This window comes from Corynebacterium sp. LaCa_205 (assembly GCF_057458085.1).
Window position 1 is genome coordinate 112,006 of record NZ_CP190931.1, and the last position, 222,917, is coordinate 334,922.

Consider the following 222,917-nt stretch of genomic DNA (forward strand, 5'->3'; position numbering starts at 1 on the left):
GTAGAGCATCGATTCCGTCGTATTGGGCATTGGTGATTTCAACCCCCTGGGCGTTTGTAAGGGCAACTGCGGCGTGGAGTTCTTTTCCAGCTTGGGTGATGAGTTTGCTAATTCCTTGCGTGGCGGCATGATTCAAGCGTTCTTGCTGACGCTGAAAAGCGTGTTGTCGTTCTTGGTCTTGGCGGGTCAATTCCGCGTTTACGGCGTTGATTATTGAGATAAAAGGAATGGCACGGGGAACTTCGAAGAGTGTGAGCTCGTAGTCGATGCATGCCTGTATTAATTCCGGAGGGACTGTGGAGAAGAAAAGTCCGGTCCCAAACCCGATACCGTGTACGCCAGCCGATGCTAGTGTGCGCGCGTAGCCTGAAAAATCCTCAGGCAGATTTTTAAAAGCAAGGCCTAAGGTGAATACGACTGCGCCAGTCTTGGTGAACTCAGTGGGATCTTTTAGCTCACTGGCTTGGACCGTGGTGAAAAATTCTTGCGGGGAGTGGATCGGGCGGAGTTTTAGTTTACTTTGATGGAAAAGCCACTTAAATGTAATGGTGCCCATGGGGGAGTGTCCTTATCGGCATTAGTGCGTCTATACGTTCTGTATAGAACATTAAAAAATATTCGCCATAGTGTATGTAGAAAACGGCATGTGGGGGAGGTCACAATGTGTTTGGGTAGATTGAGCAAGCACCATTGAGAAAGGACACAATATGCAGGACCTTGAGTACTGTTTGGAGCAAGCCCGCAAAATAGTGGGAAATCTCCCTGGGGTGAAGAGCGCCGAGTGGGACGCGCGGCGTAAGGCAGCACTTCCTGCTGGACTTAATCCAGGTCTGCCAGGTTACGTTGTGGATGCTGACGGCGGAATTCTAGTGGACATTGACGGAAATCAATTTATTGACCTGGCCTCTGGTATTGCAGTGACCTCAGCCGGTGCCTCTAACCCGGCCGTCGTAAAGGCAGTCCAAGACGCGGTTGCCCACTTTACTCATACGTCTTTTCCCATTTCGCCGTACCCCTCTTATGTTGAGGTGGCGGAAAAACTTAATGAGGTGACTCCTGGTGACCATGAAAAGCGAACCGTCTTATTCAACTCGGGCGCAGAAGCAGTGGAAAATGCGGTCAAGATTGCTCGTAACTACACTGGGAAAACTAGCGTTGCAGTGATGGACCGCGCTTTTCATGGTCGTACTAACCTCACTATGGCAATGACCGCCAAGCAGGATCCTTATAAGTCTGGGTTCGGGCCCTTCGCTCCGGATATCTTCCGTGCCCCCATGTCTTATCCAGTTCGTGATGGGCTCAGCGGTGAAGAAGCAGCGAAGCGCACTATCGCCACACTGGAGCAAGAAATTGGCGCCGCCAACTTAGCCTGTGTGGTCATCGAGCCTATTCAAGGGGAAGGTGGCTTTGTCGTTCCGGCGGAGGGCTACCTTCCATCAGTGGTGAAGTGGTGCAATGAAAATGGAGTTATTTTTATTGCGGATGAAATCCAAGCTGGAATGATGCGTACCGGTACATGGTTTGCTAGCGAACACGAGGGCATCGTCCCCGATATGATAACGACTGCAAAGGGTATCGCCTCTGGAATGCCGCTTTCTGCTGTTACTGGCCGCGCCGAGATTATGGATGCCCCGCAGCCGGGAGGTCTTGGCGGAACTTATACCGGAAACCCCGTGGCTTGCGCTGCAGCTTTAGCCACATTTAAAGAATTTGAGGATAAAGACTTCGGCGCTCGTGCGACTCGCTTGGAAGAAGTCGCACGGGAAGAGCTGGCAGAACTTACACGGGATGAACGTGTGCTTGATTTTCGGGGCCGCGGTGCGATGCTGGCACTTGAATTTGTCACTGAGAACGGCGATCCGGATGATGAGCTGGTGCATAAAATAGCAGCAGCGATGAAAGAGGAGGGGATCCTCATTTTGACCTGCGGTCTCGACCATAACGTCATCCGCCTACTACCTTCGCTAGCGATTCCAGAGCACCTATGGCGCGAGGGATTACAGGCTCTCATAGAGAAATTTAACCAGTTCAAGTAATCCATCGCGTTTTCTTTTGCGGTGACTGGGGCGCGGTGGGAACCAAATCTTGGGTCCGCGGACTCGGTCGGTCAGCCTTCCCAGGGCTGAATACCAGCGCGCTCCCAAGCGTTTAGGAATGCTGTGGTTTCCTCCTCGGTGGTAATAGAAACGCGTACGCCTTCATCGAGGTAGCGGCGAATTACAACACCTTCTTCGTAAATTTTGTGCTCTACTTCTTCAGCATCTCCACGCGGTATCCAGACAAAGTTTGCCCGTGATTCTGGGACCCCTAGGGCTTGGGCCACTCGGGTGCGCTGACGCTTAGTTTCGTCCACTCGTTCCTGCAGCTCGTCTTGGGCGTGGAGGGCTGCGATGGCGCCCAGTTCACCTATGTAGCTAACGGTGAGAGGTAGGGCGAGGAGATTGAGAGCATTAATTAGTTCCGGTGACCCCATGCCATAACCAACACGTGCGCCGGCTAAGCCAAAAGCTTTCGAAAACGTTCGGGCACTAATGAGGTTTGGGTAATTGCGGACTTCTTGGGCGCCATTAGGGGTATCCGGATCATCGTTGTATTCCCAATAAGCCTCGTCCAGAAGAACGACGATATTTTTCGGTACCTTGGCCATAAAGTGGTCAAATTCCTGCTGGCTGATGGTGGTGCCAGTAGGGTTGTTTGGGTTGCACAAAATAATTAGTCGTGTCTTTGGCGTTATAGCGCCGATGACGGCGTCGAGATCAAGACGCTCATCTTCCGTAAGCGAGGTCATAATGGGTTCGGCACCGGCCATACGGACGTAGAGTGGATAAGCTTCAAAGGATCGCCACGGGAAAATAACCTCGTCACCCGTATGGCAGGTCGCCATAACTGCTTGCTGCACAATGGCAGAAGCACCAGGAGCTACGGCAATATTTTCTTCTGGCAATTCCAAGTAGGACGACAACTCTGCACGCAGCTCTGGAGAACCATTAACTTGGTATCGGTTTGCACATGAAGCAGCTCGTGTCATGGCACCTAAGACGGAAGGCAACGGTGGATTGGGAATCTCATTCGCGGAAAGCTTGAGCTTATTAGGTGCAGATTTTCCTGGCTTATAGTCAGGGAACTTGTGCAAATCGTCGCGCAGCATGAGTAGTGCATCTCCTTAACGTTGGAATCGATTAGTGGGCAGAACGATGGTGAAGTAGACAGGGGGTGCGGACCGGCAATCACCACAAAGGAAGGCTCCTAAATGAGATTCCATATGGTCACAGCAATGATGAGAAGTCCCATGCCGAAGACGAAGTAGTTCCAAATGTCGTTCTTGAATTGGAAATAAGCATCGACTTTTTTGAACATGTAGACCGGCAGCAAATAAACCAAGAAAGCAACGAAGATTCCGCCGACGATGGAAATCATGTTGATAATGGAGGGGTTAAATATGGCGACGAGAGTGGTTACGACGAATACGATGGCGTAGATGGTGTTGAGCAGTGCGCGGCGGGATAGCTTATTTGCCAAACGAGGAACTGCAATGCGCAGCAGGTATTCCGTACCTTCTTCAGAGCCCAACATATGACCGAAATATGAGGAGATGATCGCGCACATCGTCAGGATTGGTGCCATATAGGCCATGAACGGTGTACCCGTTGAATTAGCAAAATAGGACAGCACGGGGATGTTTTGTTCGGTTGCTTCTTTCATGCCGTCCGCGCCGAGCGCGAAAACGCAAGACCAGACGAAGAACATGGTAAAGACAACAAGCAAGGCGGCGGTGTAGAACTCCGTACGAGAAACGTGTTTCTCGGTCTTTTTACCGTAGGTAGGCTGCATGTCTACGGAGAATTGGGAGAGTGCGGCCATGTGGGAAAAGGAGAAGACGAGCACGGGCAGAATGAGCAGGATGCCTTTGAGGATGCCCCAGGCGCCGCCTTCGTATTCAAAGTGGATAAAGCTATCGATATCCCATTGGGGAATGAGATAGATTGAAGTCGCTGCTAGGGCGATGATGAGCGGATAGACCAGCATTTGTGCCAGCCACAACATGGGCCGGCGGCCGATGGCAAAAAGTCCGGTCATTACGCCCACGCAGACTATCGACAAAATCCAACGGTTGATGCTAGGACCGCCGAGTTGGTTGACGATGAAGCTATCGACCACATTGGTGATACTGGTGCCGTAAATAAAAACTGTCGGCACGATGGCCAGCCAATACAGTACAGCGATGAAAAGGCCACTATTGCGGCCTAAGTAGTATCGCACCAGTTCTAAGACATCTTTGCCGTGTTGCTCGGGTGGGGCGCCGCTGACTATGCGGGCATAGGTGCGGTGGGAAAAATATACCAACGGGAAGATGAATACCGTGGCAAAAACCAATGGCCAAAAACCGAAGGATCCGGCGTTAAGCGGTAAAAAGAGGATGCCGGCACCAACGGCGGTGCCAAAAAGTGTAATTATCCAGGAAAGGGTGGAGCCGGCCGGCTTCGTCTTTTGTGCCTGCGGGGAATGATGTTCTTGGTTAGGTGAGGAGTCAGAACTTTCCGTACCTGGAAGCTCATGAATTGGGGTGCTCATAGTAGTCCTTAGTCATTGAATAGAGCGAATATGGTGCGGTTTTAGTCTGGTGATTGGCGGAAGCAAGCGCGATTAGGTGCGTAGTACACCTTCGCAGAGCTCAGCTAATATGGCGGTCATCATGCGCACACCGTCTTCCATGTCTTTATCTTTGGTGAACTCTTTTTCGTTGTGAGAAATGCCTTCTACGCTTGGAACGAAAAGCATCACGGTTGGGCAGACGTCTTTCATGTTGGTTGAATCGTGGCCAGCTACTGTTTGCACTTTTTCGTGCTTCATTCCGAGTTCAGCAGCGACGGACCGAGCCAATTCGATGCCTTCAGATTGATACGGCGAAAGTTTCCACTCGTGGGTGGGCTTGAGCTCAATTTTCACTTTGGCTTCTTCTTCTGCCTTGGAAATGATGCTGCGTACAGCCGCGTACCCCTCATTAAGCGTATCCCAATCGGGTGAGCGAAGATCTAGATTCATTTGCACTTCGCGAGCGATAGTAACTGGGGAATTTGGCAAGACCTTCATCGTGGAGACGGAAGCCTGCAATGGGTGCCCTGCGCGGGCTTCGGCATAGCGGCGGAGTTCCGAAATTAGGATCGAAGCTCCAAATAGCGCATCTTTACGGTCTGCTAGCAAGGTAGAACCGGTATGGCCTTGTTCGCCTTGGACGGTGACTTGGAATTTCTTAGCTCCCCAAGTCTCAGCCACAAGGCCAAGCGTTGCTCCAGAGTTATCCATTCCACGACCTTGCTCTACATGTATCTCGGCATATGAGACTGCTTGCGGCGGGGTAAAAGTGCCGACGAACTCGTGCCTTTCCAGCTCGGAGCGGACGGTGGTTCCGTCTAGCGCGGTTGACGCGTAGGCGATATCTAGGTCCATCTTTCCTGTGTAGACGGAGCTGCCCATCATAGAGGGGGTAAAGCGAGAACCCTCTTCGTTAAACCAGTTAACGACTGCAAGGTTTTGGGTTGGAATTAACTCGCCACTTTCTACGCGGCGTTTGATTTCGAGTGCGGCGTGTGCAGAGGCAAGTACACCGTATGAACCGTCAAAACGCCCTGCAAGAGGCTGAGAATCCATGTGCGATCCGGTTAAAACAAAGTCGGCATCATTAACGAACTCTAGTAGGCCGTATTGATTGCCAATTTCATCGTATTCGACACGGAATCTCTGATTTTCAAGCCAAGAGTGGAACCAGCGGCGTACCGCAGCGTCATCGTCAGTGGCTGCTTGTCGGTCGATTCCGCCTCCGGGGGTGGCACCGAATGATGACATGGTGTGAAAGTCATCGATAAATGAAGGGGTGTCTTGTGTTTCCGAGGCAGGCATGAATTCCCTCCTTGATTCTATGTAGCATGCATCACACAAAAGTAGTTTAGCGATGTGGGTAACGTTTTATTAGAGGCTTTGGGAAAGTGATGGAATAAAGTCTTCATAGTTGTGCAAATGCACAATGAAGATGGATGAGTAGCTAGCTTCGCTGGGAGGGAGTATCTATGGCTTCAGGTGAGGAAGATTCTGAATGGAATGCCCTCGTCCGCAGTATTGAAGGAGACGTGGATTCATTCGTTGATGAGTTCATACTGGAGTTCTCTGCCCGCAGTCCTTATGGGGATGCTGCGGTTGATGAAGAAGACTTACGGCAAACCTCGCACGCTGTCTTTACCGCTTTGATTGCCAGGCTATGGGACACCCCTCAGGGGGCGCAAGCTCTTCCTGCAGGTGAACAAGCTGCCCTTGATCGACGCTTACAAGAGCTCGGACGGTTACGCGCTCTTCAGGGGATTTCAATCAACGCGGTTGTTGAAATTATGCGCCTTGATTTCATCGTTCTGTGGCGCGGGTTGGCGGCAAGGTCTACACCGCAGACGCAAAGTGCGCTTATTTCCCACGCCGAACGAGTGCAAGCTGCGGTGGACGAGATCTCTTCCCAAGTAAGAGTAGCTTTTATGCAGCAGCATGCGGCGATGCGTAATGATGCACGCGTTAGCGCGCAGCGTCACTTGGAAAGACTTTTTGGTGCCTCAAAGTTAAGCGATACCGATCTTGAAGCTATAGCTCAACATGTAGGTCTAGACCAGCATGCGCTATATGACGTTCTTGTTGCTGGTCCCGCACATGCCGCCAAATTGGAACAGGCTTTAGCGCCTTACTTGACGGCTGGTGCGGCTTGGGGGATCTATATGCGCCAGTCTTTTTGCGCATTTTATCCCACAGTCGTAGATACGAATGGGGCTGCTGACGCTGAGGAGAGTTCAGAAACCACGGCCAAGGAAGCCTGTAAAGGTGGGGCACACCCTTGCGAGGATTCCGCAAAAGCTGTGGCTAGTATTGTTCTTCCAGCCCAGCGCGGGCTTGGTGCGGTGCGTGCCTGTATTGCCGGGCTCATCGAAATGGCTATGGATATGGAAAACACTGACACCATTGGTGGTGCTGGACTATTGACGGCTAAAGAAGCTTTCCCTATTGCGCTAAGCAGCTATGGGTACCGCTTGCTTCCTGGTCTCATCGATGAACGAGTAAGTTACATTCAGAAGCTGCCAGAAAAGGAACGTATTAAGCTGGTTAAAACCGTCAAATCCTATTTTGTTGATGGCTCCGTCAAGACCACTGCTCGTGCGTTAAATTGCCATCGCAACACAGTGATTAACCGGCTGAGGAGCTTTCACTCAATTACAGGATTATCACCTATTGTGCCTAGCGACGTCCCCTACATAGAAATGGTGCTTTATCGGTTAAAGTCTGCCGCTACGTAGATTGGTCTCGTTTTGCTGGGGGAAGTGAAAGATCTTGATCTGTGTACACATTGACCACGGCTGGGGTGCCGTTCTTTACTGCTTCTAAAGCGCGTTCGATGGCGCCGGGGACATCCGCATCAGTATTCACGGACTCTCCATAGGCGCCATAACCGCGGGCAACGGCAGCAAAGTCCGGATTTGCTAGCTGCGTTCCTGACACGCGATCGGGGAAGTGGTTCTTCTGGTGGTCGCGGATAGTGCCGAATTCACCGTTGGACATAATCACTGTCAAAAATGGCGCTGCAAACTGCAAAGCAGTGGCAAGTTCTTGACCGTTCATTAGGTATTCTCCGTCACCGGCAATGGCAACTACAGTGCGTTCAGGAAACTGCAACTTGGCCGATACGGCGCCTGGTACGGAATATCCCATAGAGCCATTGCGCGCAGCTAGCTGTGAAGGAAAATGCTCGGTCGCTAAATACTGTTGTGCCCAAATGCAATGGTTTCCTGCACCAAAAGTGAAAATAGCATCGTGCGGGAGTTGTTCTTGGAGTGCTTTAATTACGGCTTCCATGTGGGCAGAATCGGCGGAATTTTCTCGCCATCCCGCCTCGTCTGGAAGCGTGGCAAACTCTTGGTGAGCGCGATGGGCAGCAGCAAACCACTCTGTTTGTTCTGCCGATATCTCTCCGGCATCAATATCCTTAACCGCTGAAGCAAATGCTACAGGGGAGGATAAGACGTGGCGGCTGACGGTGCCGGAATGCCCGCGTAGACCAGTGTCGATATTGACTACGATATTTTCCGAGTGTGGATCTTGGCGCAAGGTATAGCCATCGGAGGGGACATCGGTAAGGACGGCTCCTACTTCAATCAGCACATCGGCTTGCTTTAGGAGTTGCGCTGCACGCTCATTACGTCCGTATCCTAACCAGCCGGCATTTGCCGGTGAAGAAAAGGAAATGCGGTCGCTGGCGCGGAAATCATGAACAACAGGAATCTGATTTTCTTCGGCGAATTTCTCAATAGTTCGCGCGCATTCTGGAGTCCATCGGCCGCCCCCAACGAACATTAAAGGTTTCTGGGCAGCAGTTAGCTTCTCTGAAATATAGGAGATATCTGCACCGGAAACGGCTCCCTCAGTCACTGGAATGGGCACCTCGATTTCACCGTCAAAGTCCTGGTAGAGGACGTCTTCAGGTAATCCGACGATGACCGGTCCAGGGCGACCTTGTTTGGCCTGGAAAAAGGCTTCTGCCACGACCCGGGACGCACGCTTTGGATCATCGAGTACGAAGACCTGTTTAGCTTGCGTGCCAAACCAAGCCTTGGGATCAAACTCCTGAAAAGACTCGCGGTCGCGGTCGGAAAAGGGAATGAGCCCGATGAAGATTACCATTGGGGTACCGTCTTGCCAGCCGGTGTGGACTCCCACGAAGGCATTGGAAGCTCCGGGGCCGCGGGTAACCATAGCTACACCGGGTTCGCCGGTAGCTTTGCCATATGCCTCTGCCATATAAGACGCGCCCCCTTCTTGGCGGGACACAATGGCCTGTACCGGCGAGTTATACAGTCCGTCCAATACGGGAAGAAAGCTTTCACCGGGGACGAGGAAGGCTCGGGCAGTGCCATGGGCTTCAAGCGATTCAGCAATAGCGGTACCAACGTGGCGATGAGACATAACGGTCACTCCTCGAAAAATGTGCAGTAAATCACCCTGCGTATTATCCATTTGTGATGCCATGCCTGTCTAATGCCTAACATGTCATAGTTTCATTACCATTAGACATAATCAGTGGTTAAAATGGTCGGGTGGATATTCAACGCGTCAAATATTTCCTTACCCTGGCGGATTCACCCACAGTAACGGCGGCAGCGGACCGACTTGGCATCACTCAACCGGCACTTAGCCGTCAATTGCGACGCTTTGAGAAAGAAGTTGGTTTAGAGCTGTTGGAGCGGGGAACTAGTGCTGGCGGCTCCTCCAGTTCCGCACTGCGGCTCAATGAGGCGGGACGCTCTCTTGTTTCTTCATGCCGCCGTCTCTATGCCGAAAACCGCAGAGCTGAGCAAGCCGCGGATAGTCTGCGGCACGGTTCCGTGAAGCAGCTAACTATAGCAGCAACGCAAACTACTATTTCCACCCTTTTGGCTCCGCTGATTGCCACCGCAAGAGTAGGAACTCCAGTCCTTACTACTCAACCGATAGAACACTATGCGGCTTTTAAGGCTTTGGAAGGTAGCGCTGACGCAGTGGTATCGCCGCTACCGCCGCGGGAAGGCCTAAGTTTCCACGCATTGGGGTATGCACCTATTCGGGTTTGGGTAGCTCCAAATTGTGAGCTCGCACATCAAAGTAGTGTTGATATTTCGCAGCTAATCCAATATAGATTGGCGCTACCTACTCACCGAAGCGTGTCTCGGACGCTCTTTGATGCTTTCCTCGGCACTGTCGGTGCCTCGCTCGGAGAAGTAATTGAATGCGATGACACCGCAACCTTATTGGCTCTGGCTAAAGCGGGAAGAGCGTTGGCTATATGTACTGAAATTGCGGAATCTGATTTGGTACCGCTAGGAATCACCGCAGGGAATGAAAGTCTGCAAGGGGTACCGCTGTATTTGGTGTGGAACCCTGGCCATTTTGCTTGCACGGACTTAGAAAACCTGGGACAAGAATTACGAAGCTTCTTGGCTGCAGCGATGGCGAAATAGTCGAGTGACGTACCCCAAGTTTTCCCGCTTATTAAAACGAAACTTGGGTACCTCAATAATTTTGTGCAAGTGCTAACGGATGAAGGCGAGGGCGTCTTCGGCGGTGCTGTGGCTGTAGCTCTCGTCGGTTTTGGCAAGCTTATTACCGCGCAGCACCAGCCAGATGCTCAGCGGGTAAAGAATAAGCGCCACGACAACGGCTTGGATGATCGAGGCCACCTCGGAATCGTGCAGGTAATTCCAGCAGAAGTGCAGTGTAAAGGAGGCGGCTAGGGCGCCGAGGAAGACTCCGATGCGCCACCACCAGGGTTTGGCGGCGGCATAGAGTGCCCAGCCGATGCCCCAGCCGGCCAGCGCGGTGAGCAATACGTGTAGGCCAGGACCGGCGATAAGGCGCAGGCCCCACATTTCAAAAAGCCCCTGGATATCGCTATCAGGATGCATGGTGGCGCCCATGGCGCCGTAGAGGATATTTTCGCAGGCCTCGAAGCCAAGGCCCACCACTGCGCCCACCATCCAGCCGTGCCACGGGCGGTTGAGCTGGCGGAAGGACATGAGCACGAAGATTACGCCGGTGGCCTTAGAAATTTCTTCCGGATAGGCACCGCTCCACGACATCATGGCGTCGACCCAGCCGGAGCCAATGGCGAGCTGCATGACCGGCCCAGCGCTGATAAGCGCCAAGGCAACGGCTACTCCGCCGCCCCAAAGGAAAGCCAGCGTGGCCCATAGGCGCGCCGGGCGGGCCCACATGGGGCTGCGCTGCAGAAGGTAGATGACCAGCGCCACGAGTATGGCGGCGATGAGCAGGCTGAGCAGGCCCATCAGGGGAGAAATCAAAAATGTGCTTAGCGTCTGGAAAAAGAAGGCGATGAGTCCAATGGCGGATAAGATCCACAGCGTGGTGCGAAAGAGCTTAGACATCTAGAACATCAACTCCCCGGAGAAATCAGCGAATTCTGAATCGGCATCGGCGGGTAGATCCTTTTGGCCGAAGGCATGCCAAATGCGGGAGGCGGTGGCGCGGGCCTGCTCACCCTTGCCGGTCACGGTGACCACCCAATCCTTGTTTTCGTCCTCGCCGGTGCCGTCGAGGGAGAGGGCGGCGGTGGAGGAGGGGGCGTCGGCAAGCAGGAGTGCCCCGTTAGTGCCGTCGAAGGTAGGGGCATCGGCCGGCAAAGGCGCCATGGCTAGGGCGCGGACCATGCGGCGCAAGGTGGTGGCATCGTCTTTGGCATCCTCGGTAAGGGTGGCTTGTACGCTGACATCGCCGCAGTTCCAGCCGATGCTGGCGAGGGATTCATAGTCGCGCTCGCAATAAAGATCGGGAACGTCAATCTCCCAGTCCTGGCTGGGCTCGGCTAGGGTGACCTGCTCGACGTCTGCGGAAGAATCCCCCAGCGCCGCCTGCACGATCATGGGCAGGGCAAGAACCACCGCCACGAACGCAATGACGGCGCAGAAAAGGCGCCGCGGATGCGCTGGAGGAAAGCGATAAAAATTCATGGACCACACCTTATCTTGTCGCTTTGCCCTAGAGTGGCAAGCATGAAAGATCTTTATCAACTAGTCAATGGACCCTGGCTGGAAAGCCACGTTATTCCCGATGATCGCGGCGTGGACGGCACCTTTCACGCGCTGCGCGACGAAGCTGAAGAACTCGTCCACGAAATCGTGGAAAAGGACACCGGCCGACCGGGCAAGCTCTATGCCTCCTTTATGGATACCGAAGGGGTTAATGCGGCCGGCATGGCTCCATTGGATGCGGATCTGGACCGCCTGAGCGCGGCCGACCCAGAGGAATTAGCGCAACGCCTGGGTGAACTCGAGCGCACCGGTGTCGGCTCCCCGGTGACCTTTTGGGTATCCAAGGACTCTGGTTCCGAGGACGCCATTGCCTATGTCATTCAATCCGGCCTGGGCCTGCCGGATGAGGCTTATTACCGCGAGGAAGCTCACGCCGAAACACTGGCCGCCTATGAAAAGCATGTGGCAGAGATGCTGGAGTTCCTCGACCCAGCCCGCCTCTTTGGCCTAGGCGCCGAGGTAGCCGCCCAGCGCATCGTGGGCTTGGAAAAGGAACTTGCCGCTGGCCATTGGGATGTGGTCTCCACACGCGATGCGGTCAAGACCTATAACCCGTGTGAGTTTGGCGAGCTGCCCGCCATGGCGCGGGCCGTGCTCTCCGGCGGCAACCTGCCGGAGCACCGCGTAGTCAATATGATGCCGTCCTACCTCGAGCACTTCGAGAGCCTTTTTACCTCCGAGCGCATGGCCGATTGGCAGCTGTGGGCCACCTGGCACATCCTGCGCTCCCGCGCGGCCATGCTGCCGGAGGAAGTAGGCGCGAAGAACTTTGAGTTCTACGGCACCAAGCTCTCCGGCGCCACCCAGCAGCGCGACCGGTGGAAGCGCGCGGTAGGCCTGGCTGAGTCCCTCGTGGGCGAAGAGATTGGCCAGGTATTCGTGGATAAGCACTTCCCGGACTCCTCCAAGCAAGAGATGGATGAGCTGGTGGACTACCTCATCGCCGCCTACCGTGAGCGCATCTCCCAGCTGGAGTGGATGACCCCGGCCACCCGCGAGCGTGCCTTGGAGAAACTTTCCCAGTTCAAGGCCAAGATTGGCTTCCCGGATTCCTGGCGCGATTACTCCGGCCTCGAGGTCTCCGGCAAGGGCGCGGACCTGTTGGCTAATGCGCGTGCCGGCTCTGCCTTTTCTCACGACTTCGAGCTGGCCAAGATTGGCAAGCCGGCCGATCGCGATGAATGGGTGACTACCCCGCAAACGGTCAACGCCTTTTATAACCCAGTGGTCAATGACATCACCTTCCCAGCGGCAATCCTGCGCCCGCCGTTCTATAACCCGAAGGCCGATGCCGCAGAAAACTTCGGCGCCATCGGTGCTGTCATCGGCCACGAGATCGGCCACGGCTTTGATGACCAGGGCTCGCAGTTTGATGGTCAGGGCAACCTGAACTCCTGGTGGTCCGATGAGGATCGCGCCGCCTTTGAAAAGCTCACCGCCAAGCTGGTGGAGCAGTTCAATGGCCAGGTACCGACGGTGCTCAAGGAGGCCGGCATCGAATCTACTGGGGTGAACGGCAGCTTTACCCTGGGCGAGAATATCGGTGACCTAGGCGGCCTGGGTATCGCCGTGGTGGCTTTTAAGAACTACTGCGCCGATAAGGGCATCGACCTGCAGGGCAAGGAGGAAAAGTTCGAGGTAGACGGTGCCGAGCCAGAGCTGGCTGAGCACACCTACAATGGCCTACAGCGCTTCTTCCTGTCCTGGGCCCGCGTATGGCGCACCGCCATCCGTCCGGAGATGGCCACCCAGTACCTAGCCATTGACCCGCACTCGCCGGCGGAGTTCCGCTGCAACCTCATTGCGGCCAATATTGCGGAGTTTTACGAGGCCTTTGACGTGGCAGAAGATTCTTCCATGTACATTGCGCCGGAGGATCGCGTCACCATTTGGTAGACCTTTCCGCCGGTAGGCGGTGCGCGTAGGCTCGGTGGCATGACTAACGCAGATGCTAACCAGGATCCGCACCGCCCGCTGGAGCCGGGACAGGAGTGGCACATCGGCGGCCAGGACCGTCAGATGGACGACAAGGAGCAGCTTGAGCAGCTCGTTGCCTATATCGATGCCCACTACGACACCCCGGATTTCCGCCCGCCGTGGGCTGGGGGCGGCTCTCCTGAGGCGGATCAATATTGCGCGCTCTTGCCGGACCGGATTACACACGCGGCAATGATGGTGCTCGGCACTGCGGTGGATCATGCGCTGCCGGGCACCGCCTATACGGAGGGCATCAGCGTGGAAGAATCCGAGGTGGGAACCATTTTTCGGCCCACAAAGTCCACCGGCCGCTGGGCGGTGTCGCTCCACTCGGGCGGCTGGTGGCGCGGTGCTGGCCAGGCGCTGGAGATGCAGTGGCGCCCTGAGGTAGCAGCCGCCGCACAGCTATCCGGTACCACCATCATTGATGTGGATTATCCGCTCGCGCCTGCGCACACCGTGGCGGAGATGGTCACTGCCGTGCAGCAGGCCATCGACTATGCCCGCGCGCAGGATGCTTCCAGCGTTACTACCTGGGGATATTCCTCCGGCGGGGCACTAGCGGCGCTTGCGCCTGCCGACGCCCTCCTGCTCACCTTCCCCGATTTCGGTGCCCTGGAAAATCTGCCTGAGGATCTCCGTGCCGGCTATGCAATTCCTGCGGACCTTTCTAAGCTCTGCACGGATATTTTCGTCCAGACCGCGACCGAGGATGAGATTGCTGCGCGTGTTTCTGTGCCCGGCGCCGTGGCGCGCGATTATGTTTCCACCCACCGCGTGTCTACCCCGGCGGTTGCCCGTCAGCGCGTGCGGGATGCGGCCGCGTTTCTGGCAGAGGAGTTGGAAAAATAACAATTCCCTGGCGGTTCCATGCTAAAAGGGAACTAGTTTCAATAGGATCGCGACTAGTTCCGCATGACCATATCCACTCATGGCGCGCTATCGCGCCTGCATAAATTCACCGGCGTAATCATTGCGCCCTTTCTCATCGTCGCAGCGTTAAGCGGGTTTCTCTATGCCTTGGCGCCCACCTTTGAACCGTGGATTTACCACGATGAGGTGACAGCCACCGCGCAAGGCAGCCCGCGCAGCCTTGATGAACAGATTGCCGCCGCCCAGCGCCAGCACCCGGATGGGACCGTGGTTCGAGTCGAGCCTTCCGAAGATCCGCAGGAGACCACCCGCGTGCTTTTCGACGACCCCACCGCTCCCAATTCCAGCTATACCCACGCCGTCTTTGTAGACCCGGTGGATCTGCACATCACTGGCGAACTACAACAATATGGCGGCTCGCGGGCGCTGCCTTTCCGTACGTGGGCCTCTAATGGCCACCGCACCCTATGGTTGGGCGAGCCTGGCCGTCTCTATGCCGAACTTGCGGCCTCGTGGCTCGGCGCGCTGAGCATCCTCGGTCTCTACCTGTGGCTCAAGCGTAAACAAAGGAATAAGAAGCAGCCCTCTAAGGTACTGGCGCTGCACGCCCGCGTGGGTGCCTGGTTGTTGCCGGGCTTCCTCTTTCTTACGGTTACTGGCCTGACATGGTCGCTGGTAGCGGGCACAAGTATTGGCAAGGTGCGGGAGGAACTTAATTGGAAGGAACCGTCCGTGGCCACCTCCGTTGCAGAAGCGGGGGCTAGCACTGGGGCGGGGGAGCATGCCAACCACGCCGAGCACGTGGGGCACGCGGGGCACGCTGGGCATACGGGAAACCACGATGCCGCAGAACTCGCCGGAGCCCAAACTGCAGAATCGACCGCCCGTAGCCAGGGTTTGACCGGGGTGCTGGAAATGACTCCGCCGGAAAAGCCCGGCGATGCGTGGGGCGTGCGGGAGGCTCGTGCGGCCTTCAAGTTACGCAGCGACGCCGTAGCGGTTACTCCGAACGGCGAGGTCATCGACCGCATCAATTCCGCCGATTGGCCGCTTGCCGCGCAGCTTACTTCGTGGCTCATCCAGCTGCACATGGGGACGCTTTTTGGAATCTATAGCCAGGTTGCATTGGCGGTACTCGCCCTCGGCCTGCTCGTGGTGAGCATTGCGGGCCTGTGGATGTGGTGGAAGAAACCGCGCCGCAGCCTGCCCGAGCTAAAAATTACCCCCGCCGTGCTGGCGGGGGCGGTGGCCTACTCAATCATCGCGCCTCTCTTTGGCGCTTCGCTATTGCTCTTTTTCGTAGGTGATTGGATCGTACGGCGCTTGCGCGCCCCGAAGCTGGATCGGAGTGCGGCCGCTGGGGAGGTTACTCTTCGCCCTCGGGGCGAATCTTCATCTCGGAGTCTTTCCACAGTCCGGAACGGGTAATGTCCTCATAATCAATCTCGGCTGGGACTGGGGCATTGCCCTGTGAATCGGTACGCAGTTCGTACTTTTCGATGGCACCCCAGTCGCGGGCCCAGTCATTATTGAGGTAGCTCGGGATCTCATAGGAGTAGTTGACCGCCTCCGCGGTGGACATGGCGCCACCGCCGGAGAAGGACTGGAAATCCGTCAGCGAGGTCTGTGCCGAGGAGTCCGGCAGGATGCGGTACTGCGGAATTTCGGTAACGCCGGCAAAGTGGTCAAAGGTGCGCTGGCACGGGAACTGTAGGGCTACGGCCCAGTCCAATAGCGCCGGGGTGTCCTTGGAGAACTGGTTATTGATGGTGTCTAGCTCTGGGACGCGCGGCGGAGTAAAGGCCAGCCAGTCATCCTCATCGGTGGAGTCATCCGTTGCTACCAGGCGCACCACGTTGGCATCCTTTGGCAACTTATCCAGTGGCAGGTGCAGGTTGCGCCACTTTGGCGTGGCACCGACGGCGGAGAGTTCTTCCTCGCCAGTATTGGTGACCTTTCCGGAGTCATCGATGGTGCCGTACTCGAGGCTAAGCTTCATGCCTTCCTGCTCTACCCCGTTGACGTCGTGGTGGTAGATATTGCCGGCTGCAGATACGGCGAGCACGGGAGTATTGTCCTTGGCCTCTGGCAGGTTGTACCACTTGGTGGTCACTTCAGAGGTGGAGTCTTGCTCCTCGGAATAGGAGCCGAGCACCGGGACCTTGGTGTAATCCAGGTTGAACGGCAGGTGCATGGTAGAGCCATTGACACCCTCAGTGCCGCGTACTCCACCCTCCGAGGTATTGGTGGTTTCCTTGGACTTCTTGTCCTTTTTGTCTTGCTTATTCTTTGTCTCCTGGGAATCCGCGGAATCGCTGTTACCGCCGGATTCGGTATCCGCACCCGAGGTAGCGGTCTCCGCGCTATCGGAGGAGGAGTCGCTGGAGCCATCCGCGATGGCACCTACGGAGGCGGAATTCTGGTTTTCCGGCTCGATGGATTCAGGGATGAAGTTTGGATCGAAGCCCTTGTGGGTCTCGTCCTGGTCCACCAGGGAATCGCCCAAGTCGCCTTCAACCGGGGTCAGGAAGGAATCATTGGTGTTGGTCTCCACCATGGTCTGATCCGCCAGAGCGCAGGTATTGCCGCGCAGGGAGGCCACGTTGCCCTTGCCCACGGAGTAGGAATCCGCCTGCGAGACGGTGGCCTTGGCAAAGGAAGCACACGATAGCGCTACCACGATGGCACAGGCCAAGGCGATGGGCGCGGACATGATACCGGCGGAGCGCGAAACCTTAGCGGCGGCATTTTTCTCAAATTCCGCCAGGGTGCCGGCTTCTTCTGCTTGGGACTTGCGGTAGCTATGGCGCAGGGACTGCACTATGCCGATGGCGAAGATGACCAGCGCGATGGTGAGGAGCACCTTATTGGCCTCGATGGCCTTGAATTGCACCGTACGATCCCACCACGGGATGCCAAAGGAGGAAACGTACCACCAGGCGTTCCAGCCGGCGAAGGAAATGGCCAGCAAGAAAACCACCGCGGCGATAGCGAAGGTGCGAGCACGCGGCGAACGCAGTGCGAATTGGGAGAGCACCACGGCACCGAGCGCCGCGATGACACCGGCCACGCCGGCGTAAATGCCAAAGTGATGGGTCCACTTGGTGGGGGTGAACATGAGGAAGAACATGGACAGCGCCACGATAATGAGCAGGCGCTGGGTCGGGCCAACGGCAGCACCGACGACACGGCGGTCCTTGATGAAGGCCGCCACGATGAGCACTAGGCAGAAGAGCATGGTGAAGACCGCGAAGCGGCGGGTGAGCGAGCCATCCACCGATTCCTGGAAGAGGGTGGAGTAGCGCGCGTACTCCGCGTACCACGGCAGGGAGGGGCCAACCTCGGAGCGCACGCGGGTGGACTCCAGCACGGTCGATAGCGTCTGGTCACCAAAGGCGGCAACCATGATGGCGGTGCCAGCGCTAAGGAATGGCGCAATGAGCGCGAGCCAGCCCAAGGTGCCACCGCCCATGGACGGCACGCGCTCGGCCATGGCGCGGAAGAGGTGCGGCAGGCTGACCAGGAAAACGCCCACGGCAAAGAGGCCGGTGGGGCCGGCGGCCAGGGTGATGGTTGCGGCGATGGTGCCCACGGCCGCCGGAAGCAGGCGGTGGGTGGAAATGGCACGCTCAAAGGAGGCCCAAGTAAACATCACGCCAAGCGCCACGATGGGCTCGGGGCGGGTGCCGTTGTTATAGGGCAGCCAGAAGGCCAAGAACATAAGCGCCGCGGTCCAGTGAGCGACCCGGCGGCCGTCGACAAGCTGGCCAAAGCGCGGGAGTATCTCGCGGGAGAGGATAAACCAGATGATGAGCCCAGAAATCAGGCCGGGCAAGCGCACGAAGACCGAGGCGGTAGAAATCTGGGAGAGAACGGCAACCAGGTCATAATAGGGGGCGCCGAAGGGCGCCTCTGGCACGCCGTACCAGCGGTAGTAGTTGGCCATGTAGGTCGCGTGATCGAAGACGCGGCTCATGGAGAAGATGAAGCCATCATCGGAGGTATTGGCGCCGAAGATATACCAAAATCCCAAGACGGCGGCCACCACGCCATCGAGCGGGCGCACCTTCTTCCACGTCTTAGGCATGAAGCCAAAGCGGCGGCCATCGAGGCGGTCGATGCGCCATAGGCAGAACAGGGATACGACCACCATGGCGGTGCCCAGCCACATGGCGATGGTCTTGAGCACCGTCGGGGAGGAGGTGAAGCGGGAGTTGATATCGACGTGCACATTGAGGCCGTCGTCAAGCAGGGCCTGTACGTCCGCTTTATCGTCGATTTCGGTATAGACACCGGTGACCTGCGGGCGCAGATCTTCCTCGGTGGTCTTTTCATGATCCCCCACGCGCACGCTGGTGCCATCGCCCGTAGCAGAAATCTCAATCTTGGCGTCCTTGGGGAGCTTGGCTACCTCTTTGGAGTTGAGGGTAAGCAGAACCTCATCCAAGGAGACAACGGAAAGGCCCTCCTCATTCGCGCGGACAAAAAGGCCGCGGTTGGAGGCTTTCTTGGACTCCGGAGGGACGGTGCCGTAGACCATGGACTGTCCCTCACGCAGCTCATCGACTGCGGAGATAGGGATGGTGGCCTGAAGATCCTCTGGCGCCACGGAAATGAGTGGCGCGTTGATGGACTGCACGGAATCATGCTGCGGCCAGTCATAAGAGGACTGAGTTTGGGTCACCGGCAGTAGCGGAGTGGCTACAAAACACAGGAAACCAATCAGTCCGGCAATGATCGCGGTCCACCGCAGGCCCGCGGGGGCGGCGGCGAAGCGGGAGCTAGCAGGTCGCGCTTGGGTGGTATTCGTAGTGAGGCTATCTGACACGGCGATTAGTCTACGTCAGATACCCCTCTCCGCCCGCGGGCACACCCTGCCACGGGCGGGAAGTGTGGGTGAACTTACTTGGTACGAACGGCTGTTACGAAGGGGCCGGTCTGCTTTAGCTTCCAGCCCTTGTCAAAGACATCGGCGTTGAAGAAGACCGCGCGATAGCGAATATTCGGCTGATTGGGGTAGATATCTTCTGCCAAATGCAGCTTGAAACCATCGTCCTTATTTTCCAAATCACCGCGGAAGATCATGACATCCGGGCTGCGCCACGCAGCGGAATCCAGGGCCTTGCGGAACTCATCCGGCTTCATGTCCCAGGAATCGTTGGCCCAGGTTTCAATCTGCTCATTGCGGGTGCTGAACTCACCCAGTGGATTGGCATAGTGGCTGGTAAAGGCGTTGAAACCCCAATAAGGGTAGTAAGACATGAAGATCTTTTCATCAGTAAGCACCACCGTGCCATCCGGCGTATAGCCCTGGTCCTGGATGAAGTTGTGGATATCCAGGTAGTAATGAGCAGAATCGCTAGTGAAGCGGTCGGCGCGCTCGCCATAGCCATCGGTATCGCTATAAGCGTGGTCGATGGCGTCCTCGTTGGCCTCCGGAATCTGCTGCGCATAGAAGACGCCGGCCAGGGCGAGGATAATGCCCAAGACCGCGGTGATTTGCTTATTGGTGGTGTGGGAGAAGCGCGCCGGGTAGAGGCGGTGTACGCCCAAGAGGCGAACCTCGGCTAAGGCTAGGACACCGGCGGTAGCAAAAAGGAGTACCACGATGATTTCGAGGCGGAAGCTCAGCAGCGTGGTGCCGGCCAGCGTTGCCACCATAGACACAACAATCCATAGATAGCTGCCGATGAGGGAGATTCCCAGCGCGCGCACCTCTTGGTCATTGAGACGAATGACCATGTAGATAAGTCCCATGAGGCAGAGGAAGCCCACAATGCTAAAGGACAAAAATGGCACTGGAATCTGGGTGCCTTCCTCCGGCAGGTAGTGCTGCGCGGTGGTCTGCAGCGGTACTGGCGAGTGCATGACCGCCCATACATAGGGTCCCCAGGCGATGAGCGCGATGGCAATGGAGCCTGCCGCCATTACCGCCAGTCGCACGATGGGTCGCCACGTATGCTCATATAGCGCGGTAAAGAGCGCGATGAGGCTGACCACGGTGAGCGCGGCCGCACCGGTGAAAAGCGTGTAGAAGGTGGCGGAAATGCCCAGGTAGAGTGTTACACCCAGGGTGGAGAGCCAAGAGCCGCGGAAGGCGCGGGCGCTGAGCACCGCGACGGTGGGCAAGCCCATGGCGATGACTGCGGAGTAGGGCTCCTCGGCCGCGATGGTGAGCGTAATCGCGGTGGTGACTAGGGCGATGGCGGTGGCGACCGGTAGGGAGCTGGTGAGGCGCTGCCAGAGGGGCACCAAAATGCAGCCGGCTACAGCGATGGAGATAAGCGCCCAGGGCTGGTAGACCTCCCATCCCGGAATGCCCAATAGTGCTCCCAAGCGGCCGCCCAGCCAGAACCAGCCAATGGGGTAAAAGGATGGCATATCCTGGTAGTTCATATCCGCATAGCCCATCTCATCCACCGAGCGGGTGAGGAACTGGGTGCGGAAAGCCTGGTCCACCTGCACGCCGTCGAGCCACAAACGGGAGGCGGACAACGGCAGGCCCACGGCAGCCAAGGTCAATAGCGCGGGGGAGAGATAGGTGACCGCGTAGGTCAGCCAGACCCGCCAGCGCGGCCGTGTAAAGGAATCCTTGTAGTGGTCATAAAGCCACCACACGCACAGCCCGCCGGCTAGAGCCAGCGTGACCACCACACCCACTGTGCTCAGCGCGCGGGTGACCATGGAGGTATTAAAAGAAGGCAGAGATACCGTCTTGAAGGCAAACCAGCCCAGCAGCGTGACCACACCACTGGCTAGGGCGGTCAACACAATACCCAGCAGGGTCGCCCGATGAGTCAGCGCATCGGCGCGGTAGGCCTCGGTGCGCGGATTTTCGCTCACGGGCGTTGACTGGGTGGGTATAGCTGTGCTTGTCATGCCCATTAGTTTCGCATACCCAAGCGCTACAACCCAGATTTGGCGCGGGCAGGAAAACACTTGCTTTCCGACGCCCCCTTATACACCACCGCCCCCGCCCCTCCCCGCCGCGGGCGCGCGGCGGGGAGGGGCGGGGGCGAGGCGGCTGGCAGGCGCCAGTGCAGAAACCGCGGTGATTTAGAACGGCAGCTTGCGGAAAATGGCCTGCGGAATGAACTTGAATGCCAAAGAAACGTATTCAAACAGCGGGTGCACGAAGATGGACTGCTTGCCATCGAGCACGGCCTTCACGGTGGCTTCGGCAACATCGGAGACGTTGACGGTCAACGGGGCGTCGCCAGCCTCGGCGGACATCTTGGTGCGAACCTGGCCCGGGCGGACAACCAGCACGTTGGCGCCGGTGCCGCGCAGGGCCTCACCCAGGTTGATGTAGAAGCCGTCCACGCCTGCCTTGGAAGCACCGTAGACAAAGTTGGAACGGCGCACGCGCATGCCAGCCACGGAGGACATGGCGACGATGGTGCCGTGGCCCTGGTGCTTGAACTTCTCGCCCAGAAGCACGCCCACGGAAACCGGGGCGGTGTAGTTGGTCTGCGCGGAGGCGACGGCCTTGTCGTGGTTTTGCCACAGCTCCTCCTGGTCACCCAGGGTGCCGAAGGCAACGATGGCCACGTCTACGTCGCCACGTGCCCAGGCTTTATTGATTACCTCTGGGTGGGAGTCAAAGTCAGTGGCGTCGAAGTCTAGAACCTCTACGTCAGCGCCGCGAGATTCCAAGTCTGCCTTGGCCTGGGCGATGCGCGGGGACTCCGGGCGGGCAGCCAGGGTGACCTTGGCGGGGCCGCGCTGCAGGAATTCGGAGACGACGCCGAGGCCGATCTCAGAGGTGCCGCCCAGAAGCAGGATGTGTTGTGCTTGGCCTACTGCATTAAGCATGGTCAGTAAATCTCCTTAAAGGTGTTATTTCCAGTGATTAGTGCAGCTCGAGGCGGCGGGACATATCGGAGGCGAAGACGCCGGTCGGGTCGATTTCATTGCGGGTCTTCAGCCAGCCCTCCATGCCCGGGTACATCTTGTGGAAGTTCTCCGCGGAAGTGCGGGACTCCTTGGCCAAGTAGAGGCGGCCGCCGAATTCCATCACGCGGCGGTCCAAGTCATCCAAGAACTTGCCCAGGCCCGGACGGATGGGGAAGTCCACGCAGACGTTCCAACCCGGCATTGGATAGGACAGCGGCGCGCGGTTGCCTTCACCGAAGAGCTTGAACACGTTGAGGGCCGAGTAGTGGCCGGAGCGTTGCATATCGCGGATGATCTCCTTGAACGGCTCCACGGCCTCGGTCGGTACCACGAACTGGTACTGCAAGAAGCCCTTGGAACCGTAGCCGCGGTTCCACTCACCGATGAGATCCAACGGCTGGTAGAACTGCGTCAGGTTCTTGACCTGGTTCTTGGCCGGTGCACCCATGGTGTAGTAGGCCAAACCCACAGCGGAGAGGGAAAGCTTATTCATGGTCCAGGACGGGAAGATGTCCGGCACCGTCATCAGCTGCGGCGCATTGAACTTCAACGGATCCTTAGCCAGCTTCGGGGCTAGCTCTTCCAGCTGTGCCAAGGTGGCCAGCGAACCGCGGGAAATGGTGGAGCGACCCAGCTTTGGTTCTGGCGAAATGACATCGAACCAGGCGGAAGAATAAGTGTAGTTGTGCTCGGAACCATCGGAGTGGAAAGCGATGGTTTCATCCAAGTTATCGGTGCGGTCCGTATCTGCGATGAAATAAGCGGTTTCCGTCTTGGTCATGCGGATGGTGGCGCGCAGAATGATGCCGGTCAGACCCATGCCGCCAACGGTGGCCCAGAAGAGGTCGCCGTTCGGGTCGTCCTCGGAGCCCTCCGGGGTCAGGTGCAGCACGCGGCCATCGGCCACGAGCAGCTCCATGGAGACCACGTGGTTACCAAAGGAGCCGGCGGAGTGGTGGTTCTTGCCGTGAATATCCGGGCCGATTGCGCCACCGATGGTGACCTGGCGGGTACCCGGCAGAACTGGAACCCACAGGCCATAAGGCAGGGCAGCCTTCATCAGCTGGTCTAGGGTGACACCACCATCGACGTCCACCAGAGCGGACTCCGGGTCGATGGAGTGGATCTTATTGAGCTTTTGCATGTCGATGACCAGGCCGCCGCCATTTTGGGCGGGGTCACCGTAGGAGCGGCCCATACCGCGGGCAATGACGCCACGGCGCAGGTGGGCGGGCTTATCCGAGTTATCTTCTGCAACCTGGGCCACGGCCTTCTTGATCACGTCCACGTCTTCGGTGGCGAGAACATGGGCGGTCGTCGGGGCGGTGCGGCCCCAGCCGTGCAGGGACTTTTCAGTGGTATGTAATTCCATCTCTTACTCTTTGCTCGACGGATTTGTGTCGCCTCCCTAGCCTACCTAGCTCACACGAGGGTAGACGGAGTGACGCGAGTGATATTCAGAACAAAACGGACGCTTGTACTGCCCGAATGTGTCCGTTTATAGATCCATAAGCGCGCGGATTTCCTCCGGCAGTTCTTCCTGAGATTCAATAATCGGGCCATCGTACTCCCGCAAAAGGTCATAGACACGAGCGCGCGAGGAGGAATCCAGCATGGGCAATTCCTCTGCCATCAGGCGAGTCATGAAAGGACTCAACGGCACATCGGTGTGTTCCGTGGCCTCGAAGTGGCCGTTGCGCTTATCGTCTTCCGCACGCACATCCTGAGCCGCCTGCTGCGCTGGCGTCATGTGCTCTGTCTTATCCGAGTACATGCGCATTAGCTTACCGCCGCTTAAAGTGGTCGCTATGACCAACAACCACGAGACGCAAGATCAGCGCCAAGACAACTACGCCCTCGATGACACCCTGGCGGGCCGCATTACCCAAGCCGCTGCCGTGGGTATCGCGACCTCTTATCCGGATTGGATCACATCCAAAGGCGGTTTGATTACTGCCTATACCTTGTCTTTCTTTGGTTTTGGTGCCCTGGTGGCCTATACCAACGCGCACGCGGAACAGGATGGTGATGAGCCGCGCTCCCCGCAGGATGCATCCGATCAGGGCCTCAAACCTTGGGCCATTTTTGCCGCAGTGGTGCTGCTGCTCATCCTAGGCGGCTGGATGAACGTTGCATTTTCGCGCCGAATGGTAAAGTTCCTGCGCAAGCGCGGTGCCAAGCGGCCCTGGACCCTGTTGGGCGCCGTTGGTGCGGCACTGACGTTCCTAATTAGTGAGTTGGAAGCGCGCGATATCGCAAAACTAGCAGCCTAAAACTTGCGTATGGTGGGGCTCATGAACGCAGGGGTCACCGATATCGCACAGGCGCGGGCCAAACGCGCCAATAGCGTGGTATCCCTCAAACGCGAGCCCCTAACAATCATTTGCCAAGCTGCGAATATCCGCGCCGATGGCGAGGTGCACCGCCAGATTGGCTTTAGCGATGCCCTGACCTTCACCGAGTTGCACCGTGTGCTGCGCATTTGCTTTGGCCTGCCGGAGGAGGAATCCCCCTGGCACTTTTATGAACACACCGAGGCGCGTGGCCCGCGCATCGATCCGGAACGTCAGGCCTCCGAATTCCTCTGGCGCGAAGGCGATCAAATCGACTTCGCCTGGGGGCTATGGGACTTCGAGCTGATGGTAGCTGAAATTTATCCGCGCGATAATGGCACCCCGGAAGCGCTATGCGTAGGCGGTTCGGGCTCGCTCTTTGCACCCTTTGAATTAACCAGCGTCAACCGGGAATTGACCGGGCAAGAAGTCACCGACGAGGTCCTTTCCGCGGTAGCGTCCCCTGTGCGTGATTTGATTGAGCGCACCAAGCTCTATGACTTTGTTCCGCTGCTGCAGGCGATGGACCTGAGCAGGGGTACCGAATTGTCACCGCAAACTGCCCGCGTGCTCGCTAGCCTGCCGCGCGAGGTTATCCATGAAGGCAAAGACGCCTTTTGGTCCATGGCGCTAGCCCTATCGTGCATGGGGGGCGCGGAGCTGACCGATTCCGTCGTGGAGACCACCATGGATGCCCTCGGCTGGGTCAATGACGATGGCTCGGCGCTGACTGGGGCTGAAGTGCGGGAGTTATGTGCGGCGTCGTTGCAGCAATTGGCGGGGATAGGCGCCTATGGTGCCGAATCCGCCGCGCCGGTGGATCGGTTGGACATGTACCGAGCGCTCTTGCGCGGGTAGGCTACTCACTCGTGACTAACTCCGCTGATGACGCCGTAGAAGTAAAACCTTCGTCCACCTCGCTGCACACCCAACTGGTGCGATTTATTTCCGTGGGTGTAGGTGCCGCCGCCATTGACTATGGCCTGACGCTTTTATTGACGTACTTGGGACTGCACCGTTCCGCCGCCAAGGCCATCGGTTGGGTCTTTGGCACCATTGCCGCCTACCTGGCTAATGCGCGGTGGACCTTTGGGGTCAAGGTCTCCGGCCGTACGGCCGTCACCGTCGGGATCTTGTACGCCTCCACTTTCGCGGTTCAAAACTTCCTATACTGGGTGCTCAATGAGCCGCTTTTATCCCTTGGCTTAGAAGGCGTGCTTAAAGACACCATCGCCTTTGTCATCGCCCAGGGCGTGGCCACAGTGACCAATTTTGCCATTCAGAGGGCCTTCATTTTTAAAGAAAAATAACCTCACCACGGGAATCGAGCCCGACCAATCTGCGCGCGGGGTGTCAAGCTCTCGGTGGTGGCGGGTATGTGCCGCGCTTATCGATGCCCCCTTTCCCAGCCCCTGCAGTTCGGCTTCGGCCTAGCTAGGGCGTCGGAAATCTTCCCTGCGCCCGCGGTTGTGAAGCTTGAGCCATTCGATAAAGCCGGCCGGATCGTGGCGCTGGATCAGGAAGAACCAGCCAAAGCGGGCGAATTCCTGTGGCAGTAGCTTGCGCATGCCGCGTTGCCACAGCAGGTAGCCGCGATTGCGGTAAGTGAAAAACCGCTTGAACTCACCCTCTGGAAACTGGGTGTGCATCTTGCCGCCCAAAATGGGCTTAAACTCATCCGATCCATCTGGGTGCAGGTAGCTTGTGGTCAGCGCCGTGCCGAAAGAAAGCCCGGAATTGACCAGCCGGCGGTGGTATTCCACCTCATCGCCGCGGATGAAGAGCCGATAGTCCGGTACACCAATGATTTCCATGGCCGCTGCGGAAATCAGCGCGCCGTTAAATAGCGATGCGATGCCAGGCAGGAAATCGCCCTCCAGCTCATCCATTCGTCGGCGCCACACTAGGCCTTGGCGCAGGGGGAAGGCGAGCTGGTCGGGATCGTTGATATTGCATACCGCTGGCGAGACCTCATGCAAACGGTTGGCCTCGGCCACCCGATACAGCTCCGCAAGGACAGTGTTATCGGCGGGGCGGCCATCGTCATCGGCACACCACACGGCATCCGCCCCCAAAGAAAGGGCGGTGAGAAAGCCCAGCGCAAAGCCACCAGCTCCGCCCAGGTTGGTCTCCGAAGGCACGTAGACGCCGCGGTCTCCCGCCATGGACTCGACAAGTTCACGCACTGCATTTTCCGCACCATTATCCACCACGATCACCCACTGCACGGGGTGGGTTTGGTGTACCACCTGTTCGAGCGATGCCCGCAGCAGTTCGGCGCGCTGATGGGTAACAATGACGGCGGCGGTAGAACCGGTAGAAGTCAGGGTGGCAGTCATGGGTTCCATCTTGCCACCGGGGTGGGGGACCAGCGCAGAAACACTCCGCATTGGTGGAGCGAAAAGTGGATATAGGCGCAGCTTTGCGGATACTGTGAAGCCTATGGAAAACTTCTGGCCGCCTTTTGCGGTGACCATTCGGGCCTGCGATGATACGGGCCGCGGGGTTGACCTGCGTGTCATGCGCGATGAGGACATCGCACAGGTAGCGCAGGTGTGTGCGGAAGATATCTATGGCGACGACATTCCAGAACATGCATTTCCCTGGCTTTTTGATGAGAAGACGAATACCCCCGCCGCCATGGCCCAGCACCGATGGGAGCACCGAGCGAAGCTGTGTCCCCAGAAGTGGACCTTGGATTTCATCGCTCGCCAGGTAGAAACCCAAGAATTAGTAGGCGTGGTGGACCTGTCGGCAGAAAATTTTGCGGCCGCACGGGAAATAGAAACTGCATCATGGGTGCTGCACCGCTTTCAAGGCCAAGGCTATGGCACGCTTATCCGTCAGGCTATGGCGGCGTTTTCCTTCTTGCACCTCGATGCGGGTTCGCTGTGCACCAGTTGGATAAAACCCAACCGCGCCTCAGCCCGGGTGAGTGAAAAGTTGGGCTACCGCGTTAGCACCGAGGAAAAGGAAGAGCCTGCGGGCCCAGGAAAAATTAACCGGCCGGTGGTCAGCGCGCGCCTAAGCGCTGCGGACTATCACCGGCCGGAAGGGGTGCAGGTGGACGTGACGGGTGTGGGGGACCCGCTGCTGCATATGCTCAGCTAGTTGCCGCTGGTGTCCTCATTTTCAAAACGCTCGCGCAGGTCGCGGACGTAGTCGCCCACCTCAGGTCCTTCGTACTCACCGACGACCTCGGAAACCTCGCCTACCGAGCGGATCTCACCGTGGTCGATCCACAAGGCGGTATTGCATAGCTGGGCCAAAAAGTCATTGGAGTGGGAGGCAAAGACCAGGATGCCGGAGCGCTTCACCAGCTCCTGCAGGCGTACGCGTGCCTTGGCCATGAAGGCGGCGTCGACCGCACCAATGCCCTCATCCAACAACAGGATTTCCGGCTCAATGGAGGTCACCACGCCGAGTGCCAAGCGCACTCGCATACCGGTGGAATAGGTGCGCAGCGGCATGGAGAGATAATCGCCGAGCTCAGAAAACTCCGCAATCTCATCCATCTTCTTTTTCATCTGCTTGATGGACTGGCCCAAAAACAGGCCGCGGATAATGATGTTGTCGTAGCCAGAAACTTCCGGGTCCATGCCTACGCCCAAATCAAAAACGGGGGCCACCCGGCCGCGCACATCGGCAGAACCGCGGGTGGGCTCATAAATCCCAGACAACAGGCGCAGCAAGGTGGATTTGCCGGCGCCGTTATGGCCCACCAAACCCACGCGATCGCCCTCGCGCAGGTGCAGGTTAACGTCCTTCAGGGCTTCCACCACGACGGTGTTTTGGGCATTTTTGCCAATGGCGCCACCGGCAGAAGAGAGCATGGCCTTCTTCAGTGAGCGAGATTTGGCATCAAAGATGGGAAAGTCCACGCACGCGTTATACGTATCAATCGAGACCATCAGTCAGTATCCTTTCGAGGAATCTCCACAAGTACAGGGCGTGGGCTTAGACCCAGTAGCTGACGCGGAAGCGCCACTTGCGCATGACCAAGCCGGCGATGAGCAGGCCGAGCACGGTGCAGCCGATAACGATCCACCAGTGGTAGGCGGCTACCGGCTCACCGATCATGGGTGCGCGGACGATTTCTAGGTAGTGATAGAGCGGGTTGATCTCCGCGATGCGGGCTCGCCCGGCCACAGCACCGCCCTGATCCTTCAGGGTATTAGTCATCCACACAATCGGGGTGACGTAGAACAAGAGCTGGGTTAAAGCCTCCAGCAGCGGGGCTACGTCACGGAAGCGGGTGGCAATGATGCCAAAGAACATCGTGACCCACACGCCGTTGACCAACAACAACGCCAAGCCTGGGATAAAGAGGAAGAACTCCCAACCCAGGCTGCGCGGGAAGATGAGGATAAGCAACAGCCAGATGATGAGGTTATGGCCCAAAAATAATGTTTGGCGCCACACCAGGCGGTAGACGTGCACCGAAAGAGGGGCGGGAAGCTGTTTAATCAAGCCCTCATTATCAATGAAGACGGTGGAGCCTTCCTTGATACAGCCCGAAATGAAGGTCCACATAATAAGGCCCACGGTGACGTGGGGGAGGAACTCCGCGACGGGAATCTGGAAGAGCATGGAGTACAAAAGGCCCAAGGCGAGGGCCATCACGCCGGTGGCGATGGTGATCCAAAACGGGCCCAGGACAGAGCGGCGGTAGCGCTGCTTAATATCTTGAATACCCAGTTTGAACCACAGCTCGCGCTGCTGTGCACCCTGCGCAAGGTCCGCGAAGGCGGCCTTGAGGGTCTCGGACTGGGACGCTGGGGTGGCCTCGCCGTCTGGCTGGGAGGTCATGCGGGCGATATCAGCGCGCAGTTGATTGTTATCTTGCACGCTCAACACCCTAGCGCGCGGGCTGGGCAAACGGGAACTACACGCCGCTAGCCTGCGAAAACGACCGTATTCAGCGAAAATCCAGATTTGGGAAACTTGGGCCAAACGCGTATACAGTAGGGAATCGACCGCCACTGAGTGGCGATGCCTAGCGCGAAAAAGAAGGGACCGAAATGCCAGCAGGAGCTTCGGCGCACTATGACGTATTCAGTGTGCGCGGTTTATACACCGGGCTATCTGATGGTTGGACCTACCTTAACGCGCACGCGGTTCCCCAGATTTCTGAGCGAGTAGCCTCCGGCGTGGCCCGCTCTTTCCGTATGTCTACTGCGGTGGCGCCCCAGGAAGGGCCGGGTGGCGCCCACTCTGCCACACCCGCGCCGGGGCGCTTGGAAGGAGATGGGAATTACACCGCTGCGCGCATGGCCGTAGCGGATCTGACCGGTTCCAAAGCAGACCGCGTGGTGCTCGGCCCCTCCCTGCCGGTTCTTTACCAGTCCTTGGCGCATGCGGCGCGCCCGCTGCTCGGCAGCAATTCCTCACTAGTGCTCTCAAAGCTGGACCCGCCTTCCCTGTATTCAGCATTTTCTGAGGTCAAAGCAGAAACCCGCTGGGCCCAGCCGGACTTAGGTACGGGTGAGTTGCCGGGGTTCCAATTCGCCGAGCTTGTCGACGGCTCCACGCGACTTGTCGCTTTCTCTGCCGCCCACGAGCTTTTGGGTACGGTCTCCCCGACGGCTGAGATCATAGACACCGTGCATGAACGCTCTCGCGCCTGGACGCTTCTCGACGTCTCTGCGATCGCCCCCTACCGCCCCATCAACTTCGATGAGCTCGGTGCCGATATCTTGGGTCTCGACCTTGGTCTGCTGGGCGGCCCGCAGCTAGCGGCCTTGGTATTCCGCGATACCCGTATGTTCCGCCGCCTCGATGCCCTTGATCCGGTGCATGCCAGCAAGGGCGCTCGCAAGCTGGAAACGCCAATTTCCTCTGGCCTGGCCGGCGGTGTCGGACCACTCGTGGACCATCTTGCCGCCCTCGCCGGTGGGGAGAATGGCTCCCGCCGCAAGCGCCTGCGCACCTCTATGGATGCGCTTAGCGCCTACCTCGAGGACCTGCGCGGGGACCTTTATTCCTTCTTGAGCACCCTGCCTGCCGTACACATCCTCGGAGTGACGGGAGAGGCGGCCGCAGGCGCATCCGATGATCGCCTGCCGCGCCTCACCTTCGCAGTAAAGGGTGTTCCGGCCGAGACGGTTTATAAGCGCCTCTTTGATAACGGCCTTGTTACCACGCTTGCCCCGCAGACCCCGTTGCTTACGGAGATGGGTGTGGAAGAAATCGGTGGTGCCGTGACGGTTGCGCTTGGCCCCTTCAATACCTATCACGACGTCGAGCATCTCATCCGCGTCGTAGCCTCGCTGGCTTAAACGGCAAGCACCAAGGTGCCGGTGACCTCGCCGCTGTCTAGGGCAGTGTGGGCTTGGGCGGCGTCGGCAAGCGGGTAAGTAGCGTGCAGCGCGTGCTTTACGCGGCCGTCTTCCAGCATGGGCCACACATTTTCTACCGTGCCCGCCACAATCCGTGCCTTGTCTTCTAAGTCGCGGGCGCGCACCGTCGTACCCTGGATGGTCAGGCGCTTGGGCAGCATGGCGCCCAAGTTGATTTCCGCCTTAGTACCGCCCTGCATGCCAATGATGATGAGCTTGCCGTCCTTAGCCAGGCATTTCATATTCTTTTCCAGATATTTCGCGCCGATGATGTCCAAAATGACGTCGCAGCTTCCCTTCAACTCTTCTACGAAGTCGTGCTCCTTATAGTTGATGAGAATATCGGCGCCCAGCTCGCGGCAACGATCCAACTTCTCCTGTGACCCGGCCGTCACCGCTACCTCTGCGCCCAACGCCTTGGCTACCTGGATGGCAAAAGTGCCAACGCCGCCGCCTCCGCCATGTATGAGGACGCGTTGGCCCTCGTGAAGGCCCGCCTCAATGCCTAGGTTGGACCACACGGTGCACGCGACCTCAACCACTGCTGCAGTTTCCTCAACGCTGAACCCCTCGGGCACGGGAAGCAGCTGGCCCTGCGGAACCGCGACGTATTCGGCGTAGCCACCACCCGCGAGCAGGCAGCCCACCTTGGTGCCTACCTCCCAGTTCGTATCCCCGGCATCGGCGATGGTGCCTGCTGCTTCTAAGCCCAAGATTTCCGATGCCCCCGGTGGCGGCGGATAGGCACCCATCGTCTGCAGGATATCGCCGCGGTTAACGCCGGCTGCCTGCACTTTGACGAGTACTTCTCCCGAGCGCAGCTTAGGGACCTCGACTTCGCGGAGCTCTAAGGACCGGCGATCCTGCGGATCGGTCTGAACGATGGCCTTCATGTGTGTTGTAGTCATGGATCCAATCTAACGAACCTTGTGTGTCCTGTGCCACGAAATTCGGAGTAACCTACTGCGACATTCAGTGTTGCAGGTGGCTTTTTGGGAAACCGGGCTATCTATTTAGTACACTGACCAAGTTGCTTCGTAGACACGATGAGTGTTTTCGAAGAACACCATGGAGACGTGGCAGAGCGGCCGAATGCACCGGTCTTGAAAACCGGCGAGGTTTATTCCTCCGCGGGTTCAAATCCCGCCGTCTCCGCCAACGTCATAATTTATGGCTCGGCGATACCTCGGTAGCTTCTGGCTCACGCTAGGAGTTACCGTTTTCTCGTTTTACTTATGTGCGGCTATCCCGGGAGGCCTCACCCTGGATGGTGTTAACCCGAACTTGGTCATGGCGGGGCACCGGAAAACGGCTTGGGGTAAAAACCTGCTTATTGTGGTGCTGCGGCGTTTCATACCGGGGGATGACGCGCCTGGTGCGGCGCAGACTTAATCTTGGAAATGTACAGGGCAAGTGAGATGTGATTGTGATCAAGCTCTGTAGCGAAGATAAAAATTACTCGTCGAAAGGACACCATGAGCACTTCGGAGTTTTACCTAGCAGCAGCGGAATCTACTAACCCTAACGATACGTGGTGGTTCCTCGGGTTCCTTCCCATCCTTTTGCTCGTCGCGTTCTGGATAGCGGCCTTAATTTCTATCATTTTTTCTGGGTACACGCTTGCGGCGAAGGTGCTCTTTATCGTCGCTACCTTCACACTGCCCTTCTTAGGACCGCTGATCTGGTTCCTCTTTGTTCGCGGAAAAGAAGACAAGAATAGAAGGGTCTAGACGGCTCGCAGTGGGGGCGCGTTAACACGCTCCTTGTTGTTCCAACCACGCGTTAATGCCGCCACGCAGGGAAACCACCTGTGAGTATCCGCGCTCGCGCAGAGCGTGGACGGCTTGGGCGGAGCGGATGCCGCTGGCGCAATATATAACGGCTACCTCGTCCCGTGCGATATCGGGGTTTTCACCGGCGAGGATGCGGTTGAGGGGAAGATGCGCTGAATTAGGAATGGTGGACCGGGCGCGCTCGGGGTCAGTGCGGACATCGATAAGCATGGCGTGATCAGGGATCTCGCGGACCTCGGGGGCATCGTCCGGCTGGGTAGGCTCCGCCCCGGTGGAACGGATGGGGATATACTCCCACGTCCCAGAAAGGGCCTCGTAGTAGCCGAGCGTGCCCATAAGCGGGGTGCCGACGCCGGTAATGATTTTTAAGGCTTCCAAGGCCATCGCGGATCCCACCACGCCGACGATCGGCCCCAGAACGCCGGCCTGGGAGCACGAAGGAACCTCGCCTGGGGCAGGGGCAGTGGGAAAGACATCCTCGTACACGGGGCCCTTGCCCGACCAAAAGACGCTCATTTGCGCATCGAATCCCAAGATAGAGGCCCAAATGTGCGGAATGCCCAAGCTACGGGCGGCCCAAGAGCACAGGTAGCGGGCGTCGAAATTATCCGTGCCATCGAGGAGCACGTCGCAGCCGCGCAATTGCTCGAGGGCGGTGGCCGTTTCGAGGCGGCCGTGGCAGCTGATTTCTACCTCAGGATTGAGCGCGTGGAGAGCGGCCGCGGCAGAATCCGTCTTCGGCGTGCCGATGGCCGCGGTGGTGTGGATGACTTGGCGGTGAAGGTTAGAGGGGGAGACCACGTCGTCGTCGAAAAGCGAAATGCGGCCTACGCCCGCGCCAGCTAGGTAAAGCAGGGCGGGGGAACCCAAGCCGCCGGCCCCGATAACCGCTACGTGGGCTTGAGCGAGCTTGCGCTGTCCCTCCTCGCCCCAGAGCGCTTCTTGGCGGGCATAGCGGATGCTCATTCCAGACCCACCCAGTTAGTGGAGCCATCGCCGTGGCTTTGTTCCTTCCAGATAGGCACTTCTGCCTTGACGCGATCGGCGCATTCTTCGGCCGCGCGGAAGGCATCGCCGCGGTGCGCGGCGGCCGCAACTACGGCAAAGGCCAGGTCGCCGACCTGAAGATCCCCCGTGCGGTGAGCGGCCCAGAGGCGCACCGGATGGCTGGAGGAGACGGCGTCGGTGATGTCCTGCAGCTTCTCTGGCGCGGAAGGGTGGGCGCTATAGGAAAGAAGGGTGACATTCGGCCGGCCGCCATCATGATCGCGGACGACGCCTTCAAAGGTGACAACGGCACCCATGGCGGCCGTGGCGGTCTCTTCCTTGGCAGCGGCAAGGTGGGATTCAAGGGGCTGATCGCTCAAAAGCGTGCCAATGGTGCAGCCGGTCTGTTCGGCCACATAGGAGGGATCAGTGCTCATGTACTCCTTCTAACATATCGACGATCGGAACAATTAATTTATCCAAAACCGCACAGCCGTCTTTTACCCCGCCGGTGGAACCAGGCAGCGTCATAGCAAAGGTGGAGTCATTAACACCGGCAATCGCGCGGGAAGCCACCGCGGTGGGCACGCTTTCCAAGCCTTTCTGCCAGAAGGCCACTGCGATGCCAGGCAGCTCGCGGGTGATATGCGGCGCGACAGCCTCTACCGTCTTGTCGTCTTGGGTCAGGCCGGTGCCACCAGAGGTCAAGATGACCGAGGGTTCTTCGGCGAAGGCGGCAGCAACGGTGGCGGCAATATCGGCATCGGGGACGATGCGTGCAGCGGGGCAGTCAAAGCCCTTGCGTCGCAGGAAATCTACCGCGATGGGGCCGGATCGGTCCTCGTAGATACCCGCGGCGGCGCGAGTAGAGGCGACGATGACGATGGCGGTGCGTTGCGGACTCATAGTGGGTAAACCTCGACTTCTTGGCCTTCCGCAAGGCGTTGGCCGGCAGGGATGCGGATGAGATGGGTGGCATCGGCCGCTTGGGCGAGCAGATGGGAGCTAGCGCCACCGAGGATATGGGCGTGGGAATCGACGCGCCCGCGGCGAAATTGGTCCTTGCATGGGAGGCCTTCAATGCCTGCCGCGAGCGGAACGCGGAATGGCTCCGGAGCCCAGCCCAGTGCCGGGGCCACGAAGAGGCGGAAACTTACCAACGTGGAAATGGGATTTCCCGGCAGACAGATCACCGGCGTGCCGTGGAAAGCAGCGATACCCTGTGGCCCGCCAGGCTGCTGATCCACATGACCAAACCAGCCATCGAGCACTTGGCGTACTACTTCAAACTTCCCAGCAGAGATTCCGCCCGAGGTAATGATGGCGTCCGGGTGATGCTGTGCAATGGCGTCTGCGAAAGCGTGGGTTAGGGCCTGCGGGTCATCATCGGTGGTGATATAGCCCGCGACGTCGATGCCGGCGCGGTGGGCCAATGCCGTCAATAACGGCGCATTGGCGTCAGGGATGGCGGCGCTACCACTGCCAATCTCTGCTCCGCCGGTGCAGATGAGGATCCGGGCGGGGCGGTAGACCTCCACCTCGGCGATGCCTTGGGAAGCAAGGGCGGCCAAGCGGACCGGTGTGAGCTTATCGCCTTGGGCTGCCAGGAGGGCGCCTTCTTCTAAGTCCGAGCCGGCGCGGCGGATGAATTGCCCAGGTGAGGTCTCCGGCACGGTGACACGGTCACCCGGGGCGAGGAATTCTTGTGGTTCGCAGTGCTCAATGGGCACGATGGCTGCAGTTGCTTCCGGAACTTTGGCGCCGGTCATGATGGGGCAGGCCGCGTTGAGTGAGCCGTGGAGCACTTGGGCGGGCTCTGTGCCGGCGGCGATGGTGGGGCCTACCTGGTAAGTCCCGGCCGCACACTGGGGAAGGGCGTAGCCATCCATTTGTGAATTATCAAAGCGCGGGGAAGGGAAATCAGCGCGGATATCCGCAGCTAAGACCATATCCTGTGCCTGATTGAGGGCCACGGTGGTCACGTGACGTACGGGCAGGGCCGCGGCGACCTCGCGCGCGTGGGTTTCAGGTGTGCGCATGACGGTTAGTTTACCCACGGTCTCGACACGGCAGGGGTGCGTAGGCATAGTAGAAGGCATGTTGACCGTTCACTATTTCGCTGCCGCACGCGCCGCCGCGGGGGTGGCTTCTGAGCAGGTAGACGCTCCCGCTACCTTGGGTGATTTGGTAGTGCAGCTGGGCAAGGACCATACCGGCACCACTGCGGCCGGCATGAGCCTGAAAGAAGTGCTGGGGCGCTGTAGCTTTCTTATCGACGGCGCTGGGAACACCGTCATGGATTCCCCCCTGGCCGGCGTGACCCGCGTGGACGTCCTGCCGCCTTTTGCGGGCGGCTAATCGCGCTGGCGCAGCGGACTGGTAAAGAAATTGATGACGCTGCTGACAATGGAAAGCACGATGGCGCCGATAATCGCGGCGCCCCAAGAGTCGATGACAAGGTGGCCAATTCCGAGGTCAAGCGTATTGAGCGCCCACTCCACGATGATGAGCGCTGCGCCGTTTATGACGAAGGAGAAAAGCCCGAGTGTCAGGCACGTCAGCGGTGCGCCGAGGATGCGCAGCACCGGCGTGACTACGGCATTAATGATGATGAAGACGATGGCAATGGCGATGAAATTTCCGGTTTCAGCCGGAGTGATGGAGATTCCGGGAATGACAGTGACCACGGCCCACAGCGCCACCGCGATGGCAAAGACATTCAGGGCGAAGTTAATGAGCGATCGCATTTAGCCTCCTATGGTTGCGTTCCACGCCTGCAGTAAGGCGTCGGTTTCTTCCCTGGTGGTAACGGTAATACGAATGCCCTCGCTAAAGGCACGAACGAGCACGCCGCGTTCAGCTAGGTGGGCGGCTATCTCCTGTGGAGTGCCCAGACTGGCAAGATTCTTAGCCGGCAGCCACACGTGATTCGCCTCGGAATGCGGCACGCCCCAGTCCTTCAGGGCTGCTTCTAGGCGCTCGCGCTGGACGACGGTCTCCTCGGTACGCTCCCGCAGCGAATCCTGCGCCGCCAGTGCCGCGCGGGCGCCAACCTGTGCCACGGTGCTGGCGGAGAAGGGGATAGCCACCTTATTGAGGGCTTCAATGATATTTTCCGGGCCGAAGGCATAACCGATGCGGACCCCGGCCAGGCCATAAGCCTTAGAGAAGGTGCGCAGGCACACCAGGTTGGGATAGGTACCCACCAGCTCCGTGCCCAGCGGGGTGTCGGTGGCGCGGTTGTATTCGATATAGGCCTCGTCGAGGGCTACGAGTACGTCGGCAGGCACGGCATCCATGAATGCGGCGAACTCGGCCTTGGTAATCGTGGTGCCCGATGGGTTATTGGGATTGCACACGAAGATGAGCCTGGTTTTATCCGTGATTTTCTTCGCCATGGCAGGAAGATCCACGCGCTGATCTGTACTGAGCGGAACCGGGATAGGGTGGGCACCCACGACTTGGGCGAAGATGGGGTAGGCCTCGAAGGAGCGCCATGGGAAGAGGATTTCTTCGCCAGGGGTGGCGGCAATTTCTACCAGCTGTTGGCACAATGCGGAGGAGCCGGTGCCCACCGCTACCTGCTGCTGATCCACGCCCAGGTGCGCGGCTAGGTCCTCGCGCAGTGCGGTGGCCGCAATATCCGGGTAGCGATTAGCCTGTGCGGCTGCCTCCGCCATGGCCGCGGCCGCTTCTGGCAGGGGCGGGTGAGCCGCCTCGTTAGAGGAGAGCTTGAGTGCGTCATCGTTGCGCGCACCAGCGACATAGGCAGGGATGGCTTTCAGATCGGGGCGAATCATGCCTACCACTGTAGGGCCTGCGCCTTTGTTGCGGGAGCGAAAGCAGGGGGCTAGTTTGGCAGCGGCGGGGCAGGCAGGTATTCTCAAACGAGGTTCCTTGTGAACCGTGGAGATGTGCCAGAGCGGCCGAATGGGGCTCCCTGCTAAGGAGTTGACCCTTCTGGGGTCCGGAGGTTCGAATCCTCTCATCTCCGCCATCTAATCCCGAGCGCGCACGCTCGGGATTTTTTAATTCGCGTTTTCTATTCTCGTCGGCTCCGTAAAGCGGAGAAATCTGCTATTTGCGCTGGTACTTGGCGCAGCGGCGGAAGAGCGTGAGCATGCCAACGCCGAAGATGAAGCTTCCGGTAAAAGCCGCAGCGCGCAGGGAAGTGACCTCGTGGAAGAGGGCAGGCACCATGAGAATGGCGATAACAGAGCTAATGACTCCTAGGACGAGGAAAGTAATCGTCACGATAGGTCCCGGTGTGGATTGCTGCGGCATGGAGTTCAGTCCTTTCATCACTCAATTCTGATGAAAATAACTCTAGGTTGCCCTCCCAGGAGCTGCAATAGGAAATTCTTAAGGGATCAAGCAGGGCCTTAGGATTCTAGGGCAGGAAAGACCTCGTCGCACAGCAGGTGGGCGAGCTCCCGCTTTGGGTTGGTGGGGTCTACCCATGCGAGTTCGGCAATCTCTGCGGCTGCGCGGGCAAGGACTGGGCGCGGATAGGTAAAGATGTGGCCGCGCACGGTTTCGCCGGGTTCGTTGGCGGCCGGCGCGTCGAAGGTGCCGAGCAGGGAAAGCTCCGGGAGGCGGACCTCCACACCGATTTCCTCTGCGACCTCGCGGGCTGCGGCCTGTGCAGGGGTTTCGCCAGCCTCAAGTTTGCCGCCAGGTAACTGGAACTTGGTGGAAGAATCTTTGCGCACGGTGAGGATATGGCCAAAGGAATTACGGAAAACTACGGCGGCAACTTCAATCATGGGCCCGACTATAACTCGCTGCGGCGGTTTAATTCAGAATGCCGGGTGCCCACTCGCGCTCCACTTGGGCAAGCGCTGCTTCTATTTGTTGCTCTTTCAAGCCGATGTCGGGAGTACCGGCGGATACCGGGTCACCGGCGAGCACGGCCAGTAGTGCCCAGCCATTATTAACGGTGGGGCTCACACGCAGAGCGTCGGGGTTTTCCGCAATGGCAGTGCCATCTGACCTCATCAATTCAGGCGGATAGTCGACAGCTTTCACGGTTGCGAGCTCTGGTAGTACTTCCGTGGAGCCATCAGGAAAGAACACCATGATGCGCGCCTGGTGGAAGTAATAGTGGTCATCGCCTATAAGGTTCTTTTCTTCCTTGGTGTCAAAGTGGTAGAAGTTTCCCACCAGTACCGGATAAAACTCGAGCCAGTTATTGGCCCACGCTGTGCGGAGCAGAGTGCGCTCATTGTGGGTCGAGGTCAGCCAGCGAACGGGCTTGGAAATGCCGAATGCGATGATAGGCGGGCTGATGAGCAAAGCGATGCGGAAATCGAGTCCGGTAAGAGCAAAGGGGAAGAGCCCCAGAATTACGATGCTACCCATATGGAAGAGCCGGAAGAGGAAGTCGAATTTCGTATGGTTCTTGGAGGGGCACGGGCCGTTGTTAAAAACGGTCTCGCGCAAGCCGGTGGCATCGGGGCGGGTATTTGGGGTGCTGACGCGCTTGATGTTCTCTTTGCTGAAAAACTCGTCCTCGTTCGGGGAGGATGGCGCGTAGTTGCATAAGCGCAGGTTCATAGGGGATGGGTGCTCCTTTGCTCAGGGGGCTCGCCTGCGCCTATGAGACTACGGGAAGGTGAAGCGTTGCGCGGGCTTGTCGCGACGCAGGAGATAAATGAATATAAAGTGGTGCCCATGAGTGACTCGAGGTTTCCCCGTTCGGTGTTTGCAGTTGGCACCGACCCTGATCCGCGTTTCACGCTCGCTAATGAGCGCACGTTCCTGGCGTGGATTCGCACTTCCCTGGCGTTGATTGCTGGCGGAGTAGCACTTGAGGCCTTTGACGTTCCGCTGCCAGACACCCTGCGTGCCGCGGTATCGGTCTTCATGTTGATAGTCGCCATTATCTTGCCCGTGGTGGCGTGGGGGCATTGGAAACAATCAGAGCGCGCAATGCGAGAGAATCGATCGCTACCGTTTAGTTTCGGCCTTCCGGTCCTTGTTGCTGTAATCGTGGTGGTGGCTGGTGCGCTTTTGGTAGGCGAGTTCCTTGTCTAACCAGCCCTTTGATCCTGGTCTGCAACCAGAGCGCACGCGCCTGTCTTGGCAGCGCACCCTTTTGGCGCTTTCCTTAGTGTTGCTAGGCGTGATGCGGGCGGTGAGTGTGCGCGTCTTCTTGCCGCTCGTCCTCCTTGCCGCCGGGGTGCTGGCGCTGGTCTTGGCGGTGTGGCAACGTGCCTCGGTTGTCGACGTCGCCCTGTCTTCCCAGGCTCCCCTTCCGCATGCAATCATTTTGGCCAGTACCGCCGGTCTGGTGTCTTTGCTGGCAGCCTTCGCCCTGTGGGGTCTATTCCTGTAGTCATCCCGGTGTCGTCATTGAGGTGGCTTCTGGGCGTCGTCATGCGGCCAGGGAGGATCTCTGGCGGATTTTCTGGGCAAATGACGTAGTCTAAGAAGGCTGAAGTCAATAACCTGGGGCTGGAAAGGCGGGTAGGCCATGGCGGAGACCACCGAGCGGGCTAGCGATATTGTCGAGGCATGGCTCAAACAAGAAGACGCCATTGACCCCACCAAGGCCCCGCGCCTCCAGGAACTCCTGGAGAGGGTGCCCCTGCAGGAACTCATCGCCGTCGTCGAGCGGCAAAATGCCGTCCGGTCGGCCTTGGCCCTGCGCTTGCTGCCGCGCCAGAAATCAATCGTCGTCTTTGATGCCCTCGATGCAAAGCATCAGGCCGATATCATCGATGAGCTGGGCAATGCTGATGTCTATGAGTTCTTCGACGAGCTTGACCCGGAAGACCGCGTGGCTTTGCTGGATGAGCTGCCCGCGGAGATTGCGGACCGGCTGCTGCGCTCACTGACTCAATCCAAGCGCGATGTCACGGGCGTGGTGTTGGGCTATGTCAAGGGTTCGGTGGGGCGCCGAATGTCACCCGAGGTGCCTGGAATCCACCCGGACATGAGCGTGAGGGACGCGCTGTTTAAACTGCGGGAGACCGCACATGAGCTGGAAACTATCTACACCGTGCCCATTACCCGCGAGGATAGGCGTCTTGTGGGGGTGGTGAGCCTGCGCGAAATCTTCACCGCTGATGCCGCGCTGACCATGGCCGATATTATGCACGACCCCATTTTTGCCCGTGCTAGTGCTGATGCGGAAGAAACCGCGCGTTGGTTCCTCCCATTGGACATTCTTGCGCTGCCAATCGTGGATGATTCGCACCGCTTGGTTGGTCTGCTGACGTGGGACGATGCTACGGACATTGTGGAGGAAGAAGATAGCGAGGACTCCGCTCGTGCTGGCGGTACCGAGGCCCTTCAACAGCCGTACCTATCCACGCCTTTGCTCAAGCTGGTGCGCTCGCGCATCGTATGGCTGCTCGTGCTGGCAGTTTCTGCGCTGTTGACTGTGCAAGTATTGGACTCCTTTGAAGGCACGCTGGCCAAGGCCGTGGTTCTCTCACTATTTATCCCGCTGCTGACCGGCACCGGTGGCAATACCGGCAATCAGGCTGCCACCACTGTGACTCGTGCTTTGGCTCTGGGCGATGTCCGCACCCGCGACCTCGTTGCCGTTTTGTGGCGCGAGCTACGCGTCGGCATGTTGTTAGGCGCCGTGCTCGGCTTGGCGGGACTGGGCCTGGCTACGCTGGTCTATGGCATGAGCATCGGCTTGGTCATCGGTTCGACGCTGTTTTTGATTTGCTCGATTTCTGCGACCGTAGGCGGGCTGATGCCCATCGTGGCTAAGACCATCGGTGCCGATCCGGCGGTCTTTTCTAACCCGTTTATCTCTACCTTCTGTGATGCTACGGGCCTCATTATTTACTTCCTCATTGCTAAGACCGTCCTGGGCATTTAACCCATCCTTCATCGATCGGGGGTGGAGGAGTGGTGGAACCATTTCTGGTTTTAGGCAGGTGTGGTGTGTGCTATTCGGGGGTGTGGGGGTGGTTTATTGTGACGGGATATGGTTTCTGCGTCACATGTTTTGTATGGTCAGTGCATGCTTCGCAGTGAATTAGATAACTTTCTATTTGCTGTCTAGGCCAGCTAATAACCTGGGAAGTACGGAGCATATCCCTCAGCACAGTCCTCTCTTAGTGAAGGAGCGCGCGGTATGACCACCCCGCATACTCACGAATCCACCGCCCACACCGAAGGTGACGAAGCCCCTAAAGTCCCACGCGGCGAATGGCGCCGGCAGTTTATTGGCCTCTTCGTGGGCTTGGCATTGGCGGTACTTGTCTTCTTTATCTTCCCCTCCAATGCCATCGAGACAGTCCAAGGCTCCTCTGGCGCAGATCCGGAAGCCGAGTACACGCTTGGTGCCATCCGCGCTGTTGCAGCGGTGACGATCCTTATGGGCGTGTGGTGGATGACTGAAGCTATTCCGCTCGCTGCCACCGCGCTGCTTCCGTTGGTTATTTTCCCACTAGCTGGCGTCGGATCAATCAAGGAGGTAGGCGCCCCGTATGCCTCCGCCACCATTTTCTTGTTCATGGGTGGCTTCCTTATCGCGCTGTCCCTGCAGCGCTGGAACCTGCACCGCCGCTTGGCCCTCTATGTGGTGAAGGTGATTGGTACCTCTCCCAAGCGCCTCATCTTGGGCTTTATGCTGGCCACCGGATTTTTGTCCATGTGGGTTTCTAATACGGCTACGGCCGTGGTGATGCTGCCTATTGGCACCTCGGTGCTCGCGCTGACCGCAGAGACCGTAGGTGGCTGGCAGAAGCAAAAGAAATTTGCCACGGCCCTCATGCTGGGCATTGCCTATTCCGCGTCCATTGGTTCGCTGGGCACGCTCATCGGCACCCCGCCGAATGCCTTCCTGAACGCGTATATGGCCGATACCTGGGGCGTTACCCTTGGCTTTGGTCGATGGATGGCGGTCGGTGTACCGCTCGCCGTGATCTTCTTGCTGATTGCTTGGGCACTACTTATCACCATTTTCAAGCCAGAGATGAAGGATATTCCGGGCGGCCGCGAGCTTATCGACGATGAAATTAAGGCCCTCGGCCCTTGGACCCGCCCTCAGATTATGACCGGCATCATCTTTGTTCTGGCCGCCGCAGCGTGGGTAATCCTGCCGCTGGTGCTTAAGGAATTTGAGAACTATGACGATGCCATCGTGGGTATCGCTGCCGGCATCGTGCTCTTTATTCTCCCGGCGGATAATCAGCGTCGCACTCGACTGCTCGACTGGAAGACTGCCAATGAGATGCCGTGGGACGTTCTCTTGCTCTTCGGTGGTGGCCTATCGCTGTCCTCGGTCTTTAATTCTTCCGGACTGTCCCTGTGGATTGGTGAGATGGCCAAGGGGCTGAGCGTCCTCCCAGTTGTCCTTATCGTCGCCGCCGTAGCCGCACTAGTGCTCTTCCTGACTGAGATCACCTCTAATACCGCAACGGCTGCCACCTTCATTCCAATTATGGGCGGCGTTGCCGTGGGTGTTGGCCTGACCGCGGAGGGAGATATCAACGTCCTTCTGCTCACCATTCCGGTGGCGCTCGCGGCAACCTGTGCATTTATGCTCCCCGTGGCTACCCCGCCGAACGCCATTGCCTATGGCTCTGGCTACGTCAAGATTGGCGAGATGATCAAGGGCGGTCTCGGACTCAATATCATCGGCATCTTCCTCATTACCCTTACAGTGTATCTGCTGGCAGTGCCTATCTTCGGCCTCTCCATCTAGGGACGTAGCCATTCCCTAATGAAAAACGTTATCATTAGGGAATGGCTACACCCGTTACCGTGCTGTCCGGATTTTTAGGCAGCGGAAAAACCACGCTTTTAAACCACCTGCTTGCTAACCGCGAGGGGCGCAAGCTGGCCGTCATTGTCAATGACTTCTCCGAGGTCAATATTGACGCCGCCCTCGTTGCCGGCGAGGGCCACCTTGAGCGCGGCGAGGATCGCTTTGTCGAGCTATCCAATGGCTGCATCTGCTGCACCTTGCGCGAGGATCTCATCGAATCCGTGGGCAAACTCGCCCGCTCCGGCTGCTTCGATCAGATTGTCATCGAATCCACTGGCATTTCCGAACCCATGCCCGTTGCGGCCACCTTTGAGTGGGAGTTTGAGGATGGCACGACGCTTGCCGAAGCCGCGTCTATCGACACCATGGTTTCCCTCGTTGACGCCTCGACCTTCCTGACGCACTTACGCCGCGGCAAGAGTCTCGCATCCCAGAACATCGAAGCCACGCCTGACGACGACCGCACCGTGGCTGACCTCCTAGTGGACCAAGTTGAGTTTGCTGACCTTATCCTCATCACCAAGACTGATTTGGTTGATGCTGCCGAAACCGAACGGGTCATCGCTACCGTGCGCGCCATGAACCCCCGTGCCCGCGTCGTGATTGTTACCAACGGTGTCATCGACCCGCGACTCGTCCTCGATGCCCACTTGTATGACACAGCTACCGCTGCCGCCTATCACGGCTACGCCGAAGAACTGGCCAACCCACATACTCCCGAGACCGAGGAATATGGCATCTCCTCGGTGGTCTTTCGTGCGGATCGGCCCTTTAATCGCGAGCGCTTACTTGCCGCCCTGCGGGCCAGTACCGGTCTGGTGCGTTCCAAGGGTTATTGCTGGATCGATACCGATCTGCGCGTCGCGCACGCCTGGCAGCAAGCCGGCCCGAACCTCCAGATCATGCCCGCGTCCCTCTGGGCGGCCAATGGCGTGACCCCTGGTGCTGAAATTGTTCTCATCGGCATTGACTTCGACCACGAGGCCACCCTGCAAGCTTTCCGGGACGCCCTGCTTTCCGACGCCGAAGTTGCCGCCCTCATTCCTTCCTAAAGCCTTCCTGCTTCTCGTGGGTAAACACTAAGTGAACTGGGGATTTGGTAGTTTCCCAGACCGTGGGTATAGTTATTTCTCGTTGCACAGCAGAGCACACGCACTGCTTACCAACGGTCTGCGCCCGTAGCTCAACGGATAGAGCATCTGACTACGGATCAGAAGGTTGGGGGTTCGAATCCCTCCGGGCGCACAAAATGAGCCGCCTTCGGGCGGCTTTTCTTGTATCTAATCTATTTCACAGGTGCCCATCTATGAAGTCTTCCTCATTGCTGCCGGGGCTCATTGCTGGCATTGTTCTTGGCCTCGCACTATGGCTCGGTTCTGGGAGCCTGTGGCGGGTTAAGGGTCAAAATGTGTGTCTGGCTCGGCGTGTCGCGGGGGTTAGATTTGGCCTTTTTGAATGCCGATTGAGTGGGTGTAGTCGGTGTCGATAGCGTTGTCGTAGAGGGCTGGGCGTCCTGTTTCGTGGTCGGCTTGGTTCTCGGTTTGGGTCAGGGTGGATACTTTGGCGAGTTGGCCCTGGCCCCAGTCGGACTGCCTGGCGATTCGTACTGGATCGTCAGGCAGTTCCGTTTTTAAGTAGAGCCACCAATCCAGCATGCGGCGTTGTCGTTCGCCTGATCTGCCGCGGTGGGTTCTGGCGAGCAGTTTGAGCTGGGCGTTGATGCCGCCTTCTAAGCTGTTGGTGGTGGATTTGATCCGCTCGGGCGCAAGGACTCCTGCTGGCGGGTTGAGGTAGACAAACAGCATCTCGGACCGCCAAAGATGGTTGAGGCTGTTGTAGGCCTTGCGCACGTTGTGGTGGGTCCACACGCGGGTCCATGCACCTGTTTTGGGGTCTTTGATCATGGTTTTCTCGTTCATCCATTCCCGGTAGATCGTTGAAAACTCGTGCAGTTGCACACCCCACGCGGCGGCTTCATCCAGTGTGGTGATCCGGGTCAGTTTCAGCGCAAGTCGGTAGATGGTGCGCCCGGCATCGGTGCGTGGGTTGGTGGTGGTGTAGCGGCGGACCACGCGTTGGGCGTGGACGAGGCAGCGTTGAATTTTCGTAGTCGGCCAGCACTTTTTGATTGCGCTGTATGCGCCTTGGCCGCCGTCGATGACGGCGATGAGTGGGGCTTCGATGCGTTCAAGCAGCAGTTGGTAGTCGCGGGTGGTTTCGTGTTTGCACCAGTGCCAGGCGATCACGTGGTCGATGGTCGCCGCGACGATCAGGCAGCCACCGGCGGTGTAGGTGCCATCGAGAAATACCTGGTCGTAGATCCGCTTGTGGTGGCCGGCGGTGGGGTCAGGCACATCAACGAGCCAGCACCACTTGAAGCGCCGCTTCATGGTGGCGCGGCTAACACCGTTTCGTTTGGCTAGGTCGTCGAGTGATATTGCGGTGGTGCAATGCTCGATGAACTGGGTGAACACTGCCGCGTTGGTGATGTCGTTTCGACGTTTGACGCTGGAGGCGCCGCATTGTTTGCAGCGCCATCTGGTGGTGCCTTTGCTGGTGGTGCCGTTGCGTTTCATTTCACCGCCGCAGTGGCAGCGTGGTTGGTTCTTCGACATTGCGACACCACACCACGCCGCGCATAGCACATCACGGCTGCCACACCGAGGATTTCCCGTCGGGGGCTAGATATATGCTTCCGGAGCATATACTTTCCGGAAACCTACAGGTCAATCCGTGAAAATCCGCGATTCCGGACACACTTTTTGACCCTTAACCCCCTGTGGCTCCTTCTGGGCGGAGTTGTGCTTAGTCTAATATGCGCCCCGCTTCTCAAGCTTGTTGCTGATCCCTCTCGGTCGCGCAAATATCGCGATGATAACTTCCGCGATTAGGCGGATTTTCGCTGCAGTAAAAAGTCTTAAGTAACCCCTTTATAAAATGCAGGACACGTATAAAACGTTCACAGCAACCTTCCAAACAGGTTTAGTAGAAAAAGAAAGTCTTTATTAATAAGGGGACTGCGGCAACGCGCTCCCCTCTGTCTTGAAGGAGAACGCTCGGTGTCCGCATCTTCGCGCATCGTTGGGCTTGATATAGCCCGTTCACTTGCCATTATTGGCATGGTAGTCCTGCACATGGCCTCCCTCGTGTGGCATACCAAAGTCATTCTCAACGGCCTGCCCGCTGCGCTTTTTGCCATTTTGGCGGGCATCACATTGATGATTATTGCCCGCAATTTCACGGTGACGACGCTTCTGCGCATCCTCGCCCGCGGCTGCATAATTACACTCATCGGCCTCGCTCTACTGCCCCTTGGAGGTGAGATTCAGGTCGTCCTAGTAGTAATTGGCATCACCATGATGTTGCTGTGCTGGGTTCCCCCGTTGCACTGGGCCTGGAAGCTAATCCTATTCGCTGCCGCCACCGTAGCCGCGACCGTGAAATACGCTCCGCTGACCCTACCGCAGGTCTACCCACTGCTGGCCTATATCGCATATTTCCTCGCCGGCATGCTGCTCTATGAAATCTATATTCGCAAGCAACGCGCAGCTGCGCAGTGGGTTTCCACTGCGATAACCGGCATCGTTGCCGCTATCGGTTTTTACTTCCGCTTTACTACGGACATTCCTGGCTGGCTACGTTTTACCGGCCACACCGGCGTCGTGGGTGAGATCGTGCTGTCCATTGCCGTCGCTGCAGTCGTCCTACATCTCTGCCTGCTTGCTGGTCGAGCTGCGTCCAAGCTGGTCTATCCCTTTGCTGCGCTGGGTGCGATGTCGCTGAGCATCTACATCTTGCACGTGCTCACCGCCTACTACTGGCAAAGCCACATCGCCCTGCACAACACCGCCTGGGCCTGTGCCTTCATTGCCCTCTTCCTCGTTATCGCAACCCTGTGGCGCCGCCTGATAGGGAAGGGGCCGGCCGAATGGGCCGTCGCCAAAGCCATTGCCATCGCCGTTCCTGCCGGAAAGAAGGACTAATCATGCAGCACAAAATTTTCCCCGCCTTGCTCGCCGCCAGCATCGTGGCACTGACTGCCGCCCCAGCCACTGCACTCGAACACGGTGATCCAGCAACGGACTCCCCGGAGGCCCGCACCGTCGCCCAACTCAAGATAGGACGCGTGGGTAGTTTCGGTGATTGTACCGGTACTCTCGTGGCCGCCCAATGGGTGCTCACCGCACGTCACTGCCTCGAGTCCGTGAATAACACGGGCACCCAGGCCCGCATCAACGGAACCACCTACGACACTGATTCCTGGGCACTGTCCCCGCTTTCCGACGCCGCCCTTCTCCACCTCACCGCCCCTGTCACCGATACAAAGCCCGCAGAGATTTCCACCCAAGTTCCGGAACCGGGCAAACGCGGCACACTCTACGGCTGGAGCAGTAGTTCTTCTATGGCGCGCCGCGGTCAGCTGCCCCAAGCGGAAATGGAAGTGGCCGAGCTCCTCGGCGGTAGCCCCGCCGGACCTACTGCCGCGGACGCTGCCGCGAGCGCCGGTGCGGATGCCGATGGCGGAGAAAGCGTTCCCGCGGCCGAGGCCATGCCGGGACTTAAAATGCCGGAGGGTACAGAAAGCGTGCCAGCCAGCGAGGCGATGCCGGGTGGGGCGCCCGATGACCCGATGCCGCTTATCGAAAGCGCCATCCTCGACGTTCACTCCACCGGCCGAGCCGGTATGCAAGGCGGCGACTCCGGTGGCCCCTTCTTTGTCGACGGTAAACTCGCCGGACTCGCCACGGCGGGCACCGCGAACGGGGACCCAGACCTGCCTTCACCTAGCGCGGCTATTACCACGCTGGCCGGCACCAAGGACTGGATCGAGGGAGTGGTAAGCGGACGCGATAAGGAAGCGATTCTCACCGCGGAAACCACTCCCGAACCGCCGAAAACCCCGCAGACCAGCGCCGACCACGCTTGGCTTTATGCCGAAATAGCAGTGCTAGGTCTTATTGCCGCCGCGGTAGTATCCCGCATTCCCGGCCTACGGGGGCGCAAGCACTAGAAAATCTCGATGCGCCCGCCCAGGGACTCGGATTGGCGCAGCTGCGCTACCCACTTCGGACCGCCTGGGTGCAGGCGCAGCACCGGGCGGGAAGAAATCTTGACCGGGGAAACCGATTCCTTGCGCGCGCCAGAACGGGCATCGATACGGGTGCGGGCGCGATAACCGGCGTCGGAAAGCTCGGCGATGGAAGGCTCGGGGGAGTCGAGCTTCTCGCGGGCGTCGCGAAGCAGATCCAAGGCCTCGTCCAAAGCCTCCACCAACGCCGGGGCATTGGTTTCGCACATCTGCTGCACTAGCTCCGGGTGCGTACCGGCCACGCGCGTGGCGTCCTTGAAGGAACCGGCAGACAGGGACTGCGCCAAGATTCCGCCGTTATCGCCCACCACGGCGAGAATTTCGGCGAAGACATGCGGCAGGTGGGAAATGCGCGCCACCGCAGCATCGTGGTTAGCTACGCGAATAGGAACCGCCTCCGCGTGCACCATCTGCGTCATGCGTACAACCTCGGTAAAGGTCTCAATCCACTGCTTAGGAATCTTTTCCCCACGCGCCTCGCACTCTGCGGCATAGTCATAAGTAATGCCCCACGCCGCACGGCGGAAGAGGTCCCGCTGGGAGTTATCCCAACCGGACTTGGAGGTGCCCGCCATCGGGTGGCCGCCCACATAGCGCGATTCCATGCCGCGTTCGAGGACCTGCTGGCGTACCGCGGTCTTCACGGAAACCACATCTGTAATGCCGCAGCTAGGCGCGTGCTCCTGGATGGCATCGAGGACCTCGCCCACTGCGGTCATGGGAACAGCAATCACAATGAGCGCGTTTTCCGCTTCCGCGCGGGTCAAAATAGCGGGAAGATCATCGGTGACGTCAAAGCCCTGCTTTACTGCAGTGCGGGCGCCAGAAGTGGAGTGGTTATATCCAAAAACGGGGTGTTTATATCCGGCTAGATCGCGCAGCAGAGAGCCGCCGATGAGGCCGAGGCCAATAATGCAGATAGGGCGTTGAACATCTTGAGAACTCACGGTGACAATTGTGGCACAACACGACTAATCTCACGAGGTATGAGCAACGAAAATTACTCCTTCGCGGTAACCGTCGCCCGCACTGCGGGCCAGTGGCTGGTGCGCAGCTTCAACGATGACTTCGAGGATCCGCAGACCTCCATTAATGCGGTGCGCAGCCTGCGCTCTGAGGGCGCTGCGTTCGCGCTGCTGTGTGTGGAGGATGCCTATTTCATTGCCGTGCGCCCCGTGCCGGGCGGGGTGAAGATGCTCATTTCGGATGCCACCTATGGCGTTGATGATGACTTTGCGGCCGATTTCATGGATATCAACGACCATGAAATCCCGGATGTGGACCCTGAAGAGGCCGACCCTTATGGCGAAGGCGATTTCGATATCTTCGCCGATCTCGGCCTATCCGAGGATCAGGTGGGCTACATCATCGACAATGACGAAGATTGGCCTTCTGATATGTTGCTGCGCATCGCCGGCGAGCTCGGCTTCGGCGATGAACTGGAAGACGTCATTGATAACGCCTGAGCCCCTCCTGCGCGCAGAGGCCCGCATGCGCCGCGCCCTGGACGTCGCCAGGTGCACCCCGGCAGGCGATGTGCCGGTGGGTGCGGTGCTTTTTGATGCCGCCGGAAAAGAACTCGCCACCGGAGTAAACCGCCGCGAGCAACGCGCCGATCCCACAGCCCACGCCGAGGTAGAGGCGATCCGGCAAGCAGTGCGCGTCCATGGCGCCGGCTGGCGCCTTTCCGGCTGCGAGCTCGTCGTCACCCTAGAGCCCTGCGCCATGTGCTCCGGTGCTTTGCAGGCTGCGCGCGTTTCTTCCGTAGTCTTCGGCGCTTTTGAACCCAAGACCGGCGCGTGCGGCTCGCTAATCGATGTCCTTCGTGCCCCCACTGCGCCCTTTACCCCGCAGGTTCGCGGCGGCGTTCTTGAAGAAGAGTGCGCCGCGTTGCTCAGAAACTTCTTCGGCGACCTGCGCTGAAAGTGCGTACACTGGTGCTCATACATTATCCGTCTACTCAAAGGAGTGATTATGGGCGATTTGGAAAACAAGAAGGATGGCCTCGTAGGCAAGGCAAAGGAAGCCTACGGCGAAGCTACCGATAACAAGGACGTAGCTAACGAGGGCAAGGCCGACCAGGTCACCTCCGAGGCTAAGGACAAGCTGTCCGACGCTGCCGAGGGTATCAAGGACAAGGCTAACGAGGTTATCGGCGGCCTGAAGGACGACTAATCCTCATCCGTATTTCTGCATATCGCTGCGCTGGCACCCCGCTGGCGCAGCGATTTTGTCGCTCGGGCGCACTCCCGTAATCTGGAACGCGGTGGCGTGTCCGAGCGGCCGAAGGTGATCGCCTCGAAAGCGATTGTTGGGTAACCCCCAACCGCGGGTTCAAATCCCGCCGCCACCGCACTTGCCATGAGTCGCGACATGTTTGACAGATGAGTCGCGACATCGTTGACAAACCGGCATCTCAGTTGCTTTTTGTTCTGGGGTGCCGGTTTCTTCGATCAGACGAACCTTTCAAGGACTCATCGTTCCGAGCAGCAGCGCCAAGTCGCCGCAACGAGCACTTACGATTGGCGGCCGGAGCCCACCCCTCTCAGACTCTAAAAGGTGCCTTAGGTGCTGCGTGGCCTCGCTTTGTATCGACGCCACCGGGCTGCAGTATTGATGGCGTACAGCTTTGACGATGGCCATATTGCGGTTGGGACTATTCGTAGTGTCAAACATGTCCCGACTCACCAGTCAAACATCACCCGACACGGTAAGGTATCCCTAAGCGCCAAATATGTCGCGGCTGATCTGTCAAGCATCACGACGAATCCCCCAGGCACAGACTGTCAAATATGTCATGAACTCAGACAGCGGGCACGGTGGTGGCGGGGGCGGCGTAAAGCATGTCCAAGTCGTACTCGACGCTGGTGGACATGTATGACCCGGGCGACGCGTTTCTGTACTCGGAGCTGGTGAAGGTGCATCCGCACGTGTTGGCTTGCCGGCTGTTTGCGGTCAAAAACTATGTGTTGCGCTTCACCCAACTCGCCTTTATTCTTAGCAAACCAATTAGTTCAGGCTCGTGGAGCCTAGTTGGCAATTCTTGGAGGTACTGATGACTTCTGCAATAACGTTGATCTCGCATGAAGGTGCTCAGTTCGCTTCACCGTATGGCGAAGGCATGATTCGTTTCGGTGACAGTCCTGAGCAGGTGGTAGCGGTTCTCGGGGAACCGGAGAACCACCGGAGCGAAAGCACCTTGTACTACTCCCAATCAAATATTCAGGTTCATTTCGGTGACAACGGTGTCGAATTCATTGAGACTGCCACCAACCCTGAAAAAGACGGTGTCACGGTGGAATGGGAAGGCCATAACCTCTCCCACATGAACGCGATCGAGTGCGCCGAGCTGTTGAAGGGGCTCAACGACGGGGCTCGGCTTGACGATGATCGAGCTCCAGAGGCTTATGCTTTCGAGAAACTGGGGCTTACCGTATGGCAACCGTACGCGCTTGCCGATGCTCGCGAGGAACTCGAGGAAGCGCGAGCTGGGGGCGCCGAAGGTGACGAACTTGAGTACTTTGAAGAAGAAGTCAGGATGGCAGAGTGCTTTGACGCGATCGGCCTGGGTTCTCGCGACTACATGAACGAGTACTTCTAGGCCGCATTTCTCCAGGCCCACGTCCCGCTCCATGGAGGACGGCCAACGAGAGCGTACGAAATTGTTGCCTCACCTAACGTCGAACACATGGTTCCACTGCGGGAACCCGATCTTGTGCTCGAGCGCCTCTTGTAACTCGTCAAGCGAAATGGGCGATCACAAGTCGTTGGTGTTGAGCTCGCGTCCGTACACGTGCTCGAGAACCGCAATCCGGCGATCCAACAGCAGCGAACGATGCGAACGCAGCGTGTTGATGAGCTCGTTAACAGCGACCGGGCCTGACCCCCGACGTGTTTACTTTCCGGGGGTCAGGCCCGTTGGCGCTATTCATTTGTTAACAATGTCGCGACTTCGGACACCGCCGCCACCGCACCGAGATCCCGGTCTGTTTGCGCAGGCCGGGATTTCTTTCGCCCGATCGATCCGGGATCCGGGGGAGGGGGACTGGCTGGCCGCCAGCTGTGAAAACTGGGACGCAGGTGGCTTCGCGATAGGGGATTATAGGGTGCGGCCACTACACTAGGGCGAAGTTCACCCCGTCCCCCACGTGAATGCGAAGGTACATCTACCCGTGGCTACATTGCTTTATCGTCTTGGGCGCTGGTCTTTCCTCCATAAGTGGAAGGTCATCGTGGCATGGCTGCTGCTGCTCGCCGCCGTTGGCGGTGCCGCCGCTTTGCTGATGAAACCGATGACGAGCGAGTTCTCCATCAAGGGAACCCCGTCTATCGACGCCACCTATAAGACCATGGACCTCTTCCCAGAGGGCGGCAACCCTGCCAATTCACCCTCGGTCAACGTGGTCTTCAAGGCCCCAGATGGCCAGAAGCTTTCTGATCCAGCAAACCGCGAGGCCATCGACGCCACCATCTCCTACCTCGAAGACAACCTGAAGATGGGCGATACCACGCGCTTTGGCAACCCGCTTGAGGTCTCGCCCCGTCTGCAAGATCAGGTCATCCACCAATTCACGGATATGGGGCTGCCGGAAGCATCTGCCCGCGCTGATGCGGATAACCTCGCCATGGTCAACGATGACGAGACCATTGCGTATACCACCTTCAATTTTGACGCCGAGTCGCCTTATAGCGTGGAGCAAGCAGATAAAGACACCGTCACGGAGGCGATGAATATCGCCCGCGACCGCGGCCTTACCGTCGAAGGCAATGGCGCCGGCTTTGGCGATGAGATCGCGGTCAACTCCACCTCCGAGATCATCGGGCTGGGCGTCGCTTTCCTCGTGCTCATTTTTACCTTCGGCTCGCTGGTGGCCTCGGGGATGCCATTGGTTTCCGCCGTCATTGGCGTGGGACTCGGCGCGCTGGGCATGTTTATTGCCACCCACTGGATTGAGCTCAATAATATGACCCCGGTTCTGGCCATCATGATCGGCCTGGCTGTGGGCATCGACTATGCGCTGTTTATTCTTTCGCGCTACCGCGCCGAGCGCCGCCGCATGGATGGGCCCGATGCCGCAGGCATGGCGGTGGGTACGGCCGGCTCCTCCGTGGTCTTTGCCGGCGCGACGGTCTTTACCGCGCTCTTCGCGCTCATCATTGCGCGCATTGGCTTCCTCACAGCCATGGGCTTGGCCGCCGCCGGCACCGTCGCGATCGCCGTCTTGGTCTCGCTCACGCTCATCCCTGCGATGCTGGGCTTGCTGGGCGATAAGGCCTTCCATGGCCGAATCCCCGGCGTGGCCGGCAACCCGACCCGCAAGGGCAAGCGCCGCCGCGGGCCCACCATGGGCAACCGGTGGGTGCGTTTAGTCCAGAAGGTGCCCGGCCTGGCTATGGCGCTGGTCGTGCTCTCCTTGGGGGCTATGACCGCGCCGGTACTCCAGATGGAGCTTGCCCTTCCGGCCGATACCACGTCGAACCCCGATACCACCCAGCGCAAGGCCGCCGACATCATGTCCGAGGGCTTTGGCCCCGGCGTCAACGGTCCTTTCCTCGCCGTGGTCGATGCCCACACGGTCAACGCGGAATCCGGCGCCTTGGCCCCGCTTGTCGACGCCCAGTCCCAACCCGAACCAGCCCCCGCTCCCGAGCAGGATGCGGCCGAGAATGCTGCCCCCGAAGAGGAGATGCCTGAGCAGCCGCAGGGGGACCAGCCCGCAGCCGAGCCGGAGATCGCCCCGGCCGCTGAGGTGGTAGACACCTCCGCAGATGCGGCCGACGCTGCCTCCCCAGAGGACAAGGCCGCGCTTGCGTCCTTCCTCTACACCGCGGATCAGCTCAAGGGCTTGGGCGGGGTGAAGCACGCGCAGATTGTCGGCCTGAGCCAGGACAAGCGCGCCGCACAGATCATGGTTACCCCTGAAACCGCGCCCACGGACGCTGCAACGGTGAACGTCGCGCACGCGCTGCGCTCGGCCACCGGCGAGATCGAGGACGCCACCGGTACCGACATTGGCCTGACTGGCCTAACGGCCGTGCAGCTCGATATCACCGAGCGCCTCGAGGAAGCCATGGTGCCGTACCTGGCCATCGTCGTGGGTCTGGCCATTGTGCTGCTGCTGTTGGTCTTCCGCTCCATCTTGGTGCCGCTGGTTGCGGGCTTGGGCTTCCTGTTGTCCGTCGGCGGCGCCTTCGGCCTGACCGTCCTGGTCTGGCAGGAAGGCCTGTGGAACCTGGTGCCCGCGCCGGGCCCGCTGATTTCCTTCATGCCCATCTTCCTCATCGGCGTGACCTTTGGCCTCGCGATGGACTACCAGGTCTTCCTGGTCACCCGCATGCGCGAGCACATTTCTCGCCACCCGGAGGGCACCGGCGGGCGTTATAGCGCCGTCGACGAGGCCACCATCACCGGCTTTACCCAAGGCGCCCGCGTGGTAACGGCCGCAGCCATCATTATGATTTCGGTCTTCGTGGCGTTTATTAACCAGCCGCTGCCATTTATCCAGATCTTCGGCTTTGCCTTGGCCGCCGGCGTGCTTTTCGACGCCTTCTTTATCCGCATGACCCTCGTCCCCGCCACCATGTTCCTTATGGGCCGCGCGACGTGGTGGATGCCAAAGTGGCTGGCCAAGATTCTGCCCACCCTGGACATCGAAGGCACCGCCCTGGAAGAAGAATGGGAAGCTAAACACGCCACCCCAGCCCCTATCCCTGCAGACAAGGAAGAAGAATAGAAATGGACTTGAGCTTCGACATCGGCAAGCGCCTGCCCGAAGGTCCCGGCAAGCACGGCCGCAGCGGTGTCATCCACACCCCACACGGCGATATTCAGACCCCGGCCTTCATCCCGGTGGCCACTAAAGCCACGGTAAAGACCCTGACTCCGGAGCAGATTCGCTCCACCGGCGCGCAAGCCATTTTGTCGAATGCGTACCACCTTTACCTGCAGCCAGGCCACGACATCGTGGACGAGGCCGGCGGAGTGGCCGAGTTTGAAAACTGGCACGGCCCGAACTACACCGACTCCGGCGGCTTCCAGGTGATGTCGCTGGGCGTAGGTTTCAAGAAGGTCCTCGCGATGGATATCGCGGAACTTAGCGATAAGGACATCCGCGCGGCAAAGAAGGAGCGCATGGCGCAGGTGGACGAGGACGGCGTGGATTTCAAATCCGTTATCGACGGCTCCAAGCACCGCTTCACCCCCGAGAAGTCCATGCAGATTCAGCACGGGCTGGGCGCAGACATCATGTTCGCCTTCGATGAGCTGACCACGCTCGTTGATACGCGCACCTACCAGGAAGAATCCGTCGCGCGCACGCACCGCTGGGCTAAGCGCTGCCTGGATGAGCACGATCGCCTCACTCGCGAGCGCACCCATCGGCCGAAGCAGTCCTTGTGGGGCGTCGTTCAGGGCGCGCAGTATGAGGACCTGCGCCGCCAGGCCACCCGTGGCCTGCTCGACCTCGACTACGCCGCCCGCGAGGAAGGCAAGCGCGGCTTTGGCGGTTTTGGCATCGGCGGTGCGCTAGAGAAGGAAAACCTGGGCACCATCGTTGGCTGGGTCTGCGATGAGCTACCCGAGGACAAGCCGCGCCACCTGCTCGGCATCTCCGAGCCGGACGATATTTTCACCGCCGTCGAGGCCGGTGCCGATACCTTCGACTGCGTGGCGCCGACCCGCTTGGCGCGTCGCGGCGGCGTTTACACCCTCGACGGCCGCATGAACCTCACCAATGCGCGCTTTAAGCGCGATTTCGCTGGGGTCGACGAGGAATTCGGCGGCTACGTATCTGAGAATTACTCCCGCGCCTACCTGCACCACTTGCTCAAGGCGAAGGAATTCCTCGCAGGCACGCTGTGCACCATCCACAACGTGGAGTTCATGATTCGCCTGGTGGATAATATCCGCGCCGCCATCGACGGCGGCTACTACGAGGCCTACCGCGATGAATTCCTCGGCCGCTACTACGCCGGCAAGTAGTCCTCGCGCTTTTTAACCCACGAGATAACCATGGCCGTCACCGGCAGCATGACGGCCTCCATCAGGGTCTTCCACACGAACCCCACGATGACGTAGTTGATGAAACCACCCACCGTATCCACGCCGATTACCGGCGCGGCGATGGCGCAAAACAGCAGCGTATCGCCGAATTCGCCCACCACGGTAGAGGCGATAAGGCGCGCGAAAAGCCCCTTTTCGCCCGAGCGCTTCTTCATCGCAGTCAGCGTCCAGGCATTGAGTAGCTGGCCCACGAGATAGCCGGCTAGCGAGGCGGCCAGAATCTGCGGCATCAGGCCAAGCGTGGCCGCGAAGGCCTCCTGGCCCTCATAGAAATCGGCCGCCGGCAGCCAAATGGCGATATAGAAGCACACGGCCGCCAAGATGGCCATCGCGAAGCCGATATAGACCGCGCGGCGCGTGGATTTAAAGCCATAGCACTCGGAGAGCACGTCGCCGACGATATAGGCCAGCGGGAATAGAAAGAAGGCACCGTCGGTCACCAGCGGGCCGAGCTGGACGCCCTTGGTGGCGTTGATATTGGAAATCAGGAAGGTCACCACAAACACGGTGACCAGCCAAGGGTAGAGAGTAGAGCGGACGGGAATGAAGCGCACTTCAGCGCCGTTCGTTTTTTCCATGCCCGCCATTGTGCCAGCCCGTAGACTGTGGGCATGAATTCTGCGACCACCGGCGCCGGCCGCTACGCGCCGAGCCCCTCGGGGGATCTGCACTTCGGCAACCTCCGCACGGCGCTTCTGGCGTGGCTTTTTGCCCGCTCGACGGGGCGGCGCTTTGTGGTGCGCGTGGAGGACATCGATAAGCAGCGCTCCTCCCAGGAATCGGCCGAGCGCCAGCTGGCGGACCTGCGCGCGCTCGGACTGGACTGGGACGGCGAGGTCATCTACCAGCACGATCGCGACGCTGCCTATGAGCAAGCCTTGGCCCAGCTGCCCACCTACGAATGCTATTGCTCGCGTAAGGACATTCGCGAGGCCTCCCGGGCCCCGCACGCCATCCCCGGCCAGTACCCGGGCACCTGCCGCAACCTCACCGAAGACCAGCGCGCGGCCAAGCGCGCCGAGCTGGCGGCCCAGAATCGCCAGCCCGCCCTTCGCCTGCTTGCCGACGTCCCCACTTTCACCATCCACGACGCCCTCCACGGCACCTATACCGGCGACGTCGATGACTTCATCCTGCGCCGCGGCGGCCAGGACACCGGTTGGGCGTATAACTTGGCCGTCGTCGTCGACGATGCCTTCCAGGGCATCGACCAGGTAGTCCGCGGCGATGACTTGCTCTCCTCGGCGCCGCGCCAGGCCTACCTCGCCTCATTGCTCGGTATCGAGCCGCCGGAATATATCCACGTCCCGCTCGTGCTCAATGAATCCGGTGAACGCCTAGCCAAGCGCGATGGTGCGGTGACCATGCGGGAAATGGGGGACGTGGGGGACGTCGTCAAGCAGCTGGCGGCCTCGCTGGGGTATGAAGCCGGCAGCGCCGCAGAGCTGCTCGCGCAATTCGCGCCCGACCGCTTAAGCCCTGATCCCTATATCTGGCGCGGGTAAAATCTGGGCCCATGGACGTTCTTCTGGTGCTCATTGGGCTCATGCTGCTGACCGTGTTCGTCGTCGCCATCGGTGACAAGATTGGGCTGCCGTGGCCGGCGTTGCTGACGATCATTACTGCCTGCGCCGTCTTCGTGCCGGGGCTACCCAGGTTTGAGCCGCCCACCGAGCTCATCCTGCCGATTTTCCTGCCGCCGCTGCTGTGGGCGCTGGCCCGGCGCACCTCGTGGGGCGTTATCCGTGAACAATGGGTGACTATCTTGAGCCTATCCGTGCTTTTGGTGGTCGCCACCACGTTGGCCGTTGGCTTCACGGCCTATGCCTTCCTGCCCGGTATCAGCCTGGCTGCGGCCATCCTCATCGGTGCAGCCATCGCCCCGCCGGACCCCGTCGCCGTTGACGCCGTGGCCGAGCCCGCCGGCATCCCGCGGCGCATCATCACCACCTTGCAGACCGAAGGCCTGTTTAACGATGCCGCCTCTATCGTCGCCTTCAATCTTGCCTTGACGGCCGTAACCCAAGGCGATGAGCTCTCCTTTGGCGGCGGCGTGCTGAACTTCTTCTACTCTGCATTCGTCGCGGGCGGCCTGGGGTGGATCGTCGGCCGGCTGGTGGCACTGTTTATCACCCACGTCCACGACGTCACCGCGCGCAACGCGCTGACCTGGGTGACGCCGTTTGCCGTCTACCTCATCGCGGAGGAACTCGGTGCCTCCGGCGTTATCGCCGTGGTCATCGCGGCCGTAGAACTTAATTCCCGGGCCGATATCCAGGCCGAGGACCGCCTATCCGGTCAGTCCTTCTGGGAGACCATCGAACTGCTCTTTACTGGCGTGGCCTTCGGACTCATTGGCCTGACGGTCAATACCGCCATCGGCGAAGTGGGCTCGGACCTGTGGCATTCGGTGGTCGTGGGCGTCATCTTGTCCCTCGTGGCCTTTGTTGTCCGTTTGGTGTGGATGTATGCCTATTACCGCATCAACGTCTCCCGCGGCCGCCCACGGGTTGCGCCGCTGCGCCTGCAAGAGGTACTGCTGATGACGTGGTCCGGCATGCGTGGACTTGTCACTTTGGCGCTGGTTTTGTCCATCCCGGCGGGCGTGTTTAGTTTCCACCATGAGCTCGCCGTCATCGCGTTGACGGTCTTGCTGGCCACGATGGTGGTGCCCGGCCTGCTCTTGCCGTGGTTGATGGAGCGACTCGACCTCACGGAAGCCTCCCAGATTGCCAGCGATAAGATGCGCGCTGCCGTGGTTGGCCGTGCGCGTGCGGCCAGCATCGAGGCACTGTCGAACTTCCGGCCGGATGGGCATATCGCGCCCGACGCCGAAAAGGTGGATCCGGAAATTTCCGCCAACGTTATCCAATGGCTGGAAGACCGGATTGGTGATGGCGAGGATGTTTCCGAAGACTCCCGCAAGCAACGCGCCTGGCAGTTCCGCCACGTAGCTCTGGAGGCCCGCCGGACCGCTCTGACGGCGGCACAGGAGGAGCTGCTGCGCATGCGCGGCTACCGCGCCTATAACCCGGCCATCGTGGACGAGGTGCTGGAAGAAATCGACCGCATGGTCCTAGGCACCAAGCGCCACTAGGCTGGGCGGCATGAATGCCTTCGACTATGCGCAGCTTGAGGACGCGCTGGATTACCTCTACGACTTCCTTGACCAGGACCTAGCGGACCGCGTGCGCACCGAGCGTGAATACGTTCCAGAAGGGATGGAAGGCTTGCTTGCCGACGACTCCCTCGACGACTACGTCTGGCTGTGGATCAAAGACTCAGGCCCGAACGGCTTCCGGCAGTACCTGCGCGACGGAGGCTATCCCGAGGCCGAGGTCGCCCAGGCCTTCCTCTGGGCGCGCACTGAGTGGGGCATGAACACCCCGCCGCATATTGCGTGGCTAAAAGAAGACGGCTACGAACCGCCGGTCATCGATTAGCGGCTAGCGCGGCGTCGGCTAGGGGTTAAGGGTCAAAATGTGTGTCTGGCTCGGCGTGTCGCGGGGGTTAGATTTGGCCTTTTTGAATGCCGATTGAGTGGGTGTAGTCGGTGTCGATAGCGTTGTCGTAGAGGGCTGGGCGTCCTGTTTCGTGGTCGGCTTGGTTCTCGGTTTGGGTCAGGGTGGATACTTTGGCGAGTTGGCCCTGGCCCCAGTCGGACTGCCTGGCGATTCGTACTGGATCGTCAGGCAGTTCCGTTTTTAAGTAGAGCCACCAATCCAGCATGCGGCGTTGTCGTTCGCCTGATCTGCCGCGGTGGGTTCTGGCGAGCAGTTTGAGCTGGGCGTTGATGCCGCCTTCTAAGCTGTTGGTGGTGGATTTGATCCGCTCGGGCGCAAGGACTCCTGCTGGCGGGTTGAGGTAGACAAACAGCATCTCGGACCGCCAAAGATGGTTGAGGCTGTTGTAGGCCTTGCGCACGTTGTGGTGGGTCCACACGCGGGTCCATGCACCTGTTTTGGGGTCTTTGATCATGGTTTTCTCGTTCATCCATTCCCGGTAGATCGTTGAAAACTCGTGCAGTTGCACACCCCACGCGGCGGCTTCATCCAGTGTGGTGATCCGGGTCAGTTTCAGCGCAAGTCGGTAGATGGTGCGCCCGGCATCGGTGCGTGGGTTGGTGGTGGTGTAGCGGCGGACCACGCGTTGGGCGTGGACGAGGCAGCGTTGAATTTTCGTAGTCGGCCAGCACTTTTTGATTGCGCTGTATGCGCCTTGGCCGCCGTCGATGACGGCGATGAGTGGGGCTTCGATGCGTTCAAGCAGCAGTTGGTAGTCGCGGGTGGTTTCGTGTTTGCACCAGTGCCAGGCGATCACGTGGTCGATGGTCGCCGCGACGATCAGGCAGCCACCGGCGGTGTAGGTGCCATCGAGAAATACCTGGTCGTAGATCCGCTTGTGGTGGCCGGCGGTGGGGTCAGGCACATCAACGAGCCAGCACCACTTGAAGCGCCGCTTCATGGTGGCGCGGCTAACACCGTTTCGTTTGGCTAGGTCGTCGAGTGATATTGCGGTGGTGCAATGCTCGATGAACTGGGTGAACACTGCCGCGTTGGTGATGTCGTTTCGACGTTTGACGCTGGAGGCGCCGCATTGTTTGCAGCGCCATCTGGTGGTGCCTTTGCTGGTGGTGCCGTTGCGTTTCATTTCACCGCCGCAGTGGCAGCGTGGTTGGTTCTTCGACATTGCGACACCACACCACGCCGCGCATAGCACATCACGGCTGCCACACCGAGGATTTCCCGTCGGGGGCTAGATATATGCTTCCGGAGCATATACTTTCCGGAAACCTACAGGTCAATCCGTGAAAATCCGCGATTCCGGACACACTTTTTGACCCTTAACCCTCGGCTAGCGCGGCCGAGCGCAGGTATAACAAAAATCCCGGCTCCGTTGCTATGCAGCAGGAGCCGGGATTACCTGTGGCGGAGGATGTGGGATTTGAACCCACGAGGGGCGTGAACCCCGCACGCGTTCCAGGCGTGTGACATAGGCCGCTAGTCGAATCCTCCGAGAAGAAACATTAGCAGCCGTGGCAATTATTTTACCAATCGCCAGGTCAGGGCGTGTTTTCGGGGAATTTTAACCGTAGTGTGGTGGCTAGGTATCGAGATCGGTACCCGCGAGCGGCGGAGGGCTGCGCGGCCGGAGTCCCATTTGGCTAAACCGGCGCTCGGGCGTTAAAGTATGGGGCAGGATTCCGCGTGGCGTCCATCCTCTGAACTCCCCCAGGGCAGGAATGCAGCAAGGGTCAGGAGGCTCTGGCGGGTGCGCGGGGTCCCCTTTTTGTATGGCGTGCGTTACTATTGGGGGCTAAAAGTCGCCCTATACATGGAAGGTAGACATACGCATGTCGCTTCTTACTTTGGAATCGTCCGAACTAACTGAGCTCGCCGCCCAGGTCCGTAAGGACTACGAGGACCTTAAAGCTAAGGGCCTGAAACTGGATCTGACCCGCGGCAAGCCAGCGAAGGCGCAGCTAGACCTCTCCAATGATCTCCTCGCCCTGCCAGGCCTGGGCCATTACACCGACGCTGCCGGAAACGACCTGCGTAACTACGGTAACCAAAAGGGCATCAAGGAACTGCGCGATATCTGGGGCAAGCTGACCAACATGGATCCCGAGCTGCTCGTGGCCGCAGACTCTTCCTCGCTGAACATCATGTTTGACCTGATTTCTTGGGCGTTCCTCTTCGGTACCAATGATTCCGCGCAGCCGTGGAGCAAGGAAGAAAAACTCAAGTGGATTTGCCCAGTGCCGGGCTATGACCGCCACTTTGCCATCACGGAGCAATTTGGCTTCGAGCTGGTGACGGTGCCGATGGAGGAAGACGGGCCGGATGTAGAGGCCGTCGAAAAGCTGGTGGCGGACCCGACAGTCAAGGGCATGTGGGTGGTGCCGATGTTCGCCAACCCCACCGGCGCTGTGATTTCTGAGGATAAGGCTCGTCGCCTCGCCCGTATGCAGGCCGGCGCACCGGATTTCCGCATCGTGTGGGATAACGCCTACGCCGTGCATACCTTGACTGAAGAATTCCCGGAAATCCTGCCGATTCTGGATATCGCCGCGGAAGAAGGCAACCCGAACCGCTTCTGGGCCATGTCGTCCACCTCGAAGATCACCTTCGCGGGCGCGGGAGTGGGTTTCTTCGGCACCTCGGAGGATAACCTCGAGTGGTACCTAGAGCACGCCGGTATTCGCGGCATCGGCCCGAATAAGATTAACCAGCTGGCGCACCACGAGTTCTTCGGCTCCGCAGAAGGGGTGCGCGCGGTGATGCGCCGCCACGCCGCGCTGATTAAGCCGAAGTTCGATGCGGTGCTGCGCATCCTGGAAAAGCGCCTGGGCGAGTACGAGGTGGCGCAGTGGACCAACCCGAAGGGCGGCTACTTCATCTCCCTCGACGTTGTCGACGGCACTGCCAACCGCGTCTGGGAGCTTGCGCGCGACGCCGGCATCCTGCTTACCCAGGCTGGTTCGGCCTTCCCTTATGGCCAGGACGACAATGACCGCAATATTCGCCTCGCCCCAACCCTGCCGCCGCAGGAAGAGGTTGAGGCGGCGATGGACGGCGTCGCTACCTGTGTGCTGCTTGCCGCCGTGGAGAAGTTGGGGGCCTAAAATCAACGCCGACGAGTCTGCCCTGTGGCTGAGCGAGATTATCCCGGCTCCGCTGGAGTTCCGCTACGTCGATGAGCGCCGGCTAGGCCTCGCCGCGCTTGCCGACGCCCAATCGCTCGCCCTCACCACCACCTTCAACGCCACCGACACCGGCCTGCAGAGCCAGGACGACGGCACCGATGTGCGCTGCGAGCTGTTGACGGTGGCGCGCACCGGGCAGCCTGAGGTGGCTGCCGCCGTCAACGCCGCGGCCGATACTTTCGAAAAGGCCGACGGTCTGCTTCCGGCGCAGCCGGGCGTGATGCTGCCCTCCATCCTCGACGCGCCGGGAATTACCGTGCACCACGGACTCTTCATCGCGCCGTACCTGTGGGGCGGGCAGACCCCGCAGTTTCGCGAGGATGGCCGCCTAACTCTCATCCTGCAGCTGGTCATGCTGACAGATTCGGAATATGCGTTTGGGGTAGAAGAGGGCGTCGGCAAGCTGCAGGGGGCAGTGGCCGAGCAGGGCATTGACCTGCTGGACTGGTCGCGCGAGGGTTAGCCGGTAAACTGGCTAACCGTGGCTTTATACCGGAAATACCGTCCAGCAACGTTTGCGGAGGTCGTGGGCCAAGAGCAGGTCACCACGCCGCTATCCGCCGCCCTCGATGCAGGGCGCATCAACCACGCCTATCTCTTTTCCGGCCCGCGCGGCTGCGGCAAGACCTCCTCGGCGCGAATTATGGCCCGTTCGCTCAATTGCGAGCACGGGCCGACCTCGACGCCGTGTGGCAAGTGTGATTCCTGCGTCTCCCTGGCTCCCGGCGGCCCCGGAAACTTGGACGTGACGGAGCTTGACGCCGCCTCGCATAATGGCGTGGAAGACATGCGCGAGCTGCGCGATCGCGCCTACTATGCGCCGGCCGAATCGCGCTACCGCATCTTCATCATCGACGAGGCGCATATGATTTCGCCCTCCGGCGCTAACGCGCTGCTCAAGGTAGTGGAGGAGCCGCCGGAGCACGTCATTTTCATCTTCGCGACCACGGAGCCGGAGAAAATTATCGGCACCATTCGCTCGCGTACCCACCACTATCCCTTCCGCTTGCTGACCCCGCCGGCCATGAAGGGCTTGCTGCAGCGCACCGTCGCGGCCGAGGGCGTGCATGTCGAGGACGCCGTATACCCCATGGTCATTGAGGCGGGCGGTGGTTCCCCGCGCGATACGTTGTCCTTGCTGGACCAGCTGCTGGCCGGTGCCGGGCCCGATGGCCTGACCTATGACCTCGCCCGGCCGCTTTTGGGTGTCACCGATGTTTCGCTGCTTGACGACGCCATCGACACCCTCGCCAACCAAGACAAACCCGGCCTCTTCGCGATGGTGGACCATGTCATCGAGGCCGGCCACGACCCGCGTCGCTTCGCTATCGATTTGCTCGACCGCCTGCGCGATCTGATGATCCTGCAGGCCGTGCCCGGCGCTATCGAGGCCGGCCTCGTCTCCGCGCCCACCGACCGCGCTTCTGTGCTTACCGCCCAGGCGCAGCGTTTTTCCGGCCCGCAGCTGACCTACTTGGCATCCACGGTCAACGACCGCATCAGCGATCTCACCGGTGCGACCTCGCCGCGCTTGCTGCTGGAAATCATGTGCGCGCACCTGCTTATCGGGTCCACCGGCCCCGCGGCCACCGGCGCCACCGTCCCCGCGGCCGCACCCGGAGCGCCCGTGCCTGCCGGCCCTGCGACCCCGGGCGGTGCCGCCGCGGCAACCTCAGCTGTCGCAGGTGCCCAAGACCCCCAGTCCGCTGCGGCCGCCATTATCGCGCGCCGTCGCGCCAAGTCCCAGGAGCAGCACTCCGCTGGCTCTGAGCCCGCCCCTCAGCCGCAAACGCAAACCCAGCCCCCGGCTAAGACCGCGCAATCGTCCACCGAGCAGCAAACCCCGCAGCAACAACAGCAGCCGCAGGTAGAGCCGCAGCCGCAGTCGGAGCCGGAGCCGGAGCCGCAAGAGTCCCAGGATCCGTGGCAGCGCGAACGGCGCATACCGCAGTCGGCGCCGGCCCAGCAGGAGCGGCAGGAGCAGCGCGAGCCATTGGAGAAACCCGTACCGGCCCGCGCGGAGGAATCCGCCCAGGAAGCAACGGCGCGATCTGGGGGCCAGCCCGCTGCGGAGACGGCGTCGGAAAGAGTGTCGGAAACGGCGCAACCGCAGGCAACGCAAGAGCCGGAAGGCGACTTTGCGGAAGCCGTGAGGGAGAAATGGGTGGCGTTGAGGGGGAGCGTCGGAAAGCGGAATAAGGTAGCGGAAATTATGCTTGCCGAAGCCCGCGTGCTTGGCTTCCGCGATGGCACGCTAACGCTGGGACACACCACCGGTGCCCTTGCCGAGCGAATCAATGCGCCCGCCAATAACGCCGTTATCGTGGAGGTACTCAAGGAGGAGTTCCAGCGCGATGTGGCCGTGACCTGCGTGGTAGGCACTGACCCGAAGACCGCCGGTTTCAATGCCCCACGGCCGGCGCAGCGTAAGGAGGCGTGGACACCGAATCAGCCCGCGCGCGAGCCTGCCGACGACCAGGAGGCGGAGAGTAAGCAGGAAAACACGCCGGGCTGGCGCTCGCGCATCGCACGGGCGACGCAGGCCGCCAAGCAGCGCGATGAATCGCAGTTCAGCAACGGCGTGCCGCTGCCGCCCGAACCCGAGCCGGAGCCCGATGAGGTACCGCCCGAGGAACCGCCGGCCTATACCCGCGATGACGAAGAACGCGACATGATGGAGGCCGCGCAGTCCACCGGTGAAATGGATCATCGCAGCGCTACCGAGGTAGCTATGGAATTGTTGGAGCGGGAACTAGGCGCGCGGCGTGCCTAGGCGGCGAGCACGGTACACTCGGGCGGTAGCGAAATTTAAAGTTGATTTAGAAAGGAAACACCATGGCTGACCAAGACCCAATGCAGCAGGCAAATGACATGAACGACCTCATCGCGCAGGCCGCGCAGGTGCAGGCGGATTTGCAGAAGGCGCAGGAAGAAATCCTCGCTACCAACGTCGAGGGCCAGGCAGGCAATGGCCTGGTCAAGGTGACCATGACTGGCGGCGCCGAGCTCGTGGACTTGCAGATTGATAAGTCCATCGTGGATCCAGAGGACGTCGATACGCTGCAGGACCTGGTTATGGGTGCGTTCAAGGAGGCCCACGCTGCGGCCGGACGCCTGGCACAGGAAAAGATTGGCCCGCTGTCCCAGGGCATGGGTGGCCAGGGCGGCCCGTCTTTTGAGGATGTCTTCGGCGGCAACCAGTAGTCCGCGCGATACGATATAAGGCCGTTGCCCCGGGGTGGGGCGGCGGCTTTTGCCGATTTTGGGAGTAATTGATGTTTGAAGGACCTCTGCAAGACCTCATCGACGAGTTTTCGCGCCTGCCGGGAATCGGCCCGAAGTCGGCGCAGCGCATCGCGTTTCACGTTTTGCACATGGAACCCGAGGACATCGAGCGGCTGCAAAACGCGCTGGGCGCGGTGCGCGACGGCGTGACCTTCTGCCGCATTTGCTGCAATATTTCGCGTGAGGATGTCTGCCGCATCTGCATTAACTCGCAGCGCGACGCCTCTACTATCTGCGTGGTCGAGGAGCCTAAGGATATCCAGGTTATTGAGCGCACCGGCGAGTATGAGGGCCGCTATCACGTTTTGGGCGGCGCGTTGGACCCGCTGGCGAATGTGGGTCCGCGTGATTTGAATATCTCCACACTGCTGCAGCGCCTAGGCGGCGTGTTGCCGGACCGAGAGCTTGCAGACTCCACCCCCGAAACCCCGCTTTACGACGCCACCCCCACCATCCACGAAGTCATCCTCGCCACCGACCCCAATACGGAGGGCGAGGCGACCGCCGCATACCTGGTGCGCTTGCTGCGCGACTTCCCTGATTTGAAGATCACCAGGTTGGCCTCCGGCATGCCGCTCGGAGGCGATTTGGAGTTTGTGGACGAGCTCACCTTGTCTCGCGCGCTTTCCGGCCGCCTGACCATATAGCACGTTGAGCGCCCCGGCCAGTACTGGGCGAATGCGGAGCTACAGCGGCTAGGGAACGGCGGCCGTAGGCCCGGTGCGCGCGCGACCGGTAAATACCGGCGGGCCATGCGCCTCCTTTGTCGTCGTGCTGCATCTGCTGCTGCGCCCGCTGCGCCTGTTGTCGGGTTCGTTGCTGTGCCCTATGTGTGTATGCCTGTCCTGGCTAGCGGGCGGGAGCCAGGCGATCCGGCCCCGAATGCGCGCCATCCGGCCGCGGCCCGGCAGCCCGTTGATGGAGTTGTGGTACGGGCACAATAGCGTCATGTTCTCAGGATGGGTGTGGCCGCCGCGGGAGTATTCGATGAGGTGGTGGGCTTGGCATTCGGAGGCGGGGCGTCGGCAAGCGGGCCAGGCGCAGCGGGCGCCTTCGGCCTCGAGCATGCGGCGTTGCTTGGCGGAGGCCTGCCGGGTGCGGTAGAGGTTGACCGGGCCGCGCTCGGGATGGATGAGCGTGAAGAGTCCCGCGCCGGCTAGGGTGCGGCGGACTAGTTCGGCGCCGGTGATAGTGGCGCCGTTGGTCATAGCGAGGCGGATATCATCGCCGTTTCCGGCGAGGATTTTCAGGTAATCCGGCAGCTCGATGATGACATTGGTAGTCACGGTAGCGGGCGCGGCGGCGCGGGAGCCGTTAAACCAGGCTAGCGGGTCGGATTTAGCAGCGGCCCAGATATCGGCCATTTGTGCGGCGGGGCCGGTGAAACTCAGGGTGGTTTTCTCGCCGTGCATAATCCGGCGTCCGCCGTCTTCGCGCTCGGGCGGAGGGTTGAGTTCGCGCAGCAGACGGGTAGCCGCGCGCGAGACGTGCGCGGTGGTGCCGGCGGTGGCGCAGAGCTGCTCGCGGAATTGCCAGCGCTTGGTGGGGTCGCTAATGCTGCGCGAGCGACGGGCGATGAGCGCGAGGGTCTCTAGGCAGTGGTGATTGCGGCGCGCGGCGGCCAGCGCGCGGGCTTGGTAGCGCGAATGGCTGGTGGGCGAGAGAAAGGCCGCGGCGGTCCGGCGCAGGGTGCGCGCTTGGTCCGCGGGCAGGGGCAGGCTGGAGGCGGCGTGGGCCTCTTCGAGAAGATCCACGCCGCGCTTAGCGATGTCGCCCAGCTGCTCCAATAACGTCATGCCCCGCAGCCTATTGGCGTGGGATGCGCGGCTACAAGGGGCAGCGGCCGGGCCTGTGGATAACTCGGGGGTTTAGGGCCGTCCGGTGAAGTTATCCACAGGCTTGGGCCTATCTTTGGGAGCGCGGGGGCTCGGAGGCGTTGAAACGTTCGACGCGCAGGCGGTCAACGGCCGGAATTTCAAGCGGCTCAAGATCCGCGAGGGTCACGCCCATCGCCTGGGCGAGGAGGAGATCGGCCAGCTGCGGGTTTCGGGCCAGCGCCGGGCCGTGCATATAGGTGGCGATGACGCTGCCTTGGACGGCGCCTTCGTAGGTGCGCTGGGTGGAGCCATCGGCAAGGTCGGCGGTGGCGGCCTGGTCTGCATTGCCATTGCCACGGGTGAGCGTGCCGAGGGGCTGCGCGGAGGGGCCAAGGATGGTGGCGCCTAGGTGGTTCTCAAAGCCCGTGAGCGGCTCGGTGAGGCCCGCGGTAACGCCAGCGCGGGTGGGTTTGGAAGCCACCTCGCCGATGGCACGGTCCTGCATGCCGGCCGTGGTGGCATCGAGCAGGCCGACGCCGTCGATGATGCGGCCGGAGGCGCGGAAGGACTCACCCAGGACCTGCAGGCCAGCACAAATGGCAAAGACCGGGCGGCCGGCGTTGGCGGCGCGGCTCAGGCCACCATCGGAAATCAGGTGGTCCGCGGCCAGGATCTGCGCGGTATCTTCGCCGCCGCCGAGGGTGTAGATATCCAGCGTTTCGGGCACGGGCTCGCCTAAGCGGATGGGGTGAATCTCCGCTTCGAAGCCGCGCATGCGGGCGCGCTGGCGCAGGACGAGGGCGTTGCCGTCGTCGCCGTAGGTACCGAGGACGTCGGGAAGCACTAGGCCGATATTAAGCATTGGTGGCCTCCTTGGAAAGCGCCTTCTTCAAATCGCGGAAGGCGGTGTAGTTGGCGAGGACCTCGATGCGACCCTCCGGGCAGGCGGCGAGCGCATCGAGCGGATCCGGAATGAGCTCGTGGGAGATATCGGCGTAGACCAGGCGCACCGCCAGGTCGGTGCCGCGCTCGCCGGCGGCCTTCACGCTGAGGCCATTGAAACCTTCGAACTTCACGTCCCACAGCCAGGACATGTCGATGCCATCGGCCACCTGGCCGTTGGTGGCGATGACCAAGCCATCGGCGCTGCGGTCCACCATGGACAGCGCTTCTTGCCAGCCGGCCGGGTTCTTGGCCAGCAGGAGCCGAATCTCGCGGCCGCGCCAGTGGATGGTGGAGTAGCGGCCGGCGACATCGTCGATGCTTTCGGCGGCCGCAATGGCTTTGTCGAGGTCCACGCCGAAGCCGGCGACGGCGGCAGCGATGGCCTGGGCCGCGTTGCCCCGGTTAGCACGGCCAGGCAGTGCCAGGTTCAACGGGCGTTTAGCGGTGGGGGTGATAATGCCCCGCTTATCGACGCCCCAGGTAGGCTGCGGCCGGCGGAATTCGCGGCCGTCGGCAAGCGGCTTAACGGCATACCAGTCATCCTCGGTGCGCACGACGTGCCCGCCGGTGCGCGGGCAGGTCACGGAATCGCCGAGCCAGCCAGCGCCGGCCGAAACCCAGATAACATTCTTGGCGTCATAGGCCACGGAGGTCATCAACACGTCATCGCAGTTGGCGATGACGAGCATGTCCGGGTGGGCTTCCACAGCGCCGCGCAGAGCCCGCTCGATCTTATTAATCTCGCCCACGCGGTCGAGCTGGTCGCGGGTGAGGTTGAGCAGAACCAGCGCCTGCGGGTTGAGGTTATCGGCTACGTGGGGCACATGGAGCTCGTCCACCTCGAGTACCAGGTGGGAGGCGTCCTTGCCGGCCATGAGTGCGGAGATGATGCCGGCATCCATATTGTCACCGCCGTCGTTGGTGGCTACGGTGTGCTCGGCGCGGACTGCGGCGGCTAGCATGCGGGTGGTGGTGGACTTGCCGTTGGTGCCGGTCACTAGCACGGCCGGGCGCCCACCGCCCAGGTTGGTCATGATGGAAGGGTCAATGGCATTGGCGATTAGACCACCGATCATTCCGCCGGCGCCACGGCCGGTGGCGCGGGAAGCGGTGGTAGCCAGCTTCGCGGCGGTAGTGGCGGTGGTGGTGCGCAACTTCCTCAGCGCACCCGGGACTCTAAAACTCATGTCCCCTAGGGTAGTCGCGCGGGCGGCTTAGTCGTTCTTTTTCCCCGCCGAGCCGCCAGAATTTCGTCGGCCCCTGCCGCGACCACCGCGGCCGCCCCGGCGACGGCGGCGCTTTTGGTTCTTAGCGCCGCCTTTTTTGTTGTTGTGGGAAGAGCGTTGGGGCCGGGGCGTGGGTTTGCCGGATTCGGGTTCCGGGACGGCGTCTTCGATGCGGGTGAGGGCGTCAAGAAACGCGGTATCGGACATCAGCGGAATGCCCTTGCGGTGGGCGTGCATGGGTTTTCCCACCAAGTCAGTGGTCACGTTGCACACGACCAGCGAGGATTCGCGGGTGAGCTTCTCAGAATAATTGAGCTCCTCACGCATGAGCGCGGCGATGATGATGTCCGGGTCCTCGAGGATTTCCGGAGCGACCACGATTTCCATGCCGCGGCGCAGTTCCTTGCCCGGCTCGTATTTGCCGGGGTTGTGGTGTTGGGCGGGGGCTTCGGCAGCGTCGACTCGCACGTGGGAGCGTTGCAGTCCGAAGCGGTCGGCGCGCACGTCCTCGGGCGCATAGCTGCGCACCGTGCCACCTCGTTGCTTGCGGTAGAGCGCGATGAGCAGTTCGGTTTGTTCGCGCGAAGTCTCGGGTTCGGGCCGCTTGGCGCGCTCCACCGAGGCCTGTGGCGAAGCGTCCAAGCCGCTCTGCTTAGCGACACCCCCTAAGCGCACATCATTCGACCGCACCTGCTGCGCATAGGAGGTGCCCAAAGTATCGATGATACGAACGGGGGTGGGGACGTGTCCGACCTTCTGGCGGCGCCGGCGGCCCTTGTTGCGGCCGCGGTTGCGCGCGCGATTTTGGCGGGCGGCGGCCATCATGGCACGGCGGGCCTCGGCGACGAGAAACCCCCAGGTATAGGGGAGGTCGTGGACGATGAGTGTGCGGCCGTCAATAAGCTTGTCCAGCGATTTGAGGATCTTGCCAAAAGCTGGCGCCTGCTCAATATCGGTGGTGCTCAGCCCGTGGAGGTGGCGCGGCCCGGCATCGGTATCGGGCTTGAGGACGGCGTGGAATTGCTGGCCCTGCTCGCTGGCGTCGTTGAACGCAATGGCGTCGATAGTAACGATGCGCCCGGTGCTGGGATGGATGCCGGTGGTCTGGATGGTCAGCGCCACATAGGGAAAGTCCGCTGCGTCGTTGGGCGAGTCGGCCTGCTGCGGCTGTTGCTGGGCCGGTGGGTGCGGTTTCGGTTTCGGCTTGGGTTTCGGGGCGTCTGGCTCACCGGAGGCACGGACCGCACGGCGGGGCTTAGTGCGGCGCTGTTCCATGCCTGGTTTGGGCGCTGTGGACCTGGCCGCGTGGCGCGAAGCTACCGTCGCGGGCGACGGCGCTGGGGCCGACGCCGACGGGTGCTGCGGGGAGGGGCCAGGTGTGTTGTTCATTAAACTCAGTGTAGTATCCCGCATTTCGTGCAGGGGGACAGGGCGCGCCGCTTAATCTTCTACAACGACGACAATGACCTTCGGCGGGGTTGTTTGTTCCTCAGGTTCTTCAGGGTGCCCCGGTGTCTCTGGCTGCTGCGGTTCAGCCGGCTCTTTCGGCTCTTCCGGCTCTGTCGGTTCTTCTGGTTCGAGCGGTACGAGGGGCTCATCCGAGCCGTCCGGCGCGCCGCGGTCTCCCGTGGGCAGTTCCGGTTCGACCTCTGGTTCTGGCTCCGGGGTGGGCACGATTTCCGAGCCGGGGATCGTCGTCGTTGGGGCAGTAGTTTCCGGCTCTGGCGTTGGCTCGAGTTCGGAACCTGGGATAGTGGTGCTTGGCACGGTGGTATCCGGTGCCGGCTCAGCCTGGGGCTCCGAGGTCAATAACGAAGATGTCGTTGTAGGCGCAGTCGGCTCCGCAGGCGTTGGCTCTGAGGACTCTGGTGCGGGCAGTGGCGTCTGCTTATCCGTCGAGGTGGTGGCGCCGTCTTCAGTTGTGGTCGTTTCAGCCGAAGTCTTTTCCGAAGTAGGCGTATTTGAAGTAGGTAGGTCGGACGGCTCGGCAGGTGCGGTAGCCTCCGTCGACGTCGTGGCCTTCGATGGTGACGTCGAAGTTGCAGAATCCGTAGATGCCGTGGTCTGCGCGGGCTCCGTGGTCTGCGTTGTCTGGGAAGGCTCGGCCGATGACGAAGACGTGGAGGTTGCAGTCGGCTCCTTCGCCGCTAGCTGCGGCGCCGGCTCAGAGCTGGAAGATGGCGCCGCGGCCGGAGTCGAAGCCGGGGTCGATTCGACGTTATTAGCCGCAGCGGCGGCGGCAGCGGCTGCGGCGGAGGCGGCGCGGGAAATTGCCTGGGAATCATGGCCCTGGTGCTCGCCACGGTGCTTGTCGTGGTGGCCGGCGGCAGGGGTCGTGGCACGGTCAGTCTGAGGGGTGTGCGTCGGCCGCGCCTGCTTAGACGGTTGGGGCGCGGGGGCGTGGCGGTGCTGCGGTGGTGTCTCAGAGGGGGCGTCGGCAAGCGGGTGCTGGGTCGGGGAATCCGCGCGGGATGGCGCGGCGACACCGCTGGTGGGGCCAGCATCGTGGATGCGGGGCGTGGCGGGGTGCGCGGGGCGCTTGGGACCAATGCCATCGAAATGGGAAGAATCGTCGGTGGAATGCGAGTGGGTGTCCGAAAGAGCTTCGTCCTCACTAAGCATGTGGGTAGCCACGGTGGTGCCGCCACCAACTAGCACGGCGACACCGGCTGCGGCCAGCAGATTCGAGGTCACGGCCCCAGAAGCGCCGGCGGCATTGGCGGCAGAGGTGATGCCAAAACCACTTGCGGAGGAGGTGCCAGCGGCAGAGATGCCGGCAGTGGGGCCGCCGGGAACGCTGGTTGCGGCCTGTGCGCGGGCTGCGGTGGCCGCGGACATGACGGCGGCGCCACCGGCGACAACGCCCAAAACTAGGCCGGCGTGGTGCCTATTGGCAGCGTTGTGCGCGTAGATGGTCAGCGCGGGGCGGTCATCGGCGTCGTAGTGGAAGTAGCCGTGGGCAATGGCGAGGCGGCCGGATTTGGTGCAGTCGAGCACGGCGGGGGCAATCTCGCGGGCGGCATCGCGCGGGAGGGAGCCTAAGAAGATGCTATTGACATAGACATCAACGGTATTTCGCCGCAGGAAACCACGGGTGCGCAAGGAGACGAGGTAGTGCTCGTCGGTGTGCGGAAAGCCAGTGACGTCTTTGGAAAACTCCGTCAATGTGGCGGCAGACTCGCCCGGCAGCATGGTCCAGCGCTGCGCCGGCGGGTTATTGGCGGGGATGCACAGGTGCGGTGCCGGCAGGAGCAGGTTGAGCGTGGGCCACTCTTCGCCGGAGGCATCTGTCATGCTCACGTGGGCGGTGGCGCGTGGGCGTAGGCCGGCGCTGAGAACCCAGTCAAAGAGTGCGTAGGCCTGGGAATCGGCGGCGCTGAGACGGCCAAGGAGAGAATCGCCGATCCACACCGCGAAGCCGTCCTGGGCGGTGCGGGGGCCGAGCTCCGCAGAGAGGTAACCGCCTTCTGCGGCGGTGGACTCGAGCAGTTCGCTGAAAACTTCTGGCGAAACATCCATGATGGGCAGATTATGGATCACGCCAAAACCGTGGTCAGGGACCACGTAGGTGGCGGAATCCAGCGAAGTCATTGGGGCCTTTCGATAGGGGGTAATAGTAACACTGTATTTTAGGCACTGCCGTGGGCCATTTCCAATTTCCCCGGCTGGTGAACAAGGGTGTTACCCTGCCCGAAAGTTTTACAGAATAAAAATGAGCACGGCGATGAGCGCTGCAATCACCAGTAGGGCCATGACGGCGGGCCACCACCGGCGGCGGGGTGCGGGGTCATCGGTGCTTATGGCGCGGAAGCTCGTAGTTTCGAAGGTTTCCGTGGCGGCGGGGGAGGTAGGGGCGGCGTCGGCAAGCGAGGCTTCCTTCGAATCCGGCAGCGGCGCCCCCGCGTAGATGCTGAGCACACGGCCGGTGTTGCGCGGCGCATGGTAGGCATGGGCCAGGGTTATGCCCTGCTTGGCGACGTCCACCCCTTCCAACCGCCCCACAAACTGCGGGCCCAAATAAGCATCGGTGCCGGAACCGGTGGTGCTGGGCGAGAGCGTAACCAATACGTGCATGCGGGCGTGGGCGGGAATGTCCAGATCCGCGGGGAGATCGGCGATGTCGATGGGTGGGGCATAGCCCAGCATTGTCCACGGGCCCGCTGGCGGATTATTCGCCGGCAGGCAAAGGCCCGGCCGGGGCAGCAGCAGCGAGAGAGAGCCATCGGGCCCCGGCGCGGCGGTGGCTGCAGGGGTCAGCCCGGCGCGAAATAGTAGATCTATTTCGGGATACTCCGCGCGGTCGGCGCTGGTGATGTGCCCGATAGTGGAGTCGGTACGCACCTCCAACCCGCCGTCTGGGCGGGGTGCCAAGGTGACGGTGAACTCTCGGTTTTCCTTCGTCTGCGCATCATAGATGGGCAGGGCCTGCACGGCGCCCAAGCCACGGTGCGGTATGAGGTAGGTAGAAGAAGGCATACCCACCCTTCTACCACGCCGGGCCGCGGCGCTGGTGTGTATCGCCGGCGAGCAGGCCTAGGCCAGGGCGCGGTTGACGGCGGAGTTAATCGCGTTGATCGAAGCCCGCGTGGTGGACCCGGCGATGCCTGCTCCCCAGACCTTGTTCTGGTTGACGTCGGCGGCGATATAACAGGCGGCTTCGGCGTCGTCGCCGGCGGAACGGGACTGCTGGGAGTATTCCATGACCTCGAAGTCGATGCCCAGGGATTCCAGGGCGTTGGCATAAGCCGCAATGGGTCCGTTACCGCTGCCCGAGACGGTGGACTTTTCCCCGTGGAAAGCCACGGTGGCGGTCACCGATGCATCCCCATCTTCTGTTGGGGCATTGTCCATATGGAAAGACTCCAGGGCCAGCGGAGCCTCGCGGTCCAGGAACTCGGTGGCAAAGATATCCCACATATTTTTGGAATTGACCTCGCCGCCTTCGGAGTCGGTGATTTCTTGAACCACGGTGGAAAATTCCGCTTGCATGGCGCGAGGCATATTGATGCCGTGATCGGTCTTCATGATGTAGGCAACACCGCCCTTGCCAGACTGAGAGTTGACGCGGATGACCGCCTGGTAGTCGCGGCCCACGTCCTTCGGATCGATGGGCAGGTAAGGAACCTCCCAGATGGCCTCGCGCATTTCTTCCCACGAGACCTCGGTATTATTCGCGCCGGGGCGGATGGTGGCTGCCAGCGCATCCAGTCCCTTGTTGATGGCGTCCTGGTGGGAACCGGAGAACGCAGTAAAGACCAATTCGCCGCCATAGGGGTGGCGCTCCGGCACGCGCAGCTGGTTGCAGTATTCAACGGTTTCGCGAATCTGCGGCAGATCGGAGAAATCAATCTGTGGGTCCACACCCTGGGTGAGCATATTCAGGCCCAAAGTGACGAGATCTACGTTGCCAGTGCGCTCGCCGTTGCCAAACAGGCAGCCTTCGATGCGGTCCGCGCCCGCCATAAAGCCGAGTTCGGCGGCGGCGATTCCCTCGCCGCGGTCATTATGCGGGTGCAGGGAGAGCACGATGTCCTTGCGTCGGGCTAGATTGCGGTGCATCCATTCGATGGAATCGGCGTAGATATTGGGCGAAATCATCTCCACGGTGGATGGCAGGTTGATGATCATTGGATTCTCTGGGGACGGATCCATGATGTCTACCACCTCATCGCAGACCTCGCGGGCGAAGTCCAGCTCGGTACCGGTGAAGGACTCGGGGGAGTATTCCCAGCGCCACGTGGTATCCGGGTAGTCGGCGGCGATGGATTTAATGAGTGTGGCAGCATCGGTGGCCAGCTTCTTAATGGCGGGTTTGTCTTTGCGGAAGACTACGCGGCGCTGCAGCTTCGAGGTGGAGTTATAAAAGTGCACGATGACGTTCTTGGCGCCCTCGCAAGCTTCAAAGGTGCGGCGGATCAGGTGATCGCGGGCCTGTACCAGGACCTGAATGGTGACGTCATCGGGAATTTTATTGCCCTCGATGATTTCGCGGACAAAGTTGAAATCGGTTTGGGAGGCAGAGGGGAAGCCCACCTCGATTTCCTTGTAGCCCATCTTGACCAGCAGGTCGAACATGCGGTGCTTGCGCTCTGGACTCATGGGATCAATCAGCGCTTGGTTACCATCGCGCAGATCCACCGCACACCACTGGGGAGCGTGGGTGATTTTCTGGCTGGGCCATGTGCGGTCTGGCAGGTCGATGTCTTCTACCTCGACGGCGAAGGGTTGATAGCGCTCGTGGGGCATGGCGGAGCCGCGCTGCTTATTCCACGCGGGTTGTCCTTCGCGGCGTGGGCCGGTGGGGGTGGTGATGTCGCGCGGGGCGCTGATAAAAGAGTCAGTGGGGGACATGGGGTGCGGGTTTCCTTTTCTGGTGTCTATGGGGAAAGACGGCCAGCTGGGCTTGGGTAGCCGGACTCCGCGACGGGGCGCTGGCCAGTGCTTAGGCCGAAATCCCGCCGCGGCAGATAAGGAGTAAGTCATTCCGCTGTGTCATATCGGTCACACTACAGGCTTTCTCACTGTGCGGCAAGAGATTTCATTCAATGAGACGCAGTGGTGGTGGGGTACCATGCCTTTCGTGTCTAATCCCCGCCATGCCAAGCCTCAAACATCATCCATACTGCGTTCCTTGTGGGCGCCTGCCGCACTCGTTGCACTCATCGGAGCCGCATTGCGCGTAGGCGTACTCGCAGCGGTGGCCGCCGCGCAGGACGATAAGCTGTGGGGGCTGCTCAATAAGTGGGACGCTAAGCACTACGTAGAAATCGCCCGCGGCGGGTACTTTGGTGCGGATATTTCTACGGATGGGCCGGTCCATGAGACGACCATGGCCTTCTTCCCGGGATTCCCCTTCCTCGTGCGTGGGTTAAGCAGCATCTTCGGTACCGACGAAGCGGGCACTGCCATTGCGCTCAATGTGCTCTTTAGCATCGCGCTGGCTGCCGGTGTGATGGCCTTGGCTGCGCGCATGGGCATGGGGAAGTGGGCCCAGGTGCTCAGTGCTGTTGTGGTGACCAGTGCGCCGATGTCCATCGTGTTTTCCATGCCGTATACCGAGGCACTTTTTGGGGCCCTGGCCATATGGGCGGTGGTGGCGCTCGTAGAGGAGCGATGGTGGGCTGCCGCGGCACTAATTTTTGTAGCCGGACTCGTGCGTCTTACCGCGGTGGATCTCGTTGCGGTCTTTGCGTTCATGGTGCTGCTGCGGGCGCGAAAGAACTGGCGGGCCTGGGCCGCGGTGGTGTTTTCGGTCGTGCCGCTGGTGGGGTATTTGTGGTGGTCGAGCAGCCATCTCAAAGAAGTTGGCGGTTATTTTGGGATCCAGAAAGAACATTGGAACTCCAGCTTTGATGGCGGCAAAGCCACGGTTATTTGGCTTTGGGAGACGCTTAGCGGGGCTACTAACGGTGGATATCTGCTGAGCGCCGGCGTGATGATCGCTGCCCCGGTTTTCCTTGTGTTGGCATGGCGCCGCCTGCCGCTAGCGGCCTGGTTATTCTCTGCGGTGCTGATGGCGAACGTGCTGCTTTCTGATGGCATTATGCACTCGCGGCCCCGGCTGCTCCTGCCGGCGGTGATTGTGTTGTTGCCGTGGGTGAAAAAGGGGACGTCGGCAAGCGTGGCGGTTGGCGCCTGGGCCCTGTTCGGGGCGTGGTTTTCGGCCTATATGCTCGGCGTATTTGAGTGGGCCATTTAGCCGCGCTGGCTTACCGGGCTGCGGGAGAGCACGATGGTGGAGAGCACCATGACGGTAAGGGCGATGAGCATAATTGCCCAACCGACGGCCGTATCGATGAGGAATTTCTCTCCCAGCACCATGTAGCCCAAGCCGAAGGCCACGATGGGCTCAAAGATGGTCATGGCCGGCAGGGAATGGGCTAGGGGGCCGGCATTAAAGGAATATTGCTGCACTACGGTGCCGGTGAGCGCGAGACCGATGAGGCCGTAGAACTGCCAGCTTGCCAGGAGCGTGCTAAGGCCTTCGTGGGTGAAAATGTCCACCACGGCCTTTGATAGCAGGGCGACGAAGCCGTAGATGACGCCGCAGGCTGTGCCCAAGGCTAAAGGCCGCTGCTCTGGCAGCTTCGTGGCTGCCGCGCCCAAGATTGCGAGGGTGACCAACCCTACAAGGAGCGCCGGCCACCAATCGCTCCATTCCGGGCGAGGGTTTCCTGCGACCGGCCGGCCGTAGACGACCATGATGCCCACCGCGATGGTCAATGCAATGGACCAAAAGACCTCGTGGAAAGGCATTTTGCGGCCGGAATACCACGCCGAAAGCGGCAGGGTAAACATTAAGGACAGCACCAAGATGGGCTGGACCACCAGCAACGTGCCAAAGCCGAGGGCGATGACCTGCAGGCCATAAGCGCCAATGGCGGCCGCGGTGCCCACCCACCACAAGGGGTTGGACATGGCGGCGCGCATGACCGAATCATCGGCGTCGAGGGCGATGCGGTGGCGGATGACCGTGCCCCAAGCAACCGTCAGCGCGGATGCGAGCGCGAAAAAGATGGCGAGGAGGTTGCTTAACACCCGCTCAACGGTAGTAAAAAATCCTGCTATATGCATATTCTTCCCTGCATGGCGCGCGTTTTTCTGCGCTGAGGGAGCGAGCGTGTGGTGCGCTTAACGTTGGGGGCGTGTGAATAAAAATTAAGCATTGTCTAGGAATTATGATGAGGGCAAAGACCCTGCGGGGTAGCATGGGTCTTTGACTAATGAACGACAGGTATTTCCGGGCGGGTACACACACGCCAGGGATGCCTTGAACGACGAAAGGCGGCATCCTTACCGTGGCCCTGATCGTGCAAAAGTATGGCGGCTCATCCCTCGAATCCGCAGACCGCATCCGCGCCGTTGCGGAGCGCATCGTGGCCACCAAGAAGCAGGGCAACGACGTTGTCGTGGTGTGTTCCGCCATGGGCGATACCACCGATGAGCTGCTCGACCTTGCCGCCCAGGTCAACCCCGTCCCGCCGCAGCGAGAGATGGATATGTTGCTTACCGCTGGCGAGCGCATCTCTAATGCTCTGGTGGCCATGGCAGTGGAATCGCTTGGTGCCCACGCCCAGTCCTTTACCGGCTCCCAAGCCGGAGTGCTCACCACCGAGCGCCACGGCAATGCCCGCATCGTGGACGTGACCCCGGGCCGCCTGACCGAGGCTTTGGACGAAGGCAAGATTTGTATCGTCGCCGGCTTCCAGGGCGTTAATAAGGAATCGCGCGATGTCACCACCTTGGGTCGCGGTGGCTCCGACACCACCGCGGTCGCCCTTGCTGCCGCGCTGAAGGCGGATGTGTGTGAGATTTATTCTGATGTCGACGGCGTCTACACTGCGGACCCGCGCATCGTCCCAGACGCGCAGAAGCTAGACAAGCTCTCCTTTGAGGAGATGTTGGAGATGGCCGCGGTAGGTTCCAAGATTTTGGTCCTACGCAGCGTGGAGTACGCCCGCGCGTTCAATGTACCCTTGCGAGTTCGCTCGTCTTATTCAAATGACCCCGGCACCCTAGTTACCGGATCGATGGAGGATATCCCCGTGGAAGAAGCAGTACTAACTGGTGTAGCAACCGATAAGTCCGAGGCAAAGGTCACCGTCCTGGGCATCCCGGATCGCCCGGGGGAGGCTGCGAAGGTCTTTCGCGTCATTGCCGATGCAGAGATCAATATCGATATGGTCTTGCAAAATGTCTCCTCCCTGGAGGACGGCACCACCGATATCACCTTCACCTGCCCGCGTGCCGACGGCCCGCGTGCCATGGAGCTGCTGAGCAAGCTGAAATCTGAAGGAGGCTGGGCCAATGTGCTGTATGACGACCAAGTGGGGAAAGTCTCCCTCGTCGGCGCCGGCATGAAATCCCACCCGGGCGTTACCGCAGAGTTCACCGAGGCCCTGCGCGACGTCAACGTCAATATGGAGCTCATCTCCACTTCTGAAATCCGCATCTCCGTGCTCACCCGCGAGGCTGACCTGGAAAAGGCCGCCCGCGCACTGCACGAGAAATTCCAGCTTGGTGGCGAAGAAGAAGCCACGGTTTATGCTGGAACCGGACGTTAAACACCCACAGCAACTACAGAGGATTTATAGTCATGACCACTGTTGCAGTAGTAGGCGCTACCGGCCAGGTCGGCCGCGTTATGCGCTCCATCTTGGAAGAACGCAATTTCCCGGCCGATAAGGTGCGCTTTTTCGCCTCTTCCCGCTCCGCCGGCACCGAGCTCGAATTCCGCGGCGAGCAGCTTACCGTTGAGGACCTCGCCGAGGTTACCGAGCAATCCGTCGCCGACGTTGATATCGCCTTGTTCTCTGCCGGTGGTTCTACCTCCAAGCAATGGGCTCCAGTGTTCGCCGCGGCTGGTGCGACCGTGGTGGATAACTCTTCGGCCTACCGCAAGGATCCAGAGGTTCCCCTCATCGTCTCCGAGGTCAACCCACAGGAAGCCAAGAACACCCCCAAAGGCATCATCGCGAACCCGAACTGCACCACCATGGCCGCTATGCCGGTGCTGAAGGTCTTGCACGATGCCGCGGGCCTGAACAAGTTGCATGTGTCCTCTTACCAGGCGGTCTCCGGCTCCGGCCTAGCCGGCGTGCAGGCGCTGGCCGCGCAGGTCTATTCCGTTGGCGAGCACAATGTGGGTTTGGTCCACGATGGCTCTGCACTCAATGACGAGGACTTTGGCCCGTATGTGGCGCCCATTGCCTATAACGCGCTGCCGATGGCCGGCAACCTCGTGGATGATGGCTCCCTAGAGACCGATGAGGAGCAAAAGCTGCGCAACGAATCCCGCAAGATCCTAGACATTCCGGAGCTGAAGGTTGCAGGTACCTGCGTGCGCATCCCGGTCTTTACCGGCCACACCCTGACCATCCACGCCGAGTTCGACAAGGCAATCACCCCCGAGCAGGCCACCGAGCTTTTGAGCGGTGCCCCGGGCGTTAAGCTTGCCGACGTCCCCACCCCGCTCGCTGCCACCGGCATCGACGAATCCTTGGTAGGCCGCATCCGTCAGGACCAGACGGTGGACGATAATAAGGGCCTCGTGCTCGTTGTCGCCGGCGATAATCTGCGCAAGGGGGCCGCGCTCAACACCATCCAGATCGCGGAGCTACTCGTTTAAGCAGGTTCCGCTTCGTCGCAGGTTACACAAAAAGCTCGGCGCCCTCCTTCCTCGTTACGGGATAAGGAGGGCGCCGAGCTTTTATCTTGATTGACGTGGGCGAGAAGGCTAGTCCTCAGAGACTGGCTTGGCGGTGCCCGTAGCCTTGCCGCTATCAGCGGCAGCATCCTTCTTGCCAAAGTCAAGGTCGCTATCGGAGGACGGAACCTCCGGCTTGGTGTGCTGCACGTAGGTCACGGATGGCTCCGGATCTTCGCGGTCGTAATCGAGATCCTCATCGTTTTCGAGCTCTTCGTGGATCTCTTCTGCGATATTGGTGACGAACTCGGTGGTTTCCATATTGGATGCCGCAGCCAGCTTGCGCAGCTCGCGCTCATTCTTCTTGGTGAAGCGCTTGCGTGGATCCAGACGGCGGGAAACCAGCTCGTGTGCGCGCATGCGGCGGTCGGACTCATCGGCCAGCTTGCTGCCGTTCTTGATGCGGTTGAAGACCATCACCGCGATCATCAGCAGGCCCAAGTAACCCAAGATCGGGTAGACATTGCTGACCAGTGTCTGGAAGCCCACGAAGGACAGGACGAAGCCGACGATGCAGCAAACAGCGTAGACAGGGTAGAAGCGCTTAGGATTATTGCGGGTCAAGCGCTTGCCCAGCGCGTAGAACATGCCGATAGCGGTATTAAAGACCATGCCGTAAACAACAAAGGTCATGAGCACACCGAGTACCGGGTGGATGCCGGTAATCAGGCTCAGCACTGGCATATCTTGACCGTTGACGTCCTTAGCTTCGAAGAACAGGGCGAAGACCAGAAGGGCCAATAGGATGAGGTAGAGCAGGCCACCGATAAGGCCACCAATGCCCACTGCACGGTTATCCAGGAAGTTACCGCCAATGACGATGGACATGGACACAGCCGTCATCACGTTTAGGCCGGTGTAGTTCAGCGCGGATAGCCACCAGTTGGGCAGCGAGGTATCTACATTATTAACCGCCCAGTCATTCATAGCGGAGAAGTCTACGTCCGCGTTCACAATGGTATAGCCGGTGGCAAGCACCACGAAGATGATGATGAACGGGGTGATGGTACCGATGACTGCGGTCACACGGTCAACATCCATCAGGCCGACGAGCAGTACCAGAATCAGCATCGCGGTGGCGCCTACCCATACAGGTATGGACGGGAACTGCTGATTGATATTCGAACCACCGCCGGCGAACATGACGAAGCCGATGGCGAACAGGGTCACCAGGGTGGACCAGTCCAAGATCTTGGCGGTAAACGGCGATGCGACCTTGTCGTAGACAGCGGTATGTTCCTCGGCCTGGAAATACGAGCCGAGCTGCAGGATGGACACGCCGGTGATCATCATCAAGCCAGCGGCTAGGGCGATGCCCCACAAGCCCCACTTGCCAAAGGCCACGAAGAACTGCATAGCTTCTTGGCCAGAAGCGAAACCCGCGCCCACGACGACGCCGATAAACGCCATGGAAATTCCGATTGCGCGTTTTAACATGAAAGGGAGAAACTCTCTTACTCACACGCGCCGGGCCCGGCATTGGGATCGCGCGGGCCCGGATCGACGGTCGATTTATCACGTGTGTACAGATCTAATAAACCACACATTGGACAAATACTTCGGGCAAGAATCGCCCTAATTGTGGCCTCCTTCACCCAGCGTCTGGTGCTCAATCTGCAGCTAAATGCCAAAAACTGGGGCTCTTGGGGTGCAAGGTAACCAGAACGTAACAATTTGCAGGTGAAATTATCTCGCCGCCTCAAGGGGCCGGTATGGGGGTATTAACCTGTCCCTGCGATCAGATCCTTGCGGGCGCGCGCGACGCGGGAGCGGATAGTACCTACCCGCACGCCAGCAATCTTGGCCGCCTCCTCGTACGTGTAGCCCAGCACCTGGGTGAGAATGAGGGCTTCGCGGCGGTCGGCCGGGAGGGCGTCGATAAGCGCGCGGGCATCTATCCATTCACTCCATGCCGTGGACTCTTCTGGTGCCGCACCCATGGCGTCTTCGTATTCGGTGGCAGATTTGCGCGGCCGGGCCATATCGTGGCGAATATTATCCACCCACACCCGCCGGGCTAAAGACAGCAACCACGTGCGTGCCGAGGACCGGGCCGCAAAGCGTGGCAGGGCGCTGATCACGCGCAGATAGGTCTCTTGGGTGAGATCGTCGGCGCCTTCCGGCCCGCCTAAATGCGCTAGCAAACGCCACACATCATCCTGGGTAGCCTTAATAAACTCCGTCAGCGCCGCACGGTCACCGCGACCGGCCCGAAGGGCAAGGTCGGTGACGCGGGCGTCATCTGCTGCGGAGTGGTGAGTCACCTGAATGAATCTACCAGTAGCCCCTACACTCCTTTTAGACCCCTGACAACCGGTGATTCTTTTGCCACACTGGTGGTACATATCCACCGATTGCCAGGAGGCAAAATGACTGATTTCACCGCTGATGACATCCTGAACAAGGGCCAGCGCCCCGCTGGCAAGGGCAATACCACCCGCCCGTCTGGCCAACCAGTTCCTTCCGAGAACACCTCGGTGACTGCCGGCCAGCAGGGACCAGTGGTGCTCAATGACATCCACCTCATTGAAAAGCTTGCCCACTTCAACCGCGAGCGCGTGCCGGAGCGCACCCCGCACGCTAAGGGCCACGGCGCCTTCGGTGAGCTGCACATTACGGAAGATGTATCCGCCTATACCAAGGCCAAGGTCTTCCAGAAGGGCACCGTCACCCCGATGATGGGCCGCTTTTCCACCGTCGCCGGTGAGCAGGGATCCCCGGATACCTGGCGCGATGTACACGGCTTTGCGCTGCGTTTTTATACCGAGGAAGGCAACCTGGACATCGTGGGCAATAACACCCCAGTCTTCTTCGTTCGCGATGGCCAGAAGTTCCCTGACTTCATCCACTCCCAGAAGCGTCTGGGCACCAATGGTTTGCGCGATGCGGATATGCAGTGGGATTTCTGGACCCGCAACCCGGAGTCTGCCCACCAGGTCACCTACCTCATGGGTGACCGCGGCACGCCGAAGTCGACCCGCCACCAAAATGGTTACGGCTCCCACACCTTCCAGTGGGTCAACGAAGAAGGCGAGGCTTTCTGGGTGAAGTACCACTTTAAGACCCGCCAGGGCGTAGAGAACTTCACCGACGAGGAGGCCACCACGACCGCCGGCCAGAACCCGGATTGCCACCGCGAGGACCTCTACAACGCCATCGAGGAGGGCAATTACCCAGTCTGGGACGTCAAGGTACAGATCATGCCGCTGGATGAGGCGGAGAACTATCGCTTTAATCCTTTCGACCTAACCAAGGTCTGGTCCAAGAAGGATTACCCGCTGCACGATGTGGGCTACTTCGTGCTCAACCGCAACCCACGCAATTTCTTTGCGCAGATTGAGCAGGTGGCGCTCGATCCATCCAATATCGTGCCGGGTGTTGGCCTCTCCCCAGATAAGATGCTGCAGGCACGCGTTTTCGCCTACGCTGACCAGCAGCGCTACCGCATTGGCCCGAACTACCAGCAGTTGCCGGTCAACCAGCCGCAGAATGTGGATGAGGTCAATACTTATCAGCACGAGGGCAGCATGCAGTTCCTTTTCAATGCCCCGGAGGATCCGGTGTACTCACCGAACCGCTATGAAAAGGGCACTGGCGTGCTTGACGACGCCGCTGTGAATGACCGCTCCCAGCTCGAGACCACCACCGCGGCGGAGCTTTATATCAATCCGGAGTCCTACGGCGGCGATCTGGTGCGTGCACCGTACGTTCGCCACTCCGAAGATGATGATTTCGTGCAGGCGCGCGACTTGTACGAAAACATCTATGATGACGCCGCCAAGGAGCGCTTGGTTACCAATATCACCAATGCTATGGCAGGTGTATCTGAGGAAACCGAGGAGCGCGTTTACGACTACTGGACTAAGGTGCACCCAGCCCTTGGCCAGCGCGTGCGTGAGGTCTACGCCGAGAAGAAGTAATCCTTCCGCGGCAGTCCCTCCGCACTAAAAACGCCGCCCCCGTATCGCGCAGCTATAAAGCGCGGTACGGGGGCGAAGTCATGCTGTGCGACTAGTCGCAGCGGCGCATATTTTCGGTAAGGAAAGCGGGAGCCCCCTCGGCGGCCCATTTGTCTACGTCGTAGCACGGGGCGGTCATGCCGGAGGTGGCTTCGTCAATGGGCTCAATGGCTACCCACTGGCCATTGTCGTAGCGTGCCCAAGCCGTCCAGTCCGTGCTGTCCTTGCCAAAGTGCGCCCATTGACCATCGCAGTCACTGACTCGGATATTTGTCATGCTTGGGGCCGCGGGCTGCAGTGCTTCTGGGGAACAATCGCCCTGGCCTGTATCGGCGGGCGCGGCGGCTTGGTCTTCGCTCTCTTTATCGCCGGCTTCTGCGGGGGATGAGGAGGGAGCTGCTTCTACGGAAGTAGGTTCAGCCTCGGCGGTGGTCTCTGCGGCTGCCGACGTGGTGGCCTCACTCGTGGCTTCTTCGGAGGAGGTCTCCTCGGCGGAGGAGCTAAGAGCAGCGGCATCGGAAAACTCGGGTTCTGCGGACGTATCGGCGTCGTTGGAGCAGGCAACAAGGCCAAAGCACAGCGGCACGAAGGCCGCGGTGGCAAGGTAACGGGAAGGAGCTAGGGAATAAATGTGGGGCATGCCATATATTCTAGAGTAATCGGCAATGTGGGGTGCTCGGCGCGCCTGCAGCAGGGGAGTGACCTGCAAGGATAGGTTCATTACCATGACCTCACGCCTTGCTTCCCCAGACGCTGCGTCTCCCTCCCGGTGGCGCAGCGTCCTCTTGATCTTCTTGCTTGCCCTGCCGTTGGTTATCGGAGCTACGGTGGCGGGTCTCGCGCAGTGGGAACCTGCCCAGGCTTGGTCTAGCGCCGCGCAGCCGTTTGGCGCGCCACGGGAAAATTCTTCCTCTCCAGAGGTGAAAGAAGCCGCCGAAGCAGCCAGCCGCGCCCAGGCACAGGCAAGCATGCTTAAATCGGGCGCCAAGCAGCTTGATGACGGCACGGGGGAGCTCAACAGGGGGGCGGATGAGCTTGGAGGGGGCGTCGACAAGCTGGCGACGGGCTCCCAAGAACTGGTATCCGGCCTCAATCAGCTGCAGTCTGGAACCAATACGCTCGGTGGCGGCGCCACGGAGCTGGCCAATGGCGTAGGTGGCGCTGTGGACCAGGTGGTCGGCCTCGGGGCCGTCCAGGGGCAGATCCTGCAGGCCATCGATGGCACGATGCACGATCTAGAAGGCAATAAATCCAAAGAAGCGAAGGATATTCGCGCGCAGCTGGGTGATCTCCGCGCGCAGGTGAATAATTTCCGCCTGGATAATTCGGTAACTGGCCAGCTCAAGAAGCTCAAGGACGGCTCGCGCGATCTGTCCAATCAGTTGGCAGTCAATGGCTACGCCTATCACGATGGCGTGAATCAGGCGGTATCGGGCGCGCAAGAGCTCAATGAGGGTATAGCGGAGCTTAGCAAGCGCGTCGGTGAGGCGCAGGAAGGCGTGGACAAGCTTGACGACGGCGCCGGCAAGCTCTCCGGCATGGCGGCCCAAAATCAGACGAACGTGGGCGATATTCAGCGTGCCCTGCCGCCGGTGCATACTGCATCCCAAGGCCCGACGCATTTGCTGAGTCCTATTGTGGCGCTGCTGATCTCCGCCTTGGTCTTGCTCGCAGGTGCGGCAGCTGGCATGGCCTGGCACGTAGGGTTCCGCCCTTGGCTAATGGTGGCTGGCGGAACGCTGGCTGCGGTGGCCATCGGGGAAATCCTCCTCTTCGTGCTTGCCACTGGTTTTACTCCCGTGGCGGCGGCTTGGGCTGGGGTGGCGCTTCTCCTGGGCGCGCTGTCCATGACGGCCATTACGCGTGGCCTGCTAGGCCTGTGCGGTATTACTGCCGGCAGTATTCTTGCGGCACTCTTTGGCATCGGCCAGACCGCGCTGGTGGGCTGGTTGTGGAAATCCGCTGCAATTGCCGGGGTTTCTAAGGTATGGCAAGTTATTTCTAATCTTTTGCCGCTGAATTGGACTACCGCGGCTGTCACGGTGGCGGGCAACGAAGGCGAACAAGCCGTCCTCTGGGCTGGGATTGCGGTATTGTTGGCTGTCACTCTCGTTGGGTTAAGTGCAAAATGGTGGGCCTTGTCCACAGTAAAAACTAAAGATTCAGTTAATTAGGTCTGAACATGCAGACCTAAGAATAAAAAACATTGGTGGAAACTGGGAATCTTGGTGTCCGCTACCGTTTGCATTGTGTGAATGCTACAGTTGGTCTTGCTCACAAAGCCTACTTAGGGGGTAGGCAAACGGTTTCTCCAATCCGTTGTGAGTGATAGGGAATAGGGACGACGCGGCGCTGTAGGGGCACCGCGTCGTTTCCCATATATGGGGTATTTAGCTGTATTTTCGGGTTAAGGGTCAAAATGTGTGTCTGGCTCGGCGTGTCGCGGGGGTTAGATTTGGCCTTTTTGAATGCCGATTGAGTGGGTTAAGGGTCAAAATGTGTGTCTGGCTCGGCGTGTCGCGGGGGTTAGATTTGGCCTTTTTGAATGCCGATTGAGTGGGTGTAGTCGGTGTCGATAGCGTTGTCGTAGAGGGCTGGGCGTCCTGTTTCGTGGTCGGCTTGGTTCTCGGTTTGGGTCAGGGTGGATACTTTGGCGAGTTGGCCCTGGCCCCAGTCGGACTGCCTGGCGATTCGTACTGGATCGTCAGGCAGTTCCGTTTTTAAGTAGAGCCACCAATCCAGCATGCGGCGTAGTCGTTCGCCTGATCTGCCGCGGTGGGTTCTGGCGAGCAGTTTGAGCTGGGCGTTGATGCCGCCTTCTAAGCTGTTGGTGGTGGATTTGATCCGCTCGGGCGCAAGGACTCCTGCTGGCGGGTTGAGGTAGACAAACAGCATCTCGGACCGCCAAAGATGGTTGAGGCTGTTGTAGGCCTTGCGCACGTTGTGGTGGGTCCACACGCGGGTCCATGCACCTGTTTTGGGGTCTTTGATCATGGTTTTCTCGTTCATCCATTCCCGGTAGATCGTTGAAAACTCGTGCAGTTGCACACCCCACGCGGCGGCTTCATCCAGTGTGGTGATCCGGGTCAGTTTCAGCGCAAGTCGGTAGATGGTGCGCCCGGCATCGGTGCGTGGGTTGGTGGTGGTGTAGCGGCGGACCACGCGTTGGGCGTGGACGAGGCAGCGTTGAATTTTCGTAGTCGGCCAGCACTTTTTGATTGCGCTGTATGCGCCTTGGCCGCCGTCGATGACGGCGATGAGTGGGGCTTCGATGCGTTCAAGCAGCAGTTGGTAGTCGCGGGTGGTTTCGTGTTTGCACCAGTGCCAGGCGATCACGTGGTCGATGGTCGCCGCGACGATCAGGCAGCCACCGGCGGTGTAGGTGCCATCGAGAAATACCTGGTCGTAGATCCGCTTGTGGTGGCCGGCGGTGGGGTCAGGCACATCAACGAGCCAGCACCACTTGAAGCGCCGCTTCATGGTGGCGCGGCTAACACCGTTTCGTTTGGCTAGGTCGTCGAGTGATATTGCGGTGGTGCAATGCTCGATGAACTGGGTGAACACTGCCGCGTTGGTGATGTCGTTTCGACGTTTGACGCTGGAGGCGCCGCATTGTTTGCAGCGCCATCTGGTGGTGCCTTTGCTGGTGGTGCCGTTGCGTTTCATTTCACCGCCGCAGTGGCAGCGTGGTTGGTTCTTCGACATTGCGACACCACACCACGCCGCGCATAGCACATCACGGCTGCCACACCGAGGATTTCCCGTCGGGGGCTAGATATATGCTTCCGGAGCATATACTTTCCGGAAACCTACAGGTCAATCCGTGAAAATCCGCGATTCCGGACACACTTTTTGACCCTTAACCCGTATTTTCTGCGCAAGAATCCGTGCACAACGGCCGTCGTTTTATCGGGGTGGGGTAGTTTTCACGCTTTGCATACTTTTTTGACGACACGCTATCCATAGACAATTCAATTCAAAGTGGTGTGAATTTTTTTGGGGGTGGTGGTAGTGCTGCTGGTGGCCAGGGTTTAATCTGAGTCACACCCCGTCTATCCGTGTCACGTGCGGCACGGCGGGACGTCAACTTGTAAAGGAGCACTATGCAGACCCCGCTCGGCCTTACGACCGTAGGCCTTTTGGTCATTTTCGTGACGGTGGGAATTTTAATTCGCGGCCGGGTAAACCCCATCATTCCCATGACATTGGTGCCCGTAGTTGGTGCCCTAGTATGTGGATTTGGTCTAGGCGAAATATCTGACTTTTTCAGCGAAGGCTTAAGTTCCGTCATCAACGTTGTGGTGATGTTTATCTTTGCCATCATCTTCTTTGGCATATTGCAAGATGTTGGCCTATTTACTCCGGTTATCCGCGCACTCATCAAGGCCACGCGCGGGAAAATCATGGCCGTAACGTTGGGCACTGCGGCGATTGGCGTAGTAGCGCACCTCGATGGATCTGGTTCTACCACCTTCCTTATCACCATCCCCGCACTACTCCCGCTCTATCGTGCGTTGAATATGTCGCGCTACGCGCTTATCACCATTGTGGCGATGGCCGCCTCCATAATGAATATGGTCCCTTGGGGCGGCCCGCTTGGCCGGGCCGGCGCCGTAGTCGATCAAGAGCCCAACGCCATCTGGGTGCAACTTTTGCCCATTCAGGGCGTAGCGATTGTGCTGGTCTTCCTTTTGGCCGCGCTTTTGGGGTGGCGGGAAAAGCGCCGTATAGCGGGTTTGCGCGAAAGCGGAGAATTAGTAGGCGGCACGGCAGTAGACGTTAATGAATTGGCCGATGAATTCGCTGCTGCACAGGTACGTGAACAACATAAATTGGGCTACCACTTCCGCACGGGACGCTGGGTTACCGTGGTCAACGTTGTCGTAGCCCTTGCGGTCTTAGTGGCTCTGCTATCGGGCGTAGCTCCGCCCGCCCCAGCCTTCCTCGTGGCCACTACAATCACGCTAGCCATTAATTTCAGCGGTTCCATGGAACAAGGCGAGGCCCTGCGGCGCCATGCGCCCAATGCATTGGCCATGGCGGGCGTCATTCTTGCCGCGGCCATGTTCTTGGGCGTTCTCAATGAAACGAAGATGCTTGAAGAAATCGCCCTGACGCTAGTTGACGTCTTGCCGGAGGGTGTCGCGCCGCATCTTCACGTTATTGTGGGCTTCTTTGGCGTACCGCTTGACTTGTTGACCTCGACGGATGCCTATTACTTCTCAGTTCTTCCTATTGTTCAGGGAACCGTGGAAAGCTTTGGGGTCAGCGGTATGGGTGCGGCTTGCGCGCTCATCATTGGTAACGTGGTGGGCACCTTCGTCTCGCCGTTCTCACCCGCATTATGGTTGGCGTTGGGGCTAGCGGAAGGCCAGATGGGTAAATATCTCAAGCTGGCTTTCCCCATTGCGTGGCTATTTTCCGCCATCTTGGTGGCCGCGGCGCTGTTTATGGGAATGTTGGCCTAGTAAAGAAAAGGCCCGCAGCACAGCTGCGGGCTCATGGTCGGGATAACAGGATTTGAACCTGCGACCTCTTCGTCCCGAACGAAGCGCGCTACCAACCTGCGCCATATCCCGGCGTTCCGCCTTGAAAAGCGGTACCTCGATACTTTAACGCAAGCTAAGCGCAATCAACAAAACGGCAGGTGGTTGCGTTTAGTCCACCTCAGTGATTTTTAGCAGCGTGGCGGAGGGCCGGCAGAAGATGCGTACGGGGGCAAATTTGGAGGTGCCCAAGCCATTGGAGACATGCATTTTCATCGGGCCGAAATCGTGGAGCCCCTGCACGCGGTCGCGGTCGATGCCGCAATTGGTTACCAGTGCACGGGATCCCGGCAGGCAAATTTGGCCGCCGTGGGTGTGACCAGAGAGCGAGAGTTGGTAGCCGTCGGCCGCGAACTTCTCCAGCACGCGGGGTTCGGGAGCGTGGAGGAGGGCCAGGGACAAATCAGCATCCTCGTTGGGAGGACCCGCGATTTCGGAGTAATCATCCAGATCGTGGTGTGGATCGTCCACGCCGGCGGCGGCAAGACGGACGTTGCCCACCTTAAACTCATGCCGAGCCTGGTTGGCATCGCGCCATCCGTGCTCCATAAAGGCGGCGCGCATACCGCGCCAGGGCAGATCCACATAGGAAGGCTCCCGCTTTTTGCCCAGCAGATACTTGAAGGGATTGACCGGACGCGGGGCCCAGTAGTCATTGGTGCCAAAGACAAAGAGGCCGGGGCGGGCCAGCAGCGGACCGAGAGCGCGCAGCGTATCGGGTACGGCCTGCTGATCGGAGAGATTATCGCCGGTGTTGACTACGAGGTCCGGCTCCAGGGCGTCGAGGGCGGAGACCCAGGCAATCTTGGTCTCTTGGCCCGGGATCATGTGCAGATCAGAAAGGTGGAGCAACCGAAATTCCGGCTTGCCACGCAGAGTGCCCTTGGGCAGGAGAGGGAGCGTATATTCCTTGAGCTCGAATTTGGTCAGTTCGCTATAGCCCCATGCTGCGGCGCCCAGGCCCGCAGCGGTGAGGCCGCCAAGAATACGTAAAAGTTTCACGGCTACCACCCTACCTGGCGTACATTGATAGGCATGAGCGAGCTAAAACAAACCATCCGTGCAGATCTGAAAACCGCAATGAAGGCGAAGGAGAAGCAGCGCACCAGCGCCATCCGTGCCTTGCTGGCCGCCATCCAGGCCGAGGAGACTAACGGCTCCCGGCACGAGCTGGAGGACGCCGATATCCTTAAGGTAATTGCGCGCGAAATCAAAAAGCGCCGCGAGTCCGCCGAGGTCTATGAGGAAAATGGGCGTCCGGAGTTGGCTGAAGCCGAGCTTGCTGATGTCCCCTTCTTCGAGGCCTACCAGCCCCGCCAGCTAGACGAGTCCGAGCTGCAGGCCTTGGTGAAGGAATCCATTGCCGAGGTCGAAGCCGAAAACGGCGAAGCACCCACCATGAAGCAGATGGGTGCCGTAATGAAGGTGGCCAATGCCAAGGCCGCCGGCCAAGCGGACGGCAAGCGCCTGTCCGCTGAGGTCAAAGCCCAGCTGAGCTAGAGCGGGCGAGACCACACTGGGTGGCGGAGCCTAGCGGCCAAGCAGGCTGCGGATATCGTTGGCAAAGTTATCGATGTCCTCTTGGCGGATGCCAAAGTCTTCCGGCGAGAATCCGCCCCCGCCACCGTTACCGCCTGTGCCGCCAGTCGAGCGGCCCGGACTAGTAGCACCGTCGATATTAGCGCCGCCGGTGCTATTTTGCGTGCCGGTGGAGTTAGCATCGGTCACGCCGGAGGAGGGGGATTGGGAGGCCCCGGCGCCGTCGGAAAGCTGCAGCGTAATCTCTGCGCCCTTCTTCTTTCCGTCCTTGCCGGTAATGGCGCGAACTACGCGGCCATAAGGCACATCGCCGCCGATGACGCGGGAAGTCTTGACCACATAGCCCTTAGCTTCCAAGGCCTGGCGCGCCTCGGCCTCGGACTTGCCACGCAGGCCATCTAGGGTCTTATCGGCCGTGGTGCCGTTATCGTATTTCTTATTGTAATTCGGCAGACCAGCCTTGGTTGCTATCGGCAGCTGGGAGGCCATGCTGAAGAAGGTCTGCGCCGGCTCCAAGCCGCCGTAGAGGTTGCCCCAACCCGCGCACTGGCGCACCGGGCCAGTACACAGCGGGACGGTGGAGGTGCCGTCGTTATAAATATAAGGAGCGGCGGAAATGCCCTCATTGAATCCCAAGAAAGCAGAGGACTGGTTGGACTCGGTGGTACCGGTCTTTGCCGCGATAGGGCTGGAATAACCGGCCGCCTGGGCGGCATCTTTGGCCGTGCCCTGCTTGGCATCTTCGGACAAAGCATTGCTCATGGCGCGGGCCACGTCCTTATCCACCGCCTGCTCACACGGGGTTTCTTTAAGGTAGACCTCGTTGCCTTCCTTATCGGTGATCTGGGCGATGGGGTTGGGTTCACACCATTTGCCATCCGAGGCCAGCGTGGCACCCACATTGGCTAGCTCCAGCGGGTTGACCTGGTCTGGGCCCAGGGTAAAAGAACCCGAATTGGCTTCCTTGGTGTGCTGGGCAATCGAGGTGTCCTTATCAAAGCTGCCCTTGTCATCGTAGGAGCGCAGGCCCAAGCGCACCGCCATATCAACGATGGGGGCTACGCCTACCTGCTCGGTGAGCTTGATAAAAGGCGTATTGGGCGAGTGGGCCAGTGCTTCCTGCAGCGTCATGGTGGCCTTATAGGCGCCAGCGTTTTCCACGCAGTAGCGGTCCGCCGGGCAGCCGGCGGCGCCGCCGTGACCAAGGCCTTCCGCCTCGTAGCGGGCGGGCACATCCACGGTGTTTTTAATGCCATAGCCTGCCTCAAGCGCGGCCGCGGCGGTAAAGACCTTAAATACGGAGCCGGCACCGTTGCCTACCAGGGAATAGGGCTGCGGCAGGATGGTTTCATTCTTGTCCAAGTCCAAGCCATAGTCACGGGAGGAGACCATGGCCAGCACCTTGCGATCCGATTTACCGGGTTTGATGACGTCCATGACTTCCGCCACGCCTGGGGCGTCCGGGTTGGTGTGGCTTTGCACGGCCTGAAGGGCCTTATTTTGCACCGTTGGATCCAGTGTGGTTTTGATGGTGTAGCCACCGCGCGCCAGCTGTTCTTCGCTAATGCCCTTCTTATCCAGGTACTTCAGTACATAATCACAGTAGAAACCGCGGTCACCCGCGCCGATGCAGCCATTGGCTAGCGTTTGGGGCTTCTTGCCGACGCCCAGCTTTTCCCCCTTATACTTATCCGCTTCCTGCTGCTTGATATGGCCGTTATCCGCCATGGATTGCAGGACGAGGTTGCGCCTTTCGGTTACTTCGCCGGCGTTGGTATAGGGGTTGAGGCGCTCAGAGGATTGGACCATGCCCGCCAGCATTGCTGCTTGTGGCACCGTGAGCTCAGAGGCGTGGGTGCCAAAATAGGTGCGGGCTGCGGCCTCGACGCCATAGGCATGGTTACCAAAAGACACCAGGTTGAGATAGTTGGTGAGGATGTCATCTTTATCTAACTCCTCATCCATCTTGGTAGCCATGCGCATCTCGCGCAGCTTGCGGGTTAGGGATTGCTCGGTGGCCGCGGCACGCTCTTCATCGGTAGTAGCAGAAACCAACAGCAAGTAGTTCTTTACGTACTGCTGATCGATGGTAGAAGCACCCTGAGAGACACCACCCGAGGTCAGGTTGGTCCACAGTGCGCGGAAATTGCCCTGGAAGTCTACGCCTTCGTGATCATAAAAGCGCTCGTCCTCAATGGAGACGATGGCGTTTTTCATGGCTTTAGAAATCTTCTTTCCCTCCACCGGGTGGCGGCGCTGGCTGAAGACATAGGCCATGTCCTTGCCCTTGGCATCTTTAATAGTGGTGACGCCAGGGATATTACCGGCCGTCAGATCTTGCAGGTCAGATTGCATGGTTTCGTTAGTACGGGCAATCGCTACCCCGGAAATGCCCGCGAAGGGGGCAAGGGCCAGGGCGATCAGCGCGCCTACCAAGACCGTAGACAGGGCTATCTTGGCCAAAGATTTGATGACAGTCACGCCCCATACACTACGTGGTCGCCCTCGGTGGGTGGAAGATCACTCGCACCCCCTAAAGTGTGACGTGTTAGACAATCTTCTACCTGGGTGAATAGACTTAGGCGCGTTACATAGTATTCCGTCTGGGAAGGAGCACACTCACCCATGACCGTTCGTGTGAAGACTGCTGGAATGTCTAATACAGCCCGAAATCCCGAGCGTGGTGAGTGGGTTACCCAGGCTAAATGCCGTAAAGGTGACCCGGATGCCCTCTTTGTGCGCGGTGCAGAACAGCGCAAGGCGGCGGTCATCTGCCGCCACTGCCCGGTGTTGACCGAATGCCGTGCCGATGCTTTGGATAACCGCGTCGAGTTTGGTGTTTGGGGCGGGCTGACCGAGCGTCAGCGCCGTGCATTGCTTCGCAAGAACCCTCACATCACGGATTGGGCGCACTACTTGGCTGAGGGCGGCGAACTCGTCGGGATTTAAGAATTTTGACGGCGTGGGGCGTATTTAATAGTTAGAATGGGACCCATGACTAAATGGGAATACGCAACCGCACCTGTTCTTACCCACGCTACGAAGCAGATCCTCGATTCTTGGGGTGAAGACGGCTGGGAACTGGTTACCGTCACCCCTGGCCCGAACCCAGAAAACGTCGTGGCCTACTTCAAGCGCGAGGTGGCAGAGTAAATGGGCTTTCATGCTCGCTTGCGGGAGCTGGGGTACGAGCTACCGGGCGTCGCCAAGCCGCTAGCTTCCTATGTGCCGGCCGTACGCGTAGGGAATCAGGTCTGGACCTCCGGTCAGCTTCCCCTCGTGGAGGGAACCTTGCCGCTGACCGGCAAGGTTGGTGCCGAAATCACTACGGAACAAGCCCAAGAACAGGCCCGCATCGCGGCGCTCAATGCGCTCGCCGCCATCGATGCTGAGGTGGGCCTAGATAATATCTCCCGCGTGCTAAAGATTGTGGGGTTCGTGGCTTCTGATCCGGGCTATGCAGATCAGCCAGCAGTTATCAATGGCGCCTCGGATTTCATTGGTGAAGTCTTTGGGGATGCCGGAACGCATGCTCGCTCCGCCGTTGGTGTGGCTGCGTTGCCTAAAAACGCGCCGGTAGAGATCGAACTAATCGTAGAAATTGCTGCTTGATCGGATAGGCTAGTAACTATGGAGCACCCTGCATATAGTCAATTGCGTCCCGTCAGCCAATCCGTTGGCGTAGTCCTTTGTGATAACCCCAGCTACACCGCCCTTGAGGGGACGAATACGTGGATTATTCGCGCCGCTGAAGACTCCCGGGCGATCGTCGTAGACCCGGGTCCAGAGGATGAAGGCCATCTCAACGTTGTGCACCGCAACGCAGGTGAGGTGGCATTGATTTTGATTACTCACCGCCACGATGATCACGCATCTGGCGCGCAGCGCCTGCGGCAGATGACCGGCGCCCCCATTCGCGCATTCGATCCGAGTTACTGCAACGGTGCCGAGGCGCTGCAGGATGGTGAGCATATCTCCCTCGACGGCATCACCCCTCGCCTCGAGGTTGTTCACACTCCTGGCCATACCGCGGACTCCACCTGCTTTTTTGTGTGGAGCGGTGAAGTAGGAAACTCCCGCCTCGAAGGCATTATTTCCGGTGACACCATCGCAGGCCGTCACACCGTTTTGCTTTCGGAGACGGACGGAAACTTGGCCGACTATCTGCACACCTTGGATACCCTAGAGGAGCGCGGTAAGGATATCGCGTTGTTCCCAGGGCACGGCCCAGATTTGGATGACACGTCCCAGGTAGCCCGCAAGTATATCGACCGCCGCCACTACCGCCTTGATCAGATTAAGGAGATCCGCGCCCGCTTGGGTGAGGATGTAGATCTGAATACCCTGGTCAACGAGATGTACGATGATGTGGATCCGGTACTGCGCCACGCTGCGGAGCAGTCCACTCGCACCGCGCTGAAGTATTTGGACGGCAAGACTAAATAAGCCGTATCTCCATATGTGCCCCTTTTTCCTCCTAGTAGGAAAAGGGGCTTAATTGTTTTAGCCCCTGCGCTGGTGCACCAGGGAAGTGGGGCTGGCCTCCACGTAATGCTGGGCAAGGGGGCGAAAACCAGCGAAACCCCCGCTTTAAGCGGGGGTGTGGCGAGCTCGCGCTTACTTAGCGAGCGCGGCGGGCGAGGTGCTCGGTATCGACAATGAGTACGGACTTGCCCTCGAGGCGGATCCAACCGCGGTGGGCAAAGGTGGCGAGCGCCTTGTTGACGGTCTCACGAGAGGCGCCGACCAGTTGGGCAATCTCTTCCTGGGTGAGATCGTGGTTTACGCGCAGGGCGCTGCCTTCCTGGACGCCGAAGCGATTGGCCAGCTGCAGCAAAGTCTTTGCCACGCGGCCGGGAACATCCGTGAAGATGAGGTCGGCCAAGTTGGCGTTGGTGCGACGCAGGCGGCGTGCCAAGACGCGTAGCAGCTGCTGTGCGATTTCGGGGTGGTCACCAACCCACTTCTTGAGCAGCTCGGAGTTCATGGTGGCCGCCTGAACTTCGGTCACGCATACTGCGGAAGAGGTGCGCGGGCCCGGGTCGAAGATGGACAGCTCGCCGAACATATCGGATGGGCCCATGACGGTCAGGAGGTTTTCGCGGCCGTCCGGGGCGTGGCGAGCGAGCTTAATCTTGCCCGAGGTGATGATGTACAAGCGGTCACCAGGTTCGCCCTCGTCGAAGATGGTGGTTCCGCGCGGATAGCGCACGGTCTCCATCTGCTCGATGAGGTGCTGCACTGCAACGGGATCAACGCCTTGGAAGATTCCGGCGCGGGAGAGGATGTCCTGTACGCCTTCCACGTTTTACTCCTTGGATGTCGACTACGAAAGTCCATAGATGCGCCTGCGCCACATCTGGGTGCGGTCTTTCATGCACTCGACAATGCGGAACAAGCGGGGTCACTGTGTAACGCGTTTCATCTTACAGTGTAATTGGTCACTTTTGGTACTTCAGTGAATTTTTGTCACACTATAGAAACTCTGATCGTGCTAGAGGCACAACTCCGGCCAGCGAGTTTGCGGCTTAGTCAGCGAAAACAACTGCCTCGAGCTTTTCCATCAGGAGGGCGAAAAGGGCGATCGCAAGCGGTACCAGAATCACAAGTGAAATCATGTTTTCCTAGTCTACTAAGCTTTATGCCATGAATTCAGCACTGTCAGCGGCCAGCGCGCCGGAGCTACGGGCACCGGAGATAAATAGGCGTTTGGCACAGGAGTATCCAGATGCGCGTTGTGCCTTGGATTATGACTCCCCGCTGCAGCTTTTGATAGCCACGGTGCTTTCTGCCCAGTGCACGGATGAGCGCGTGAACTCGGTGACCCCTGAACTCTTTTCCCGCTACCCCGAGGCCGCGGATTATGCAGCAGCGCAGCGGTCGGAACTGGAGCGCATCCTGCGCCCGTTGGGTTTTCAACGAGCTAAGGCGGGACACCTTTTGGGCATAGGGGAGAAGCTGGTGGCAGATTTTCAAGGCGAGGTTCCCCGCACGGTTAAGGAGCTCACCAGCCTGCCCGGCGTGGGGCGTAAGACCGCGCTGGTGGTGCTTGGAAATGCCTTTGGGATTCCGGGGCTGACGGTGGATACGCACTTCGGCCGCCTTATGCAGCGGCTTGGGCTCACGGGAGAGACGACACCGCTGAAGATTGAGCGGGACATCGCCAAGCTCCTGCCAGAAAAAGAGTGGACAATGTTTTCTCACCGCGTCATCTTTCATGGGCGCCAGGTATGCCATGCGCGCACGCCGGAGTGCGGTGCATGCGTGCTGCGGGATATGTGTCCAGCGGCTAGTGGGCGCTAGGCTTAAGGCATGAAGAACTACGTCCTTGGCACGGTGATTGCCGCGATCCTCATTGCCGTTATCGCGGTAGTGGGGGTCTCGCAATTGCGGGGTGGGGACGAAGCCGAGGAGGCAGTGCCAACCGAGGCTGCTCCGCAAGAAGTCCCGCAGCGTCCAGACTGTCCAGCCGGCACCGTAGCTGGGGTAGAGCTGGATTGCTTGGGCGGTAAGGCCACCGGAAAGCGTGCCGATGAAGGTGTGAGCGTGGTCAACGTGTGGGCGTGGTGGTGCGAGCCGTGCCGCGCGGAGCTTCCCTATCTGCAAAAGGTGGCGGAGACGCACCCAGACTGGCAGGTCGTGGGTGTGCACGCGGATAAGAACGCGGGAAACGGTGCAGCTTTCTTGAATGACGTGGGAGTGGATCTGCCGAGCTTCCAGGATGCGGATAATAAATTTGCCGGTCAGTTGAGCCTGCCAGGCGTAGTTCCGGTGACAGTGGTGCTCAAGGACGGCGAAGTGCGCAAGCAATTTGCGCAGCCCTTTAGCTCCGCAGCGGAGATTGAACGGGCCGTGAAAGAGGCGATTGCGGCATGAGCCAACTTCGTCCCGAGTGCACACCAGAATGGCTCAAGCCAGCGTTGGGGGTAGATCCGAGCCAGGTGCAAGAGCTCATAGGCAATCGGCAGGCTTCGTCCCTCAATGGCACTACTGCGCAGGTGCCGGTCAAACGGGAGGCGGCTGTGCTTATGCTACTTAGCGGCGAAAGCGCGGAGGAGGGCAGCATTTTGCTCACACACCGCTCGCCGTCCATGCGTTCTCACTCCGGACAAATTGCTTTCCCGGGCGGCCGCCGAGATCCCGGTGATACCTCGCTAGTGGATACTGCGCTGCGGGAAGCCTGGGAAGAAACGGACCTGCAGCGTAATTCCGTGACCCCATTAGAGCAGTGGAGCCAACTGCATATCCGTGCCACCGGCAATCCCGTGAGCCCGATCCTGGCGCATTGGAACCAGCCGGGGGAGGTCTATCCCGCCAGCCCTGATGAAACCGATGATGTCTTTCTCGTTCCCATCCGGGAATTGGTCGATCCACGCAATCGCTTCGTGGTGGGCTTTAGAAAATGGCAAGGACCAGCATTTCATGCCAATGGCTATGTCATCTGGGGGTTTACCGCCGGCGTGCTTTCGGCTCTCTTGCAGCACTCTGGGTGGAGCGTTCCTTGGGATAATAATTCAGTCATGGACCTGCGTGACTCCCTCAAAAACTCCCGCAATAATGAGAAGATGTCCTAACCGCTTGTGCCGCGGTACGTGTACGTCTTAACCCCCAATAGAAAGAATCCATAGCCATGACTCCTGCGCTTATCGTTGACGGCCTGATTGTGGTCGCCGTCCTGTTGGCGCTACTTAGTGGGTGGCGCAATGGTGCCCTCGCGGCAGTTTTGGCCTCCATCGGAGTGGGTGCTGGGGTAGTGCTGGGCATTGCCGTGGCACCTGCCGCATTGCGCCTGGTGGATCAGCCCTCGTTGCGCTTGCTGCTCTTGGTAGGAATTTTGGTGCTATTCGTGGGCATCGGGCAGCTCATCGGCTCCTCTCTGGGCGGCAGCGTGCGCGACCGCATGAAGGCGCGCAAGACACAGCGCCTCGATTCTGCGGTGGGTGCGGTATTCCAAGCCTTTGCCGCCTTGGTGGTTATTTGGCTGATTTCTATCCCTGTGGCCACCAACTTGGGTGGTGCGACCGGTCAGGGCCTGCGCGATTCGCGTATCTTGGGCAACCTCAACTCGGCCGCGCCGGCGCGGGTAGCGGCGCTGCCCAATGGCGTGGCGGCAATGCTTAATGAGTCCGGCCTGCCGCCGTTGGTTTCGCCCTGGCAAAACTCCATTAGCAATGAGGAAGTAAAAGAGCCGGACCCAGACGTGCAGGATCCGGAGCTGGTGCGCCGCATGCGGCCCTCCATCATTCACGTGCTTGGCGACGCCGAAGAGTGCTCCCGCCGCCTCATGGGTTCCGGCTTTGTGGTCTCTGATGACTACGTGATCACCAATGCCCACGTGGTGGCCGGCACGCAGACCGTGCGCCTTGATACCAAGCTGGGGCTTAAGGATGCGACCGTGGTCTATTACAACCCGGACGTGGACGTGGCGGTGTTGCATTCGCGCGACCTCGGCATCGATCCGCTGCCGTGGGCCCAGACCCCGGCCCAGACGGGCGATGATGCGATGGTCATGGGCTTCCCGCATTCCGGGCCTTTCGACGCCGAGATGGCACGTGTGCGCGATCGCATCACCATTTCCGGTCCGGATATTTACTCCCACGGGCATGTGGAGCGCGATTCCTACACCGTTCGCGGCAATATCCAGCAAGGAAATTCCGGCGGCCCACTGGTCAATACGGCTGGCGAGGTCCTAGGCGTGGTCTTTGGCGCCTCGGTGGATGACTCTGAAACGGGCTATGCGCTCACCGCTGATGAAGTCAACAGTCAGATCGGGGACGTCGCGCAGCTTACCCACCCGGTCGATACCGGTGAGTGCGTGGCCCATTAGCTATTTTCTTGGAGCCACGCCCCCAGCGTAGAGACGAACTCCGCTGGTGCTTCCACGTGCGGTAGGTTCTTCGCACCGGGCACGGTCGTGGCGGTAAATCTGTGGCGGGCGCGCAAGGCGGCGCGACGGACCACGGGATTCCACAGCCGTTGTTGGGCGTGGATGAAAAGGACGGGTCGTTCCACTGTCAGTTCCACCCAGTTCAGGGGGACAACGGCGGTGCGCATACGGTGGTTCCGCAAGATTCCGCGCCGAACGCTGCCGATCCGGGAGGCGCGCAGGCGTAGATCGAGGATGCGGTCAAAGGTGGCTCCGTTAAGCGAAGGCCCCGTATCCAGCTCCAACTCCTTGCGGTAGGCGCGCGGGCTAAGTAGCAGGTTCTGGGCGCGGGTAACGCGGGGTAGGCGGCACAGCAGCGAGCGCAGGTTAATCCACCCAAAATCCCACGGCCGGGCGGCAATCGCTCGGCGCAGATCCACCGGGTGGGCGGCGGAGATGGAAGCCAAGCCGCGCACCCGCTCGGGGCGCTCAGCGGCTAAGCACCAAGCCACCGCGCCGCCGGTATCGGCACCGACCACAAAGGCATCGTCGTGGCCCAAGGCTTGGATGAGCCCGCTGATATCGCCCACCAAGGTACGAATATCTTGCCCCGCATCAATAGGTGGCTTATCGGACATGCCAAAGCCGCGCATATCTACCGCCGCGACGTGGAAACCGCGCTGCGCAAGCGGCGCAATGACGTCTTGGTAGTCGAACCACCCACCAAAGGCGCTGTGGATGAGTACCACTAGTGGCTGCGTGCTCTCTCCCGCCGTGGCCACGTGCAGGCGGATGCCGCGGGTATGGACGAAGTCATGCGCATAAGGTCCCTCCAGCTCCACCGTTGAGGGAGGCAGGGGTGCAAAGGCCATGGTGCCGCCTTTCTATAGTTGGGGCAGAAACGGTAGAGGATAGGGGAAAGTACACAAAATCCGCCCCAGGCTAGCTAGGGCGGATAGAGGGGAGCACGACTGCGTGGCGTGCTGCGTGTGCGTGGCGCCTGCCGGTTTAGGTGTAGAGGCCGTGGGTGGTCTTTCGGTCCAGAGACTTTTGTGCCTTGCCCGGAACCAGGTTCTTGAGCTCCTTGGTGGAGTCAATGGTCTTTTGCGGCGCCTTCACCTGCTTGACGTTCTTCAGACCAACAAAGGCCAAGATGCCGGCGAGGACGATCATGATCAAGAAGACGATCAGGAACGCTGCCCAACGGTCCAGCCAGATGGCGAGGAGCTCTGCCAAGAAGAAGAAAAAGAAGAAAGAGCTATACAGCGCGATGGTGCCAGCGCCGCCGAAGAGACCAGCACCAATTCCACCCTTCTTTGCGGACTCTGCCAGTTCGGTCTTAGCCAGCTCCACCTCGGAGCGTACGAGCTGGGACATCTGCTCGGTGGCGTTGGAGACCAGCTGGCCTACCGAGGTCTCGGACGAGGACGTATCCACGTCACTCAATGGGATCGAGTTCACCTTCGGTGCAAATTGATCAGTACCGTCGGTATACAGTCCATCGTTGCTCACGATTAATTCTCCTCGCGTTTATCTAAACCTTGTAATGTCCCTAATAATAATGGAATCACTATTCTCCCATGGTGCCACGCATACGTAGGGACTTCCACGGCTATCCTAATGTATATGTCAGAAATTGACGCGTTATCCCCGCTGTTTCGCCTGCCGGGGGTGAAAGAAAGTGCAGAAAAAGCCGCCGCTGCCATTGCCCGTGCACACCGTCGACCTGCAGGATTGCGAAAGTTTGAGGTCATTTCCGCCGAGTCCCTTATTCGCGGCGCCCGTTCTAGCGTGGCGCTTGATGGTTACGCCATCCCCCCACATCCGGGCCCAGAGAATGTGGAAGAAGGGCCGTTGGCCAGCGCCGTAAGCGCCTACTCTGTGGCCGCGCCGGAGCTCTTGGACACCACGGTGCGCTCCTTTGCCCGAGCGCCGCTGCAGGTTCTAGCGCGCATTGACGTCGCGGCCGGTGGCACCGGTATCCCCACCGGTGAAAGCGCGCGGCTGCAAGGGCTGGGCCGGCTTATCGCCCAGGGTAATGGTCCCGCCTTTGATCTCCTTCTACCGAGCGTGGTCCATGCCGAGATAGCCGCAGGGCAGTTTTTCGGCCCTCGCAGCGGTCTCGTCGCCCGCGTTGCTTCTCGCCTTGCCGCTGTGCATACGGGGTTTGACCCGCGCGGTTTCGCCGTACCCGAGGTCTACTACACCCGCCACCGCGCTGAGTATGCCGATGCGGTGGATAATTACCGCACCGCGCTTGCCGACGCCCTCCTTACCCACCTCGCTGCCTGGGCAGCCGGTGGTGCAGAGGCCGACGCGATTGCGCGAGCCGCTTAAGAGGTATGCCGTGGCCCGCGCTTGGGGAAGCTGGGGCGGTCAGGGTGCTGGGCAAGCCACAGCCCGGCGCCGATAGCCGCCACGGTACCCGCCAGCACGGAGGCGCCGATTCCGATTTCTTTAGCGGTTGGCGCAGGCAGGAGCGGCACTGGGTCCTTAAAGGATCGAATATCCCACTCATGGCTGATGGCGTGGCGCTTTAATTGCTTGTCCGGGTTGACCGCGACGGGGTGGCCAACCTTCTCCAGCATCGGGATATCCGTAGCAGAATCCGAATAGGCATAGCTGGCATTAAGATCAATGTTTGCTGCGGCGGCAGTGCGCTCTAGTGCCTCCGCCTTATGTGGGCCCTTGCAATAAAAGAGCACCTCGCCGGTAAAGCGTCCGTCTTTTTCTGCCAATTCGGTGGCGATGACGTGCTCGACGCCGAGCTCCTCCGCGATGATGTCTACCAGCACGGTAGCGGAGGCAGAGACAATGACCACGTGGTCGCCCGCGGCGCGGTGGGCACGGATAAGTTCCCGGGCCTCGGCATAGATGGAGGGAGTGACCACGTGGTGCATGGTGTCTCGGGCGATGGAGCGCACTTCCTCCACGGACCACCCCGTGACCATTGCGGTGAGCTGATCGCGGCTAGCGTCCATGCCTTCGCTGGAGAGGCCGGAAAACATATAGCTGGCTTTCGCCAGGGAGAGCTGCAGTGCTTCGGCCGGGGAGATGAGCCCGTTGTGCAAAAATTCGCGGCCAAAGGCATAGGCCGAGGAGGTGGCGATGATGGTTTTATCGAGATCGAAAAACGCCGCGGTGCGTGTGTGCTCGCCGCCGGCGCAACTCGTGCTAGCGGGGCGGGGAGGAAAGGATTCGCGGGAATTCGTCATGGTGTGCTGCCGAGTGTAGCTGCCCTTCGCGCTTAGTGGTGTAGAAGTGGCTGCAGTTAATGGTGGTTGGCGAGTCAATAATGTGGGATTGGCAGCCCGTGCGGGGGATAAAGTAGTGAACACGCATTCGGTGCAGGTCAGCGCCATGGCCGTTGAAAAACTGCTGTTAGCTGTTGTGGTTGGGTGGCGAACATGTCATAATAATGCGTGCAAGGCCCCGATATACTGTGCGGCCTGCCCCGGCTCACCCCCGAGGCCGGGTTACTGACGGCCCGTGCGCACACCCCCCCGATGCACGGGCCGTCACCTATATCTAGGGTTAAGGGTCAAAATGTGTGTCTGGCTCGGCGTGTCGCGGGGGTTAGATTTGGCCTTTTTGAATGCCGATTGAGTGGGTGTAGTCGGTGTCGATAGCGTTGTCGTAGAGGGCTGGGCGTCCTGTTTCGTGGTCGGCTTGGTTCTCGGTTTGGGTCAGGGTGGATACTTTGGCGAGTTGGCCCTGGCCCCAGTCGGACTGCCTGGCGATTCGTACTGGATCGTCAGGCAGTTCCGTTTTTAAGTAGAGCCACCAATCCAGCATGCGGCGTTGTCGTTCGCCTGATCTGCCGCGGTGGGTTCTGGCGAGCAGTTTGAGCTGGGCGTTGATGCCGCCTTCTAAGCTGTTGGTGGTGGATTTGATCCGCTCGGGCGCAAGGACTCCTGCTGGCGGGTTGAGGTAGACAAACAGCATCTCGGACCGCCAAAGATGGTTGAGGCTGTTGTAGGCCTTGCGCACGTTGTGGTGGGTCCACACGCGGGTCCATGCACCTGTTTTGGGGTCTTTGATCATGGTTTTCTCGTTCATCCATTCCCGGTAGATCGTTGAAAACTCGTGCAGTTGCACACCCCACGCGGCGGCTTCATCCAGTGTGGTGATCCGGGTCAGTTTCAGCGCAAGTCGGTAGATGGTGCGCCCGGCATCGGTGCGTGGGTTGGTGGTGGTGTAGCGGCGGACCACGCGTTGGGCGTGGACGAGGCAGCGTTGAATTTTCGTAGTCGGCCAGCACTTTTTGATTGCGCTGTATGCGCCTTGGCCGCCGTCGATGACGGCGATGAGTGGGGCTTCGATGCGTTCAAGCAGCAGTTGGTAGTCGCGGGTGGTTTCGTGTTTGCACCAGTGCCAGGCGATCACGTGGTCGATGGTCGCCGCGACGATCAGGCAGCCACCGGCGGTGTAGGTGCCATCGAGAAATACCTGGTCGTAGATCCGCTTGTGGTGGCCGGCGGTGGGGTCAGGCACATCAACGAGCCAGCACCACTTGAAGCGCCGCTTCATGGTGGCGCGGCTAACACCGTTTCGTTTGGCTAGGTCGTCGAGTGATATTGCGGTGGTGCAATGCTCGATGAACTGGGTGAACACTGCCGCGTTGGTGATGTCGTTTCGACGTTTGACGCTGGAGGCGCCGCATTGTTTGCAGCGCCATCTGGTGGTGCCTTTGCTGGTGGTGCCGTTGCGTTTCATTTCACCGCCGCAGTGGCAGCGTGGTTGGTTCTTCGACATTGCGACACCACACCACGCCGCGCATAGCACATCACGGCTGCCACACCGAGGATTTCCCGTCGGGGGCTAGATATATGCTTCCGGAGCATATACTTTCCGGAAACCTACAGGTCAATCCGTGAAAATCCGCGATTCCGGACACACTTTTTGACCCTTAACCCTATATCTAGCGCCATGTGATACGAGGTTATCCACAGGTTTTTAGTTGAAGTGGCAACCAAATCAGGACCACACGGTGACTTATCGCGGGTTATCCACAGTGCCACCGGAGAGCCCTCGCTGCGGTTGCACGGATGCTTCAGGCTATGAGGCATGAACGCATTACATCCTGATTCCGCTGCCATCGTCGTTGCCGTCGGTGACGAAGCACTGCGCGCCGAGGCTATCCATGCCGCGGCTGCTACCAGCCACGATGTGCTTACCGTAACCGATCCCCGCGACGTCCCGCGCAGTCTGCCAGGCGCCTTTGCGGTCCTGGTTGATTCCCTCATGGCCCGCGTGGTGGCGGCAGCGCAACGCCCCTACACCGCGCCTGTGCCAGTACTATTCCTTGCCGCGGACCCTGGACCGATTGACTATGAAGCGGCATTAGCCTGTCACGCGGAGAGCGCCTTTATCATTCCCGCCCAGGTTAAGGAGCTGCTCGCGGGCATTGCGGCCGCGGGCACCCCGCAGGACACGCGACCGGGTAGCGCCACCATCGCCGTGGTTGGGGCGAGCGGCGGGGTGGGGGCTTCTACCTTCGCGGCCGCCTTGGCCCGCACCCAGTGCGCTGCGGATGGGCGCGCCCTGCTTATCGACGCCCACGCATACTCCGGTGGCCTCGACCTCCTGCTTGGCGTAGAGGCCGAAGCGGGGGCGCGCTGGCCGGAGCTTACCGTAGGCGATGGCAGTATCGATGCCACCGATCTCTACCGCGCGCTGCCCACTACGCCGGATGGGGTAGCGGTGCTCTCGACCGCGCGCAGTACCGTCGCGGATCCCTTCCGCCTGGAAAAGGACCTGCTCGCGCGAGTAGTGGGCGCGGCCCACGCGGGCGAAGGGCTATGCGTGGTGGATTGCACCCCGGAGACCGTTCCGGATGCGTGTACCCACGTGGTCATAGTGGTGGCCGCAGAAGTGCGCTCGGCTGCATCGGCCGCGCAACTAATTGCGCGCTTCGGGGCTGCGCGGCGCAGCTGTGTGGTGGTGCTGCGGCAACGCCAGTGGGCATCGTTAAGCGCGGCGGAAGTAGAAAGCATCATCCACAGCACGGTGTTGGCAGAACTGCCAACGGCCCGGGGCCTTACGCGCGCGGTGGAAATAGGCGGCCTCCCGCAGCGCCTCCCGGCACCCTTGCGCAAGGCTGCACACGCGGTCCTCGAGGAGGTAGGCGCGTGAGTGAGCAGAAAGTAGCACAGGAAACGCTGGAAAAGATGCAGCGTATCATCGCCGCCGAGGCCGACTTGGTGCATGATGCGGCAGCCCTGGCTCGGCGCATCCGTGCAGAAGCCGGCGTGATTAGTGACGTCGCGGTACTCGACCTACTACGCCGCCTGCGCCAGGACGCCACCGGAATGGGCCCGCTTGATGCATTGCTGGGGCGAGAGGGGGTTACCGATGTCGTTGTTAACGGGCCGCATGCGGTATTCATGGACCGCGGCGAGGGCCTCGAACGCACTGACATCACCTTCCGCGATGATGGCGAAGTCCGCCAACTGGCCAGCCGGCTGGCGGCAGCCTCCGGCACGCGCCTCGATGATGCTCAACCTTATGCCGATGGCCGCGTTAGCCGCCCTGATGGCGTCGTCCTGCGCGTCCATGCCTTGCTGAGCCCGCCTGCGGTGGCCGGAACCTGCCTGAGCCTGCGCGTACTGCGCCAAGCCCAGACCACCCTGCCCCAACTAGTAGACAACGGCACGCTGCCAGAAGATATCGCTACGCTGCTGCGCGCTGTGGTGGACAAGCGAGTCTCATTCCTGGTTATAGGTGGAACCGGCTCCGGCAAAACCACCTTGCTATCCGCACTTTTGGGAACCGTCTCCGAGCGCGAACGCATCCTCGTCATCGAAGACACCGCCGAGCTCTCCCCGCACCACCCACACTGCGTTAGCGTGGTCTCGCGCCGGGCCAACGCGGAGGGAAGCGGCGAGGTCACGATGTCACAATTGCTCCGACAAGCGCTGCGCATGCGCCCAGACCGCATCGTGGTAGGCGAGATCCGCGGCCGCGAGGTGGTCGATCTCCTCGCCGCCCTCAACACCGGACACGACGGCGGCGCCGGTACGCTCCATGCCAATTCGCTCTTTGAAGTCCCCGCCCGCATGGAGGCCCTCGCCGCCCTTGGCGGCCTGGACCGCGCGGCACTGCACTCACAACTGGCAGCGGCCGTACACATGGTGCTGACCATGGAACGCACCCCGCAGGGCCGCCGCCTTGCCCATATTGGCGTGCTCGAGGGAAACCCGGTTACCCCGCGCATCATCTGGAGTGCCGAAGACGGACCGGCGGATGGCTTTGCGGAATTTTCCGCACAACTTCTGGGCGAGCGCGCCGGGAAGGCCAGCCATGCTTAGTTTCCTCTTGCTCGCCGCCGCGCTGCTCCTGCCCGCGCCCTCGATTGCAGGCCGCTTGGCATCGGCCACGCGCCAGGTACAGGCCAGCTCCGTGGTCATCCTGGGGGCGGTGTTTTGCGGCAGCCTGGTCTTTTACTCAGTGGGTCGCATCAGCATCGCTATCGCCGCCGCCATAATCGCTTGGTGCGTGTCCTGGTACACCAAAGACCTCGTGGCCGCGCGTACGCAGCGGCGCAGCCACGAAGGGCTGGCCGCCTATTTGGGAGTGGTCACCGCGGACCTGCGGGCAGGGGCGACCCTGGCTGGGGCACTTGCCCGCGGGGTAGAGGCCCTGCCGGGAACTACCCCGCGGGAGGTATCCGCCGCACTGGAAGCAACGGCCGCCCTCGCTGCGCGTGGCGCGCCGCCCCACATGGCGCTCACGGATGCGGAGGATACAAAGGCCCTGCCGGAGCTTTCCCGCTTAGGCCACCTACTGGAGCTTTCCACTTACCACGGTATTGCGGTGGCCAGCTTGCTCGACCAAGCCCAAAGCCGCCTCGATGCTTCTCGACGCCACCAGCAATCCACCTCCGCTAGTCTGCAAGGCCCCCAAGCGACCGCCACGGTGCTCGCGTGCTTGCCAGTAGCCGGCATCGCCATGGGCGGGGCCATGGGCGCTAACTCGCTCGGCTTTCTTTTCGGCGGCGGGCTGGGCGGGGTCCTTCTCGTGGTAGGCGTGGCGCTGGCCTGCGGCGGCTTCGCTTGGTCGCGCGTCATTATTCGGAAGGCGGCTGCATGACCCCGCTCATCTTTGTGGCCTTGGCCGCCCTCGTTGGCCTCCCACCGCACACTGGCCGGCTGGCAGTTACCAGTGCGACTGAGACCACCGCCAAGACCCCGCGCGATGGCCCGAAAGCGCGTGGGGGACTGATAAGCAAGCTCAAGCCCGCAGCACCGCTGGACCCGCTGATAGTAGCTGGCGACGTCGAACTCTTCGCAGCGTGCCTGGCCGCAGGGCTGTCCGTGCACGGAGCCGCCACCGCGGTCGCTCGCACCGCGGACGCTCAGACGCAGGACCTGTGGGAGACCGTCTCCGCGCTGCTAGGCGTTGGAGTTTCCACGCAGTCCGCGTGGGGCCATATGAAGGGCCAGGCGGGGCTGGAGGACTTAGCACAGCTTGTCATCATGTCGGGCCAATCCGGCGCCACCATTGCGGCCGGATGTCATCGAATCTGTACTTCTTTGCGCGCGGAAGCATCCGCCCACGCCACAGCACAGGCGGAGCGCGCAGGAGTATTCATTGCCCTCCCGCTGGCGGTGTGCTTCCTGCCGGCATTCATCGTTCTAGGCCTTGCGCCCGTAGTAATCAGCCTGGGCGCGCAACTTCTCTAAACCTCACTTGAAAGGACACTAATCATGCACGCACTTACTAAGTATCCCCAGCTCATCCGCAATGACGAGGGGATGAGCACCATCGAATATGCCATGGGCTCTCTAGCAGCAGCGGCGCTTGCCGGGGTGCTCTACATGGTCATCAACGGCGGCGGCGTGGTGGATGCCATCGAAGGCATCATAACCGACGCCCTCTCTAATACCCCCAGCTAGCAGCTCTACGTAACCCCAGCCGGCGGGACCATTCCCGCCGGCAGAAAGGAGGAATAATGCACAAGGTATTTGATGACGATGGCTCCGTGACCATCGAGGCCGCCTTAGCTTTAAGCTCCCTAGTCTTGGTCGCGGCGGGAATCGTGGGTGCTATTGCCACGCTGGCATCCTATATCGCCGCTGTGGACATGGCGGGTGCGGCCGCGCGTGCGCATGCCATCGGCGTCGAATACCACCCCGCGCGCGAAGATGCCCAAGTCAGCGTGGAGGAAAGCGGTGGGCTGGTGAAGGCGTCGGTAAGCGTGGAAGCCCCCATCGGCACCATGCGCTCCGAGGCAGTCTTTCCCGCCGAGGTGGGCGGAAATGAGTAAGCCGCAACGCTGGGGCGAGGAAGGCTATGCCACCATCGCTGCGGCCGGCATCATTGTCGCCATCGTGAGCCTGCTGCTTATCGTGGCGGCGGTGGGCTCGCGCGTAGCCGCACGCCACGAGGCGCAAGTGGCCGCCGACCTCGCTGCGGTCGCTGGCGCCTGGGCACTTGCTACTGGCGAGGATGCCTGCACCGCCGCGGGCGATACCGCCGCCCTGAATGGCGCCACCCTAGAAACCTGCACCGAATCCGGTCGCGACGTCATCGTCACCGCGGCAGTGCGCGGCCGCTCTACCCAGGCCAAGGCCGGGCCGGTGTGAGCCAGCGGAAGGAGGCAGCGCGGCTAGCCCTGCGTCATGGTGACCAGCGCGCCGAGTAGCTTGATAGCACCATCTTTGCTGAGCGGATTATTTCCGTTGCCGCACTTCGGTGATTGCACGCACGACGGGCAACCGGATTCGCAAGGACACGAGCGCACCGCCTCGAAGGTGGCCTCTATCCATTCGGGGAAGCGGCGGAAGCCTTCTTCAGCAAAGCCGGCACCGCCCGGATGGCCGTCATAGACAAAAACGGTGGGCAGCTGGGTATCGGGGTGCAGTGCGGTGGATACGCCGCCGATATCCCAGCGGTCGCAGGTGGCGATAAGCGGCAGTAAGCCGATGGCAGCGTGCTCGGCCGCGTGTAGGGTGCCGGGCGTATCGGAGGCCGTCACGCCCATGGCGGAAAGTGCCAGCGGATCGATGGTATAGGCCACGGATCGGGTAACCAGGCGCTGTTCGGGGAGATCGAGGGGGATGTCGTCACCAATGGTGCCATCGGCAAGCCGCACTTGGTAACCGGTGACGCGATCGGTGACCTCTACCTCCACGTCGGCTACCCACAGGCCCGGGGAATAATTGACCAGGTTATCGGCCTCGCGCAGGATGCGAATATCCGTGGTGGAGCGCGGGGTCGTCGAATAATCCGGGGTCTCGGGGCGGGCCAGCGCCAGGTAATCGCTGAGGATGAGTTCCTCGATGACAAAACTTTCGCCTTGGTGCAGGTACACCGCGCCGGGGTGCACCTGGCTGGTGGCGCGAGCGGCATCGATGGTGCCGAGCAGGCGGCCGTCGGAAGAATCCACGATCATCACTTCCTCGCCTGACCCGCCGCGCAAGGAAACGGCGGTATGCGCCGTCTCCGGGGAGAGCTCCTCCGGCGAGTGGGCAGGAATGGGTACGGCGAACCAGCCTCGCTCGCGGCGGCGCAGCAGGCCAGACTCGGCCAGCTGATGGACCACGTCCTGGGCTCCCCAGGCAGCAATCGTGGCATCATCCAGTGGTTTTTCTACCGCAGCGCAGTAGACATGGCCGAAAAGGATATAGGGATTGGCGGGGTTGAATACGCTGGCCTCCACCGGCTTGCCCAGCAGCGCCTCGGGATGGTGGACCAGATAGGTATCCATCGGCTCATCGCGGGCGATGAGTACTACGAGCGAGCCCTGCCCGCGGCGGCCGGCGCGCCCGGCCTGCTGCCAAAAACTGGCGACGGTCCCCGGGAAGCCGGCCGTGACCACGGCATCGAGCCCACCGACGTCGATGCCCAGCTCGAGCGCGGAGGTGGTGGCGACGCCGAGCAAGGAGGCGTCGTCAAGCGCGCGCTCTAATGCACGGCGGTCCTCGGCCAGGTAACCCGCGCGGTAGGCGGCGATGCGCTGGGCAAAATCGGGCCGGCCCAAACTACCGGAGAGCACCTCGGCCGCACGCATGGCCACCACCTCGGCCGAGCGGCGCGAACGCACGAAGGTCATGGTGCGCGCACCCTCGGCGATGAAAGAGGCCATCATCTCGGCCGCTTCGGTGGTGGCGGCGCGGCGCACCGGCGCCCCGTGCTCACCCTCGGCGCCCTCGATGAAGCCTGGCTCCCACAGGGCTACGGTGCGCGCACCGGTGGGGGCGGTGTCCTCCGTAATTGCGCGGGCCGGCCGGCCGGTGAGGCGCTGTGCATGCCGGCCCGGGTCCTTCATGGTGGCCGAGGCATAGATAACCGTCGGCCGCGAGCCATAGTGCGCGCACAAGCGCAGCAGCCGCCGCAACACGAGCGCCACATTGGCGCCGAATACGCCCCGGTAGGAATGGCATTCATCGATGACGATGAATTCCAGGTGCCGCAGCAGCCGCGCCCACCGGGCATGCGCGGCCAGCAGGGACATATGCACCATATCCGGGTTGGAAAAAATGAACCGCGAATGATCGCGCACACCCGCGCGGGATTCCTGCGGCGTATCGCCGTCATAGGGCGCGGGCACCACACCCTTGAGCGCCGGAATCCCCCGGCACAGCTCCAGCACCGCCTGCAGCTGATCCGAACCCAGTGCCTTAGTGGGGGTGAGATACAGCGCGCAAGCGGTCGGCTCCTGCGCCAGCCGGCTCAAAATGGGCAGCTGGTAGCCCAGGGATTTTCCTGAAGAAGTGCCGGTAGCAATCACCGCATCCTCGCCTTCCCAGGCGGCCTGTGCGAGTTCAGCCTGGTGCCGATACAGCTTGCCGACGCCCCCTTCTACCAGCTTCTCCCGCAACTGCGGCAGTACCCACTCCGGCCACTGCGCATACTGGGTGCGCTGAGGGGGCAGGGTGGTGTGAAAGGTGAGAGTGGACTCATCGAGGCGGCGCTGGATGAATTCGAGGAGCTCTGTTCCCAGGGGATTATCTGTTTCCGGGTGAGACAATTTTTACCCCCTTGTGGGTTTGGTCTATCGCTTTGGCGTGGAACGTGTCACACTGATATAAGGCCAATGATGTCTTGGTGCGGTGTTTACACTTTAAGGTACTGCTAAAGGACGCATTTACCGAACCCCCTTGGTGCGGAATCGCTGCACCGATAAGCAAGAAAAGGACTGCACACCATGGCACAAGGAACCGTTAAGTGGTTTAACTCTGAAAAGGGCTACGGCTTTATCGAGCGCGCGGATGGCGCCGGCGATATCTTCGTCCACTACTCCGAGATTCAGGGCAGCGGCTTCCGCACCCTAGAGGAAAATCAGCAGGTCACCTTCGAGGTTGGCTCCGGCCCGAAGGGTGATCAGGCCCAGTCCGTGTCCGTCATCTAGGCGGCCTGTTCTCCCCGCTACGGCGTCTCCGCGTAGCCGCGGCGGGTATCCCACCACTCGGTGAACTTATTCTGCAGCTTCTGCAGGCCCACGCCGATGATGATGGCTGCGATGATGCTGACCACCACGGCGAGTACTGGCGAATTAGAAAAGGCCATGCCGCCGAGATAACCAATGGCCAGCGCCTCGCCAGCCCAGAGGGCGACGCCGATGGTGTCGAAGAAAACAAAGACGATCCACGGGAACCTCATGGACCCCAGCAGGATGGTCATAAACAAGCGGGCTGAAGGGATGAAGCGGGCGATAATAATGGCGGCCCCTCCGCCGCGGCGCATATTTCGCTTGACCCAGTTCAGCCCTTCGTAGGCCTTAGATCCCTTTGGCACGCGCTTAAGCAAGGGCATGAACCGCGTGCCTAGCAGGAAACAGAGATTATCGCCCATCATGGCGGCGATGAGCGCCACGAAGAACATGGTGGGCAGGTGGGGGAAGCCCTGCGAGCCGGACCAGGCGCCGGCCATATTGAGCGGGATTTCTGAAGGCAGGACGGGGAAGAAGCAGTCACCAAAGATCAGCGCGGCGACCAGCGGGTAGATCCACTCTGTGGACATGACGGTTTCGATCCACATAGTGATTGTGTCGACCATGAATCCTCCCCGGGTGTCGGCTTAGGTGTGCTATCGTGCCCCACAATGCTTTCACAGTTACTGGGCATTCTAAGTAGGCCAGTATAGACCCGTTCCGTGGGGGTACATAGTGCCCCTGAAAACGGCCTTTTGGCAGAACCGCGTATATGGTGCGAGAAAGGAAACACAGATCAACTGTGTACGCTAGGGGCGATTGCTGAAAGCGTGCATACCTTATTGTTCGCATCATCGAAAGGGATGAAGTCGAAGTGGCAGAAGCAGCCGGGCCGGGAAAGACCTTGGTGATCGTCGAGTCGGCGACGAAGGCGAAGAAGATTCAGCCTTACCTCGGAGATAAGTACATCGTGGAGGCCTCCGTGGGCCATATCCGCGATCTTCCCCGCGGCGCTGCGGACGTGCCGGCTAAGTTTAAGAAGGAATCCTGGGCGCGCCTCGGCGTGAACCCGGAGGATGACTTCGCCCCGCTATATGTGGTGAGCCCCGATAAGAAGAAGAAGGTCGCGGACCTAAAATCCAAGCTGAAGCAGTGCGATCAGCTCTACCTCGCAACAGACCCCGACCGCGAGGGCGAGGCCATCGCCTGGCACCTGCTTGAGGTCTTAAAACCCAAGGTTCCGGTACGCCGCATGGTGTTCAACGAGATCACCAAATCCGCCATCCTGGAGGCGGCGGATAATACGCGCGATCTGGATTATAACCTTATCGACGCCCAGGAAACCCGCCGCATCCTCGACCGCCTCTACGGCTACGAGGTCTCCCCGGTGCTGTGGAAGAAGGTCATGCCGCGGCTTTCTGCCGGCCGCGTGCAGTCGGTGGCTACCCGCGTCATCGTCGAGCGCGAGCGCGAGCGCATGGCGTTTATCCCCGCGGATTATTGGGATCTAGCCGCTACTTTGGACACCGGCGCTGCGGATGCGGATAATCCCGCTACGTTCGACGCCCGCCTCACGGCCGTCAATAGTAAGCGCGTGGCCCTGGGCCGCGACTTTGATGACCGCGGAAACGTGAAGAGCAAGGACGTCATCGTCATCACCGAGCCGCAGGCCAAGGCGCTGGAAACCGCACTGAGCGGCGCGGACATGCAGGTCGCTGGTGTCGAGCACAAGCCTTATACGCGCAAGCCTTATGCGCCGTTTATGACCTCTACGCTGCAGCAGGAAGCCGGCCGCCGCCTGCACTTTACCTCCGAGCGCACCATGCGCATTGCGCAGCGCCTGTACGAAAACGGCCACATTACTTATATGCGTACTGACTCCACTTCGCTGTCCAAGCAGGGCCTATCAGCTGCGCGCAACTCCGCCACCAGCATCTATGGCGCAGAGTACGTTTCTGATTCCCCGCGTGTTTATGACCGCAAGGTGAAAAACTCCCAGGAGGCTCACGAGGCGATTCGCCCAGCCGGCGAGTCCTTCGCCACCCCGGGCCAGCTCTCCGGTCAATTGGACGCGGAGGAGTTTAAGCTCTATGACCTGATTTGGAAGCGCACCGTCGCCTCCCAGATGGCCGATGTCAAGGGAACCTCCATGAAGGTCACCGTGGCCGGCACCGCCACCACGGATAATGGCAGCTATGACGTGGAATTCTCCGCCACCGGCCGCACCATTACCTTCCCGGGCTTCCTGAAGGCCTATGGCGCAGATGACGCCAAGGGTGACAAGAAGGGCGAGACCCACCTGCCACATTTGGAAGAGGGTCGCGCCCTGAACGCCAAGGAGGTCTCCGCCGAGGGCCACTCCACCAACCCGCCGGCGCGCTATACCGAGGCCAGCTTGGTCAAGAAAATGGAGGACTTGGGTATCGGCCGCCCGTCCACGTATGCGTCCATTATCAAGACCATCCAGGACCGCGGCTATGTGGTCTCGCGCGGCAATGCGCTGGTGCCATCGTGGGTTGCCTTTGCCGTCGTGGGACTGTTGGAGGAGAACTTCACCGAGCTGGTCGACTATGACTTCACCTCTTCTATGGAGGATGAGCTGGACCAGATTGCTACCGGTATCGAGGACGGCACCGCCTGGCTCAATGGCTTTTATTTCGGCAACGCCGAGGCCAACGAGCAAAAGGCAGCCTCCATTGCCCGCCACGGTGGCTTGAAATCGCTTATCGACGTCAACCTAGAAGCCATCGATGCCCGCAAGGTCAACTCCCTGCGCCTTTACACCGATACCGAGGGCCGCGATGTCTTCGTCCGTGTGGGCCGCTATGGCCCGTATATCGAGCGCGCCGTTGGCACCAATGACGACGGCAGCATCGAGTACCAGCGCGCCAACCTCTCTGAAACCGTCACTCCGGACGGCTTGAACGAGGAGCTGGCGGAAAAACTCTTTGCCACCCCACAGGGCGGCCGCGAACTGGGTGAAAACCCGGCAAATGGACGCATGATTGTGGCTAAGGAGGGCCGCTTCGGCCCGTATGTCACCGAGGTTGTCCGCGATGATGAGCGGGAGAAGGCCGAGGGCGAGGCCGAAGAGGTCGTCGCCAAAGAGCGGGCCGAGGAGGATAAGCAACGCGCCGAGGAGGGCAAGCGCGCCAAGAATTGGGAGACCAAGACGGCCGCAAAGCAGAAGGAAAAGCGCGTCAAGGAGTACATCGAGAATAAGCTGAAGCCGGGTACGGCCTCACTGTTTAGCTCGATGGAACCCTCTACGGTGACTCTCGAAGAAGCCCTCCAGCTGCTGTCCCTGCCGCGCGAGGTGGGCGAGGATGACGGCGTGATGATCACCGCCCAAAATGGCCGCTACGGCCCGTACTTGAAGAAAGGGACTGATTCGCGCTCTTTGGCCAAGGAAGAGCAGATCTTCACCATTACCTTGGACGAGGCCCGCCGCATCTATGCCGAGCCGAAGCGTCGCGGCCGCGCCGCGGCCCAGCCGCCGATCAAGCAGCTAGGCGATAATGACGTCTCCGGCAAGCCCATGACCGTCAAGGATGGCCGCTTCGGCCCGTACGTCACCGACGGCACTACCAATGCCTCCCTGCGCCGCGGTGATGACCCGGAGCAGCTTACCGACGCCCGCGCGAACGAGCTCCTCTCCGAGCGCCGCGCCAAGGAAGCATCCGGCGAAACCAAGAAGAAGTCCACCAAGAAGTCCTCTAAGAAGACGACCAAGAAGAAGGCGACTAAGAAGGCCACCAAAAAGTCCACGAAGAAGGCCGGCAAGAAGGCAACCAAGAAACCATCGCCCGGCACGAAGAACGTGGTAAAGGCCGGCTCGCGCAAGAAATAACCGCGTAAGGTAGCGGGCATGAACGATTTCCTTGCCCGCACCCAGGAAGGCGCTGCGGCCCTGCGGCGCGCCGTATCCGATATCAGCGCACAGCCGCAGCTTATCGCCTCGGTCCGCGAAGACCCCGCCGTTGGCGCCGGTATCCTAGCCGGGGTCATCGCCCAAGTGGAAAAGGCCCGCACCCTGACTCGTCCTTCGGCGCTGGGCGTGGCGGCTTTAACGGCGAACCACGCCGCCTATGCCTGGAGCCTGTATCGCCGCGGCGCGCGCAACGATGCCCTGGGCTGGGGCCTGCGGGCGGCCGCATGGGGTGCGGGCGTTGCCGCTACCCGTAGCCAGCCGACGTCCGCCGCAGTGGCAGTGGGTGGCGCGGCCGTGCTTGCCACCTCGGCGCTGGCGGGCGACCCAGTGCTGCGCACCGACGCCGGCAAGGGCATGAGTCACGGCGCTAATGTGCTCGTCGCGGCCGAGGCGCTAACCGCCTTGCGTGCGGCGCTGAAGCAGCGCAAGCACAAGGCGCGGCTAGTGTGCACGGCCGAAACCGGCGCCCTAGTTATCGGCCATCTGCTGCTGATTGACGGCCTTAGCCGCACCCGAGCCCGGTAACTGCGGCTGCATCGTCGGACCATAGGAAAGGCGGCGGTGCACCGCCTCGAAGGGGCCGCGGCGGTCGAAGGCTTCCAGCACGCAGGCGAAGATGAGCGTGGCCAGCCATACCGCAAAAGCGAGCGCGCCCTGGCCAAAAGTCCCTAGCTCGTGGCCAAAGTCCAGCATGAACGGGTGCACGAGGCAGAAAAAGAGGATGGACTGCCCCACATAGCCGCTCATGGAGCGCTTGCCCAGCGCCGCAAAGGGCCATAATACTGCGGGCAGCGGTGCGCCGGCCGAAAGTCGCTCCTGTACTGGCTGCAGCACCAACGCGAGCCCGGCCAGGATGCCGGGGCCAGTGAAGACGCCGAGGAAAGAGTTGGCATTATTGGCTGCATTCGCCCAGCGCTGCTCGATGACCCCAAGCGTGCTCAAAGACCACAAGGTACCGATAACCACGGTAATGACCACCGCGATGGCCACCCAGCGCAGGAGGGTGGGGCGGTGGGAAGGGACGTCGGCAAGCACGCCTTGGCGCGCCCACACAAAGCCCACCAGCATGACGGGCAGGTACATCAATAAAATGATCGGCGTGGCCAAGGCCTGGCTGCCTAGGGTGACAAGCTGGCTGAGCAGCAAATCGGGGTAGGACTCGATGGTGCCGATGCCCTCCGTGGCCACCACGCCGAGGGGATCCAGCGCGCCGGAAATGAAGGCCACAATCCCGCCCAGCGCGCATAGTGCGAATAGAATATAGGCCACGCGCATGAGGGAGGAATCCCGCTTGCGCAGCAGGAATGCAATCACGATTCCGGCCACGCCATAGAAGAACATGATGTCGCCCCAAAACAGCAGCACCATGTGCGCCGCTCCCATCACCGCCAAGAAGGCATAGCGCTTGGCGATGACCCTGCGCGCCCCCTGCACCGGAAACCCGCGCCGCCACAGACTCAGCGCGATGAGCCCCACGCCAAAACCCAGCAGGGTGGAAAACATGGGCAGGCCGCGGTTGTGGACAAAGAAGGCGGCGAAGACGACGGCCGCCTTATCCCACACGCTGCCATCGATGATGCCGCCGAAATAACTTGCTGGCCGGTCGGTGGTGATGATCCACGCCGTGGTCATATTGGCCATGGCGATGCCTAGAAGGGCCATGCCGCGCGCCACATCGGGCACGATCATGCGGGGCCGGGGAGCTGAGCTCACTTAAAAACCTCGTTATACCTCGGAACGTTCTGCCAGGGTAGCGCGGATAGGGCGAGCCAGCTGGGTCATGCGGTGACGGCCGCGCAGCTCAATGGATTTCATCATAGTCCAGCGGGCCTGCTCGGCCTCGTTAGCGGTTTTGAGCGTGGCGGCGTTGGTCAATACTTGGCCCGGGGTGTCCTTGGCCAGCTCGGTCAGGCGCGCGGCCTCGTTGACGGCATCACCGATGACGGTATATTCAAAGCGATCGGCGCCGCCGATGTGCCCGGCGACAACGTGCCCCGCGGCCACGCCGATGCCGGCTTGCAACTCGAGTCCGCGCAATTCACTGCGCAGATCGCGGGCGGCCTGCAGGGCCATGGAGGTGGAATCATAAACGTTGAGGGGAGCGCCAAAAACTGCGAGGGCTGCATCGCCCTGGAATTTATTAATAATTCCTTTATTGCGGTGCACCACCTTGACGACGTGCTCGAAGAACTTATTGAGCTCCTCCACAACTTCTTCGGGGGAGTGGTTAACGGCAAACGTGGTGGAACCGATGACGTCAATAAAAAGCACCGCCACTTTGCGATCCTCGCCGCCTAATTCTGGGCGCTCCTCCAACGCACGTTGGGCCACCTCGCTGCCGACGTAGCGGCCGAAAATATCGCGCACGCGGTTGCGCTCCCGCAGGCCACGCATCATTTCATTGAAACCGGCTTGCAGCACGCCTAGCTCGGATCCGTCATAGATATCGACCTCGGCATTGGTCTCACCGCGGCGCACCCGATTGATGGCGTTCTGTAGCTCCACAATCGGGTCTACGACGCTCATTACCGCAAAGCTGGTGCCGATAAAACCGGTAGCCAGAGCGGTAAGCGCCAAGGCGGTAATGGCGGGAACAAGATCGCCGGCGGTTCCAGGGAAAAGCCCGGTGAGCTGGGCAATCAGCGCCAGAAGGATGCCGATGAGCGGCACCCCGGAAGTCATCAGCCAGGTGGATATCAGGCGGTATTTGATGGGTGGCTCGAGCGTGGAATCCTCAAAGCGCCGCGCCACCGCCTGGGCGGCAACTGGGCGCACAAGGCGCTCTGCCTGCAGGTAGGTCAGGATGATAACCACCAAGCCGGCCAAGGTAGCGGATACGCCTACGACAAGCCCCAAGCGGCCGGATTCGCGCCCGGAAATGACCACGGCCAAAATGATGCCGATGAGCCATACCGCGGCCGCCACTGCGGACTGGTAGACGGGGATGCGCAGCACCAGGTTGCGCACCATATTTGGATCGTGCTCGTCCGGGTTGCGCTGCCAGTCCAGCACCGGGCGGAAGAGCAGGAGGGTTACGGCAATTCCGATAATCACGGCGAAGATGAGGTACACCGCGGCGACACCCATCAAGCTTGGCAGCTCGGCGGCAAAGTCCTTGATTTCCGGCATAGGAAGGAAATAGAGGACGAATGTCATGATCGCGATGGCGCCGATGAGGTTCGCACCGAGGACTAAGGCAGCGTAGACCGGCCATTGGGTTCCCATGAGCCATCGTGCGCCGCGCAATAGTCTGTTCATGTCTTCATACTTTAGTAAGACCAGTAGGCTAGGGCGAGTGAATACCGGAAGCGTTGCGCAAAGATTGGCAGATACCCCAGGCGTGGCCCGCACCATCCTGGATGCCGCTCGGGCAGCTCGGGGGACGCCGGGGGCAGACCCGCGGGCAATGAGCCATTCCTGGCTATTTACCGGCCCGCCGGGCTCCGGCCGATCCCTGGCCGCCCTCGATTTTGCGGCCGCACTCATGTGCACGGACTCGGAAGAGCCGGGCTGCGGCCGGTGCGAGGCCTGCCAGGCAGTGCTGGATGCGAAGCAGCATACTGACTTGGTGCTGGTGGATCCGCAGGAAGTCATCATTCCGGTGGATACGGTGCGCGAGGTCATCGGCCGCGCCGCGAGCCTGCCCACGGTGGCGCCCTGGCGCGTAGTGATCTTCAACAATGCCGACCGCCTCAATAATAACGGTGCGAATGCCCTGCTCAAGACCGTGGAAGAACCGCCGGCGCGCACAGTGATCATCATGTGCGCTCCTTCCGACGCCCCCGAGGACTTCTCCCAGACCCTCCGCTCGCGCTGCCGCCACCTCTACATTCCCTCCCCGTCGGTGGAGAGTATTACCGCCCAGCTGGTCAGCGAGGGCGCCTCGGATCACGACGCCCACTTGGCCGCCCTCACCTCCCTCCGCCACGTCGGCAGGGCGCGGCGCCTCGTCAACGACCCGGCGGTACAAAAGCGCCGCGCGGTGGCCATCAACCTGGCAGAAGAGGTCTTCCACGGCTCCCAAGGCTTTCAGGCGGTCACCTCGCTGCTGAAATTGGTCGACTCGGAGGCGAAGGAATCGCATAAGGAACAAGAAGAAGCCGAACTGGCGAAGCTGGAGCAGACCCTCGGCGTAGGTGCGAAGGGCAAAGGCGCGGCTAAAGCGCAGCGCGATGCCCGATCCGCCATTAAGGAACTGCAGGAGCAGCACAAGAAGCGGGCGAAGCGGCGCGTGATCGACAACCTGGATTTAGTACTTATCGATCTCTCCGGTGTGTACCGCGATGCGCTCATGCAGAAAGTTGGCGCGCAGGTGGACCTGACCCACCCGGACTTCGCCGGTCTTTCTGGCGAGCTAGCGCAACGCGTGAGTGAGGAAGGTCTGCTGGACTGCCAGGCCGCCATCACGTTGTGCCGCGAGCAGCTCACACAAAACGTCGGCACGCAGATTGCCTTCGACGGGTTGGTGGGCCGACTGCGTCGCGCGTGCCTATAAGCGGGTGCGTAGTCGGGGGCCGATTTCTATTCCGCGGCGCCCCTAGGTTAAACTTTCTCTTGCTGCACTGGCATATGCCAAGCAGCGTGCCGCCTTAGCTCAGTCGGTAGAGCATTTCACTCGTAATGAAAAGGTCGCGAGTTCGATTCTCGCAGGCGGCTCCACAGTGGCCGCAGGTTATCTAGCCTGCGGCCTTTCGCCGTTGTGGGCACGGCAGTGGGGGCAGAGCGTTAAGCCTCGCCGTGGTTGTGCAGTAGGCGCGGGACCACCTTGCCGGTGGCGTTGCGCGGCAGCTGGGATAGGAAGTGCACATCGCGCGGCACGGAGTGATCGGCGAGCTTGGTGCGGACCCACTCGCGGATGGCGTCGGCCGTGAGGGCCTTTCCGGTGGCGTCGGCAGTAGGCACCGCCCACACGGCGATGCGCTGGAAGGTCTCGCTATCTTCCACGCCACCGGCATGGACCTCGTGGATGCCGGGCATGGCCTCGAGGACCTCGGTGACGGACTGCGGGTGGACGTTTTCGCCGCCGACAATGATCATGTCATCGGCGCGGCCGACCACGTGCAGGAAGTCGTGCTCATCGATGTAGCCCAAATCGCCGATGGAAATGAGCCCGTCCACCTTATTGAGCCGCAGGTTCGGGTTGGTATAGCCGGTCATCGCGGTGGAGTTGGTCAGGTAGATCTCTCCCACCTCGCCGCGCGGAACCGGGTGGCCCTCCTTATCGAGGATGCGCAGCTTCGTGCCCGAGGCCACGCGCCCGGCGATGGTGGGGTTGGCGGCCACCTGATCCATGGTGGCGGTCGTCGCGAGCGCGAGCTCAGTGGATCCGTATACGTTGCATAGGATGGCGCCGAAGCGCTCATTGGTCTCCTTGACCACCTCCGGAGTCAGCGCATTGCCGGCCGAGGCGATGAATTTCAGGCTCGAGGTATCGAACTCACCGGCTGGGTCCCGCTCCACTAGGCGCTTAAAGAAGATGGGGGAGGAAATCATGCCATCGAGGCGGTAGCGCTGGACATCGTCAAGCACCTGCTCCGCGTCGAATACGCGGCGGGTGACGATGGTATTGCGCAGTCCGAGTGCGATATTGATGCAGGCCCATCCCCAGGTGTGGAAGATGGAGGCGGTGATCTGCAGGCGCTGGTCGGCGCGCCATGGAATGGTATCCACGATGGAGGCCAGCACTACCGGCAGGGTCGGTTCCGGCCGCACAATGCCCTTCGGAATGCCGGTGGTGCCGGAGGACATGAGCACGATCGGGCCGTGCTTGGGGAAGCGCGGCAGCTCCACGGCCGGTGGATTCTTCACAATCTTGTCTAACTTCGGCAGCTCGCTAGCCCCGGTATCGTGCGCGATGATTACGGGGATATCGGTGTCCACGCGGTCGATGAATTCATCATCCACGACGAGCACATTGATGCCGTTTTCCTCAATGCAGCCGGCCAGCTGCTCCGGGGAGGAGCCTACGTTGAGCAGGTAAATAGAAGCGCCCACATAGCCCTTGGCGCCGAGCGGAATGATGATGCCGCGGCCGTTGCGCGCCATGACGCCGAGGCGAATCTCGGGCAGGTCCAGCGAGCGGAGGTAGCGGGCGAAGCCCTGCGTGTGGGTGCGCAGCTGGCGGTAGGTGAGGGTGCCGTCGTCGTCGATAAGCGCCAAGCGCTCCGGACAGGCAAGGTAGCCCTGCTCGATCTCGCGTGCGGTGGTAAAGCGGTAGCGGGCCAGGTTCGGCAGCAGGTTGAGCTGGGCCTTCGCGCCGCCTTGGTGGCTGATGAGTCCGGCGTTAAGAAGCGCCGGCACGAACCGGCCGAGGGCTGCAGCGTGGAATGTGAAATCAGAAAAATTCACGGTTGGGGTAGCTCCAAAAAGCGAAGATAACAAAAAGGTAACCATGGACGATATCGTGAGAGAGGCGCGCGGTGTAGCCGCCAACTCGAAATTACAGAAGTGACTACAGTTACCTGAAGTTACTGGTGTTTCTAGAAAAGGATCTCATGAAATCTCTGCAGCTCAAAGTCCTCTCCGTGGTGGCGTCCGCGCTGGCCGTCGTAGGCGTGGCAGTCGCGCCGCAGGCCACCGCCGCGGAGCGCAACCTAGTAGCCTTCGGCGATTCTGTCCTCGCGGATCCAGATGCCGGCTCCTACTTTGCTCACCGTTTCGATCCCTCTAAGGGTGTGGGCGTGGATTGCCCTACCTCCAATAACTACGCCAAGCGTGCCGGTGCCAAGCTGCGCCTTCCGGTGCGTGATTTCTCCTGCTCCGGTGCCGTGTCCATGTCTCGCGGCCCGCAGGTTTCCCAGCAGGTGGATGCGGCCATCCGTACCGGCGCGCTGAGCCCGGCTACTAACCGCGTGGTTATTACTACCGGTTTCAACGACACCTATAACCACCGCGAGCTCAACCTGCCGCAGATTCGCAAGCAGTTCGCGGACCGCACCGCCCCACAAATCGAACGCATCAAGCGCGCGGCCCCGAACGCCCGCGTCCAGATCGTTGGCTACCCCACCATTGGTTCTGGCCCGTACTACTGCCTCTTCCACTTCGGTCCGCGCCCGGCCGACTCCACCTTCCTGCCGCCAATCCAGGACTTTGAGAATAAGGCACAGTGGATGCAGGTGGACCTGGCGGCACGCACTGGCGTGCAGTTCTTGGATATGAAACCTTCCACCCGCAATAACGGCATGTGCGCCGATGCAAACCAGCGCATGTGGGCTGGTCTGGTGGACTTTACTGGTGGTGACGGCAACCTGCCCATCCACATGAACCAGCGCGGCCACGAGCATACGGCCAACGTCATCGCCCGCTCTTAAAAAATATTTTCATTAATGTGCCGATTTTGAAAATATCGGTACGCTCGGGCGCATGACTGTAAAAGCTGTTATTGCCCGTTCCAAGGGCGCGGAAGTCGAAACCGTCAATATTGTTGTCCCCGACCCCGGCCCTAATGACGTCATCGTGCGCGTGCAGGCCTGCGGCGTATGCCACACCGACCTTGCTTACCGCGATGGCGATATTGAAGACGCCTTCCCGTTCCTGCTCGGCCACGAGGCCGCAGGCGTGGTGGAGACCGTAGGTTCTGCGGTCACCCACGTGGAGGAGGGCGACTTCGTCATTTTGAATTGGCGCGCCGTATGCGGCGAGTGCCGCGCTTGCAAGAAGGGCGAGCCAAAGTACTGCTTCAATACCCACAACGCCTCGAAGAAGATGACCCTCGAGGACGGCACCGAGCTCACTCCTGCGCTGGGCATCGGTTCCTTCGCGGAAAAGACCCTGGTCCACGAGGGCCAGTGCACCAAGGTGGAAGACACTGACCCAGCCGCTGCAGGCTTGTTGGGCTGCGGCATCATGGCGGGCCTCGGCGCAGCCGTGAATACCGGTGACATCCAGCTCGGCGAGTCCGTAGCCGTCTTCGGCTGCGGCGGCGTCGGAATGGCCGCCATTGCGGGTGCCAAGCTGGCAGCCGCGGCAAAGATCATCGCCGTGGACATTGACGAATCCAAGCTGGAAACCGCCCGCGAATTCGGCGCGACCGATACTATCTGCTCCAAGGACCTGTCGGAACAGGAAGTCATCGACGCCGTCCGCGAGCTCACCGGCGGCTTCGGCACCGACGTTTCCATCGACGCCGTGGGTATCCAGCCCACCTGGCGCCAGGCCTTCTACTCCCGCGACCACGCCGGCCGCATGGTCATGGTGGGCGTGCCAAACCTCACCGACCACGTGGACATTCCCGCCATCGACCTCTACGGCCGCGGCGGTTCCATCAAGCCAGCGTGGTACGGCGATTGCCTCCCGGAGCGCGATTTCCCCGCTTATGTAGCGCTATCCAAGGCCGGCAATTTCCCGCTAGAAAAGTTCGTTTCCGAGCGCATTGCGCTTGACGACGTCGAGCAGGCCTTCGCCACCATGAAGTCCGGCAAGGTCCTGCGTTCGGTGGTGGAGTTCTAATGCGCATCGATAGCACGGTTACTTCTGGCAAGTTCCGCCTCGACGGCGGCGAGTGGGACGTGGATAATAACGTCTACGTCGTGGGCGATGACTCCAATGTATATGTGGTGGATCCCTCTCACGATCTCGATGCCGTAGCGGAGCTGGTAGGCGATCGCCACGTGGAAGGCATCCTGCTCACCCACGCGCACAATGACCACTGCGAGCTCGCCCCCGAGGCCGCCAAGCGCTTCGATACCGAGGTTTACCTGCACCCGGACGATGACATGCTGTGGCAGGAATCCAACGGCGATGCCCCATATACGCCGCTGGCGGATCGCGGTCAATTCGATATCGGCGGCGAGAAAATCACGGTCTACCACACCCCAGGCCACTCGCCGGGCTGCGTGGTGCTGCACGTGGGCGAGACGCTGCTGTCGGGCGATACGCTCTTCAATGGCGGCCCTGGTGCCACTGGCCGCAAGTACTCCGACTTCGATGTGATCATCGAGTCGCTGAAGAACGTGGTCTTCACCCTGCCGGAGGACACCAAGGTCCTGCCGGGGCATGGCGACGCCACCACGGTGGGTGCCGAGGCCGCACGCCTCGACGAATACATCGAGCGCGGTTACTAGCTGTTAGTACGCCCGCAGGTACTCGCCGTAGCCGGACTTAAGCAGCGGCTCGGCGAGTGCTTCTAGCTGGGCGCGGTCGATAAAGCCCGCCTCATAGGCAGCAACCTCGGGCGATCCGATAACGATCCCGGTGCGCTTTTGCATCACCTCAACATAGGCAGAAGCCTCGCTCATGGAGTCCACCGTGCCGGTATCGAGCCAGACGCTACCGCGGTGCAGGCGCTGGACATTCAGCTCGCCGCGGCGCAGGTATTCCTCGTTAACCGCCGTGATTTCCAGCTCGCCGCGGCCGCTGGGCTGGATGCCCTTGGCAATGTCCACGACGGAGTTGTCATAGAAATACAAGCCCACCACCGCGTGGTTTGAGCGCGGGACCTCCGGCTTCTCTTCGATGCTGAGCGCATGCCCCGCAGCATCGAATTCCACCACGCCGTAGCGCTGCGGATCCGAGACCTCGTAGGCGAAGATGATGCCACCCTCCGGATCCTGGCAGTGGGTGAGCTCGCCGCCGAAGCCGTGGAAGATATTATCGCCGAGCACGAGTGCGACGCTGTCATCGCCAATGAAATCCTCGCCAATCAAGAAGGCCTGCGCGAGCCCCTCCGGCCGCGGCTGGACCGCATAATCGATCATGAGTCCGAGCTGGGAGCCGTCACCAAAGAGGCGTTGGAAGGCACCCGCATCCTCCGGGGTGGTGATGATGAGGATTTCCCGAATCCCCGCCTGGATGAGCGTGGTCAGCGGATAGTAAATCATCGGCTTGTCATAGATGGGCATGAGCTGCTTCGAGATGCCCTTGGTAATCGGGTAGAGCCGCGTGCCGGAACCGCCGGCTAAGATGATGCCCTTCATTTAATCCTCCGGGTAGAGCGCCAGGTACAGGGCCAGCGCGGCGCGCCAATTCTGCGGCTTGAAACCGGTGGCCTCGACTTTATCCAGCGCAAACGTCGATTCCTTGGGCCGCGGCGCCTCCGGTCCCGCGATTTCGCGGTACTGCTCGGTCGTCACTGGCGTGACCTCGGACGGATCGTGGCCGAGCCCGATGAATACCGCCATGGCAATCTCATCGCGGCCCACGGTATCGCCCGAATTGGATAGGTTATACACGCCGTAATCCGCGTCGGACTTGAGCAGGTGCACGATGCCCTTGGCTAGGTCCTCGGCAAACGTGGGGCGGCCACGCTGGTCATGGATGACCTTCGGCTCCACGCCCTTATTAGCCAGCCGGCGCATGGTGGACATGAAATTTTCCCCATCGCCAAAGACCCACGAGGTGCGAATGACATAGTGCTGCGGCGCGGTCTGCACTGCGGTATCACCCGCGGCTTTCGACGCCCCGTACGCACTGAGCGGCGACGGCAACTCCGCCTCGGTGTGGACCTCGTTCGCCCCATCGAAGATATAGTCGCTCGAGACATGCACCAGCGTGATCTGGTTTTCTGCGGCGATGCGTGCCAGCTTTGCCGGTCCTTCCGCGTTGACGGCCCAGGCAGCGGCGCGGTCGTTTTCGGCGCCGTTGACGTCGTTGTACGCCGCGCAATTAATGATGGTCGAGTACTGCTTCCAATTTCGCTCCGGCGGATTGGTGATGTCGAAGTCGGCGTGGGAGCAGAATTCGGCGTCGCCAAGCAGGCGCTTCAGTGCCCTCCCCAACTGCCCATTCGCACCCGTGACGAGGATGCGCCGGGCGGGCATCGGGCTCACCTCTTCGAGGCTGGGGTGCTGCTTGTCTTTCTCAGAAACCTCGGTGGGCACCATCGGCCAGTCCACGATGTCGAGGTTCACCGCGGCATAGCGCGCTTCGGACGACCAGTGCTCATTGACCAGGTAACTATAAGAGGTATCCTCCAGCGCTTGAAAGCCATTGGCGACGCCTCGCGGCACAAACACCGCCGTCTCCGGCCCAATCTCGTGGGTAATAACCTCGCCGAAGCTCTCCGACCCCTCGCGCAGGTCGCACCACGCACCAAAAATCTTGCCCTGCGCCACCGAGATGAGTTTGTCCCAAGGTTCGGCGTGCAGCCCGCGGGTAGCGCCGGCGTGGTTGAAGGAAATATTGTTCTGCACCGGCTGAAAGCTCGCGAGTTCGGGCGCGAGACCGGTGAGCTTTTCCCGCTGCCAATTTTCTTTGAACCAGCCGCGATTGTCCCCGTGCACGTCGAGGTCGATGATGAGTAGTCCCGGGATGGCGGTTTCAGTTATGCGCATGTCTACTGTCCTTGCTGCTTGTAGCGGGTCTCTACGTCTTCTTTCTCGGGCTTCCACCAGTCTTCGTTATCGCGGTACCACGCGATGGTGTCTTGGAGGCCGGCGCGGATATCCGTAAACCGCGGGGCCCAGCCCAGCTCGCGGCGCAGCTTGGTGGCATCCATGGCATAGCGCTGATCATGGCCGGGGCGGTCCGCCACGTGCTCATAGAGCGCGCGTCCATCGCGGGTGTGGCCCATGATCTCGCAGATAAGCTCGATGACCTGCTTATTGCTGATATCTGGCTGATCCGCGCCGATAGCGTAGGTCTCTCCAATCCGGCCGCGCTCTAGGATGGCGAGCACTGCCTCGTTGTGGTCATCGACATGAATCCAATCGCGGACCTGCTCGCCCGTCCCATAAAGCTTGGGCGTGCGGCCGGAGAGAATATTGGTGATCTGGCGGGGAATGAACTTCTCGATGTGCTGATACGGCCCATAATTATTGGAGCAATTCGAGATGGTGGCGCGCAGCCCAAAAGAACGCACCCATGCGCGCACGAGGTGGTCAGAACCTGCCTTGGTGGCGGAGTACGGGCTGGAGGGGGCGTAGGCGGTGTTCTCGTCAAACTTGGTTTCTGCCCCAATCTCGAGATCACCGAAAACCTCGTCGGTGGAGACATGGTGGAAGCGGGTATCGTGCTTCCGGCACGCCTCCAACAGCGTGAACGTGCCCACGATATTCGTGTGGAGGAAGGGGGAGGGGTCACGCAAAGAATTGTCGTTATGGGATTCGGCGGCGAAGTGAACTACTACATCGGCGGCAGCGACGAGCGGTTCTACCGTCGCAGAATCGGCGATATCACCCTCGACGAAGTCAATATCCAGATCGGCGAGGTTGGCGCGGTTTCCGGCGTAAGTGAGCTTATCAAGCACCGTAACGCGGGTATCGGGGCGCGCCTGGCGCATGAGGCGCACGAAATTGGCGCCGATAAAACCGGCGCCGCCAGTGACGAGCATCGTTTGCATGGTTATCCAGTGTAGGGCAGTCGGACGGGCTGCTGTGGCAGGCCGCGGGCCCGCGCGCAAGAGGTCAGGCCGCGCCCGAGGGAGACGGTGGTGGCGAGGGCGGATCCGTGAGCCTGCGTCCCGGGGCTTGTTCCGCGGCGGGGTGGTCGTTGACCTCTACTGTGGGCGATAGCCCGCTCGCGTGCGCGGCCCGGTAGCCCACCCGGCCGGTGCCGGGGTCCCGTTCGGCGTGACCCATTCCGTTGCGGCCATCGCGGTAGTCGTTATTGTCCACGTGGTGGCGACGGCACAGCAGCGTCAGATTTTTTAGGTCGGTGGCGCCGCCGTGAGACCAAGCCTGCAGATGGTGGACATCGCAGTCCTGCCAGGGGCGGTGGCACTCGGGGTGGGTGCAGACAAGCTCGGAGGCCGCGAGGGCGAGCTTCTGCCAGAGGGAAGCGGTGCGTTTGGTGCGGCCAAGTTCGAGGGGAAAGCCCTTCTCATCCACCGCACAGAAGAAATCGTGCTGCGCGGCACCCAAGCGGAGGAGATCGAGCGGAGAAAGCTCGATGCCGGTGCTGGTGGCGAAGCGGGTATCGCCGCCCATCGCCTCCAGTTCTTCCAAGGTGGTGGCGACGAAGAAAGAACCAAGGCCCGCTGAGTCCTTTTGGGTGGCAGAAAGGTAGCTCGACAAGGCAGCGGTCAATTGGTCCGCCATGCGCTGGGCATAAGTGCGGGTATCATCCTCGGCGCTGAGATCGGCGCTGCCTTTATTTTTGGCGGGAGCAAAGGCACTGGCAAGGATGGCGGCCGCGGAGGCGTCGAGGTATCCGGAGATATGCACACCGCCGTCAGCATCTTGGCGGGAGATGCTAAAGCGCCGCTTGCGGGTAGCGGCGTGCGGATCGGGCTCGCCGGCAGGATTGAGGGCGTGCTTATTCGCCTTGCGAACTGCCTTACGCAGCCACTCGCGTAAGGAATCGAAGGAGCGGCGCTTGGCCTGCTCGAGGGCCTGGTTGCGCAGCTCGCTTGGGCCGGGGATGGCGTACTTGCTGAGGCTGCGCAGCTCATTCTCGATGAGGTTAAGGATGCGCTCAGGGATAGGCTCTTCTTCGAAAAGCTTCTTGCGGCGCTTTTCCTCTTCGCGGCGCTCGCGGTCGGCGCGGCGGCGGGCTTCTTCCTCGGCCTGTGCGCGTGTGGCGTCATCAGCATCGGGATCAGCAGGTGGGGGAGTGGGCTCCGGTTCGGGGATAGGGGCAAATAGGTTGCGCCCATTGCGCAGACGGGCGGCGGCTTCGGACTCGCTAAGACCTAGGCGGGCGGTCAGGTAGTCCTTGGCTTTGGAGGAGCCCACGCGGCGGCCGGCGTCATCGCGCTCCGCGATGAAGGCGAAGGCAGCGTCAATAGCGGCCTTGTTGCCCAGCGCCCTTTCCAAGTGCTCGAAATGAGGGTGAAGAAGCTCGAAAGAGAGGTCGGAGGGATCCTGCATGAGGCCGCGCAGTTGGGTTAACCCGGCGGCAACTTGGGCGATGGCGGAGTCTATCTCCGCGTGCTTGGTGGTCTGCATAATCCCTCCCCTCCTGTTCGTTTACATGTTCTATTCTATCTAGATAAAACACCCCGTCAACAGGAAAGAAGGGATTGGTCAATAGATTAGACAATCCCCAAACAAACGCAGGGCCAAAACCACTAACTCGGGAATGAAGGAAGGGCCGTGTGGTTGAGCCAAGCGTCTACGGTGGCGTCGAAAAGCGCGGCATCAGGAGCGGTGGCGCGGAAGGAATTTAGCAACATGGAAGGCTCCACCACCGAATGCTGGTGCTCGGTGAGGTAGCTGCGGAGGGTGCTAAAGAAGGCGTCGCCAAGCAGGCGGTGAATGGCGTGCACGGTCAAAGCACCGCGCTTATACACGCGGTCATCGAACATATCGCGCGCACCCGGATCGGAAACGGTGAGGTTCTGCGCCTTGCGGCCTAGGACGTTGTAGTGGGACCGTGCTGCCTCGCGCGCGGTGGTCTCGCCCTTGTGCTCGGCCCATAACCACTCGCTGTAGCAGGCAAAGCCCTCATTGAGCCAGATATCCTTCCACTCGCCTAGGCCCACGGAATTGCCAAACCACTGGTGGGAAAGCTCATGCGCGATAAGGCGCTCGAAGGCGTGGTCTCCCTTCACATGGTTGGATCCAAAGATAGAAAGCCCCTGCGCTTCGAGCGGAATCTCCAACTCATCTTCCGTGATGACCACCTGGTAATCCGCAAACGGGTAGCGGCCATAAATGGAGGTAAAGAAGTCCACCATCTCCTGCTGCTGGGCAAATTCATTCAGCACCCGCTCGCGCAGCGCGGCTGGAGCCCAAGCCCGAGTGGAAGGGCCCAAGGCAAAACTGGAAAACTCACCTACCTGCACCGTAGCCAGGTAGGTGGCCATGGGCTGGCGGGTACGGTAATGCCAGCGCGTGGTGGAGCCGCCCGCCCTGCGGGAGACGAGGTCGCCATTAGACACAACGATAAAGGGATCATCGGCCGTAATGATGATGTCATAGAGCGCCTTTTCAGACGGTGTATCGTCGCAGGGGAACCAGCTCGGCGCGCCATTGGGCTGGCTAGCCACCAGCGAGCCGGACTCGGTTTCTTCCCAACCAATCTCGCCCCAGGTGGTGCGGATGGGGCGAGGGCTACCGCCGTAGCGAATAACCAGATCAAACTCCGTACCGGCGGCGATTTCCGCAGCGAAACGAAGACGCAACTTACCGGAAGACTGGCGGAACTTTGCCACCCGCGGTGCACCCTTCGCGGTCACGCGACGGGCCACCATCGCCCCGCCCAAATCCAAGGTCAAAGACGTTAAATCGGCGGTCGCTCGGATTGTTAAAACGGCCTCGCCGTGGAGCAAGTTGGGCTCCACGCGGTAGGTCAGATCCAGCGTGTAGTGGGACACCTCAAATCCGAGGTTAAAATCCACGCCGGTATAAGGGTCAGTGTGGGTACGCGAAAGGGCGGTAGGAAGCAACTTCATAATGCTGCAAGCCTACCGCCCTTTTAGCCGCGGAAAGAAACGAGCTTATTTATTGAAAGCGCGCTCGAAGACCGGCCAAGAATCCTTGAGGTCCGCAATCCAGTGCGGCCAGGAGTGGGTGCCGGTATTGCGGAAGTTATAGGTAGCCGGGATGCCAGCCTGGTCCAACTTGGCCTTGAAGTTGTGGGTGCAGTAGTTCACGCCAGCTTCGATGGCACCGCCCTCACCCTGCAGGACAGCGGAGCCTGCCGCGGCCGCCGCAGGGTTCGTGCCCTGAGCCACGTGATAGGAGAAGGTATCCTCCTTGCCGGCCAGACCGGAACCGGAGGAGATGTACAGCTCCGTGCCGCGCAGCTTCTCGTGGTTCATCATCGCATCGTTATAGCGGTTGGTGGGGGAACCGAAGGGGCCCCACATCTGCTCTGCGGAAGCGCCACCGCGGTTAACGGTGAGCTCAACGGCCTTGTGCTCTACCGGATAGGCGGTAGCCGCACAGCCGGCGTAGGAACCAACGGCGTCATAGAAGCCTTGGTTATGCTCCGCCAGTAGCAGGGAGGAGGTAGCGGACATGGACATACCCGCGATGGCGCGGTGGTTATCGGCCTTGATGTGTCCCTCGATAGCGCCCGGCAGTTCCTTGGTGAGGAAGGTTTCCCACTTCTGCGGGCCCTTAAGATACTGGGAGTTCGGCTCGGATACCCAGTCGGTGTAGTAGGAGAAGGCACCAGCCTGCGGGATGACCACGTTGACGTTCTTGGAGTGGTAAAAATCCACGGCATCGGAAAGCTTCAGCCAGTCCATGTCCTGCTCCGCGCCGCCTGCGCCATTAAGCAGGTAGATGGTCGGGCGGTTCTCATCCGTCGCGCGAATGACAGCCAGCGGAATCTTGCGGCCGTTCATAGCCGGGGAGGTGGCCTGCAGCTTATCGACGCGCGGATCGTCCTTGTACTTCTGGTACCAGGTCTGCTGCTCCAACTCCGGGGTGACCTCTAGTGGGGCCAGGGTGGACTGGGCGGCGTTGCCTGCTACCTGCTGCGGGGTGAGCTGTGCGGCGCCCGCCATCGGGGCGCTAGCCAAGCCTGCGCACACTGCGGTGGCGGCCAGGATGGAGCTAAGACGCTTCATTGTGCTTCTTTCCTGTAGTTAATGAACTCGTTGATTATACTTCTGCGCTACTTATTCCGCAGCGCCGGCAGCCTCTGGAGCTTCGGCTTCCTTGCCCTCGACGAAGTCCTTATCAGGGGACTGGTCAGCGGCGCTCGGGGCGTCCTTGATCTGCGCATTTTCCTGAGCCTGCGGCGCATCGATGGAAAGCTCGTTGGGCTTTACTTCCGGCTCGGCCGGAGCTTCTGCGGCGTCCTTGTTAAAGCCACGCTCGAAGGTCTTCCACGAGGAGAAGATGTCATCGCGCCAGCCCGGCCAGGAGTGGGTGCCGGTATTGCGGAAGTTCCAATCCGCCTTCATGCCCTGGGAATCCATCTTGGCCTTGAGATCGTGGGTGCAGGAGCTCATAGCAGCCTCGATGACGCCGCCCTCCACGATGAGGGTGGACGATCCCTTAGCGCCCCAGTCATTGGCACCGCCCAAACCGCTATTCACGGAGACGTAGGTCTCGGATGGGCCCAAATTCTTCGGGGTGGCATTGACCAATGCGTCGTTGTACACGTTGTACTCACTGCCCATAGCGCCCCACATCTGATCGGCCGAGCCGCCGCCGCGGTTGACAGTCAGCTGGGTGTACAGGCGCGGCAGCGGGCGAGAGGTAGCCGCGCAGCCGGAGAAGGAGCCCACCGCGTTGTAGAAGCCCGGGTTGTGCTCCGCCAGCAGCAGGGAGGAGGTAGCGGCCATGGACATGCCAGCGATGCCGCGCTTGCCATTGCCTCCGATATGATCCTCTAGAGCGCCTGGCAGCTCCTTGGTCAGGAAGGTCTCCCACTTCTGTGGGCCCTTGAGGTAGCCGGCATCCGGCGTAGAAACCCAGTCAGTGTAGTAGGAGAAGGCACCGGCCTGTGGGATGACCACATTGACGTCCTTGGACGTGTAGAAATCCACCATGTCCTGCACGCCCTCTTGCTCTGGGTTGACGTCGCGCTTCGCGGTGGCGGTGATCCAGTCCATGCCCTGCTCAGCGCCGCCCGCGCCGTTGAGTAGGTACAGGGTGGGGCGCTTCTTTTCAAAGTTGCCGTCTGGGGAGATGACCGCAAGCGGGACCTCGCGGCCACCCATGGCGGCGGAGGTAGCCGTCATGACCTTGACGTGGTTGCCGTAGTGGTTGCCCTGGGCGCTCTTGTGGCCGAAGGCATAACCCTTCCACTTGTCCTTGTCCTTTAGTCCGGCAATATCTACCACGCGGTTTTCGCCCTCGGTGGTGATGGCGTAGTTGATATTTTCCGGATCTGCCGAGTCAGTGAGGTTTACCTCGCGGATGGTGGATGGGGTGGCGTCCCCCTGAATCTTGGCCGGCTCGACGGCGGAGGCGATAGGGGCGGAGAGGACTCCTGCCGCGATGGCGATGCCTGCGACGCTGGAGCCGATAGAGCGCAAAGTATGCATATTTTTAGCTTCCTCGAGTTAAGAGAATCTTCTCAGTAGGTATCGTTCCGCATAGCGGGAGTGTTAGCAAGACTCTATGCCTTAATAGCCCTTTTAATGTAGCAAAACCTGTGACGCATGTGGTTTGTGTGTCATAATTCTGAACGCAGCGCTAACCCAGCGCTCATGTAACGGCGGCGCTACAATTCCCGTTAGTTCTAAACGTGTGAATAGTGCGGTCCCATCCGCGGGCCCATCCCTCGCTCTAGGCAAAAACAGAAAGAAGAAAAATGAACGTTTTCGATTCCATCCTCGTATCCATCAACGAAGTTCTGGGCCAGTTCCTGCATATGGGTTCCTCCATGTCCTCCAACGCTGCCCTGGCTCTCGGCCTGTTCTAAAATACCGAGCCCATAGCCCTGCACGACGTCGCGCGCTTGCCGACGTCACCGTGCAGGGCCTTTGTGCGTTTTACCCCCGAAGCGTGGGGTACACGGGCAAAAGAGTGTGACCCAATGCGCGACATGGAGGGGAAAGTTACGTATCCTGTAGGGCGTGACTAATGAACATTATGACGTAGTAGTACTCGGCGCGGGCCCTGGCGGCTACGTGGCCGCCATCCGTGCAGCTCAGCTTGGTAAGAAAGTTGCCGTAATCGAGAAGCAGTACTGGGGTGGTGTCTGCCTCAACGTAGGCTGCATCCCTTCCAAGGCACTGCTGAAGAACGCTGAGGTTGCCCACACCTTCAACCATGAAGCAAAGGACTTCGGCATCTCCGGCGATGTTTCCTTCGACTTCGGTGTAGCCCACAAGCGTTCCCGCAAGGTTTCCGCGGGCATCGTCAAGGGCGTTCATTACCTGATGAAGAAGAACAAGATCACCGAGATCAACGGCCTTGGCTCCTTCAAAGATGAGAAGACTATTGAAATCACTGACGGCGATGACAAGGGCAAGACCGTCACCTTCGATGACTGCATCATCGCTACCGGCTCCGTGGTCAAGTCCCTGCCGGGCGTAGAGCTCGGCGGCAACATCGTGTCCTACGAGGAGCAGATCCTCAACGATGAGGCCCCGAAGTCCATGGTTATCGTCGGCGCTGGCGCCATCGGCATGGAATTTGCTTATGTTCTGTCCAACTACGGCGTGGACGTCACCATCGTGGAGTTCATGGACCGCGTCCTGCCGAACGAGGACAAGGACGTCTCCAAGGCCATTGCCAAGGAGTACAAGAAGCTCGGCGTCAAGCTGCTGACCGGCTACAAGACCACCTCCGTGAAGGACAACGGCGATAATGTCACCGTTGAGGTCGAGTCCAAGGATGGCTCCAAGCAGGACACCCTCACCGTGGACCGCGCCATGATTTCCATCGGCTTCGCCCCACGTACCGAGGGCTTCGGCCTGGAGAACACCGGCGTTGAGCTCACCGAGCGCGGCGCCATCGCCATCGATGACACCATGCGCACCAACGTGGACCACATCTACGCCATCGGTGACGTCACCGCGAAGCTGCAGCTCGCACACGTTGCTGAGGCACAGGGCGTTGTCGCCGCAGAGACCATCGCCGGCGTGGAGACCCAGCTTCTGGGTGACTACATGAACATGCCGCGCGCTACCTTCTGCAACCCGCAGGTCGCTTCCTTCGGCTACACCGAAGAGGCCGCAAAGGAGAAGTTCGCGGACCGCGATATCAAGGTCGCTACCTTCCCGTTCTCCGCCAACGGCAAGGCTGCCGGTCTCAACGAGACCGCGGGCTTTGTCAAGCTCATTGCGGATGGCGAGTATGGCGAGCTCATCGGCGGCCACATGGTCGGCTCCAATGTCTCCGAGCTGCTGCCGGAGCTGACCTTGGCGCAGCGCTTCGACCTCACCGCTGAGGAAATCGGCCGCAACGTTCACACCCACCCGACCCTCTCTGAGGCCATGAAGGAAGCTGCCGAGGGCATCGGCGGCCACATGATTAACCTCTAAGCAGGGGCGCTTGGCGACGTCGCCTTGAGCGCAACACCCATGGCACCGCGCCGTCCCCCGCCCACCGGGCAAAGGGACCGCGGTGCCGTTTTGTATGTCTACGCCCCCGAAAAGGCTCGTCGTGGTGATGTGTAACTAGTACGGTGCCACCGCTGAGCGGTGGGCATCGATGCTGATGACCTCGTTAATGGGTGGGAAGGCGCGCTGCGCACAATTCTCGCGCGGGCAGGTGCGGCAACCGGAGCCGATAGGGGTAGCAGAAGAGAGATCTTTGAGGTCGAGACCTTCTGCGTAGACGGTGCGGTCGGCGTGGCGAGCCTCGCAGCCCAGGCCAATGGCGAAAAGCTTATTGGTATCGCCAAAGCGGCCTTGATGGTGCTGTACCGCGCGGGAGATCCACAGGTAATTGCGGCCATCGGGCATCTGGGCCAACTGACGGGAAATAATGCCCGGCTGGGTGAAGGTCTCGTAGACATTCCACAGCGGGCAGGTGCCGCCATTATTGGAAAAGTGCACGCCGGTGGCGGATTGTCGCTTGGACATGTTTCCGGCGCGGTCGACGCGGACGAAGGTAAAAGGAATGCCGCGCAGGTTATCGCGCTGCAGGGTGGACAGCCGAGAGGCGACGGATTCATAGCCCACTCCGAAGACCTGGCAGAGGTATTCCACGTCGTAGCCGGAGCGTTCAGCCTCAGAATGTAGCAGGGTATAGGGCATCACGGTGGCGGCGGCGAAGTAGCTGGCCAATCCGCGTTGTGCTAGGTTACGCGAGGCATCCGAGGTAAACGGCTCATTTTTTACCAAAGATGCGATCTCCTCGCCAGCCTCGAGGAAGCTCAGCTCCGCGGCCATGCGGAAGGCGCGTTGCCCTTCGCTTAAGCGCGAGGCGAGCCGAAATTCGCCGGTCTCGCGGTCGAAGCTGTGCAGCGTGCCATCCATCTGTGAGGTGATGTGAATGTCTACGTTGTGGAGATCGCGCAGGCGCTGGGCTAGGGCATGTTCGGTGTCGCGGATGCCGAATTGGGTGACCGAGAGGGCGTCGGCAAGCTGCTCCGCATGGTGGTCCAGGCCGTCCAAGTAGTTCTGGCGGGCATAGAAGAAATCGCGCACCTCATCGTGCGGCATGGACAGTGCCTGGGTGGCCTCGGTGGTGCGGCGGGTATCGGTGGCGAGTGAGAGCTTATCGCGCACATTGCGATAGCGGCGGTGGACATCCACCAGCGTGCGGGCGACGGTGGGGTGGTTATAGACCAGCTCGGAGAGCTCCTGCAGCTCGACGGGGGAGGGGCACAGCTCCTTGTCCTGGATGACGTCCTGGATCTCCGCGAGGAGGCGCGAGTCATCGTCGCGGGAGAAGAAGGTGGCGTCAACTCCGAAGACCTCGGTGATGCGAAGGAGGACCGGAACGGTAAGTGGCCGAACGTCGTGCTCGATCTGGTTGACGTAGCTGGCCGAAAGGCCCAGCGTGGCGGCTAAGGAAGCCTGTCTGAGATCGCGCTCACGGCGAAGTTGGCGAAGGCGGGATCCCACATACGTCTTACTCATGCCGGAAAGGTTACTGGGTGGCCTGCGCGTGTGCACCTTAATCGCAAAGATCTTGTGAAGAATATTCACCCTCCTGTGGGGAATATGTGGGTTTCATGCGAAAGTTTGACACATAAAGGGGTAAGGGGATCACTCCCGTAACACTGGGTGACCAAGTTCACAACTGGAGGAAGATTTACGCAACGTCAATATTGCGAAATTGCGAGCAGCCAAGGTAGTGACGTTTTGAATCCGGCCATCTAAGGCAACCCTTACCTAAAAGAATTCTGAGTTTAACCGTACCGCCGTACCGTTAGATGAAACGCCGCCGGAATTGACTGGTAACCAGCGGTTAAGCCCAGTTAAGGTGAGGACGACAATGGAGGTGTCATGACTTTAAGAAATCCCGACCGTGAGGCAGTAGCTCACGGCCACATTACTAACGAACCAATCCGTCAGAAGCCGGGAGTGCCCTCTTGGGTTCTGAAGCTCATCATGGCCGTCACCGGCCTGCTATTTGCACTTTTCGTCGTCGGCCACATGGCCGGCAACCTGAAGCTGTACTTGCCGGCTGAGGGCGGCGACGAGGCTCTTGATGAATATGGTGCATTCCTGCGCTCCATGGGCGAGCCACTGTTCCCGCATGAGGGTGCGTTGTGGATCATCCGCGCGGTCCTGCTGGTTGCCATCATCGCCCACATCTATGGTGCGTTTGCCCTCACCGCACGTTCCAAGGCCTCCCGCGGCAAGTTCCGCCGTAGCAACCTGATGGGCGGCCTTGATTCCTTCGCCACCAAGTCCATGCTGGTTACCGGCATCGTTTTGCTGCTGTTTATCATCTTCCACTTGCTGGACCTGACCTTGGGCGTACAGCCCATCGCCCCAGGTGACTTCGTGGAGGGTGCGGTGAAGGCCAATATGATCGCAACCTTCAGCCGCTGGCCGGTCACCATCGTGTATGTGATCGCCATGTGCTTCCTGTTCCTGCACCTCACCCACGGCATTCGACTCGCCGCTTCTGACCTGGGTATCACCGGTGCGAAGTGGCGTCAGACCTTCCTGATCCTGGCGTACGTCATCCCGGCCGTTGTCTGCATCGGCAACATCGTTATGCCTTTGTCCGTTGCCCTGGGCTTGGTCAGCTAAAGGAGTTAGAAACCCATGACTAATACTGAACTCAAGCGCGAGCATCCCAAGTTCTCGCATCCGCAGTCCATCGTTCCGGGCGTATCTGCCGGCAACATTCTGGAATCCCACGAGCCGCACGGCGTGCCGATGAAGGATATGTGGTCCCACCAAAAGGACCACATGCAGCTGGTTTCCCCACTGAACCGCCGTAAGTTTGAGGTCCTCGTGGTTGGTACCGGCCTGTCCGCCGGCGCCGCTGCGGCCGCACTGGGCGAGCTGGGCTACAAGGTAAAGGTATTTACCTACCACGACTCCCCGCGCCGCGCGCACTCCATCGCAGCGCAGGGTGGCGTCAACGCCTCCCGTGCCAAGAAGGTGGACAATGACTCCGCCTACCGCCACACCAAGGACACCGTCAAGGGCGGCGACTACCGCTGCCGCGAGTCCGACTGCTGGCGCCTGGCCAACGAGTCCGTGCGCGTTATTGACCACATGAACGCCATCGGCGCACCATTCGCCCGCGAGTACGGCGGCACCCTGGCTACCCGTTCCTTCGGTGGTGTACAGGTCTCCCGCACCTACTACACCCGTGGTCAAACAGGCCAGCAGCTGCAGCTGTCCACCACTTCGGCGCTCTACCGCCAGATTGGCCTGGGCAACGTGGAGCTCTTCGCTCACAACGACCTGCAGGACATCATCGTCTACAACGACAATGGCAAGAAGCGCGCTGGCGGCATCGTTACCCGCAACCTGATCACCGGTGAGCTCAAGGCCTTCACCGGCCACGCAGTCGTGCTGGGTACCGGCGGCTACGGCAACGTCTACCACATGTCCACCCTGGCTAAGAACTCCAACGCCAGCGCCATGATGCGTGCGTACGACAGCGGTGCTTACCTGGCTTCCCCAGCCTTCGTGCAGTTCCACCCGACGGGCCTACCGGTCAACTCCGATTGGCAGTCCAAGACCATCCTGATGTCGGAGTCCCTGCGTAACGACGGCCGCATTTGGTCCCCGAAGAAGGAAGGCGACGACCGCGACCCGAATACCATTCCGGAAGAAGAGCGCGACTACTTCCTGGAGCGCCGCTACCCGGCATTCGGCAACCTGGTTCCGCGTGACGTTGCTTCCCGTGCTATCTCCCAGCAGATTAACGCTGGTCTGGGTGTTGGCCCGCTGCACAACTCGGTGTACCTGGACTTCCGCGACGCCATCGAACGCCTGGGTAAGGACAAGATCCGCGAGCGCTACTCCAACCTCATCGAGATGTACGAAGAGGCCATTGGCGAGTCCGCTTACGAAACTCCGATGCGTATCGCTCCGACCTGCCACTTCACCATGGGTGGCCTGTGGACCGACTTCAATGAGATGACCTCCATCGACGGCCTCTTTGCCGCCGGTGAGTGCTCCTGGACCTACCACGGTGCTAACCGCCTGGGTGCTAACTCCCTGCTTTCGGCTTCCGTTGACGGCTGGTTCACCTTGCCGTTTACCATCCCGAACTACTTGGCTGACCACCTCAATGAGGAGAAGCTGGCGGAGGATTCCCCAGAGGCACAGGCAACCCTGGCTCAGTCCCAAGAGCGCATCGACCGCCTCATGGGCGTGCGCGGCGAGAACCCGCACGGTCCTTCCTACTACCACCGCCAGCTAGGCGACATCCTGTACCACGGCTGCGGTGTGTCCCGTAACGTGGAAGACCTCAAGGAAGCCATCACCAAGATCCGTGAGCTGCGCGAGGACTTCTGGGCTAATGTCCGCATCCCGGGCGAGGCCAACGACATGAACCAGGTGCTGGAATACGGCCTGCGCGTTGCCGACTACCTGGACCTGGGCGAGCTCATGTGTGTTGACGCCCTGGACCGCGACGAGTCCTGTGGCGCTCACTTCCGCGAGGACCACCTCACCGAGGACGGCGAGGCAGAACGCGACGACGAGAACTGGTGCTTCGTTTCCGCCTGGGAGCCGGGCGCTAATAAGAACGAGTTCATCCGCCACGCCGAGCCGCTGTACTTTGATTCGATCCCGCTGATGACAAGGAACTACAAGTAATGAAACTGACACTTGAGATCTGGCGTCAAGCCGGACCGACCCAAGAAGGCCACTTCGAGACCGTCCAGGTGGACGATGCCTCTGAGCAGATGTCCATCCTGGAACTGCTGGACCACGTCAACGAGGGCTACATTGAGCGCGGCGAGGAGCCCTTCGCCTTCGCCTCTGACTGCCGTGAGGGCATTTGTGGTACCTGTGGTCTGACCGTCAACGGCCGTCCACACGGCCCTGGACAGAACACCCCGGCCTGCCAGCAGCGCCTGTTCAACTTCACCGAAGGACAGACCATCAAACTGGAGCCATTCCGTTCCGCTGCCTACCCGGTTATCAAGGACATGATCGTCGACCGTGCGGCACTGGATCACGTGATGGAGCAGGGCGGCTACGTCTCCATGGATGCTGGTACCGCTCCGGATGCGGATACCCTGCACGTCAACCATGAGACTTCCGAGTACTCGCTGGACCACGCTGCCTGCATCGGCTGCGGCGCCTGCGTTGCTGCTTGCCCGAATGGTGCTGCACACCTGTTTACCGGTGCGAAGCTGGTGCACCTGTCCCTCATGCCGCTGGGTAAGGAAGAGCGTGGCCGCCGTGCCCGCAACATGGTCGATGACCTGGAAGCCAACTTCGGCCACTGCTCCCTCTACGGTGAGTGCGCTGATGTTTGCCCGGCCGGCGTTCCCCTGACCGCAGTATCCGCGGTTACCCGCGAACGTGCACGTGCTGCTTTCCGTGGCAAGGACGACTAAGCTAAGGTTATTCCGTAGGAATACAAGGAACGAGAGAAAGACAGAAAGACTCCGCCATGAGCGATAACACCCACGCAGTCGCTGACTACACCAGCGAGACTTACCCGGAGTTCTCCGGAAAGATTCAGGACACCTACATTGAAGGCTACGACCCAGTTTCCTTCGGTGCTCCTCATTCTTCCCTCATTCGCACCTCCACCTGGGTGGGCATGGGTCTGATCCTGTCTTGCCTCCCGGCTGCCGGAATCCTCATCTGGGGCCTCGGCGTGTGGGATACCCCGCTGGGCACCGCCGGCGAGGGTGACTACACCCTGACCACCATCATCGGCATCATCGCTCTAGCCGTTGTGGCTATCGCCGCCTTCAGCACCGTCCACTATGGCCGCCGCTACTACCGCAAGTACCGCAAGGAAACTGGCCGAGCTAACTAAGGCGCTTGCTGTACCAGGCAATGCCTAAGTTTCTGTACTGACTCGACGTCACCCCCGTCTCCACAGCATGCAATCCATGCAAGGAGGCGGGGGTTGCGTGATCTCTCAGTACCCAAGTGGCAATGTCAGATGGACCAGCCGGCGATTCAGGACATCATTGCAACGACGACTGCCACCGAGCATGTTCGTTGCTGGCACTAGTGTTAGAGAATGAAGCTCGAAAGCACCTTCACAACCCCAAGGAGAACTCATGACCCACCGCGCGGACGAAGGCCTCGAATCGGCAGCCGCATCGGCGTCGGCACCGGAGTTGGCATCGTCGGGTGCTGCTCCCGTGCCGCAGGCTGGTAACCAGGAGGCCCGGCGGGCGGACTTGCGGCGGTGGAAGGCGATTGCGCTGTCGTTCCTGATTGGTGCGGCGGTGATCTTTTTGGGATGTTCGTGGTGGCAGGCGTCGGAAAGCGGGGCACCTGTGTGGGTGGGCTACGTGCGTGCAGCGGCCGAAGCCGGCATGGTGGGTGGCCTTGCGGACTGGTTTGCGGTGACCGCGCTCTTTCGCCGACCCTTGGGACTGCCCATTCCCCACACCGCGCTGATTCCGAAAAATAAGGACCGCGTGGGCGATGCCTTGAGTGACTTCGTGGAGGAAAACTTCCTCACCGCGGATGCGCTGAGCGCCAAGGTGCGCGAGGCGGAGCTGCCATTGTGGCTGGCACGCCAGGGAGTCGAGCCCGGCAAGGCGGAGGAGGTCTCCGCCTGGATTGGTGAGCGTGCGGCCAGCGTGGTGTCGGATTTGGATGCGGAAGAGGCGGAGCAGTTTATTCGCACCCAGGTCATGGACCGCCTAGCCGCGCCGGAATGGGGCCCGCCGCTGGGAAGGTTGTTGGAGGGCTATATTGCAGATGGCAAGGCACGCCCCTTGGAGGATGACCTCATCGACTGGGCACACGGCAAGATTCTCAGCATGGAGTCCACCGTGGTCACCGCCATCGATGAGCGCATGCCCGGCTGGGCGCCGCGCTTTGCCCGCGAGATGGTGGGGGAGAAGGTCTATACCGAGCTCGTAGAATTCGCCGATGAGGTCCGCCGCAACGGCAACCACGAGGCCCGCCTAGCCATTCGCCGCAACTTGTCCAAGCTGGCCTCCGATCTGCAGTGGGATGAGGACATGCGCGGGCGCATCGAGGGCATCAAGCAAGAGATGCTCGCCTCTGAGCAAGCGCAGCAGGCACCCGCGGCCATGTGGCGCACGGTCTCCACCACGCTCATTGACCAGCTCAATGACTCGGAGTCTTTCCTGCGCCAAAAGATTACGGCCAAGGTCAAGGAGCTGGCGCACCGCCTACTCGAGGACTCCGAATTTTTAGCCCAGGCAAATGCGCTCGTAGACAAAGCCGCGCGCTACGCGGTGGAGAAATTTGCCCCGGAAATCATTGCGATTATCCCCGAGACCATCAAGCGCTGGGATGCGGAGGAAGCCTCCCAAAATATCGAGCTCATGGTGGGCAAGGACCTGCAATTTATTCGTTTGAACGGCACCGTCGTCGGTTCCCTGGCAGGATTGGTGATATTCGCGGTCAATCACCTTATCTTTGGCGCTTAGAAAAAAGGAGTAATGAACAATGAACGATAATAAGAAGATTTTTGATTCCCTGAAGGATGCTGGCAGCGCTGCCTTTGACGTAGCCAAGGACTTCGGCGGTCGCCTGCAGGAGGAGCGCGCCCAGCACGCTCATGGCGCCGAGGCCAAAAGCCCCTATGGCGCCTCCGGCAAGGAGGGCTTGGTGGATAAGGCCACTGCCACCGCGAAGGAGCTCGGTGCCACTGTGAAGAAGGCCGCCGATGGCACCCGTGAGTCCGCTGCTTTCGACGCCGCTAAGGGCAAGTTCTCCACCGTCTATAACGAGACCCGCGAGGGCGTCATGGACGCCTATAATTCCGCCCAGGCCCGCCGCGCGGAAAAGAAGAATGCGGCGCGCCCTGGCCAGGATTCGGCTCCTTCGCAGGGCGATAATATTATCGATGGTGAAGTAATCGAGACTGACGATCCACAGAATTAAACTACATGTATTTTCTTTATGATCTTGCCTTGCATCTAGACAGCTACCTCTTCCAGGTCCTCGCCCTGACCGCCATCATCGGCGCGGTCCTCGCTGCCACCACCCGCGAGGATGCCTTCCGAGCCGGTGACCGACAAGGTAAGTGGGTGTGGGTAGGCCTGCTGGCGGGCTCGGCGGTAGCGATGGCCACCGGCATGCCATTCCTGTCTTGGATCGGCGCGGTCATTACCGGCGTGTACTGGTTTGATGTGCGCCCGCAGCTCAAGGCCATTATCAACGGCGACTACAGCTACTAATGCTTAATTTGCTTGACGCCCCGGCCGCGACGGTCAAGGAGCGCGCCGCCGATAACACCGTCCTTGTCTCCCCGCACCATGTTTCCCTTGCCGCAGGCGCGGGCGCGGCCGATATTATTTCTGTCGCGGGGTATCCTACCGGCCGCCACCATACTCTCATCAAGGCCTCCGAGGCGCGCCTGGCCATCCAATCGGGCGCCAGCGAGGTATGGGTCAGCCTCGATGAGACCTTAACGGATGCCAATGCCGTGCTCTCCGAGCTCATTGCCATCCGCGAGGCCTGCCCGGATCCGGCCCGCTTGGGCCTCATCGTGCCGGACGCCCCGCTTGCCGACGCCACCCTTAAAGCCGCCCATCAAGCCGGCTACCAGCGCCTCATTGTGCGCAGCCGCAAGGCCGCGGATTACGCGGAATCCGCGGCCGGTGAAGAAGGCAAGAAAAAAGGACCGGAGTTGGCCGCTGCCACACTTCCGGTCCTCGAGTTTCCCGCTCCCGCGGTTTAGGCGGCTTTCTCCTGCGCGTCCTGCTGCGGCGCGCCATTGCCCGTGGCGCCGCCCTGGCCCGCGGAGTCACCGCCGCCGGCGAACTTATCCATGTCGTTCATCGGGACATCGGTGCCGGTGATGGTGAGCTTGAGCTCGCCATCGAGCACCTCTACGGAATCGACGTTCATGTCAGAACCCACGAACTGATCCGACATGCCGTTCTGCAGGGCGGAAGAGATAGCTTCGGTGGCCTGATCCGGCAGCTCGAGGCCGAAGATGGAGGCCTCGGTGGCGCGGATATCGAGCTTTCCATCGTGGGCGGTGGGCTCTAGCGAGAGGTTGGCAAGGCCGCCGGCAAACTTCACGTCCAGCACGTGGTCTTGCTCGTTGGCGTTAATCTCCGTGACCACCATATTGCCCACCTTTTCGCTGCCGGCCTGCTCGGAAATGCCCTTCTGGAAGGACGCCAGCAGGTAGTCATCCGGCACGGTGGTAGAAGCGCGCAGCTTGCCGGCCACCGGATTCTCCTGGTCGGTGCTCATATCTTCTACGTGGATCTCGGAGGCAGGCTGGCCCTTGATATCAGTGCCATCGATTTGCAGGGTGGACGGCGTGGTCATGTCCATCTGGGAAATGGAGCCCTTAAATAGCCCGACGAGCAGCGGGCTGCCGCCAAAGCTGACGGAGGGATCTTCTTTGACCTGGATACCTTCTTCCTCGGCAGCCTGGTTAAATTGCGAGGTCATCTGGTGACCGATGAACCAGCGCAGGCCGAACTCGGCCAAGAGGATGAGCACGAGTAGTGCCACGAGGATGCCAATGATGATTTTCCAGGCGAGTGAACCCGCCGATTTCTTCGAAGCCATGCGTACCAGTGTGGCGCATGAGACGGCGCGGGGCAAAGTTTGCGGGAGTTCTCGGGCACATTGCTAGGCACTTCACAGCTGCCCCAGCTGCCATCATCGCGCGGCGCGTTTAGTCCCGTGGCGCGACGGACTCCCAGTCCACGGTCAGCACATTATCGCGCAGGCGCCGACGGATGGTGTGGATAGTAAAGGGGGCGTCGGCAAGCGCGGCTCGTGCCATGCGCCAACGCACGCGCGGGCCGTAGGGCGCCCACCCCGCCGCGTGGTCCCAGGCCTCGTCGGCGGCCTTAAGCAGCTCGTGGATGGGCTCGCCGGGAACGTTGCGGTGAATGAGGATTTTGGGCAGGCGCTCGGCGATGTCTGAGGGGCGCGCCACATCGAACGGGTCCCACGCCAGGGTGAGAGTCCGTGGGCCGTGGGCATCCAGCAGCAACCAGGCCGCGCGCCGGCCCAGCTCATCGCAGGTGCCTTCCACAAAGAAGCCACCGGGGGCAAGCCGAGAACACACCGTCTGCCAGGCCTCCTGGACCTGGTCCACGTCGTATTGGCGTAGCACATTGAATGCGCGCACCAGCTGTGGCCGGTAGCCGGCCAGTTCAAAGCCGCCAAGCTCGAAGCGCACGCCGTCGCGCGGTGGCAGGACCCGGTCCGGGTGGATTTCGAGCCCGCGGACGTCTACCTGCGGATTCGCCCGGCGCAGCCACCCTGCCCATTCCACGGTGGTGGCGTGCGAGGCCCCGTAGCCTACGTCGAGCGCGAGCGGCTTTTCCACGTGCCGCAGCAGCGTGGAAATCTCCGGGTGCGCGAGCATCCATCTATCGCAGCGGCGCAGGCGATTGTGATTGGTGGTGCCGCGGGTAATAACGCCAAAAGGCCGACCCGCAGCTGCGCTAGCGCGCAGATTATGTGCGTGGTCGGCCATAGATTTCGGTGCTGTAGAACTTAGGCGTTCTCAGAGATCCACTGCTCGGTGAGCTTGCCTTCGTTATCGAAGAGCTCAGCCAGGGATTCGCCCACCTTCGGCTCGATGGCGGCGCCCATCATCGGGATATTGACGGAAACCTCGTTGACGTAGGACAGCTTGGTCATCTCGCCCTCGCCAGCCAGGGAGATATCGCCCTTGAAGTCCACCGGGGTGCCCTTGACATCTGCGGTGTAGTTAACGTCAGCGGCTTCACCGTTGAGCTCGCCTACGGTGACCACGCGCTTGACCTTGAGGTCCTGGGAGACCATGGCGCGCACTGCCTCTGGCAGCAGGGTGGTCGGCAGAACCTCGAAAAGGGTGGCAACGTTATCGCTGAAGTCATGCACCTGACCCGCCTCAGGGGAGAGGTTGGCCACGATGTACTCCCAGTATTCCTTGGTGAGCAGCGCCTTGTGCACCTTTTCGATGGGCTGATTGATGGTTACGGTGTTTTCACTACGGGTTGACATGCTTAACAGACTACCTTGGTAGGCGTGCTTGATAAATCTTTGACGCAACAGCTCACAGCGATCGACGGCGTGGAACTGGACTCCACCACCACCTTCGCGGATCTGACTACGCTGCGTGTGGGTGGAAAACCGCAGGCCGCACTGCGCTGCTCGCAGCCGGATGCCGCCGTGTCCGTTGTCCGCGCCCTGGATCGCGCTGCGGTGAAGTTCATAGTCGTCGGCGGCGGCTCCAACCTCTTGGTGGCCGATGGCTCCGTGGACGTCGTCGCCGTCATCCTCGACTTTGCTGAGGTGTCCATGGACACCGAATCCGGTCTGGTGCGCGCGCAGGCGGGCGCCAACTGGGATGACGTGGTGGCCCGCTCCGTTCAGCTTGGCCTGGGTGGCATCGAGTGCCTGTCCGGCATCCCCGGCACGGTGGGCGCGGTTCCGGTGCAAAACGTGGGTGCTTATGGCGCGGAAATCTCCGAGGTACTTACCCGCGTGCGCCTCTATAATCGCCGCACCGATACCAATGAGTGGGTCCCCGCCTCCGATCTGGAGCTGGCGTATCGCTATTCCAACTTGAAATTCACCGGCCGCGCCGTCGTGCTCGAGGTAGAACTCCAGCTCAACAACGATGGCTTATCCCGCCCGTTGCGCTTTGGCCAACTTACTCAGAACCCCGGCGAGCGCCGCCCCGTGGCCGAGGTCCGCGAGGAGGTCTTAAAACTGCGCCGCGGCAAGGGCATGGTGCTCGACCCTTCCGATCATGACACCTGGTCCGCCGGCTCTTTCTTTACCAACCCGGTGGTGGACTCCGCTCTTGCCGACGCCGTGCAGGCCAAGGTTCGTGCCTCGCTTGGCGACGCCACCGCGGACTCCATGCCCCGCCACCCCTCCTCCGAGGCCGACCGGGAAAAGCTTTCCGCGGCCTGGCTCATTGATCGCGCCGGGTTTGCCAAGGGCTACCCAGGCTCTGGCTGGGCTACGCTTTCGACAAAGCACACGCTGGCGCTTACCAACCGCGGCGAGGCTACGGCTGCCGATATCGTGGACCTTGCCCGCACCATCCGCGATGGCGTCCGCGATGCTTTCGGCGTGGAGCTCGTGCCCGAACCCGTCTGGATTGGCCTCGCCCTCGACGAGTAGCGTGGGGTTGCCCCTGCACACTGGGGCCTAAAACCTATAAAGCAGCCACGATAGCGCCCTAAACCACACGGTTTTCGGGTCTATCGTGGCCGCTTTGCGGGCGTGGCGACTGTCGCGTTTGTCGCGCCCGCGAAGGTTTCTGGATTAGGCCGCCATGACCTGAAGCCACTCATCCTTAGCACCTAGGAAAGCGCGGGCCGCCTCCTGCGCACCCTCCAGGCTGTGGTGCGCACCCCAGCCGCACTGCTCTTCGTTGGCTGCGGGTACCTCGGTGGCGTTAAGAATATCGTTGAGCGCGCCTTCTACCGCGCGCAGCAGCTCGTCTTGTTCCATGCCATTAGTGATGGCGTAGAAGCCGGTACGGCAGCCCATTGGGGCAAAACCGATGAGCTTATCGGTGTAATTGCGCATGAAGTTGGCCATCATGTGCTCCACCGAATGCAGCGCCTTGGTATCAAGGTGATCCTGATTAGGCTGGCAGAAGCGCAAGTCGTACTTAATGATTTCGACGCCGCCACCCAAGTCCGTGCGGTCGGCCACGCGAATATACGGCGCGCTGACGAGGCGGTGGTCGAGTTCGAAGGACTTTACGTTGAGCTTCTTATCATTCTGTTCAGTCATGCTTCTCCAGTGTAATCACAGCTGAGTGTCACTTCCTGAAATAGATTCTTTACCGCATACGCTGGGATAATATGAGCACACTGGACGATTCCGCCGAGGTTCCTGGCGCCGCGAACATGGCGGCCGACGATCTGTCTGCTGGCGACCCGTCCGCCACTGCACGGCCGAGCGCTTCAGCCACTCCGGTAAGAGAATCCGTCTATGAGGGCGCGGATAAAATCGTGCCGAGTACCGCGCCCACCGTGGTCAAGATCGAAGGCCACACCGAAAATGTGGACCCGCTGGCCCGCGGTAACCGCTTGCGCAAGGAAAGCTGGGGGCTGGTGCTCCGCCGCGTGTGGGCGGACTTCTTCCACGATGCCTTGATGGATCGCGCCGCCACGATGACGTATTTCACGCTCATGGCCTTTGCTCCTACGGTGCTCGCGGCCTATTCGATAGCCACGCTCATCTTTTCCTCTCGGCGCGCCGAGGTACATGAATTAACCTCGCAGTTCATTGCGGATTACGTGCCGAGTTCGATGACGGAGCAGGCCGAGCACCTCGTGGGCTCCATCATTGGCTCCACAGCCCAAGGCACCTTCGCGCTGGTGGTATCCGTGCTGGTTTCTCTTTTTGCCGCCTCGGCCTATGTGCGTGCCTTCTCGCGCACCGCCAATACCGTTTACGGGCGGGTAGAGGGCCGCGGAATAATCCGCACCTGGGCACTCATGTGGGGGCTTACTATCGTCCTGGTCATCGGCGCGGTGATCGTGCTTTTTGCTAACCTGCTGCGCGATACCATTGTCAGCGGTGTGGTCGAACCGTTAGCCGGCAAGCTAGAGATGCAAGGCACCGCGGACTTTTTGGGCGGCATCTTTATGCCGGTGTGGAATTGGCTGCGCTTCCCGCTCACCGTGGTGGTCGTGCTGACGTTGATTGCCATCCTGTACCACTTTTCCCCGAATGTGCGGCCAGCGCGCTTCCGCTGGATAACTCTCGGTTCCGTGGTGGCGCTTAGCACCAATGTCGTGGTGTGGGGAGCCTTTGCGCTGTATACCCAGCGCTTTGCTGGGGCCAGCGTCTACGGCGCCTTCAGCCTCATCATGGCCGTATTCATGGCCGTATGGTTATCTAATACGATGCTCATTTTGGGCATCAAAATCGATGCGGAGGTATTGCGAGCCAAAGAGCTGCAACTGGGTCTGCACGCCGCGCGGCATATTCAGGCTCCGCCGCGTTCCGATGCCGCCGCCAAATCCCAAGCCCGCGCCCAACTTGACCTAGAAGAGCGGTCCGAGCGCATCTACAAACAAGCGGTGTGCAAAGCAGAAAACGACGCAGACTAGTCGCGGTGAAGGCGGGCGAGGAGATCGCGCTGGACATCGCGGCGGCGCAGCTTACCTAGCTGATCTTCGGCGAGCTTATCCATGGCAAAGAATCTTTGCGGCACCTTATAGCGCGCCAGCAGCCCGCGGCAGTGCTCGCGCAAGGCAGCTTCGTCGACCCGGGCGCCGGGGGCTAGGACCACGCAGGCAGCGACGTCCTCAGAACCATCGGAGCGGGGAGTGCCTACGACGGCGGCTTGGGCGATATCGGGGTGGGAGGTTAAGGCCTCCTCAACCTCGCCGGGATAAACATTGAATCCGCCGGTAATGATGATTTCTTTAATGCGGCCCACCAACCGGATATGGCCATCGGGTTCGCGCACGCCCATGTCTCCTGTGCGGAACCAACCTTCATGGAAGGCGGCTGAGGTAGCGGGGGCGTCGGCAAGGTAGCCGCCAAAAACCTGCGGGCCGCGGGCGAGGATCTCGCCGGCCACGCCATCCGGTTGGGTGCGGCTGAGATCGGCAGGATCGCCGATGCGCAGCTGCGTATCCGGCAGCGGCAGGCCGATGGTGCCGGCGCGCCGGGTGTCATCAAGGGGATTGATGGTCAGCACGGGAGAGGTTTCCGTCAGCCCATAACCTTCCACCAACATGCCACCGGTGCGTGCCTCCCAGGGGTCGATGATGCGCGAAGGCAACGAGGCCGCGCCCGAGATGGAATAGCGCACCCCGCCGAGATCCGAGGGAGACTCGGAATCAGCGGCAGTGGCAGCGTAGTTCATGGCGCGTTCGTAGATGGTCGGCACGCCCGGCATCCAGGTGGGGCGGCGGGTGGCAAGCGCTTCCGTCACTGCGTCGGTGTGTGGGGCGGCAAGCAGGATAATCTCGGCCGCGCAGCGCACCGCGAGCAGCACGCTCATCGTCAGGCCATAGGAATGGAACATGGGCAAAGCGGCCAAGAAGCGCTCATGGCCGGGGCGCAGCGGGGCCTGGGTTTCTAGCTGCAGGCAGTTGGCAGCGAGGTTGCCATGGGTTAAGACCACGCCCTTGGGGCGGGCAGTGGTGCCGGAGGTGTAGAGGATAAGGGCGGCGTCGGCAAGCGTGGCTGGGTACGGCTCCACCGGGGTACCGGAAAGGGGAAGCGGCTCAGTGAGAGAGACGGAGATAGTGGTCTCCACCTGCGCGGATACGGTGGGGGCAATGTCCTCCCAGGCAATGGCCACGTGGGCGCCATGATGGGCGAGCAGCGGGGTGAGCTCGTGCGCGGTATAGCGCGGGTTATGCTCCACCACCACCGCGCCCAGGCGCAGGATGGCGAAGAATGCCACCACGTGTTGCGGGCAATTAGGGAGCAGGAGCGCCACCCGGTCGCCGGGGCGCACGCCCATCTCGTGCAAGGCGCCGGCCGCGGCCGCCACCTGGGCATCGAGCTCGCTATAGGTTAGCGTGTGGCCGGCGAAGTAGGTGGCCGGGCGCTGTGGAAACTGTGCGACGGCCGCCGTGAGGAAATCCGTCAAGGTAGCGCCATAGTGAATTTCTGCCATAGCCGTTAAGTTTAGGCCTTTGCCTCCAACAGCTCGAGCAGGTCCTTACGCACCTGGTGGCGGCGAATCTTTCCTAGATGGTCTCGCGCCAAATCTTCAAAGTGATAGAACGTGCGCGGGACCTTGTAGCGGGTAAGGCGCTCGCGGCAGAATTCCTTCAATCCCTCGGGATCGAGCACGGCACCATCGCGCAGGGTGACGCAGCCGACGACATCCTCGGAGCCATCCTGGCGCGGGCGGCCCACGGCGGCGACATCCACCACGTCGGGGTGCTCTGCAATTGCCTCTTCTACCTCTGCGGGGTAGACGTTGAAGCCGCCGGTGATGATGATTTCCTTAATGCGGCTGACTAGGCGGACCCAGCCGTCTTCTTCCATGACTGCCATGTCTCCGGTGCGGAACCAGCCGTTATGGAAGGACTCCTCTGTTGCTTCTTGGTTGCCAAAATAGCCTTGGAAAATTTGCGGACCACGCGCGAGCAACTCGCCTGGCTGGCCATCAGGCTGGGTTTCATCCAGATTCTTCGGATTGGCAATGCGTACCTCGGCATCTGGGAATGGGAGCCCCACATAGCCAGGGCGATTCTTTCCGTTCATTGGGTTGCCAATTAACACGGGGGAGCACTCGGTCATGCCAAAGCCTTCTACGAGTCGTCCGCCGGTCATGGACTCCCACCGTTCCACGATTTCTACGGGCAGTGTAGCGGCACCGGAAAAAGCGTTGCGGATGCCGCTTAAGTCCACGTCTTTGTCTTCGGCTGCGTCCATGATCTTCTGATAGAGGGTGGGAACCCCTGGCAGCCAGGTAGGCGTGCGCTTTTTCACGATGTCCAGGATGAGCGGCATTTGTGGGGAAGGAAGCAAGATAAGCTCGGCGCCCATGTACACGCTAAAAATGCACAGTGTGGTCATGCCGTAGGCGTGAAACATCGGTAATGCGGCGAGGAAGCGCTCTTTGTGCTTTCCCATTTCTGGAACCCAAGCTTGGCCTTGGACGCAATTAGCTATGAGATTACCGTGCGAGAGCATTCCGCCTTTGGGTTTTCCGGTGGTGCCGGAAGTGTAAAGGATGAGCGCGACGTCAGCCTGGCTGATGCGTGGCATTTCTAGGGCGCTGCCGTCGCCGCCAATAGCTGAGCCGATCAGGGTAGACCACGCTACTGTGTTTGGTGCATGCTCGGTGAGCTGCTCGCGTTTAGCAGCTAGCGGTGGGATAGGCAGGCGGAGCGCGAGGCGCTTGAGTGGTGGCATGGCATCGACCATGTTGACGGAGACGATGGTCTCTAGCGGGGTAGTCGAGCGCAGCTTTTCCAGCGTGGAGGCGGTTTTATCCCAAGAGATTGCTACGCGGGCACCATGATCTCGGAAAAGGCCTTCCAATTCGTGGGCGGTATAAAGTGGGTTGTGCTCGACCACGGTGGCACCAAGTAGCTGCACCGCATAGAAGGCCGCGACGTGCTGAGGGCAGTTGGGCAGCACGATGGCCACCTTGTCGCCTGGGCGAATACCAAAAGCCTTGAGCCCGGCCGCGGCGGCGCGCACTTGGGCGTCGAGCTCCGCGTAGGTCTGCGTGCGGCCGAAGAAATAGGTGGCGGGTTTATTGGCGTTGACCCGCAGGTTATCGCGGTAATAGTCGACGATGGTTTTATTACCGTAGTCCAGCGTGTGAGGGGTCCATTCGCTGTAGTGATCGAGCCAAGCTCGGGAGGTGGAAGCGGACACGCAAAAACCTTTCGTTTGGGTAAATAATTAGTTTTAAAAAATCAGTATAGAGAAAACGTGAAGAAGCCCTCTAGTTTTCTTCCAGTGTCAGCAAAAAACGTTTGGCTTCCAGACCGCCCGCATAGCCGCCGAGCCCGCCGTCGCTGCGCAGCACCCGGTGGCATGGCCGCACGATGAGTAGGGGATTGGCACCGCACGCACTGCCCACGGCCCGCGTCGCGCCGGGCCGGCCCAGCAGCTTGGCGACGTCGCGGTAGGTGACCGTCTCCCCATAGCCAATCTCGGCCAGTTGCGCATGCACTGCGGCGCGAAAGTCGGTCGTCGCAGGCGGGTCGAGGGGCAGCTCGAAGGCGCGGCGCTGGCCGGCGAAATACTCCGCGAGCTGTGCCTGGGCGGCGTCGAGCACGTCCGCGCTGCGCTTTTCGATGCCCCCTTCCTCTACACCGCCCACCGCTTCCTGCAGGGTGCTGGCCGCGGTGAATTCGACGCGGGAAACCCCCCGCGGGCTCGCCTGCAAACGCAGGGGTCCGAGGGGGCTATCGATTAGGCGGAACAAGTTAATTCTGCTCGGCCTCGAGGCGGCGGATGAGGTCTGCCTGGACCTCGCGGCGGCGGATCTTGCCCATCTGGTCCTTGGCCAGCTCCTCAAAGTGGTAGAAGGTGCGCGGGACCTTGTAGCGGGTCAGGCGCTCGCGGCAGTAGTCCTTGAGTCCCTCCGGGTCCAGGGCGGCGCCATCGGCGAGGTCGAGGCAGGCCACGACGTCCTCGGAGCCGTCTTCGCGCGGGCGGCCGACCACGGCGACGTCATCGATACTCGGGTGCTCGCGCAGGATTTCTTCCACCTCGCCCGGATACACGTTGAAGCCGCCGGTGATGATGATTTCCTTGATGCGGCTGACCAGGCGGATGAAGCCGTCTTCTTCCATGACGCCCATGTCACCGGTGCGGAACCATTCGCCGTGGAAGGCGGCCTCGGTGGCCTCCTCGTTGTTGAGGTAGCCCTTGAAGATCTGCGGACCGCGGGCCAGCACCTCGCCTTCGACGCCGTCCGGCTGGGTCTCGTCCAGGTTATCCGGGTTGGCAATGCGCACCTGGGTATCCGGGAACGGAATGCCCACGTAGCCTGGGCGGCGGTCGGTGCTCATGGGATTGCCCACAATAATCGGCGAGCACTCGGTGAGGCCGTAGCCCTCCACCAAGAGGCCGCCGGTGTAGTTCTCCCACTTATTGACCGTGTCCGAAGGCAGGGTAGATGCGCCGGAGAAGGCCGCGCGCACACCCTTGATGGGGATTTCTTGATCCTCGGCGGCCTTCACGATGCGCTCGTAGAGCGTCGGCACGCCCGGTACCCAGGTTGGGGTGTGCTTTTTCATCAGCTGCATAATGAGCGACATATCTGGCTTAGGCAGGATAACCAGCTCGCCGCCGATAAACTGCGCCAGGGTCACGTTCATGGTCAGGCCATAAGCATGGAAGAAGGGGAGGGCGGCGAGCATGCGCTCAGGCTTATCGCCCAAGCCCGGTACCCACGCCTTGCCCTGCAGGAGGTTGGAAAACAGGTTCCCGTGCGAGAGCATGGCGCCCTTCGGGGCGCCGGTGGTACCAGAGGTGTACATGATGAGCGCGATGGTGTCCTTGTCCACGTCTTCCGGCGTGGTGATATCGCTGCCGTCGCCACCGATTGCGTTGCCCACCAAAGTTTCCCACGGCACGGTATTTGGCGCCGGGGAAGATAGCTGCTCGCGCTTGGACTTGAGCGGCGGAATAGGCAGGCGCAAAGCGGCGCGCTGCAGGGTGGGCATGGCGTTGATCATGTTGATGGACACGACCGTTTCCAGATTGGTGGTTGCCCGCAGCTTCTCCAGCGTGGGCGCGGCCTTGTCCCAAGCGATGGCGATGCGCGCGCCGTGATCTTGGAAGAGTCCTTCCAGCTCGTGGGCGGTGTAGAGCGGGTTATGCAGTACCACCTGCGCACCGAGCTTCAGAATGGCATAAAACGCCGCGATGTACTGCGGCGAGTTGGGCGCGACGATCGCTACGCGGTCACCTGGCCGCACGCCGAAGGCCTTCAGGCCCGCGGCCGCTGCGCGAACCTGGCGGTCTAGCTCAGCATAGGACTGCGTACGGCCAAAGAAATAGGTAGCCGGCCGATCCGCGTTGATTTTTAGGTTGTTGTCATAAATATCCAGCAGCGTGGTATCGCCGTAGTCCAGCGTATGCGGTGTCCATTCCGGGTAATACTGGAGCCAAGCCTTTGTTTCATATGCGGACAAAACGTGACCTTTCGGTAGCGTAGGTTTCTGGCAGGGGCCAGTATAGCGCCGCTAGAATGGAGCGCCATGCGCATCGCCATGATTTCTATGCATACATCCCCTATCGAGCAGCCTGGCTCAGGGGATGCGGGTGGAATGAACGTCTACGTCCTCAATATTGCCCGCCAATTGGCCCGCCGGGGAATCGAGGTAGACGTCTATACCCGCGCCACCCGGCCCAGCCAAGGCGAAATCATTGCGGTGGAGCCTAGCCTGCGCGTTATCAATATCGTCGCGGGCCCGTACGAGGGGCTAGATAAAGAGGATCTCCCTACCCAGCTGGCCGCTTTCGCCGGCGGCATGGTGCAATTTGCCAAATGGCAGGGTAAAAAATATGACCTTATTCACTCCCACTACTGGCTTTCTGGCCAGGTGGGCTGGCTGTTGCGGGATCTCTGGGGTATCCCGCTTATTCACACAGCGCATACCTTGGCCGCGGTGAAAAACGCCTCGCGGACGGCGGATGACACCTTGGAGTCCGAAGCCCGCCGCATCTGCGAACAGCAATTGGTGGATAACGCGGACTTGCTGGTGGTCAATACCGAGCAAGAAGCCCGCGACTTGGCCGAACATTATGATGCCGAGAGAGCCAATATTCGCGTGGTCTCGCCCGGCGCCGACGTAGAGCTTTTTACCCCTGGCACGGACCGCAATACCGAGCGCTCCCGCCGCGAGTTGGGCATTCCGCTGCACACCAAGGTGGTGGCCTTTGTCGGCCGCTTACAAAAATTCAAAGGCCCGGAGGTACTCATCCGCGCCACGGCCGAGCTCTTCCGCCGCGAGCCGGCCCGCAACCTGCGGGTGGTTATCTGCGGTGGCCCGTCGGGGGCCAATACAGCGCCGGAGGCATATAGGGAGTTGGCGCGTGAGTTGGGCGTCGATAAGCGGGTGCGCTTTTTGGGTGCCCGCCCGCCGGAGGAACTGGTGGGGGTCTACCGCGCGGCTGATATTGTGGCGGTGCCCAGCTATAACGAGTCCTTCGGCCTAGTGTCTCTGGAGGCCCAAGCCTCTGGCACGTCGGTGGTTGCTGCCGCCGTCGGCGGGCTACCCATTGCCGTGGCTGACGGGGAAACTGGCCTGCTGGTGCACTCGCACGATCCGGAGGATTGGGCTGATGCCTTGGCCCGCCTGCTTGACGACGACCCCATGCGCATCGCCATGGGCGAAGCCGCCGTCGCCCACGCCGCGCGTTTTAGCTGGGCCAGCTCCGCCGCAGCGCTCGCAGAAATCTATGACGAGGCCAGCCATATCGAGGTTCCAGACTGCCATCAACGGCGGGCAAGTGGAGACTAAACCTCCTACGCTGGGAGCCATTTCGTGGCATGCTGGAAACATGACTAACGGAAAGCTAATTCTCCTTCGCCATGGCCAATCCAAGTGGAACGAGTCCAACCAGTTCACTGGCTGGGTCGATGTAGATCTGACCGAAAAAGGTGAGGCGGAAGCCAAGCGCGGCGGCGAGCTGCTCGCGCAGGAAGGCATTCTGCCGGACGTCCTTTATACCTCTCTTCTGCGCCGCGCCATCCGCACCGCAAATATCGCGCTCAATGCTGCCGACCGTCACTGGATCCCAGTAGTGCGCGATTGGCGCCTCAATGAGCGCCACTACGGCGCCCTGCAAGGCCTGAATAAGGCTGAGACCAAGGAAGAGTACGGCGAGGAAAAGTTCATGGCATGGCGCCGCTCCTATGACACGCGTCCGCCAGAGCTAGCCGATGACTCCGAATACTCCCAGGCCAATGACCCGCGCTACGCAGACCTAGATAAGGTCCCGCAGACCGAGTGCCTCAAGGATGTTGTCGCCCGCTTTGTGCCGTACTTTGAAGAGGAAATCCTCCCGCGCGCCAAGAAGGGCGAGACCGTGCTCATCGCCGCTCACGGCAACTCCCTGCGCGCACTGGTCAAGCACCTGGACAATATCTCTGATGATGATATTGCCGGATTGAATATCCCCACCGGCATCCCGCTGGTTTATGAGATTACCGAGGACGGCTCGGTAGCAAACCCAGGCGGTACCTACCTGGATCCGGAAGCTGCTGCTGCCGGTGCCGCCGCCGTTGCTGCGCAGGGCGGTAAGTAAGTAACTGCGCTAAAGTCCCCGGGGAGTATTCCCTGGGGACTTTGTGATGGATAGGCTAGACACGTGGAATTGATTCTTTCCTTTGCCGCCGGCGTGGTGGCCTGCGGGTTGGCGCTGCCGGCGATTTCTTGGGCGCGCGGGCGCATTGCGCGCTACCGCCAGGCTACCGATGCCGGGGCCAATCAGGTCACGACGGTTAGCCAGGTGCTGCACTTGGCCGTGCAAGGCTCGCCGACGGCGCTGACGGTGCTGGACCGCAGCCAGGAAATCGTCATGTCTAATCCGGCCGCGCATGAGATGTCCTTGGTGCATGACCGCGCCGTTAACCCGGAGGTATGGGAGACCGCGCAGGAGGTCTTCGAAGACAAGGAGACCCGCACCGTTGACATAGCTATTCCCAAGCGGCGCACGGGACACCGCGTCACGCAGGTCAGGGCGGTGATTAAGCCACTGACTCTTAATGACGGCCGCTTTGTCATCGTCTACGGCACCGATGAAAGCGAAAATGTCCGCATGGAGTCCGCCCGCCGTGACTTCGTGGCGAACGTCTCCCACGAGCTCAAGACGCCCGTCGGCGGCATTGCCCTGCTGGCGGAGGCCCTGCTACAAGACCCCGGCGACCAAGAGACCGTGGAGTACTTTGGCAATAAGGTCTATAAGGAAGCCAACCGCATGGCCGATATGGTCAGCGAACTTATCTCCCTGTCCAAGCTGCAGGGCGCCGAGGCCCTGCCGGAGATGGAACCGCTGGCCGTAGATGATCTCATCGATGAAGCCCTCTCGCGCAACCACCTTGCTGCCGAAGCCCGTTCCATCGAGCTCAACCGCGGCGCCTCTGTCGGCGTGCAGGTTAAAGGCGATCGATCCCTGCTGGTAACAGCACTATCCAACCTGGTCTCCAATGCGATTAACTACTCGCCGGAGAAAATGCCGGTGTCTGTCTCCCAAAAGGTGGTGGATGGTGGGGTCGTACTCATCCGCGTCACGGACCGTGGCATTGGCATCGCACCGGATGACCAGAAACGTGTTTTTGAACGCTTCTTCCGTGTAGACCAAGCCCGGTCGCGGCAGACCGGAGGCACTGGCCTAGGATTAGCAATTGTTAAACACGTGGTGGCCAACCATGGTGGCAATATCAAACTATGGTCCCGGCCGGGTACGGGTTCTACATTCACCATTGAATTGCCCATCTATAGGGAAGAAAAGCCAGCGCAGGAAGCTGGCATGAAGGATAATGAGAAAAGGGATGCCGTCGACGCGGCGGCGCCTGGGCTCCCGCGTGCAGTGGCACGCGTTGCAGCACGTCGAAAGGATAAAGCACAATGACCACCATCCTCATCGTTGAAGATGAAGAGTCGCTGGCAGATCCGCTGGCATTCCTCCTCCGCAAGGAAGGTTTTGAGCCCATCATCGCGCATGATGGCCCTACCGCGCTGGAAAAGTTTGCCGCAAACGACATCGATATCGTCCTTTTGGACCTCATGCTGCCCGGCATGTCCGGCACCGAGGTATGCAAACAACTGCGCACTACTTCGTCCGTGCCCGTCATCATGGTCACCGCGCGCGACGCCGAGATTGATAAGGTCGTCGGCCTCGAGCTGGGCGCCGATGACTACGTCACCAAGCCTTATTCTTCCCGCGAGCTTATCGCCCGCATCCGTGCGGTACTGCGCCGCGGCCATGATTCTGGAGCCGGTGCCGAGGCCGAGGCCGAGGAAGAGGTTGCCGAGCAGATCCTCGAAGGCGGCCGCGTCAAGATGGACGTGGAGCGCCACACCGTTACCGTCGCAGATGAGCCGGTATCCATGCCTCTCAAGGAATTCGACCTCTTGGAGTACCTATTGCGCAACGCCGGCCGCGTGCTCACCCGCGGTCAGCTCATTGACCGCATTTGGGGCGCTGATTATGTCGGCGATACCAAGACGCTCGACGTCCACGTCAAGCGCCTCCGCTCCAAGATCGAGGAACAGCCCTCCCGCCCGAAACACTTGGTCACGGTGCGCGGTCTGGGCTATAAATTCGAGCTCTAATCTTCCGCCTGCGGGCCTTCCGCCTGCAGGCTCCCGGCCTTCACACTGGCCGGGTGCTGCGTGAGCTGGACGCCGTGTTCGGCCGCCGCCGCTCGGGCCTTGCAGTGCGCGGCCAGAATCTCATAAGACTCGCGGCCCATCAGGGCTACCAGCTCGTCCTCGTGCGACTGCCACATCGGCAGCGGGTTGGCGTGACAGGCGGAATCGGCTGAGCAATACCAATCAAAATCTTCGCCGCCATTGCCCCAGCCGCGACGGTCATACTCGCCTATCTGGGTGCGTAGGATCTCCTGCCCATCCGGGCGTTCTTCATAATCCTCGTACCGGCGCAGCGGCAGCTGCCAGCACACCTCCGGCTTGACCACCGTGAGTTCTTCGCCGGCATCCACCGCCCACTGGTGCAGCGCGCAGCCCGTGCCCGTTGCCCAACCGGTGCGGTTGGCAAAAATGCACGCGCCATCCACAATCGGCGTCTTAAGGGCCGGCTCCGGTTCCCCGTCCTCGCCGTCGAGTTCGTCCCATTCCAGCCACGGCTCTAATTCATCCGTAGCGTCTTGCGCGAGGAATTCATCTACCCCCGCTGGGCGCAGCTGCCAATATTCGGCGGGCATGCGCGCGACGGCGTCATAAAGCTGGTCGCGGTCTTCCTCATCGGCCATATAAGCGCCATGCACGCAGCAGCCCACTTCGGGCTGGCGCTTGTCGATGCCCCGGCATGCCGAAGTACCAAATTGGCAGCTGTAGTGCGATTCCACCCATGTCAGGTCGATGGAAAAGACGTGGTGCGGGTCGTTCGGATTGGTAAATTCAAACCACTCCCGCGGGAAATCGGGGGCCTCTTCGCGGCCTGCTCTTATCGACGCCGCCGCGGGCGAGCTCGCGGGAAAACCTAGATATACCGTGTCAGATTTTGGGCGATTCACACCTAACCACGGTAGACCTACTACGCTATTAGTGTGCGATTAGGTGTATTAGACGTCGGAAGCAATACCGTCCACCTCGTTGCGGTCGATGCCGCGACGGGCGGACGACCGACTCCGATGAGTGATTGGAAGACCCCGCTCCGGCTGGTAGAACAGCTGGATAAGAAGGGCAACATCCATGAAAAGGGTGTAAAGAAGCTGGTCAGTGCCGTAGCTGAAGCTAGCGAGCTGGGTGAAAAGCTTGGCTGCGCTGAATTCATTGCCTTTGCTACCTCGGCGGTGCGCTCAGCGCCCAATTCGGAGGAGGTGCTCGATGAGGTGGAAAAGCATACCGGCGTGCGCCTGCAAATCCTCTCTGGCGTGGAAGAAGCCCAGCTGACCTTCCTCTCCGCTCGTCGCTGGTATGGCTGGTCCGCCGGTCGTATCACCAACCTGGATATCGGCGGTGGCTCGCTGGAGCTTTCCACCGGTACTGATGAGCACCCCGACCTTGCCTTCTCCCTCGACCTAGGTGCCGGCCGGTTGACCCATAATTGGTTCGATACCGACCCGCCAGAGAAGAAGAAGGTAAGTGCGCTGCGCGATTTTATTGATGCGGAGCTTGAGGACGTTGCCGCACAGATGAAGGCGATGGGTCCCGCCGGCCTCGCCGTGGGCACCTCTAAAACCTTCCGTACGCTTGCACGACTTACCGGTTCTGCGCCCTCGTCTGCCGGCCCATACGTCAAGCGCACGCTGACTGCACCGGGTCTGCGTCAGTTGATTTCCTTCATCTCCCGCATGACTGCGGCAGACAGAGCGGACCTAGAAGGTGTAAGTTCTAACCGATCGCACCAAATCGTTGCCGGCGCTCTGGTGGCCGAGGCATCCATGCGAGCCTTGGAAATCGAGAAGCTGGAAATCTGCCCGTGGGCGCTGCGTGAGGGCGTCATTTTGCGCCGGACCGACAAGGGATTGGAATAGGAAGAGATCATGGCTGACCAGAATAAGTTGACCGTGGCAGAGCTGCTGGCTCGCAATAACAAAGCCCGCGGCGAGAAGGAAAGCAAGAAAGACAACCGTTCTCGTCGCCACCGCCGCAGCCTGGATGAAGGCGGCATTTCCGTTGCCGAGCTGACCGGCAACCTCAAAAAGGTCAAGGCTTCTCCTGCTGAGGCCAAGCACACCTCCGTCTCTATCGACGAAGACGCCCCCGTCATCCGTTCCCCCAAGTCAGCCGAACAGGCCGGTGCCGAGAAGGCGGTTGCCGGGAAGGCCGGTGCCGATTCCACGAAGAAGCCCGCCGCGGACCCAGCCGCAAAGCCGGCGGCAAAGCGCGCGGCACAGCCCGCAGCTAAGGCGGCGCAGACTACCAAGCCTGCCGCAAGGCCCACCACAAAGACCGCAGCTGCTTCGTCCGCTACTCCGGCTGCCGCTGCTCCGGCCGCACAAAAGCCTGCTGCCACCGGCGCGGCTCAGGATGCGGCGAAGAAGAACCAGCCTTCAGCCGATGACACCGCGGTAATCCAGCGGGTGGATAAGGCGGGCGACGCTAAACCTGCTGCTGCAAAGCCTGCTGCGGACACACCAGCGGCAAAGAAGCCAGCCGCGGAGAAGGCCCGCGCTGAAAAGCCTAAGGATGACAAGCGCGCGAAGGCGGCCGGAGCAGGAGCTGCGGCAGCGGGCGCTGGAGCGGCCGCGGCGGCGGTGCCGGCGTCGAAGAAGGCGGGCGTCGCCAAGAGCGCAGAGGAAACCGGCAACCTACCCAAGGTCGAGGACAACGAGGATTGGGTGGAAGAAAAGCACGAGAAGCTCAATCCGGTATCCATCCTGCTGATGATTGTCGCGGGCATCCTGCTGGCGATTGTCATCTTCAAGGGCTTTGAGATTCTGTGGGATAACTTCCCACGCCTGGTCGTGGCCGTCCTAGCGCTGTGCGTCACCGCGATTATGGTCGGCGTGACCCACGCGCTACGCACGGCGCGCGATGGATTCTCCATGTTCCTGGCCGGCTTTACCGGCCTTATCCTGACCTTCGGGCCGCTGCTGTTGGTCATGCTCTAAGCCCCTGCTTGTCGACGCCCCGGTTACCCCACACGGTAGCCGGGGTTCCGCATTTTTGGCATGGTGGAGACTATGACAAAGATTGCAATTTTAGGCGGCGGACAAATCGGTGAGGCTTTGACCTCGGGACTCGTAGCTTCGGGCTTTGCGGGCTCGGATATCACGGTTACCAATCGCACCGAATCGCGCAGCCAAGAACTCGAACAGACCTATGGCGTGAATACCACCAGCGATAATGCAGCGGCGGTAGACGGCGCGGACTATATCTTCGCGTGTGTGAAGCCCTACGCCATCCTGGACCTGCTCGAAGGCCTTGAGCCGGCCAAGAATGCCGTGGTCGTGTCCATGGCCGCGGGCCTGACCCTAGAGCAGCTGCAGGATGCGGCGGGCGAAGGCGTGCCGGTGGTGCGCGTTATGCCCAATACCCCCATGTTGGTGCGTCGCGGCATGTGCACCTGCGCGGCCGGTGAGCACGTGAGCGACGCCCAGATGGACGGCGTGCGCGAGCTGCTGGAGGCCGTGGGCGAGGTGGCGGTCATCCCGGAGAAGAATATAGACGCCGCCACCGCGCTGGCAGGCTCCTCGCCGGCCTATTTCTTCCTCGTGGCAGAAGCGCTTGTCGATGCCGGCGTGCAGCTCGGGCTTCCCCGCGACGTCGCCGAGAAGCTTGCCGCCCAGGCCGCAGCCGGCTCTGGTGAGATGTTGGCCAGCTCTGGCCGCTCGGCCACCCAGCTGCGTGCCGGAGTGACCTCGCCGGGCGGCACCACCGCGGCCGCTGTTCGCGAGCTGGAGGAGTCCGGCCTGCGCGGAGCGTTCTACCGCGCGGCAGAGGCCTGCTCCGACAAGGCTAAGGAGCTTGGCTAAAGCTTCCGTGCGCGACCTTCCCGTGGTGGGGGTGTACCCGCCCGGGAGCGTTGGGGCGGGTGTTAAGCAGCGCTTTCGGGGTAAACCCTAATGAATGCTGTGAAGAAATTTGGCACTTGGGTCGCATTAGTCACATGTTTCACGATAGGCTAGGACAAGCACGTGCGTGAAGTCCTGTGGGAGGGGAAGCCTACAGCGCGCACCGAGCTGAAGGGTTAGATATATATGGCAAATGAAGATAAGGGAACCTTTCTGACGATCGCGGAGGTCGCCGAGATTATGCGCGTCTCCAAGATGACCGTCTACCGTTTGGTTCACGCAGGCGAAATGCCGGCTGTTCGCGTTGGACGCTCTTTCCGCGTCCACGAGTCCGCCGTCAACGAGTACTTGGAGGCATCCGTCTACGGAGCCTAGGCTCGCGCCGCACTAGACAGCGCCCACCTCTGCTGGCCATCGTGGTCAGCGGTGGTGGGCGCTGTTCTTTCTCCTGGGCCCTTTTTGGTCACGGGCTGGGGGCTGGGTAAGATGGTGTGCATTCGTGTCGGCTCGCTGATGTGGCCCGCGGTCCGTGTGGCCACGGCGGCAAGAGTGCACCTTCGCCGTTTTAGCGCTGACAAGTTTGACAGTACGTACTATTTGAAAGTGAGGACTCTATGGGTTCCGTCATTAAGAAGCGCCGCAAGCGCATGTCCAAGAAGAAGCACCGCAAGATGCTGCGCCGCACCCGCGTGCAGCGCCGTAAGCTGGGCAAGTAAACCCAGCTCGCTTCTTACCCTCCGCCTTTGTGCGGAGGGTTTTTGCATGTTGCTACAGTCCCTTCCCAGCGCCGACCGCTACCGCAAGCAGTAGCTTAGCGACGGTAGTAGCGCCAGCCGCCATAGGAAAAGGCAGCGGTGGCCAGGGCCGGCAGGCCATAGGTGCGGATAGCGCGGCGCACGGATCGATAGTCGCGCACCAGCCAGCCGCGCTCGCTGGCGATGGTGCGCAGCTTACGGTCTGGATTAATGGCCACGGCGGTACCGACCATGGACAGCATGGGCACGTCGTTGGCGGAATCCGAATACGCGGTGCAGCGCGAAAGGTCCAAGCCCTCGATGGTCGCGAGCGCGGCTACGGCGTGCTTTTTGCCGGGGCCGTGCAGGATATCGCCGACCAGCCGGCCGGTGAACTTGCCATCCTTGACCTCCGCGACGGTGCCGAGCGCTCCCGTAAACCCGAATCGCCGCGCGAGCACCTGCGCTAGCTGCACCGGGGTGGCCGTGACCAACCACACCTGCTGGCCGGCGGCTAAGTGCATTTCTGCTAATTGGGTGGTGCCGGGGTACGCGCGGCGTGCGAGCGAGGCGTCCACGATCTCCTCACATAGCTCGACCAGCTCGTCGACGCTGCGGCCTTTGACAAACTCCAGCGCCTGCGCACGGCCGGCGGCGACGTCCCTGGCATTTTCGCTGCCGGAAACGCGGAACTTAAGCTGTTTCCATGCAATCGGCACGATTTCCGATAGTCGGAAGTAGCGCTTGCGGGCCAACCCGAAGGCGAATTCCACGAGGGAGGAGCCTTGGATGAGGGTATTGTCGACGTCGAAAAACGCCGCCGCGCCCACATCTACCGGTACGTCTGGGTCCTGGGCGGTAATACGCTGCGCGCCCGCCGCGTCATAAGAGCCGGTTACCGAATCCACACCGGAGGCAAAATCCTCTAGATCCAGCCCGAATTCTTCCAATGCCGCCGCGGCCGCGGCTTCGCCGGCGGTGCGCTGGGATTCCTCGTCCAGCGGGGCGAGCGCCTGGTTTTCTAAAAAATTACGCAGATTGCCGCGCGAGGCGGTCCAGTTGGCCAAGAATTCGCGGGGAGTTTCGGGGAACCCTGGGGGAGTGGTAGCGGACACGAGTCAGACAAACAGCTTTCGCAAACGCGGGGTGGACTAACGTGTCCATAGTAATGGTTTCGACCGCCGCCGTCCCTGTGAGGAGAATATGTCTCAGTATCTCGTCGAGCTCATGGTGCGCACCACCTGCGGTTCTTGTGCGCGCGTGAGGGAGCAGATTACCCCCGTTGTCACGCAGGCAGGTGCGGAGCTTGCCGTGCGTAACGTGGATGAGGATGCGGAGCTGGCCATGGAGTTCGGTGATCGCGTACCCGTCGTGGTTATCGACGGCGAAGAGTTCGCCTGCTGGGAAGTAGACAATGCCGAGCTCGCGGCCGAGCTAAGCAGATAATTCGGGATCCCTGCCACCGACGGGTACTCTTTTGGTGGGTTAAAATCAATCAAATGGTTGAGGAGTGTTGTGCATGAGCGTGCTCGTCGTGGGCATGTCCCACCAGTCGGCGCCAGTGGCGCTGCTGGAGAAGCTGAGCATGGATAGTGCGGTCCAGGATTCCGCCTGCGGGAAACTGGTGGCGGCCGACTCACTTTCAGAGGCGATGATCATCTCCACCTGCAACCGCATGGAGGTCTACACCGTTACTAACTCCTTCCATGCCGGCGTGCAGGAAGTCGTGCGCGTGCTCACCCAGGTATCGGACGTGAGCGAGGAGGAGCTGCGCAGCTACCTCTACGTGCGCTATGCCGACGCCGCGGCCGAGCACCTGATGTCGGTGACCTCCGGGCTGGATTCCATGGTGGTAGGAGAGCAGCAGATCATCGGCCAGGTGCGCAGCGCCTACCAGGCCGCCTCCGAGCAGGGCACGGCCGGACCGCGCATCCACGCGCTGGCGCAGTCGGCGCTACGGGCGGGCAAGCGCGTGCACTCCGAGACCGACATCGATGAGGCAGGCTCCTCCATGGTGTCCTTCGCTTTCGACCAAGCCCTGCAGCGCCTAGACGCTGAGGACTTGGCCGGCAAGACCGCGTTGGTCCTCGGCGCGGGCGCTATGGCATCGCTCGCCGCCACCCACGCCGGCCGGCTGGGGGTCAAGGAGCTGGTGCTGGCCAACCGCACCCGTGAGCGCGCCGAGCGCCTGGCCAGCCACGCCGAGGAGGCGGGCGTTGCCGCCCGCGTCGTGGACTTTTCCCAACGTGCCGCCGCGCTTTCCGACGTCGACCTGGCCATCTCCGCCACCGGCGCCGATAATTTCACCATCGAGGCCACCGACATTCCCGCCGGCCGCGAGCTCATGCTCATCGATCTCTCCCTGCCGCGCGATATCGACGATGCCGCCGCTGCGGCCGAGGGCGTGGATCTGGTCAATATCGAGCGCCTGAGCAAGTCGCTCTCGGCCGCCGATACCGACGTCGCGGCCGGCACTAGCCCGCACGCGCAGGCCCGGCGCATCGTCGACGAAGAGCTGGCAGCCTATACCTCTGCGCAGCGCGTACGCGATGTCGTCCCGGCCGTGAGCGCCCTGCACCGCCGCGCGGCCGACCTCGTGGAATGCGAGGCCGCACGCCTGCAACATAAGCACCCCGAAATCTCGGGCAAGCAACTTGAGGACGTCCAGCGCGCCCTCAAGCGCGTGGCCGATAAGCTGCTGCATGAACCAACGGTGCGGGCGAAGAAACTGGCGGCGTCGGAAAGCAGTGTCAGCAGCGAGAATGCCCTGCAGGAACTTTTTGGCCTGCAACTGGAAGGCTCCGGAGTGTCCGTGGCCGTTAATGAATTGCCCACCATGACTAAGGAGGCCTAAATGTTTCAGATTGGTACCCGCGGCTCCAAGCTTGCCACCACCCAGGCGGGCCACGTCCGCGATTGGCTTATCGACGCCGGCTTTGACTCCCAGCTCCACATCGTCACCACCGCCGGCGACGTCAATATGGCACCGGTCGAGCGTATCGGCGTCGGCGTATTTACCCAAGCGCTGCGCGAGGCCCTCTATGCCGGCGAGTGCGATATCGCCGTCCACTCTTTTAAGGACCTGCCCACCGCGCCCGATGATCGCTTCCGCCTCGTGGTGCCGCAGCGCCAGGATTCCCGCGAGGCGCTCGTCGCCCGCGATGGCCTGAGCCTGGCGCAGCTGCCGCAGGGCGCGCGCGTGGGTACCTCCGCCCCGCGCCGCATCTCCCAGCTGGCCGCCATCCGCCCCGACCTGGAGATTCGCCCGCTGCGCGGCAATATCGATACCCGCATGTCCAAGGTCACCGACGGCGAGCTCGACGCCGTCTTGCTGGCCTATGCCGGCCTGCTGCGCGGCGGCTACGCGGACCGCGCCACCGAAATCTTCGAGCCCTCCGTCTTCATGCCGGCGCCGGCCCAGGGCGCCCTCGCCATCGAGGCTGTGGCCGGAACCGAGGCTGCCGCGGCCCTCGATGCCATCGTCGATGACCGCGCCTCGGCCGCCGCGGCCGGTGAGCGCGCTGTGCTGGCCCGCCTTGAGGCCGGCTGTACCGCGCCGGTGGCCGCCACCTCGCGCTGGGACGGCGACCAGCTCACCGTGCGCGGTGGCGTCTTTGCGCTCGATGGTTCGCGTCAGCTTACTGCCACCGCCTCCGGGCCTGCGGCCGAAGCCGCCGAGCTCGGCGCGCGCGTTTCCGACGAGCTTTTCGCCGGTGGTGCGGCCGAGCTGCTGGGCAAGTAATTTCGCCTTTAGGCGCTAATAATTTAAGGTGTAGATACCACAAATCATTGTCCCGCAATGATCCGGCCCCCTTTAAGGGCATCCCAGGACTTAAGGCCTGGGATTTTGGCCGTTATGACCGTGTCACCCACCGCCGGCGCGGGGAACCACACCGCATGCGATCATGTCCGTGCGCGGTGCCGCGCGCCCGAATTTAGAAAAGAACTTTATGAGCAATGCCGCGCCAGACACCCAATTGGGCAAGATCGTCTTTGTGGGCGCTGGTCCAGGTAATCCCGACCTGCTGACCGTCCGCGCCCGCGAGGTTCTGGCAAATAGTGCCATCGCCGTGACCGATCCAGAGGTCATGCAGGGGGTGCGCGATGCCGTCGCAGCCGCCCTGCCCGTACCGCAAGAGCTTCTCGATGCCGCCGAGGCCGAATACGCCCAAATGTGCGCCGATGCCAAGGCTAAGGGCGCGCGCCGCAAGCCGCCCCGCCCCGCGCCGCCAACGGCCGCGGTGTTGTATGAACCGGGAGAGGATATCGTCGGCCAGCTGCGTGAGTGCTTGGTTGAGGCCGACGGCGAAGATGTCATCCGCCTAGTGACCGGCAACCCGCTGCACCGCGAGTCCATCAAGGCCGAAATCAATGCCGTGGCCTCCGCAGGCCTGGAATTCCAGGTCGTGCCGGGCATGTCCCTGCCGTCGACCGTGCCGTCCTTTGCTGGCATTGCACTCGGCTCGACTTATACCGAGGCCGATGTCACCAACGGTGCCGATTGGGACGCATTGGCCAACGCCACGCAGCCCATCGTTCTGCAGGCCACGAAGGAGGACCTGCCGGTCATCTCCGAAGAGCTACAACAACGCGGCATGCCGGCCGAGACCGAGGCTTTTGTCACCGTGCACGGCACCACCCGCCTGCAGCGCACCTACGAGACCACTCTGGGCACCATGGGCAAGCTCGACGCTGACCTTGTCGGCCCGCTCGTGGTCACCCTCGGCCGCAGCATCGACGACCGCACCAAATACTCCTGGTGGGAAAACCGTCCCCTCTACGGCTGGCGCGTGCTCGTGCCGCGCACTAAGGAGCAGGCTGGCCCGATGTCCGCGCGCCTGGCCGGCTACGGAGCCATTCCCCAAAACGTGCCCACCATCTCCATCGAGCCGCCGCGCAATCCGGCACAGATGGACCGCGCCATTAAGGGAATCGTTGAGGGTCGCTATAAGTGGATCGTCTTTACCTCCGTCAACGCAGTGAGCGCGGTGTGGGATAAGATAGCCCAGCTCGGCCTCGACGCCCGCGATTTCGCCGGCGTTCACCTCGCGGCCGTGGGCACCAAGACGGCGGCCGCCATCCGCGCCAAGGGCATGGTTCCGGAGCTTTTACCGCACAAGAAAAAGCAGAACGCCGAGGGCCTGCTCGATGTCTTCCCCAACTTCGTGGAAGATATCGACGCCGTCGGCCGCGTCCTGCTCCCGCGCGCCGATATCGCGGCCGATACCCTCGTGGATGGGCTCAAGGCCCTCGACTGGGAAGTCGATGACGTCGTGGCCTACCGCACCGTCCGCGCCGCCCCGCCTTCGGCCGAGATCCGCGACATGATCAAGACCGGCGGCTTCGACGCCGTCGCCTTCACCTCTGGTTCCACCGTGCGCAACCTGGTGGGCATTGCGGGCAAACCGCACCAGCGGACGATCATTGCGTGTATCGGGCCGTCGGCAAGAGCGGCCGCGGAAGAGATGGGCTTGCGCGTTGATGTCGTGCCCGAGGTCGCGGACGTACCCGCGCTTGTCGACGCCCTCGCAGACCACGTCGCCGCCCTCCGCGCCGCCGGAAACCTTCCCGCGCCGAGGAAGAAGCGCCGCTCGCGCAAGAAGGCTACTAAGGTCGACAAGGCATAAGTTTTAGTCTCGCTCTAAGGAGTACCCAATGAGCACCTTCCCAGCCCGCCGCCCACGCCGCCTGCGCACCACCCCCGCGATGCGCAACCTTGTGGCCGAAACCCAGGTCCGCCCCTCGGACCTGATTTTGCCCATGTTCATCGTGGACGGTCTCGACGCCCCGCGCGAGATTCCCTCCATGCCGGGCGTTTACCAGCACACTTTTGATTCCCTGCGCCGCGCGACCGAAGAGGCGCTAGAAGCCGGCGTGACCTGCGTCGATCTTTTCGGCGTTCCGCTCGAGGAGGACAAGGATGATACCGGCTCCGTCGCGTGGGACCCGCAGGGCATTTTGAACCGCGGCATTTCCTGCCTGCGCGAGGAATTCGGCGATGACCTCATCGTGATGGCCGATACCTGCCTCGACGAGTTCACCTCCCACGGCCACTGCGGCGTGCTGGATGACAAGGGCCGCGTGCTTAACGACGAATCCGTCAAGCTCTACCAAGACATGGCCCGCTCCCAGGCCCGCGCCGGTGCCCACATCGTCTCCCCGTCCGGCATGATGGACGGCCAGGTGGCCGCCATCCGTGCCGACCTCGACGAGGCCGGCCACGAGGATGTGGCCATCATGGCCTATTCCGCCAAGTACGCCTCCGCCTTCTTCGGACCGTTCCGCGACGCCGTCGGTTCCTCCCTCGAGGGCGACCGCCGCACCTACCAGCAGGATCCGCGCAATTTCCGCGAATCCCTGCTCGAGGCCGAGCTCGACATCGAAGAAGGCGCGGACTTCGTCATGGTCAAGCCCGGCCTGCCTTACTTGGATGTGCTTTCGGCCGTGGCGGAGACTTCTCCCGTGCCGGTTGCGGTCTACCAGGTCTCCGGCGAGTACGCGATGGTCAAGGCCGCGGCCGCCAATGGGTGGATTGACGGCGAGGCCATCATGCTCGAGTCCCTGACCGCGTTCAAGCGCGCCGGTGCCGACCAGATTCTCACCTACTTCGCTACCGAAGCCGCCCGCCTGCTCAAGTAAAGGATCCCTGTGACTGTTACGCCCCCGTCGTCCGCCCCTGCTCCGCGCTCGCCGCGCACGCAACGCCCGGAATCCGTGGCGTACATGCTGTGGCTGTGGATGGGCGCGCTGTGCGGCGAGGCCGTGCACCAGGTGCTCAACGTGGTGCTGACGCTGCTCAACCACGACGTACTCATGTCGCAGGCCAAGGAGATGGCCAAGTCCGCACCGGCCGGCGTCGATGAAGCCCAGCTTTCCGACGCCTTCCTCCGCACCGCCGCCTACGCCTCCGTCGCCCTTTCGGCGGCCATTTCCTTGGCGATTATCGTGCTGCTGGCCTTCCTGCTGCGGTCCTTGGCGCGTCGCGGCAAGCGGGCCGGTACCTCGCGGCGCGTGTGGTTCGCTTTCTCGCTGTATTTTGGCTTCCGCATCCTGCTGACCTTCATGGTTACCCCGGCCGGCGCTGATGTGCCCGATTGGCTCTTTGCCGCCGATGGCATGGTGCAGATCCTGGTCGGCGTCGCGGCGGTGCTCGGCCTGATTTTCTCCGTGCGGGTCGATACCTTGGATTACACCGGCGAGCTCGAGCAGATGCGCGAGCTGGAAAAGGAACTCGAACAAGCGCAGCGCGAGAAGAAGCGCGCCGAGCAAGAACGCAAGCGTGCCAAGGATGAACAGCGCAGCAAGCGCACTGACCGGGAGGACAAGCGATGAGCAATACCGAGCGGCCCGGCCCCCGGGACTATAACCGCGCGGCCAGAAATACCTCCGCCAGCCAGAACCTCGACGCCTGGCCACGGCCGCTGCGCTGGGCCTATTGGGTGCTCGTCGTCAGCGCCGTGCTCATGTTGGTCAGCGGTCTGGTGGGCATCTTCGGCTCGGGCGGACCGCAGGTAGAACCCCAGAACGCGCAGGTCGCGGAGTATCTCCACTCCAATCGCCTATTTGTTGCGGTGACCAATACCGTCGGCGCCGTCGTGCTGGCGCTCTTTGCCGCGCAGCTGGCCAGCGGGTCCAAGTGGGCGCGCCGCATCATCACCATTGTCATCGCCATCGCGCTCTTTAATAATATCGCCGCCCTGGCGCTTGGCATTGGCGGGCTTAGCCTGCTGATTATCCCCATTTCCTTGATCATTGCCCTCGCGCTGCTTTTCCAGCCGCAGTCCAACCGCTTTATTAAGGACCGCAGCTTGCGTGGCTAATTAGCCCCCACTCCAACTTTTGATTCATAATTGGGGCATGTCTCGACTTAATCGTGCCCCGCTTATCGACGCCGCCCTCGGCCGCACCCCCTCCCGACCCCCAGTTTGGTTCATGCGCCAGGCTGGCCGTTCGCTGCCGGAATACCGCGCCGCCCGCGAGGGGATTAGCATGCTCGATTCCTGCTTCATGCCAGAACTGCTAGCAGAAATTACCCTGCAGCCGGTGCGCCGCCACGACGTTGATGCTGCCATTTTATTTTCCGATATCGTGGTCCCGCTCAAAGCCGCCGGAGTCAAGGTCGATATCGTGCCGGGCCGTGGGCCGGTGATGGAGCAGGCGGTGCGGAGTAGGGAGGACGTCGGCAAGCTGCCGCTGCTAGAGGCCGACGTCCCCGAGGTTACTGAAGGCATTGCCCGCATCCTGGCCGAGCTCACCGAAACCCAAGCGCTTATCGGCTTCGTTGGTGCGCCGTTCACGCTGGCTAGCTACCTCATTGAGGGCGGGCCGTCTAAGAACCACGAGCGCACCAAGGCCCTCATGCACGCCGAGCCGGAGACCTGGCATCTGCTCATGCGCCGCCTGGTGCCTACCATCACCCGCTTCCTGCAGGTGCAGGTCGACGCCGGCATCGACGCCATGCAGCTTTTCGATTCCTGGGCGGGCTACCTCAACGAGCGCGACTACCGCGAATTCGTTTTGCCGTATTCGCGAGAAATCCTGGCCGGCGTAGATATTCCGCGCATCCACTTCGGCGTCGGCACCGGCGAGCTCTTGCCAGCAATGTCGGAGGCGGGGTCGGAGGTCATGGGCGTCGACTATCGCGTGCCCATGGATGCCGCGGCCGAGCGCGTGAGCGCCCGCGTGCTGCAGGGCAACCTTGACCCGGCCATGCTTTTTGCCGGCGACGACGCCGTGCGCCAGGCCGTACGCACCATCCGCGGCGAGGTCGATCGGGCGCGCGAGCGCGGCGATATTGACGGCCACATCTGGAACCTCGGCCACGGGGTCCTGCCAACTACTGACGCGGAAGCAATCACCCGCGCCGTTTCCATCATCCACGAGGAGGGCTAAATGCGTATTGCGATTATCGGTGCCGGCCTGGCGGGCTTGACGGCCGCTTACGAGCTGCGCGACCACGACGTCGAGGTTTTCGAGGCCGCCGGCCGGATCGGTGGCAAGCTGTACTCTGTGCCGTTTAACGACGGCCCGACCGACATGGGCGCCGAGGCCTTCCTCGCCCGCCGGCGCGATGCCGTGGAATTTATCGAATCCCTCGGTCTCGGCGATAGCTTGGTCGAGCCCTCCGGTCTGCACTCGCTGGTGTACTCCGGCGAGCTCAAGCCGTTGCCGCGCGGCGGAATGATGGGCATTCCTTCGCACTCGGAGCCGGTCGCGCATTTGGTCTCGGCCGAGACCGCGCGCCGCATCGACAATGAGGAGCCCTTCGAGTGGACGGCGGGCAGCGACGTTTCCGCAGGCAAGCTGGTGCGCCAGCAGTTTGGCGACGACCTCGTCGACCACGTTATCTCCGCCCTCCTCGGCGGCGTGTACTCCTGTTCGGCCGATGATCTGGGTTTGCGCGCGACCATCCCGGCGCTGGCGGAGACCCTCGACGCGCTGTCCGAGCGCGGCCCAGTGACTCTCTCGGCCGCGGTCCGCACGCTGGAGGAGGCTCGCGCGGCCGCGCCCCGCAGCGGCGGCCCCGTCTTCCAGACTTTCCGCGGCGGCTACGCGCAGCTTTATGAGGCACTGGCCGAGCAATCCCGCGCCAAGATCTACCTCGATACTTTTATCTCCGGCATCACTCGCGAGGGCGAGCAATTCCGCCTGGCCGGAGCACCGGCCGATGCGGCGCCGTTTGATCGCGTGCTGGTAGCTACCCCGGCTCCGACCGCGGCGCGCCTTCTTAGCAAGGTCGCCCCGCAGGCGGCGGGACGGCTGAAGGGAGTGAAGTTGGCAGCGTCGGCCGTCGTGGGGTTGAAATTCGAGTCCGATACAGACCCTTCGGGAAACGCTTTGCCGCAGAATTCCGGCATTCTCGTGGCCACCGACCAAGACGATGTGCACGCCAAGGCCTTTACACTTTCCTCCCGCAAGTGGCCGCACTTGGCTGAGCGTGGCGGTGCCCTCGTACGTGCCTCCTTCGGCCGCTTTGGCGACGACGCCATCGTCCGCGCCGAAGAAGACGACCTCGTCGACTATGCCCTCGATGACCTCCAGCGACTCACCGGCTTCGACGGCCGCGCCGCGGGTGTCGCGGAGATCTTCACCCAGCGTTGGTTCGGCGGCCTGCCGCGCTACGACGCCGGGCACCTCGAAACTGTGGCCAGCGCACGCGGTACCCTCGCGGCGACGCCGGGAGTCGATGTCACCGGCGCCTGGGCCGGCGGCGTTGGAGTGCCCAACGTCATTGCGGATGCCCGCGCCGCCGCCGCGCGCATCGTCGGCTAGCGGTGCCGCACGATTCGTGCATTCCGGGTCATACGCTGTGGCGTGGTGCGGGCATGCCAAAGTGGCAGCAGGGCATCCTGCTGCCTAGCGGCATGAGTGCTAGTGCGGTGGATCCGGCGGGGTCGGTTGCACTGGCTCGTTCGGGCTGGACGGCGATGCGGCGGTATCGGCCCATGGCGGTTGCCACACCACGCGACCTCGGCGGCGAACGAGTCGCCCGCGGACAGACGGGGCATTCGGGTCATCGTCATTGACACCATTGTGGTACGGGCAGCAGGTGGCGAGGTTTGACATGTTGGTCTCGCCGCCGTGTCGCCACGCTTGCAGGTGATGCACCTGGCATTTATCCGCCGGGTAGTTGCACGCGGGCCACGGGCACACAGGGTTTTCGGCGGCAGCCATGAGCCGCTGCTTTTCGCTGGCCATGCGTTCCGTCCGGTAGAGGTTGACCGCACCTTCGTAGGGATGGACGAGGGTGATAAGCCCGCGCTCTGCCAGCGTGCGCGAGACAAGTTCCGCGCCGGTGAGGCGGGCACCGTTGGTGAGCCGGATGGTGATTTCCTCGCCGTCGCCATCGATGATGCGGTCGAGTTCGTCGAGCGTGATAATTGCATTCGTCGTAATGGTTGGACGGGTGGCTGGGGCGGCGCCGGAAGGGGAGAAGAGCTCCGCAACGGAATCGAGAGGCGCGTCCTCGTCCAGGCTGGATTCCAAGTCCGCGATGAGCGAGGAAGGCCCGGTAATCGCGAGAGTCCATGGCGCGTCCTTGCGCCGGCGGATGCGCACGCCGGGGCGCGGAGGGGCCGGGGGATTGAGCTCGCGCAGCTTTTTGCGCGCGAGCTTTTCCATTTCCTCGGTATCGGCGGCGGTGCGACACAACTCCACGCGCAGGCGCCAGGCGTCGCGCTTAGTCTTGGCGCGGGCGGCGTAGCGCTCGATTACCTCCAGCGTGGGCAGCGGGTGGGCGCGCTCGCGCGCGGCGTTAACCGCCTGGCGTTGGAGGCGGCTAAAGGAGGTGGGGGCAAAGAGGGCGTCGGCAAGCGTGAGCAAGGTGCGGGCCGTTTTATTGGGCGCGCCGGCGGCGCACAGCTGGTCTTCAGACATGCCAGCGCACCCGGCAACGATATCGATGCCGGGCGCCAAGGCCGCGAGATAGGTCTGAAGAGCTGTCATGCCCCGCAGCCTAAGCCACCGCGCGCAATCCGTGCGAGGGCGAGCGCGCGAATCTGTGGATAACTAGGGCCGGAAGGGCGAATTTCGGCCCGCACTCGCTGCGGGCCTGTGGATAACTAGCCCTTATTGCGGAAGACGAAGATGGAGGAGAAGTCCTGATTGCCGTGGCCCATCGCCTGCATTTCCTCGAAGCGGCCGATGGCGGCAGTCAGGGCGGGCAGCGGCTTGGTGGAGGTCATCTCCATGAGCTTCGCGTCCTTAGCCAGGGCGTCGACGGTGAAATCGCCCGGGTCGGTATTGCGCTCGCCGGTGATAAACGGAGCTTTCATATTCGCGATGAAAGACAAGCCGGTGATGTCGAGCATCTGCAGCACCACCTCGGAGTCCAAGCCCTCGGACTCGCCGAGTTGCAGGGCTTCGAGCAGGCCCTCGGCGGTGACGGCGAGCGCGAGGTTCGCCAGCAGCTTTCCGATGGCCGCCGTGGCCGCCGCCTCCACCCCGATGAGCTTGTCTTCTCCCGCCCAGGACTCGGCGAGGGACATGGCTTGCTCGCGGCGGGCGTCGTCAGGCGTGCCCACATAGACGCCGAGCTTGCCCTCGCGGGCCGGGCCGAGCGTGCCGACGACCGGGGCGTGGACGTAGGTTTCCACGGCGGCGGCGAATTCGCGGGCATCGTTGGGCGAGACGGTGGTGGTATCGATCCAGGTCACGCCGGCGGGGATGAGCTGCGGCTCGACGACGACCTCGCGGACATCGTCAGGCCCGAAGAGCGAGGTGATGATGACCTCGGCGTTCACTAGGGCCTCGGTGGGCGAGGCGGCAAGCTCGGCGCCTTCCTCCACCAGCGGCTGGGCACGCTCGGCGGTGCGGTTCCAGACGGTCAATTCGATGCCGTCTTGCTCATTGAGCAGGCGGCGGGCTAGTTCGGTTCCCATGCGGCCAGTTCCAAGAAATGCAATCCTCATGGTTTCCCAGTGTGCCATCATTGGGTGCAGGTTCGCCGCGTCTTGCGCGAGCCCCGGACGGGGGAGCCGTACCCGGCAACGCGACAAGACGGCCAGGAAGCAGTTATGGCGTGGTTCATCTTGATTTTCTCCGGCGCATTCGAGGCCGTGTGGGCGGCGGCATTGGATAAATCCGCAGGTTTTACGCGTTTGTGGCCCTCGCTTGTTTTCCTCGTGGCCTGCGCGATTTCCATGGGCGGGCTGGCGTGGGCGATGCGCAGCATCCCGGTAGGCACGGCCTATGCGGTGTGGGCGGGTGTTGGCACGTCGGGGCGGTTATCTATTCCTTCGCGGCCGGGCACGAGGTCGCCACGGTGTGGAAGGTGTTTTCCTCTCCATGATCATCGGCGGCATCGTGGGGCTGAAAGCGGTGAGTTAGAGACCCGGAATCCGCGGCGCGGGAGGCAGCGGCGGCGCAGGCGGTGGGGCGGGCGCAGGCACGGCGGGCACTGCCGGCATATCAGGCACCGCGTCCTCGATGCGCCCGCGGACCTCATGCGGCGGAATGTTGAGGTTCGGCAGTCCGCTCTTATCCCGCGCGGGAGGGCGTGGCGCTGCCGGTCGCGGTGCGGGCGCCAGGCCCGGTTCTGGGCGAGGGGCCGGCGCAGGCTTAGGCGCAGGCGCGGGCGCCGCGGTTGACGGCGAAGGTTCCGCGGCCGGCGGCGAAGGAGGCGCCGTGTCTTCCTGCGGCAGGTCGCGAGGGGTGAGAGGGTGGGGAGGGGCTGCCAGGAGGGGGCGTCGGCAAGCGGGGCGGCACCTACCGAGGTAGGCAGCGGCCGTTCGGGCGCGGGCCGGGCACAACCGGCGAGGCAGAAAGCGGCCAGGATGGCGAAAATGACAGTGCGCTGCATTGAAAATCCCCCCGAATTGAAAAGTGCAACGCCCCGAAGTTTAGCGGCTGACTGTGAATCGCGCAGTCCAACTTTTGTATAGCGCGCGAATCGCTAGAATGTCAGACATGCCTAATACTTCCCAGTCGCAACAGTGGTTTGAGCGTTCCTCCAAGGTGATTCCGGGCGGGGTGAACTCGCCGGTGCGCGCGTTCGGCTCCGTGGGTGGCCAGGCCCGCGTCATTGAGCGCGGCGCGGGTTCGCGCCTGTGGGATGCCGACGGCAACGAGTACGTTGACCTGGTCAGCTCCTATGGCCCGATGATTCACGGCAATGCCCACCCAGAGATTGTGGAGGCCGTGCAGCAGGCCGCTGCGGGTGGCTTGAGCTTCGGCTCGCCCACCGAGGGTGAGACTTTGCTCGCCGAGGCCATCGTCGCGCGCACCGCGGCCGATAAGGTGCGCATGGTTAACTCCGGCACCGAGGCCACCATGTCTGCGGTGCGCCTAGCCCGCGGCTACACCGGCCGCACCAAGGTGCTGAAGTTCGAGGGCTGCTACCACGGCCATGTGGATGCGCTGTTGGCCTCGGCCGGCTCCGGCGTGGCGACCTTTGCGCTGCCGGATTCCCCGGGTGTTACGGGCGCGACAGCGGCCGATACCATCGTCGTTCCTTATAACGATATCGAGGCCGTGCGCGAGGCATTTGCGCAGCACCCGGGCGAGATTGCTTGCATTATCGCGGAGGCCTCGGCCGGCAATATGGGCACCGTGGCACCAGATGAGGGCTTCAACGCCGCGCTTGCCGACGTCGCCCATGAAGACGGCGCCCTCCTCATCCTCGATGAGGTCATGACCGGTTTCCGCACCTCCTATAAGGGTTGGTACGGCGTCGACGGCGTGGCGGCGGACCTGGTGACCTTTGGCAAGGTCGTCTCCGGTGGCTTGCCGGCCGCTGCCTTTGGCGGCCGCGCCGAGGTCATGGACTACCTCGCGCCGGAAGGTCCGGTCTACCAGGCGGGCACGCTCTCTGGTAACCCGGTGGCAATGGCTTCGGGCCTGAAGTCTTTGGAGCTGGCCGATGAATCGCTCTATGAGCGCCTGCAGGCCAATGCGGACCGCCTGACCGGCATGATTTCTGATGCGCTGTCGGCCGAGGGCGTAGCGCACCACATTCAGCGCGCCTCCTCGATGTTCTCCATCCGTTTTGCCGAGGGCGAGGGTCGCAACTTCGCCGATATGCAGGCGGCCGAGACCTTCCGCTTCACCCCGTTCTTCCACGCTCTGCTGGATAACGGCATCTATGTCGCGCCGAGCCCATTCGAGACCTGGTTTGTCTCGGATGCACTGAACGACGCCGACTTTGAACTCATCGAGGCGGCCCTCAAGCCCGCCGCCCAAGCTGCGGCCGCTGCGCGTCCCGCAAACTAAGGAGAGACATGACACGCACCATCGTTCACCTCGTACGCCACGGCGAGGTCCACAACCCGGAGAAGATCCTCTACGGTCGCATCCCGGGCTATCACCTATCCTCGCGCGGGCATTCCATGGCGGCGCGGACCGCGGAGTCCTTTCGCGACCATGATGTGACCTACCTGGCAGCCTCGCCACTGCAGCGCGCCCAAGAGACAGCGCGGCCGATTGCGGAGGTAACGGGACTGGACGTGGAAGTCGATAAGACGCTCATTGAATCCGGCAATCGCTTCGAGGGCCTGCGCACCAAGGGTCTGCGCTCCGCACTGTGGAATCCGCGCCGTTGGCCGCTGCTGGTCAATCCGCTGGAGCCATCGTGGGGCGAGCCTTATGAGCAGATTGCCGAGCGCATGCTGGGCTCCATCGAGCGCGCCCGTACCGCCGCCGCCGGCCACGAGGCGATTTTGGTCAGCCACCAGCTGCCCATCGTGATGGTGCAGCGCACCGTGCTCGGCCAGCGCTTGCCGCACGCGCCGTGGAACCGCGAATGCGACTTGGCCTCGGTAACCTCCCTGCTTTTTGAAGACAACCAGGTCACCGATATTTTCTACTCTTCGCCGGCGCAGGAGATTTAATGGCACTACGACGCAAACGCGCAGTTGGCGCGGTGCTGGCGGCAGCAGCCGTGACCCTTGCTGGGTGCGCGCAGGATTCCGATAACGCCCAAAATGCGGTTGCTACCGGCGGTAACTTCGAATTCATCACCCCCGGCGGCGAGAAGGTCATCAATTACGAGGAATCCGAGCGCAAGCCGCTGCGCACGTTCTCCGGCGAGGATGTGCGCGATACGGATAAGACCATCTCCTTGGAAGACTATGACGGCGAAATCGTCGTGCTTAACTCCTGGGGCCAGTGGTGCGCGCCCTGCCGTTCCGAGGCCGATGACCTCCAAGAGGTCCACTCCGAGCTGCAAAAGCGCAAGATTGGCACCGTCCTGGGCATTAATGTGCGCGACTATAACCCGCAGGTGTCTAATGACTTCCTCGAAGACAATGGGCTGAAGTATCCCTCCATCTATGATCCGCCGTTTAAGACGGCTGCGGCCCTAGGCGGCGTGCCGACTTCCGTGGTGCCCACCACCATCGTCTTGGATAAACAGCACCGCCCGGCTACGGTCTTTTTGCGGTCCATCACCGCTAAAGACGTGATGGATGTAGTAGACAAGCTAGAAAAGGAATAAATGGACAACGCAGCGAGCTTCGGCAACTCCTTTGCCGAGGCCGTGACCTCCGGCCCACTTATTTTGGGTCTCCTCGCGGCCGCCGTGGCGGGGCTGGTGAGCTTCGCCAGTCCGTGTGTGATCCCGCTGGTTCCCGGCTATATTTCCTACCTGGCCGGCGTGGTGGGCGGTGAGGTTACCTTCGATGGGGAGCTGGGGGTGGGCGTCGGCAAGCGCAGGCAATGGGCTGTTGTGCTGGCCGCGGCCTTGTTCATCCTCGGCTTCACCGTGGTATTCCTCCTAGCGACGGTCTCGGTATTCGGCGCGATTTCCGCGCTAAGGCTCAACGAAGAAATGCTCATGCGGGTCGGCGGCGGCGTGACCATCCTGATGGGTGTGGTCTTCCTAGGCGCGATTCCAGCGCTGCAGAAAGACACCCGCATGGCACCGAAGCGCTGGACCACCTGGCTGGGCGCGCCGCTGCTGGGCGGGATATTCGCGCTGGGCTGGACGCCGTGCTTGGGCCCAACGCTGGCCGCCATCATTTCTGTATCGGCCGGCACCGAGGGCATGACGGCCGCGCGTGGCGTGCTGCTCATCATCTTTTATTGCCTGGGCCTGGGCCTACCGTTCCTTCTGGTGGCGCTGGGCTCCGCGCGGGCGATGCGCACGATTTCGTGGGCCCGCAAACACTCGCATACCATCCAAATAATCGGCGGCGTGGCCATGATCCTCGTCGGCCTGGCCCTGGTAACCGGCCTATGGGGCGAATTTATTAGCCTCATCCGCCAGTGGACCGGCAACTACGGCGCAACCCTTATTTAGGAGAGACGTGAAATATTTCCGCAAAGCCTGGCATTGGCTGACCAGTATGCGCACCGCGCTAGCGCTGCTTTTCTTGCTGGCGCTGGCCGCGATTCCCGGTTCTTTGCTGCCGCAGCGCGATCTCAACGAGCAGAACGTGCAGGACTTTATTGAGTCCAATGGCAACGTGGCGAAGATCTACGACAAGCTGCAGCTTTTCGACGTCTTTTCCTCCGTCTGGTTCCAAGCCATCTTCGTCCTCTTGGCGATTTCCCTGGTTGGCTGCATCCTGCCGCGCTCCTGGGATCACTATAAGGCGTGGAAGACCCCGCCAACGCGCGCCCCGAAGTACCTCCACAAGCTGCCGCTGGCGGCCGAGGGGCACTCGGAAAAGAGCGAGGAGGAACTATCCGCGGAAATTAAGAAGCGCCTGAAGAGGTGGCGCGTGGCCGAGTATTCCCCGGAGAAGGACCGTGCCGGCGTGCATACCTTTTCCGCGGAGCGCGGCTACGGCCGCGAGCTAGCCAACCTCATTTTCCACGTGGCGCTGGTAGCCATCTTGGTCACGGTTGCCGCCGGCAAGCTGGTCAACTACGAAGGCCAGGTCATCGTGGTCACTGAGTCTGGCTCGCAGGGCGGCGACCAGACCCTGGATCAGTCTACGGAGTTCTGCAATACCTCTACGTCTAACTTTGACTCCTTCCGCGCCGGCCCGCTTTTCGACGGCACCGGGCTCCACCCTTTCTGCCTCGTCGCCCATGACTTCGCGGCCGAGTACCTGCCGAACGGCCAGGCCGAGATGTTTACCTCCAACGTCTCCTACGCGGAGGGCGATGACATCTACAAGGATGACTCCGAGTGGAAGGATTATGAGCTCAAGGTCAACCATCCGCTGCGCCTGGCGCATAACCGCGTTTATTTGCAGGGCCATGGCTACGCGCCGACGGTCACCGTGGAATGGCCCAATGGGGAAAAGCGCACCCAGACTATTCAGTTCCAGCCGAATGATACGACCTTCTTCCTGTCCTCCGGCGCGATGCGCTTTGACCCGCCGGCCGGCATGCACCCGGACCTCTATGAGCGTCGTCAGAATCAGATCGCCATTCAGGGTCTCTTCGCGCCTACGGCCGAGTGGGCCGGTGAGAACGGCAAGCTGCTGCAGTCCTCCTACCCAGGTTTGCAGGATCCGGCCATGGCCATCGATATCTACCGCGGTGATGCCGGCTTGGATACCGGCACCCCGCAGTCCTTCTTCTCGCTGGATCCAAACCTGGTGCACTCCGGCCAGCTGCGAAAGATTGACCGCGTGAACCTCAACCAGGGTGAGGATGTCACCCTGGACGATGGCACCAAGATCACTTTCAACGGCGCCAGCGAGTTTGCCAATTACCAGGTCTCTTATGACCCCTTCCAGAAGTGGGTGCTGGTCTCCGCGCTGGTAATGCTCATCTCCTTGGTGGGTTCGCTGGTGATTAAGCGCCGCCGCGTCTATATCCGCCTGCGGCCGAACGCGGCCGGCGGCACCGATGTGGAAATGGGCGGTCTCGCCCGCACCGACCGCGCCGGTTGGTCCGAGGAATTCCACGAGTTGCACCGCGCGCTGCTGGAGCTGCCGGACCCAGATGAGGTCGAAGAAGACGAGCTTTATACCGATGATTAGTACGTCAGCCTAGTCCAACAAAAGTTGGACTAGGCCGTTTCGCTGAGTAAGGTAATCAGCACTATCCCGCACGTGTATTGGCTAGGAGCGTTCATGCAGATCGATCAGAATCTGTCTAATTTCTCGGATATCGCGGTGCAGACCGCCTTTGTGGTGTACTGCGTCGCGCTCTTTATGTCGCTGTTCTACTACGGCCGCATGCAGGGAATTATCGAGGGCCGCCGTGCCGTGAAGTCCCAGGCCGCGAAGGTCTTGGTGGGGGCGGGCGCTGGGGGCGTCGATAAGCAGAGCTATGCGGGCGAGGTGGCCCAGTCCTCTTCCGGTATCACGGAAGGTGAGCTGAAGGAGAAGGAGCGCAAGGCCGATAAGCTCGGCGGTATGACCAGCTCGCTGATGTGGGTAGGCATTGCGCTCCACGCCGCGGCGATTGTGCTGCGTGGCCTGGCTACCGGCCGTTTCCCCTTTGGCAACCTATACGAGTACGTGCTGATGGTGAGCTTCGGTGTGCTGCTGGTGGGCAATATTGCCATGCAGCGTAAGGAGTGGCGCACCGTGTGGCCATGGCTGCTCACCCCGGTATTGGCGCTGATGTTTTATGGCTCCACCAAGCTCTATGCCGAGTCTGCCCCAGTGGTGCCGGCGCTGCAGTCGCACTGGCTGCCCATCCACGTCACCGTGGTGTCCTTGGGCGCGTCCATTGGTATTATTTCCGGCATTGTCTCGCTGCTGACCCTATTCCGTATGGCACAGCCGAAGCATGCCGAGCATGGCTTTTTCGGTGCTGTAGCCCGCCCATTGCCTTCTGCCGCGAAGATTGACCAGCTGGCCTACCGTCTGGCCGTAATCACCCTGCCGACCTTGGGCTTGGGCATTATCCTGGGTGCCATCTGGGCTGAGTCCGCTTGGGGCCGCTTCTGGGGCTGGGACCCGAAGGAAACCGTGTCCTTTGCCACCTGGATCCTGTATGCCGCCTGCCTGCACGCGCGTGCAACGCCGGCGTTCCGCAAGGCGGCGCCGTGGATCAATGTCATGGCGATGGCGCTGATGGTCTTCAACCTCTTCTTTATCAACATGGTTGTCTCCGGCCTGCACTCCTATGCGGGGCTGAATTAAATGGCGGAGCATACGAGCCCGCGCCATAAGCCGGGCAAGCCGGCTGGTGATAATGCGGTGATTTTAGGCCTGGGCGCGCAATTTGCCGAGCGCCGCCGCGAGTTGGGCATTTTGCAGCAGCAGCTTGCCGACGCCGCCGGTATCTCCCGCTCCACCCTCCACACCATTGAGCATGGGGGCGCGGGCGTGCGGTGGGAAAAGGTTACCGCCGTGGCCGAGGCCCTCGGCTTGGAGATGCGCTTCGTGCCGAAGGAATCCTAATCCTTCTCGCCGTCGGTGTCGCGATTGCGGCGCTGGCGGCGTTTTTCTTCCTCTGCCTCCTGTGCGCGGCGTTGCTTGAAGCGCTCCTTTTCCAAGTTCCAGAGGAATTCTTCATCATCGTCGGGTCCCTTGATGGCGCGGGGTTGTTCCACCTCGCGCTTTTTCCATGTGGAGGGCCCGAAGGCCTTCCACACCAAGTAGGCGGCGAGGACAAAGAGTAAAAGGAGGATGATTCGGCCCATGCGTGGAATTCTACCTGCACCGCGTACAATCAACCCCCATGACGCATAACCCTGAGCCACCCAAGCCGGACCCAGAACTGCGACGCCGTTCCCGTGCGGCGCTGTGGAAGTATGGGCTCGCCCGCGTAGTGCTTTTTATCGCTTTGACCGTGGTGATCGAGCTTTTGTCCATCGCCATCCGCTTTCCCATCCCGGTGCTCGTCTCGGCGCTGTTGGCGCTCTTCGTGGCGCTGCCGCTATCGATGCTCATCTTTAAAAAGTGGCGCATCGAGGCCACCCAAACGCTGGCCGAGTACTCCGCCCAGCGCAAGGCCCACAAACGCTGGGTACAGGCGGAGCTAGAAGGGCGCGCCGCGCAGGACTAGACGAGGATGAGTGCGGCGGCCTCGATAATCGCCCACAGGAGCATCGCGCGGCCGGTCAGGCCGAGCACGGGGATAAGCTTTGGTCCTTGAGCGCCGCGATTGACGGTGCGAATGGCGCGCAGCGCGAAGGGAAAGTAGACCAAGCCGGCGAGTGCGAGCCAGCTGCTGAAGGCAATGCCAATGGTCAGCAGGAATGGCAGTAGGAGTAGCACCGTAAAGAGCAGGCGCGCCTTCTCGTTGCCGAGGCGTACGGCGAGCGTAATCTTGCCGGTTTCGGCGTCGGAGGGAATATCGCGGATATTATTGACTAGGTTCACCCCGGAGCTCATCGCGCCGATGCCCACGGCCAGCGCGAGGCCCGACCACGACAGGCGGCCGGCCTGGGTGAATTCGGTGCCGAGCACAGCGACGAGCCCGAAGAAGATAAAGACGGCGACCTCGCCGAGCCCGCGATAGCCATACGGGTTCTTGCCACCGGTATAAAACCACGCGCCGGTGATGCATAGCGCGCCGACGAGGATGAGCCACCAGGCGTGCGCCGCAAAAGACAGCGCGATGCCGGCGAGTCCGGCCACGGCGAAGGCGGCGAAGGCCGCGAGTTTCACCTGCTGCGGGCGGGCCAGGCCGCCGCCGGTGAGGCGCTGCGGACCGGTGCGGTCGTCGTCGGTGCCGCGGATGCCATCCGAGTAATCGTTGGCGTAATTGACACCGATGATGAGCGCCCACGCCACCACGAGGGCGAGAAGCGCGCGGCCGAAGTGCGCGCCGTCGGCAGCCGCTGCGGCACCAGTACCAGCGATGACTGGGGCGAAGGCATTAGCCCACGTGTGCGGGCGTGCGCCTTGGAGCCAGTCTTTGGCAGTTGCGGGATAGGCAGAAAGTGACATGTCAGTTATTGTGCCACGCCACCGCGGGCATGCTGTGCACAAGGGACGCACACGGCGGATATATAAAAGCCACGGGTATGGCGGAAGCGCGTCGTACGTACCCAAGAAAGGACGGCTGTGGGCCACACCCGTGACAAAAGTTCAATGCGTTGAACTTTCTTAAAGTTATCATGTGAATCGCTCGCGGGGCAAGGCCTTTACTACGATGAATGTCATGCATTTAAGCGATCTCCCTGAACGTACCCAGGACTACCTCAAAGTCCTGTGGGACCTCTCCGAGCACTCCGGCGGCGCGCCCATCGCGCTCAAGGAGCTGGCGGGGCGATTGAACCAAAAGGTGCCCACGGCGTCGGAAGCCGTAAAGCGTCTCGTTGCCCAAGGGCTGGTGGAACATGAGCGCTACGCTGGCGTTTCGCTGACCCCAGAGGGCCAGGCACTGTCCATGGGCATGGTCCGCCGCCATCGTCTCCTCGAGACCTTCTTGGTCAAAGAGCTGGGGTACACCTGGGACGAGGTTCACGAGGATGCCGATCTCCTCGAGCATGCATGCTCCGATCGCTTCATCGATCGACTCGATCAGCACCTGGGCCATCCTCAGCGCGATCCCCACGGCGATCCCATCCCCGACGCGCAGGGCAGCATCGAGGACCTTGGCACGCTCACGCTTGACGACGTCCCCCTTCACACCCCTGTCACCATCGAGCGGGTATGCGACGGAGACACCGAGCTGTTGCGCTACCTCGACAGCCATGGCGTCGGCCTGGGCGTCGAGGTCGTAGTCGATTCCCGCGTTGCGGGCCTGCTCAACCTGCACGCAGGGGACGAGGAGTTCTCTCTTGCGGAAGTCGCGGCCGCCGACGTGACGGTGCGCGCTAACGAAGTCTAATCAGTTCTTAAAGAGCCCTGCGACACCACGACGGTCCACCTTGCCGGGGCCGGTCAGCGGCATCTCAGCAATGCGGATAATCTCGCGCGGAATCTGCCACCGAGGCAGGTCATCGAGCGCTTCGAGGATGTCGGTGCGCGAGGCCCAGCCGGTGTAAGCTGCGGCGATCATCTGGCCAAGACGTGGATCAGGGATGCCCACCACGCATACACTGTCGACGCCCGGTACCTGCAACAAGAGCTGTTCCAGTTGTTCTGGGTGCAACTTCAACCCGCCCGAGTTGATGATGCTGTCCAGACGTCCAGTGACGGTGAGTTGACCGTGGGCGTCGAGCTCCCCGGCGTCGGAAGTTGCGAACCAGCCACCGACGAAGTCGCGCGATTCCACATTGCGGTAGCCCTGCGCAATGGTCGGCCCGCCCAGGAAAATGCGGTTATCTTCCCCGATGCGCACCTCGGTGCCGGGCAGGGGAGTGCCGTTGTAGACGCAACCGCCCGCAGTCTCCGAGGAGCCATAGGTGGTTACCACGGTGATGTCGAGCTTGCGCGCAGATTCCAATAGCTGGGGATGTGGCGCTGCTCCACCTACCAGGATGGAGTTGAAACGGCGCAGTGCTTGGATGCCGTCCAGCGAATCGAGTGCCTTGTGCAGCTGCATCGGTGTGAGCGCGGTGTACATGCGGTCCTCGGTGTGGGCGAGTTCTTCTGCTGCGCGGGCGAACTCGGTGATGTTAAAGCCTTGGGACAGGTCGAGGCACAGTGGCTCCACACCCGCCACCAACGAACGCACGAGCACCTGGATGCCCGCGATGTGGTGGGCGGGCATGGCCAGTAGCCATTGGCCGGGGCCACCCAGGAAAGAATGGGTGGCATCCGCACTCGCCACCAGGTTAAGCGGGCTTAGCTGCGCACCCTTCGGTGTGCCCGTGGAACCCGAGGTGGACACCACCAAAGCAATGTCCTCAGCAATCGATTCGCCCGCGCGCATGTGGTTGCGCAGCAATTCCGTCCGCGTGCGGTCCGCTGCGGGAAGGGGTAAGAGCGTGGTCTGCCCAGCGATGGCCTTCTCGAGGTCATCCAAAATTCCTGCGGGATTGCGGGGATCGACTGGGAGTGGGGCGAGGATATGAGTCACGAATAATCAGGTTACCCGGGCATATCGCTCGTCCCGGGAGGCGGCGCGCCGGGCGTTTAGAGCAAGGCGCGCAGCCCCATGCTGAGCAAATAGAACACACCCGCCAGCACCGCGATGCAGCCGCCCGCCGACAAACTGAGTGCGGCCGCCAGCCAGAGCCCGCCGCATGCCAGCGCAATGCCCGCGATACCGGCACCGAGCATGAGCTGGGTCGGGCGCTTGATCCACGGCTGCAACGCCGCCGCCGGGGCTACCAGCAGCGCCAGGGACAAGATAGTGCCCACTGCGGGAATCACCACCACCATGGTCACGCTGATAAGCGTGAGGGTAAGCAAGTCATAGCGGCCGGGCTTTCCGCCTTGTGCGCGGAAGGACGTCTGGTCGAAGTAGAAGGAGACTAACGTCCGGCGAAATGCCACCAGCACGCCAAGGCTGACCACCACCAGGGCGCCGACAAACCAGACATCCTGCGCATTGACAGTGGTCAGCGAGCCCACGAGAAAGCTATCCACGTGGATAGGTAGCGGTTGGAACCAGCGCAGCAACAAGATGCCCAGGGAAAATCCCAAGGTGAGCGTCACGCCGGCGGCAGCGGTCGAAGAAATGCCCTCGACGGTACTCAACCACCGCATAAGCCAGGCCAAAGGCAGGCAGAACAGTGCCGCCCCCACCATCAAACCCGTGGAGAGATCCAAGCTCAGAAGGTTGGCCACTACTACACCGAGCACCGCGCCGGGGAAGATTCCGTGCGACAGGCTCTCGGCGAAAAAGACGCGCTTGCCCATGACCATCAAGGTTCCAACCAAGCCAGATAAACATCCCACAGCAATGGCCTCAAGGAGGGGCATCCGCAGGATCTCTGGATCAAGATGAGACAGTCCCATTAGCTAAATACCCCCTTCAAGCCCGCTAGCGGCACGGTGGCAACCAGCATCAAGCTGACGATTGCCTGCGGCGAAATCTGGTGCGTGGTTTGGGACAGCATGATGGCAAATCCAACCACCACTGCCAGCGTGGACAAACCCGCAGCCCAGAAGCACATGCTGCGCGGGGATCCTGCGATCAAGCGCGCCGAGAGGCCTGGAATGACAATAAAACCGATAACCAGCAACACACCCACTGCCGAGCTAGCCGCCACCACGATTAGGCCAACCGCGATATTCGCAATGAGCTCATAAGCCGCCACGTTGATGCCCATGGCGCGGGCCGCTGTGGTATCGAAAGCGACGAGAATCTGCATGCGCCAGGTTGTCAGGATGAGTAGTGCCGCAATCACGCAGAGCGTGACGGAGGTTGCCAGCCTGGACTGCGTGACGTCGAGAAGCCGGCCAAACATGAGGGCCTCCAGCTGCCCGGACTTGTCGCCATAGGCCAAACTGATGACCACGCCGATGCCGTACATAAAGGTCAGCACCACGGCCGTTCCGGCTTCCATATCCAGCTTCTGCGCTGACTGGCCCTGCCCAGAACCCAGAGAAGCCAGCACCAGCACCGTCACCGTGGCCACCGCGGCCGCACCCGGCACGATGCCCGGGATGCCGCCCACGATGAGCCCTACCACGATGCCCGGAAAAACCGAGTGCACGAGGGCTTCCACCGTAAATTCCATGCGGCGGAGATTAACGAGGACGCTAATGGCAGCTCCCGCAATCGATAGGCACAGCAGGAAGAGGAAAGCATTGCGCAGGTACGGGGCGAAGAGAATCTGCTCTATCACAGTCGCGCGCCTTGCTCCATATAGGTTTCCACTGCTTCCTCGGTTCCCATGGTGCGGACCTTGCCGTCGATCACAAACGCCGCCCAGTCGCAGGTGTGCTGCGCCAAGATGGGGTCGTGAGTGGAGACGAGCAGGGCGATTCCTGCTTCCTTGAGATCCGCAATGATCTGAATCAGGATTCGGCGACTTTCTTGATCAAGCCCGTTGAAGGGTTCGTCGAGAAGCACCAGCTCCGGGGCCGAAACCAACGCGCGCGCGATGAGCACGCGCTGGCGTTGCCCACCCGAGAGCTGGCCAAACCGCGTCTCGGCGAGGTGCTCCATCCCCACTTGTCGCAGGGCATTGAGTACGCAGTCGCGGTAGCTACGCATGCTCGTGCACCTGTGCCACCAGCTCACTGAGGGCAAAAGGCCCATTTCCACGACCTTGTAAGCCGTGACGGGAAAGCTCAGGTCGGAGTCTTGGTACTGCGGGACGTATCCGAGCGAGGCGTCGATGGTGGCCATGCCGCGCAAGGCAGCCAGGCCAGTGATTGCCTTGAGCAGGGTAGATTTGCCCGCGCCGTTGGAACCTAGGAGCGCCACGGCCTCGCCCGCGCGGATCTCAAGGTCAACGTCGGTGAGGATATCCCGGGCGCCATAGCCGCAGGTGGCATTGTGCAGAGTGACTAATGGGGAAGACATAAAGAGCTACTTTCGCTTGGCGAAGTCGAATTCCTGCAGCGATTCTGGCAACGGTTGCTGCTTGGAGTCCCAGGCGCTGACCAGGGTGTTGATGTTGTGGACGATGGATCCGATGTAGGTCTCGCCCTCACTGCCTGGCACACCTAGCGAGTCGCCGTACAAAGCGTCGTCGGATGTAACCGCCTTGACGCCTGCGGCGCGGGCGATGGCCTCGATGGACTTCGAGTTGTTGGAATTCTCCGCAAAGATGGCCTTGGCGCCGGACTCGCGGACCTTCTTTACCTGCTCATCGATGTGGCTCGAGGTGGCGTCCTGCTGGTGGTTGAAGTCAGACAGTGCGGAGCCGATGAATTTCACGCCATACTCGTTAGAGAAGTAGCCGAAGGCGTCGTGGGAAGAGAAGAGCACGCGGTCTTGCTCAGGAACTGCGGACATGGAATCGCTGGCCCACTTGTCGAGGTCCTCCAACTGGTCGGTGTACTTCTTGCCGGCGGCGGTGAAGGCGTCCTTGGCCTGCGGGGAGGCCTGGGACAACGTGTTGACGATGTTGTCGACCTGAATCTTGGCCTGCTTCGGGGAGGTCCACACGTGCGGGTCGTACTTGAATTCTGGGGCCTCGCCGTCCTCCCCCGGGAAAGGCCACGGGCGCGGGCTCACGTGCTCGATGCCCTCGTCGATGGTGTACTTGCCGTTGCCATCGCCCATACCTTCGCTCTTGACGCCCGAGGTCACGGCCATGACGCCGTGGAAGCCGGAGGAGTCCACGGCTTGGTCGAGGAAGTGCTCGAGGTCGACTCCGTTGACGAACATGTAGTCGGCCTGGGAGAGCGCCTGCATCTGCTGTGGGGTCATCTCGTGCTCGTGGGCGCTGGCGTTGGGGGCGAGCAAACAGGTGAGGTCGAGGGTCACTGGGCCCTCGCCGGAGGTGGTCTCTGCACCTTGGGAGTCGACCTTGTGGAGCTTGACGCCGCCGGCGGCTATCTGGGTGAGGTAGTCGCAGATCTGGGTAGTCGTGGCCACGGCCTTGACGGTGTCGCCGTCCTTCGGCTTTGCAGCGTCGATGGATTCCTTCGAGGCGCTGCAAGCGGCGAGGCTGGCGCCGAGTGCGAGGGCGCAGGTGCCTGCGAGAATGCGCTGTAGGGGCCGGCGTGGGGTGCTGTGATTTGAGTTCATAATGAACTTCCTTTGTATTAGGAGAAGTGAACTCAACAAACACTAGCACCCTTGAACTAGATTGTTCAACGTAATGAACTTAGGTGGTCCTATCTCTTCCTTAAGCTGCCAAAATTTAAAAATGCCTCTCACTTCAATGAGTGAAGTGAGAGGCTAGGAAGCGGTGGCCTTATTTGGCTACTTTTGCCTTTTTGCTGAAGGGGAGCTGATCCAGGGAGCGTATGCCGGGGCCGGCGGCGAGCATCAGGCCCGCGACGGCGACGGTCCATTCGGAGAACTTTTGCCAGCCCTGGGCGATGAGAATTACGCCCAGGGCGACGCGTGCTGCGAGCATGACGAATGAGTTGCAGAGTTTCATGTTCGACACTTTAAGTATTAACTATGGGCATGTCCACAATTGCTTGAGATGTCTCACTCCGGTCCGAGGGCGTCCCACGCCATTTACTCCGCTACATGTATGGATTGCGCGGGGTGTCCTCCTGATCGAAGGGACGCTCCCCGCTGTCCTGCGCATCCTTGATACGCTTGAGCATCCACACTCGCGAGACGATGACGCCCGCCAGTGCAAGTGTGGCCAAGCCGATGGCGAAAATCCACATCGTGCTAACTCCTGGCTAGTAGTAATATGGGAACTGCTCCCACTGCGGGTCGCGCTTTTCGAGGAATGCTTCTTTGCCCTCGACGGCCTCGTCGGTCATGTACGCCAGGCGGGTCGCCTCGCCGGCGAAGACCTGCTGGCCCATGAGGCCGTCATCGGTCAGGTTGAAAGCGAACTTCAGCATGCGCTGGGCTGTTGGGGACTTGCCGTTGATTTCGCGGCCCATCTGGATTGCGGCGTCTTCCAAGTCGGCGTGATCGACAACCTCATTGACCGCGCCCATCTCATACATCCGCTGGGCATCATAGGTGCGACCCAAGAAGAAGATCTCGCGGGCGAATTTCTGGCCCACCATCTTAGCTAGGTAGGCCGAACCATAGCCGGCATCGAAGGAACCCACGTCCGCGTCCGTCTGCTTGAAGCGCGCCTCCTGGCGGGAGGCGACCGTCATATCGCAGACCACGTGCAGCGAGTGTCCGCCGCCGGCCGCCCAACCATTGACCACGGCGATAACCACCTTGGGCATGGTGCGGATAAGGCGTTGGACCTCGAGGATATGTAGGCGGCCGCCTTCCACCTTCTCGCGGGCGGTGTCCACGGTGGATTCATCCGCGGTGGCGTCATCATGGGCGTGCTCGGTGGCGTAGCGGTACCCGGAGCGGCCGCGAATGCGCTGGTCGCCGCCGGAACAAAACGCCCAGCCGCCATCCTTTTCGGAAGGGCCATTGCCGGTGAGCAAAATCGTGCCCACATCCGGCGTGCGGCGGGCGTGGTCGAGGGCGCGGTAGAGCTCGTCTACGGTATGCGGGCGAAACGCATTGCGCACCTCCGGGCGGTCGAAGGCGATGCGCACGATGCCGTTCTTGCGGCCCTCGCCGTTGAGCCGGTGATAGGTGATATCCGTCAGGTCCTCAAAACCTTCTACGGCATGCCATAATTCCGGACGGAACGGATTATCGGTGCTGTATTTTTTCTGCTCGCTCATGATGGCCAGCTTAGTGGCAAAAGAAGAATAGTCCCCATTCCCAACCCTCACCCACACACGCTGCCCAGCAGGCCGGTAATAATCAATACGCGATACTGCGAGGTTGTTGCCCCGCATAATACCCGTGTACGCCATACCAGCGCGGTACTCCATGCCATGGGGAGACTCGAACTCCCCGCCCCTTAAAGCGCTAAAGGGGGCCAGTGTCCCAGGATTTTCCCCTCCAGGGTGGGGGCCTGCTCGCTGCAGGTGTGTGGGCTACCATCGCGCGCTTTGAGCAGCGCGCGATATGACTATCCGTTTTTCAGTTCGGTATTCCAGTTCAGCTGCTGGATGCGGGTATCCAGCTCACGGTACTGCTTAGACAAATCATCGACGCGCTTGCGCAGCTCCGCCACCGGGATGGTAGAGACAAACTTGATCTCGGTGCGGGAATAGCGATCCGAGCGCGTGCCCGCCCGCTGCGCTAGGTCGTGGTAGATGCGGCGCTTGCGCAAGAGGCCGTCGCGAAGCGCGAGGGCTTCCATCAAGTTCCTCTTCTCATCAAAGGCGGTGGCGATATTCGTCGCATTGATGGCCTGCACCAGCTCATCGATGCGCCCGGCCACGCCGTCGAGCTCACGCAGCAGCTCCTGCGGATCCTCATCCGGGGTATCGCCCTCCTGCACGCGGGCCACGGTGAGCAGCCGCTCGTGCAGGCTATTGAGGCGCTCCTGTGCCTGGGCGCGCTCCGCTAATGCCTCAGCTAGCAGCATAATTCCTCCTTTATTGGTATAGGTTCTCAAAATAGCGCAGAGCGGGGGAGAGGTCAATGGCCGGCGGGCGCTACCATGAAGACCATGCATATCGATGACGTTCTCGACCGCGCCCACGTAGTCTCCCTCCCGCTTGCCGTGCGTTTCCGCGGCATCACCACGAGGGAGGCCCTGCTCATCGAGGGCCCGGCCGGCTGGGGCGAGTTCGCGCCCTTCCTAGAGTATGGCCCGGCCGAGTCCGCCGCCTGGCTGCGCGCCGGGCTCGAGGCCGCCTACGAGGGCTTCCCGGAGCCGGTGCGCGATTCCATCGAGGTCAACGCCACCATCCCAGCCGTACCCGCCAGCGAAGTCCCGGCCGTGGTGGAGCGCTACCCCGGCTGCCGCACCTTCAAAATCAAGGTGGCGGAGAAGGGGCACACGCTTGCCGACGACGCCGCTCGCGTCCGCGCCGTCCGCGACGCCGTCACCCAACGCGGCGATATCCCCATCCTTCGCGTGGATGCCAACGGCGGCTGGACCGTCGATGAGGCGGTCGAGGCCGCGCAGATGATGATGCCGCTGGACTATATGGAGCAGCCGTGCGCCACCACCGAGGAGCTCGCCCAGGTCCGCGGCCGCCTTATGCGCGCCGGCCTCTTTGTACGCGTTGCCGCCGATGAATCCATTCGTAAGGTTGCGGACCCTTATCGCGTGGCCGAATTGCAGGCCGCGGATGTCGCCGTGGTCAAGCCCGCCCCGCTTGGCGGCGTGCGCCGCGTCCTCGAGGTGGCCCAGCACCTGCGCCAGCGCCATATGGATATCACGGTGGCCTCCGCGCTGGATACCTCCATTGGCATCAATATGGGCTTGGCGGCCGTCGCCGCCCTCCCGCGCATCTACGACGACGAGGACATCGACGTCACCCCGGCCGCCGCCGGCCTTGCCACCGGCTCCCTTTTTGAAGAGGACGTCACCGCCCCGCGCCCGCTTATCGATGGCCACCTTCCCGCCGATATCCTCGCCCCCGACCCAGACCGCCTCGCCGCACTCGCCGCCCCCGCCGACCGCCGCGACTGGTGGTTCGACCGCCTTCGCGCCTGTTGGCCGCACCTGTCTGACTAGGCCCTAGAGCAAGCTTTGGTGAAACCGCCATGCCGGAGTCACCAACGCCCGCCGCACCTTTTGCGGACTGCTCTTTAGCCCGCGCACGCTGCGCCGATGCGCCACCGTTTCCTGCACCGTCTCCACCACTAGTTTGAGGTGGTAGTCGGTGCACTCATCCGTAAACTTCAGCGGCGCCCATCCGTGCTGCACCGCGTGATTGGTCTTCCACGTCCCGATGAGGAATTCCCGGTGATTATTCTCCGGCGCGTGATAATAAAGCGAGTCCAAGTCCACCACCGTCGTCCCCGCTTCGAAGCCTAAATCCCAGGTATACGGCCCAAGCCGGAAATTTGGCACCGGCTTGAGCCCCACCCGCCGCATCTCGTGGTACATCCGCTGCTCCCATTTCGACGCCGTCCCCACCGGCGCCTGCTCCGCCAACTCGCGCACCGCGTCCCTTTTCTTACTGATCACCAGCTCTAAATCGGCCGCGAACCTCCCCCTTCCGTTGAGCCCGCGATACGCCTGCGCCAGCGCATCCTTCAGCAGCCACTTGCTGCAGTGCTCAAAGCTCAATGCATCTGCTACCGCCTGCGCCGGCAACGCCATCTTTACGCCCCTCACTCGATTCGCCGGCACTGGTCGCGACCTCACCATATGCACCAGATCATCCGCCCGCATCCGGCTATTATTATCCACCCGGATCACCGCCGGCAGGCGTACTTCGCATAAGCCATAGGCCGCGAGAGCCGCTGTCCCTGAAAACACCGCGTCCGGATAAAGCTGTGCCACCGCGTTGAGCTTATCTTTCGCCTCTGCCTCCGCCGGGACGTAACAATTGCGCCTAAGCCGGAGGAGTCTGCCCTCTGCCACCTCCTTTTCAATTCGATATTGAGTCATTCCTTTTTCGAACAGGTCTTTTCGTGTGTACATAGCCTTTTAGACTGCTGCGCTGAGGATTCGGTTCCGCGGAACTGCTGGGATCACGACTTTCGTCCATACAAACCGCTTAAACCGTCGACGAAATCCCTGGTTTAGATGGACGAAAATCGCGATCGGTGCGCGATCAGCGGCGGAAAGCCAAGATAGAGGTCGCTGCCCAGCCCGCCACCTGTGCGTACGCTAGAGGACATGTCTACTATCAAGGTCCGCGATGCCCACCTGCACAACCTGCGCAACGTCGACGTCGATATGCCCCGTGGCAAACTCGTCGCTGTCACTGGGGTGTCCGGCTCTGGCAAGTCTTCGCTTGCTTTCGGCACGATTCACGGCGAAGGCCAGCGTCGCTACCTTGAATCGGTAGCCCCCTTCGCACGCCGCCTCATTAGCTCGGCCGTCGACCCGCAGGTCAGCCAGGTAGAGGGCCTGCCGCCGACGGTCGCGCTGCAGCAATCGAACTCCGGCGGCGGGGCGCGCTCCACGGTCGGCACAGTCTCCGCACTCTCCAATAGCGTGCGCCTGCTCTATTCGCGCGCTGGGGATAACCCGGAGGGCCTATACTCCGATTCCTTCTCGCCCAATACGCCTGAGGGAATGTGCCCGCAGTGCCACGGCACGGGTGTGGTGCATGAGCCGACCGAGGACTCGATGGTCCCGGATCCCACCCTTTCCATCGAGGAAGGCGCCATCCAAGCCTGGCCGGGCGCTTGGGCCGGCAAGAATTTCCACGACATCCTGATGAACCTAGGCTATGACCTGGATTCGCCCTGGCAAGAGCTGCCACAGAAAGACCGCGACTGGATTCTCTTTACCGAGGAGCGCCCAGTAGTCACGGTCAAGCCCCTGCGCGGCAAGGACCAGATTCAGCGCAATTATGAGGGCACGTGGCGTTCGGTGGCCAGCTACCTGAAGAAGACGCTGGCAGAGACCCAATCGGATACCCTGCGCAAGCGCACCCTGTCCTATATGGAATCGCGCGAGTGCGAAACCTGCGGAGGCCGCCGTCTCAACCCAGCCGCGCTGAAGGTGGCTTATGCGGGCATGCCCATTGATGAGCTGGGCGCGCTGCCGCTCGATAGGGTCCACGCGGTGCTCAGCAAGCAGAATCCGGAGGAGAATTCGGCCGAGGACTTATTGCTCAAACAGATTCTTCCTGCCTTGACCTCGGCGCTCGAGCTCGGCCTGGCGCATCTAAGCCTGGATCGGCCAACGCAGAGCCTATCTGGCGGCGAGATGCAGCGTATCCGACTGGCGGCGCAGCTGCGCTCCGGTCTCTTTGGCGTGGCCTATGTGCTCGATGAGCCCTCGGCCGGCCTGCACCCAGATGAGCGCGATGCCGTGATGGACATGTGCCGCCGCTTCATCGCGGCCGGCAATTCTGTGCTCTTGGTAGAGCATGACATGGATTTGGTCGCGCAGGCGGACTGGCTCGTTGACGTCGGCCCGCTGGCCGGCGAGCGCGGCGGTAACGTCGTTTATTCGGGTCCAGTCGCGGACTACGACGCGGACACCCCCACCGCCCGTGCCTTGGCTAATCGCACGCTCGCGCTTGCCGACGACCCCCGTACCCCCTCTTCCCACCTCACCCTTCGCGGCATCAAAGCCCGCAGCATCGACAACCTCGATGTAGATTTTGGTCTCGGCCAATTCACGGCGGTCGCTGGAGTATCCGGTTCCGGTAAGTCCACTCTGGTCAGTACGGTACTTGCCGGCCTGCTGCGCCAATCCGCTACGGCCGTCTCCGATGAAGAAGAGACCGAGGAGAAGGGCTGGTCGGTAGAGAGCACGGAAGGTTTTGACCGAGTCAAGCGCGTCGTGCAGATTACCCAAAAGCCCATCGGCCGCACCCCGCGCTCCACGCTGGCAACCTATACCGGTCTTTTCGATAACGTCCGCAAGCTCTTCGCCTCCACCGACGAGGCCAAGCAGCGCAAGTGGACGGTCTCGCGCTTTTCCTACAACGTGAAGCAAGGCCAGTGCCCCACCTGTGGCGGCGCGGGCAAAATCGAAGTGGAGCTGGTCTTTTTGCCAGGCTCGTATACCACCTGCCCAGAGTGCGGCGGCGCCCGCTTCAACGACGAGACTCTTGAGGTGACCTGGCAGGGTCGCACCATCGCGGATATCTTGGAGCTCACCGTCGACGAAGCCGCAGAGGTATTCGCCGAAGAGGAAAAGATTTACCGCGCCATCGCCACACTGCAGGCCGTCGGCCTGGGTTATCTCCGCTTGGGTCAAGGTGCACCGGAGCTGTCCGGCGGAGAGGCCCAGCGCATCAAGCTCGCCACGGAACTGCAGCGCTCTCGCAATTCTCGCCGCGGCCACACGGTCTACCTGCTCGATGAGCCCACCACGGGCCTGCACCCAGCCGATATCGACCTGCTCAATACCGAGCTGCATAAGCTGGCGGATGCTGGATATACGGTGATCGTCGTCGAGCATGATCTTTCGGTCATGGCGAATGCGGACCGCATCATTGAGATGGGCCCGGGCGCTGGCGAAGATGGCGGCCGCATCATCGCGGATGCCACCCCGGCGCAGGTTGCCGCAGAGGATACCGCCACGGGCCGCGCCTTGAGTGCACGCCGAGCGCATTAAGCGGCGAGCCTTAGCTACCCGTTAGCTGTGGGAGACCTCTCTGGGATCTCACAGCAAAATGGGGTAGAGGTAGAGGGTATGACTACTAAAGGCCCTCATGGCGATAATAATGAAACCCGCAGCTGGTCCAGCCCGGCGGATGATGCCACGCGCCAGATTGGCCGCGTGCCCGATAATGCCGCAGGCCCCAGCCGCGACCAAGCGCGCCGCGAGTACCCCAAGCAGTACTTCCCAGGCGAGCAGCAGACGCAGAATGAGACTCGTCAATTTGATGCGGCCGCTGGCTATCAGCAGGGCTACGGTCAGCAGCAAAGCTACGGCCAGAACTATCAGCAGCCGGCCGGGCAGGCATATGGCCAGCAATACGCGCAGCAGCCCGAGTACGAACCGGTGCCGTCGAACTATGATCCGGACCAGCCGGAAAAGCGCAAGAAGAAGGGCGGCGGAGGCGGCGCTATGGTCGGCGTCTTTGCGGCTATTGCGGTGCTGGCAGTGCTTGCCGCGGCTGTGCTGTTTTTCCTGTGGCGCAATGCCGCGGACGAGGCAGATAAGCCGGAACCAGAGCCGGTGACGGAGACACTGACCACGCAGGTTCCCACTACCGTGACGCAGACAAATGAGCCGGATACGCAGGATGAAAATTCCAATAAGCTGCCGAAGCTGCCGGATTTCCAAAACGAGCTGCCCTCCGATATTCCGACCGAACTACCGCCAGAGGTGCAAGACCAGTTGGATAGGGGCGGCGACGTGGACGTCGAGGGCCTCCTCAATGATCTCTTGGGCGGCGGCGGGGAGCCGGCCGACCAGCAAGGCACTCAGAACTAAGCGCCAGGCACCTGCCCGGTAAGGGAAATGGCGCGCGGGCAGGTAAAATCGGGCGGCATGAATGAATCGATGCAGTTGGCTGAGAAGGTAGCCACCCAACTGGCGCGCCACCTCACGGATGTCGTCTTGTGCCCTGGTTCGCGCAACGCGCCGCTGTCGTTGGCGCTTTTAGCACGTGATGATATCCGCGTTCACACCCGCCTCGATGAGCGCGGAGGCGCGTTTACCGCCCTAGGCATGGCGCGAGTGCAGCGCCGCCACGTGGGCGTGGTGATGACCTCGGGAACTGCCGTGGCCAATACCCTGCCGGCCGTGGTGGAGGCACATTATTCCCATACGCCGCTGGCCATCATTAGCGCCGACCGGCCAGAGCGTCTGGTAGGCACGGGTGCCTCCCAAACCATCGAACAACAGGGCATCTTCGGCGTATACGCGAAAACCACCCAGGTCACCAGCGCAGATGATCTGGAGGCGATGTCCCAGCGCTTCCGCACAGACCTGCAAGTACACATCAATGTGGCCTTTGATGCCCCGCTTGTCGACGCCGCCTTGCCCGCCCGTACCTCCGGCGACGGCGTGCGCGAGCCAGCACCGGCCTTTGTGGACCACGGCGAAGTAGCCGTGGACTTGAGCAAGAACACACTGGTCATTGCCGGTGATGAAGCCTGGGAGGTAGAAGGCTTAGAAGACGTGCCGACCATCGCAGAGCCAAGCGCGCCGGGCCCGTACCATCCGGTACATCCGGCGACGGCGCATATCTTCCGCAAGGCGCAGGTCTCCGCGAATGATTATGTGGTCAATACCAAGGTGGAACAGGTCATCGTCGTCGGGCACCCGACGCTGCACCGCAGCGTTTTGGCGCTGATGAATGATCCGGATATTGATCTGGTGGTGCTCTCGCGCACCAAGGACTTCACCAATCAGCGCGGCAACGATGCTCGGTTGGGCACCACTGTCAAGGTCACCGGCGAGCCGAGCCGCGAGTGGATGAAGATTTGCGAGGGTGCTACCGACATGGCGGGGCAAGCCGTGCGCGAGACTCTTGAGGACGAAGACCTAGGATTTACCGGGCTGCACGTGGCGGCCGCGGTGGGCGATACGCTCTCCGTCAACGACACCCTGGTCCTTGGCGCCTCGAACCCGGTGCGCGATGCTGCATTAGTGGGCCTGCCCTTCGACGGTGTCGATACGTACTCGCCGCGCGGGGCGGCCGGTATTGACGGAACCATCGCCCAGGCCATCGGCATTTCCTTGGCCACACAATCGCTGGATCCCACCAATTGGCGTGCCCCACGCGTTATGGCGCTGATGGGCGATGTCACCTTCTTGCATGATGCGAATAGCCTACTCATCCCGGAAGACCAACCGCGTCCGGAAAACCTCACCATCGTCGTAGCCAATGACAATGGTGGCGGCATCTTTGAGACCCTTGAGCAGGGGGCCGATGCGCTGCGCGCGTCATTCGAGCCGGCGTTTGGGACGCCGCATGGGGTGGACGTCGGCAAGCTGGCAGAAGCCTACGAGGCAGACTACCGCGAGGTCACTACCCCGCAGGAGCTGCTGGATACGCTGGCGGAACTTAAGGAATACTCCACCGGTATCACCATCGTGGAAGCAAAGACCACCCGTGCCACGCGCCGGGCGCTCACTGAGAAGTTGACCGCAAAGGTGGGCCAGTAAGTGGCTTCGCCGCAGCATAAACCGCACGCAGCCGTGGTGCCGCGCTATACGGCTGCGGTCTATCGTCGCCGCCTGCACCAGCTGACGCTGGCGTTGTATCTGGCCGCACTCGTGGGTGTGGTAGGCATGGTCATCGGACCGGCGCTTAATGATCACGCCATCGCCGCCCACCCCGCGCGTGCTCTGGCCACGGTCAAAGACGTGGGAATGCTGCGCACCACGGTGGATTTCCAAGACAGTGAGGGGATTTACCACACCCCGAAGCACGGGCTGCTTTATCCCAGCGGCCTGGGTGAGGGGCAGCAGGTGTGGGTGCAATACGCCCTCGATGACCCTGATCTGGTCAAGGTAGAAGGCCGTAAGTGGACGCTGGCTATCATCCCAGCGGCTTCGGTAGGGGTGGTGGCTACACTTATTGCGGCCGCTTTGTGGAAGCTGATTAGCTTCTTTACCCGCCGTGCGGAGAAATAATTAACCAAGATTTTCCACTAGCTTCACCATTAACTTAAGAAAATAGGTCATTATGGTGGCATGCGTGTTGCGATCGTGGCTGAATCCTTCCTTCCCAATGTCAATGGTGTGACCAACTCAGTGCTGCGCGTTTTGGAGCATCTGCACGAGACGGGGCAGGAGGCCATTGTTATCGCGCCGGGCGCCCGCGAAGGCCAAGAGGAAATTCCGGACTACCTCGGATTCCCCATCTACCGCGTGCCCACCGTGCGCGTGCCGCTGGTGGATTCGCTTCCGGTGGGAGTTCCTACAACGGCGGTGGATGAGGCGCTGCGTGATTTCAAGCCGGATATCATCCACCTAGCCAGCCCCTTCGTACTCGGCGCGGCAGGTGCCTTCTCCGCCCGTCAGCAACGCGTGCCGGCCGTGGCGCTGTACCAGACTGACGTCGCCGGATTCGCCACCAAATACCATGCTTCCGCGCTGGCCTATGGCGTCTGGGAGTGGCTGCGCACCATCCACAACTCCTGCCAGATGACCCTGGCACCGTCTTCTCTGACCATCCGGGATCTGGAAAAGCACCACATCAAAAACGTGCGCCATTGGGGACGCGGCGTGAATGCGGAGCTTTTCCACCCATCCAAGCGCTCTGCTGAGCTGCGCCGCAGCTGGGAGCCGAGCGGCACGAAGAATATCGTCGGCTTCGTTGGGCGTTTGGCTGCGGAAAAGGGGGTGCACCGGTTATCGGCGCTCAATGGACGCGAAGATATCCAGCTGGTCATCGTGGGCGATGGGCCGGAGCGGCCATTATTGGAAGCCCAGCTTCCTGGGGCCGTGTTTACTGGCGCTCTGTCTGGCGAAGAACTTGCCGCGGCCTATGCCTCTTTGGATGTTTTTGTCCACGCCGGTGAGTTTGAGACCTTCTGCCAGTCCATTCAGGAGGCGCAGGCCTCCGGCGTGCCTACCATTGGGCCGCGTGCCGGTGGTCCGGTAGACCTCATTGAGGAGGGCTATAACGGGCTTTTGTTGGACGTGAAGACCTTTGTGGAAGACCTCCCCAATGCGGTGGATGCGCTGCTCAACCCAGAGATCCATCAGGAGATGCGCGATAATGCCCGCGAGTCCATTTCTTCCAAGACGTGGAAGGCGCTGTGCGAGCAGCTCGTGGGCTATTACGAAGAGGTGCTGGAGGATACCCGCCGGGTGCCCCTGACCATTTTGGGGCAGCGCCCGGCGCTGCCGCGGTGGGCGGCTCGTGCCCTCGGCGCCCGCGTGGCCTAAACTGATCATTTGTGTCTAAGGCAGATCTGGATAAAAAGCCCTTCGATGTGGCGCGCATGTTTGACGCCGTGGGCGAGAAGTACGACCTCACTAATACCGTCTTGTCCTTCGGGCAGGACGCGCACTGGCGCAAGCGCACCCGCGAGCGACTAAACCTACAGCCGGGGGAGAAGGTCCTCGATCTTGCGGCCGGCACCGCCGTATCCACCGTGGAATTGTCCAAGTCCGGTGCGTGGTGCGTGGCGTGCGATTTCTCCCGCGGGATGTTGGCCGCTGGCCGTGAGCGTGACGTACCCAAGGTGGCCGGCGATGGCATGAAGCTGCCGTTTGCGGATAATACTTTTGATGCGGTGACCATCTCTTATGGACTGCGCAATATCCACGACTTTGAGCTCGGGCTGCGTGAAATGGCGCGCGTGACCAAGCCGGGCGGGCGTCTAGCGGTGGCGGAATTTTCCACCCCGGTGGTGCCGATTTTTGGCACCGTGTACAAGGAATACTTAATGCGCCTGTTGCCGCCGGTGGCGCGCGTGGTTTCTTCTAATCCGGATGCCTATATCTACCTCGCGGAGTCCATTCGTGCATGGCCGGGGCAAGAGGAGCTCGCGGCGGCTATCAATCGCAATGGCTGGGCCGAGGCTGGTTGGCAGAACCTTACCTTTGGCATCGTGGCGCTGCACTCGGCGGTCAAGCCCGCCTAGGTGCGGGCCTGGGCCCGCGCCTAGAGACATGAGGGGGACGGGGACTAAGCCGCGGTGGAATCCCACAGGGGAGTATCGCGGCGGAGAGACGATACGGTGCGGCCAGCAGCGCGCCAGGTGCGCGCGATGAGGTCGCGGTCGTCGTCAGTGATGAGATTGCCCATCAGGCGTGCGGCGGCCGGCATGAGCATGCGGCCGATGGGCCCGCGCAGGGCCAGCGGACCGGCAATCGGGAGGAACTGCGGGTAGGTCAAAAGGCGCGCGGCCGTGCGGGCGAGGAGGAAGGATTCGCCGTAGTGTTCGCGCAGGACGGCTGGCCAGGCGAGGGTGAAATCCTTTGGGCCGAGTAGATCCACGGCAAGCGCGGCAGTCTCCAAGCCATAATCGATGCCTTCGCCGTTGAGGGGGTTGATGCAGGCGGCGGCATCGCCGATGAGCATCCAATTGGCACCGGCCACGTTGGATACCGCGCCGCCCATGGGCAGTAGGGCAGAGGTGACGTGTTCAATCCCCCCTAGGCCCCACTCGGGGCGCTGCTGGGCGGCGTAGAACTCGAGTAGCTTCTTGGTGTTGATCTTGGCGGGGCGCTGCGCGGTCGAGAGCGCGCCAAGGCCGATGTTGACCTGGCCGAGCTCAAGGCCGAGCGGGAAGATCCACCCGTAGCCCGGCTGCACCTCGCCGTCTTCGTCCTTGAGCTCCACGTGGGAGTGCATCCAGGGTTCATCGGCATGTGCGGAGGAAGCATAGGAGCGTGCGGCGATTCCATAGACTTCCTCGCGGTGCCAGGTGCGGCCAAGTTTCTTGCCAAAGGTAGAGCGCACGCCATCGGCCACAATGACCCACGTGGCGTGTACGGTGGCTTCGCCCACGCGGAAAGACGTCACGCGGTTTCCTTCGAGCATGGGATCGGTAGCGGGGGTGCCGGTGATAAGGGTGGCGCCGGCGTCTACGGCGGCGTCGACAAGCAGGGCATCAAAGCGATAGCGTGGCAGGGCCGTACCCACCTGGGAAGGGTAGGTCTTCGGCCACGGCGCGGTAATATCGCCGCCGTATCCGTGCAGCTTCAGGCCGCGATTGCGGTAGGAGGCGTTGACCTTAAGGCCCAGCTCGTCGAGCTGATGCATCGCGCGTGGGGTGAGCCCGTCACCGCAGGTTTTCTCGCGGGGAAACGTCGCGGAATCAATAAGGAGGGTGTCAAAGCCCGCGCGTGCGGCGTGAATCGCGGCGGCGGCTCCGGCAGGTCCAGCGCCAATGATGGCGACCTCGACATAGGTTTGGGAATCGATCTGCTCCGACATGAGGACTATCATTGCATGAGTTCGCCCCCTCGAGTGTGTTTAGGGGCGCGGATTGGACTACGGTAGGTAATCGATTATCTCTGGCTTTTAGTTGCAAGGAACACTATTTAATGACTCACGGTCAATCGCATGCCACGCACGTGGATCTTGGTGATCCGCAGCTCAACGAGCGCATTGGTGCGGGCATGGAAGCAGTAGAAGACAAGCTGCGCAGTGAAATCGACCGCGGCCAGGACTTCTTAAAGGATAAGGTCAGCCACCTGTCCAAGGCCGGTGGCAAGCGCTTTCGCCCTATGATGGCGCTATTGGCCTCCGAGTATGGTTCGCGTCCGGGCTGCGAAGAGGTTGTTAAGGCCGCCACCGTCGTGGAGATGGTGCACGTGGCCACTCTTTATCATGACGATGTCATGGATGAGGCAGACCGCCGTAGGGGCGTGGAATCCGCGAATTCGCGGTGGAATAATTCCGTGGCCATCCTCGCCGGCGATGCGCTCTTGGCGCATGCCTCCCGCCTGATGAGCGAGCTGGATACCCACACCGTAGGCCACTTTGCCGATACCTTTGAAGAGCTGGTTACCGGCCAGATGCGCGAGACCATCGGCGCGGGCGAGGCTAATGCCGTGGAGCACTATACGGCGGTTATCCGCGAAAAGACCGCCGTGCTCATTGCCTCTGCGGGCTACTTGGGCGCCTATCACTCCGGTGCCTCGGCCGAGCATGCCGCAGCCCTGCACCGCATTGGTGGTGCCATCGGCATGATCTTCCAGATTGTGGACGATGTCATCGACATCTTCTCCGACCCTAAGGAATCCGGCAAGACCCCGGGCACGGACCTGCGTGAGGGCGTATTTACCTTGCCGGTTCTCTATGCCTTGGAAGAAGAGGGTGAGGTGGGCGATAAGCTGCGTGAGCTGCTCACTGGGCCGCTGCATTCCGACGCCGAGGTGGAGCGTGCCATTGAGCTCCTGCACCAATCTGGCGGCCGACAGAAGGCGCTGGAGGACATCACTGCCTACTTGCGCGTGGTAGAGGAGCAGCTCGCCGTGCTGCCGGAGAATTCGGCCAGCCAGGCCCTGCGCCAATTGGCGGATTACACTGTGCGCCGCGTTGGCTAGCTGCTTGGCGACGCCCTCCTCTATCGTCTTTTCCCCTTATGTGCTGGCGATTTGTAGGTAGGTGGGTGGTTCGTAGTAAAGTACTTACTCGCACCACACAGTGCATGCCAGGTTGCCCGAGCGGCCAAAGGGAGCGGACTGTAAATCCGCCGGCATTGCCTTCAGAAGTTCGAATCTTCTACCTGGCACAGAATGAACCCCGCAAGCAGATGCTTGCGGGGTTTCGTCGTACCTGCAGTCGTGAGACGGGTGCTACCGGCAGGACTCCTGTCTGCGGGAGCTTTGAGCCCTGTGGAACACCGCATAGGCACCGATGAGGGATACAGCTAGGAATATCCCAGCGGCCGTGAAGTAGAAAAATCCATTTCCTAACCTACGAGAAATATCCGGCAATGAGGTGGAATCCGATCCCGCCAGGGCCTTGGCAACGTATACCGCATTCAAACCGCCAATGAAATAGCCGAGGCAGAGCAATGATGAAATACCAACTGCAATCTTTAGCAGAACTGTTAAGGATGAATGGCGGGGTTCTGTAATCTTTAACTCCTCTCATTTTGGCCTTCAGGACCAGCAAACTACACCTTCCTAAGGTGCTGTGTACAAACAGGCGTGCTCGGTAGCCACACCATCAGTCACAGAAAGTCACTGTAGAGATGAAGGTATGAGGTTTAGCGATAGGATATGGGATATGAAGAAGATCCGAACGATGCTGGACGGGGTAAACGAGATTCACCTATTTCAAAGCCAGCGAGTAGCGCAGGCAGCGCAGCAAGCGCATCTGCGCAATCGGACTCGCAGTTATCGGGCGCACCGCAAAATAAACGCAGCGATTTCCCACCAGTTGGAGGAGCGCTCCCTGGCGTAAATAGACTTTCTAACCTTGACGACCAAATTGCTGTGTGGGCGCATCAGGGGCCAACTCCGCATCCACAGATAATCAAACAGCACAATGACATTCAGCCGGGCGCAGGCGATCGGATTATGGAGGGCGCTCATGCAGATATTGTCCTCGATAGGAAAGTTACAGCAGAATCTTTCGAGTACGCGATATTTGAATCAAAAGTACGGCTCTTTACGGCCGTAGGTGTCATTTTCGGCGCGCTCATCCTTATGCCGGCGATACTCGTTCTTTTTGACCCACCGGAATCGATAGTTGGTACTGCGGCGGTGGGCCTGGCGGCAGCAAGCCCACTAGTCCGCACCCTCATTGGCCCTAAGCAATCTCAGAAGGACCAGTTAGAGAGCGTGGAGCGGGGAGGGGTTTAAATCTCGAAGTAGGCGCGCAGGTCGGCCGCAATAGCATCGAGGCGGTCGGCGTCGGGGGACTCGAGGTAGCACTTGAGCTTCGGTTCCGTGCCGGAGGGGCGAACGATGACGCGGTCATCGTTGTCCGTGAAGAACTTGGAGCCTTGGGCGAATTTCTCTACCTTCGCCACGGGCGAGCCAGCCAGTTCGGTGGGCGGGGTAGATGCGACCTTATCCATCGCTTGGGCGATGATGCTGAGGTCATCTACGCGGAAGGTCAGCGGTTGGGTATACAGGGCCCCGACGGTGGCGTAGATGCCCTCCAAGCGCTCCAGCAGGGTGGTTCCTGCGGCCTTGCACTCGGCAGCGAGGCTGGCGAGCACTACGGAGGTAGCGATGCCGTCCTTGTCACGGACAGCGGTGGGATCGGGGCAGAATCCAATGGCTTCCTCGTAGCCAAAGGCGAGATCCGGGGTTCGTGCGATCCACTTGAAGCCGGTCAGTGTCTCCTCGTGGCCGAGGCCGTAGTGCGCGGCGATGCGCCCGAGCAGGCGGGAGGAGACGAGGGAATTGGCAAAATTGCCGGTCGCCCCGCGGCGGGCCAGATAGTCGCCCAAAAGGGCACCGGTTTCATCGCCGGTGAGCTGGCGCCAGGAGCCAGAAGCAGTAGGTACGGCGGCGGCGCAGCGGTCGGCGTCGGGGTCATAAGCGATAAGGATATCGGCGCCGATCTCCTCAGCGTGGCGGATACCCAGATCAAGGGCGCCGGGCTCTTCCGGGTTGGGGAAGGAGACGGTGGGGAAATCCGGATCCGGTTGGGCCTGCTCAGGAACTAGCGAGACGCGGAAGCCACAGCGGGTGAGAAGTTCTTTGCCCAAGGCAGCACCAACGCCGTGCATGGCCGTGAGCGCGATGGTGACATCGGAGCTTTCGCCTACGAGTTGTGCCGCGCGGTCGAGGTAGTCGGCGCGGGTATCGACGTTCTCGACATTCGCCGCAGAAAGCGGGATTTCATCGGCATGAGGTGCCGCGGCGATGGCTTCCGCGATTGCGGCATCGGCGGGCGAGATAAGTTGCACGCCTTCCGCAGGGCCGGTGGCGATGCGGCCGCCCAAGTACACCTTGTAGCCATTATCGGCCGGCGGATTATGCGAGGCGGTAACCATGATGCCAGCATCTGCCTTGAGCTTGCGTACCGTGAAAGCGGTCAGCGGGGTGGGGTTTTGTGCGGGCAAAACCAGGGCTCGGCCGCCAGCTGCGGAGATGACCTGCGCCGCATCGCGTTGGAACTGCGCGGAGCCGTGGCGGGCATCGCAACCAATGGCCACGACTGGGGTATCGACCTGCTGCTTGAGCCATGTGATGAGCCCGTAGGTGGTGCGGATGACCACGGCGCGGTTCATGCGGGACTCACCTGGGCCCACGGCGGCGCGCAGGCCCGCGGTGCCAAAGGCCAGGGGGCCGGCGAAGGCGGAGGCGAGCTCAGCGGTATTGCCCTCCTCAATCCAGGTGTTTACCCGGCGGGCTGTATCCGGATCAGGGTCGTGCTCGGCCCACGTACGGGCGTAGTCATAATCTACGGCGGCGTTCGACATGGACTAGAGCTCCTCGAGGATCTTGGCGGAGGAGGACAGGCCCAAGCGGGTCGCGCCAGCCTCAATCATGGCTAGGGCGTCCTGTGCGGTACGGATGCCGCCAGAGGCTTTCACGCCTAACTTATCGCCTACGGTCTCGCGCATGAGCTTTACGGCATATACAGAGGCACCGCCGGCCGGGTGGAAACCAGTGGAGGTCTTGACAAAGTCCGCCTGGGCGGCTGCAGCGGCCTTGCAGGCGAGGACAATGGCGTCTTCGGAAAGCGCGGCGGATTCAATGATGACCTTGAGAACCTTGCCCGGGATGGCATCGCGCACGGCCTGGATTTCGGCCTGCAGATCCTCGGCGCGGCCCTCAATGGCTAGCGGGATATTGATGACCATGTCCACCTCTTCGGCGCCATCGGCAACCGCGCGGGCTGCCTCAGCGGCCTTGATCTCCGGCTTTACGGCACCGGAGGGAAAGCCGACGACGGTGGCAATGTGCAGGGAGTCAGGAACCTCGATGGGCAAGGCGGAGGGGGAAACGCATACGGAGTAGGTGCCCAGCTCGGCTGCCTCATTTACCAGGGCGCGGAATTGTTCCGGGGTGGCCTCCGGCTTGAGCAGGGTGTGATCGATGATGGATGCAACGTCGGTGCGGGAAGTCATAATTTTCTCCTTAACGGGCTGGGCGGGATTCGGAACGGGCCATCTTGAGGTCAGAAACTACGTATAGGGCAATGCCAATAGCAGCCACGGTGGCCAGGATCCACAGCACGGTGTTATAGCTAGCGAGGTCCTGCAGCTTGGCGGTATAGGCAATGCCCAGCGGGATGGCGATATTGATGGTCAGGTTATAAAAACCAATGGCGATGCCGGACTTGACGGCGCTGATATTGCGCAGCGCGGTATTAACCAGCGGCGCGTACATCAGTGAAAAGCCGGAGGCGAAGGCCACGATGGCTGCGATGAGAATAGCGACGTGGAGTTGCACAAAAAGCGCGGCCATCACCAGTGCGCCGGCAACTAAGGCGAAGGCGGTGTAGATGGTGGCGCGGGAGGATAAAACGGTGCCGATCTTTCCGGAGAAGATGCCGATGAGGATGGCGCAGATATAGCCCGGGATCATCAACAGGGAGGCTTTATCGATATTCATGCCGTGCAGGTCATGCGCCGCAAAAGGCAGCAAGAAGATGAAGCCCATCTGGGTGGAATAGACGAAGAAGACCATGAGGATGGTCCACACGTAGCGGCCGTTGGTGAAAAACTCCGGGGTGACCACGGGATATTTGGCGTGGCCGATGTGGTAAACAAAGCCCACCACGCCGAGGACAGCCACGATGAGATATACCCAGTCGAACTCCTGCATGAATAAGGTCAGGCCAGTGGCAAAGACGGCGATGAAAAATAGGCCGAGCACATCGAGGTGTCCCTCCACGGCCTCATCTTCTGGCACCAGCTTGATGATTGGTGGGATGGTCAGAATGAGGATGAGCGGGATTAGGAACATCGCCGTCCACGAGACATAGGTGGAAATAAAGCCAGAGGTCAACGCGCCGATGAGCAGGCCGGCTTGGAAAGCGGCGGTGGAAAAGCCCAGGTAGGTCTTTTGATCGGCCTCGCTCAAGTGCTTGGTCACGTAAATGACATAAAGCGTCTCCGCGGCGGAGAGGCCGCCGGTTTGAATGAGACGACCGGTCAGCACCATGGGCCAGAAGCTAGAAAAGGCGAAGGCTAAAATCGATCCCACGGCAATGAGGACAACGCCGGTGAGCATGAGCTTGCGGATGGAAATGGAATCCGCCAGCGCGGCATAGACCACAGCACCGATGCCGATGATGACGCCGGCGAGGGAAGCCTGGAGGGAGGCGGTCTTAACGGAAAGGTCGAGCGCCTGGGCAATCGGCATGGTCATCGTCTTAAAGCCGTTATCAATAACCAGAGAAAAGACAAAGACGAAGAGCAGGATGGGGACGGCAACTTTGGGGTTTAGCGCGGGACCTGGCCGCTTGTCCTGCGGGGAAGCAGAGGTAGTAGAAGAAGTCACGGGGAAGGCGTCCTTTTAGTCGAGCGCGTTAAGCGGCAGCGCGAGTTCAATCATGGTGTGGAAGGCGGTTTGGCGTTCTTCGGCAGAAAGCTTGGTACCGTGCACGAGGTTGTCGGATACGGTGAAAAGCCCCAGTGCGTCGACGCCGGCTTCGGCCGCGGTGGCATAAAGCGCTGCGGATTCCATCTCTACGCCGAGCACGCCCATGTGCGCCCAGCGTTCGTTGACGGACTGGTCAAAGTTATAAAAGATGTCCGAGCTCAAGATATTGCCCACGTGAATGTGTGCCTGCTGCTTCTCGGCTTCATCCACCAAAGCCTTGAGGAGCTTCCACGAGGCGGTGGGAGCGTAGCTGCCCGGCAGGTTGTACTGGCTCAAGAAATTGGAATCGGTGGAGGCGGAGGAGGCGACGATGACATCGTGTAGCTCGATGTCTTCCTGCATAGCGCCGATGGAACCGACGCGGATGAGCTTCTTTACGCCGTAGTTGTGGATGAGCTCCCAGGAGTAAATGCCGATGGAGGGAATACCCATGCCGGTGCCCATGACCGAAACGGGGTTGCCTTTATAGGTGCCGGTAAACCCCAGCATATTGCGCACGCCGTTGAACTGGACGGTGTCTTCCAGGAAGTTTTCGGCGATGAATTGTGCGCGTAGTGGGTCGCCGGGCAGCAAGATGGTTTCTGCAATGGGCGCGCCCTGCGGGTTGATGTGTGGGGTGGCAATATCGGTAGCGGACATAGCTTCGCTCCTCGGTGTGTGGGGGGGATTTTACACACTTAGCTTAACCCCGCAGGAACCCATGTCAATGACGCAATTTACAATTGTTCAACATTTGTGGGAGGCCTCACTAGCCCAGTCCACGATCTTGCGCGCGGTGGCCTGATCTGTGACCAGATGGGTAGCCAATCCCTTGCGCAGCGCCACCCATATGGCCCGCGCCTTAGATGCGCCGCCAGCTACCAGCACCCGGGTGGGGCGCGTGGCCAAGTCTGCGAGGCTGATGCCCACGGTGCGGGCGTCTACGGCCGGGCAGGCTACTTCCCCGCGGGCGTCGAAGAAGCGCGAGCACACATCACCCACAGCATTGTCTGCAATCTGCTGTTTCTCGGCCGCGGTCAGATAGCCCAGGTTGAATGCTAAGGATTCCTGCTCGGCCGAGCCCACCGTGAACACTGCCACGCTTACCGACGCCCCCTTATGCAAAATCTGCCCAATATGCCTATCGCGCTCCACCCACTGCTTGGCCTCCGCGGAATCGAAGATGCCCGGCAGTGGTAAAAGGTGGGCCTCGGCATTGAAGGCGTGGGCAAAGGCCTGCAGGGTGTAGAAGTCTTTAGTGGATCGCTCCGTGTGTGAGTGGCCACCTTTTAGTTGCACAATCTCTACGCCTTCCCGTGGCTGTCGCCGCAGGTGAGAAGCGACGGCGGACATCGTCTCGCCCCAAGAGAGGCCGACGCTGGTGCCATCCTCAATGAGTTCTTCCAGGAGGGCGGCGCCGGCGCTGCCCAGGTCTGCTAGGGGAGAACCGCCGGGTGGGGTGGTGGTCACGCGGACGTCGGCAAGCGCAAAGCGTTGGCGTAGTTGGCCCACTAGTTCATCGGATTGCTCCCGCGGATCGGCAATGCTGATGGTGACAAAGCCGCGCGCGGAGGCGTGGCTGAGCAACTTGGACACCGTGGGCCGGGAAACCCCAAGATGATGGGCAACCTCGGCCTGAGAGAAGCCGGAGTTGTAGTACAACTTTGCGGCGTCAATGGACTGGGCATCCTTCTGATCCAACATGCCTTTCATTCAAGCACATTCACATGCGCGATAAGGTGTCATAAAAGCTTCCCATTTTTGCGCTCTGACGTGGCGATTTGTGTAAAACGTTGCAAGCGGGTTAGATTATTGGAGTCCGCAACGGAGAGCACAACGAAATAGCGATGTGTTCAACGCTAGGATGTGCCCCCTTAGCTCAGTCGGCAGAGCGTTTCCATGGTAAGGAAAAGGTCGACAGTTCGATTCTGTCAGGGGGCTCCATTCATGTTCGGAGGAAGAAATTCCCCAAGGTGAATATGGCGGTGTAGCTCAGTGGTAGAGCAAGCGACTCATAATCGCTGTGTCGCGAGTTCAATTCTCGCCATCGCTACCGGGAAAGAAAGGCGCCCGCAGGGCGCTTTTTTATTACCGCGCTGAAGGCTTTGCAGACCCGCCTGGTTTCAGATTGGAACTACGGCTCTGGTAAGGTCTTCAACGCTTGATGCTGAGGCATTAAGAGATAAAAGAATAGGGGCGTGGCGCAATTGGTAGCGCAACGGTCTCCAAAACCGTAGGTTGCAGGTTCGAGTCCTGTCGCCCCTGCACAGTAAACCCCGTCACTTGATTTCAGGTGGCGGGGTTTGTTCATGCCATATTTTCCCGGTCGAGCCTTGCTCGCCGCTGTGCTCGCCCAATGTATCCAAGGCCACGTCTTATAAATGCGGTGGTCAGCTTTTCATGCAGTGCAAGCTTTGCTAGGGTTGACAAAGTTATGGAGGTGCGCGTTAAGCGCCCTATTAGATTTAGTTCCCAAGGAGGGTTAGCTGTGAGCGATGAGCAGCAGCCGAAGAATTCGGGTGCACCGCGCCCGACCGGTAAGCGTCAGCTCTCTGGTGCGGCTACCACGTCCTCCGCGGACTACGCCGATAAGCACGTCGTCCGCGTAGAGGATAAGAATCACGATGACACCCCAGGTGGTGGCGTAGCCGCTTTCCCTGGCGAGGTGGCAACTGAGATGAAGAAAGTGGTGTGGCCGACCGCTAAGGAGATGCTGCAGTACACCCTCATTACCTTTGCCTTCCTCATCGTCATGACCGTTTTGGTGTGGGGTGTGGACGCTCTGGCCGGTCTCGGAGTTGAGCAGGTTCTCTCTGATTAGTAAGATAGCCGCATAATCTTTTATCCCGCTGTTTCCACTGAAGGAACGGCGGGATACTTTTTGCCCATACGCGGGCGGGTAGGCTAGTCCTACGCAACGCGCCGAGGAATTTTTGGAGTAAGAATCATGAGCGACGAGAATAACGTCGAAACCGTAGGCACCTCCCTAGAGGAGGCTATGCAGGCCAACGTGCAGGAGCAGGCGGCAGAGCACGCTAGCTCCGTTGAAGAAGCACAGCAGGAGGACGCTACCCCAAGCGCGCCCGCAGTAGAAGAAGCAGCAGAGTCCACCGACGCTGCAGGCGAGTCTGCGGAGGCAGCCGAGGCACCGGGAGCGGAATCGGAATCGGCAGCAGCCGACGCCGAGGGCGCGGCAGAGGCCGCAGCTCCAGAGGCTGGCGAGGATGAGTCCGAAGACGCCGCCTACCGCAAGCGCCTGCGTGCGTTTACCCGCGAGCTGAAGAAGCAACCGGGCCAGTGGTACATCATTCAGTGCTACTCCGGTTACGAAAACAAGGTAAAGACCAACCTGGACATGCGTGCCCAGACCCTCGAGGTGGAGGACTCTATCTTCGAGGTTGTCGTTCCTATTGAGCAGGTACTTGAGAACAAAGACGGCAAGAAGAAGATTGTGAAGCGCAAGCTGCTGCCGGGCTACGTCCTCGTCCGCGCCGAACTCAATGACGCCGCTTGGTCCGTCATCCGCGAAACCCCTGGTGTGACCTCCTTCGTGGGCAACGAGGGCAACGCCACCCCGGTTAAGACCCGCGATGTGGCTAAATTCCTGATGCCGAACGAAGCACCGTCCACCAAGGGCGATGCCGCCCCGAATGAGGCCGAGGGCGAGCAGGTCGTGGCCATGCCAGAAAAGGAAGTGGCAAAGAAGTACGCCCACGACTTCGAGGTAGGCGAGGCAGTGACCATCCTGTCCGGCCCGCTGGCCGCAGTCTCCGCCACCATTTCCGAGATCGACCCAGAGACCGGCAAGATGCAGGGACTGGTATCCATCTTTGGTCGCGAGACCCCAGTGGAGTTGTCGCCGACCGAGATCGAGCGCATCTCCTAAAAGTGATTTTGTGCAGGGCGCACGGTGTTCTAAACTGGAACGCCGTGCGCCTTTGGCGTGCGTATAAGAAAAACGTTTCATCCTCCGGTGGCCCACTGAAGGTGAGCATCCGGACGGGATCCCGTTATTCATCGTGGCGGCTATCCCGGTAACACAGGAAAGAGGTAATTCGATGGCTCCTAAGAAGAAGGTATCTGGCTTCATCAAGCTGCAGATCGAGGCAGGCGCCGCTAACCCGGCACCGCCAGTTGGCCCGGCACTGGGTGCCCACGGCGTCAACATCATGGAATTCTGCAAGGCTTATAACGCCGCTACCGAGAACCAGCGTGGCAACGTGGTTCCGGTTGAGATCACCGTCTACGAGGACCGTTCCTTCGACTTCAAGCTGAAGACCCCGCCGGCAGCCAAGCTGCTGCTGAAGGCCGCTGGCATCAAGAAGGGGTCCGGCGTTCCACACACCGACAAGGTCGGCTCTGTGTCTTGGGACCAGTGCAAGGAAATCGCAGAGACCAAGTTTGCGGACCTGAACGCACGTGACATCGAGAACGGCGCTCGCATCATCGCCGGTACCGCCCGCTCCATGGGCATCACCGTTGATGGCGCACCGGAGAAGTAAAAACTTTATGTGGTAGGGCCAGCTACGGCCCGCCGAACACCACACCAATCCAGAAAAGGAATTGTTAAATGAGCACCAAGTCTAAGGCTTATAAGGCCGCTGCGGAACTGGTAGATAAGTCCCGCCTGTACCGTCCGATCGAGGCCACCAAGCTGGCTAAGGAGACCTCCTCCAAGAACTTCGACGCCACCGTTGATGTTGTTTTCCGTTTGGGCGTTGACCCGCGCAAGGCTGACCAGCTGGTTCGCGGCACCGTTTCCCTGCCTAACGGCACCGGTAAGGACGTTCGCGTTGCTGTCTTCGCAGAGGGCGAGAAGGCTACCGCCGCTCAGGAAGCTGGCGCTGATATCGTCGGCACCGCTGAATTGATCGAGCAGATCAACGAGGGCAACATCGACTTCGACGTTGCTATCGCTACCCCGGATCAGATGGCCAAGGTTGGCCGCGTTGCCCGCGTCTTGGGCCCGCGTGGTTTGATGCCGAACCCGAAGACCGGCACCGTTACCGCAGACGTTGCTAAGGCAATCTCTGAGGTTAAGGGCGGCAAGATCTCCTTCCGCGTTGATAAGGCTGCTAACCTGCACGCCATCATCGGTAAGGCTTCCTTCGATGCTGAGAAGCTGGCTGAGAACTACGGCGCCCTCATGGATGAGATCCAGCGCCTGAAGCCTTCTTCCGCTAAGGGCATCTACATCAAGCGCGCTACCATCTCCACCACCTCCGGCCCGGGCATCCCGGTTGACGGTTCCGTGGTCAAGGATTACACCGCTTAAGCAGTTATCACGTACTGCGTTTAAGGTTAAAGGGCTTAGAGGCAATTCCTCGAAGCCCTTTTTCTATATCTCGAGCCACTAGTAGTTATGTGGCGTCAATATCGTCTGGCACCCATTCGCCGCCGTCGTAGTAGACGTTTCGAGCCAAGGGAATCTGGTGCGAAGCAGACTCGAGGATGTGCATAAAATATCCGGCCGTGTTGGGAATGGCGAGGGTATCTCCTACGGCAATGCCCGCTGGGAAGTCCAGTTCGCGGCGCAGAATCACCTCGTCTTCAATGCAGTAGGCACCGACTACAAAGCCGGTACGTCGCTCGCGGGAGACCTCCTTTGCTGAACCGGCTGTAGGCACGAGGAGGGGGTCTAGCAGGATGTCATCCGCGGCGGTCCGGCACTGCGTGCGATTCATCGCCACACCGATAAGGGGCAGGCCATCAGAACGTTCTTTGAGAAAGCTCACCTCGGCGAGGATGACACCACAGCCGTCGAGGAGGCTGCGGCCCGGTTCTAGATGGAGGGCGATGTCCCGCTCTCGCAGGGCACCACCGGCGTTGCCGTAGCCGGGGACCTCACCGGAGAGAAGTTGGTTCAGCCACTGACCGCGCGTCGGTTCCTGCCAGAATGGGTAAGTATTGGAGAGCGGATCCGATTTCCAGGTAAAGGGGTCACCGGTACCAGCGCGTTGCGCAGAGATACGCGCTGTGTAGTTTTCCCACTGCTCGCGGGATTCTAAATAGCTCATGGGCACGCCGCCGCCGATATCGATGAAATTAGCGGGTTGGTTCATTGCGCGTAGGTGCTCGACTAGAGCAATGGCCTCTGTAAGGGCGGTGCGGCGATCCGCCTCGCTATAGCCATGCAGGTGGACGTGGACACCCACGGCACGAAGCTCCGTGGGCCACTCCGCTTTCTGCCATGCAGGTAGCCTTTCCCCGAAGCGGGTCGGTGGTAAATCATCTGGATCTGGAGCAAGGCGCGGTGCCACGCGGGCGGTAGTTTCTAAAGCTCGGGCGATGGCGGCGATGCGGCCGCATTCTGCGCGAGAATCGCACGATATAGTAACGCCACGCGAAATCGCGAGGCGGAGCAAACCATCGCTTTTGATAGCAGCGCTGAGGATGATGCGCTCTGGGGCTACATCGCGCTCGAGTACTTGGCGTAGCTCGTTCTCACTGGCTACATCCACGCCGAGTCCACTCTCGCGAGCGGCGTCGACAAAGCACAGCGCCTTATTGGCTTTGCGGGCGAAAAATACCCGAGTTTTCACGTCGTGGGAAGCACCGGCGTCTAGTAGCTCTTGGGCATTGTGGCGCAGTGGCGCGGGATTAAGCACGTTTACCGGAGAACCATAGCGCGAGGTGAGTGCGCTAACGTCTTGCGGGTTCTCCACGAGCTCTTGCATCCACTGCTCCCATCGGGCACGCAGCGGGACGGTGCCATGGACCGGCAGTGGGGCAACGGGAGGGGTGGTCATGGGTTTCCTACTTTCTCCGCCCAGCGGGGGATGTCATCGTGTACTAAACGGTTAAGAGAGTCATGCCCGGGCAGGGAGAGCTCATTCATGCGGCCAATTTCCACCACACCAGGAACGTTATGGAAGGGGGAGTGGGTGGCTTGGGGAGCCACAGTGGCGTCGATAAGCAGGTCCACGCCGCCCTTCTCCCGCCAGGAATCTATCTGCTCAGGAGTGCCTAGATACTGGGTATCCACCACCCCGGAGTGGATGAGCTCGAGCAGACGCCTGGCTGTGACCGGTGGTGGGCCGAAGGCCACCCGCTCAAGGGTGCGTGAGAGCTCGCGGAACCCGGGCATTGGGCCGTGTGCCTGGTGCCAATCGACGCAGTCTTGGAAGACCCCACGAAAAGCCGCGCCCACGGCCGTGGCCGGAGTCAGGGGACCAGTACCCTCGACCGCACGGAGGGAAGCCTCCAGCTCAGCGAGCGCAGCGCCAGTGAAATCCTGACCATCAATAACGGCTGCTAGTTCCGCACTAGAGAAGTCACCGAACTCGGCTGCGGCCCCGATGAGGATCTCGCGCAAATCTGCGGCGTTAGTGATGTGCACACAGGCCTGCCGCCACCGCGTCGAAACCTCCGGCAGCGGTGCCTCCGGAGAGGGCTTTACCTCCATAAATCGCCCGCCGCGGCTAACCGGATAAATGACCTCGGCGGTATCGCCATAAAGCAGGCATACATCGATAAAGCTTAAGGCGGCACCGCGCACGCCGATTCGCCGTGGAGCGCTAGGGAGGTCGGCGCCGAAATAGAGACCGGTGACGGGCACACGCGAAGTTTCGTGGACCAAGGAACCAGCATGGAGATGGTCGTGTCCGGTGCAGACCAGGACGTCGTCGAAGGGGGCGCCGTCGACCATGAAGCCTTCTCCGTCATTACTCACTTCGCTCACGCGGTGCGGCAGATGGCGAATGTGAACGTGCGCCGGCGCGCGCTGCAATGCGGCGGACCAGGTATCGGCGAGGAATTGGCCCACTTCGGCGCGCGGTGGGAAGGCATCGGTGGTGTCCCCACCGCGGCGGGCCCGCCATGCGTTGAAATTATCGTGGGCGGTGGTGACGATGGCGCAGTTGACGTTGAGGCGCCAGTGGGGCGGCTGCTGCGGGCGGTAGACAGCGCCTGAACCGGCCGGATACGGGTCGAAGACCGTGACATCGATGGGGATGCGGGCGCGCTCGATGAGTTCCTCTACAGCCCAGAGACCGCGCGGACCGCCTCCGATGATGGCAATGCGTCGGGCAGGCTTAGCGGAAGTCACTGCGCCGTCCCTTCGCTGCGCGCGGCAAGTTCGGCAGGTGAAATGCCGAAGTTTTCGCACACCCAGGAATCGTTATAGATAGTGTCTAAGTAAGGCTGGCCGGCGTCGTGTAGCACGGCAACCACCTCCGCCCCCGCCGGCAGGGAGGGGGCGAGGCGCTGGAAGGCTGCGATAACAGCACCGCCGGAAGCACCCGGCAGCAAACCCTCGGCCCGGGCGAGCCTGCGGGCGGCCACGATGGCCTCGAGATCGGGGACCCGCTCGACGGAGGAGGGCGAAAATTTGGTGGATAGGTCGGTCACGATACCTGCGCCATAGCCGGGCAGCATGCGGGTGCCACGCTCACCGCCGAAAAGTACGGAGCCCTCTGCATCAACGCCGATTGTTTGGGTACTGGCTCCCACCTCGGAAAGTTTGCGGACACAGCCGCCAAGGGTTCCGGTGGTACTCATAGCCACGAGCACATGGCTGGGTGCCTGCCCGAGTTGCTCCAGGATCTCAGTCATAGTGCCCTCCGCGTGGGCGTGGAAGGCGGCTTCATTGGAATACTGGTTGAGGTTGAAAGAATCGGGGATCTCTTCCAATAGCTCGGCCACGCGGGTGCGGCGGGCGGTGAGCCAATCGCCGGTTTCAGGATCTGGGTGGTCGAGCAATTCCACGTGTGCGCCATAGGCCCGCATGGTGGCCACCGTAGAAGCGTTGACGCGCGGATCCACCACACAATGGAACTTCATCCCCTGGAGCGGGGCTTGGCGAGCTAGCGCCATGCCCAGGTTGCCGGAGGAAGATTCCACCAGCGTCGAGCCTGGGCGGATATCGCCGGCTGCAAGGGCTGCCTGGATAAGCGCTCGCGCCGTCCGGTCTTTCGCAGAACCGCCAAGGTTGAATTGTTCGAGTTTGAGATAGAGGTGGACATCCGGCCGGGGACTAGTCGCCTCTACTCGCATGAGTGGGGTATTGCCAATGGGCGGGTGCGCTTGAGAATGAATCCTGGGGCTCATCATTGGCCCCATGGTAGACCTTTACGTCCACCTTTTCTGCAGGCTTAGTCTTTGATCTCCGCATAGGCATCGAGCGCGGCTTGGCGCGATTCCTGCAGGTCCACGATAGGCGGGGCGGACAGTGCGGGTGCCCAGCGGCGCACGTACTCGCCGTCGGGGTCGAAGCGCTTGGCTTGCGTTTCGGGGTTGAAGATGCGGAAGAAGGGCGCGGCGTCATCGCCGCAGCCGGCCACCCACTGCCAATTAAACGGGTTGGAGGCGGCATCGGCGTCCACCAAGGTGTCCCAGAACCATTCTTCGCCCAGGCGCCAGTGGATGCCTAGGTTCTTGGTGAGGAAGGAGCCCACCACCATGCGCACGCGATTGTGCATATAGCCGGTGGCCCATAGTTCGCGCATTCCGGCGTCGACAAGCGGAATGCCAGTAGTACCTGCCTGCCAGTCCTTGAGCCGCGGGTCATCCCAGGACCAGTCGAAGCGGTCGAATTTCTCCCGCACGTTCTCGGTGGCGAGATTGGGCAGGTGGTAGAGACGGTGCCAGGCAAAGTCGCGCCACAGTAGCTCGGAGTGAAACTTGGCGGCCTCTGGTTCCTCGGCTGCGGCGAACCACACCTCGCGCGGGGAGACCTCGCCAAAGCGCAGGTGGGGCGAGAGTAGGGAGGTGGCATTGAGCGCGGGGATATCGCGCTCCTCGGCGTAGTTGGCCAGGTCCAGCTGGGCTAGTCGCTCGCGCGCGCCGGCCTCGCCGGGCGTCCAGTGCTCGGCCAGCGATGCGGCCCATGCCGGTTCGGTGGGCTGGGGCCAGGCAGATGCACTGCTTGCCGACGCCCCCATTTCCGGCACCCCCTCCGGTTCATCTCCCGCCACCTGGGAGGCGGCGGCCTTGGAGAAAGGAGTAAAAACCTTATAGGGCTGGCCCTGGCCATTGGTGACCTCCCAGGGCTCCACCAAGGTGAAGCCGGGCGAGGACGTCGCGGTGATGCCCTGGGAGGCCAGGGTTTCCTTGACGGTGGCATCGACCTCGCGCAGCGGGCCGTGGTAGCGGCGGGTCCACGTGACGGTGGTGGCTCCCAGTTCGGTGGCGAGGCGGGGGATTTCCTCGCGAGCATCGCCGGCGGCGCGAATGAGTTCTACGCCGTGGTCGGCAAGGTCGCTAGCGAGGGCATAGAGGGAACGTTCGCGCCACCACGTGGTCGCGCCGCCCAGCGGGCGGGTGCCGGGATAGGCAGGTTCGTCGAGGACGACGGCGACCAAGGGGGCGTCGCCAAGCGCGGCGGCCTCGGCCGCGCGGGAAAGGGCCTGGTTATCGTGCAGGCGCAGGTCATCGCGGAACCACATGAGGCTGGTCATGGCGGCCATCCTACGCGGCGGAAACGGCGATTTGGAGAAACCGCGGGTGGGGAGGTAGTGTTTTCCACGAAGTTTGAACGGCCACTTCACGGCCGAGTCAAAGTTCACCGAAGACCGTTGGTCATCCATTTGGATCGAAGGTTCTCCATCCTAGGAGGCGGCCCACGCAGGAGACACTTTGCGATTATTCGCG

210 protein-coding genes, 11 tRNA genes, 1 other RNA gene, 1 pseudogene and 1 riboswitch (1 of these 224 running past the window's edge) are annotated in these 222,917 nt (G+C 61.0%); of the genes and pseudogenes, 126 read left to right on the plus strand and 97 right to left on the minus strand.

The genetic code is table 11. The features are described from left to right. Positions 1-556, minus strand: the start of a protein-coding gene (locus ACP8J1_RS00595; RefSeq protein ID WP_023020328.1) for a PucR family transcriptional regulator. The gene continues 938 nt to the left of window position 1, outside the view; only the first 556 of its 1,494 coding nucleotides appear in the window; it begins with the start codon at positions 554-556; its stop codon lies off the left edge, out of view. Positions 557-707: 151 nt separating this feature from the next. Between ACP8J1_RS00595 and gabT the strand changes: the two genes are divergently transcribed. Continuing rightward, a complete protein-coding gene (gabT, locus tag ACP8J1_RS00600; RefSeq protein WP_023020329.1) occupies positions 708-2,036 on the plus strand; it encodes a 4-aminobutyrate--2-oxoglutarate transaminase in 1,329 nt (442 codons plus the stop codon). Between the two features lie 71 nt (positions 2,037-2,107). Here gabT and ACP8J1_RS00605 read toward each other — a convergent pair whose 3' ends face one another. The 3 genes from ACP8J1_RS00605 to ACP8J1_RS00615 form a co-directional block, all read right to left on the minus strand. Next, the gene (locus ACP8J1_RS00605; RefSeq protein ID WP_023020330.1) at positions 2,108-3,148 is read right to left on the minus strand and encodes a histidinol-phosphate transaminase; all 1,041 of its coding nucleotides are present in this window, start codon (positions 3,146-3,148) and stop codon (positions 2,108-2,110) included. Between the two features lie 98 nt (positions 3,149-3,246). After that, complete coding sequence (locus ACP8J1_RS00610; RefSeq protein ID WP_023020331.1) at positions 3,247-4,572, minus strand: SLC5/6 family protein; 1,326 nt, start codon at positions 4,570-4,572, stop codon at positions 3,247-3,249. Positions 4,573-4,644: 72 nt separating this feature from the next. Next, entirely contained in the window at positions 4,645-5,898 is a 1,254-nt protein-coding gene (locus tag ACP8J1_RS00615; protein WP_023020332.1) for a M20 family metallo-hydrolase, read from the minus strand. Between the two features lie 167 nt (positions 5,899-6,065). Here ACP8J1_RS00615 and ACP8J1_RS00620 point away from each other — a divergent pair, with 167 nt between their 5' ends. Continuing rightward, positions 6,066-7,325, plus strand: coding sequence for an RsbRD N-terminal domain-containing protein (locus ACP8J1_RS00620; protein ID WP_023020333.1), 1,260 nt, complete (start codon positions 6,066-6,068; stop codon positions 7,323-7,325). Here ACP8J1_RS00620 and ACP8J1_RS00625 read toward each other — a convergent pair. After that, positions 7,318-8,988 carry a thiamine pyrophosphate-dependent enzyme gene (locus ACP8J1_RS00625; RefSeq protein WP_023020334.1) on the minus strand — a complete coding sequence of 557 codons (1,671 nt, stop codon included), beginning with the start codon at positions 8,986-8,988 and terminating at the stop codon, positions 7,318-7,320. The genes ACP8J1_RS00620 and ACP8J1_RS00625 overlap by 8 nt on opposite strands. Before the next feature lie 131 nt (positions 8,989-9,119). Here ACP8J1_RS00625 and ACP8J1_RS00630 point away from each other — a divergent pair, with 131 nt between their 5' ends. After that, on the plus strand, positions 9,120-10,019 hold the full coding sequence (locus ACP8J1_RS00630; RefSeq protein ID WP_023020335.1) for a LysR family transcriptional regulator: 900 nt from the start codon (positions 9,120-9,122) through the stop codon (positions 10,017-10,019). 72 nt (positions 10,020-10,091) lie between these two features. Here the strand turns inward: ACP8J1_RS00630 and ACP8J1_RS00635 are convergent, their stop codons facing one another. Next, a complete protein-coding gene (locus ACP8J1_RS00635; RefSeq protein ID WP_023020336.1) occupies positions 10,092-10,943 on the minus strand; it encodes a PrsW family intramembrane metalloprotease in 852 nt (283 codons plus the stop codon). After that, the gene (locus ACP8J1_RS00640) at positions 10,944-11,525 is read right to left on the minus strand and encodes a hypothetical protein (protein ID WP_023020337.1); all 582 of its coding nucleotides are present in this window, start codon (positions 11,523-11,525) and stop codon (positions 10,944-10,946) included. A gap of 42 nt (positions 11,526-11,567) precedes the next feature. Here ACP8J1_RS00640 and ACP8J1_RS00645 point away from each other — a divergent pair, with 42 nt between their 5' ends. The 3 genes from ACP8J1_RS00645 to ACP8J1_RS00655 all read left to right on the plus strand — a co-directional run bounded on the left by ACP8J1_RS00645 (position 11,568) and on the right by ACP8J1_RS00655 (position 15,884). Further along, a complete protein-coding gene (locus ACP8J1_RS00645; protein ID WP_023027794.1) occupies positions 11,568-13,502 on the plus strand; it encodes a M13 family metallopeptidase in 1,935 nt (644 codons plus the stop codon). A gap of 39 nt (positions 13,503-13,541) precedes the next feature. Continuing rightward, positions 13,542-14,435, plus strand: a complete 894-nt coding sequence (locus tag ACP8J1_RS00650) for an alpha/beta hydrolase (RefSeq protein ID WP_023020339.1) — start codon at positions 13,542-13,544, stop codon at positions 14,433-14,435. Positions 14,436-14,498: 63 nt separating this feature from the next. After that, positions 14,499-15,884 (plus strand): PepSY-associated TM helix domain-containing protein, encoded by a 1,386-nt coding sequence (locus tag ACP8J1_RS00655; protein ID WP_023020340.1) that lies wholly within the window; start codon positions 14,499-14,501, stop codon positions 15,882-15,884. On the opposite strand, the gene ACP8J1_RS00660 is transcribed toward ACP8J1_RS00655, so the two are convergent. The 5 genes from ACP8J1_RS00660 to ACP8J1_RS00680 all read right to left on the minus strand — a co-directional run bounded on the left by ACP8J1_RS00660 (position 15,823) and on the right by ACP8J1_RS00680 (position 24,126). Beyond that, positions 15,823-19,284, minus strand: coding sequence for an arabinosyltransferase domain-containing protein (locus ACP8J1_RS00660; RefSeq protein ID WP_023020341.1), 3,462 nt, complete (start codon positions 19,282-19,284; stop codon positions 15,823-15,825). The two genes, ACP8J1_RS00655 and ACP8J1_RS00660, sit on opposite strands and share 62 nt — an antisense overlap. Positions 19,285-19,358: 74 nt before the next feature. After that, positions 19,359-21,335: a galactan 5-O-arabinofuranosyltransferase gene (locus tag ACP8J1_RS00665; RefSeq protein WP_034656153.1), complete on the minus strand. Its 1,977-nt coding sequence runs from the start codon at positions 21,333-21,335 to the stop codon at positions 19,359-19,361. Positions 21,336-21,512: 177 nt separating this feature from the next. Continuing rightward, entirely contained in the window at positions 21,513-22,271 is a 759-nt protein-coding gene (gene dprE2, locus ACP8J1_RS00670) for a decaprenylphospho-beta-D-erythro-pentofuranosid-2-ulose 2-reductase (RefSeq protein WP_023020343.1), read from the minus strand. A gap of 37 nt (positions 22,272-22,308) precedes the next feature. Beyond that, positions 22,309-23,724, minus strand: coding sequence for a decaprenylphosphoryl-beta-D-ribose oxidase (dprE1, locus tag ACP8J1_RS00675; protein ID WP_023020344.1), 1,416 nt, complete (start codon positions 23,722-23,724; stop codon positions 22,309-22,311). Positions 23,725-23,850: 126 nt separating this feature from the next. Next, positions 23,851-24,126, minus strand: a complete 276-nt coding sequence (locus ACP8J1_RS00680; RefSeq protein WP_034656156.1) for a hypothetical protein — start codon at positions 24,124-24,126, stop codon at positions 23,851-23,853. A 34-nt stretch (positions 24,127-24,160) separates the two neighbouring features. Between ACP8J1_RS00680 and ACP8J1_RS00685 the strand changes: the two genes are divergently transcribed. Genes ACP8J1_RS00685 through ACP8J1_RS00695 form a run of 3 tightly spaced genes read left to right on the plus strand, consistent with a single transcriptional unit; the run spans position 24,161 to position 25,995 of the window. Next, positions 24,161-24,625 (plus strand): hypothetical protein, encoded by a 465-nt coding sequence (locus ACP8J1_RS00685; protein ID WP_023020346.1) that lies wholly within the window; start codon positions 24,161-24,163, stop codon positions 24,623-24,625. Between the two features lie 9 nt (positions 24,626-24,634). Further along, positions 24,635-25,543: a plasmid pRiA4b ORF-3 family protein gene (locus ACP8J1_RS00690; RefSeq protein ID WP_486696821.1), complete on the plus strand. Its 909-nt coding sequence runs from the start codon at positions 24,635-24,637 to the stop codon at positions 25,541-25,543. A gap of 11 nt (positions 25,544-25,554) precedes the next feature. Beyond that, on the plus strand, positions 25,555-25,995 hold the full coding sequence (locus ACP8J1_RS00695; protein WP_023020348.1) for a GtrA family protein: 441 nt from the start codon (positions 25,555-25,557) through the stop codon (positions 25,993-25,995). Between the two features lie 120 nt (positions 25,996-26,115). On the opposite strand, the gene glfT1 is transcribed toward ACP8J1_RS00695, so the two are convergent. Then, on the minus strand, positions 26,116-27,033 hold the full coding sequence (gene glfT1 / locus ACP8J1_RS00700) for a galactofuranosyltransferase GlfT1 (protein WP_198010451.1): 918 nt from the start codon (positions 27,031-27,033) through the stop codon (positions 26,116-26,118). A 94-nt stretch (positions 27,034-27,127) separates the two neighbouring features. Between glfT1 and ACP8J1_RS00705 the strand changes: the two genes are divergently transcribed. Then, positions 27,128-27,796 carry a GNAT family N-acetyltransferase gene (locus ACP8J1_RS00705; protein WP_023020350.1) on the plus strand — a complete coding sequence of 223 codons (669 nt, stop codon included), beginning with the start codon at positions 27,128-27,130 and terminating at the stop codon, positions 27,794-27,796. On the opposite strand, the gene wzt is transcribed toward ACP8J1_RS00705, so the two are convergent. Both wzt and wzm read right to left on the minus strand, forming a co-directional pair. Next, positions 27,793-28,596, minus strand: a complete 804-nt coding sequence (gene wzt / locus ACP8J1_RS00710; protein ID WP_023020351.1) for a galactan export ABC transporter ATP-binding subunit Wzt/RfbE — start codon at positions 28,594-28,596, stop codon at positions 27,793-27,795. The genes ACP8J1_RS00705 and wzt overlap by 4 nt on opposite strands. 46 nt (positions 28,597-28,642) lie before the next feature. After that, entirely contained in the window at positions 28,643-29,494 is an 852-nt protein-coding gene (gene wzm / locus ACP8J1_RS00715; RefSeq protein ID WP_051138321.1) for a galactan export ABC transporter permease subunit Wzm/RfbD, read from the minus strand. Positions 29,495-29,706: 212 nt separating this feature from the next. Between wzm and ACP8J1_RS00720 the strand changes: the two genes are divergently transcribed. Then, on the plus strand, positions 29,707-30,963 hold the full coding sequence (locus tag ACP8J1_RS00720) for an aminotransferase class V-fold PLP-dependent enzyme (RefSeq protein WP_023020353.1): 1,257 nt from the start codon (positions 29,707-29,709) through the stop codon (positions 30,961-30,963). Here ACP8J1_RS00720 and ACP8J1_RS00725 read toward each other — a convergent pair. Continuing rightward, complete coding sequence (locus ACP8J1_RS00725; RefSeq protein WP_023020354.1) at positions 30,960-31,916, minus strand: NAD(P)H-quinone oxidoreductase; 957 nt, start codon at positions 31,914-31,916, stop codon at positions 30,960-30,962. The genes ACP8J1_RS00720 and ACP8J1_RS00725 overlap by 4 nt on opposite strands. Before the next feature lie 177 nt (positions 31,917-32,093). Between ACP8J1_RS00725 and ACP8J1_RS00730 the strand changes: the two genes are divergently transcribed. Beyond that, a tRNA-Ser gene (locus ACP8J1_RS00730) sits at positions 32,094-32,181 on the plus strand. 317 nt (positions 32,182-32,498) lie between these two features. Continuing rightward, positions 32,499-32,753, plus strand: coding sequence for a PLD nuclease N-terminal domain-containing protein (locus tag ACP8J1_RS00735; RefSeq protein WP_023020355.1), 255 nt, complete (start codon positions 32,499-32,501; stop codon positions 32,751-32,753). Between the two features lie 21 nt (positions 32,754-32,774). Here the strand turns inward: ACP8J1_RS00735 and ACP8J1_RS00740 are convergent, their stop codons facing one another. From ACP8J1_RS00740 to ACP8J1_RS00755, 4 genes are read right to left on the minus strand one after another with little or no spacing between them, the layout of a single operon-like run. Then, positions 32,775-33,782: a ThiF family adenylyltransferase gene (locus tag ACP8J1_RS00740; protein ID WP_023020356.1), complete on the minus strand. Its 1,008-nt coding sequence runs from the start codon at positions 33,780-33,782 to the stop codon at positions 32,775-32,777. Beyond that, the gene (locus ACP8J1_RS00745; protein ID WP_023020357.1) at positions 33,779-34,240 is read right to left on the minus strand and encodes a molybdenum cofactor biosynthesis protein MoaE; all 462 of its coding nucleotides are present in this window, start codon (positions 34,238-34,240) and stop codon (positions 33,779-33,781) included. Before ACP8J1_RS00745 ends, ACP8J1_RS00740 begins: the two co-directional genes overlap by 4 nt. Then, entirely contained in the window at positions 34,230-34,709 is a 480-nt protein-coding gene (locus ACP8J1_RS00750) for a MogA/MoaB family molybdenum cofactor biosynthesis protein (RefSeq protein ID WP_023020358.1), read from the minus strand. The genes ACP8J1_RS00745 and ACP8J1_RS00750 overlap by 11 nt, the downstream gene beginning before the upstream one ends. Further along, a complete protein-coding gene (locus ACP8J1_RS00755; protein WP_034656162.1) occupies positions 34,706-35,842 on the minus strand; it encodes a molybdopterin molybdotransferase MoeA in 1,137 nt (378 codons plus the stop codon). Before ACP8J1_RS00755 ends, ACP8J1_RS00750 begins: the two co-directional genes overlap by 4 nt. 58 nt (positions 35,843-35,900) lie before the next feature. Between ACP8J1_RS00755 and ACP8J1_RS00760 the strand changes: the two genes are divergently transcribed. Further along, a complete protein-coding gene (locus tag ACP8J1_RS00760; protein ID WP_023027795.1) occupies positions 35,901-36,161 on the plus strand; it encodes a MoaD/ThiS family protein in 261 nt (86 codons plus the stop codon). Here ACP8J1_RS00760 and ACP8J1_RS00765 read toward each other — a convergent pair. Then, positions 36,158-36,550, minus strand: coding sequence for a phage holin family protein (locus ACP8J1_RS00765; protein ID WP_302517796.1), 393 nt, complete (start codon positions 36,548-36,550; stop codon positions 36,158-36,160). The genes ACP8J1_RS00760 and ACP8J1_RS00765 overlap by 4 nt on opposite strands. Continuing rightward, a complete protein-coding gene (hisC, locus tag ACP8J1_RS00770; RefSeq protein ID WP_034656168.1) occupies positions 36,551-37,603 on the minus strand; it encodes a histidinol-phosphate transaminase in 1,053 nt (350 codons plus the stop codon). Positions 37,604-37,711: 108 nt separating this feature from the next. On the opposite strand from hisC, the gene ACP8J1_RS00775 reads away from it, so the two are divergent. Next, positions 37,712-37,800 (plus strand) — tRNA-Ser (locus ACP8J1_RS00775). An 80-nt stretch (positions 37,801-37,880) separates the two neighbouring features. Here the strand turns inward: ACP8J1_RS00775 and ACP8J1_RS00780 are convergent. From ACP8J1_RS00780 to ACP8J1_RS00790, 3 genes are all read right to left on the minus strand, one after another. Beyond that, the gene (locus ACP8J1_RS00780; RefSeq protein WP_034655673.1) at positions 37,881-38,105 is read right to left on the minus strand and encodes a hypothetical protein; all 225 of its coding nucleotides are present in this window, start codon (positions 38,103-38,105) and stop codon (positions 37,881-37,883) included. A gap of 80 nt (positions 38,106-38,185) precedes the next feature. After that, on the minus strand, positions 38,186-38,569 hold the full coding sequence (locus ACP8J1_RS00785; protein ID WP_023020363.1) for an NUDIX hydrolase: 384 nt from the start codon (positions 38,567-38,569) through the stop codon (positions 38,186-38,188). A gap of 28 nt (positions 38,570-38,597) precedes the next feature. Next, positions 38,598-39,359: a hypothetical protein gene (locus tag ACP8J1_RS00790; RefSeq protein WP_023020364.1), complete on the minus strand. Its 762-nt coding sequence runs from the start codon at positions 39,357-39,359 to the stop codon at positions 38,598-38,600. A gap of 117 nt (positions 39,360-39,476) precedes the next feature. On the opposite strand from ACP8J1_RS00790, the gene ACP8J1_RS00795 reads away from it, so the two are divergent. From ACP8J1_RS00795 to ACP8J1_RS00820, 6 genes are all read left to right on the plus strand, one after another. After that, complete coding sequence (locus ACP8J1_RS00795) at positions 39,477-39,839, plus strand: YidH family protein (protein WP_034656171.1); 363 nt, start codon at positions 39,477-39,479, stop codon at positions 39,837-39,839. After that, the gene (locus ACP8J1_RS00800; RefSeq protein WP_023020366.1) at positions 39,832-40,140 is read left to right on the plus strand and encodes a DUF202 domain-containing protein; all 309 of its coding nucleotides are present in this window, start codon (positions 39,832-39,834) and stop codon (positions 40,138-40,140) included. Before ACP8J1_RS00795 ends, ACP8J1_RS00800 begins: the two co-directional genes overlap by 8 nt. 138 nt (positions 40,141-40,278) lie before the next feature. Continuing rightward, positions 40,279-41,643, plus strand: a complete 1,365-nt coding sequence (gene mgtE, locus ACP8J1_RS00805) for a magnesium transporter (RefSeq protein WP_023020367.1) — start codon at positions 40,279-40,281, stop codon at positions 41,641-41,643. A 258-nt stretch (positions 41,644-41,901) separates the two neighbouring features. Next, positions 41,902-43,476 carry an SLC13 family permease gene (locus tag ACP8J1_RS00810; RefSeq protein ID WP_023020368.1) on the plus strand — a complete coding sequence of 525 codons (1,575 nt, stop codon included), beginning with the start codon at positions 41,902-41,904 and terminating at the stop codon, positions 43,474-43,476. 41 nt (positions 43,477-43,517) lie between these two features. Further along, a complete protein-coding gene (locus tag ACP8J1_RS00815) occupies positions 43,518-44,591 on the plus strand; it encodes a GTP-binding protein (RefSeq protein WP_023020369.1) in 1,074 nt (357 codons plus the stop codon). Between the two features lie 120 nt (positions 44,592-44,711). Next, positions 44,712-44,784, plus strand: a tRNA-Arg gene (locus ACP8J1_RS00820). Between the two features lie 191 nt (positions 44,785-44,975). Here ACP8J1_RS00820 and ACP8J1_RS00825 read toward each other — a convergent pair. Then, positions 44,976-46,154, minus strand: coding sequence for an IS256-like element IS1249 family transposase (locus tag ACP8J1_RS00825; RefSeq protein WP_005323424.1), 1,179 nt, complete (start codon positions 46,152-46,154; stop codon positions 44,976-44,978). Positions 46,155-46,598: 444 nt separating this feature from the next. Here ACP8J1_RS00825 and ACP8J1_RS00830 point away from each other — a divergent pair, with 444 nt between their 5' ends. Further along, positions 46,599-47,522: a DUF418 domain-containing protein gene (locus ACP8J1_RS00830; RefSeq protein ID WP_023020370.1), complete on the plus strand. Its 924-nt coding sequence runs from the start codon at positions 46,599-46,601 to the stop codon at positions 47,520-47,522. Between the two features lie 2 nt (positions 47,523-47,524). Then, the gene (locus ACP8J1_RS00835) at positions 47,525-48,550 is read left to right on the plus strand and encodes a trypsin-like serine protease (protein ID WP_023020371.1); all 1,026 of its coding nucleotides are present in this window, start codon (positions 47,525-47,527) and stop codon (positions 48,548-48,550) included. On the opposite strand, the gene ACP8J1_RS00840 is transcribed toward ACP8J1_RS00835, so the two are convergent. Next, entirely contained in the window at positions 48,547-49,575 is a 1,029-nt protein-coding gene (locus ACP8J1_RS00840; RefSeq protein ID WP_023020372.1) for a prephenate dehydrogenase, read from the minus strand. The two genes, ACP8J1_RS00835 and ACP8J1_RS00840, sit on opposite strands and share 4 nt — an antisense overlap. A gap of 39 nt (positions 49,576-49,614) precedes the next feature. Between ACP8J1_RS00840 and ACP8J1_RS00845 the strand changes: the two genes are divergently transcribed. The 7 genes from ACP8J1_RS00845 to tgt all read left to right on the plus strand — a co-directional run bounded on the left by ACP8J1_RS00845 (position 49,615) and on the right by tgt (position 56,609). Beyond that, positions 49,615-50,094, plus strand: a complete 480-nt coding sequence (locus tag ACP8J1_RS00845; protein ID WP_023020373.1) for a tRNA adenosine deaminase-associated protein — start codon at positions 49,615-49,617, stop codon at positions 50,092-50,094. A gap of 25 nt (positions 50,095-50,119) precedes the next feature. Continuing rightward, positions 50,120-50,551 carry a nucleoside deaminase gene (locus ACP8J1_RS00850; protein WP_034656173.1) on the plus strand — a complete coding sequence of 144 codons (432 nt, stop codon included), beginning with the start codon at positions 50,120-50,122 and terminating at the stop codon, positions 50,549-50,551. Between the two features lie 51 nt (positions 50,552-50,602). Further along, positions 50,603-50,803, plus strand: a complete 201-nt coding sequence (locus tag ACP8J1_RS00855) for a CsbD family protein (RefSeq protein ID WP_005323174.1) — start codon at positions 50,603-50,605, stop codon at positions 50,801-50,803. Between the two features lie 90 nt (positions 50,804-50,893). Then, positions 50,894-50,981: transfer RNA gene (locus ACP8J1_RS00860), tRNA-Ser, on the plus strand. Between the two features lie 768 nt (positions 50,982-51,749). Then, complete coding sequence (locus ACP8J1_RS00865) at positions 51,750-52,229, plus strand: hypothetical protein (protein WP_156900715.1); 480 nt, start codon at positions 51,750-51,752, stop codon at positions 52,227-52,229. A 571-nt stretch (positions 52,230-52,800) separates the two neighbouring features. Next, positions 52,801-55,362, plus strand: coding sequence for an MMPL family transporter (locus tag ACP8J1_RS00870; protein ID WP_034660249.1), 2,562 nt, complete (start codon positions 52,801-52,803; stop codon positions 55,360-55,362). Between the two features lie 2 nt (positions 55,363-55,364). Beyond that, positions 55,365-56,609, plus strand: coding sequence for a tRNA guanosine(34) transglycosylase Tgt (gene tgt / locus ACP8J1_RS00875; protein ID WP_486696833.1), 1,245 nt, complete (start codon positions 55,365-55,367; stop codon positions 56,607-56,609). On the opposite strand, the gene ACP8J1_RS00880 is transcribed toward tgt, so the two are convergent. Beyond that, positions 56,594-57,268 carry a queuosine precursor transporter gene (locus tag ACP8J1_RS00880; RefSeq protein WP_369707467.1) on the minus strand — a complete coding sequence of 225 codons (675 nt, stop codon included), beginning with the start codon at positions 57,266-57,268 and terminating at the stop codon, positions 56,594-56,596. The genes tgt and ACP8J1_RS00880 overlap by 16 nt on opposite strands. A 33-nt stretch (positions 57,269-57,301) precedes the next feature. Between ACP8J1_RS00880 and gluQRS the strand changes: the two genes are divergently transcribed. The 3 genes from gluQRS to ACP8J1_RS00895 are packed head-to-tail and all read left to right on the plus strand — an operon-like array spanning position 57,302 to position 60,133. Then, positions 57,302-58,195: a tRNA glutamyl-Q(34) synthetase GluQRS gene (gene gluQRS, locus ACP8J1_RS00885; RefSeq protein WP_023020380.1), complete on the plus strand. Its 894-nt coding sequence runs from the start codon at positions 57,302-57,304 to the stop codon at positions 58,193-58,195. 11 nt (positions 58,196-58,206) lie between these two features. Beyond that, positions 58,207-59,787, plus strand: a complete 1,581-nt coding sequence (locus ACP8J1_RS00890) for a cation:proton antiporter (RefSeq protein ID WP_023020381.1) — start codon at positions 58,207-58,209, stop codon at positions 59,785-59,787. Positions 59,788-59,797: 10 nt separating this feature from the next. Continuing rightward, a complete protein-coding gene (locus tag ACP8J1_RS00895; protein ID WP_023020382.1) occupies positions 59,798-60,133 on the plus strand; it encodes a hypothetical protein in 336 nt (111 codons plus the stop codon). 67 nt (positions 60,134-60,200) lie between these two features. Here the strand turns inward: ACP8J1_RS00895 and ACP8J1_RS00900 are convergent, their stop codons facing one another. Both ACP8J1_RS00900 and ACP8J1_RS00905 read right to left on the minus strand, forming a co-directional pair. After that, positions 60,201-61,379, minus strand: a complete 1,179-nt coding sequence (locus ACP8J1_RS00900) for an IS256-like element IS1249 family transposase (RefSeq protein WP_005323424.1) — start codon at positions 61,377-61,379, stop codon at positions 60,201-60,203. A 237-nt stretch (positions 61,380-61,616) separates the two neighbouring features. Continuing rightward, positions 61,617-61,705: transfer RNA gene (locus tag ACP8J1_RS00905), tRNA-Ser, on the minus strand. A 179-nt stretch (positions 61,706-61,884) separates the two neighbouring features. On the opposite strand from ACP8J1_RS00905, the gene ffs reads away from it, so the two are divergent. The 6 genes from ffs to recR all read left to right on the plus strand — a co-directional run bounded on the left by ffs (position 61,885) and on the right by recR (position 67,328). Next, an RNA gene (ffs, locus tag ACP8J1_RS00910) (signal recognition particle sRNA small type) lies at positions 61,885-61,983 on the plus strand. A 60-nt stretch (positions 61,984-62,043) separates the two neighbouring features. Beyond that, complete coding sequence (locus tag ACP8J1_RS00915; protein WP_023020383.1) at positions 62,044-63,315, plus strand: aspartate aminotransferase type Ic; 1,272 nt, start codon at positions 62,044-62,046, stop codon at positions 63,313-63,315. Further along, positions 63,278-63,859, plus strand: a complete 582-nt coding sequence (locus ACP8J1_RS00920; RefSeq protein ID WP_023020384.1) for a suppressor of fused domain protein — start codon at positions 63,278-63,280, stop codon at positions 63,857-63,859. The genes ACP8J1_RS00915 and ACP8J1_RS00920 overlap by 38 nt, the downstream gene beginning before the upstream one ends. 18 nt (positions 63,860-63,877) lie before the next feature. Next, a complete protein-coding gene (locus ACP8J1_RS00925) occupies positions 63,878-66,169 on the plus strand; it encodes a DNA polymerase III subunit gamma and tau (RefSeq protein ID WP_034655677.1) in 2,292 nt (763 codons plus the stop codon). Between the two features lie 62 nt (positions 66,170-66,231). After that, entirely contained in the window at positions 66,232-66,600 is a 369-nt protein-coding gene (locus tag ACP8J1_RS00930; RefSeq protein ID WP_023020386.1) for a YbaB/EbfC family nucleoid-associated protein, read from the plus strand. A gap of 71 nt (positions 66,601-66,671) precedes the next feature. Continuing rightward, positions 66,672-67,328: a recombination mediator RecR gene (recR, locus tag ACP8J1_RS00935; RefSeq protein ID WP_023020387.1), complete on the plus strand. Its 657-nt coding sequence runs from the start codon at positions 66,672-66,674 to the stop codon at positions 67,326-67,328. Between the two features lie 48 nt (positions 67,329-67,376). On the opposite strand, the gene ACP8J1_RS00940 is transcribed toward recR, so the two are convergent. The 7 genes from ACP8J1_RS00940 to leuA form a co-directional block, all read right to left on the minus strand. Continuing rightward, positions 67,377-68,477 (minus strand): HNH endonuclease signature motif containing protein, encoded by a 1,101-nt coding sequence (locus ACP8J1_RS00940; RefSeq protein WP_023020388.1) that lies wholly within the window; start codon positions 68,475-68,477, stop codon positions 67,377-67,379. Positions 68,478-68,586: 109 nt separating this feature from the next. Continuing rightward, a complete protein-coding gene (locus ACP8J1_RS00945) occupies positions 68,587-69,360 on the minus strand; it encodes a type 1 glutamine amidotransferase (protein WP_023020389.1) in 774 nt (257 codons plus the stop codon). After that, positions 69,353-70,630 carry a Mur ligase family protein gene (locus tag ACP8J1_RS00950; RefSeq protein ID WP_023020390.1) on the minus strand — a complete coding sequence of 426 codons (1,278 nt, stop codon included), beginning with the start codon at positions 70,628-70,630 and terminating at the stop codon, positions 69,353-69,355. Before ACP8J1_RS00950 ends, ACP8J1_RS00945 begins: the two co-directional genes overlap by 8 nt. 27 nt (positions 70,631-70,657) lie before the next feature. Next, entirely contained in the window at positions 70,658-72,058 is a 1,401-nt protein-coding gene (locus ACP8J1_RS00955) for a DNA polymerase III subunit epsilon (protein WP_023020391.1), read from the minus strand. A gap of 51 nt (positions 72,059-72,109) precedes the next feature. Continuing rightward, positions 72,110-74,260: a hypothetical protein gene (locus tag ACP8J1_RS00960; protein WP_023020392.1), complete on the minus strand. Its 2,151-nt coding sequence runs from the start codon at positions 74,258-74,260 to the stop codon at positions 72,110-72,112. Positions 74,261-74,368: 108 nt separating this feature from the next. After that, complete coding sequence (locus ACP8J1_RS00965) at positions 74,369-75,145, minus strand: hypothetical protein (protein ID WP_023020393.1); 777 nt, start codon at positions 75,143-75,145, stop codon at positions 74,369-74,371. 57 nt (positions 75,146-75,202) lie between these two features. Next, the gene (gene leuA, locus ACP8J1_RS00970; RefSeq protein WP_023020394.1) at positions 75,203-77,020 is read right to left on the minus strand and encodes a 2-isopropylmalate synthase; all 1,818 of its coding nucleotides are present in this window, start codon (positions 77,018-77,020) and stop codon (positions 75,203-75,205) included. 220 nt (positions 77,021-77,240) lie between these two features. Here leuA and ACP8J1_RS00975 point away from each other — a divergent pair, with 220 nt between their 5' ends. After that, positions 77,241-78,368 (plus strand): mannosyltransferase family protein, encoded by a 1,128-nt coding sequence (locus tag ACP8J1_RS00975; RefSeq protein ID WP_034656182.1) that lies wholly within the window; start codon positions 77,241-77,243, stop codon positions 78,366-78,368. Here the strand turns inward: ACP8J1_RS00975 and ACP8J1_RS00980 are convergent. Further along, positions 78,365-79,243 carry a DMT family transporter gene (locus ACP8J1_RS00980; RefSeq protein WP_023020396.1) on the minus strand — a complete coding sequence of 293 codons (879 nt, stop codon included), beginning with the start codon at positions 79,241-79,243 and terminating at the stop codon, positions 78,365-78,367. The genes ACP8J1_RS00975 and ACP8J1_RS00980 overlap by 4 nt on opposite strands. 224 nt (positions 79,244-79,467) lie before the next feature. Here ACP8J1_RS00980 and ACP8J1_RS00985 point away from each other — a divergent pair, with 224 nt between their 5' ends. Together ACP8J1_RS00985 and ACP8J1_RS00990 are read left to right on the plus strand one after the other, a co-directional pair. After that, positions 79,468-80,733 carry an aspartate kinase gene (locus ACP8J1_RS00985; RefSeq protein ID WP_023020397.1) on the plus strand — a complete coding sequence of 422 codons (1,266 nt, stop codon included), beginning with the start codon at positions 79,468-79,470 and terminating at the stop codon, positions 80,731-80,733. 32 nt (positions 80,734-80,765) lie between these two features. After that, the gene (locus ACP8J1_RS00990) at positions 80,766-81,797 is read left to right on the plus strand and encodes an aspartate-semialdehyde dehydrogenase (protein ID WP_023020398.1); all 1,032 of its coding nucleotides are present in this window, start codon (positions 80,766-80,768) and stop codon (positions 81,795-81,797) included. Positions 81,798-81,905: 108 nt separating this feature from the next. On the opposite strand, the gene ACP8J1_RS00995 is transcribed toward ACP8J1_RS00990, so the two are convergent. Together ACP8J1_RS00995 and ACP8J1_RS01000 are read right to left on the minus strand one after the other, a co-directional pair. Beyond that, entirely contained in the window at positions 81,906-83,312 is a 1,407-nt protein-coding gene (locus tag ACP8J1_RS00995; RefSeq protein ID WP_034655684.1) for a YkvI family membrane protein, read from the minus strand. Positions 83,313-83,596: 284 nt separating this feature from the next. After that, positions 83,597-84,139, minus strand: coding sequence for an RNA polymerase sigma factor (locus ACP8J1_RS01000; RefSeq protein ID WP_034655687.1), 543 nt, complete (start codon positions 84,137-84,139; stop codon positions 83,597-83,599). A 105-nt stretch (positions 84,140-84,244) separates the two neighbouring features. Between ACP8J1_RS01000 and ACP8J1_RS01005 the strand changes: the two genes are divergently transcribed. Continuing rightward, positions 84,245-85,795: a catalase gene (locus ACP8J1_RS01005; RefSeq protein ID WP_023020401.1), complete on the plus strand. Its 1,551-nt coding sequence runs from the start codon at positions 84,245-84,247 to the stop codon at positions 85,793-85,795. Positions 85,796-85,886: 91 nt separating this feature from the next. Here the strand turns inward: ACP8J1_RS01005 and ACP8J1_RS01010 are convergent, their stop codons facing one another. Next, positions 85,887-86,474 (minus strand): hypothetical protein, encoded by a 588-nt coding sequence (locus tag ACP8J1_RS01010; RefSeq protein WP_034656189.1) that lies wholly within the window; start codon positions 86,472-86,474, stop codon positions 85,887-85,889. A gap of 85 nt (positions 86,475-86,559) precedes the next feature. Here ACP8J1_RS01010 and ACP8J1_RS01015 point away from each other — a divergent pair, with 85 nt between their 5' ends. Next, complete coding sequence (locus tag ACP8J1_RS01015; protein ID WP_023020403.1) at positions 86,560-88,008, plus strand: ABC-2 transporter permease; 1,449 nt, start codon at positions 86,560-86,562, stop codon at positions 88,006-88,008. A 352-nt stretch (positions 88,009-88,360) separates the two neighbouring features. Here the strand turns inward: ACP8J1_RS01015 and ACP8J1_RS01020 are convergent, their stop codons facing one another. After that, entirely contained in the window at positions 88,361-89,539 is a 1,179-nt protein-coding gene (locus ACP8J1_RS01020) for an IS256-like element IS1249 family transposase (protein ID WP_486696844.1), read from the minus strand. Positions 89,540-89,937: 398 nt separating this feature from the next. Here ACP8J1_RS01020 and ACP8J1_RS01025 point away from each other — a divergent pair, with 398 nt between their 5' ends. After that, positions 89,938-91,302: a citrate:proton symporter gene (locus ACP8J1_RS01025; RefSeq protein WP_023020404.1), complete on the plus strand. Its 1,365-nt coding sequence runs from the start codon at positions 89,938-89,940 to the stop codon at positions 91,300-91,302. Between the two features lie 34 nt (positions 91,303-91,336). Here ACP8J1_RS01025 and ACP8J1_RS01030 read toward each other — a convergent pair. Next, positions 91,337-91,413 (minus strand) — tRNA-Pro (locus ACP8J1_RS01030). Between the two features lie 78 nt (positions 91,414-91,491). Continuing rightward, positions 91,492-92,382, minus strand: coding sequence for a metallophosphoesterase (locus ACP8J1_RS01035; protein WP_023020405.1), 891 nt, complete (start codon positions 92,380-92,382; stop codon positions 91,492-91,494). Positions 92,383-92,415: 33 nt separating this feature from the next. Here ACP8J1_RS01035 and ACP8J1_RS01040 point away from each other — a divergent pair, with 33 nt between their 5' ends. After that, positions 92,416-92,880 (plus strand): GatB/YqeY domain-containing protein, encoded by a 465-nt coding sequence (locus ACP8J1_RS01040; protein ID WP_023020406.1) that lies wholly within the window; start codon positions 92,416-92,418, stop codon positions 92,878-92,880. A 30-nt stretch (positions 92,881-92,910) separates the two neighbouring features. Here the strand turns inward: ACP8J1_RS01040 and ACP8J1_RS01045 are convergent, their stop codons facing one another. Beyond that, positions 92,911-95,400 (minus strand): transglycosylase domain-containing protein, encoded by a 2,490-nt coding sequence (locus tag ACP8J1_RS01045; protein ID WP_023020407.1) that lies wholly within the window; start codon positions 95,398-95,400, stop codon positions 92,911-92,913. 144 nt (positions 95,401-95,544) lie between these two features. Here ACP8J1_RS01045 and ACP8J1_RS01050 point away from each other — a divergent pair, with 144 nt between their 5' ends. The 4 genes from ACP8J1_RS01050 to ACP8J1_RS01065 are packed head-to-tail and all read left to right on the plus strand — an operon-like array spanning position 95,545 to position 97,365. Further along, entirely contained in the window at positions 95,545-95,868 is a 324-nt protein-coding gene (locus ACP8J1_RS01050) for a WhiB family transcriptional regulator (RefSeq protein WP_023020408.1), read from the plus strand. Between the two features lie 45 nt (positions 95,869-95,913). Further along, positions 95,914-96,072: a Sp36 family protein gene (gene sp36 / locus ACP8J1_RS01055; RefSeq protein ID WP_005323131.1), complete on the plus strand. Its 159-nt coding sequence runs from the start codon at positions 95,914-95,916 to the stop codon at positions 96,070-96,072. After that, entirely contained in the window at positions 96,073-96,531 is a 459-nt protein-coding gene (locus ACP8J1_RS01060; RefSeq protein ID WP_023020409.1) for a RidA family protein, read from the plus strand. Between the two features lie 18 nt (positions 96,532-96,549). Next, positions 96,550-97,365, plus strand: a complete 816-nt coding sequence (locus tag ACP8J1_RS01065) for an MBL fold metallo-hydrolase (RefSeq protein WP_023020410.1) — start codon at positions 96,550-96,552, stop codon at positions 97,363-97,365. A 175-nt stretch (positions 97,366-97,540) separates the two neighbouring features. Here the strand turns inward: ACP8J1_RS01065 and glxR are convergent, their stop codons facing one another. Beyond that, entirely contained in the window at positions 97,541-98,224 is a 684-nt protein-coding gene (gene glxR, locus ACP8J1_RS01070; protein WP_005323128.1) for a CRP-like cAMP-activated global transcriptional regulator GlxR, read from the minus strand. A gap of 341 nt (positions 98,225-98,565) precedes the next feature. Here glxR and nth point away from each other — a divergent pair, with 341 nt between their 5' ends. The 4 genes from nth to ACP8J1_RS01090 are packed head-to-tail and all read left to right on the plus strand — an operon-like array spanning position 98,566 to position 101,746. Further along, positions 98,566-99,222, plus strand: coding sequence for an endonuclease III (gene nth, locus ACP8J1_RS01075; protein WP_023020412.1), 657 nt, complete (start codon positions 98,566-98,568; stop codon positions 99,220-99,222). A 9-nt stretch (positions 99,223-99,231) separates the two neighbouring features. Beyond that, complete coding sequence (locus ACP8J1_RS01080) at positions 99,232-99,795, plus strand: TlpA family protein disulfide reductase (RefSeq protein WP_023020413.1); 564 nt, start codon at positions 99,232-99,234, stop codon at positions 99,793-99,795. Beyond that, positions 99,792-100,493: an NUDIX hydrolase gene (locus ACP8J1_RS01085; RefSeq protein ID WP_023020414.1), complete on the plus strand. Its 702-nt coding sequence runs from the start codon at positions 99,792-99,794 to the stop codon at positions 100,491-100,493. The genes ACP8J1_RS01080 and ACP8J1_RS01085 overlap by 4 nt, the downstream gene beginning before the upstream one ends. A gap of 56 nt (positions 100,494-100,549) precedes the next feature. Continuing rightward, on the plus strand, positions 100,550-101,746 hold the full coding sequence (locus ACP8J1_RS01090; protein WP_023020415.1) for a MarP family serine protease: 1,197 nt from the start codon (positions 100,550-100,552) through the stop codon (positions 101,744-101,746). Here ACP8J1_RS01090 and ACP8J1_RS01095 read toward each other — a convergent pair. Continuing rightward, complete coding sequence (locus tag ACP8J1_RS01095) at positions 101,743-102,657, minus strand: alpha/beta fold hydrolase (protein ID WP_023020416.1); 915 nt, start codon at positions 102,655-102,657, stop codon at positions 101,743-101,745. The two genes, ACP8J1_RS01090 and ACP8J1_RS01095, sit on opposite strands and share 4 nt — an antisense overlap. Before the next feature lie 136 nt (positions 102,658-102,793). Next, positions 102,794-103,297 carry a phage holin family protein gene (locus ACP8J1_RS01100; RefSeq protein ID WP_023020417.1) on the minus strand — a complete coding sequence of 168 codons (504 nt, stop codon included), beginning with the start codon at positions 103,295-103,297 and terminating at the stop codon, positions 102,794-102,796. Between the two features lie 108 nt (positions 103,298-103,405). On the opposite strand from ACP8J1_RS01100, the gene ACP8J1_RS01105 reads away from it, so the two are divergent. Further along, positions 103,406-104,122 (plus strand): hypothetical protein, encoded by a 717-nt coding sequence (locus ACP8J1_RS01105; RefSeq protein ID WP_023020418.1) that lies wholly within the window; start codon positions 103,406-103,408, stop codon positions 104,120-104,122. Here the strand turns inward: ACP8J1_RS01105 and ACP8J1_RS01110 are convergent. Both ACP8J1_RS01110 and ACP8J1_RS01115 read right to left on the minus strand, forming a co-directional pair. Further along, entirely contained in the window at positions 104,119-105,000 is an 882-nt protein-coding gene (locus ACP8J1_RS01110; protein WP_034655694.1) for an HAD family hydrolase, read from the minus strand. The genes ACP8J1_RS01105 and ACP8J1_RS01110 overlap by 4 nt on opposite strands. A gap of 361 nt (positions 105,001-105,361) precedes the next feature. Then, positions 105,362-106,540 (minus strand): IS256-like element IS1249 family transposase, encoded by a 1,179-nt coding sequence (locus ACP8J1_RS01115; RefSeq protein ID WP_005323424.1) that lies wholly within the window; start codon positions 106,538-106,540, stop codon positions 105,362-105,364. Positions 106,541-106,852: 312 nt separating this feature from the next. Here ACP8J1_RS01115 and ssd point away from each other — a divergent pair, with 312 nt between their 5' ends. From ssd to ACP8J1_RS01150, 7 genes are read left to right on the plus strand one after another with little or no spacing between them, the layout of a single operon-like run. Continuing rightward, positions 106,853-107,920 carry a septum site-determining protein Ssd gene (gene ssd, locus ACP8J1_RS01120; protein WP_023020421.1) on the plus strand — a complete coding sequence of 356 codons (1,068 nt, stop codon included), beginning with the start codon at positions 106,853-106,855 and terminating at the stop codon, positions 107,918-107,920. After that, positions 107,917-109,095: a TadA family conjugal transfer-associated ATPase gene (locus ACP8J1_RS01125; protein WP_023020422.1), complete on the plus strand. Its 1,179-nt coding sequence runs from the start codon at positions 107,917-107,919 to the stop codon at positions 109,093-109,095. The genes ssd and ACP8J1_RS01125 overlap by 4 nt, the downstream gene beginning before the upstream one ends. Further along, positions 109,088-109,876, plus strand: coding sequence for a type II secretion system F family protein (locus tag ACP8J1_RS01130; protein ID WP_023020423.1), 789 nt, complete (start codon positions 109,088-109,090; stop codon positions 109,874-109,876). Before ACP8J1_RS01125 ends, ACP8J1_RS01130 begins: the two co-directional genes overlap by 8 nt. After that, a complete protein-coding gene (locus ACP8J1_RS01135; RefSeq protein WP_023020424.1) occupies positions 109,873-110,469 on the plus strand; it encodes a type II secretion system F family protein in 597 nt (198 codons plus the stop codon). Before ACP8J1_RS01130 ends, ACP8J1_RS01135 begins: the two co-directional genes overlap by 4 nt. Before the next feature lie 24 nt (positions 110,470-110,493). Beyond that, a complete protein-coding gene (locus ACP8J1_RS01140; protein WP_023020425.1) occupies positions 110,494-110,682 on the plus strand; it encodes a DUF4244 domain-containing protein in 189 nt (62 codons plus the stop codon). A gap of 56 nt (positions 110,683-110,738) precedes the next feature. After that, complete coding sequence (locus ACP8J1_RS01145) at positions 110,739-111,053, plus strand: hypothetical protein (protein WP_023020426.1); 315 nt, start codon at positions 110,739-110,741, stop codon at positions 111,051-111,053. Next, complete coding sequence (locus ACP8J1_RS01150) at positions 111,046-111,372, plus strand: Rv3654c family TadE-like protein (RefSeq protein ID WP_023020427.1); 327 nt, start codon at positions 111,046-111,048, stop codon at positions 111,370-111,372. Before ACP8J1_RS01145 ends, ACP8J1_RS01150 begins: the two co-directional genes overlap by 8 nt. A 23-nt stretch (positions 111,373-111,395) precedes the next feature. On the opposite strand, the gene ACP8J1_RS01155 is transcribed toward ACP8J1_RS01150, so the two are convergent. After that, complete coding sequence (locus ACP8J1_RS01155; protein WP_023020428.1) at positions 111,396-113,759, minus strand: Zn-binding domain-containing protein; 2,364 nt, start codon at positions 113,757-113,759, stop codon at positions 111,396-111,398. A 177-nt stretch (positions 113,760-113,936) separates the two neighbouring features. On the opposite strand from ACP8J1_RS01155, the gene ACP8J1_RS01160 reads away from it, so the two are divergent. Then, positions 113,937-114,140: a cold-shock protein gene (locus tag ACP8J1_RS01160; protein WP_023020429.1), complete on the plus strand. Its 204-nt coding sequence runs from the start codon at positions 113,937-113,939 to the stop codon at positions 114,138-114,140. A 17-nt stretch (positions 114,141-114,157) separates the two neighbouring features. Here the strand turns inward: ACP8J1_RS01160 and ACP8J1_RS01165 are convergent, their stop codons facing one another. Beyond that, positions 114,158-114,787: a DedA family protein gene (locus tag ACP8J1_RS01165; protein WP_023020430.1), complete on the minus strand. Its 630-nt coding sequence runs from the start codon at positions 114,785-114,787 to the stop codon at positions 114,158-114,160. A 248-nt stretch (positions 114,788-115,035) separates the two neighbouring features. Here ACP8J1_RS01165 and topA point away from each other — a divergent pair, with 248 nt between their 5' ends. Next, positions 115,036-118,011, plus strand: coding sequence for a type I DNA topoisomerase (topA, locus tag ACP8J1_RS01170; RefSeq protein ID WP_023020431.1), 2,976 nt, complete (start codon positions 115,036-115,038; stop codon positions 118,009-118,011). Between the two features lie 18 nt (positions 118,012-118,029). Further along, positions 118,030-118,617, plus strand: coding sequence for a hypothetical protein (locus ACP8J1_RS01175; protein ID WP_023020432.1), 588 nt, complete (start codon positions 118,030-118,032; stop codon positions 118,615-118,617). Here ACP8J1_RS01175 and ACP8J1_RS01180 read toward each other — a convergent pair. Together ACP8J1_RS01180 and ACP8J1_RS01185 are read right to left on the minus strand one after the other, a co-directional pair. After that, positions 118,561-119,781, minus strand: a complete 1,221-nt coding sequence (locus ACP8J1_RS01180; protein ID WP_023020433.1) for a DUF418 domain-containing protein — start codon at positions 119,779-119,781, stop codon at positions 118,561-118,563. The genes ACP8J1_RS01175 and ACP8J1_RS01180 overlap by 57 nt on opposite strands. A gap of 36 nt (positions 119,782-119,817) precedes the next feature. Continuing rightward, positions 119,818-121,350, minus strand: coding sequence for an adenylate/guanylate cyclase domain-containing protein (locus tag ACP8J1_RS01185; RefSeq protein ID WP_034655698.1), 1,533 nt, complete (start codon positions 121,348-121,350; stop codon positions 119,818-119,820). Here ACP8J1_RS01185 and ACP8J1_RS01190 point away from each other — a divergent pair. Both ACP8J1_RS01190 and ACP8J1_RS01195 read left to right on the plus strand, forming a co-directional pair. Continuing rightward, complete coding sequence (locus tag ACP8J1_RS01190) at positions 121,349-122,587, plus strand: DNA polymerase III subunit delta' (protein ID WP_084278962.1); 1,239 nt, start codon at positions 121,349-121,351, stop codon at positions 122,585-122,587. The genes ACP8J1_RS01185 and ACP8J1_RS01190 overlap by 2 nt on opposite strands. An 88-nt stretch (positions 122,588-122,675) precedes the next feature. Beyond that, positions 122,676-122,751, plus strand: a tRNA-Thr gene (locus ACP8J1_RS01195). 66 nt (positions 122,752-122,817) lie between these two features. Here the strand turns inward: ACP8J1_RS01195 and ACP8J1_RS01200 are convergent. Further along, complete coding sequence (locus ACP8J1_RS01200) at positions 122,818-124,485, minus strand: AMP-binding protein (RefSeq protein ID WP_282438252.1); 1,668 nt, start codon at positions 124,483-124,485, stop codon at positions 122,818-122,820. 101 nt (positions 124,486-124,586) lie between these two features. Between ACP8J1_RS01200 and ACP8J1_RS01205 the strand changes: the two genes are divergently transcribed. The 3 genes from ACP8J1_RS01205 to ACP8J1_RS01215 are packed head-to-tail and all read left to right on the plus strand — an operon-like array spanning position 124,587 to position 127,154. Next, positions 124,587-125,402 carry a GDSL-type esterase/lipase family protein gene (locus ACP8J1_RS01205; protein WP_023020437.1) on the plus strand — a complete coding sequence of 272 codons (816 nt, stop codon included), beginning with the start codon at positions 124,587-124,589 and terminating at the stop codon, positions 125,400-125,402. A gap of 52 nt (positions 125,403-125,454) precedes the next feature. Next, a complete protein-coding gene (locus tag ACP8J1_RS01210; protein ID WP_023020438.1) occupies positions 125,455-126,540 on the plus strand; it encodes an S-(hydroxymethyl)mycothiol dehydrogenase in 1,086 nt (361 codons plus the stop codon). Then, complete coding sequence (locus ACP8J1_RS01215; RefSeq protein ID WP_023020439.1) at positions 126,540-127,154, plus strand: MBL fold metallo-hydrolase; 615 nt, start codon at positions 126,540-126,542, stop codon at positions 127,152-127,154. Before ACP8J1_RS01210 ends, ACP8J1_RS01215 begins: the two co-directional genes overlap by 1 nt. A 3-nt stretch (positions 127,155-127,157) precedes the next feature. On the opposite strand, the gene rfbA is transcribed toward ACP8J1_RS01215, so the two are convergent. The 7 genes from rfbA to ACP8J1_RS01250 form a co-directional block, all read right to left on the minus strand. Next, positions 127,158-128,006, minus strand: a complete 849-nt coding sequence (gene rfbA, locus ACP8J1_RS01220; RefSeq protein ID WP_023020440.1) for a glucose-1-phosphate thymidylyltransferase RfbA — start codon at positions 128,004-128,006, stop codon at positions 127,158-127,160. Continuing rightward, complete coding sequence (locus tag ACP8J1_RS01225; protein ID WP_023020441.1) at positions 128,007-129,362, minus strand: sugar nucleotide-binding protein; 1,356 nt, start codon at positions 129,360-129,362, stop codon at positions 128,007-128,009. A gap of 2 nt (positions 129,363-129,364) precedes the next feature. Then, the gene (gene rfbB, locus ACP8J1_RS01230) at positions 129,365-130,360 is read right to left on the minus strand and encodes a dTDP-glucose 4,6-dehydratase (protein WP_198010452.1); all 996 of its coding nucleotides are present in this window, start codon (positions 130,358-130,360) and stop codon (positions 129,365-129,367) included. A gap of 73 nt (positions 130,361-130,433) precedes the next feature. Continuing rightward, positions 130,434-131,915 (minus strand): HNH endonuclease signature motif containing protein, encoded by a 1,482-nt coding sequence (locus tag ACP8J1_RS01235; protein WP_023020443.1) that lies wholly within the window; start codon positions 131,913-131,915, stop codon positions 130,434-130,436. A 122-nt stretch (positions 131,916-132,037) separates the two neighbouring features. Next, on the minus strand, positions 132,038-133,363 hold the full coding sequence (locus ACP8J1_RS01240) for a M1 family metallopeptidase (protein WP_023020444.1): 1,326 nt from the start codon (positions 133,361-133,363) through the stop codon (positions 132,038-132,040). 45 nt (positions 133,364-133,408) lie between these two features. Then, on the minus strand, positions 133,409-134,488 hold the full coding sequence (locus tag ACP8J1_RS01245) for an alpha/beta hydrolase (RefSeq protein WP_023020445.1): 1,080 nt from the start codon (positions 134,486-134,488) through the stop codon (positions 133,409-133,411). 51 nt (positions 134,489-134,539) lie between these two features. After that, positions 134,540-135,916, minus strand: a complete 1,377-nt coding sequence (locus ACP8J1_RS01250) for an alpha/beta hydrolase (RefSeq protein ID WP_023020446.1) — start codon at positions 135,914-135,916, stop codon at positions 134,540-134,542. 534 nt (positions 135,917-136,450) lie between these two features. Between ACP8J1_RS01250 and lpdA the strand changes: the two genes are divergently transcribed. After that, positions 136,451-137,863: a dihydrolipoyl dehydrogenase gene (gene lpdA / locus ACP8J1_RS01255; RefSeq protein ID WP_023027802.1), complete on the plus strand. Its 1,413-nt coding sequence runs from the start codon at positions 136,451-136,453 to the stop codon at positions 137,861-137,863. A 135-nt stretch (positions 137,864-137,998) separates the two neighbouring features. On the opposite strand, the gene ramB is transcribed toward lpdA, so the two are convergent. Further along, the gene (gene ramB, locus ACP8J1_RS01260; RefSeq protein WP_034656197.1) at positions 137,999-139,408 is read right to left on the minus strand and encodes an acetate metabolism transcriptional regulator RamB; all 1,410 of its coding nucleotides are present in this window, start codon (positions 139,406-139,408) and stop codon (positions 137,999-138,001) included. Positions 139,409-139,777: 369 nt separating this feature from the next. On the opposite strand from ramB, the gene ACP8J1_RS01265 reads away from it, so the two are divergent. The 8 genes from ACP8J1_RS01265 (at position 139,778) to ACP8J1_RS01300 (ending at position 146,603) form a co-directional block, all read left to right on the plus strand. Further along, positions 139,778-140,533, plus strand: coding sequence for a succinate dehydrogenase cytochrome b subunit (locus tag ACP8J1_RS01265; protein ID WP_023020450.1), 756 nt, complete (start codon positions 139,778-139,780; stop codon positions 140,531-140,533). A gap of 15 nt (positions 140,534-140,548) precedes the next feature. Continuing rightward, complete coding sequence (locus ACP8J1_RS01270; protein ID WP_023020451.1) at positions 140,549-142,564, plus strand: fumarate reductase/succinate dehydrogenase flavoprotein subunit; 2,016 nt, start codon at positions 140,549-140,551, stop codon at positions 142,562-142,564. After that, complete coding sequence (locus ACP8J1_RS01275; RefSeq protein ID WP_023020452.1) at positions 142,564-143,313, plus strand: succinate dehydrogenase/fumarate reductase iron-sulfur subunit; 750 nt, start codon at positions 142,564-142,566, stop codon at positions 143,311-143,313. The genes ACP8J1_RS01270 and ACP8J1_RS01275 overlap by 1 nt, the downstream gene beginning before the upstream one ends. Before the next feature lie 56 nt (positions 143,314-143,369). Then, entirely contained in the window at positions 143,370-143,744 is a 375-nt protein-coding gene (locus ACP8J1_RS01280; RefSeq protein WP_023020453.1) for a hypothetical protein, read from the plus strand. A gap of 250 nt (positions 143,745-143,994) precedes the next feature. Continuing rightward, positions 143,995-145,347 carry a DUF445 domain-containing protein gene (locus ACP8J1_RS01285; protein WP_023020454.1) on the plus strand — a complete coding sequence of 451 codons (1,353 nt, stop codon included), beginning with the start codon at positions 143,995-143,997 and terminating at the stop codon, positions 145,345-145,347. A 19-nt stretch (positions 145,348-145,366) separates the two neighbouring features. Then, on the plus strand, positions 145,367-145,804 hold the full coding sequence (locus ACP8J1_RS01290; RefSeq protein WP_023020455.1) for a CGLAU_01105 family protein: 438 nt from the start codon (positions 145,367-145,369) through the stop codon (positions 145,802-145,804). 5 nt (positions 145,805-145,809) lie between these two features. Further along, on the plus strand, positions 145,810-146,100 hold the full coding sequence (locus ACP8J1_RS01295) for a DUF2516 family protein (protein ID WP_023020456.1): 291 nt from the start codon (positions 145,810-145,812) through the stop codon (positions 146,098-146,100). Then, entirely contained in the window at positions 146,100-146,603 is a 504-nt protein-coding gene (locus ACP8J1_RS01300; RefSeq protein ID WP_023020457.1) for a beta/alpha barrel domain-containing protein, read from the plus strand. Before ACP8J1_RS01295 ends, ACP8J1_RS01300 begins: the two co-directional genes overlap by 1 nt. Here ACP8J1_RS01300 and ACP8J1_RS01305 read toward each other — a convergent pair. The 3 genes from ACP8J1_RS01305 to ACP8J1_RS01315 all read right to left on the minus strand — a co-directional run bounded on the left by ACP8J1_RS01305 (position 146,600) and on the right by ACP8J1_RS01315 (position 148,885). Continuing rightward, on the minus strand, positions 146,600-147,451 hold the full coding sequence (locus tag ACP8J1_RS01305) for an LmeA family phospholipid-binding protein (protein WP_034655702.1): 852 nt from the start codon (positions 147,449-147,451) through the stop codon (positions 146,600-146,602). The genes ACP8J1_RS01300 and ACP8J1_RS01305 overlap by 4 nt on opposite strands. 109 nt (positions 147,452-147,560) lie before the next feature. Further along, positions 147,561-148,373: a hypothetical protein gene (locus ACP8J1_RS01310; RefSeq protein WP_023020459.1), complete on the minus strand. Its 813-nt coding sequence runs from the start codon at positions 148,371-148,373 to the stop codon at positions 147,561-147,563. Between the two features lie 20 nt (positions 148,374-148,393). Then, positions 148,394-148,885: a DUF2505 domain-containing protein gene (locus tag ACP8J1_RS01315; RefSeq protein ID WP_023020460.1), complete on the minus strand. Its 492-nt coding sequence runs from the start codon at positions 148,883-148,885 to the stop codon at positions 148,394-148,396. 24 nt (positions 148,886-148,909) lie between these two features. Between ACP8J1_RS01315 and ACP8J1_RS01320 the strand changes: the two genes are divergently transcribed. Further along, positions 148,910-150,016 (plus strand): UDP-N-acetylmuramate dehydrogenase, encoded by a 1,107-nt coding sequence (locus ACP8J1_RS01320; RefSeq protein WP_023020461.1) that lies wholly within the window; start codon positions 148,910-148,912, stop codon positions 150,014-150,016. Positions 150,017-150,160: 144 nt separating this feature from the next. Here ACP8J1_RS01320 and ACP8J1_RS01325 read toward each other — a convergent pair whose 3' ends face one another. Continuing rightward, complete coding sequence (locus ACP8J1_RS01325) at positions 150,161-150,637, minus strand: S-ribosylhomocysteine lyase (protein WP_023020462.1); 477 nt, start codon at positions 150,635-150,637, stop codon at positions 150,161-150,163. A gap of 71 nt (positions 150,638-150,708) precedes the next feature. Here ACP8J1_RS01325 and ACP8J1_RS01330 point away from each other — a divergent pair, with 71 nt between their 5' ends. Beyond that, on the plus strand, positions 150,709-151,965 hold the full coding sequence (locus ACP8J1_RS01330; protein ID WP_023020463.1) for a YihY/virulence factor BrkB family protein: 1,257 nt from the start codon (positions 150,709-150,711) through the stop codon (positions 151,963-151,965). Here ACP8J1_RS01330 and ACP8J1_RS01335 read toward each other — a convergent pair. The 4 genes from ACP8J1_RS01335 to ACP8J1_RS01350 all read right to left on the minus strand — a co-directional run bounded on the left by ACP8J1_RS01335 (position 151,962) and on the right by ACP8J1_RS01350 (position 157,485). Further along, positions 151,962-153,491 carry an AMP-binding protein gene (locus tag ACP8J1_RS01335; protein ID WP_023020464.1) on the minus strand — a complete coding sequence of 510 codons (1,530 nt, stop codon included), beginning with the start codon at positions 153,489-153,491 and terminating at the stop codon, positions 151,962-151,964. The genes ACP8J1_RS01330 and ACP8J1_RS01335 overlap by 4 nt on opposite strands. Positions 153,492-153,502: 11 nt before the next feature. Next, complete coding sequence (locus ACP8J1_RS01340) at positions 153,503-155,212, minus strand: long-chain-fatty-acid--CoA ligase (RefSeq protein WP_023020465.1); 1,710 nt, start codon at positions 155,210-155,212, stop codon at positions 153,503-153,505. 70 nt (positions 155,213-155,282) lie between these two features. Next, positions 155,283-155,768: a methylated-DNA--[protein]-cysteine S-methyltransferase gene (locus tag ACP8J1_RS01345; protein ID WP_023020466.1), complete on the minus strand. Its 486-nt coding sequence runs from the start codon at positions 155,766-155,768 to the stop codon at positions 155,283-155,285. Between the two features lies 1 nt (position 155,769). Then, positions 155,770-157,485: a long-chain-fatty-acid--CoA ligase gene (locus ACP8J1_RS01350; protein WP_023020467.1), complete on the minus strand. Its 1,716-nt coding sequence runs from the start codon at positions 157,483-157,485 to the stop codon at positions 155,770-155,772. Positions 157,486-157,551: 66 nt separating this feature from the next. Here ACP8J1_RS01350 and mshA point away from each other — a divergent pair, with 66 nt between their 5' ends. The 4 genes from mshA to ACP8J1_RS01370 all read left to right on the plus strand — a co-directional run bounded on the left by mshA (position 157,552) and on the right by ACP8J1_RS01370 (position 161,634). Then, entirely contained in the window at positions 157,552-158,817 is a 1,266-nt protein-coding gene (gene mshA, locus ACP8J1_RS01355; RefSeq protein WP_023020468.1) for a D-inositol-3-phosphate glycosyltransferase, read from the plus strand. Between the two features lie 40 nt (positions 158,818-158,857). After that, the gene (locus ACP8J1_RS01360; RefSeq protein ID WP_023020469.1) at positions 158,858-159,604 is read left to right on the plus strand and encodes a phosphoglyceromutase; all 747 of its coding nucleotides are present in this window, start codon (positions 158,858-158,860) and stop codon (positions 159,602-159,604) included. A gap of 63 nt (positions 159,605-159,667) precedes the next feature. Further along, positions 159,668-160,930, plus strand: coding sequence for a sensor histidine kinase (locus ACP8J1_RS01365; protein ID WP_023020470.1), 1,263 nt, complete (start codon positions 159,668-159,670; stop codon positions 160,928-160,930). Further along, positions 160,927-161,634 (plus strand): response regulator transcription factor, encoded by a 708-nt coding sequence (locus ACP8J1_RS01370; protein WP_023020471.1) that lies wholly within the window; start codon positions 160,927-160,929, stop codon positions 161,632-161,634. Before ACP8J1_RS01365 ends, ACP8J1_RS01370 begins: the two co-directional genes overlap by 4 nt. Here the strand turns inward: ACP8J1_RS01370 and ACP8J1_RS01375 are convergent. Beyond that, positions 161,631-162,557, minus strand: a complete 927-nt coding sequence (locus tag ACP8J1_RS01375) for a DUF3109 family protein (protein ID WP_023020472.1) — start codon at positions 162,555-162,557, stop codon at positions 161,631-161,633. The two genes, ACP8J1_RS01370 and ACP8J1_RS01375, sit on opposite strands and share 4 nt — an antisense overlap. Before the next feature lie 33 nt (positions 162,558-162,590). On the opposite strand from ACP8J1_RS01375, the gene ACP8J1_RS01380 reads away from it, so the two are divergent. The 5 genes from ACP8J1_RS01380 (at position 162,591) to ACP8J1_RS01400 (ending at position 166,219) form a co-directional block, all read left to right on the plus strand. Continuing rightward, positions 162,591-163,520: a Ppx/GppA family phosphatase gene (locus tag ACP8J1_RS01380; protein ID WP_080971159.1), complete on the plus strand. Its 930-nt coding sequence runs from the start codon at positions 162,591-162,593 to the stop codon at positions 163,518-163,520. 9 nt (positions 163,521-163,529) lie between these two features. Next, entirely contained in the window at positions 163,530-164,600 is a 1,071-nt protein-coding gene (locus tag ACP8J1_RS01385; protein WP_023020474.1) for a tripartite tricarboxylate transporter TctB family protein, read from the plus strand. A 72-nt stretch (positions 164,601-164,672) separates the two neighbouring features. Then, a complete protein-coding gene (proC, locus tag ACP8J1_RS01390) occupies positions 164,673-165,464 on the plus strand; it encodes a pyrroline-5-carboxylate reductase (protein WP_023020475.1) in 792 nt (263 codons plus the stop codon). Between the two features lie 225 nt (positions 165,465-165,689). Then, a complete protein-coding gene (locus tag ACP8J1_RS01395) occupies positions 165,690-165,878 on the plus strand; it encodes a helix-turn-helix domain-containing protein (RefSeq protein ID WP_005527601.1) in 189 nt (62 codons plus the stop codon). Positions 165,879-166,117: 239 nt separating this feature from the next. Continuing rightward, entirely contained in the window at positions 166,118-166,219 is a 102-nt protein-coding gene (locus ACP8J1_RS01400) for a 30S ribosomal protein bS22 (protein WP_003855542.1), read from the plus strand. A gap of 95 nt (positions 166,220-166,314) precedes the next feature. On the opposite strand, the gene ACP8J1_RS01405 is transcribed toward ACP8J1_RS01400, so the two are convergent. Further along, positions 166,315-167,352, minus strand: a complete 1,038-nt coding sequence (locus ACP8J1_RS01405; RefSeq protein WP_023020476.1) for an HAD family hydrolase — start codon at positions 167,350-167,352, stop codon at positions 166,315-166,317. Between the two features lie 88 nt (positions 167,353-167,440). Between ACP8J1_RS01405 and ACP8J1_RS01410 the strand changes: the two genes are divergently transcribed. From ACP8J1_RS01410 to ACP8J1_RS01450, 9 genes are all read left to right on the plus strand, one after another. After that, the gene (locus ACP8J1_RS01410) at positions 167,441-167,683 is read left to right on the plus strand and encodes a glutaredoxin family protein (protein WP_023020477.1); all 243 of its coding nucleotides are present in this window, start codon (positions 167,441-167,443) and stop codon (positions 167,681-167,683) included. Between the two features lie 73 nt (positions 167,684-167,756). Further along, the gene (locus ACP8J1_RS01415) at positions 167,757-169,091 is read left to right on the plus strand and encodes a glutamyl-tRNA reductase (RefSeq protein WP_023020478.1); all 1,335 of its coding nucleotides are present in this window, start codon (positions 167,757-167,759) and stop codon (positions 169,089-169,091) included. Continuing rightward, a complete protein-coding gene (gene hemC, locus ACP8J1_RS01420) occupies positions 169,092-169,979 on the plus strand; it encodes a hydroxymethylbilane synthase (protein WP_023020479.1) in 888 nt (295 codons plus the stop codon). A gap of 208 nt (positions 169,980-170,187) precedes the next feature. Further along, positions 170,188-171,864 (plus strand): bifunctional uroporphyrinogen-III C-methyltransferase/uroporphyrinogen-III synthase, encoded by a 1,677-nt coding sequence (locus ACP8J1_RS01425; RefSeq protein ID WP_232212573.1) that lies wholly within the window; start codon positions 170,188-170,190, stop codon positions 171,862-171,864. Positions 171,865-171,892: 28 nt separating this feature from the next. Continuing rightward, the gene (hemB, locus tag ACP8J1_RS01430) at positions 171,893-172,876 is read left to right on the plus strand and encodes a porphobilinogen synthase (RefSeq protein ID WP_023020481.1); all 984 of its coding nucleotides are present in this window, start codon (positions 171,893-171,895) and stop codon (positions 172,874-172,876) included. Positions 172,877-172,885: 9 nt separating this feature from the next. Beyond that, the gene (locus ACP8J1_RS01435; protein ID WP_023020482.1) at positions 172,886-173,569 is read left to right on the plus strand and encodes a CCDC34 family protein; all 684 of its coding nucleotides are present in this window, start codon (positions 172,886-172,888) and stop codon (positions 173,567-173,569) included. Continuing rightward, positions 173,566-174,057, plus strand: coding sequence for a hypothetical protein (locus ACP8J1_RS01440; RefSeq protein ID WP_023020483.1), 492 nt, complete (start codon positions 173,566-173,568; stop codon positions 174,055-174,057). The genes ACP8J1_RS01435 and ACP8J1_RS01440 overlap by 4 nt, the downstream gene beginning before the upstream one ends. 37 nt (positions 174,058-174,094) lie before the next feature. Beyond that, positions 174,095-175,129 (plus strand): uroporphyrinogen decarboxylase, encoded by a 1,035-nt coding sequence (hemE, locus tag ACP8J1_RS01445; protein WP_023020484.1) that lies wholly within the window; start codon positions 174,095-174,097, stop codon positions 175,127-175,129. Next, positions 175,130-176,509, plus strand: coding sequence for a protoporphyrinogen oxidase (locus ACP8J1_RS01450; RefSeq protein ID WP_023020485.1), 1,380 nt, complete (start codon positions 175,130-175,132; stop codon positions 176,507-176,509). A gap of 99 nt (positions 176,510-176,608) precedes the next feature. Here ACP8J1_RS01450 and ACP8J1_RS01455 read toward each other — a convergent pair whose 3' ends face one another. Together ACP8J1_RS01455 and ACP8J1_RS01460 are read right to left on the minus strand one after the other, a co-directional pair. Then, positions 176,609-177,682, minus strand: coding sequence for an HNH endonuclease signature motif containing protein (locus tag ACP8J1_RS01455; RefSeq protein ID WP_023020486.1), 1,074 nt, complete (start codon positions 177,680-177,682; stop codon positions 176,609-176,611). A 116-nt stretch (positions 177,683-177,798) separates the two neighbouring features. Further along, positions 177,799-178,647 (minus strand): NAD(P)-dependent oxidoreductase, encoded by an 849-nt coding sequence (locus ACP8J1_RS01460; protein WP_034655712.1) that lies wholly within the window; start codon positions 178,645-178,647, stop codon positions 177,799-177,801. 31 nt (positions 178,648-178,678) lie between these two features. After that, positions 178,679-178,744, plus strand: a riboswitch (guanidine-III (ykkC-III) riboswitch). Between the two features lie 8 nt (positions 178,745-178,752). Between ACP8J1_RS01460 and ACP8J1_RS01465 the strand changes: the two are divergent. From ACP8J1_RS01465 to ACP8J1_RS01500, 8 genes and pseudogenes are all read left to right on the plus strand, one after another. Then, positions 178,753-179,065: pseudogene (locus ACP8J1_RS01465) on the plus strand (DMT family transporter). Positions 179,066-179,644: 579 nt separating this feature from the next. Continuing rightward, positions 179,645-180,946 (plus strand): glutamate-1-semialdehyde 2,1-aminomutase, encoded by a 1,302-nt coding sequence (hemL, locus tag ACP8J1_RS01470; protein ID WP_023020490.1) that lies wholly within the window; start codon positions 179,645-179,647, stop codon positions 180,944-180,946. 8 nt (positions 180,947-180,954) lie between these two features. Then, positions 180,955-181,563 (plus strand): histidine phosphatase family protein, encoded by a 609-nt coding sequence (locus tag ACP8J1_RS01475; protein ID WP_023020491.1) that lies wholly within the window; start codon positions 180,955-180,957, stop codon positions 181,561-181,563. Then, on the plus strand, positions 181,563-182,168 hold the full coding sequence (locus ACP8J1_RS01480; protein ID WP_023020492.1) for a TlpA disulfide reductase family protein: 606 nt from the start codon (positions 181,563-181,565) through the stop codon (positions 182,166-182,168). The genes ACP8J1_RS01475 and ACP8J1_RS01480 overlap by 1 nt, the downstream gene beginning before the upstream one ends. Next, entirely contained in the window at positions 182,169-182,972 is an 804-nt protein-coding gene (locus ACP8J1_RS01485) for a cytochrome c biogenesis CcdA family protein (protein ID WP_023020493.1), read from the plus strand. Between the two features lie 7 nt (positions 182,973-182,979). Further along, positions 182,980-184,611 (plus strand): cytochrome c biogenesis protein ResB, encoded by a 1,632-nt coding sequence (locus ACP8J1_RS01490; protein ID WP_023020494.1) that lies wholly within the window; start codon positions 182,980-182,982, stop codon positions 184,609-184,611. Between the two features lie 93 nt (positions 184,612-184,704). Further along, entirely contained in the window at positions 184,705-185,724 is a 1,020-nt protein-coding gene (gene ccsB, locus ACP8J1_RS01495; protein ID WP_302518585.1) for a c-type cytochrome biogenesis protein CcsB, read from the plus strand. Next, entirely contained in the window at positions 185,725-185,985 is a 261-nt protein-coding gene (locus ACP8J1_RS01500) for a helix-turn-helix domain-containing protein (RefSeq protein ID WP_023020496.1), read from the plus strand. Here the strand turns inward: ACP8J1_RS01500 and ACP8J1_RS01505 are convergent. Next, on the minus strand, positions 185,982-186,227 hold the full coding sequence (locus ACP8J1_RS01505; protein ID WP_005322966.1) for a hypothetical protein: 246 nt from the start codon (positions 186,225-186,227) through the stop codon (positions 185,982-185,984). The two genes, ACP8J1_RS01500 and ACP8J1_RS01505, sit on opposite strands and share 4 nt — an antisense overlap. Positions 186,228-186,265: 38 nt before the next feature. Here ACP8J1_RS01505 and ACP8J1_RS01510 point away from each other — a divergent pair, with 38 nt between their 5' ends. After that, a complete protein-coding gene (locus tag ACP8J1_RS01510) occupies positions 186,266-186,592 on the plus strand; it encodes a DUF4229 domain-containing protein (protein WP_084279006.1) in 327 nt (108 codons plus the stop codon). Here the strand turns inward: ACP8J1_RS01510 and ACP8J1_RS01515 are convergent. Further along, positions 186,589-187,479, minus strand: coding sequence for a 1,4-dihydroxy-2-naphthoate polyprenyltransferase (locus ACP8J1_RS01515; protein ID WP_023020498.1), 891 nt, complete (start codon positions 187,477-187,479; stop codon positions 186,589-186,591). The genes ACP8J1_RS01510 and ACP8J1_RS01515 overlap by 4 nt on opposite strands. Positions 187,480-187,693: 214 nt before the next feature. Here ACP8J1_RS01515 and ACP8J1_RS01520 point away from each other — a divergent pair, with 214 nt between their 5' ends. Further along, positions 187,694-188,365 (plus strand): metal-dependent transcriptional regulator, encoded by a 672-nt coding sequence (locus ACP8J1_RS01520; protein WP_034656208.1) that lies wholly within the window; start codon positions 187,694-187,696, stop codon positions 188,363-188,365. On the opposite strand, the gene menE is transcribed toward ACP8J1_RS01520, so the two are convergent. The 9 genes from menE to ACP8J1_RS01565 form a co-directional block, all read right to left on the minus strand. After that, complete coding sequence (gene menE, locus ACP8J1_RS01525) at positions 188,366-189,499, minus strand: o-succinylbenzoate--CoA ligase (protein ID WP_005322961.1); 1,134 nt, start codon at positions 189,497-189,499, stop codon at positions 188,366-188,368. A 56-nt stretch (positions 189,500-189,555) separates the two neighbouring features. Then, positions 189,556-190,383, minus strand: coding sequence for a metal ABC transporter permease (locus tag ACP8J1_RS01530; protein ID WP_023020499.1), 828 nt, complete (start codon positions 190,381-190,383; stop codon positions 189,556-189,558). Continuing rightward, a complete protein-coding gene (locus ACP8J1_RS01535; protein ID WP_023020500.1) occupies positions 190,383-191,216 on the minus strand; it encodes a metal ABC transporter permease in 834 nt (277 codons plus the stop codon). Before ACP8J1_RS01535 ends, ACP8J1_RS01530 begins: the two co-directional genes overlap by 1 nt. Further along, a complete protein-coding gene (locus ACP8J1_RS01540) occupies positions 191,213-191,899 on the minus strand; it encodes a metal ABC transporter ATP-binding protein (RefSeq protein WP_023020501.1) in 687 nt (228 codons plus the stop codon). The genes ACP8J1_RS01535 and ACP8J1_RS01540 overlap by 4 nt, the downstream gene beginning before the upstream one ends. A gap of 6 nt (positions 191,900-191,905) precedes the next feature. Further along, entirely contained in the window at positions 191,906-193,072 is a 1,167-nt protein-coding gene (locus tag ACP8J1_RS01545; RefSeq protein ID WP_023020502.1) for a metal ABC transporter substrate-binding protein, read from the minus strand. Positions 193,073-193,241: 169 nt separating this feature from the next. Next, entirely contained in the window at positions 193,242-193,430 is a 189-nt protein-coding gene (locus tag ACP8J1_RS01550) for a hypothetical protein (RefSeq protein WP_005322954.1), read from the minus strand. A 91-nt stretch (positions 193,431-193,521) separates the two neighbouring features. After that, positions 193,522-193,671, minus strand: coding sequence for a hypothetical protein (locus ACP8J1_RS01555; RefSeq protein ID WP_005322953.1), 150 nt, complete (start codon positions 193,669-193,671; stop codon positions 193,522-193,524). A 15-nt stretch (positions 193,672-193,686) separates the two neighbouring features. Then, the gene (locus tag ACP8J1_RS01560) at positions 193,687-194,655 is read right to left on the minus strand and encodes a 1,4-dihydroxy-2-naphthoyl-CoA synthase (protein WP_034656212.1); all 969 of its coding nucleotides are present in this window, start codon (positions 194,653-194,655) and stop codon (positions 193,687-193,689) included. Between the two features lie 293 nt (positions 194,656-194,948). Then, a complete protein-coding gene (locus tag ACP8J1_RS01565) occupies positions 194,949-195,410 on the minus strand; it encodes a DIP1984 family protein (protein WP_023020504.1) in 462 nt (153 codons plus the stop codon). Positions 195,411-195,485: 75 nt separating this feature from the next. On the opposite strand from ACP8J1_RS01565, the gene ACP8J1_RS01570 reads away from it, so the two are divergent. Next, on the plus strand, positions 195,486-196,511 hold the full coding sequence (locus ACP8J1_RS01570; RefSeq protein WP_023020505.1) for an o-succinylbenzoate synthase: 1,026 nt from the start codon (positions 195,486-195,488) through the stop codon (positions 196,509-196,511). A gap of 3 nt (positions 196,512-196,514) precedes the next feature. Here the strand turns inward: ACP8J1_RS01570 and ACP8J1_RS01575 are convergent, their stop codons facing one another. After that, positions 196,515-197,426, minus strand: a complete 912-nt coding sequence (locus tag ACP8J1_RS01575; RefSeq protein ID WP_023020506.1) for a hypothetical protein — start codon at positions 197,424-197,426, stop codon at positions 196,515-196,517. Positions 197,427-197,624: 198 nt separating this feature from the next. Between ACP8J1_RS01575 and ACP8J1_RS01580 the strand changes: the two genes are divergently transcribed. The 6 genes from ACP8J1_RS01580 to ACP8J1_RS01605 all read left to right on the plus strand — a co-directional run bounded on the left by ACP8J1_RS01580 (position 197,625) and on the right by ACP8J1_RS01605 (position 204,964). Then, positions 197,625-200,027 (plus strand): ATP-binding cassette domain-containing protein, encoded by a 2,403-nt coding sequence (locus ACP8J1_RS01580; RefSeq protein WP_034655717.1) that lies wholly within the window; start codon positions 197,625-197,627, stop codon positions 200,025-200,027. A gap of 78 nt (positions 200,028-200,105) precedes the next feature. Next, positions 200,106-200,852, plus strand: a complete 747-nt coding sequence (locus tag ACP8J1_RS01585) for a hypothetical protein (protein WP_023020508.1) — start codon at positions 200,106-200,108, stop codon at positions 200,850-200,852. Positions 200,853-200,909: 57 nt separating this feature from the next. After that, positions 200,910-202,532: a 2-succinyl-5-enolpyruvyl-6-hydroxy-3-cyclohexene-1-carboxylic-acid synthase gene (gene menD, locus ACP8J1_RS01590; RefSeq protein ID WP_034656216.1), complete on the plus strand. Its 1,623-nt coding sequence runs from the start codon at positions 200,910-200,912 to the stop codon at positions 202,530-202,532. Then, positions 202,533-203,003, plus strand: coding sequence for a DUF3592 domain-containing protein (locus ACP8J1_RS01595; protein ID WP_023027803.1), 471 nt, complete (start codon positions 202,533-202,535; stop codon positions 203,001-203,003). It begins immediately after the preceding gene. A 60-nt stretch (positions 203,004-203,063) separates the two neighbouring features. Next, the gene (locus tag ACP8J1_RS01600) at positions 203,064-204,263 is read left to right on the plus strand and encodes a glycosyltransferase family 4 protein (RefSeq protein WP_023020511.1); all 1,200 of its coding nucleotides are present in this window, start codon (positions 203,064-203,066) and stop codon (positions 204,261-204,263) included. Positions 204,264-204,274: 11 nt separating this feature from the next. Beyond that, positions 204,275-204,964 (plus strand): demethylmenaquinone methyltransferase, encoded by a 690-nt coding sequence (locus ACP8J1_RS01605; RefSeq protein WP_023020512.1) that lies wholly within the window; start codon positions 204,275-204,277, stop codon positions 204,962-204,964. A gap of 44 nt (positions 204,965-205,008) precedes the next feature. Here the strand turns inward: ACP8J1_RS01605 and ACP8J1_RS01610 are convergent, their stop codons facing one another. Next, positions 205,009-206,274, minus strand: coding sequence for a geranylgeranyl reductase family protein (locus ACP8J1_RS01610; protein WP_023020513.1), 1,266 nt, complete (start codon positions 206,272-206,274; stop codon positions 205,009-205,011). 98 nt (positions 206,275-206,372) lie between these two features. Here ACP8J1_RS01610 and ACP8J1_RS01615 point away from each other — a divergent pair, with 98 nt between their 5' ends. The 3 genes from ACP8J1_RS01615 (at position 206,373) to ACP8J1_RS01625 (ending at position 208,643) form a co-directional block, all read left to right on the plus strand. After that, a complete protein-coding gene (locus tag ACP8J1_RS01615; protein WP_023020514.1) occupies positions 206,373-207,377 on the plus strand; it encodes a polyprenyl synthetase family protein in 1,005 nt (334 codons plus the stop codon). 106 nt (positions 207,378-207,483) lie between these two features. Then, positions 207,484-207,565: transfer RNA gene (locus ACP8J1_RS01620), tRNA-Tyr, on the plus strand. A 493-nt stretch (positions 207,566-208,058) separates the two neighbouring features. Further along, positions 208,059-208,643 (plus strand): hypothetical protein, encoded by a 585-nt coding sequence (locus ACP8J1_RS01625; protein ID WP_198010444.1) that lies wholly within the window; start codon positions 208,059-208,061, stop codon positions 208,641-208,643. Here the strand turns inward: ACP8J1_RS01625 and ACP8J1_RS01630 are convergent. The 5 genes from ACP8J1_RS01630 to ACP8J1_RS01650 all read right to left on the minus strand — a co-directional run bounded on the left by ACP8J1_RS01630 (position 208,640) and on the right by ACP8J1_RS01650 (position 214,031). After that, positions 208,640-210,217 carry a phospho-sugar mutase gene (locus ACP8J1_RS01630; protein ID WP_023020517.1) on the minus strand — a complete coding sequence of 526 codons (1,578 nt, stop codon included), beginning with the start codon at positions 210,215-210,217 and terminating at the stop codon, positions 208,640-208,642. The genes ACP8J1_RS01625 and ACP8J1_RS01630 overlap by 4 nt on opposite strands. Before the next feature lie 3 nt (positions 210,218-210,220). Beyond that, complete coding sequence (gene deoC, locus ACP8J1_RS01635; RefSeq protein ID WP_023027804.1) at positions 210,221-210,868, minus strand: deoxyribose-phosphate aldolase; 648 nt, start codon at positions 210,866-210,868, stop codon at positions 210,221-210,223. Between the two features lie 10 nt (positions 210,869-210,878). Continuing rightward, entirely contained in the window at positions 210,879-212,246 is a 1,368-nt protein-coding gene (locus ACP8J1_RS01640; protein ID WP_023020519.1) for an MFS transporter, read from the minus strand. Between the two features lie 15 nt (positions 212,247-212,261). Further along, positions 212,262-212,987 (minus strand): purine-nucleoside phosphorylase, encoded by a 726-nt coding sequence (deoD, locus tag ACP8J1_RS01645; protein WP_023020520.1) that lies wholly within the window; start codon positions 212,985-212,987, stop codon positions 212,262-212,264. Between the two features lie 87 nt (positions 212,988-213,074). After that, the gene (locus tag ACP8J1_RS01650; protein ID WP_034655724.1) at positions 213,075-214,031 is read right to left on the minus strand and encodes a sugar-binding transcriptional regulator; all 957 of its coding nucleotides are present in this window, start codon (positions 214,029-214,031) and stop codon (positions 213,075-213,077) included. A gap of 164 nt (positions 214,032-214,195) precedes the next feature. On the opposite strand from ACP8J1_RS01650, the gene ACP8J1_RS01655 reads away from it, so the two are divergent. From ACP8J1_RS01655 to rplA, 7 genes are all read left to right on the plus strand, one after another. Then, positions 214,196-214,271 (plus strand) — tRNA-Thr (locus tag ACP8J1_RS01655). Between the two features lie 37 nt (positions 214,272-214,308). Continuing rightward, a tRNA-Met gene (locus ACP8J1_RS01660) sits at positions 214,309-214,380 on the plus strand. 139 nt (positions 214,381-214,519) lie between these two features. Then, positions 214,520-214,592: transfer RNA gene (locus ACP8J1_RS01665), tRNA-Trp, on the plus strand. A 223-nt stretch (positions 214,593-214,815) separates the two neighbouring features. Beyond that, positions 214,816-215,148, plus strand: a complete 333-nt coding sequence (gene secE / locus ACP8J1_RS01670) for a preprotein translocase subunit SecE (RefSeq protein ID WP_023020522.1) — start codon at positions 214,816-214,818, stop codon at positions 215,146-215,148. Between the two features lie 126 nt (positions 215,149-215,274). Next, entirely contained in the window at positions 215,275-216,213 is a 939-nt protein-coding gene (nusG, locus tag ACP8J1_RS01675; protein WP_023020523.1) for a transcription termination/antitermination protein NusG, read from the plus strand. A 172-nt stretch (positions 216,214-216,385) separates the two neighbouring features. Further along, entirely contained in the window at positions 216,386-216,829 is a 444-nt protein-coding gene (gene rplK, locus ACP8J1_RS01680; protein ID WP_005327961.1) for a 50S ribosomal protein L11, read from the plus strand. Positions 216,830-216,897: 68 nt separating this feature from the next. Continuing rightward, a complete protein-coding gene (gene rplA / locus ACP8J1_RS01685; protein WP_005322897.1) occupies positions 216,898-217,602 on the plus strand; it encodes a 50S ribosomal protein L1 in 705 nt (234 codons plus the stop codon). 85 nt (positions 217,603-217,687) lie between these two features. Here rplA and ACP8J1_RS01690 read toward each other — a convergent pair whose 3' ends face one another. The 4 genes from ACP8J1_RS01690 to ACP8J1_RS01705 are packed head-to-tail and all read right to left on the minus strand — an operon-like array spanning position 217,688 to position 222,724. After that, positions 217,688-219,076, minus strand: a complete 1,389-nt coding sequence (locus tag ACP8J1_RS01690) for a type III PLP-dependent enzyme domain-containing protein (protein WP_023020524.1) — start codon at positions 219,074-219,076, stop codon at positions 217,688-217,690. Then, positions 219,073-220,374, minus strand: coding sequence for an FAD/NAD(P)-binding protein (locus ACP8J1_RS01695; protein WP_023020525.1), 1,302 nt, complete (start codon positions 220,372-220,374; stop codon positions 219,073-219,075). Before ACP8J1_RS01695 ends, ACP8J1_RS01690 begins: the two co-directional genes overlap by 4 nt. Then, positions 220,371-221,387, minus strand: a complete 1,017-nt coding sequence (locus ACP8J1_RS01700) for a pyridoxal-phosphate dependent enzyme (RefSeq protein WP_023020526.1) — start codon at positions 221,385-221,387, stop codon at positions 220,371-220,373. Before ACP8J1_RS01700 ends, ACP8J1_RS01695 begins: the two co-directional genes overlap by 4 nt. Positions 221,388-221,419: 32 nt before the next feature. Continuing rightward, positions 221,420-222,724: a cryptochrome/photolyase family protein gene (locus ACP8J1_RS01705; protein WP_023020527.1), complete on the minus strand. Its 1,305-nt coding sequence runs from the start codon at positions 222,722-222,724 to the stop codon at positions 221,420-221,422. Positions 222,725-222,917: the final 193 nt, after the last annotated feature.

What these genes read in the sequence shown, in the direction of transcription:
- ACP8J1_RS00665 (WP_034656153.1), bottom strand. Translation starts at nt 21,335, where the DNA reads ATGACAAGCACAGCTATACCCACCCAGTCAACGCCCGTGAGCGAAAAT.
- ACP8J1_RS01210 (WP_023020438.1), top strand. Translation starts at nt 125,455, where the DNA reads ATGACTGTAAAAGCTGTTATTGCCCGTTCCAAGGGCGCGGAAGTCGAA.
- ACP8J1_RS00610 (WP_023020331.1), bottom strand. Translation starts at nt 4,572, where the DNA reads ATGAGCACCCCAATTCATGAGCTTCCAGGTACGGAAAGTTCTGACTCC.
- ACP8J1_RS01010 (WP_034656189.1), bottom strand. Translation starts at nt 86,474, where the DNA reads ATGCCCCACATTTATTCCCTAGCTCCTTCCCGTTACCTTGCCACCGCG.
- leuA (WP_023020394.1), bottom strand. Translation starts at nt 77,020, where the DNA reads ATGTCCCCCACTGACTCTTTTATCAGCGCCCCGCGCGACATCACCACC.
- ACP8J1_RS00990 (WP_023020398.1), top strand. Translation starts at nt 80,766, where the DNA reads ATGACCACTGTTGCAGTAGTAGGCGCTACCGGCCAGGTCGGCCGCGTT.
- ACP8J1_RS01600 (WP_023020511.1), top strand. Translation starts at nt 203,064, where the DNA reads ATGCGTGTTGCGATCGTGGCTGAATCCTTCCTTCCCAATGTCAATGGT.
- ACP8J1_RS00725 (WP_023020354.1), bottom strand. Translation starts at nt 31,916, where the DNA reads ATGAAGGCCATCGTTCAGACCGATCCGCAGGATCGCCGGTCCTTAGAG.
- ACP8J1_RS00845 (WP_023020373.1), top strand. Translation starts at nt 49,615, where the DNA reads ATGAGCAACGAAAATTACTCCTTCGCGGTAACCGTCGCCCGCACTGCG.
- ACP8J1_RS00780 (WP_034655673.1), bottom strand. Translation starts at nt 38,105, where the DNA reads ATGAAAGGACTGAACTCCATGCCGCAGCAATCCACACCGGGACCTATC.
- ACP8J1_RS01280 (WP_023020453.1), top strand. Translation starts at nt 143,370, where the DNA reads ATGAGCGATAACACCCACGCAGTCGCTGACTACACCAGCGAGACTTAC.
- ACP8J1_RS01265 (WP_023020450.1), top strand. Translation starts at nt 139,778, where the DNA reads ATGACTTTAAGAAATCCCGACCGTGAGGCAGTAGCTCACGGCCACATT.
- sp36 (WP_005323131.1), top strand. Translation starts at nt 95,914, where the DNA reads ATGACTAAATGGGAATACGCAACCGCACCTGTTCTTACCCACGCTACG.
- ACP8J1_RS01585 (WP_023020508.1), top strand. Translation starts at nt 200,106, where the DNA reads ATGACTACTAAAGGCCCTCATGGCGATAATAATGAAACCCGCAGCTGG.
- rfbB (WP_198010452.1), bottom strand. Translation starts at nt 130,360, where the DNA reads ATGCTCGTCACTGGCGGCGCCGGTTTTATCGGCGCCAATTTCGTGCGC.
- ACP8J1_RS01485 (WP_023020493.1), top strand. Translation starts at nt 182,169, where the DNA reads ATGGACAACGCAGCGAGCTTCGGCAACTCCTTTGCCGAGGCCGTGACC.
- ACP8J1_RS01450 (WP_023020485.1), top strand. Translation starts at nt 175,130, where the DNA reads ATGCGTATTGCGATTATCGGTGCCGGCCTGGCGGGCTTGACGGCCGCT.
- ACP8J1_RS01440 (WP_023020483.1), top strand. Translation starts at nt 173,566, where the DNA reads ATGAGCAATACCGAGCGGCCCGGCCCCCGGGACTATAACCGCGCGGCC.
- rplA (WP_005322897.1), top strand. Translation starts at nt 216,898, where the DNA reads ATGAGCACCAAGTCTAAGGCTTATAAGGCCGCTGCGGAACTGGTAGAT.
- ACP8J1_RS01650 (WP_034655724.1), bottom strand. Translation starts at nt 214,031, where the DNA reads ATGTTGGATCAGAAGGATGCCCAGTCCATTGACGCCGCAAAGTTGTAC.
- hemC (WP_023020479.1), top strand. Translation starts at nt 169,092, where the DNA reads ATGTTTCAGATTGGTACCCGCGGCTCCAAGCTTGCCACCACCCAGGCG.
- dprE1 (WP_023020344.1), bottom strand. Translation starts at nt 23,724, where the DNA reads ATGGAATTACATACCACTGAAAAGTCCCTGCACGGCTGGGGCCGCACC.
- ACP8J1_RS01690 (WP_023020524.1), bottom strand. Translation starts at nt 219,076, where the DNA reads ATGACCACCCCTCCCGTTGCCCCACTGCCGGTCCATGGCACCGTCCCG.
- ACP8J1_RS01225 (WP_023020441.1), bottom strand. Translation starts at nt 129,362, where the DNA reads ATGCGCATAACTGAAACCGCCATCCCGGGACTACTCATCATCGACCTC.
- ACP8J1_RS00645 (WP_023027794.1), top strand. Translation starts at nt 11,568, where the DNA reads ATGAAAGATCTTTATCAACTAGTCAATGGACCCTGGCTGGAAAGCCAC.
- deoC (WP_023027804.1), bottom strand. Translation starts at nt 210,868, where the DNA reads ATGACTTCCCGCACCGACGTTGCATCCATCATCGATCACACCCTGCTC.
- ACP8J1_RS01505 (WP_005322966.1), bottom strand. Translation starts at nt 186,227, where the DNA reads ATGGGCCGAATCATCCTCCTTTTACTCTTTGTCCTCGCCGCCTACTTG.
- ACP8J1_RS01090 (WP_023020415.1), top strand. Translation starts at nt 100,550, where the DNA reads ATGACTCCTGCGCTTATCGTTGACGGCCTGATTGTGGTCGCCGTCCTG.
- proC (WP_023020475.1), top strand. Translation starts at nt 164,673, where the DNA reads ATGACAAAGATTGCAATTTTAGGCGGCGGACAAATCGGTGAGGCTTTG.
- ACP8J1_RS00750 (WP_023020358.1), bottom strand. Translation starts at nt 34,709, where the DNA reads ATGAGTCCGCAACGCACCGCCATCGTCATCGTCGCCTCTACTCGCGCC.
- ACP8J1_RS00810 (WP_023020368.1), top strand. Translation starts at nt 41,902, where the DNA reads ATGACCACCCCGCATACTCACGAATCCACCGCCCACACCGAAGGTGAC.
- ACP8J1_RS01510 (WP_084279006.1), top strand. Translation starts at nt 186,266, where the DNA reads ATGACGCATAACCCTGAGCCACCCAAGCCGGACCCAGAACTGCGACGC.
- ACP8J1_RS00745 (WP_023020357.1), bottom strand. Translation starts at nt 34,240, where the DNA reads ATGAGCACTGATCCCTCCTATGTGGCCGAACAGACCGGCTGCACCATT.
- ACP8J1_RS01580 (WP_034655717.1), top strand. Translation starts at nt 197,625, where the DNA reads ATGTCTACTATCAAGGTCCGCGATGCCCACCTGCACAACCTGCGCAAC.
- ACP8J1_RS01550 (WP_005322954.1), bottom strand. Translation starts at nt 193,430, where the DNA reads ATGAAACTCTGCAACTCATTCGTCATGCTCGCAGCACGCGTCGCCCTG.
- nusG (WP_023020523.1), top strand. Translation starts at nt 215,275, where the DNA reads ATGAGCGACGAGAATAACGTCGAAACCGTAGGCACCTCCCTAGAGGAG.
- ACP8J1_RS01570 (WP_023020505.1), top strand. Translation starts at nt 195,486, where the DNA reads ATGAAGACCATGCATATCGATGACGTTCTCGACCGCGCCCACGTAGTC.
- ACP8J1_RS00865 (WP_156900715.1), top strand. Translation starts at nt 51,750, where the DNA reads ATGATTCGTTTCGGTGACAGTCCTGAGCAGGTGGTAGCGGTTCTCGGG.
- ACP8J1_RS01395 (WP_005527601.1), top strand. Translation starts at nt 165,690, where the DNA reads ATGGCAAATGAAGATAAGGGAACCTTTCTGACGATCGCGGAGGTCGCC.
- ACP8J1_RS01565 (WP_023020504.1), bottom strand. Translation starts at nt 195,410, where the DNA reads ATGCTGCTAGCTGAGGCATTAGCGGAGCGCGCCCAGGCACAGGAGCGC.
- ACP8J1_RS01040 (WP_023020406.1), top strand. Translation starts at nt 92,416, where the DNA reads ATGAGCGAGCTAAAACAAACCATCCGTGCAGATCTGAAAACCGCAATG.
- ACP8J1_RS00615 (WP_023020332.1), bottom strand. Translation starts at nt 5,898, where the DNA reads ATGCCTGCCTCGGAAACACAAGACACCCCTTCATTTATCGATGACTTT.
- ACP8J1_RS00740 (WP_023020356.1), bottom strand. Translation starts at nt 33,782, where the DNA reads ATGAGCATCCGCTATGCCCGCCAAGAAGCGCTCTGGGGCGAGGAGGGA.
- ACP8J1_RS01135 (WP_023020424.1), top strand. Translation starts at nt 109,873, where the DNA reads ATGACCCCGCTCATCTTTGTGGCCTTGGCCGCCCTCGTTGGCCTCCCA.
- ACP8J1_RS00790 (WP_023020364.1), bottom strand. Translation starts at nt 39,359, where the DNA reads ATGAACCTGCGCTTATGCAACTACGCGCCATCCTCCCCGAACGAGGAC.
- ACP8J1_RS01475 (WP_023020491.1), top strand. Translation starts at nt 180,955, where the DNA reads ATGACACGCACCATCGTTCACCTCGTACGCCACGGCGAGGTCCACAAC.
- hemL (WP_023020490.1), top strand. Translation starts at nt 179,645, where the DNA reads ATGCCTAATACTTCCCAGTCGCAACAGTGGTTTGAGCGTTCCTCCAAG.
- ssd (WP_023020421.1), top strand. Translation starts at nt 106,853, where the DNA reads ATGAACGCATTACATCCTGATTCCGCTGCCATCGTCGTTGCCGTCGGT.
- ACP8J1_RS01305 (WP_034655702.1), bottom strand. Translation starts at nt 147,451, where the DNA reads ATGGCTTCGAAGAAATCGGCGGGTTCACTCGCCTGGAAAATCATCATT.
- ACP8J1_RS01330 (WP_023020463.1), top strand. Translation starts at nt 150,709, where the DNA reads ATGAGCACACTGGACGATTCCGCCGAGGTTCCTGGCGCCGCGAACATG.
- ACP8J1_RS00895 (WP_023020382.1), top strand. Translation starts at nt 59,798, where the DNA reads ATGAATGCCTTCGACTATGCGCAGCTTGAGGACGCGCTGGATTACCTC.
- ACP8J1_RS00930 (WP_023020386.1), top strand. Translation starts at nt 66,232, where the DNA reads ATGGCTGACCAAGACCCAATGCAGCAGGCAAATGACATGAACGACCTC.
- ACP8J1_RS01270 (WP_023020451.1), top strand. Translation starts at nt 140,549, where the DNA reads ATGACTAATACTGAACTCAAGCGCGAGCATCCCAAGTTCTCGCATCCG.
- ACP8J1_RS01025 (WP_023020404.1), top strand. Translation starts at nt 89,938, where the DNA reads ATGCAGACCCCGCTCGGCCTTACGACCGTAGGCCTTTTGGTCATTTTC.
- ACP8J1_RS00720 (WP_023020353.1), top strand. Translation starts at nt 29,707, where the DNA reads ATGCCAGCAGGAGCTTCGGCGCACTATGACGTATTCAGTGTGCGCGGT.
- ACP8J1_RS01085 (WP_023020414.1), top strand. Translation starts at nt 99,792, where the DNA reads ATGAGCCAACTTCGTCCCGAGTGCACACCAGAATGGCTCAAGCCAGCG.
- ACP8J1_RS01560 (WP_034656212.1), bottom strand. Translation starts at nt 194,655, where the DNA reads ATGAGCGAGCAGAAAAAATACAGCACCGATAATCCGTTCCGTCCGGAA.
- ramB (WP_034656197.1), bottom strand. Translation starts at nt 139,408, where the DNA reads ATGAGTAAGACGTATGTGGGATCCCGCCTTCGCCAACTTCGCCGTGAG.
- ACP8J1_RS00690 (WP_486696821.1), top strand. Translation starts at nt 24,635, where the DNA reads ATGGTGGGGCTCATGAACGCAGGGGTCACCGATATCGCACAGGCGCGG.
- mgtE (WP_023020367.1), top strand. Translation starts at nt 40,279, where the DNA reads ATGGCGGAGACCACCGAGCGGGCTAGCGATATTGTCGAGGCATGGCTC.
- ACP8J1_RS01175 (WP_023020432.1), top strand. Translation starts at nt 118,030, where the DNA reads ATGAACGATTTCCTTGCCCGCACCCAGGAAGGCGCTGCGGCCCTGCGG.
- ACP8J1_RS00995 (WP_034655684.1), bottom strand. Translation starts at nt 83,312, where the DNA reads ATGTTAAAACGCGCAATCGGAATTTCCATGGCGTTTATCGGCGTCGTC.
- ACP8J1_RS01180 (WP_023020433.1), bottom strand. Translation starts at nt 119,781, where the DNA reads ATGATCGTGCCCGATGTGGCGCGCGGCATGGCCCTTCTAGGCATCGCC.
- ACP8J1_RS01520 (WP_034656208.1), top strand. Translation starts at nt 187,694, where the DNA reads ATGCATTTAAGCGATCTCCCTGAACGTACCCAGGACTACCTCAAAGTC.
- ACP8J1_RS01315 (WP_023020460.1), bottom strand. Translation starts at nt 148,885, where the DNA reads ATGTCAACCCGTAGTGAAAACACCGTAACCATCAATCAGCCCATCGAA.
- ACP8J1_RS00705 (WP_023020350.1), top strand. Translation starts at nt 27,128, where the DNA reads ATGGAAAACTTCTGGCCGCCTTTTGCGGTGACCATTCGGGCCTGCGAT.
- ACP8J1_RS00915 (WP_023020383.1), top strand. Translation starts at nt 62,044, where the DNA reads ATGTCGCTTCTTACTTTGGAATCGTCCGAACTAACTGAGCTCGCCGCC.
- glfT1 (WP_198010451.1), bottom strand. Translation starts at nt 27,033, where the DNA reads ATGGAACCCATGACTGCCACCCTGACTTCTACCGGTTCTACCGCCGCC.
- recR (WP_023020387.1), top strand. Translation starts at nt 66,672, where the DNA reads ATGTTTGAAGGACCTCTGCAAGACCTCATCGACGAGTTTTCGCGCCTG.
- tgt (WP_486696833.1), top strand. Translation starts at nt 55,365, where the DNA reads ATGGACTTGAGCTTCGACATCGGCAAGCGCCTGCCCGAAGGTCCCGGC.
- ACP8J1_RS01335 (WP_023020464.1), bottom strand. Translation starts at nt 153,491, where the DNA reads ATGGCAGAAATTCACTATGGCGCTACCTTGACGGATTTCCTCACGGCG.
- ACP8J1_RS00835 (WP_023020371.1), top strand. Translation starts at nt 47,525, where the DNA reads ATGCAGCACAAAATTTTCCCCGCCTTGCTCGCCGCCAGCATCGTGGCA.
- ACP8J1_RS01630 (WP_023020517.1), bottom strand. Translation starts at nt 210,217, where the DNA reads ATGTCGAACGCCGCCGTAGATTATGACTACGCCCGTACGTGGGCCGAG.
- ACP8J1_RS01200 (WP_282438252.1), bottom strand. Translation starts at nt 124,485, where the DNA reads ATGGTTACCTTTTTGTTATCTTCGCTTTTTGGAGCTACCCCAACCGTG.
- ACP8J1_RS01205 (WP_023020437.1), top strand. Translation starts at nt 124,587, where the DNA reads ATGAAATCTCTGCAGCTCAAAGTCCTCTCCGTGGTGGCGTCCGCGCTG.
- ACP8J1_RS01480 (WP_023020492.1), top strand. Translation starts at nt 181,563, where the DNA reads ATGGCACTACGACGCAAACGCGCAGTTGGCGCGGTGCTGGCGGCAGCA.
- ACP8J1_RS00640 (WP_023020337.1), bottom strand. Translation starts at nt 11,525, where the DNA reads ATGAATTTTTATCGCTTTCCTCCAGCGCATCCGCGGCGCCTTTTCTGC.
- ACP8J1_RS01250 (WP_023020446.1), bottom strand. Translation starts at nt 135,916, where the DNA reads ATGCATACTTTGCGCTCTATCGGCTCCAGCGTCGCAGGCATCGCCATC.
- ACP8J1_RS01160 (WP_023020429.1), top strand. Translation starts at nt 113,937, where the DNA reads ATGGCACAAGGAACCGTTAAGTGGTTTAACTCTGAAAAGGGCTACGGC.
- ccsB (WP_302518585.1), top strand. Translation starts at nt 184,705, where the DNA reads ATGCAGATCGATCAGAATCTGTCTAATTTCTCGGATATCGCGGTGCAG.
- ACP8J1_RS00950 (WP_023020390.1), bottom strand. Translation starts at nt 70,630, where the DNA reads ATGAGTTTTAGAGTCCCGGGTGCGCTGAGGAAGTTGCGCACCACCACC.
- ACP8J1_RS00825 (WP_005323424.1), bottom strand. Translation starts at nt 46,154, where the DNA reads ATGTCGAAGAACCAACCACGCTGCCACTGCGGCGGTGAAATGAAACGC.
- ACP8J1_RS00605 (WP_023020330.1), bottom strand. Translation starts at nt 3,148, where the DNA reads ATGCTGCGCGACGATTTGCACAAGTTCCCTGACTATAAGCCAGGAAAA.
- ACP8J1_RS00785 (WP_023020363.1), bottom strand. Translation starts at nt 38,569, where the DNA reads ATGATTGAAGTTGCCGCCGTAGTTTTCCGTAATTCCTTTGGCCATATC.
- ACP8J1_RS01275 (WP_023020452.1), top strand. Translation starts at nt 142,564, where the DNA reads ATGAAACTGACACTTGAGATCTGGCGTCAAGCCGGACCGACCCAAGAA.
- ACP8J1_RS00855 (WP_005323174.1), top strand. Translation starts at nt 50,603, where the DNA reads ATGGGCGATTTGGAAAACAAGAAGGATGGCCTCGTAGGCAAGGCAAAG.
- rplK (WP_005327961.1), top strand. Translation starts at nt 216,386, where the DNA reads ATGGCTCCTAAGAAGAAGGTATCTGGCTTCATCAAGCTGCAGATCGAG.
- ACP8J1_RS01370 (WP_023020471.1), top strand. Translation starts at nt 160,927, where the DNA reads ATGACCACCATCCTCATCGTTGAAGATGAAGAGTCGCTGGCAGATCCG.
- dprE2 (WP_023020343.1), bottom strand. Translation starts at nt 22,271, where the DNA reads ATGCTTAATGCAGTAGGCCAAGCACAACACATCCTGCTTCTGGGCGGC.
- nth (WP_023020412.1), top strand. Translation starts at nt 98,566, where the DNA reads ATGAATTCAGCACTGTCAGCGGCCAGCGCGCCGGAGCTACGGGCACCG.
- ACP8J1_RS01360 (WP_023020469.1), top strand. Translation starts at nt 158,858, where the DNA reads ATGACTAACGGAAAGCTAATTCTCCTTCGCCATGGCCAATCCAAGTGG.
- ACP8J1_RS00620 (WP_023020333.1), top strand. Translation starts at nt 6,066, where the DNA reads ATGGCTTCAGGTGAGGAAGATTCTGAATGGAATGCCCTCGTCCGCAGT.
- ACP8J1_RS00765 (WP_302517796.1), bottom strand. Translation starts at nt 36,550, where the DNA reads ATGCGATCGCTCATTAACTTCGCCCTGAATGTCTTTGCCATCGCGGTG.
- ACP8J1_RS01415 (WP_023020478.1), top strand. Translation starts at nt 167,757, where the DNA reads ATGAGCGTGCTCGTCGTGGGCATGTCCCACCAGTCGGCGCCAGTGGCG.
- ACP8J1_RS01515 (WP_023020498.1), bottom strand. Translation starts at nt 187,479, where the DNA reads ATGTCACTTTCTGCCTATCCCGCAACTGCCAAAGACTGGCTCCAAGGC.
- ACP8J1_RS01005 (WP_023020401.1), top strand. Translation starts at nt 84,245, where the DNA reads ATGACTGATTTCACCGCTGATGACATCCTGAACAAGGGCCAGCGCCCC.
- ACP8J1_RS00960 (WP_023020392.1), bottom strand. Translation starts at nt 74,260, where the DNA reads ATGACTTCGCTGGATTCCGCCACCTACGTGGTCCCTGACCACGGTTTT.
- ACP8J1_RS01185 (WP_034655698.1), bottom strand. Translation starts at nt 121,350, where the DNA reads ATGAACAGACTATTGCGCGGCGCACGATGGCTCATGGGAACCCAATGG.
- ACP8J1_RS00795 (WP_034656171.1), top strand. Translation starts at nt 39,477, where the DNA reads ATGAGTGACTCGAGGTTTCCCCGTTCGGTGTTTGCAGTTGGCACCGAC.
- ACP8J1_RS00965 (WP_023020393.1), bottom strand. Translation starts at nt 75,145, where the DNA reads ATGCCTTCTTCTACCTACCTCATACCGCACCGTGGCTTGGGCGCCGTG.
- ACP8J1_RS00900 (WP_005323424.1), bottom strand. Translation starts at nt 61,379, where the DNA reads ATGTCGAAGAACCAACCACGCTGCCACTGCGGCGGTGAAATGAAACGC.
- ACP8J1_RS01610 (WP_023020513.1), bottom strand. Translation starts at nt 206,274, where the DNA reads ATGATAGTCCTCATGTCGGAGCAGATCGATTCCCAAACCTATGTCGAG.
- gabT (WP_023020329.1), top strand. Translation starts at nt 708, where the DNA reads ATGCAGGACCTTGAGTACTGTTTGGAGCAAGCCCGCAAAATAGTGGGA.
- ACP8J1_RS01050 (WP_023020408.1), top strand. Translation starts at nt 95,545, where the DNA reads ATGACCGTTCGTGTGAAGACTGCTGGAATGTCTAATACAGCCCGAAAT.
- ACP8J1_RS00975 (WP_034656182.1), top strand. Translation starts at nt 77,241, where the DNA reads ATGCCTTTCGTGTCTAATCCCCGCCATGCCAAGCCTCAAACATCATCC.
- ACP8J1_RS00680 (WP_034656156.1), bottom strand. Translation starts at nt 24,126, where the DNA reads ATGTACTCGGATAAGACAGAGCACATGACGCCAGCGCAGCAGGCGGCT.
- ACP8J1_RS01425 (WP_232212573.1), top strand. Translation starts at nt 170,188, where the DNA reads ATGAGCAATGCCGCGCCAGACACCCAATTGGGCAAGATCGTCTTTGTG.
- ACP8J1_RS00850 (WP_034656173.1), top strand. Translation starts at nt 50,120, where the DNA reads ATGCGCCGCGCCCTGGACGTCGCCAGGTGCACCCCGGCAGGCGATGTG.
- ACP8J1_RS01140 (WP_023020425.1), top strand. Translation starts at nt 110,494, where the DNA reads ATGCACGCACTTACTAAGTATCCCCAGCTCATCCGCAATGACGAGGGG.
- ACP8J1_RS00755 (WP_034656162.1), bottom strand. Translation starts at nt 35,842, where the DNA reads ATGCGCACACCTGAAACCCACGCGCGCGAGGTCGCCGCGGCCCTGCCC.
- mshA (WP_023020468.1), top strand. Translation starts at nt 157,552, where the DNA reads ATGCGCATCGCCATGATTTCTATGCATACATCCCCTATCGAGCAGCCT.
- ACP8J1_RS00940 (WP_023020388.1), bottom strand. Translation starts at nt 68,477, where the DNA reads ATGACGTTATTGGAGCAGCTGGGCGACATCGCTAAGCGCGGCGTGGAT.
- menD (WP_034656216.1), top strand. Translation starts at nt 200,910, where the DNA reads ATGAATGAATCGATGCAGTTGGCTGAGAAGGTAGCCACCCAACTGGCG.
- ACP8J1_RS01130 (WP_023020423.1), top strand. Translation starts at nt 109,088, where the DNA reads ATGCTTAGTTTCCTCTTGCTCGCCGCCGCGCTGCTCCTGCCCGCGCCC.
- ACP8J1_RS00880 (WP_369707467.1), bottom strand. Translation starts at nt 57,268, where the DNA reads ATGGAAAAAACGAACGGCGCTGAAGTGCGCTTCATTCCCGTCCGCTCT.
- ACP8J1_RS01700 (WP_023020526.1), bottom strand. Translation starts at nt 221,387, where the DNA reads ATGGGGCCAATGATGAGCCCCAGGATTCATTCTCAAGCGCACCCGCCC.
- ACP8J1_RS01150 (WP_023020427.1), top strand. Translation starts at nt 111,046, where the DNA reads ATGAGTAAGCCGCAACGCTGGGGCGAGGAAGGCTATGCCACCATCGCT.
- ACP8J1_RS00955 (WP_023020391.1), bottom strand. Translation starts at nt 72,058, where the DNA reads ATGAACAACACACCTGGCCCCTCCCCGCAGCACCCGTCGGCGTCGGCC.
- ACP8J1_RS01400 (WP_003855542.1), top strand. Translation starts at nt 166,118, where the DNA reads ATGGGTTCCGTCATTAAGAAGCGCCGCAAGCGCATGTCCAAGAAGAAG.
- ACP8J1_RS00760 (WP_023027795.1), top strand. Translation starts at nt 35,901, where the DNA reads ATGTTGACCGTTCACTATTTCGCTGCCGCACGCGCCGCCGCGGGGGTG.
- ACP8J1_RS01190 (WP_084278962.1), top strand. Translation starts at nt 121,349, where the DNA reads ATGTCTTCATACTTTAGTAAGACCAGTAGGCTAGGGCGAGTGAATACC.
- hemE (WP_023020484.1), top strand. Translation starts at nt 174,095, where the DNA reads ATGTCTCGACTTAATCGTGCCCCGCTTATCGACGCCGCCCTCGGCCGC.
- ACP8J1_RS00890 (WP_023020381.1), top strand. Translation starts at nt 58,207, where the DNA reads ATGGACGTTCTTCTGGTGCTCATTGGGCTCATGCTGCTGACCGTGTTC.
- ACP8J1_RS01555 (WP_005322953.1), bottom strand. Translation starts at nt 193,671, where the DNA reads ATGTGGATTTTCGCCATCGGCTTGGCCACACTTGCACTGGCGGGCGTC.
- ACP8J1_RS01065 (WP_023020410.1), top strand. Translation starts at nt 96,550, where the DNA reads ATGGAGCACCCTGCATATAGTCAATTGCGTCCCGTCAGCCAATCCGTT.
- ACP8J1_RS01165 (WP_023020430.1), bottom strand. Translation starts at nt 114,787, where the DNA reads ATGGTCGACACAATCACTATGTGGATCGAAACCGTCATGTCCACAGAG.
- ACP8J1_RS01215 (WP_023020439.1), top strand. Translation starts at nt 126,540, where the DNA reads ATGCGCATCGATAGCACGGTTACTTCTGGCAAGTTCCGCCTCGACGGC.
- rfbA (WP_023020440.1), bottom strand. Translation starts at nt 128,006, where the DNA reads ATGAAGGGCATCATCTTAGCCGGCGGTTCCGGCACGCGGCTCTACCCG.
- ACP8J1_RS01500 (WP_023020496.1), top strand. Translation starts at nt 185,725, where the DNA reads ATGGCGGAGCATACGAGCCCGCGCCATAAGCCGGGCAAGCCGGCTGGT.
- ACP8J1_RS01020 (WP_486696844.1), bottom strand. Translation starts at nt 89,539, where the DNA reads ATGTCGAAGAACCAACCACGCTGCCACTGCGGCGGTGAAATGAAACGC.
- ACP8J1_RS00635 (WP_023020336.1), bottom strand. Translation starts at nt 10,943, where the DNA reads ATGTCTAAGCTCTTTCGCACCACGCTGTGGATCTTATCCGCCATTGGA.
- ACP8J1_RS01300 (WP_023020457.1), top strand. Translation starts at nt 146,100, where the DNA reads ATGCTTAATTTGCTTGACGCCCCGGCCGCGACGGTCAAGGAGCGCGCC.
- ACP8J1_RS01460 (WP_034655712.1), bottom strand. Translation starts at nt 178,647, where the DNA reads ATGAGGATTGCATTTCTTGGAACTGGCCGCATGGGAACCGAACTAGCC.
- ACP8J1_RS01115 (WP_005323424.1), bottom strand. Translation starts at nt 106,540, where the DNA reads ATGTCGAAGAACCAACCACGCTGCCACTGCGGCGGTGAAATGAAACGC.
- ACP8J1_RS01240 (WP_023020444.1), bottom strand. Translation starts at nt 133,363, where the DNA reads ATGAAGTTGCTTCCTACCGCCCTTTCGCGTACCCACACTGACCCTTAT.
- ACP8J1_RS01145 (WP_023020426.1), top strand. Translation starts at nt 110,739, where the DNA reads ATGCACAAGGTATTTGATGACGATGGCTCCGTGACCATCGAGGCCGCC.
- ACP8J1_RS01325 (WP_023020462.1), bottom strand. Translation starts at nt 150,637, where the DNA reads ATGACTGAACAGAATGATAAGAAGCTCAACGTAAAGTCCTTCGAACTC.
- hisC (WP_034656168.1), bottom strand. Translation starts at nt 37,603, where the DNA reads ATGATTCGCCCCGATCTGAAAGCCATCCCTGCCTATGTCGCTGGTGCG.
- wzt (WP_023020351.1), bottom strand. Translation starts at nt 28,596, where the DNA reads ATGGTCTCGATTGATACGTATAACGCGTGCGTGGACTTTCCCATCTTT.
- ACP8J1_RS01410 (WP_023020477.1), top strand. Translation starts at nt 167,441, where the DNA reads ATGTCTCAGTATCTCGTCGAGCTCATGGTGCGCACCACCTGCGGTTCT.
- hemB (WP_023020481.1), top strand. Translation starts at nt 171,893, where the DNA reads ATGAGCACCTTCCCAGCCCGCCGCCCACGCCGCCTGCGCACCACCCCC.
- ACP8J1_RS01295 (WP_023020456.1), top strand. Translation starts at nt 145,810, where the DNA reads ATGTATTTTCTTTATGATCTTGCCTTGCATCTAGACAGCTACCTCTTC.
- ACP8J1_RS01285 (WP_023020454.1), top strand. Translation starts at nt 143,995, where the DNA reads ATGACCCACCGCGCGGACGAAGGCCTCGAATCGGCAGCCGCATCGGCG.
- ACP8J1_RS01545 (WP_023020502.1), bottom strand. Translation starts at nt 193,072, where the DNA reads ATGAACTCAAATCACAGCACCCCACGCCGGCCCCTACAGCGCATTCTC.
- ACP8J1_RS01110 (WP_034655694.1), bottom strand. Translation starts at nt 105,000, where the DNA reads ATGACGAATTCCCGCGAATCCTTTCCTCCCCGCCCCGCTAGCACGAGT.
- ACP8J1_RS00815 (WP_023020369.1), top strand. Translation starts at nt 43,518, where the DNA reads ATGGCTACACCCGTTACCGTGCTGTCCGGATTTTTAGGCAGCGGAAAA.
- ACP8J1_RS00625 (WP_023020334.1), bottom strand. Translation starts at nt 8,988, where the DNA reads ATGTCTCATCGCCACGTTGGTACCGCTATTGCTGAATCGCTTGAAGCC.
- ACP8J1_RS01245 (WP_023020445.1), bottom strand. Translation starts at nt 134,488, where the DNA reads ATGAAGCGTCTTAGCTCCATCCTGGCCGCCACCGCAGTGTGCGCAGGC.
- ACP8J1_RS00655 (WP_023020340.1), top strand. Translation starts at nt 14,499, where the DNA reads ATGACCATATCCACTCATGGCGCGCTATCGCGCCTGCATAAATTCACC.
- wzm (WP_051138321.1), bottom strand. Translation starts at nt 29,494, where the DNA reads ATGACCTCCCAGCCAGACGGCGAGGCCACCCCAGCGTCCCAGTCCGAG.
- ACP8J1_RS01015 (WP_023020403.1), top strand. Translation starts at nt 86,560, where the DNA reads ATGACCTCACGCCTTGCTTCCCCAGACGCTGCGTCTCCCTCCCGGTGG.
- deoD (WP_023020520.1), bottom strand. Translation starts at nt 212,987, where the DNA reads ATGTCCGCTACCGATATTGCCACCCCACACATCAACCCGCAGGGCGCG.
- ACP8J1_RS01235 (WP_023020443.1), bottom strand. Translation starts at nt 131,915, where the DNA reads ATGCAGACCACCAAGCACGCGGAGATAGACTCCGCCATCGCCCAAGTT.
- ACP8J1_RS01625 (WP_198010444.1), top strand. Translation starts at nt 208,059, where the DNA reads ATGGGATATGAAGAAGATCCGAACGATGCTGGACGGGGTAAACGAGAT.
- ACP8J1_RS01385 (WP_023020474.1), top strand. Translation starts at nt 163,530, where the DNA reads ATGGCTGACCAGAATAAGTTGACCGTGGCAGAGCTGCTGGCTCGCAAT.
- ACP8J1_RS01705 (WP_023020527.1), bottom strand. Translation starts at nt 222,724, where the DNA reads ATGACCAGCCTCATGTGGTTCCGCGATGACCTGCGCCTGCACGATAAC.
- ACP8J1_RS00735 (WP_023020355.1), top strand. Translation starts at nt 32,499, where the DNA reads ATGAGCACTTCGGAGTTTTACCTAGCAGCAGCGGAATCTACTAACCCT.
- ACP8J1_RS01310 (WP_023020459.1), bottom strand. Translation starts at nt 148,373, where the DNA reads ATGGCCGACCACGCACATAATCTGCGCGCTAGCGCAGCTGCGGGTCGG.
- ACP8J1_RS01080 (WP_023020413.1), top strand. Translation starts at nt 99,232, where the DNA reads ATGAAGAACTACGTCCTTGGCACGGTGATTGCCGCGATCCTCATTGCC.
- ACP8J1_RS01095 (WP_023020416.1), bottom strand. Translation starts at nt 102,657, where the DNA reads ATGGCCTTTGCACCCCTGCCTCCCTCAACGGTGGAGCTGGAGGGACCT.
- ACP8J1_RS01290 (WP_023020455.1), top strand. Translation starts at nt 145,367, where the DNA reads ATGAACGATAATAAGAAGATTTTTGATTCCCTGAAGGATGCTGGCAGC.
- ACP8J1_RS01530 (WP_023020499.1), bottom strand. Translation starts at nt 190,383, where the DNA reads ATGGGACTGTCTCATCTTGATCCAGAGATCCTGCGGATGCCCCTCCTT.
- gluQRS (WP_023020380.1), top strand. Translation starts at nt 57,302, where the DNA reads ATGAATTCTGCGACCACCGGCGCCGGCCGCTACGCGCCGAGCCCCTCG.
- ACP8J1_RS01105 (WP_023020418.1), top strand. Translation starts at nt 103,406, where the DNA reads ATGTATATGTCAGAAATTGACGCGTTATCCCCGCTGTTTCGCCTGCCG.
- ACP8J1_RS00980 (WP_023020396.1), bottom strand. Translation starts at nt 79,243, where the DNA reads ATGCATATAGCAGGATTTTTTACTACCGTTGAGCGGGTGTTAAGCAAC.
- ACP8J1_RS00650 (WP_023020339.1), top strand. Translation starts at nt 13,542, where the DNA reads ATGACTAACGCAGATGCTAACCAGGATCCGCACCGCCCGCTGGAGCCG.
- ACP8J1_RS00685 (WP_023020346.1), top strand. Translation starts at nt 24,161, where the DNA reads ATGACCAACAACCACGAGACGCAAGATCAGCGCCAAGACAACTACGCC.
- ACP8J1_RS01455 (WP_023020486.1), bottom strand. Translation starts at nt 177,682, where the DNA reads ATGACAGCTCTTCAGACCTATCTCGCGGCCTTGGCGCCCGGCATCGAT.
- ACP8J1_RS01575 (WP_023020506.1), bottom strand. Translation starts at nt 197,426, where the DNA reads ATGTACACACGAAAAGACCTGTTCGAAAAAGGAATGACTCAATATCGA.
- ACP8J1_RS01540 (WP_023020501.1), bottom strand. Translation starts at nt 191,899, where the DNA reads ATGTCTTCCCCATTAGTCACTCTGCACAATGCCACCTGCGGCTATGGC.
- ACP8J1_RS00945 (WP_023020389.1), bottom strand. Translation starts at nt 69,360, where the DNA reads ATGCTTAATATCGGCCTAGTGCTTCCCGACGTCCTCGGTACCTACGGC.
- ACP8J1_RS01615 (WP_023020514.1), top strand. Translation starts at nt 206,373, where the DNA reads ATGACTCACGGTCAATCGCATGCCACGCACGTGGATCTTGGTGATCCG.
- ACP8J1_RS01060 (WP_023020409.1), top strand. Translation starts at nt 96,073, where the DNA reads ATGGGCTTTCATGCTCGCTTGCGGGAGCTGGGGTACGAGCTACCGGGC.